Origin of the sequence: Streptomyces sp. NBC_00057, assembly GCF_045041165.1 — a bacterium.
Classification (GTDB): domain Bacteria; phylum Actinomycetota; class Actinomycetes; order Streptomycetales; family Streptomycetaceae; genus Streptomyces.
This window is the reverse complement of record NZ_CP108256.1, coordinates 3212772-3443457: the sequence shown is the minus strand read 5'-3', so window position 1 is coordinate 3443457 and position 230686 is coordinate 3212772. Positions and strand designations below refer to the sequence as shown.

At 69.5% G+C, this 230686-nt stretch carries 203 protein-coding genes, 2 tRNA genes, 10 pseudogenes and 1 riboswitch (2 of these 216 only partly in view); of the genes and pseudogenes, 118 read left to right on the top strand and 97 right to left on the bottom strand.

The annotated features are described in order from the left end of the window. The 4 genes from OG953_RS15835 to OG953_RS15820 form a co-directional block, all read right to left on the bottom strand. Positions 1-1156 carry the 5' portion of a catalase gene (locus OG953_RS15835; RefSeq protein ID WP_398632204.1) on the bottom strand. Its footprint begins 314 nt before the window's first position, so 1156 of the gene's 1470 nt are visible here — the first part of the coding sequence; it begins with the start codon at positions 1154-1156; its stop codon lies beyond the left edge, outside the window. 133 nt (positions 1157-1289) lie between these two features. Then, a complete protein-coding gene (locus OG953_RS15830; RefSeq protein WP_405684898.1) occupies positions 1290-3221 on the bottom strand; it encodes a SpoIIE family protein phosphatase in 1932 nt (643 codons plus the stop codon). Between the two features lie 380 nt (positions 3222-3601). Then, positions 3602-4300 (bottom strand): DUF402 domain-containing protein, encoded by a 699-nt coding sequence (locus tag OG953_RS15825; protein WP_405684896.1) that lies wholly within the window; start codon positions 4298-4300, stop codon positions 3602-3604. Between the two features lie 44 nt (positions 4301-4344). After that, on the bottom strand, positions 4345-5769 hold the full coding sequence (locus OG953_RS15820; RefSeq protein WP_405684895.1) for a class II fumarate hydratase: 1425 nt from the start codon (positions 5767-5769) through the stop codon (positions 4345-4347). Positions 5770-5875: 106 nt separating this feature from the next. On the opposite strand from OG953_RS15820, the gene OG953_RS15815 reads away from it, so the two are divergent. Next, on the top strand, positions 5876-7405 hold the full coding sequence (locus OG953_RS15815) for a ricin-type beta-trefoil lectin domain protein (RefSeq protein ID WP_405684893.1): 1530 nt from the start codon (positions 5876-5878) through the stop codon (positions 7403-7405). A gap of 83 nt (positions 7406-7488) precedes the next feature. Here the strand turns inward: OG953_RS15815 and OG953_RS15810 are convergent, their stop codons facing one another. From OG953_RS15810 to OG953_RS15795, 4 genes and pseudogenes are all read right to left on the bottom strand, one after another. Beyond that, a complete protein-coding gene (locus OG953_RS15810) occupies positions 7489-8790 on the bottom strand; it encodes a M18 family aminopeptidase (protein ID WP_405684891.1) in 1302 nt (433 codons plus the stop codon). Between the two features lie 421 nt (positions 8791-9211). Beyond that, entirely contained in the window at positions 9212-10438 is a 1227-nt protein-coding gene (locus OG953_RS15805; protein WP_405691855.1) for an MFS transporter, read from the bottom strand. A 164-nt stretch (positions 10439-10602) separates the two neighbouring features. Beyond that, positions 10603-10940, bottom strand: a pseudogene (locus tag OG953_RS15800) (zinc ribbon domain-containing protein); the annotation flags it as partial. 217 nt (positions 10941-11157) lie between these two features. Beyond that, entirely contained in the window at positions 11158-12825 is a 1668-nt protein-coding gene (locus OG953_RS15795; RefSeq protein ID WP_405684889.1) for a fumarate hydratase, read from the bottom strand. Positions 12826-13020: 195 nt separating this feature from the next. Between OG953_RS15795 and OG953_RS15790 the strand changes: the two genes are divergently transcribed. Together OG953_RS15790 and OG953_RS15785 are read left to right on the top strand one after the other, a co-directional pair. After that, a complete protein-coding gene (locus tag OG953_RS15790; protein ID WP_405684887.1) occupies positions 13021-13683 on the top strand; it encodes a DUF1707 domain-containing protein in 663 nt (220 codons plus the stop codon). 201 nt (positions 13684-13884) lie between these two features. Further along, the gene (locus OG953_RS15785; protein ID WP_405684886.1) at positions 13885-14268 is read left to right on the top strand and encodes a WhiB family transcriptional regulator; all 384 of its coding nucleotides are present in this window, start codon (positions 13885-13887) and stop codon (positions 14266-14268) included. Positions 14269-14387: 119 nt separating this feature from the next. Here OG953_RS15785 and glpX read toward each other — a convergent pair whose 3' ends face one another. After that, positions 14388-15419 (bottom strand): class II fructose-bisphosphatase, encoded by a 1032-nt coding sequence (gene glpX, locus OG953_RS15780; protein ID WP_405684884.1) that lies wholly within the window; start codon positions 15417-15419, stop codon positions 14388-14390. 142 nt (positions 15420-15561) lie between these two features. On the opposite strand from glpX, the gene OG953_RS15775 reads away from it, so the two are divergent. Then, a complete protein-coding gene (locus tag OG953_RS15775; protein WP_405684882.1) occupies positions 15562-16080 on the top strand; it encodes a DUF4245 domain-containing protein in 519 nt (172 codons plus the stop codon). 108 nt (positions 16081-16188) lie between these two features. Here the strand turns inward: OG953_RS15775 and OG953_RS15770 are convergent, their stop codons facing one another. The 4 genes from OG953_RS15770 to OG953_RS15755 form a co-directional block, all read right to left on the bottom strand. Further along, the gene (locus OG953_RS15770; RefSeq protein ID WP_405684880.1) at positions 16189-16779 is read right to left on the bottom strand and encodes a malonic semialdehyde reductase; all 591 of its coding nucleotides are present in this window, start codon (positions 16777-16779) and stop codon (positions 16189-16191) included. Positions 16780-17010: 231 nt separating this feature from the next. Further along, positions 17011-17277 (bottom strand): exodeoxyribonuclease VII small subunit, encoded by a 267-nt coding sequence (locus OG953_RS15765; RefSeq protein ID WP_383039982.1) that lies wholly within the window; start codon positions 17275-17277, stop codon positions 17011-17013. A gap of 114 nt (positions 17278-17391) precedes the next feature. Next, entirely contained in the window at positions 17392-18603 is a 1212-nt protein-coding gene (xseA, locus tag OG953_RS15760) for an exodeoxyribonuclease VII large subunit (RefSeq protein ID WP_405684878.1), read from the bottom strand. A gap of 71 nt (positions 18604-18674) precedes the next feature. After that, positions 18675-20060 carry an APC family permease gene (locus OG953_RS15755; RefSeq protein WP_405684876.1) on the bottom strand — a complete coding sequence of 462 codons (1386 nt, stop codon included), beginning with the start codon at positions 20058-20060 and terminating at the stop codon, positions 18675-18677. 74 nt (positions 20061-20134) lie between these two features. Between OG953_RS15755 and OG953_RS15750 the strand changes: the two genes are divergently transcribed. Together OG953_RS15750 and ppgK are read left to right on the top strand one after the other, a co-directional pair. Further along, complete coding sequence (locus tag OG953_RS15750) at positions 20135-21124, top strand: 4-hydroxy-3-methylbut-2-enyl diphosphate reductase (RefSeq protein WP_405684874.1); 990 nt, start codon at positions 20135-20137, stop codon at positions 21122-21124. A 67-nt stretch (positions 21125-21191) separates the two neighbouring features. Next, positions 21192-21932, top strand: a complete 741-nt coding sequence (gene ppgK, locus OG953_RS15745; protein ID WP_405684872.1) for a polyphosphate--glucose phosphotransferase — start codon at positions 21192-21194, stop codon at positions 21930-21932. 88 nt (positions 21933-22020) lie between these two features. On the opposite strand, the gene OG953_RS15740 is transcribed toward ppgK, so the two are convergent. Then, positions 22021-22626, bottom strand: coding sequence for a DUF6542 domain-containing protein (locus OG953_RS15740; RefSeq protein ID WP_398632427.1), 606 nt, complete (start codon positions 22624-22626; stop codon positions 22021-22023). A gap of 242 nt (positions 22627-22868) precedes the next feature. Here OG953_RS15740 and ychF point away from each other — a divergent pair, with 242 nt between their 5' ends. Beyond that, positions 22869-23957: a redox-regulated ATPase YchF gene (ychF, locus tag OG953_RS15735; RefSeq protein ID WP_405684871.1), complete on the top strand. Its 1089-nt coding sequence runs from the start codon at positions 22869-22871 to the stop codon at positions 23955-23957. Positions 23958-24065: 108 nt separating this feature from the next. Here ychF and OG953_RS15730 read toward each other — a convergent pair whose 3' ends face one another. Continuing rightward, positions 24066-25184, bottom strand: coding sequence for a site-specific integrase (locus OG953_RS15730; RefSeq protein ID WP_266800513.1), 1119 nt, complete (start codon positions 25182-25184; stop codon positions 24066-24068). A 24-nt stretch (positions 25185-25208) separates the two neighbouring features. After that, on the bottom strand, positions 25209-25709 hold the full coding sequence (locus tag OG953_RS15725; protein WP_405684868.1) for a helix-turn-helix transcriptional regulator: 501 nt from the start codon (positions 25707-25709) through the stop codon (positions 25209-25211). Between the two features lie 120 nt (positions 25710-25829). Here OG953_RS15725 and OG953_RS15720 point away from each other — a divergent pair, with 120 nt between their 5' ends. The 4 genes from OG953_RS15720 to OG953_RS15705 all read left to right on the top strand — a co-directional run bounded on the left by OG953_RS15720 (position 25830) and on the right by OG953_RS15705 (position 30197). After that, on the top strand, positions 25830-26024 hold the full coding sequence (locus OG953_RS15720) for a helix-turn-helix transcriptional regulator (protein ID WP_405684866.1): 195 nt from the start codon (positions 25830-25832) through the stop codon (positions 26022-26024). 148 nt (positions 26025-26172) lie between these two features. Further along, positions 26173-27624 (top strand): DUF3631 domain-containing protein, encoded by a 1452-nt coding sequence (locus OG953_RS15715; protein WP_405684864.1) that lies wholly within the window; start codon positions 26173-26175, stop codon positions 27622-27624. A gap of 313 nt (positions 27625-27937) precedes the next feature. Further along, positions 27938-28510, top strand: a complete 573-nt coding sequence (locus OG953_RS15710; RefSeq protein WP_405691853.1) for a hypothetical protein — start codon at positions 27938-27940, stop codon at positions 28508-28510. Further along, positions 28500-30197 carry a relaxase/mobilization nuclease domain-containing protein gene (locus tag OG953_RS15705; protein WP_405684862.1) on the top strand — a complete coding sequence of 566 codons (1698 nt, stop codon included), beginning with the start codon at positions 28500-28502 and terminating at the stop codon, positions 30195-30197. Before OG953_RS15710 ends, OG953_RS15705 begins: the two co-directional genes overlap by 11 nt. A 31-nt stretch (positions 30198-30228) precedes the next feature. Here OG953_RS15705 and OG953_RS15700 read toward each other — a convergent pair whose 3' ends face one another. The 5 genes and pseudogenes from OG953_RS15700 to OG953_RS15680 all read right to left on the bottom strand — a co-directional run bounded on the left by OG953_RS15700 (position 30229) and on the right by OG953_RS15680 (position 34774). Next, positions 30229-31656: a hypothetical protein gene (locus OG953_RS15700; protein ID WP_405684861.1), complete on the bottom strand. Its 1428-nt coding sequence runs from the start codon at positions 31654-31656 to the stop codon at positions 30229-30231. Positions 31657-31779: 123 nt separating this feature from the next. Next, entirely contained in the window at positions 31780-32325 is a 546-nt protein-coding gene (locus OG953_RS15695; RefSeq protein ID WP_405691851.1) for an HAD domain-containing protein, read from the bottom strand. A gap of 15 nt (positions 32326-32340) precedes the next feature. Next, a pseudogene (locus tag OG953_RS15690) lies at positions 32341-33034 on the bottom strand (class I SAM-dependent methyltransferase). Continuing rightward, positions 33035-33946 (bottom strand): aminoglycoside phosphotransferase family protein, encoded by a 912-nt coding sequence (locus tag OG953_RS15685; protein WP_405684860.1) that lies wholly within the window; start codon positions 33944-33946, stop codon positions 33035-33037. Between the two features lie 78 nt (positions 33947-34024). Beyond that, on the bottom strand, positions 34025-34774 hold the full coding sequence (locus OG953_RS15680; protein ID WP_405684859.1) for a hypothetical protein: 750 nt from the start codon (positions 34772-34774) through the stop codon (positions 34025-34027). A 194-nt stretch (positions 34775-34968) separates the two neighbouring features. On the opposite strand from OG953_RS15680, the gene OG953_RS15675 reads away from it, so the two are divergent. The 3 genes from OG953_RS15675 to OG953_RS15665 all read left to right on the top strand — a co-directional run bounded on the left by OG953_RS15675 (position 34969) and on the right by OG953_RS15665 (position 37443). Then, positions 34969-36324, top strand: a complete 1356-nt coding sequence (locus OG953_RS15675) for a tetratricopeptide repeat protein (protein WP_405684857.1) — start codon at positions 34969-34971, stop codon at positions 36322-36324. 1 nt (position 36325) lies between these two features. Then, positions 36326-36862 (top strand): NUDIX domain-containing protein, encoded by a 537-nt coding sequence (locus OG953_RS15670; RefSeq protein ID WP_405684855.1) that lies wholly within the window; start codon positions 36326-36328, stop codon positions 36860-36862. Positions 36863-37185: 323 nt separating this feature from the next. Beyond that, complete coding sequence (locus tag OG953_RS15665; RefSeq protein WP_405684853.1) at positions 37186-37443, top strand: hypothetical protein; 258 nt, start codon at positions 37186-37188, stop codon at positions 37441-37443. A 468-nt stretch (positions 37444-37911) separates the two neighbouring features. Here the strand turns inward: OG953_RS15665 and OG953_RS15660 are convergent, their stop codons facing one another. Together OG953_RS15660 and OG953_RS15655 are read right to left on the bottom strand one after the other, a co-directional pair. Next, on the bottom strand, positions 37912-39579 hold the full coding sequence (locus OG953_RS15660; RefSeq protein WP_405684852.1) for a multicopper oxidase family protein: 1668 nt from the start codon (positions 39577-39579) through the stop codon (positions 37912-37914). Further along, positions 39572-40078: a hypothetical protein gene (locus tag OG953_RS15655; protein ID WP_393697206.1), complete on the bottom strand. Its 507-nt coding sequence runs from the start codon at positions 40076-40078 to the stop codon at positions 39572-39574. Before OG953_RS15655 ends, OG953_RS15660 begins: the two co-directional genes overlap by 8 nt. Positions 40079-40230: 152 nt before the next feature. Between OG953_RS15655 and OG953_RS15650 the strand changes: the two genes are divergently transcribed. After that, positions 40231-41130 (top strand): LysR substrate-binding domain-containing protein, encoded by a 900-nt coding sequence (locus OG953_RS15650; protein WP_266800506.1) that lies wholly within the window; start codon positions 40231-40233, stop codon positions 41128-41130. 199 nt (positions 41131-41329) lie between these two features. Here OG953_RS15650 and OG953_RS15645 read toward each other — a convergent pair whose 3' ends face one another. From OG953_RS15645 to OG953_RS15620, 6 genes are all read right to left on the bottom strand, one after another. Then, complete coding sequence (locus tag OG953_RS15645) at positions 41330-41710, bottom strand: CPCC family cysteine-rich protein (protein ID WP_405684851.1); 381 nt, start codon at positions 41708-41710, stop codon at positions 41330-41332. Between the two features lie 290 nt (positions 41711-42000). Next, entirely contained in the window at positions 42001-42264 is a 264-nt protein-coding gene (locus OG953_RS15640) for a type II toxin-antitoxin system RelE/ParE family toxin (protein WP_405684849.1), read from the bottom strand. Next, complete coding sequence (locus OG953_RS15635; RefSeq protein WP_072483971.1) at positions 42257-42526, bottom strand: type II toxin-antitoxin system Phd/YefM family antitoxin; 270 nt, start codon at positions 42524-42526, stop codon at positions 42257-42259. Before OG953_RS15635 ends, OG953_RS15640 begins: the two co-directional genes overlap by 8 nt. Before the next feature lie 219 nt (positions 42527-42745). Continuing rightward, positions 42746-43252 (bottom strand): DUF2004 domain-containing protein, encoded by a 507-nt coding sequence (locus OG953_RS15630; protein ID WP_405684847.1) that lies wholly within the window; start codon positions 43250-43252, stop codon positions 42746-42748. Between the two features lie 317 nt (positions 43253-43569). Next, entirely contained in the window at positions 43570-43962 is a 393-nt protein-coding gene (locus tag OG953_RS15625; RefSeq protein ID WP_405684846.1) for a DNA-binding protein, read from the bottom strand. Then, entirely contained in the window at positions 43962-44213 is a 252-nt protein-coding gene (locus tag OG953_RS15620) for a hypothetical protein (RefSeq protein WP_073946283.1), read from the bottom strand. The genes OG953_RS15625 and OG953_RS15620 overlap by 1 nt, the downstream gene beginning before the upstream one ends. 60 nt (positions 44214-44273) lie before the next feature. Here OG953_RS15620 and OG953_RS15615 point away from each other — a divergent pair. Continuing rightward, positions 44274-44405: pseudogene (locus OG953_RS15615) on the top strand (type II toxin-antitoxin system prevent-host-death family antitoxin); the annotation flags it as partial. Beyond that, positions 44398-44653: pseudogene (locus OG953_RS15610) on the top strand (Txe/YoeB family addiction module toxin). The pseudogenes OG953_RS15615 and OG953_RS15610, both read left to right, overlap by 8 nt. Before the next feature lie 22 nt (positions 44654-44675). Here the strand turns inward: OG953_RS15610 and OG953_RS15605 are convergent. Then, a complete protein-coding gene (locus tag OG953_RS15605; RefSeq protein WP_405684844.1) occupies positions 44676-45245 on the bottom strand; it encodes a carbonic anhydrase in 570 nt (189 codons plus the stop codon). A 1265-nt stretch (positions 45246-46510) separates the two neighbouring features. On the opposite strand from OG953_RS15605, the gene OG953_RS15600 reads away from it, so the two are divergent. From OG953_RS15600 to OG953_RS15585, 4 genes are all read left to right on the top strand, one after another. Then, positions 46511-47257, top strand: coding sequence for an IPT/TIG domain-containing protein (locus OG953_RS15600; RefSeq protein WP_405684843.1), 747 nt, complete (start codon positions 46511-46513; stop codon positions 47255-47257). 278 nt (positions 47258-47535) lie between these two features. Next, positions 47536-48822 (top strand): IPT/TIG domain-containing protein, encoded by a 1287-nt coding sequence (locus tag OG953_RS15595; protein ID WP_405684841.1) that lies wholly within the window; start codon positions 47536-47538, stop codon positions 48820-48822. A 342-nt stretch (positions 48823-49164) separates the two neighbouring features. Further along, entirely contained in the window at positions 49165-49290 is a 126-nt protein-coding gene (locus OG953_RS15590; RefSeq protein WP_405684840.1) for a hypothetical protein, read from the top strand. A 110-nt stretch (positions 49291-49400) separates the two neighbouring features. Continuing rightward, positions 49401-49583: a hypothetical protein gene (locus OG953_RS15585; protein WP_405684839.1), complete on the top strand. Its 183-nt coding sequence runs from the start codon at positions 49401-49403 to the stop codon at positions 49581-49583. 16 nt (positions 49584-49599) lie between these two features. Here the strand turns inward: OG953_RS15585 and OG953_RS15580 are convergent, their stop codons facing one another. Continuing rightward, positions 49600-52227 carry a discoidin domain-containing protein gene (locus tag OG953_RS15580; protein ID WP_405684838.1) on the bottom strand — a complete coding sequence of 876 codons (2628 nt, stop codon included), beginning with the start codon at positions 52225-52227 and terminating at the stop codon, positions 49600-49602. A gap of 76 nt (positions 52228-52303) precedes the next feature. Next, positions 52304-53401 carry a threonine synthase gene (locus OG953_RS15575; protein WP_405684837.1) on the bottom strand — a complete coding sequence of 366 codons (1098 nt, stop codon included), beginning with the start codon at positions 53399-53401 and terminating at the stop codon, positions 52304-52306. 254 nt (positions 53402-53655) lie between these two features. On the opposite strand from OG953_RS15575, the gene OG953_RS15570 reads away from it, so the two are divergent. From OG953_RS15570 to OG953_RS15535, 8 genes and pseudogenes are all read left to right on the top strand, one after another. Continuing rightward, positions 53656-55239 carry a S8 family peptidase gene (locus tag OG953_RS15570; RefSeq protein ID WP_405684835.1) on the top strand — a complete coding sequence of 528 codons (1584 nt, stop codon included), beginning with the start codon at positions 53656-53658 and terminating at the stop codon, positions 55237-55239. Between the two features lie 342 nt (positions 55240-55581). Beyond that, positions 55582-56334, top strand: coding sequence for a GntR family transcriptional regulator (locus OG953_RS15565; protein ID WP_405684834.1), 753 nt, complete (start codon positions 55582-55584; stop codon positions 56332-56334). A gap of 184 nt (positions 56335-56518) precedes the next feature. Beyond that, positions 56519-56820 (top strand): annotated as a pseudogene (locus OG953_RS15560) (zinc ribbon domain-containing protein); the annotation flags it as partial. After that, a complete protein-coding gene (locus OG953_RS15555; protein WP_405692459.1) occupies positions 56762-56947 on the top strand; it encodes a hypothetical protein in 186 nt (61 codons plus the stop codon). The pseudogene OG953_RS15560 and the gene OG953_RS15555, both read left to right, overlap by 59 nt. A gap of 211 nt (positions 56948-57158) precedes the next feature. Then, the gene (locus OG953_RS15550) at positions 57159-57341 is read left to right on the top strand and encodes an SPOR domain-containing protein (RefSeq protein ID WP_405684833.1); all 183 of its coding nucleotides are present in this window, start codon (positions 57159-57161) and stop codon (positions 57339-57341) included. A gap of 42 nt (positions 57342-57383) precedes the next feature. Continuing rightward, entirely contained in the window at positions 57384-57788 is a 405-nt protein-coding gene (locus OG953_RS15545) for a (deoxy)nucleoside triphosphate pyrophosphohydrolase (RefSeq protein ID WP_382958247.1), read from the top strand. A 223-nt stretch (positions 57789-58011) separates the two neighbouring features. Further along, positions 58012-58440 carry an ATP-binding protein gene (locus tag OG953_RS15540; RefSeq protein ID WP_405684832.1) on the top strand — a complete coding sequence of 143 codons (429 nt, stop codon included), beginning with the start codon at positions 58012-58014 and terminating at the stop codon, positions 58438-58440. A 193-nt stretch (positions 58441-58633) separates the two neighbouring features. Next, a complete protein-coding gene (locus OG953_RS15535; protein WP_405691849.1) occupies positions 58634-61183 on the top strand; it encodes a SpoIIE family protein phosphatase in 2550 nt (849 codons plus the stop codon). Positions 61184-61267: 84 nt separating this feature from the next. On the opposite strand, the gene OG953_RS15530 is transcribed toward OG953_RS15535, so the two are convergent. Together OG953_RS15530 and OG953_RS15525 are read right to left on the bottom strand one after the other, a co-directional pair. Beyond that, on the bottom strand, positions 61268-61981 hold the full coding sequence (locus OG953_RS15530) for a PspA/IM30 family protein (protein ID WP_405684830.1): 714 nt from the start codon (positions 61979-61981) through the stop codon (positions 61268-61270). 63 nt (positions 61982-62044) lie between these two features. After that, complete coding sequence (locus OG953_RS15525; RefSeq protein ID WP_405691847.1) at positions 62045-64171, bottom strand: TPM domain-containing protein; 2127 nt, start codon at positions 64169-64171, stop codon at positions 62045-62047. A gap of 133 nt (positions 64172-64304) precedes the next feature. On the opposite strand from OG953_RS15525, the gene OG953_RS15520 reads away from it, so the two are divergent. Next, positions 64305-65363, top strand: a complete 1059-nt coding sequence (locus OG953_RS15520) for a hypothetical protein (RefSeq protein ID WP_405684828.1) — start codon at positions 64305-64307, stop codon at positions 65361-65363. Between the two features lie 27 nt (positions 65364-65390). Here OG953_RS15520 and OG953_RS15515 read toward each other — a convergent pair whose 3' ends face one another. The 5 genes from OG953_RS15515 to OG953_RS15495 form a co-directional block, all read right to left on the bottom strand. After that, positions 65391-66860, bottom strand: a complete 1470-nt coding sequence (locus OG953_RS15515) for a glucoamylase family protein (protein WP_405684826.1) — start codon at positions 66858-66860, stop codon at positions 65391-65393. Between the two features lie 241 nt (positions 66861-67101). Beyond that, the gene (locus OG953_RS15510; protein ID WP_405684824.1) at positions 67102-68304 is read right to left on the bottom strand and encodes a glycoside hydrolase family 1 protein; all 1203 of its coding nucleotides are present in this window, start codon (positions 68302-68304) and stop codon (positions 67102-67104) included. Positions 68305-68416: 112 nt separating this feature from the next. Beyond that, entirely contained in the window at positions 68417-69325 is a 909-nt protein-coding gene (locus tag OG953_RS15505) for a carbohydrate ABC transporter permease (RefSeq protein WP_405684822.1), read from the bottom strand. Then, entirely contained in the window at positions 69322-70314 is a 993-nt protein-coding gene (locus OG953_RS15500; protein ID WP_405684820.1) for a carbohydrate ABC transporter permease, read from the bottom strand. Before OG953_RS15500 ends, OG953_RS15505 begins: the two co-directional genes overlap by 4 nt. A 5-nt stretch (positions 70315-70319) precedes the next feature. Then, entirely contained in the window at positions 70320-71570 is a 1251-nt protein-coding gene (locus OG953_RS15495; RefSeq protein WP_405684819.1) for a sugar ABC transporter substrate-binding protein, read from the bottom strand. A gap of 253 nt (positions 71571-71823) precedes the next feature. On the opposite strand from OG953_RS15495, the gene OG953_RS15490 reads away from it, so the two are divergent. Further along, positions 71824-72813, top strand: a complete 990-nt coding sequence (locus OG953_RS15490; RefSeq protein WP_405684817.1) for an acetylxylan esterase — start codon at positions 71824-71826, stop codon at positions 72811-72813. A gap of 97 nt (positions 72814-72910) precedes the next feature. Here OG953_RS15490 and OG953_RS15485 read toward each other — a convergent pair whose 3' ends face one another. After that, positions 72911-73963: a LacI family DNA-binding transcriptional regulator gene (locus OG953_RS15485; protein ID WP_405684815.1), complete on the bottom strand. Its 1053-nt coding sequence runs from the start codon at positions 73961-73963 to the stop codon at positions 72911-72913. 189 nt (positions 73964-74152) lie between these two features. Beyond that, positions 74153-74541 (bottom strand): annotated as a pseudogene (locus OG953_RS15480) (hypothetical protein); the annotation flags it as partial. 411 nt (positions 74542-74952) lie between these two features. On the opposite strand from OG953_RS15480, the gene OG953_RS15475 reads away from it, so the two are divergent. The 9 genes from OG953_RS15475 to OG953_RS15435 all read left to right on the top strand — a co-directional run bounded on the left by OG953_RS15475 (position 74953) and on the right by OG953_RS15435 (position 86727). Further along, positions 74953-77349, top strand: a complete 2397-nt coding sequence (locus OG953_RS15475) for an ABC transporter family substrate-binding protein (protein WP_405684813.1) — start codon at positions 74953-74955, stop codon at positions 77347-77349. A 404-nt stretch (positions 77350-77753) separates the two neighbouring features. Then, positions 77754-79625, top strand: a complete 1872-nt coding sequence (gene typA / locus OG953_RS15470) for a translational GTPase TypA (protein ID WP_405684811.1) — start codon at positions 77754-77756, stop codon at positions 79623-79625. 308 nt (positions 79626-79933) lie between these two features. Then, positions 79934-80143 (top strand): hypothetical protein, encoded by a 210-nt coding sequence (locus OG953_RS15465; protein ID WP_405684810.1) that lies wholly within the window; start codon positions 79934-79936, stop codon positions 80141-80143. 379 nt (positions 80144-80522) lie between these two features. Beyond that, positions 80523-82166, top strand: a complete 1644-nt coding sequence (locus OG953_RS15460) for an ABC transporter substrate-binding protein (RefSeq protein WP_405684808.1) — start codon at positions 80523-80525, stop codon at positions 82164-82166. Between the two features lie 151 nt (positions 82167-82317). Then, positions 82318-83244, top strand: coding sequence for an ABC transporter permease (locus OG953_RS15455; protein ID WP_405684807.1), 927 nt, complete (start codon positions 82318-82320; stop codon positions 83242-83244). Further along, on the top strand, positions 83237-84184 hold the full coding sequence (locus OG953_RS15450) for an ABC transporter permease (protein ID WP_405684805.1): 948 nt from the start codon (positions 83237-83239) through the stop codon (positions 84182-84184). Before OG953_RS15455 ends, OG953_RS15450 begins: the two co-directional genes overlap by 8 nt. A 14-nt stretch (positions 84185-84198) precedes the next feature. After that, entirely contained in the window at positions 84199-85257 is a 1059-nt protein-coding gene (locus OG953_RS15445; protein WP_405684804.1) for an ABC transporter ATP-binding protein, read from the top strand. Next, the gene (locus OG953_RS15440; RefSeq protein ID WP_405684802.1) at positions 85250-86401 is read left to right on the top strand and encodes an ABC transporter ATP-binding protein; all 1152 of its coding nucleotides are present in this window, start codon (positions 85250-85252) and stop codon (positions 86399-86401) included. Before OG953_RS15445 ends, OG953_RS15440 begins: the two co-directional genes overlap by 8 nt. Before the next feature lie 107 nt (positions 86402-86508). After that, complete coding sequence (locus tag OG953_RS15435; protein ID WP_405684801.1) at positions 86509-86727, top strand: hypothetical protein; 219 nt, start codon at positions 86509-86511, stop codon at positions 86725-86727. 214 nt (positions 86728-86941) lie between these two features. Here OG953_RS15435 and OG953_RS15430 read toward each other — a convergent pair whose 3' ends face one another. The 5 genes from OG953_RS15430 to OG953_RS15410 form a co-directional block, all read right to left on the bottom strand. Continuing rightward, entirely contained in the window at positions 86942-88027 is a 1086-nt protein-coding gene (locus OG953_RS15430; protein WP_405684799.1) for an ABC transporter ATP-binding protein, read from the bottom strand. Positions 88028-88053: 26 nt separating this feature from the next. Then, on the bottom strand, positions 88054-89091 hold the full coding sequence (locus OG953_RS15425; RefSeq protein ID WP_405684798.1) for an ABC transporter ATP-binding protein: 1038 nt from the start codon (positions 89089-89091) through the stop codon (positions 88054-88056). Positions 89092-89149: 58 nt separating this feature from the next. Then, the gene (locus OG953_RS15420; RefSeq protein WP_405684796.1) at positions 89150-90130 is read right to left on the bottom strand and encodes an ABC transporter permease; all 981 of its coding nucleotides are present in this window, start codon (positions 90128-90130) and stop codon (positions 89150-89152) included. 100 nt (positions 90131-90230) lie between these two features. Continuing rightward, positions 90231-91997: an ABC transporter substrate-binding protein gene (locus OG953_RS15415; protein WP_405684795.1), complete on the bottom strand. Its 1767-nt coding sequence runs from the start codon at positions 91995-91997 to the stop codon at positions 90231-90233. 79 nt (positions 91998-92076) lie between these two features. After that, positions 92077-93111, bottom strand: a complete 1035-nt coding sequence (locus OG953_RS15410; RefSeq protein WP_405684793.1) for an ABC transporter permease — start codon at positions 93109-93111, stop codon at positions 92077-92079. Positions 93112-93477: 366 nt separating this feature from the next. Between OG953_RS15410 and OG953_RS15405 the strand changes: the two genes are divergently transcribed. From OG953_RS15405 to OG953_RS15380, 6 genes are all read left to right on the top strand, one after another. Next, complete coding sequence (locus OG953_RS15405) at positions 93478-95109, top strand: ABC transporter substrate-binding protein (RefSeq protein ID WP_405684792.1); 1632 nt, start codon at positions 93478-93480, stop codon at positions 95107-95109. 118 nt (positions 95110-95227) lie between these two features. After that, positions 95228-96151 (top strand): ABC transporter permease, encoded by a 924-nt coding sequence (locus tag OG953_RS15400; protein ID WP_405684791.1) that lies wholly within the window; start codon positions 95228-95230, stop codon positions 96149-96151. Continuing rightward, on the top strand, positions 96144-97118 hold the full coding sequence (locus tag OG953_RS15395; RefSeq protein WP_405684789.1) for an ABC transporter permease: 975 nt from the start codon (positions 96144-96146) through the stop codon (positions 97116-97118). The genes OG953_RS15400 and OG953_RS15395 overlap by 8 nt, the downstream gene beginning before the upstream one ends. A 13-nt stretch (positions 97119-97131) precedes the next feature. Next, positions 97132-98109, top strand: a complete 978-nt coding sequence (locus OG953_RS15390) for an ABC transporter ATP-binding protein (protein WP_405684788.1) — start codon at positions 97132-97134, stop codon at positions 98107-98109. After that, positions 98099-99307, top strand: a complete 1209-nt coding sequence (locus tag OG953_RS15385) for an ABC transporter ATP-binding protein (RefSeq protein ID WP_405684787.1) — start codon at positions 98099-98101, stop codon at positions 99305-99307. The genes OG953_RS15390 and OG953_RS15385 overlap by 11 nt, the downstream gene beginning before the upstream one ends. Before the next feature lie 197 nt (positions 99308-99504). After that, positions 99505-100506 (top strand): hypothetical protein, encoded by a 1002-nt coding sequence (locus tag OG953_RS15380; protein ID WP_405684786.1) that lies wholly within the window; start codon positions 99505-99507, stop codon positions 100504-100506. A gap of 40 nt (positions 100507-100546) precedes the next feature. On the opposite strand, the gene OG953_RS15375 is transcribed toward OG953_RS15380, so the two are convergent. Next, a complete protein-coding gene (locus OG953_RS15375; protein ID WP_405684785.1) occupies positions 100547-102679 on the bottom strand; it encodes a prolyl oligopeptidase family serine peptidase in 2133 nt (710 codons plus the stop codon). A 166-nt stretch (positions 102680-102845) separates the two neighbouring features. Here OG953_RS15375 and OG953_RS15370 point away from each other — a divergent pair, with 166 nt between their 5' ends. From OG953_RS15370 to OG953_RS15355, 4 genes are all read left to right on the top strand, one after another. Continuing rightward, positions 102846-103040 (top strand): hypothetical protein, encoded by a 195-nt coding sequence (locus tag OG953_RS15370; RefSeq protein ID WP_093896879.1) that lies wholly within the window; start codon positions 102846-102848, stop codon positions 103038-103040. A 71-nt stretch (positions 103041-103111) separates the two neighbouring features. Then, positions 103112-104011, top strand: a complete 900-nt coding sequence (gene mshB, locus OG953_RS15365) for an N-acetyl-1-D-myo-inositol-2-amino-2-deoxy-alpha-D-glucopyranoside deacetylase (RefSeq protein WP_405684783.1) — start codon at positions 103112-103114, stop codon at positions 104009-104011. Beyond that, a complete protein-coding gene (locus OG953_RS15360; protein ID WP_405684782.1) occupies positions 104008-104451 on the top strand; it encodes a DUF6113 family protein in 444 nt (147 codons plus the stop codon). Before mshB ends, OG953_RS15360 begins: the two co-directional genes overlap by 4 nt. A 430-nt stretch (positions 104452-104881) precedes the next feature. Then, complete coding sequence (locus OG953_RS15355; RefSeq protein ID WP_405684781.1) at positions 104882-106717, top strand: hypothetical protein; 1836 nt, start codon at positions 104882-104884, stop codon at positions 106715-106717. A 121-nt stretch (positions 106718-106838) separates the two neighbouring features. On the opposite strand, the gene OG953_RS15350 is transcribed toward OG953_RS15355, so the two are convergent. The 3 genes from OG953_RS15350 to OG953_RS15340 form a co-directional block, all read right to left on the bottom strand. Beyond that, positions 106839-107051 (bottom strand): hypothetical protein, encoded by a 213-nt coding sequence (locus tag OG953_RS15350; RefSeq protein WP_405691846.1) that lies wholly within the window; start codon positions 107049-107051, stop codon positions 106839-106841. A gap of 253 nt (positions 107052-107304) precedes the next feature. Further along, positions 107305-108027: a class F sortase gene (locus OG953_RS15345; RefSeq protein ID WP_405684780.1), complete on the bottom strand. Its 723-nt coding sequence runs from the start codon at positions 108025-108027 to the stop codon at positions 107305-107307. 159 nt (positions 108028-108186) lie between these two features. Beyond that, positions 108187-109251, bottom strand: a complete 1065-nt coding sequence (locus OG953_RS15340) for a hypothetical protein (protein ID WP_405684779.1) — start codon at positions 109249-109251, stop codon at positions 108187-108189. Positions 109252-109914: 663 nt separating this feature from the next. On the opposite strand from OG953_RS15340, the gene OG953_RS15335 reads away from it, so the two are divergent. The 3 genes from OG953_RS15335 to OG953_RS15325 all read left to right on the top strand — a co-directional run bounded on the left by OG953_RS15335 (position 109915) and on the right by OG953_RS15325 (position 114056). Next, on the top strand, positions 109915-111930 hold the full coding sequence (locus OG953_RS15335) for a GTP-binding protein (RefSeq protein ID WP_405684778.1): 2016 nt from the start codon (positions 109915-109917) through the stop codon (positions 111928-111930). A gap of 314 nt (positions 111931-112244) precedes the next feature. After that, positions 112245-113417 carry an ice-binding family protein gene (locus OG953_RS15330; RefSeq protein WP_405684776.1) on the top strand — a complete coding sequence of 391 codons (1173 nt, stop codon included), beginning with the start codon at positions 112245-112247 and terminating at the stop codon, positions 113415-113417. A gap of 207 nt (positions 113418-113624) precedes the next feature. After that, complete coding sequence (locus OG953_RS15325) at positions 113625-114056, top strand: ATP-binding domain-containing protein (RefSeq protein WP_405684774.1); 432 nt, start codon at positions 113625-113627, stop codon at positions 114054-114056. A 51-nt stretch (positions 114057-114107) separates the two neighbouring features. Here the strand turns inward: OG953_RS15325 and OG953_RS15320 are convergent, their stop codons facing one another. Next, on the bottom strand, positions 114108-114965 hold the full coding sequence (locus OG953_RS15320) for a tetratricopeptide repeat protein (RefSeq protein ID WP_405684772.1): 858 nt from the start codon (positions 114963-114965) through the stop codon (positions 114108-114110). A gap of 18 nt (positions 114966-114983) precedes the next feature. Further along, a complete protein-coding gene (locus tag OG953_RS15315) occupies positions 114984-115985 on the bottom strand; it encodes a GNAT family N-acetyltransferase (protein WP_405684770.1) in 1002 nt (333 codons plus the stop codon). Between the two features lie 117 nt (positions 115986-116102). Here OG953_RS15315 and fdxA point away from each other — a divergent pair, with 117 nt between their 5' ends. Next, the gene (gene fdxA / locus OG953_RS15310; protein ID WP_018956287.1) at positions 116103-116423 is read left to right on the top strand and encodes a ferredoxin; all 321 of its coding nucleotides are present in this window, start codon (positions 116103-116105) and stop codon (positions 116421-116423) included. Positions 116424-116546: 123 nt separating this feature from the next. Continuing rightward, on the top strand, positions 116547-117644 hold the full coding sequence (locus OG953_RS15305; RefSeq protein ID WP_405684768.1) for a bifunctional succinyldiaminopimelate transaminase/glutamate-prephenate aminotransferase: 1098 nt from the start codon (positions 116547-116549) through the stop codon (positions 117642-117644). 74 nt (positions 117645-117718) lie between these two features. On the opposite strand, the gene OG953_RS15300 is transcribed toward OG953_RS15305, so the two are convergent. Then, the gene (locus OG953_RS15300) at positions 117719-118132 is read right to left on the bottom strand and encodes an ATP-binding protein (protein ID WP_405684767.1); all 414 of its coding nucleotides are present in this window, start codon (positions 118130-118132) and stop codon (positions 117719-117721) included. 287 nt (positions 118133-118419) lie between these two features. Beyond that, positions 118420-119367: a hypothetical protein gene (locus OG953_RS15295; RefSeq protein WP_405691844.1), complete on the bottom strand. Its 948-nt coding sequence runs from the start codon at positions 119365-119367 to the stop codon at positions 118420-118422. Positions 119368-119428: 61 nt separating this feature from the next. On the opposite strand from OG953_RS15295, the gene dapE reads away from it, so the two are divergent. After that, on the top strand, positions 119429-120508 hold the full coding sequence (dapE, locus tag OG953_RS15290) for a succinyl-diaminopimelate desuccinylase (RefSeq protein WP_405684765.1): 1080 nt from the start codon (positions 119429-119431) through the stop codon (positions 120506-120508). 87 nt (positions 120509-120595) lie between these two features. After that, complete coding sequence (locus tag OG953_RS15285) at positions 120596-121345, top strand: TIGR00730 family Rossman fold protein (protein ID WP_383967892.1); 750 nt, start codon at positions 120596-120598, stop codon at positions 121343-121345. Between the two features lie 121 nt (positions 121346-121466). Here the strand turns inward: OG953_RS15285 and folP are convergent, their stop codons facing one another. Beyond that, complete coding sequence (folP, locus tag OG953_RS15280; RefSeq protein ID WP_405684764.1) at positions 121467-122339, bottom strand: dihydropteroate synthase; 873 nt, start codon at positions 122337-122339, stop codon at positions 121467-121469. A 110-nt stretch (positions 122340-122449) separates the two neighbouring features. Between folP and OG953_RS15275 the strand changes: the two genes are divergently transcribed. Together OG953_RS15275 and OG953_RS15270 are read left to right on the top strand one after the other, a co-directional pair. Then, a complete protein-coding gene (locus OG953_RS15275) occupies positions 122450-122911 on the top strand; it encodes a hypothetical protein (RefSeq protein ID WP_405684762.1) in 462 nt (153 codons plus the stop codon). After that, complete coding sequence (locus tag OG953_RS15270; protein ID WP_405684761.1) at positions 122908-123495, top strand: DNA-3-methyladenine glycosylase I; 588 nt, start codon at positions 122908-122910, stop codon at positions 123493-123495. The genes OG953_RS15275 and OG953_RS15270 overlap by 4 nt, the downstream gene beginning before the upstream one ends. A gap of 14 nt (positions 123496-123509) precedes the next feature. On the opposite strand, the gene OG953_RS15265 is transcribed toward OG953_RS15270, so the two are convergent. Next, positions 123510-124322 carry an enoyl-CoA hydratase/isomerase family protein gene (locus OG953_RS15265; RefSeq protein ID WP_405684760.1) on the bottom strand — a complete coding sequence of 271 codons (813 nt, stop codon included), beginning with the start codon at positions 124320-124322 and terminating at the stop codon, positions 123510-123512. A gap of 313 nt (positions 124323-124635) precedes the next feature. On the opposite strand from OG953_RS15265, the gene OG953_RS15260 reads away from it, so the two are divergent. Beyond that, positions 124636-124803: a DUF3117 domain-containing protein gene (locus OG953_RS15260; protein ID WP_003966491.1), complete on the top strand. Its 168-nt coding sequence runs from the start codon at positions 124636-124638 to the stop codon at positions 124801-124803. Positions 124804-124963: 160 nt separating this feature from the next. Here OG953_RS15260 and OG953_RS15255 read toward each other — a convergent pair whose 3' ends face one another. Next, positions 124964-125629: an O-methyltransferase gene (locus OG953_RS15255; RefSeq protein WP_405684758.1), complete on the bottom strand. Its 666-nt coding sequence runs from the start codon at positions 125627-125629 to the stop codon at positions 124964-124966. A 182-nt stretch (positions 125630-125811) separates the two neighbouring features. Between OG953_RS15255 and sigE the strand changes: the two genes are divergently transcribed. From sigE to OG953_RS15230, 5 genes are all read left to right on the top strand, one after another. Then, entirely contained in the window at positions 125812-126573 is a 762-nt protein-coding gene (sigE, locus tag OG953_RS15250) for an RNA polymerase sigma factor SigE (protein WP_405684756.1), read from the top strand. Beyond that, positions 126570-127583 (top strand): zf-HC2 domain-containing protein, encoded by a 1014-nt coding sequence (locus OG953_RS15245; RefSeq protein ID WP_405684755.1) that lies wholly within the window; start codon positions 126570-126572, stop codon positions 127581-127583. The genes sigE and OG953_RS15245 overlap by 4 nt, the downstream gene beginning before the upstream one ends. Positions 127584-127705: 122 nt before the next feature. Next, positions 127706-129367, top strand: a complete 1662-nt coding sequence (locus OG953_RS15240; protein ID WP_405684754.1) for a S1C family serine protease — start codon at positions 127706-127708, stop codon at positions 129365-129367. Between the two features lie 99 nt (positions 129368-129466). Then, complete coding sequence (locus OG953_RS15235; protein ID WP_405684753.1) at positions 129467-129952, top strand: sec-independent translocase; 486 nt, start codon at positions 129467-129469, stop codon at positions 129950-129952. Between the two features lie 118 nt (positions 129953-130070). Beyond that, a complete protein-coding gene (locus OG953_RS15230; protein WP_405684751.1) occupies positions 130071-130730 on the top strand; it encodes a hypothetical protein in 660 nt (219 codons plus the stop codon). A 152-nt stretch (positions 130731-130882) separates the two neighbouring features. Here the strand turns inward: OG953_RS15230 and OG953_RS15225 are convergent, their stop codons facing one another. Genes OG953_RS15225 through OG953_RS15215 form a run of 3 tightly spaced genes read right to left on the bottom strand, consistent with a single transcriptional unit; the run spans position 130883 to position 133882 of the window. Then, positions 130883-132016, bottom strand: coding sequence for an Mrp/NBP35 family ATP-binding protein (locus tag OG953_RS15225; RefSeq protein ID WP_405684749.1), 1134 nt, complete (start codon positions 132014-132016; stop codon positions 130883-130885). Positions 132017-132060: 44 nt separating this feature from the next. Then, positions 132061-132618, bottom strand: coding sequence for a DUF1003 domain-containing protein (locus OG953_RS15220; RefSeq protein WP_405684747.1), 558 nt, complete (start codon positions 132616-132618; stop codon positions 132061-132063). Further along, on the bottom strand, positions 132608-133882 hold the full coding sequence (locus OG953_RS15215) for a magnesium transporter MgtE N-terminal domain-containing protein (RefSeq protein ID WP_405684745.1): 1275 nt from the start codon (positions 133880-133882) through the stop codon (positions 132608-132610). Before OG953_RS15215 ends, OG953_RS15220 begins: the two co-directional genes overlap by 11 nt. A gap of 203 nt (positions 133883-134085) precedes the next feature. Between OG953_RS15215 and OG953_RS15210 the strand changes: the two genes are divergently transcribed. Next, on the top strand, positions 134086-134853 hold the full coding sequence (locus tag OG953_RS15210; RefSeq protein WP_405684744.1) for a hypothetical protein: 768 nt from the start codon (positions 134086-134088) through the stop codon (positions 134851-134853). 75 nt (positions 134854-134928) lie between these two features. Here OG953_RS15210 and OG953_RS15205 read toward each other — a convergent pair whose 3' ends face one another. Together OG953_RS15205 and OG953_RS15200 are read right to left on the bottom strand one after the other, a co-directional pair. Beyond that, positions 134929-135444, bottom strand: a complete 516-nt coding sequence (locus OG953_RS15205) for a hypothetical protein (RefSeq protein ID WP_405684743.1) — start codon at positions 135442-135444, stop codon at positions 134929-134931. Positions 135445-135456: 12 nt separating this feature from the next. Further along, a complete protein-coding gene (locus OG953_RS15200; protein WP_405684742.1) occupies positions 135457-136572 on the bottom strand; it encodes a magnesium and cobalt transport protein CorA in 1116 nt (371 codons plus the stop codon). 409 nt (positions 136573-136981) lie between these two features. On the opposite strand from OG953_RS15200, the gene OG953_RS15195 reads away from it, so the two are divergent. Further along, positions 136982-137617, top strand: a complete 636-nt coding sequence (locus OG953_RS15195) for a suppressor of fused domain protein (RefSeq protein ID WP_405684740.1) — start codon at positions 136982-136984, stop codon at positions 137615-137617. A gap of 103 nt (positions 137618-137720) precedes the next feature. On the opposite strand, the gene OG953_RS15190 is transcribed toward OG953_RS15195, so the two are convergent. Further along, the gene (locus tag OG953_RS15190; RefSeq protein ID WP_405684739.1) at positions 137721-138953 is read right to left on the bottom strand and encodes an MFS transporter; all 1233 of its coding nucleotides are present in this window, start codon (positions 138951-138953) and stop codon (positions 137721-137723) included. A 158-nt stretch (positions 138954-139111) separates the two neighbouring features. Between OG953_RS15190 and OG953_RS15185 the strand changes: the two genes are divergently transcribed. The 3 genes from OG953_RS15185 (at position 139112) to OG953_RS15175 (ending at position 141532) form a co-directional block, all read left to right on the top strand. Beyond that, positions 139112-139750, top strand: a complete 639-nt coding sequence (locus OG953_RS15185) for a DUF6758 family protein (RefSeq protein ID WP_405684738.1) — start codon at positions 139112-139114, stop codon at positions 139748-139750. A gap of 128 nt (positions 139751-139878) precedes the next feature. Next, positions 139879-140745: a PHP domain-containing protein gene (locus OG953_RS15180; RefSeq protein WP_405684737.1), complete on the top strand. Its 867-nt coding sequence runs from the start codon at positions 139879-139881 to the stop codon at positions 140743-140745. Between the two features lie 181 nt (positions 140746-140926). Then, positions 140927-141532: a MarC family protein gene (locus OG953_RS15175; RefSeq protein WP_405684736.1), complete on the top strand. Its 606-nt coding sequence runs from the start codon at positions 140927-140929 to the stop codon at positions 141530-141532. Between the two features lie 78 nt (positions 141533-141610). Here OG953_RS15175 and OG953_RS15170 read toward each other — a convergent pair whose 3' ends face one another. Next, positions 141611-141763, bottom strand: coding sequence for a hypothetical protein (locus OG953_RS15170; RefSeq protein WP_198676864.1), 153 nt, complete (start codon positions 141761-141763; stop codon positions 141611-141613). Between the two features lie 209 nt (positions 141764-141972). On the opposite strand from OG953_RS15170, the gene OG953_RS15165 reads away from it, so the two are divergent. Continuing rightward, a complete protein-coding gene (locus OG953_RS15165; RefSeq protein ID WP_405684735.1) occupies positions 141973-142860 on the top strand; it encodes an NYN domain-containing protein in 888 nt (295 codons plus the stop codon). A gap of 17 nt (positions 142861-142877) precedes the next feature. On the opposite strand, the gene OG953_RS15160 is transcribed toward OG953_RS15165, so the two are convergent. After that, positions 142878-143726, bottom strand: a complete 849-nt coding sequence (locus OG953_RS15160; RefSeq protein ID WP_405684734.1) for an alpha/beta fold hydrolase — start codon at positions 143724-143726, stop codon at positions 142878-142880. Between the two features lie 132 nt (positions 143727-143858). Then, positions 143859-145703: a DEAD/DEAH box helicase gene (locus OG953_RS15155; protein WP_405684732.1), complete on the bottom strand. Its 1845-nt coding sequence runs from the start codon at positions 145701-145703 to the stop codon at positions 143859-143861. A gap of 623 nt (positions 145704-146326) precedes the next feature. On the opposite strand from OG953_RS15155, the gene OG953_RS15150 reads away from it, so the two are divergent. Further along, positions 146327-147040, top strand: a complete 714-nt coding sequence (locus OG953_RS15150) for a ferritin-like fold-containing protein (protein WP_405684731.1) — start codon at positions 146327-146329, stop codon at positions 147038-147040. A 50-nt stretch (positions 147041-147090) separates the two neighbouring features. Here OG953_RS15150 and OG953_RS15145 read toward each other — a convergent pair whose 3' ends face one another. The 4 genes from OG953_RS15145 to OG953_RS15130 form a co-directional block, all read right to left on the bottom strand. Next, positions 147091-147360: a hypothetical protein gene (locus OG953_RS15145; RefSeq protein ID WP_405684730.1), complete on the bottom strand. Its 270-nt coding sequence runs from the start codon at positions 147358-147360 to the stop codon at positions 147091-147093. Between the two features lie 222 nt (positions 147361-147582). Beyond that, complete coding sequence (locus tag OG953_RS15140; protein ID WP_218105578.1) at positions 147583-147810, bottom strand: DUF3107 domain-containing protein; 228 nt, start codon at positions 147808-147810, stop codon at positions 147583-147585. A gap of 143 nt (positions 147811-147953) precedes the next feature. Next, positions 147954-148595 carry a TetR/AcrR family transcriptional regulator gene (locus tag OG953_RS15135; RefSeq protein ID WP_030915445.1) on the bottom strand — a complete coding sequence of 214 codons (642 nt, stop codon included), beginning with the start codon at positions 148593-148595 and terminating at the stop codon, positions 147954-147956. A gap of 168 nt (positions 148596-148763) precedes the next feature. Further along, entirely contained in the window at positions 148764-148979 is a 216-nt protein-coding gene (locus tag OG953_RS15130) for a hypothetical protein (protein WP_405684729.1), read from the bottom strand. A gap of 109 nt (positions 148980-149088) precedes the next feature. Here OG953_RS15130 and OG953_RS15125 point away from each other — a divergent pair, with 109 nt between their 5' ends. The 12 genes from OG953_RS15125 to moeZ all read left to right on the top strand — a co-directional run bounded on the left by OG953_RS15125 (position 149089) and on the right by moeZ (position 163998). Further along, positions 149089-150051, top strand: a complete 963-nt coding sequence (locus tag OG953_RS15125; protein WP_405684727.1) for an alpha/beta fold hydrolase — start codon at positions 149089-149091, stop codon at positions 150049-150051. 8 nt (positions 150052-150059) lie between these two features. Continuing rightward, positions 150060-151325 (top strand): DUF3152 domain-containing protein, encoded by a 1266-nt coding sequence (locus OG953_RS15120; protein WP_405684726.1) that lies wholly within the window; start codon positions 150060-150062, stop codon positions 151323-151325. Positions 151326-151491: 166 nt separating this feature from the next. Continuing rightward, the gene (locus OG953_RS15115; RefSeq protein ID WP_322110005.1) at positions 151492-151587 is read left to right on the top strand and encodes an Ms4533A family Cys-rich leader peptide; all 96 of its coding nucleotides are present in this window, start codon (positions 151492-151494) and stop codon (positions 151585-151587) included. A gap of 228 nt (positions 151588-151815) precedes the next feature. Continuing rightward, entirely contained in the window at positions 151816-153540 is a 1725-nt protein-coding gene (locus tag OG953_RS15110; RefSeq protein ID WP_405684724.1) for an ABC transporter substrate-binding protein, read from the top strand. Positions 153541-153542: 2 nt separating this feature from the next. Further along, complete coding sequence (locus tag OG953_RS15105) at positions 153543-154526, top strand: ABC transporter permease (protein WP_405684722.1); 984 nt, start codon at positions 153543-153545, stop codon at positions 154524-154526. Further along, the gene (locus tag OG953_RS15100; protein WP_405684721.1) at positions 154523-155512 is read left to right on the top strand and encodes an ABC transporter permease; all 990 of its coding nucleotides are present in this window, start codon (positions 154523-154525) and stop codon (positions 155510-155512) included. The genes OG953_RS15105 and OG953_RS15100 overlap by 4 nt, the downstream gene beginning before the upstream one ends. Further along, on the top strand, positions 155509-157128 hold the full coding sequence (locus OG953_RS15095; protein ID WP_405684720.1) for a dipeptide ABC transporter ATP-binding protein: 1620 nt from the start codon (positions 155509-155511) through the stop codon (positions 157126-157128). The genes OG953_RS15100 and OG953_RS15095 overlap by 4 nt, the downstream gene beginning before the upstream one ends. Positions 157129-157318: 190 nt before the next feature. Continuing rightward, a complete protein-coding gene (locus OG953_RS15090) occupies positions 157319-159154 on the top strand; it encodes a glycosyltransferase (RefSeq protein WP_405691842.1) in 1836 nt (611 codons plus the stop codon). A gap of 562 nt (positions 159155-159716) precedes the next feature. Then, a complete protein-coding gene (locus OG953_RS15085; protein WP_405691840.1) occupies positions 159717-160775 on the top strand; it encodes a hypothetical protein in 1059 nt (352 codons plus the stop codon). Positions 160776-160956: 181 nt separating this feature from the next. Further along, positions 160957-161922 carry an NAD-dependent epimerase/dehydratase family protein gene (locus OG953_RS15080; protein WP_327369728.1) on the top strand — a complete coding sequence of 322 codons (966 nt, stop codon included), beginning with the start codon at positions 160957-160959 and terminating at the stop codon, positions 161920-161922. Further along, positions 161910-162734, top strand: a complete 825-nt coding sequence (locus OG953_RS15075) for a spherulation-specific family 4 protein (protein ID WP_405684719.1) — start codon at positions 161910-161912, stop codon at positions 162732-162734. The genes OG953_RS15080 and OG953_RS15075 overlap by 13 nt, the downstream gene beginning before the upstream one ends. An 85-nt stretch (positions 162735-162819) precedes the next feature. Then, entirely contained in the window at positions 162820-163998 is a 1179-nt protein-coding gene (gene moeZ / locus OG953_RS15070) for an adenylyltransferase/sulfurtransferase MoeZ (protein ID WP_405684718.1), read from the top strand. Between the two features lie 270 nt (positions 163999-164268). Here moeZ and OG953_RS15065 read toward each other — a convergent pair. The 4 genes and pseudogenes from OG953_RS15065 to OG953_RS15050 form a co-directional block, all read right to left on the bottom strand. Continuing rightward, positions 164269-164715, bottom strand: a pseudogene (locus OG953_RS15065) (alpha/beta hydrolase); the annotation flags it as partial. A gap of 30 nt (positions 164716-164745) precedes the next feature. Further along, positions 164746-165036: a hypothetical protein gene (locus OG953_RS15060; RefSeq protein WP_405684716.1), complete on the bottom strand. Its 291-nt coding sequence runs from the start codon at positions 165034-165036 to the stop codon at positions 164746-164748. Between the two features lie 141 nt (positions 165037-165177). Beyond that, positions 165178-166782 carry an alpha/beta hydrolase gene (locus OG953_RS15055; RefSeq protein WP_405684715.1) on the bottom strand — a complete coding sequence of 535 codons (1605 nt, stop codon included), beginning with the start codon at positions 166780-166782 and terminating at the stop codon, positions 165178-165180. 140 nt (positions 166783-166922) lie between these two features. Next, on the bottom strand, positions 166923-169703 hold the full coding sequence (locus OG953_RS15050; protein ID WP_405684714.1) for a YbhN family protein: 2781 nt from the start codon (positions 169701-169703) through the stop codon (positions 166923-166925). A gap of 221 nt (positions 169704-169924) precedes the next feature. Here OG953_RS15050 and OG953_RS15045 point away from each other — a divergent pair, with 221 nt between their 5' ends. Next, entirely contained in the window at positions 169925-170335 is a 411-nt protein-coding gene (locus OG953_RS15045) for an MGMT family protein (protein WP_405684713.1), read from the top strand. 211 nt (positions 170336-170546) lie between these two features. Beyond that, a complete protein-coding gene (locus OG953_RS15040) occupies positions 170547-174008 on the top strand; it encodes an ATP-dependent helicase (protein ID WP_405684712.1) in 3462 nt (1153 codons plus the stop codon). Positions 174009-174048: 40 nt separating this feature from the next. Here OG953_RS15040 and OG953_RS15035 read toward each other — a convergent pair. Continuing rightward, positions 174049-174339 (bottom strand): annotated as a pseudogene (locus tag OG953_RS15035) (SAM-dependent methyltransferase); the annotation flags it as partial. Between the two features lie 215 nt (positions 174340-174554). Between OG953_RS15035 and OG953_RS15030 the strand changes: the two are divergent. From OG953_RS15030 to nudC, 3 genes are read left to right on the top strand one after another with little or no spacing between them, the layout of a single operon-like run. Beyond that, positions 174555-178070 carry a UvrD-helicase domain-containing protein gene (locus OG953_RS15030; protein ID WP_405684711.1) on the top strand — a complete coding sequence of 1172 codons (3516 nt, stop codon included), beginning with the start codon at positions 174555-174557 and terminating at the stop codon, positions 178068-178070. A 10-nt stretch (positions 178071-178080) separates the two neighbouring features. Further along, complete coding sequence (locus OG953_RS15025; RefSeq protein WP_405684709.1) at positions 178081-179475, top strand: dipeptidase; 1395 nt, start codon at positions 178081-178083, stop codon at positions 179473-179475. Positions 179476-179519: 44 nt separating this feature from the next. Then, positions 179520-180467: an NAD(+) diphosphatase gene (nudC, locus tag OG953_RS15020; protein WP_405684707.1), complete on the top strand. Its 948-nt coding sequence runs from the start codon at positions 179520-179522 to the stop codon at positions 180465-180467. A 99-nt stretch (positions 180468-180566) separates the two neighbouring features. Here the strand turns inward: nudC and OG953_RS15015 are convergent, their stop codons facing one another. Beyond that, positions 180567-180821: a mycoredoxin gene (locus OG953_RS15015; RefSeq protein WP_093897475.1), complete on the bottom strand. Its 255-nt coding sequence runs from the start codon at positions 180819-180821 to the stop codon at positions 180567-180569. Positions 180822-180979: 158 nt separating this feature from the next. Between OG953_RS15015 and OG953_RS15010 the strand changes: the two genes are divergently transcribed. The 5 genes from OG953_RS15010 (at position 180980) to OG953_RS14990 (ending at position 185023) form a co-directional block, all read left to right on the top strand. Then, complete coding sequence (locus OG953_RS15010) at positions 180980-183232, top strand: ATP-dependent DNA helicase UvrD2 (RefSeq protein WP_405684705.1); 2253 nt, start codon at positions 180980-180982, stop codon at positions 183230-183232. 165 nt (positions 183233-183397) lie between these two features. Next, complete coding sequence (locus OG953_RS15005) at positions 183398-183730, top strand: hypothetical protein (protein WP_093897473.1); 333 nt, start codon at positions 183398-183400, stop codon at positions 183728-183730. A gap of 173 nt (positions 183731-183903) precedes the next feature. Continuing rightward, complete coding sequence (locus OG953_RS15000; RefSeq protein ID WP_030915514.1) at positions 183904-184272, top strand: WhiB family transcriptional regulator; 369 nt, start codon at positions 183904-183906, stop codon at positions 184270-184272. Positions 184273-184304: 32 nt separating this feature from the next. Continuing rightward, positions 184305-184628 carry a hypothetical protein gene (locus OG953_RS14995; protein WP_405691838.1) on the top strand — a complete coding sequence of 108 codons (324 nt, stop codon included), beginning with the start codon at positions 184305-184307 and terminating at the stop codon, positions 184626-184628. Between the two features lie 179 nt (positions 184629-184807). Next, positions 184808-185023, top strand: a complete 216-nt coding sequence (locus OG953_RS14990) for a hypothetical protein (protein ID WP_405684704.1) — start codon at positions 184808-184810, stop codon at positions 185021-185023. A gap of 112 nt (positions 185024-185135) precedes the next feature. On the opposite strand, the gene OG953_RS14985 is transcribed toward OG953_RS14990, so the two are convergent. Both OG953_RS14985 and OG953_RS14980 read right to left on the bottom strand, forming a co-directional pair. Beyond that, positions 185136-186530, bottom strand: coding sequence for an ABC1 kinase family protein (locus OG953_RS14985; protein WP_405684702.1), 1395 nt, complete (start codon positions 186528-186530; stop codon positions 185136-185138). 41 nt (positions 186531-186571) lie between these two features. Next, positions 186572-187717: a ThiF family adenylyltransferase gene (locus OG953_RS14980; RefSeq protein ID WP_405684701.1), complete on the bottom strand. Its 1146-nt coding sequence runs from the start codon at positions 187715-187717 to the stop codon at positions 186572-186574. 220 nt (positions 187718-187937) lie between these two features. Between OG953_RS14980 and OG953_RS14975 the strand changes: the two genes are divergently transcribed. The 4 genes from OG953_RS14975 to OG953_RS14960 all read left to right on the top strand — a co-directional run bounded on the left by OG953_RS14975 (position 187938) and on the right by OG953_RS14960 (position 191764). Beyond that, a complete protein-coding gene (locus OG953_RS14975) occupies positions 187938-188561 on the top strand; it encodes a M48 family metallopeptidase (RefSeq protein WP_405684700.1) in 624 nt (207 codons plus the stop codon). 107 nt (positions 188562-188668) lie between these two features. Continuing rightward, positions 188669-190297: a TerD family protein gene (locus OG953_RS14970; protein WP_405684699.1), complete on the top strand. Its 1629-nt coding sequence runs from the start codon at positions 188669-188671 to the stop codon at positions 190295-190297. A gap of 11 nt (positions 190298-190308) precedes the next feature. After that, positions 190309-190989, top strand: a complete 681-nt coding sequence (locus tag OG953_RS14965; RefSeq protein WP_405684697.1) for an AIM24 family protein — start codon at positions 190309-190311, stop codon at positions 190987-190989. Positions 190990-191008: 19 nt separating this feature from the next. After that, positions 191009-191764, top strand: coding sequence for an AIM24 family protein (locus OG953_RS14960; RefSeq protein WP_405684696.1), 756 nt, complete (start codon positions 191009-191011; stop codon positions 191762-191764). Between the two features lie 81 nt (positions 191765-191845). Here the strand turns inward: OG953_RS14960 and OG953_RS14955 are convergent, their stop codons facing one another. Then, entirely contained in the window at positions 191846-192394 is a 549-nt protein-coding gene (locus OG953_RS14955) for an NUDIX hydrolase (RefSeq protein WP_405684695.1), read from the bottom strand. Next, complete coding sequence (locus OG953_RS14950; RefSeq protein WP_405684693.1) at positions 192391-193842, bottom strand: zinc-dependent metalloprotease; 1452 nt, start codon at positions 193840-193842, stop codon at positions 192391-192393. The genes OG953_RS14955 and OG953_RS14950 overlap by 4 nt, the downstream gene beginning before the upstream one ends. 192 nt (positions 193843-194034) lie before the next feature. Here OG953_RS14950 and OG953_RS14945 point away from each other — a divergent pair, with 192 nt between their 5' ends. The 3 genes from OG953_RS14945 to OG953_RS14935 all read left to right on the top strand — a co-directional run bounded on the left by OG953_RS14945 (position 194035) and on the right by OG953_RS14935 (position 197271). Further along, complete coding sequence (locus OG953_RS14945; protein WP_383974922.1) at positions 194035-195177, top strand: SDR family oxidoreductase; 1143 nt, start codon at positions 194035-194037, stop codon at positions 195175-195177. A gap of 100 nt (positions 195178-195277) precedes the next feature. Next, positions 195278-195739 carry a molybdenum cofactor biosynthesis protein MoaE gene (locus OG953_RS14940; RefSeq protein ID WP_405684691.1) on the top strand — a complete coding sequence of 154 codons (462 nt, stop codon included), beginning with the start codon at positions 195278-195280 and terminating at the stop codon, positions 195737-195739. A 443-nt stretch (positions 195740-196182) separates the two neighbouring features. Further along, positions 196183-197271, top strand: a complete 1089-nt coding sequence (locus OG953_RS14935; RefSeq protein WP_405684690.1) for a PDZ domain-containing protein — start codon at positions 196183-196185, stop codon at positions 197269-197271. Positions 197272-197290: 19 nt separating this feature from the next. Here the strand turns inward: OG953_RS14935 and OG953_RS14930 are convergent, their stop codons facing one another. Beyond that, on the bottom strand, positions 197291-197860 hold the full coding sequence (locus OG953_RS14930) for a PPA1309 family protein (RefSeq protein ID WP_405684689.1): 570 nt from the start codon (positions 197858-197860) through the stop codon (positions 197291-197293). A gap of 128 nt (positions 197861-197988) precedes the next feature. Between OG953_RS14930 and OG953_RS14925 the strand changes: the two genes are divergently transcribed. The 4 genes from OG953_RS14925 to OG953_RS14910 all read left to right on the top strand — a co-directional run bounded on the left by OG953_RS14925 (position 197989) and on the right by OG953_RS14910 (position 203527). Then, positions 197989-200919 (top strand): UPF0182 family protein, encoded by a 2931-nt coding sequence (locus tag OG953_RS14925; RefSeq protein WP_405691836.1) that lies wholly within the window; start codon positions 197989-197991, stop codon positions 200917-200919. Positions 200920-200971: 52 nt separating this feature from the next. After that, positions 200972-201045 (top strand) — tRNA-Met (locus OG953_RS14920). A gap of 213 nt (positions 201046-201258) precedes the next feature. Beyond that, positions 201259-203373, top strand: coding sequence for a tetratricopeptide repeat protein (locus OG953_RS14915; protein WP_405684688.1), 2115 nt, complete (start codon positions 201259-201261; stop codon positions 203371-203373). Positions 203374-203453: 80 nt separating this feature from the next. Then, positions 203454-203527: transfer RNA gene (locus OG953_RS14910), tRNA-Met, on the top strand. Between the two features lie 63 nt (positions 203528-203590). Here OG953_RS14910 and OG953_RS14905 read toward each other — a convergent pair. The 4 genes from OG953_RS14905 to OG953_RS14890 all read right to left on the bottom strand — a co-directional run bounded on the left by OG953_RS14905 (position 203591) and on the right by OG953_RS14890 (position 207059). After that, a complete protein-coding gene (locus OG953_RS14905) occupies positions 203591-204733 on the bottom strand; it encodes an ABC transporter substrate-binding protein (RefSeq protein ID WP_405684687.1) in 1143 nt (380 codons plus the stop codon). 32 nt (positions 204734-204765) lie between these two features. Continuing rightward, on the bottom strand, positions 204766-205635 hold the full coding sequence (locus tag OG953_RS14900) for an ABC transporter permease (protein ID WP_405684686.1): 870 nt from the start codon (positions 205633-205635) through the stop codon (positions 204766-204768). Beyond that, positions 205632-206441, bottom strand: coding sequence for an ABC transporter ATP-binding protein (locus OG953_RS14895; protein WP_405684684.1), 810 nt, complete (start codon positions 206439-206441; stop codon positions 205632-205634). The genes OG953_RS14900 and OG953_RS14895 overlap by 4 nt, the downstream gene beginning before the upstream one ends. 198 nt (positions 206442-206639) lie before the next feature. Then, positions 206640-207059 (bottom strand): Fur family transcriptional regulator, encoded by a 420-nt coding sequence (locus OG953_RS14890; protein WP_405684683.1) that lies wholly within the window; start codon positions 207057-207059, stop codon positions 206640-206642. A gap of 161 nt (positions 207060-207220) precedes the next feature. Between OG953_RS14890 and OG953_RS14885 the strand changes: the two genes are divergently transcribed. Further along, positions 207221-208672, top strand: a complete 1452-nt coding sequence (locus OG953_RS14885; RefSeq protein ID WP_405684682.1) for a catalase — start codon at positions 207221-207223, stop codon at positions 208670-208672. 74 nt (positions 208673-208746) lie between these two features. Here the strand turns inward: OG953_RS14885 and OG953_RS14880 are convergent, their stop codons facing one another. After that, positions 208747-209151, bottom strand: a complete 405-nt coding sequence (locus tag OG953_RS14880) for a cyclic nucleotide-binding/CBS domain-containing protein (RefSeq protein WP_266358107.1) — start codon at positions 209149-209151, stop codon at positions 208747-208749. Between the two features lie 163 nt (positions 209152-209314). Continuing rightward, entirely contained in the window at positions 209315-210115 is an 801-nt protein-coding gene (gene hisN / locus OG953_RS14875) for a histidinol-phosphatase (protein ID WP_405684681.1), read from the bottom strand. A gap of 118 nt (positions 210116-210233) precedes the next feature. Between hisN and OG953_RS14870 the strand changes: the two genes are divergently transcribed. Then, positions 210234-210851: a TetR/AcrR family transcriptional regulator gene (locus tag OG953_RS14870; protein WP_405684680.1), complete on the top strand. Its 618-nt coding sequence runs from the start codon at positions 210234-210236 to the stop codon at positions 210849-210851. Positions 210852-210950: 99 nt separating this feature from the next. Here OG953_RS14870 and OG953_RS14865 read toward each other — a convergent pair whose 3' ends face one another. From OG953_RS14865 to OG953_RS14850, 4 genes are all read right to left on the bottom strand, one after another. Continuing rightward, positions 210951-211274 carry a multidrug efflux SMR transporter gene (locus tag OG953_RS14865; RefSeq protein ID WP_145803350.1) on the bottom strand — a complete coding sequence of 108 codons (324 nt, stop codon included), beginning with the start codon at positions 211272-211274 and terminating at the stop codon, positions 210951-210953. A 90-nt stretch (positions 211275-211364) separates the two neighbouring features. Continuing rightward, complete coding sequence (gene rsgA / locus OG953_RS14860) at positions 211365-212381, bottom strand: ribosome small subunit-dependent GTPase A (protein WP_405684679.1); 1017 nt, start codon at positions 212379-212381, stop codon at positions 211365-211367. 3 nt (positions 212382-212384) lie between these two features. Next, on the bottom strand, positions 212385-213701 hold the full coding sequence (gene aroA, locus OG953_RS14855; RefSeq protein ID WP_405684678.1) for a 3-phosphoshikimate 1-carboxyvinyltransferase: 1317 nt from the start codon (positions 213699-213701) through the stop codon (positions 212385-212387). A gap of 103 nt (positions 213702-213804) precedes the next feature. Beyond that, a complete protein-coding gene (locus OG953_RS14850; protein ID WP_405684677.1) occupies positions 213805-214518 on the bottom strand; it encodes a M50 family metallopeptidase in 714 nt (237 codons plus the stop codon). A 65-nt stretch (positions 214519-214583) separates the two neighbouring features. Between OG953_RS14850 and OG953_RS14845 the strand changes: the two genes are divergently transcribed. The 8 genes and pseudogenes from OG953_RS14845 to def all read left to right on the top strand — a co-directional run bounded on the left by OG953_RS14845 (position 214584) and on the right by def (position 222087). Beyond that, positions 214584-215399: an SOS response-associated peptidase gene (locus OG953_RS14845; protein WP_405684676.1), complete on the top strand. Its 816-nt coding sequence runs from the start codon at positions 214584-214586 to the stop codon at positions 215397-215399. Positions 215400-215428: 29 nt separating this feature from the next. After that, positions 215429-216088 carry an alpha/beta family hydrolase gene (locus tag OG953_RS14840; protein ID WP_405684675.1) on the top strand — a complete coding sequence of 220 codons (660 nt, stop codon included), beginning with the start codon at positions 215429-215431 and terminating at the stop codon, positions 216086-216088. A 322-nt stretch (positions 216089-216410) separates the two neighbouring features. Further along, entirely contained in the window at positions 216411-217067 is a 657-nt protein-coding gene (locus OG953_RS14835) for a sigma-70 family RNA polymerase sigma factor (protein WP_189273941.1), read from the top strand. Next, entirely contained in the window at positions 217064-217384 is a 321-nt protein-coding gene (gene rsrA / locus OG953_RS14830) for a mycothiol system anti-sigma-R factor (RefSeq protein WP_405684674.1), read from the top strand. The genes OG953_RS14835 and rsrA overlap by 4 nt, the downstream gene beginning before the upstream one ends. A 154-nt stretch (positions 217385-217538) precedes the next feature. Further along, a pseudogene (locus OG953_RS14825) lies at positions 217539-218939 on the top strand (HD-GYP domain-containing protein); the annotation flags it as partial. 27 nt (positions 218940-218966) lie between these two features. Then, positions 218967-220259, top strand: coding sequence for an HD-GYP domain-containing protein (locus OG953_RS14820; protein WP_405691834.1), 1293 nt, complete (start codon positions 218967-218969; stop codon positions 220257-220259). A gap of 91 nt (positions 220260-220350) precedes the next feature. Further along, complete coding sequence (locus OG953_RS14815) at positions 220351-221343, top strand: tetratricopeptide repeat protein (RefSeq protein WP_405684672.1); 993 nt, start codon at positions 220351-220353, stop codon at positions 221341-221343. A 105-nt stretch (positions 221344-221448) separates the two neighbouring features. Beyond that, the gene (gene def, locus OG953_RS14810) at positions 221449-222087 is read left to right on the top strand and encodes a peptide deformylase (protein WP_405684671.1); all 639 of its coding nucleotides are present in this window, start codon (positions 221449-221451) and stop codon (positions 222085-222087) included. Here the strand turns inward: def and OG953_RS14805 are convergent. Further along, positions 222063-222464 carry a DUF2809 domain-containing protein gene (locus tag OG953_RS14805; protein WP_405684669.1) on the bottom strand — a complete coding sequence of 134 codons (402 nt, stop codon included), beginning with the start codon at positions 222462-222464 and terminating at the stop codon, positions 222063-222065. The two genes, def and OG953_RS14805, sit on opposite strands and share 25 nt — an antisense overlap. 49 nt (positions 222465-222513) lie before the next feature. On the opposite strand from OG953_RS14805, the pseudogene OG953_RS14800 reads away from it, so the two are divergent. After that, a pseudogene (locus OG953_RS14800) lies at positions 222514-222734 on the top strand (IS256 family transposase); the annotation flags it as partial. A gap of 37 nt (positions 222735-222771) precedes the next feature. Then, positions 222772-223200 (top strand): ester cyclase, encoded by a 429-nt coding sequence (locus tag OG953_RS14795; RefSeq protein ID WP_405684667.1) that lies wholly within the window; start codon positions 222772-222774, stop codon positions 223198-223200. A gap of 215 nt (positions 223201-223415) precedes the next feature. Here the strand turns inward: OG953_RS14795 and OG953_RS14790 are convergent, their stop codons facing one another. The 5 genes from OG953_RS14790 to OG953_RS14770 form a co-directional block, all read right to left on the bottom strand. After that, positions 223416-224435, bottom strand: a complete 1020-nt coding sequence (locus OG953_RS14790; RefSeq protein WP_405684666.1) for a ribonucleotide-diphosphate reductase subunit beta — start codon at positions 224433-224435, stop codon at positions 223416-223418. Continuing rightward, positions 224435-226846 (bottom strand): ribonucleoside-diphosphate reductase subunit alpha, encoded by a 2412-nt coding sequence (locus OG953_RS14785; protein WP_405684665.1) that lies wholly within the window; start codon positions 226844-226846, stop codon positions 224435-224437. The genes OG953_RS14790 and OG953_RS14785 overlap by 1 nt, the downstream gene beginning before the upstream one ends. 137 nt (positions 226847-226983) lie before the next feature. After that, positions 226984-227125, bottom strand: a riboswitch (cobalamin riboswitch). A gap of 152 nt (positions 227126-227277) precedes the next feature. Further along, positions 227278-228915 carry a monocarboxylate uptake permease MctP gene (mctP, locus tag OG953_RS14780; protein WP_405684664.1) on the bottom strand — a complete coding sequence of 546 codons (1638 nt, stop codon included), beginning with the start codon at positions 228913-228915 and terminating at the stop codon, positions 227278-227280. Then, positions 228912-229166, bottom strand: coding sequence for a DUF3311 domain-containing protein (locus tag OG953_RS14775; RefSeq protein WP_114246558.1), 255 nt, complete (start codon positions 229164-229166; stop codon positions 228912-228914). Before OG953_RS14775 ends, mctP begins: the two co-directional genes overlap by 4 nt. A gap of 268 nt (positions 229167-229434) precedes the next feature. Then, positions 229435-230196, bottom strand: a complete 762-nt coding sequence (locus OG953_RS14770; protein WP_405691832.1) for a GntR family transcriptional regulator — start codon at positions 230194-230196, stop codon at positions 229435-229437. Between the two features lie 279 nt (positions 230197-230475). Here OG953_RS14770 and OG953_RS14765 point away from each other — a divergent pair, with 279 nt between their 5' ends. Continuing rightward, positions 230476-230686, top strand: partial view of an extracellular solute-binding protein gene (locus tag OG953_RS14765; RefSeq protein ID WP_405684663.1) — the start only. Its footprint extends 1076 nt past the window's final position; 211 of the gene's 1287 nt are visible here — the first part of the coding sequence; the start codon lies at positions 230476-230478; its stop codon lies off the right edge, out of view.

The window sequence follows — 230686 nt, the reverse complement described above, 5'->3', positions numbered from 1 at the left end:
CCGCTCCGGTACGAGCCGGCTCGTACCGCATCGGGCCGTCCTTCGCGTACGAGTTCCGGCCGAACCGCGGACGGTTCGGCGGCAGCTGCGCGTAGTTCGGGCCGATCCGGTACCGGTGGGTGTCCGGGTACGAGAAGAGCCGGCCGAGCAGCATCTTGTCGGGCGACGGACCGATGCCGGGCACCAGGTTCGACGGCTCGAAGGACGCCTGCTCGATGTGGACGAAGAAGTCCTCGGGGTTCTCGTTGAGCGTCATCCGGCCGACTTCGATCTCCGGGTAGTCGCCGTGCGGCCACACCTTCGTGAGGTCGAACGGGTTGAACCGGTAGTCCGGCGCATCGTCGAACGGCATGATCTGGACGTACAGCGTCCAGCTCGGGTGATCACCCCGCTTGATCGACTCGAACAGGTCGCGGCGGTGGACGTCGCCGTCGCTGCCCGCGATCTCGTCGGCCTCGGCCTGAGGGTAGAAGTCGATGCCCTGGTCGGTCTTGAAGCGGTACTTGACCCAGAACCTCTCGCCGCCCGCGTTCACCCACATATAGGTGTGCGAGCTGTAGCCGTTCATGTTGCGGTACGTCTTCGGGATGCCGCGGTCGCCCATCAGCCAGGTGACCATGTGCGCGGACTCGGGGGAGAGGGTCCAGAAGTCCCACTGCATGTCGTGGTCACGCAGGGCACTCTCCGGGCGGCGCTTCTGCGAGCGGATGAAGTCCTGGAACTTCATCGGGTCGCGCACGAAGAAGATCGGCGTGTTGTTGCCGACCATGTCGTAGTTGCCGTGCTCCGTGTAGAACTTCAGGGCGAACCCGCGAGGGTCGCGCCAGGTGTCGGGAGAGCCCTGTTCACCGGCGACCGTGGAGAAGCGGGCGAGCATGGCGGTCTGCTTGCCCGGCTGGAAGAGGTCGGCCTTGGTGAACTGGCTGACGTCGTTGGTCACCTTGAAAATGCCGTAGGCACCGGAGCCCTTGGCGTGGACCACTCGCTCGGGGACCCGTTCCCGGTTGAACTGGGCCATCTTTTCGATGAGGTAGTGGTCCTGGAGCAGGATCGGACCGTCGGATCCGACAGTGAGCGAGTGTTCATCGCTCTCCACCGGGATTCCGGCGTTGTTCGTGGTGTAGGGGGTGTTCTTGGTCTTCGATTCCTCAGGCACGAGCGTCCTCCCGTCGGTGGGGGTTTCGGTCAGGTCGTCTCGTTCACGACTGAAGTCAACTCCGCCGACAGGAGGTCGGCAACATTTGGCTACCGTCCGTGCAGGGCTCTTGTGCGCCCCCGACCCGGACCCCCTACTGGCCCCGGGTCGGCATCTCGAACCAGACCACCTTGCCGGTCGAAAGACGAGTGGCTCCCCACCGTCTGGCCAGCCGGTTCACGAGGAACAGGCCGCGGCCGCCCTCGTCCATGTCCCGGGCCCGGCGTTGCCGGGGCAGCTGCGGTGCGTCGTCGCCGACCTCGCAGCGCAGGATGTCGGTGCGCAGCAGCCGTAGCGTCACCGGCCGTTCCGCATAACGCACCGCGTTGGTCACCACCTCGCTGACCAGCAGCTCCACCGAGTCGGAGAGATCGTCGAGCCCCCAACGGTTCAGCGCCCGGCGGGCCAGCCTGCGGGCCCGTCCTGGAGCTGTCTCCTCCGGTTCCAGGTGCCAGTACGCGACATCACTTGGCGCGATCCCGTCGAACCGGGCGGCCAGCAGCGCGATGTCGTCGTCCCGGTCGCCGGGGCCGAGCATGTCGAGCACGTCGTCGCAGAGGGCCTCCAGCGGCGGCGAATGATCCGGGCCGGTGAGCCGGGCGGTGGCGGCGAGACGTTCGCGCAGCTGCTCGATCCCGGTCCAGACGTCCCGCAGCCGGGACTCCACCAGACCGTCGGTGTAAAGGAGCAGCGTGGCGCCCGCGGGAGCGTCCAGCTCGACGGCCTCGAAGTCCACACCACCGACGCCGATCGGAGCGCCGGGCGGCACCCGCAGCACCTCCGCGCGGCCGCCCAGATGGAGCAGGACGGGCGGCGGATGTCCGGCGTTGGCGATGGTGATGCGGTGCGCGACGGGGTCGTACACCGCGTACAGGCAGGTCGCCATGCGGTCGCTGCCGAGCCGCTGCGCCTGCTCGTCGAGGTGGTGCAGCACCTCCTGCGGCGGCAGATCGAGCCCGGCGAGGGTCTGCGCGGTGGTGCGCAGCTGGCCCATGATCGCCGCAGACGTCATCGAGTGGCCCATGACGTCGCCGACGACCAGGGCGACCCGGCTCCCGGGCAGCGGGATCGCGTCGTACCAGTCGCCGCCGACCCGGGCCGTCTCGGCGGCCGGGAGATAGCGGGAGGCGAGCCGGACGCCGGTCGGCTGCGGCAGCGAGTCGGGCAGCATGGTGCGCTGCAGCTCGTCGGCGATGTACGCCTCGCGTCCGTACAGCACGGCCTTGTCGATGCCGAGCGCGGTGTGCGTCGCCAGCTGGGCGGCGACCAGCAGGTCATTGGCCTCGAAGGGCGGCCGTTCCGTTCCGCGCAGGAAGACGGCGGCGCCGATCACCCGTCGCCGTCCGCGCAGCGGGGCGAGGATCGCACGGTGTCCGGTGGGTACGGTCCGTCCGGTACCGAGCAGTTCGGGCAGTGCGGCGCGGGCCGCTGCGGAGTCCCCGAAGACCGGCCGTACGCCGCGCAGTACCTCGGCGAGCGCGCCGCCCGAGCGGACCTCGCACAGCTCGGCAGCCGGGGGCAGGTCGCCGTGCGGATCGATGGCGGGCAGCCGCAGCCGTTCGATCTCCGACGAGGTCTCGGTCTCCTCCTCGTTTAAACGCAGCCGGTCCGACCGGCGCAGCCGCAGCACGAACGGGGAGACCGGCCGCTCGTCGCCGACCGGGAGCGGGTCGCGGAGGTAGACCAGTATGGCGTCGGAGAACGTCGGCACACTGGCCCGGCACAGGCCCAGCACGATCTCGTCCAGGTCTATGCCGCGGGCGATCCGCCGGGTGGCGGCCCCCACGAAACGCAGCCGGTCGCCCTCGCGACGGGCCGCGGCCTGTGGGTCGAGTCCTGGGGGGCCGGGGTTCGCCGCGGAAGCCGCCGGATTCGCTCCCGAGCCCGGCGCCGTGGCCGGGCCGGGGATCGCGGCGGTGGCAGGGGAAGCGGCCGGCGCGGCATCCTGCTGCCGCGGCCGGGTGCGTTCCTGCGACCGGGCGGCAAGAGGCTGCCGGCCTTCGTGGGAGGTGGGATGCTCCGTCACGCGTGGGGTTCCGTCCGTCCGGGCCGGTTGTATGAGGCAATCACCTCGTGGGGCGCTACTGTGCCCCGGCAAGAGCGGCGATAACAACGGCTGTCACCGGATGCCCGCGAACGAGGGGCCGAAACCGGATGCCCGCAGCGTGGTTCGGCGACAACGTTTCCGGCGACGGGGCGGGCGAAAGCGAGCACGTCTCCACCCCCTCGTAGTGGCTCATGCGATTCATACGACTGATGCTGCTCATACAGCTCATACAGCTCATGCAGTGCGTGGTGCTCGTGTGATGACTTGCGGTCAGGTCCGGTGCCGCGTCCGCCGGTTGGAGCGGAGCGGTCCTCCGGAGGACGATCCTACGTTTGCCCCCCTGGGGTGCATCAAGGGTCTCACGACGGCATATGCGAGGGGGTACGGTCCCAGTCATCCGGGAGCGCGGGAACCCGCCAGCGCGGATCGGGCCGCCAGTCCTCCCAGCCGTCCCGGAACGGCGCGCCCCAATTCCGGATCACCTCGACGGCCGCGAGGCCCGCCTCCCGTACCCGCTGCGCGGTCTGCGGGGCCATCAGACCGACCCGCTGCGCCTGGGCGAACTCGTCCTCGTCGCGCCAGACCCAGCTGCGGTCCGGGTAGACGGAGATGTCGAGAAAGTGATCCTCGGAGTCGATGCCGCCCGCCCAGCGGGTGCGCGGTTCCTCCAGGTTCACGTACCAGCTGCGGAACTGCCAGCCGGGCTCCCAGAACAGCCAGACCGACCAGGGTTCACCGGGACGGGCGAGCTTCAGCACGCCGTTGCCCACCCATGTCGAGCGGGCGGTGGTGCGCGGGGAGGTGTAGCGGGTGGCGAGCGGCTCGTCGTGCACCTCGGTGCCGTTCGCCAGCACCGGCTTCACACACTCGGTGCCGGGCGCCACCCATACGGCGAGCAGCTCGTCGGTGTCCCGGACGACGGTGACGGGGCGGCAGATGTGGACCGGGCCCTGGGCGTGATCCGGCGCGGCGTCCCGCCGCAGCGGGCCGTTGCCGCGGTAGCGCCACAGGATCTGATCGCCCGGCGCCCAGTGCTCGATGTGTCCACTACCTGTCATGGGCAGATCTTAGAGATGCCGCAGCCCGGTTGCCGCGACGCATGTCACGGGCGGGTCATACGCAACACGTCCAGCGCCTCGTCGAGCTGCTCCACCGTGAGGTCGCCGCGCTCGACATATCCCGAGTCCAGCACCACCTCGCGGATCGTCCTGCGCTCGGCCAGGGACTTCTTGGCGACCTTCGCCGCCTCCTCATAACCGATGTACTTGTTCAGCGGGGTGACGACGGACGGCGAGGACTCCGCGTACTCCCTGGCCCGCTCCACGTTCGCGGTGATCCCGTCGACCGTACGGTCCGCGAGCAGCCGGGAGACATTGGCCAGCAGCCGCACCGACTCCAGCAGATTCTTCGCGATGACCGGAAGCATCACATTCAGTTCGAAATTGCCCGCCGCGCCCGCGACGGCGACCGTCTGGTCGTTGCCCATCACCTGGGCCGCGACCATCAGAACGGCCTCGGGAATGACCGGATTCACCTTCCCCGGCATGATCGACGAGCCCGGCTGGAGGTCGGGGAGGCTGATCTCGGCCAAACCGGTGCGCGGCCCGGACGCCATCCAGCGCAGATCGTTGGAGATCTTGGTGAGCGAGACGGCGAGGGTACGGAGCTGGCCGGACGTCTCCACGAGCCCGTCCCGCGCGCCCTGCGCCTCGAAGTGGTCCCTGGCCTCGGTGAGCGGCAGCCCGGTGGCGCGGGCGACCTCGGCGATGACGGCGGCGGAGAAGCCGGGCGGGGTGTTGATGCCGGTGCCGACGGCCGTGCCGCCCAGCGGCAGCTCGGCGAGGCGGGGGAGGGAGGCGCGCAGCCGCTCGATGCCGTACCGGACCTGTGCCGCGTAGCCGCCGAACTCCTGGCCCAGGGTGACGGGCGTGGCGTCCATCAGATGCGTACGCCCCGACTTCACGACCGTCGCGAACTCGGCGGACTTGCGTTCCAGCGCGGCAGCAAGGTGGTCCAGCGCCGGGATCAGCTCGCCGGTGACGGCCGCGGTCGCGGCGATGTGGATGGAGGACGGGAAGACGTCGTTGGACGACTGCGAGGCGTTGACGTGGTCGTTGGGGTGGACCTTGCGGCCCAGGCGCTCGGTGGCGAGGGTGGCCACGACCTCATTGGTGTTCATGTTGGACGAGGTGCCGGACCCGGTCTGGAAGACATCGATCGGGAAGTGTGCGTCCCAGCGCCCCTCGGCGACCTCCTCGGCGGCCTCCTGGATGGCCAGGGCGATGTCCGGGGCGAGCACCTTCAGCTCGGCGTTCACCTTGGCCGCGGCCGCCTTGATCCGGGCCAGGGCCTCGATGTGGGCCCGCTCCAGGCGCTGGCCGGAGATCGGGAAGTTCTCCACCGCGCGCTGCGTCTGGGCCCGCCACCTGGCGTCCTTCGGCACCCTCACCTCGCCCATCGAATCGTGCTCGATGCGGAAATCCGTGCCGCTCGCGGGGGTCTGTGCGGGGGCCTGTGCGTCGTCCATGGGGTTCAACCTCCTGAAAAAGTTGAGCACTTGTCTCGTTCTGTGTATTCCCAAGTCGCCTACCGACCAGTAAATACCGGGGGTAACCACAACCCGGGGAGGCGCAATGAGGCGCACCAGGCACAGACTTCGCTGTACCGTCGCGGCCGCCGCGGCCATGGCGGCGGCATTGGGCGGCATGGCCGCCGCCGCAGGGCCGGCGGGCGCGGCAGACCGGTCCGGTATCACCACTACCGCATCCACCCCCCTGTCGCCCGAGCTGGAGGCCATTCGAGCCGCCGAAGCCACCCGGCTGTACGGCGACCCGGCCGAGCGCCCGCTCGCCGACCGCAAGACCGGGCTGATCTCGCTCGGCGACAGCGAGATCTCCGGCGAGGGCGTCGGCACGTACGAGGCGGGCACGAACGGCCCCGACAACTGGTGCCACCGCTCGCCCGACTCGGCCATCCACCGCACCGGGATCCCGGCCGACGTCACGTACAACGTCTCCTGCTCCGGCGCGTACACCGGCAACATCGTGATCGGCGGATCGAAGCAGTACGCCGACGAACTCGTGCAGAGCGACAACCTCGCCGTCAAGGCCCGCAACACCCGCATCAAGATGATCGTGCTGGTCGCCGGCGCCAATGACGACCTCCAGTTCGGCCCGGTCATGACGGACTGCGTCCAGCGCTGGGTGCTCTCCCAGGGGACCTGCCAGCCGAAGTACGAGGGCGGCTGGCAGGCGCGCGTCGACGGACTCGTCCCCAAGGTCGAGAAGACGGTGCGCGATCTGAAGACCGTCATGTCCGACGCCGGATACGGCAACAGCGACTACAAGCTCGTCGTCATGGGATACCCGAGCCCGATCGGCCCGGACTTCTACGACAACCCGGACTTCCCCGGCAAGCTTCCCGGCGGCTGCGCCGGATACGACTCCGACGCCTCCTGGGGCCGTAACGTCGCGGTCCCCGCCTTCGAGCGCGGTATGCGCAAGGCCGCCGCCGACACGGGAGCCGTCTACCTCGACAACTCCCGGCTCTTCCACGGCCACGAGGTCTGCAGCGAGAACACCTGGGCCCGCGGCCTCTACATCGACCTGTCGCACTTCCCGCCGGACTCCAACTCCGTCCGGCAGTCCTTCCACCCGAACGCGCGCGGCCACGCCGCCTTCGCCTCCTGCCTGACCCAGATCTACAACTCGTCCCTGCGCGAGGCGAGCTGCGCAGACCCGGCGAGCACCGGATCGCCCGTCCTGCAGGCCGCGGCGTGGGACGACGTCTTCAAGCCCCTGAAGAACGAGGCAACGGGCACCTGCGTGGACGTCCCCGCCTCGGTGACCCGCAACGACACCGAGATCGGCGGCTGGGACTGCCACGGCGGCCGCAACCAGGGCTGGTGGCACGACTCCGGCACGAAGAGCATCGTGACGGAGCTGAGCCACGACCGGTGCCTCGACGTGCCGGGCGCCGACTACAAGGCGGGCGCCACGCTCATCGTGTGGAACTGCTCGGGCGCGGCCAACCAGCAGTTCGTCAGGCAGTCGGGCACCTTGCGCCCGGCGGCCTCGACCGGGCTGTGCCTGACGCTCGCGGCGGCCAAGGACCCGCTGAAGCTGCAGACCTGCGACGGCGGTGCGGAGCAGCGGTTCGCGTAATTCCTTCCCGCGGTGCAGGGAGGGGCGGGGCGGCTTCGGCCGCCCCGCCCCTCGGCTTCGGCCACCCCGCCCCGGCCGGTGTGTCAGCCGGACGTCACGAACGCGCCCAGGACGGCCGCCAGATGACCGGGGTCGTCGGCGCCGCACAGCTCGCGCGCCGAGTGCATGGACAGCCCCGGCACTCCCACGTCGACCGTCGAGACACCCAGCCGGGCCGCGGTGAGCGGGCCGATCGACGTGCCGCACGGCATCGCGTTGTTGGAGACGAACGGCTGCCACGGCGCACCCGCCCGCTCGCACGCCGCCGCGAACACCGCCATGCCGGTGCTGTCGGTGGCGTACCGCTGATTGACGTTGACCTTGACCGCGGGGCCGCCGTTGGGCAGCGGATGGTGGCCCGGATCGTGCCGTTCCGCGTAGTTGGGGTGCACCGCGTGCGCCATGTCGGCGGAGATGCAGAAGGCGCCGGACAGGGCGCGGGAGAAGTCCTCGGAGCTGCCACCGCGCGCGGTGACCGAACGGTTGAGGACCCGTTCCAGCAGGGGGCTCTGCGCGCCCGTCTCCGAACCGCTGCCGACCTCCTCGTGGTCGAAGGCCGCCAGGACGGGGATGCACGAGGGATCGTCGTCAGCGGTCGCCGCTCCCGCCAGGGCCGTGACGCCCGCATGTACCGACACCAGGTTGTCCAGCCGCGCGGACACCACGAACTCCCGGTCCGCGCCGAGATATCCGGGCGGCTGGATGTCATGGAGCATCAGATCCCAGCCGAGGACGTCGTCCCGGTCCACCTCCCCGGCCGCCGCGACCCGGCGCAGCAGCGAGCCCTCCTCGGGCGCCCCGAGCGCCCACAGCGGGGCGAGATGGCGCTGCCGGTCGAGGGCGAGCCCCTCATTGACCGTACGGTCCAGATGGATGGCCAACTGGGGCACCCGCAAAAGTGGTTCGTCGATCTGGACGAGCCGGGACTCGACCCCGCCGCCGGGGCCGCGCAGCGCGAGCCGCCCCGAGATGCCCAGATCACGGTCGAGCCAGGTGTTCAGCGGAACGCCGCCGTAGATCTCGACGGCGATCTGCCGCCAGCCAGCCGACCCGGTGTCGGGGGTGGGCTTGACCCGCAGATTCGGGGAGTCCGTGTGTGTGCCGACGATCCGGAAGGGGGTGTGCGCGGGGGCGCCCTCGGGGACGTACCAGGCGATCAGGGCACCGCCGCGGGCGACGAAGCTGCCGCCGGTCGTGCCCGTCCAGTCGTCCGTGCCGCGCAGTTCACGGAAGCCGGCCTTCTCCAGCCGCTGGGCGGCACTCGCCACCGCGTGATACGGGGAAGGGCTGGCCCTGATGAAGGACAGCAGGTCGTCGGCGTGGCTGCGGTGGGGAAGCGGCGTCATACGGCGTCCGCCTTTCCGGTGTTCGACGGTGAGGTGAGGGTGGACGAACCCGCGCCGAGCCGCTGGGCGCGGCGCGGCGCCCGGGGTGTCGGGGGGCGGCTGTTTCCTGGTTCCCCAGGACTGCTTCCTGATGCCCCGGGTCGGCGGAGCACTGCAGGAACGTCCGACAACCCACCGCAGCGGCCCGACAAGGCGCAAGTCGGCGGCGCGGCCCGCTGCGTGAAATCGGCGGTGCCGGAACGGCCGCCCCGGCGCCCGGGTCCGAGGTGGCCGGGGGCGTACGGGGCTCGTGCCGGGGGCGTCCGGGAAGACACTGCGGAGGGCCGGGACACGGGGCACCCCGTTCCCGGGCACTACCCGTGCCCGCCGGCCACGCACGGGTGCGCCTCAAGATTGGCTGAATTCCGTCGTACGCGAACCCTCACCGCACCTGCCCACCGCGATCGGCACCGGAGCGGGGCGCGGGGACGCGATCTCGCCTCCGCGACCCCGCCACCCTGATCAGGAACACCACGGCGATCACGATGGTCACCCCGTGGGAACAGGCGACGACGGTCAGCGGGCTGTGGCTGTCGAGTGCCGTCGCGACCAGGATCATGCCGACGCCGAACCCGAGATTCTCCACCGTCGCGGAGAGCCCGAACGCATGACCGCGCAGATCGGCGGGGAGCGTCTGCAGATGCGAGGTGTACGAGACCTCGGTGAGCCCGTCGGCCGCCCCCGCGACAAGTGCGATCACGGCGGTCGCCGCCGACGGGAATCCGGCGAACGCCAGAATGAACGCCCCGGACATCAGACACGTGCCGTAACCGAACTCCGGTGCACCCACCGCCCGCCCGGTGCGCCTGATGTACCGCTGGATCAACTGCTGTGCGACGACGTTCCCCAGCGCCCACAGGCACCAGAACGCGCTGACGAACACGGCAGGGTGCGAGGCATCGAGTCCGGCGGAGTAGACCGGCAGCGCGGCGTTGTGGGAGGACGAACCGAAGGCGTCCGCACCCCGCAGCACCACCATCAGACCGAGAGCGGGCGCGGCGGCATACCTGAGGAACGCCCCCGGTGTCCGCCGCCGCTCCGTCCCGGTCCCCCGCTTCCCCTCCTGCGTACGCCCGCCGGAATCGCCCTCCGATTCCGGCCGGGCGTCCTTCCCCCTGCCCCCGCCCGCGATCGGCAGCAGGGCCACCGTCACGGCGCAGACCACAAAGGTGGCCATGTCCACCACGAACGCGGCGGTGTAGCCGACCAGCGAGACCACCACGCCCGCCGAAGCGAAACCGGCCACCATGGCCAGCGAACGTCCTGTGATGGAAAGGGAGTTGGCCCATGACCGCCGCTCGTCGCCGACCATCTCGGGAATGGAGCTGCGCAACGACACCATGAAAAGCGTTCCGCAGGCGCCCACCACCACGGAAACGGCCATCAGCGCGGCCGTTCGCATCCCCTCCGGCGCGAAGACCAGCAACAGCATCACCGTCGCCTGCGCCACATTCGTCCACAGCATGAGGCTCTTGGCCGTGAATCGGGCGAGGAGACCGCCGGCAGCGAGTCCGGCGAGAAATCCGGACCCGAGCCGCACGGCCATGAACAGGCCCATCGCGAGCGCTCTGCCCGTCGTCTCGTAGACGAACAGATTGAGCGCCACCATGTTCAGGAAGGTGCCGTACGAGGAGAGCGCGTATCCGGCGACCAGGAATCGATAACGGCGCTCGCCGCGCGACGTGCCGGCCGGATCGATATCCGGTGCGCGGTCCGGCCAGCCGTCCGCCTGTTCGATGTCTTGTGTCACCGGCCCATAGTCACCAGTCGTGCTCACCCATGGCCCCCGGATTGCACGAATGTAATCTGCATGGTTTTGACATCCTCCCCTCCCTGGAGGGAGGGGATTCCTGGCTCATGTCGGCTGCGGACCGGCGGTCCGTCAGCTCTTGCGCGATCAGCACCAGCCGGGTTGAGACCAGCCCGGACGAGCATCACGCGGGCGGAGTTCTTGTCCCTGGGGGATACGGCTCCGCACGCGGTGCACGAGTAGGTTCGTTCCGAGAGAGGTAGTGCGTGCTTGGTTCTCGCTCCGCACTGCGCGCAGTCCATGGTGGTGTGCGCGGGTGGACAAGGTGCACGGGCCGACCGTGCTTGCGGCCCATCTCGATCTGCGGTGGACGACACACGAAGCCGGTGGGTGTACCGGGCATGCCCGGCATTCTCCCCGCTCTGCGCTCCTGTCGTCCTGATCCCCAACCCAGCCGCCCCCACTGACAACGCCCGCTGGGGTGGGAACGGCCCGCGGGGGCGCCCCGGCCGATGGAATGCGGCCGGAACGCCCCCCGCGGGACCGTATTTCTCGTGTCTCCGGTACGTCTCAACTCATCAGGCGAGACCCGGACCCCGCACCGGAATGCTGGTGAACGTCGGTGCCGGGGCGGGCTCGGTGAAGAAGTCGTTGCCCTTGTCGTCGACGACGACGAACGCGGGGAAGTCCTCGACCTCGATCTTCCAGACCGCTTCCATGCCGAGTTCCTCGTACTCGACGACCTCGACCTTCTTGATGCAGTCCTGCGCGAGGCGCGCCGCCGGTCCGCCGATCGAGCCGAGGTAGAAACCGCCGTGCGCGTCGCACGCGTCCGTGACCTGCTTGGACCGGTTGCCCTTGGCCAGCATCACCTTGGAGCCGCCTGCCGCCTGGAACTGCGCGACGTAGCTGTCCATACGGCCGGCCGTCGTCGGGCCGAAGGAGCCGGAGGCGTACCCCTCGGGCGTCTTCGCCGGGCCCGCGTAGTAGACCGGGTGGTCCTTCAGGTACTGCGGCATCTCCTCGCCCGCGTCCAGCCGCTCCTTGATCTTGGCGTGCGCGATGTCGCGCGCCACGACCAGCGGGCCGGTCAGCGAAAGGCGGGTCTTGACCGGGTACTTGGTCAGCTCGGCGAGGATGTCGCCCATCGGCCGGTTCAGATCGATCCTGACGACGTCACCCGCCTCGTCCAGGTGCTCGTCCGTGGTGTCCGGCAGGAAGCGCGCCGGGTCCTTCTCCAACTGCTCCAGGAACACACCCTCGGCGGTGATCTTCGCGGTGGCCTGGCGGTCCGCCGAGCACGACACGGCGATCGCGACAGGCAGCGAGGCACCGTGGCGGGGGAGGCGGACGACACGCACGTCGTGGCAGAAGTACTTGCCGCCGAACTGCGCACCGATCCCGATCTTCTGCGTCAGCTCGAAGACCTTCTCCTCCAGCTCCTTGTCCCGGAAGCCGTGACCGGTGGGGGAGCCCTCGGCGGGCAGCTCGTCCAGGTAGTGCGCGGAGGCGTACTTCGCGGTCTTCAGCGCGAACTCGGCCGACGTACCGCCGACGACGATCGCCAGGTGGTACGGCGGGCAGGCGGCCGTACCCAGCGAACGGATCTTCTCCTCCAGGAACTTCATCATGGAGGCCTCGTTCAGCACGGCCTTCGTCTCCTGGAAGAGGAACGACTTGTTGGCCGAGCCGCCGCCCTTTGCCATGAAGAGGAATTTGTAGGCGCCGCCGTCGGTGGCGTACAGCTCGATCTGCGCGGGCAGATTCGAGCCGGTGTTCTTCTCCTCCCACATGGTGAGCGGAGCCATCTGCGAATAGCGGAGGTTGAGCTTGGTGTACGCGTCGAAGATGCCGTGCGACAGGGCCTCTTCGTCACCGCCCTCGGTGACCACATTCTGCCCGCGCTTGCCCATGACGATCGCGGTGCCGGTGTCCTGGCACATCGGCAGGACGCCCGCGGCGGCGATGTTCGCGTTCTTCAGCAGGTCGAGCGCGACGAACTTGTCGTTGGACGACGCCTCGGGGTCGTCCACGATGCGCCGCAGCTGCGCCAGGTGGGCGGGGCGCAGGTAGTGCGAGATGTCGTGCATGGCCTCGGCAGCCAGGGTGCGCAGCGCCTCCGGGGCGACCTTGAGGAACGTACGGCCGTCGGCCTCGAAGGTGGATACACCCTCGGAGGTCACCAGACGATACGGCGTGGAGTCCTCTCCCAGAGGGAGCAGATCGGAGTACGCAAACTCTGGCATTACGGCCATTCCTCACTCGGCAGACAGCGGCTGACCTCCCTTGGACAGCGCACCCACCAGGGTAGAACGCCACGCGGACACCGAAGCTGTGAGGTAAGGCTCAGTTCGGCATCCGCACGGGAGCGACGCGGGGCGACACGGCGGAGGCGCGGTGGGGGCTAGTCGCGATCTATCGCGTTTGGGTACGCTGGGCCGGTGGACCTCGAAAAGCACCCCCAGCAGCCCGTAGCCCCGGCGGAGCCGACCGGTATTCGCGCCTCCGACGCGGACCGTGACCGGATTGCGGACATCCTGCGCGAGGCGATGGCCGAGGGCCGGCTCACCGCCGAGGAACACGCCGAGCGGGTCGATGCGGTCTACCGCGCCAAGACCATCGGCGAACTGGAACCGCTGGTACGGGATCTGCCCGCCCCCGGGGGCGCCTCCCGCCCGGCCGCTGCGCCCGGCACGTTCGGGCACGAGAGCCCCACGGGCCCGGCCGAGAACCTGGTGGCGATCTTCAGCAGCTCCACCCGCAAGGGCCGTTGGCGGGTCGGCGGCCGTACGAACGCCTTTGCGCTCTTCGGCAGCGTGGAGATCGATCTGACCGAGGCGCTTTTCGGCCAGAGGCTCACGGTGATCAATGCGACCGCCATCTTCGGAAGTGTCGAGATCAAGGTCCCCGAGAACATCTCGCTGCGCGGCAGCGGCACGGGCGTCTTCGGTAATTTCGAAGTCGCCACACTGGAATCCGCGGACCCCGAAGCGCCAGTGGTGGTCGTCAACGGCTATTCGGTGTTCGGCAGCGTCGAGGCGAAGCCCAAGCGCGGGAAGTTCATTGCAGATCTCCAGGACCGACTGCGCAAATACCTCGGCTAGGACCCGGCTGGGAACGGCGCGGTCCGTCCTGGTGCGAACTCTTCCGAACTGCTCTGAACTCCTTCGGGAACAAGCCATATTCCTGACCGGTCGCAATTCCGCAGCCCGGAACCAAGTGCCACTCAGTGCATAGGCGCGCGCACAGCGGGTAGGGAGTGCTGCATCGTCTCTCGCTCGCGAAGCCGTCGTCAGGAGTAGACCGTGCTGCAACTGCCGCATCAGCCCCTGCAGGTCGCCGCCGTCCCTCCCCAGCGCACCAGCGCGCGGGAGGACCAGGCCGGCCCCTGGCACTCGGAGGCGGTGTGCCGCCGGGACGAAGCCGGGTTGTTCTTCGCCCCGTCGAAGGAGCCGACTGCTGCCAGACTCGCGCGCGAGGAGTCCGCGAAGCGGGTCTGCGCGCGCTGCCCGGTGATGGTCGAATGCCAGGAACACGCCCTCATACAGCCGGAGCCGTACGGGGTGTGGGGCGGCCTCACCGCCGCCGAACGCCGTGTGGTGCTCGCCCGTCGCAGACGGCGCGAGATGGAACTCAAGGCATCGTCCGCATCCTCCGCCGCGACGGGCCGCATAGCCGCGGCGGGCTGACCGGCCGACGGGGTGCGGGGGCGTGAACCGGTGCCCCGCGTCCGTATCGCGAAGAGGCGCCCCCACCGCACACGGGGGCGCCTCTTCGCGCTCTGCTCCCCGAACCTCGGGGACAGGACCTACTGCGCGCGGTCGAAGTCGATCGCGCTGTAGGCACGCAGCTTCGACAGCCGGTGGGTCGAGTCGATCTTCCGGATGGTGCCGGACTTGGACCGCATGACGATCGACTCGGTGGTCGCCGTTTCCGCGCGGTACCGCACACCGCGCATCAGCTCACCGTCCGTGATGCCGGTCGCGACGAAGAACACGTTGTCGCCGCTGACCAGGTCGTCGGTGGACAGGACCCGGTCCAGGTCGTGCCCGGCATCCAGCGCGCGCTGCCGCTCGGCCTCGTCCTTCGGCCAGAGCTTGCCCTGGATGACACCGCCGAGGCACTTTATGGCGCAGGCCGAGATGATGCCCTCGGGGGTGCCGCCGATGCCCATGAGCAGGTCGACGCCGGTCCCCTCGCGGGCGGCCATGATCGAGCCCGCGACATCGCCGTCGGAGATGAACTTGATCCGGGCGCCGGTCTCCCGGATCTCCTTGACGATGCCGTCGTGGCGGGGGCGGTCGAGGATGACGACGGTGACGTCCTCGGGGGCGGAGTTCTTCGCCTTCGCGACTCGGCGGATGTTCACCGCGACGGGCGCGTTGATGTCGACGAAGTCGGCGGCCTCGGGGCCGGTGACCAGCTTGTCCATGTAGAAGACCGCGGACGGGTCGAACATGGCGCCGCGGTCGGCGGCGGCCAGTACGGCGATCGCGTTCGGCATGCCCTTGGCGTTCAGGGTCGTACCGTCGATCGGGTCAACGGCGATGTCGACCTCGGGACCGGTGCCGTCACCGACGCGCTCGCCATTGAACAGCATGGGGGCCTCGTCCTTCTCACCCTCGCCGATGACGACGACGCCGTTCATCGAGACGGTGGAGACGAGGGTCCGCATGGCCTTCACGGCGGCGCCGTCGGCGCCGATCTTGTCGCCGCGGCCGACCCAGCGCCCTGCTGCCATGGCGGCTGCCTCGGTGACCCGGACCAACTCCAGGGCGAGGTTGCGGTCGGGGGCCTCCGGGGAGACCTCTAGCTGAGACGGCAGATGATGCTCGGACATCGGAGCGCACCTTTCTGTACGGCGACGACCGGAAGAGGGTGCTCTGACTCTATCGCCAGGTCGACAGAATGAGCAGACCGGGTCACGTATGAGCGGGCCGCCCCCGGGCCGGGCCCATCAGGCCTAATGCGACCATGGACCTGTGGCTAGCAAGCGAGGCAAGCAGACAGTGCGGGACATGTTCCTGTCGATGGCGGTGATCTCTGCTGTGGCAGGGCTCGTTTACATCTTCATCCCGCACGACGGGAACGCCAACCCGGTCAAGGCGGTCGACTACCGGGTGGAGCTCCAGACGGCGCGGCGTGCGGCACCGTACCCGGTGGCCGCCCCGGACGGACTGGCCAAGGAATGGAAGCCGACCTCGGTCAGTTACGACCGCAAGGCGGGCAACAGCTGGCACCTGGGCTTCCTGGATCCGGAGGGCAAGTACGTCGCGGTGGAGCAGTCCACGTCCCCGGCGAAGAAGTATGTGACCGAGGTCAGCCAGGACGCCCAGAACACCGGGCGTACGCGGCAGGTCGCGGGCGAGACCTGGCAGCAGTGGAAGGGCGAGAAGTACGACGCCCTCGTGCGCCAGGACAAGGGTGCGACCACGGTGGTCACGGGTTCCGCCTCGCCGGAGCGGCTGGCGGAGATGGCCGCCGCACTCAAGACGGCCTGACGTCCCGTGCGGGGCATTTGCCTCGCGCCGGACGTACGGAGGAGGCCCTGGAGCATCAAGTGCTCCAGGGCCTCCTCCGTACATGTGGCGAGGGACATGTGGCGAGGGTCAGACGGACGTGACGACCTCGTCGTAGGCGAGGCGCGGCAGACGCGGGAACCAGGCGTCCTCGCCCGGCTTGCCGATGTTGACGACCATCAGCAACTTGTGGTCGCCGTCCAGGAACTCCTTCTCGATGCCCGCGGCGTCGTAGCCGGTCATCGGGCCCGCGGCGAGGCCGGCGGCGCGGACGCCGATGATGAAGTACGCGGCCTGCAGCGCACCGTTGAGCGCGGCGGACGACTCGCGGACCGGGCGCTCGGAGAAGAACGCGTCCTTGGCCTGCGGGAAGTGCGGCATCAGGGCCGGGAGCTCCTCGTGGAACTCGTTGTCGGCGACCAGGATGGCGACCAGCGGGGCGGTCGAGGTCTTCGGCTGGTTGCCCTCGGCCATGTGCTTGACGAGGCGCGCACGGGCGTCGTCGGAGCGGACCAGGACGACGCGCAGCGGCGACTGGTTGAACGCGGTGGGGCCGTACTTGACCAGGTCGTAGATCGCCTGGACCTGCTCCTCGGTCACCGGCTCGTCGGTGAAGGTGTTGGCGGTGCGGGCCTCACGGAAGAGGAGGTCCTGGGCGGCGGGGTCAAGAGCGAGGGACATCTTGCGTTTTACCTTCCGGGCGTACACGGGGATCAAGCAACGCCGCCACGGTACGGGAGAGGTTGGTTAACTTTCAACTAAAACCGGAACGGAGTGATCTGTTCCACAGCGCGGGCCTCTTGTGCCACGCGTCGGCAGGGGCTCCGATCGCGGGCGTCGCCTGCCTCACGCCCGCCTCGCCGTGGTCGGCCTCGTCCGAAAAGCCGGGACGCCGGGGAAGCCGGGGAGGCCTCAGCCGTTGTCGGCTGTCGTGCCGCCGCCGCTCTCCTGGGGATCGGCCGGCCCCGCCAGGGCCGCGTCCAGCCGTGCGCGCGCGCCTTCCAGCCAGTGTCGGCACACCTTCGCCAGCTCCTCGCCCCGCTCCCACAGCGCGAGGGACTCCTCCAGCGTCGTACCGCCCGCCTCCAGGCGGCGCACCACCTCGATCAGCTCGTCACGGGCCTGCTCGTATCCGAGCGTGCCCGCGGCACCAGCTGTCGTAGTCCCGTCGTCCGTCATACGCCCCACCCTACTTTCCGGCCCATCAGGAGCCTCCCGCCTCGCCCGTCATCGCTTTCGAGCCGCCTCGGCGCCCGTCCGCCTTGTTCGCCCCCGCACCGAACCCCCGCTCGCTCACTCACTCACCCGCACCGCGAACTCGCCCCCCGAAACCCGGGCCCGAAGCACATCGCCCGGCGCCCCCGCGTCCGCGGGAGCCCGCACCACATGGCCGTCAGCCCGCTGCAGCACCGCATACCCGCGCTCCAGCGTCGCCGCGGGCGACAACGCGACCACCCGCGCCCGGGTATGGGCGAGCTCCGAGTCCGCCCGGTCCAGCAGATGCCCCAGCACCCGCCGGCCCCGCCCGATCAGCGCATCGATCTCCGACGCCCGCTCGTCCACCATCCGCTGGGGATGCTCCATCGCGGGCCGGCCCAGCGCATGCGCCAGCCCCCGCTCCTCCCGGTCCAGCAGCCCCCGTACCGTCCGCAGCGCACGGTCCCGCAGCTGCTGCACCCGGTCCAGCTCCTCGCCCACATCGGGCACGACCTTCTTCGCCGCATCCGTCGGAGTGGAGGCGCGCAGATCCGCGACCAGGTCGAGCAGCGGGGAGTCCGGCTCATGACCGATCGCCGACACCACCGGCGTACGGCACGCGGCGACCGTACGGATCAGCTTCTCGTCCGAGAACGGCAGCAGATCCTCCACGCTGCCGCCACCCCGCGCCACCACGATCACGTCGACGTCCGGTAGGTCGTCCAGCTCCTTCACGGCCTGGACGACCTGATTCACCGCGTGCACCCCCTGCACCGCCGTGTTGCGCACCTCGAACCGGACTGCGGGCCACCGCCGCCGCGCGTTCTCCAGGACGTCGCGCTCGGCCGCCGAGGCGCGACCGCAGACCAGTCCGATCAGCTGCGGCAGGAACGGCAGCGGCTTCTTCCGGTCGAGTGCGAAGAGCCCCTCCGAGGCCAGCGACTTCTTCAGCCGCTCAAGGCGGACCAGCAGCTCACCGATGCCGACCGGCCGTATCTCCGTGGCCCGCAGGGACAGCTGGCCGCGCGGCGCGTACCACTCGGGCTTGGCGAGCACGACGACCCGCGCTCCCTCCGTCACGACATCCGCGATCCGGTCGAAGACCTGGCGGAAGCACGTCACGCTCACCGAGATGTCCTGCGACGGGTCGCGCAGCGTCAGAAACACCACGCCGGCGCCCGGCCGCCGCGACAGCTGGGTGATCTGCCCCTCGACCCAGACGGCGCCGAGCCGGTCGATCCACCCCCCGATGAGCCGCGACACATCACCGACGGGCAGCGGAGCTTCCGCGGACGTTTGGAGAGCCATGCGAGCGAGCGTATCCGCCTCCACCGACAATCAGCCGCCCACGACAACAGCCACTCCGACTCGCCCCCGACTCAGGCTGCGCGCCGCCCCCACTGCAGCGCCAGGACCACCAGCCCCACCCCCAGCCAGCACACCCCCACCACCTGAGCGCTCGCGGTCGCCTCCACGATCACCGCGATCAGCACCCCCGCACCCACCACCGGCACCAGCACATGCCGCCACCAGCTGGGCGGCCCCGCCATCCGGCGTACGGCGAACCAGCCGACCACCGACGCGTGCAGCAGCACGAACGCCGTCAGCGCACCGATGTCGACGACCGACACCAGACGGTCGAGACCATCGGCGCGCCGGGCCGCCCACACCGCCGCCACCAGCGTCACCGTCGCGGCGAGCAGGATCGCGACCCGAGGCACCCCGGACCGCGGGTCGACCTTGGACAGCAGCAAGGGCAGCCGCCGCTCCCTGGCCATCGCGAACAGCAGCCGCCCCGCGGCCGCCTGCCCGGCCAGTGCCGCGAAGGCCGCCCCGATCGCCTTGCTGACCGCCACCAGATCGTGCAACCAGGTCCCGACCGCGAAGTCCACCGTGTCGTAGAACGCCGACCCCTGCGCGGCCGGATCGGCGGCCAGCTGCGCCGACGTCATCGGCTCCAGCAGCGCTGCCAGATACCCCTGCGCCACGAACAGCACACCCGCGAGCACCAGACAGAACAGCACCGCCCGCGCCACCTTCGACGAGCCCCCCGTCACCTCCTCCGCGAACGAGGCGATCGCGTCGAAGCCCAGATACGACAGCACGGCCACCGATACCGCCCCCAGCACCGCCGATGCGGAGAAACCGGAATCGCCGGTGAGCGGGGTCAGCCAGCCGCGCTGCGCCCCGTCCCGTACAAGAACCACCACCGCCGACACCAGGAACACCAACAGCACCACGATCTCCATCGCGAGCACCGCGAAGCCGACCCGGGCGGGAGCCCGTACACCCCAGAGATTGAGCAGCGTGGTGACGACGACCGCGAGCGCCGTCCACACCCACCGCGACACCGACGGCACGAGCGAGTTCAGCGCGATCCCGGAGAAGAGATAGGCGACCGCGGGGATCAGCAGGTAGTCGAGCATCGCCATCCACCCGGCGATGAACCCCGGCCCTTCCCCGAGCCCCTTGCGGGCGTACGCGAAGACCGAGCCCGCCAGCGGGGCGACCCGCACCATCTGGGCGTAGCTGAAGGCCGTGAACGCCATCACGACGGTCGCCGCGATATAGACCAGCGCGACCGCACCGTCCGACTTCGCATCGAGTGTGCCGAATACGCCGACGGGCGCCATCGGAGCGATGAAGAGGAGCCCGTAGACCACCAGATCCCGGAAGCCGAGTGTCCGCCGCAGCCCGCCTTCCTCCTGGTGCGCCCCCTTCGCCTCCGTGACCCCGCCGCCGCTGCCGCCGCCCGTCCCCGACATGAGCCCTCCGTCGATCGCGTACGCATCAGTCTCGCGACCCCGCCGATCTTCCGCGCGTTCGGCTCGGCCTTACGATGGGACGCATGACTGCTACGACACCCCGCCGCGTCCTGCTCGCCGCTCCCCGTGGCTACTGCGCGGGCGTGGACCGTGCCGTGATCGCCGTGGAGAAAGCCCTGGAGCAGTACGGCTCCCCGGTGTACGTGCGCCACGAGATCGTCCACAACAAGTACGTCGTACAGACCCTGGAGAAGAAGGGCGCGATCTTCGTCGAGGAGACGGCGGAGGTCCCCGAGGGCTCGATCGTGATGTTCTCCGCGCACGGCGTCGCGCCGACCGTGCACGAGGCGGCGGCCGAGCGGAAGCTCGCCACGATCGACGCGACCTGCCCCCTGGTCACCAAGGTCCACAAGGAAGCCGTCCGCTTCGCACAGGACGACTTCGACATCCTCCTGATCGGCCACGAGGGCCACGAGGAGGTCATCGGCACCTCCGGCGAGGCCCCCGAGCACATCACGCTGGTCGACGGCCCCGAGGACGTCGCGGGGGTCGAGGTGCGCGACCCGTCGAAGGTCGTCTGGCTCTCCCAGACCACGCTCTCCGTCGACGAGACGATGGAGACGGTCGGCGCGCTCAAGGAGAGGTTCCCGCTCCTGATCTCGCCGCCGAGCGACGACATCTGCTACGCCACGCAGAACCGCCAGATCGCCGTGAAGCAGATGGGCGCGGACGCCGACCTCGTGATCGTCGTCGGCTCCAAGAACTCCTCGAACTCGGTCCGCCTGGTCGAGGTCGCCCTCGGCGCCGGTGCGAACGACGCCCATCTGGTCGACTTCGCCGACGAAATCGACGAGGCCTGGCTGGAGGGTGTCTCCACGGTCGGCGTCACCTCGGGCGCGTCCGTTCCCGAGGTCCTGGTCGACGGCGTCCTGGCATGGCTCTCGGAGCGCGGTTTCGAGGACGTGGAGATCGTGAAGGCGGCCGAGGAGTCCATCACGTTCTCGCTGCCCAAGGAACTCCGCCGCGACCTGCGCGCCGAGGCCGCGGCCCTCATGGAGAAGTGACGGCATCGCGTCGACGGCTTCCCGTTCCGGGAAGTGAGCCGGGCCACCTGCCCGTACCGTGGATTGCATGCAGATCTTCGGCGTGGACATCGGCGGATCCGGGATCAAGGGCGCTCCCGTGGACCTGGACCGCGGAGACCTGGCGCAGGAACGCCACAAAGTACTGACACCGCACCCGGCCACGCCCAAGGACGTGGCCGATTGTGTGGCCGATGTGGTCGGTCATTTCGACTGGTCGGGCCCGGTGGGCATCACCTTCCCGGGCGTTGTCACGAGCGGCTGCACACGCACCGCGGCCAATGTCGACAAGGGCTGGATCGACATGGACGCCCGCGGACTGCTCGGCGACAGACTCGGCCTTCCCGTCACCGTCCTGAACGATGCCGATGCGGCCGGCATCGCGGAGATGGCGTTCGGCGCGGGGCGCGGTCGCAAGGGGACGGTGATCGTGCTGACGCTCGGTACGGGAATCGGCAGCGCCCTCTTCATCGACGGCAAGCTCGTCCCCAACACAGAACTGGGCCACCTGGAGCTGAACGGCCACGACGCGGAGAAGCACGCCTCCACCAAGGCCAAGGAGGACGAGGCGCTGAGCTGGCACCACTGGGCGCACCGGGTGCAGAGGTACCTGACCCATGTGGAGATGCTGTTCTCGCCCGAGCTCTTCATCATCGGCGGCGGAGTCAGCCGCAAGGCCGACAAGTTCCTGCCGCTGATCGAGCATGTACGGGCCGAGATGGTGCCGGCGGAGCTGCAGAACAACGCGGGCATCGTGGGAGCGGCGATGGCGGCGGCGAACACGGCGTAGGGCTCACCCGGCTGCCCCGCCCTGCCCTGCGGCCCCGGGTCAGCGCCGGGGGCGACGCGGCCGCCGTTCCTCGGCCCCCGGCCCTTGGTCAGTGCTGGGGGCGACGGGGCGGCTGGGCGGGCCGCGCTGTCTGCGCGGCGAGCAGCATCCGACGCTGACGTTGCCGCTGCCGCATCAGCCGTACCTTCCGTACGGTCGCGATGAGCCCGGCGATGAGCGTTCCGCCGTACAGCCACCCGGCATGTACGGCGAGCGCGGTGACGAGCGCCATGGTCTGGCCGCCGAAGCCGCCCGTGCCGCCGGAGATCGGGATGACGCCGACGGCGAATGCGATCGGCACGATGATCGGCGCGGTCACCAGGTCCGCGGGCCGTACCCACAGCGCGGTCAGCGCGCTGACCGGCAGGAACAGCACCCCGAACACCGTCGATGAACCGTCGAGGACCAGCCGGTCGAGGCACGCCAGCAGGAACATGGAGGCGGCGGCGAAGAGCCCCGCACCGATGCCGGTCAGCCGGGGATTCGGCAGCCTGCGCAGCGCGAGAACGGCAGGCGGCACCGGCCGGGACCGGCCCTCCGGCTTCGCGTCCATCACCCGATAGACGGCGGCGGCTTCGTCGATGGTGCCCTGCGGGGACAGCGGGGCCTGCCGAGACTGCCTGCGCTGCGGGGGACGTGTCCTGTGCTGCTCCACCGGGACAACGTAGGTCGACGGGCGGGAGGAAACAGGTGCGGGACACGCGCTTTGGGCGACCTAGGGGGTGAGTTCGATGCCACACGGCCGAACGGGAACCGAATCGACGCCCGACCGGACCCGTGGTTGCCCGGTCGCCCCCGCCCGTAAACTGGAGAATCGGCCCACCCGGGCCAGAGGCATCGTCCGCCCGTCCCACCCCCTCCTCATCCCTCCTCCTCACTCCTCAGGAAGTCGCCAACGTGTCGCTCACGATCGGAATCGTCGGCCTGCCGAATGTCGGCAAGTCGACCCTGTTCAACGCCCTGACCAAGAACGACGTGCTGGCGGCCAACTACCCGTTCGCCACGATCGAGCCGAATGTGGGCGTCGTCGGCGTCCCCGACTCGCGCCTGAACAAGCTGGCGGAGATCTTCGGCTCCCAGAAGCTGCTCCCCGCGACGGTCGACTTCGTCGACATCGCCGGCATCGTCCGAGGCGCTTCGGAGGGTGAGGGCCTGGGCAACAAGTTCCTCGCGAACATCCGCGAGTCCGACGCGATCTGCCAGGTCATCCGCGCCTTCAAGGACGAGAACGTCGTCCACGTCGACGGCAAGGTCTCGCCCAAGGACGACATCGAGACGATCAACACCGAGCTGATCCTCGCCGACCTCCAGTCCGTCGAGAAGGCCGTCCCGCGCCTCACAAAGGAGTCCCGCCTCCAGAAGGAGAAGGTCGCGGTCCTCGCCGCGGTCGAGGAGGCCCAGAAGATCCTGGAGTCCGGCGAGACCCTCTTCGCCGCGGGCATCACCGCGGGCACGGAGAAGGGCAGGCTCCTCCACGAGCTGCACCTCCTCACCACCAAGCCTTTCCTCTACGTCTTCAACGTCGACGAGGACGAGCTGGTCGACGAGGACTTCAAGAACGAGCAGCGCGCCCTGGTCGCTCCCGCCGAGGCGATCTTCCTCAACGCCAAGATCGAGTCCGAGCTGATCGAGCTCGACGACGACGAGGCCCTCGAACTCCTCCAGTCGATGGGCCAGGAAGAGCCCGGCCTCGCCACCCTCGGCCGCGTCGGCTTCGACACCCTGGGCCTGCAGACCTACCTCACGGCAGGCCCGAAGGAAGCCCGAGCCTGGACGATCAAGAAGGGCGCCACGGCCCCCGAGGCGGCCGGTGTGATCCACACCGACTTCCAGAAGGGCTTCATCAAGGCGGAGATCGTCTCCTTCGAGGACCTGGTCGAAATGGGTTCGGTCGCCGAGGCCCGCGCCAAGGGCAAGGCCCGCATGGAGGGCAAGGACTATGTGATGCAGGACGGGGACGTGGTGGAGTTCCGCTTCAACGTCTAATACGTTCGGTGAAAGGCCGTCTGACCTGCGGCGGAGTGGGTCGGGCGGCCTTTGCGGTCCGCGCGGAGTCCGCAGCGTGCTGGACGGGTCCGGCACGCGGGGGAGCGGTTACGCCGCTTCGTCGACCTGTGGCTGGGCATCGGCGGACCGGTCCGCGTACGCCTTGTCGACGGCGGCCCGGGTCCGCTCCTCGGAGTCGGGCCACAGGTGGGTGTAGATGTTCAGCGTCATGGCCGCGTTGGTGTGGCCGAGGCGCTCGGAGACCGTCTTCACGGACTCGCCGTGCTTGATCAGCAGGCTGGCGTAGTGGTGCCGGAGGGCGTGGGGTCCGGTGCCCTTCGGTATGCCGGCCTTCGCGCAGGCGGGCCGCCAGGACCCGTCCATGAAGTGCGTGTAGACCACCGGCCCGCCTTGCGGCGCCTTGAAGATCCAGCTCTCGGGCCCATCGGCGGGGAAGTCCCGCAGGTGGGCCTTCATCGCCTCCACCGCTATGCGGGGGAGTGGGACCGTGCGGTGTGATCGAGCGGTCTTGGGCGGGCAGACGTACACGCCGTGCTTGGCGGTCTGCTGGACCTGCTGCTCGACCGAGACGGTGGCGTGCAGCAGGTCCACGTGTTGGAGCTGGAGGCCGAAGAGCTCGCCGGGGCGGAGCCCTGTGCAAGCGCCCAGCAGGACCAGGCCCCTGTAGCGGCCGGGTATCTCCTCGGCCAGCGTCCGCACTTGCTCGACGGCCAAGGGCACGACCTTTTTCCTCGGAACTGAGGGCAGCTTCGCGTCGGTGCAGGGGTTGTGCGGAATCATGCGGTCGCGGACCGCTGCCCGGAAGACGGCGTTGACCGTGTTGAAGACGGTGCGGGAGGTGCTCGCGGCGAGCTTGTGGGTGGTCGTCAGGCTGGTGATCCAGCTCTGCACGTCACCGGGCTTGATCGCGCCGAGTGCCCGCTTCTCCCATACGGGGTAGGCGTAGCAACGCAGGTGCTGGGCTACGGCCTTGGCCGTCGACGGCCGGTGCGGCTGGCTGGCTCGCCACTCCTCCGCGTACTCCTTGAAGGGCTTCTTCGCCGAGCGCGGGTCGACGTACTGACCGGTGACCACGCTGGTCGTGACTTCGTCGAGCCAGCGCTGGGCGTCGAGCTTCCGGTCGAAGTGGCGGGCGTGTTCCTTGCCGTCGAGATCGCGGTAGCGGGCGCGCCATTTGCCGTTGGGTCGCTTCTGGATGTTCGCCAAGTGGCTTCTCCTTCGTGCTGGTTGTCAGTAGTGGCCGCCGTCCTCGATATCGCTGGTGAGGGTGCGAGCGTCCCGCTCGTCGCCCATGAGGCGGAGGCACTGCTCGTTGATCGCGCGTGAGCTGTCGGGGTGGGTCTTGATGTGGTCGGCGACGGCGACCACGGCGCGATGCAGGCGGTCGCGGGCGTCGCGGGTTTCGTAGAACGCTTCGACGGCTTCCTGGACGAGCCGTCGGCTGTCGATGTCGAGCCCTTCCAAGGGCGGTGACATCAGCTCTTCGAGGGGGAGTTCGAAGACGCGGGAGAAGGCGAGCGCCTCATCGAGGTTGATCCGCCGGCGGGGCGAGCCGTTCTCGATGCGCCACACAGCTGTCTGGTTCATCTTCACGCCGGCTCTGGTCACCCGTTCGGCCAGCTCGGTCGTGCTCCACCCTCTGACCTCACGCTCCAGGGCCACGCGGCCCGCCACGTTGCCTTCGCTGTAGAGCAGCGGCACCTCGCTGCCCTCGGCCTTCTCGCCTGCCATCGAACCTCCATCACGACCATCGTTATCCAAATTGAAACATGAGCTTCCCGGTTTGGCTAACCGCCGATCATGGGGTACTGATTATGCAGATCGAATCGAAAGCTAGCCGAATGGGAACGCATGCGATACCTGACCACCTCCGAGGTCGCCGAGCGCTACCGCACCGCCGAGAGCACCGTCCGCTACTGGCGCCATCTGGAGAAGGGACCGCGCGGCATCAAGATCGGCAAGCGGGTGCTCTACCCCGAGGCCGAACTGCTGCGCTACGAGCGCGCGCTGATCGACGGCGGAGAGGACTGGGGCCTGGCCACATGAGCCGCCGACCCGTCCGGACACAGCTACGGCCCTCGGCGCGCCTACGCCGAGGGCCGGAGATTCCCCTGCACGTCGCCCATCCCTGAACGAACGAACCGGTGAGAGGCGAGGCTTTGCCCGTCTCGCCCTCCACCCGAGAGGAACGTCTATGAAGGACCCTACGTCCCCCGCAGCCTCGAACGCATCCGGTGTTGTCTGGCCACCGATCGCGGTCCCGGGCCAGGGTCTGCCTCGGAACCGCGAGCAGCGGACGGGACCACGCCCCGACACGGGAGGCGCGACCTCCGATGCTCAGAATCGGAGCACACCCGGTTCGCGACCTGCTCCGGTCAGCGCCCCGGCGACCGCGTCGGACAGCGCAGTCGATCCTGCTCCAAGCGGACCAGAAACCCAGGACGGCGGCGGGGCGGCAGGAGAAGGCACCGCGCTGCTGGACGACCTCCGCACGGCGATCGGGCGGTACGTCGTTCTGCCGAGCGACGAGGCCCTGACCGCCGTCACGCTCTGGGTCGCGGCCTCCCATATCCAGCCCGGCCTCCAGCACGCGCCGCGACTGGCGGTGGTCGGGCCGACCAAGGGGTGCGGCAAGTCCCGTCTTCTGGACGTTCTCTACGAGACCGTTCACCAGCCGATGATGACGGTGAACACCTCCCCGGCGGTCGTTTTCCGCGTCATCGGCAAGAACCCGCCGACGCTGCTGGTGGACGAGGCCGACACAATCTTCGGCCCCAAGGCGGGCGACAAGGAGGACCTGCGCGGCCTGCTGAACGCCGGGCACCAGCGCAACCGGCCCGCCTGGCGGATCTCCGGGCCGGAGCACAAGCCGACCGCGTTCCCTACCTTCGCGATGGCGGCGCTGGCCGGCATCGGTGACCTGCCGGACACGATCATGGACCGGGCGATCGTCATCCGCATGCAGAAGCGTAAGCCGGGTGAGCGAATCACCCCGTTCCGATCTCGGTACTCCGTGCCGGAACTGCACGCGCTTCGCGATCGGCTGGCCGACTGGCTGGTCCCGCAGCGCGGCATCGTCGCGGGCGCGGTGCCGAAGATGCCCGTCGAGGACCGCGCCGCCGACACATGGGAGCCGCTCGTCATCGTCGCCGATCTCGCCGGCGGGCACTGGCCCGCGCGGGCACGTGCGGCCTGTCTGGCGATGACGCGCAACGAGGTGGTCCAGGACGAGCAGACGACGCTGAAGACGCGGCTGCTGCGTGACATCCGCCGCGTCTTCGATCAGGAGGGCGGCAGGGAGGCTTTGCGCAGTCAGGACCTGCTCGCCGTGCTCATCCAGGACGCCGAGGCCCCGTGGGCGGAGTACGGCACGAAGGGGCTCAACGCCTACCACCTGGCGAACTTGCTGCGCGACTTCGGTATCAGCCCGGCCAACTACCGTTTCGAGAAAGGCAGGCAGGCCAAGGCGTACGCCCGTAACCAGTTCGTGGACGCCTGGGCCCGATACTGCCCTGCCCCCGCCCCATCGGTACCCACCGCCGGGGTCCCGGCACGTCCGACCCAGGGCAGGCCGCTCGCCCCTCCGTCCGGGACGCTGCCCACCGGCACGCCGGGAGGGCCCGCAGGCCCCAGGCCCACGCGCTGACACCAGGTCCGCATCAATCCGTCGCATCCGTCCCCGCGCAGGTCAGCGCGGGGACGGATCTCCTCGGCGTTACGGATCACTCCGTACCTGCGGCTCTCTCCGTACCTGTGCTGACCAGCCACGCGACGGATGCGACGGATGCGACGACACCACCCCTCACGACTGACGGAGCACCACCATGCCCGAATCGAACGCTGACGACACCACCTCCCGCCGCCGCAGGAAGCTGTTCAGGCTCACCCGACGACCAGCAGCAAGCTGGAGCGAACGAGCCTCTAACGAGGCTTCGTCCGCGCTTGCCCCCACCCCAGGGGTGGCGGAGGACAAGGCCGAGCGCCAGGGGGCGCCCGAGCTGGAGGAGGGGGTGGCTGAGGGCTCCTGCCAGCCCGCAGCCGACTCCGTAGGTCCCCGCAATCCCCCGGCCGATGTCCCATCGCTCGTCGAGCAGCCCTCCTGGCGGGATCTCGACGCCCCCGTCCTGCCCGCGCAGATGAACCGCAAGCGCACCGTGGAGAAGCGCGACCAGGAGAAGACCATCCGCTTCACGCGCACCGCGGTCCAGGTGATCAGCGCCGCCGCTCACCAGCGCGGTCAGAGGTTCGCCGGGTTTGTCGGGGACGCGGCCCTGGCTGCTGCGCAGGGCAAGGCGGGGATGGTCGGCAGTCCGGAGGATGATCCTCTGCGCCCGCTGATCGAGGCCGTCGAGGCGCACACGGTCGCGCTGAACCGCATTGGCGGCAACCTCAACCAGATCACCGCAGCCATCAATCGAGGAACCGTGCCCGAGCATGCCGAGGCGGTTCTGGACCGCGTCGAGCAAGCAGCACAGAACAGTTTCCATCTCATCGACCAACTCCTGGCGGACGGCACGGCTCATGGTTCCTGACATCTCCACCGGTTCCGACAGCCGCGGGCTGATCGCCTACCTCTTCGGTCCCGGCCGCCGCGATGAGCACACCAATCCCCACATCGTCGCCGCCTGGGACATGGCCGGCGCCCCGGACCCCGGCCGCGACTCGGCAGCCACTTACTCCCAGCTCGCCAGGCGACTCGACCACCACGTCGAGCTCCGCACCCGCGAGCTGGGCGGCAAGAAGCCACCGCAGCACGTCTGGCACTGCCCGGTCCGCACCGCGCCCGGTGACCGCTACCTCACCGACGCCGAGTGGGCCGAGGTCGCCCGCCGCGTCGTGCACGCAACGGGCATCGCCCCCGAGGGTGACGAGAGGGCATGCCGATGGATCGCGGTCCGTCACGCCGACGACCACATCCACATCATGGCCACCACCGTCCGCGCCGACGGACGCCGCCCACGCACCCACCAGGACGGCCGTCGGGCCCAGGCGGAGTGCCGCAGGATCGAGACCGAGTTCGGCCTACGCCGTTTGAAGTCCGGTGACCTCACGGCCCCCCGAACCCCCACCGGCGCCGAACGCGCCAAGGCCGAGCGCCAGGGCCAGACGGTGACCGCACGGCAGTGGCTGCGCGAGCGGGCGTACGCGGTCGCCGCCGCCGTGCACACCGAGGCCGACTACTTCACCGTGCTGCAGTCCCTCGGCATCAAGGTCAAGACGCGCCTCGGCCCCGAGAGCGGTGACGTGATCGGCTACAGCCTCGCCGCACCCGGCGACACGAACAGTGCCGGCGAACCGGTCTGGTACGGCGGCTCGAAGCTCGCACCCGATCTCTCGATCAACCGCCTCCGCGAACGCCTCCCCGACCAGGAGGTAGCCGACCACCCCCGGTATGCGGCGGACCCTGCCGAGCAGTGGCAGCACGCCACCGCCGCCATGTTCAAGGCACGGACCACCCTCGATTCCGACGACGATGCCGCCGCCCAAGGCCACCTCGCCGCCTTCGGAGAAGCCCTCTACAACATCGCCAGCGCCACACCCGGCCCGCACCGAGCAGAGCTACGCGCAGCGGCCTCGGCGTTCAACCGCGCCCGCCGATCCGCCACTCGCGCCGACCACGACGCGGCCACCGCCCTGCGCCAAGCCGCCAAGGAACTCGCCTACGCCTCCAACGAACCCGGCGGACTCGCCATCGCCCTGCTCTTCGCTACCGTGCACCTGGCGCGCGCAGCCGCCAAGTGGCACGAACAGCGCGGCCACGAACAGCAGGCCGCAGCAGCCGACGAAGCCTTCCGCCACCTCCAGGCCGGCTACCAGCAGGCCGCCGCACCCGTCCTGGCGGACTTGGCCCACCGCGCACCACGAGCCGCAACCGCCCACCGCTTCGAGCAGGACGTTCGCGCGGCCCTCCCCGACCACGCCGACCGGATACTCGCCGACCCCACTTGGACTGCCCTGACCACAACCCTCGCCCACGCCGAAACCGCCGGCCACAACCTCCGACGCCTCTTGGCCGAAGTGGGCACCCAGCGGGAACTCGACAGCGCGGAGTACCCCGCCGAGGTCCTCAACTGGCGCATCATGGCTCAGCCGGGCAAGCGCGTTCAGGCAGCACGCAGGCGAAGCACCGTCACCGGCACATCGTCCATGCCCGCCGCGCCACACCTCTCAGCCACGCCAATGGCCATGAAGCCCGAAGAACGTACTCGGCACCACTGACGGCCAGGGCAGATGCTCTCGCCACGCCCTTTTAGGAGTAGTTCCACTCTTCGCTGGGCAGCGAGTGCCACAGGTCGAGCCAGTCATGGAGCAGGAAGAGCGGTCGGGACAGGACGACGTCGCCAGCTCGCTGGGGCCGGATCGCCAGGCCGAGGTCGGCGAAGACCGGATCGGCGGCGGGGCTGTACATCAGGCTGCCGGGCCGCAGTGTCGTGCGGTGGATGAGCCAGTCCTCCACGTGGGAAGGCGCGCAGCCGGTCAGCGGGGCCGCGTCCAGTCTCACCTGGGGGCCGGTGAGGGCGTCCACGGCGACACACCCCAGGCGGCCTTCATAGAAGAGGGCTCTGACCCCACTCTCGGCGAAGTCGGTGTAGTCGAGCTGTTGGTCTTCGCCGTGATGGGAGTAGGACGAGACTGCCGGTCCTTCGCCGAGGGCACTGGTGATCTCCTCCAAGGTCATCCCGAAGTGCAGGGGGCCGACTCCTACGTACGGAGTGAACGTCCACTCGGCGCGCTCCTCCTCCCTGGTGATTCGCCACGGGCCGCGGTACCCCGTCTCGCTCCCCGAAGTGGCCACGGGCTGCTCCGGTGCCGGCTCGTGCGGAGCAGCCGCTTGTGGGGGCGCGGTCTGGTCCTCACGCCGGCGGCCGAGTCGTTCCGGAGCCGCAGTGTCCTCGGGTTGCTCTTCAAGCCAGCGGATCGCCTGCTCCTGGCCCTCCCCGAAGGGGTCCTCCGCCAGAGCATGTGCCTGGTCCAGGGCGGCGAGGTGTTCCTTCTCTGCGGCGACGAGACCGGTGACGTTCTCGCCCCAGGCCGCCAGGCGCTCCCGAGCGATCCACCGGTAGTGCGAGTCTGCGCTCACGGCAAGGACCGCACGAGCGGCGGGTGCGTACCGGGGGACGGACGAGGCGAGGGCGGGGTCGGCCAGGAGCAGGGCGGTGGCCGCGAGCGCGGCCTCCCCCACCAGTGGATCATCGGCGTCGCAGAAATCCGCGATGCGGTCGTGGAGTATTGGCCGTGCTGCACGGGCGGCGGCCAGATCCTGCGCCGCCCCGATACCGTCCTCGACGTTCAGGCGGGCGATGTCGGCGAATGAAGCCAGCCAATTCAGCAGTTCGGCGCGGAGCGGTCGGCGGCCTGCCCTGCGCTCCCACCGGTCTTCGGCGAGAGTGCGCGGATCGTCGAGAAGACTAGCGACGACCAGGGCCGCCGGGGCGGTTGCTGGAAACACCCGCGCCTGATTGAGGAGCAGCCGGTACAGATCTCCGACCGCCCGCACCCGGCGGGCCGGGTCGGTGGCGAGCACCGCACCGAGGATGTCCGGTGTGTCGGGCACGCCGTGTCGGCCCGTGCAGAAGTGCGGCAGCTCCTCCCAGGCGGTGCCGGCGAGCTCGGCCTGCGCTGCGGGTGGCAGGGAGCTGGCGGGAGAATAGGGAAGGTCCGGGGTTTCGTTGATCACGGCCGCAGTGTTCCAGCCGACTCCGACATCAGGGGTGCCGATCCCTGCCACAGACCGCAGACGGCTCACGCTCGAGCAACACTCTGATGCCCTCGCTGCTCGCGACAGCGAGGGCATCAGTCGTCAGACAGCGCGGGCTGTGGGTAACTGCGAGGCCCATGTCGTGAGTTCGGTCAGGTGCTCAGGTTGCAGCCCGAGATGTGGGTCGGGCTGAACGATGAGGGTCGGCGCTCCCTCGGCGGTGCGCTCCGCCGCCCAGGCGTGGTCAAGGCTGGTGAAGTCGTCGTCGATCCAGACGGCGGGAGCTCTGCCGAGCCAGGTGTCGACGTGGTCGCGTTTCCAGAGGTAGCCGTCGGGGTGGCTGGTGGTGATCTGGGGGCGAGGCAGGTCGAGGTATGGGAAGTCGGGCAGCCCCAGGAGAGGGCCGATGATCGTGGTGGCGTCCCTGCGCCAACTCGTGCACCACACGGGGGTGACGAGCCCGCTGGTCAAGAGGCCGCTGAGAATGCCGCCGTGGCTCGGGTCGAGCCAGATGGGCACGGGGTCGTCGGGGTGCCGGCCGGCGGGCAGGACGGTGTGGCGGACGTGGGTGGGCGGGGTGCTGCCGTCGGCGGCCGGGAACGGGATGAGGACGCCGTCGATGTCCAGGAGCAAGTAGGGCAGGGGCATCATTTCCTCCGGTGGTCAGCTTTTGCGGGCGGTGATCAGGAGGGTGGTGGGCCACGGATCGCGGCGCGGGTGCCGCAGCTCCACCGCCGAGGTGGCGCGCAGGCCCGCCCGGGAGAGGTGAACTCCCCATCGGCGGGCGTCGAACTCCCATCGTGCGATGGGCAGTCGGGTGCGGTCGGGCATGGTGACGTAGTCCTCGCGCGGACGGTCGTCCGTGGATGGATGTCTTCCGGCCCGTGCCGGGTGAGGGACGGAGAAGGCCAGGACACCGCCTGGGTTCAGGCGTCGGGAAATGCCGGCAAGGAGTAGCTCGGGGGCGACGAGGCCGATGGCGCCGAAGACGGAGTAGATCGCGTCGAAGGTCCGGCCGGTGGCCTGCAGGTGGTGCAGTGCGTGGCCGGCGGCGAACGTGGCGCCGTCGATGTGGCCGTAGTGGGAGCGGGCCCGGCGCACCTGGAGGCCGACCAGGTCCACGCCGGTGACGCGGGCCTGGTGGTGCTTCGCGAGGTGGGCCACGTTGTGGCCGGGGCCGCAGCCCAGCTCCAGGACGCGTTTGCCGCGCAGGTCCCGTCCCAGGATCTCGGCGCCGGGACCGATGCCCGCGTGGGTGCTCCATTCCATCCGGGCCTGGTGCGGTGAGGGCGTGCGCGGGGGCAGCGGCTGTGCGCTGGGCTGCGTGGGCGTACCAGGGGGAGACCTGGGCGAGCACCTAGACCTCCAGGAGTTGGACCACGTCGTTCAGGTGGCGGCGGACGACGGGGATGTACGCGGGGTCCTTGGCCGGGTCGTCGATCCAGTGGATGGCCTGTTCCATGAACCACTCCACGGCCCACATGCGATGCCAGCCCAGGGCCCATGCCTCGGCGGCCAGGCCGCCCCGGGCGGCGAGGGCGTCCTCATGACCGCCTGCGGTGACGTACTGCTCCAGGAACACCCGCATTCGGAAGGGGCTCGGCACGTCGGTGGTGCCGTGGTACGAGGCGAGGTCGATCAGGCCGGGGCCGGTGAAGGCGCGTGCGAAGTCGAGGAGGTGCCAGCCGTTCTCCCCGATGTGGACGCTCGTGGGGTGGAACTCGGAGTGGACCCAGCCGAACGGGTCGAGCGTCGCCCCTTGGACGCGGGTCTCGGCTGCGGCGGAGATCTTCCCCAGCGCGGTCTCGATGTCGTCGCAGTCCGCCCATCGGTCGGCTTTCCGCAGCCGCTGTAGGTGATCGAGGGCTCGGCCGGGCAGGGCTGCGAGGCCCGCCCCGTCGAGGAGGGGCAGGCCACCCGCCGGGCGGGCGGCGTGGAGCATGACGGCGGCGGCGACGCCGTCGAGGTCGTCTGCGTCCCGTACGGGGGTGCCGAGGTCGTCCATGAGCATCCCGAGCCACTTGTCCTGCATGGCGGTGGCGTGGAGCGCGGGGACCGGGAGCCCGCGCTGGTATGCCACCCGCAGGGCCTGGGCCTCGCGGTCGAAGGGCTCCTTGGCGTACTTGAAAACGGCCGTGGTGCCGTCGGGGAAGGTGACGCGTTCGACGCCGGACATGCCCCAGACACGAATCTCGGCACGTTCGGGGAGGGGTTTGCCGATGAGGGTGCACAGGTCGTCCAGCAGGGTGGCGGACAGGCTCTGGTCCATGGGGGTCTCCAGGGGACTGGTGGGCTCCGGGGCGGGCGCGCGCGAGCTGGCCCGCCCCGGAGCCGTACTGGGGTGGGGTTACTCGGCTGCGGTCACGCGGTGGGCGTAGACCTGCTCGATCCAGCCCGCCTTGAACTCGGCCAGGTCGTCACGGAAGTTGGCCATCGAGGCACCGTAGGGCGCGACGACGCCGCCGGACTGGTCCGGCACGGGCTGGCAGCCGTGCACGAGCCGGCCGCCGAGCGCGGCGTGGGCCTTGATGGACTCGATCCGGCGGTGCTCGTTGAACCAGCCGCCGTGGTAGACCTCGTCGAGCATTCCGCCCGTCGCGTCGTCCAGGTCGAAGACGACGGAAGTGGCGGCGGGGAAGAACCAGCACGGGCCGACGTTGGAGATGTGCCCGTCCAGCTCGACCTTGTTGAGCGCCATCAGCGTGGCCGCCTCGCGCAGCATGCGCAGGTGGTCGGCGGTGATCTGCGGGAGGCCGAGGCCGGCCAAGTGCTCCTTGCGGAAGAGGTACGAGTACACCCCGTACGCCGTCGCCAGCACGCGGGCCGCGTCGGAGGTGGACTCGCCGTGGTTCTTGATGAAGTCGAGCGCGAGCTGCTCGACCGCGCTCTCGGCCGTCTCGTCCACGTCGAGGAGCTGGGCCTTCACCAACTCCCAGTCGGAGACGAGCCAGGTGCTGGACTCGAAGCGGAAGAAGTACTCGGCCGGGTCGATGGTGATGCGCCGGCCGTCCACGTGGATGCCAGGCAGGCGGTTCCAGCGCGGGTCGAAGGCGTCGGGCAGCTCGACCATGATGGTCGCGGTGTCGATGGTGGTCACCGTGTCTCCGTCTCTGATCGTCCGGGCCGGGGCACAGGAATGCCCGAGCCCGGTAGGGCGTACGGAACTTGGGGGCCGCCCGGCCCGAAAGTGGGGCGGCTGTCGATAAGTGAACCGCCCGCTACGCAGAGTGGGTACGGTGTGACCGAGGTCAAGCGGTATACACGGTTTACGGATCCGGAGCGGAGGCGATCGTGCCGACACCGACCAGCGCCAACTCCCGCCTGCGCGACACGATCAACGCCGCCGGGTGCACGTACGACGCACTCGCCAAGGACGTACGCCGCATCGCCGCCGAGAACGGCGAACTGCTCCAGACCAACAAGTCGGCCATCTCCCACTGGGTGGGCGGTGCCCGCACACCGTCCGGCCAGGCAGGCCAGTACCTCGCCGAAGCCCTCTCCCGGCGGCTGGGACGCGTCGTCACCCGAACCGAGGTCGGCCTCCACCCACCCGACACGGAGCCGCCACCGGACACCGACCCCGTCACCGCGGTCACCGACCTCGGTCGCGCGGACGTCGAGCGCCGCCGCTTCCTCGCCATCGCCGCGTTCACCACGGCCGGCGTGGCCATGCCGCTCCTGCACGACCACGAAGCCACCTCGCGGATGCTCCGTGCCCGCACCGCCCGTTCCCTCGTCGGCAGCGACGACATCGACGTCGTACGACAGATCACGGCAGCCTTCAGCGCCGCCGACGAACGGCTCGGCGGCGGGCACGGCCTGACCACAGTCACCGCGTACCTCGCCGACACGGCAGCCCCCATGCTGCGAGGCCGCTTCCCCACAGAAGCCTTACGACAGGCCGCCTTCGGCGCCGTCGCCGAACTCGCCTACCTCGCAGGGTGGAAACACCACGACCTCGGCCACGAAGGCGCCGCCCAGCGCTACTACCAGGTCGGCTATCAACTCGCCTGCGAAGCGGACCCCCACGGCCACGCCGCATGGATGATGCGTGCCCTCGCCCATCAATCCCTCAGCCTCAAGCAACCCCACCATTGCGTGGACCTCGTCAAAGGCGCGCTCGCCCGCGGCCTCGGCCACGTAGACGGCCAGACCGAAGCACTCCTCCACATCACGCACGCCCGCGCCTACGCAGCCGTAGGCGAGAACCCATTGGCCGCTCGCGCTCTCCTCGCCGCCGAAGACGCACTCCTGCGCGAAGACGGGCCCCAGCCCAGCTTCTCCCGCGTCAGCGGCCCCGCCGCCGGCACCGTGGCAAGCCACACCGCACGCACGCTGACCGACCTCGCCGACCACATCGGTACGGAACAACAGCACCGCGACGCGCTCACTCGCTGGGACCCGGAGAAATACAAGCGAGTCCACGCCCTCACCCACGCCGACCTCGGCGACAACCTCGCCGCCCAAGCCCGTGCCGACGAAGCCGTTGCCGCCTGGACCCAGGCTCTCGTCCTCATGGAGGGCATGACCTCCGACCGCACCCGCAAGGCGATCACCTCGATCCGCTCGACGCTCGCGATCTACCAGCGCCGCCGCGTCCCCGGAGCCGCAGATCTCGCCCGCCGAGCCCGCGAGGCCCTCACCTAACATGCCCAACAACCTGCCCGACGAAGGGAACCCCGTGGCCCAGCAGACCGACAACCGCCCCCCAGCTCTCAAGCCGGCGCTCGACTCGATGACGTTGCTGGTCGCGGCCGTCATCGTCCACGACAAGGCCACCAACCGCGTCGTGCTCCTCCAACGCAGCGAGAACGCCAAGTTCGCCCAGGGGATGTGGGACCTCCCCGTTGGCAAGAGCGAGCCGGGCGAGCCCATTACCGAGACTGCGGTCCGTGAGCTCTACGAGGAGACTGGCCTCACGGTGAAGCCGGAGGCCCTCAAGGTCGCCCACATCATCCACGGCGCCTGGGGCGTTGAGTCCCCCAACGGCTTCCTCACAGTCGTCTTCGCCACCCACGAATGGACCGGCGAACCCGAAAACCGCGAACTCCGCAAGCACTCCCAGGTCCGTTGGGTCGACGCCAATGCCATCCCCGAAGCCTTCGTCGACACCACGGCCAGCGCTCTCCGTCTGTACTTGAATGGTGGTACCGAGGTCTCCCTGGCCGGCTGGTCAAAAGATTAAGCACGACAGGGCCAGTTCGATACGTCCCCTCGCCCGTACGACAGGCTCCAAGACCAGGACCGATCCGGTTGTCCGTCAGGCTCGACCTTGCACCCGCAGGATCGCCGATGCGCTCACCGGCGCCGTCGCGGCTGGCGAGCGACGGGCTGGAGGGAAGACGTACGCCCGGGTCGACAGTCGCCTGGTCGCTGAGGTGCTGCCAGGTTCCGGGAGGCGCGGGATGCTCACCGCTGCACAGATGCGGCAAGGCGCCTCAATGTGCCAGTCATCACTCTCGGTGCATTAATCGTCGCATACTGTTCCGGGCTCGCTACCCTCCACGTGTGAACGATGAGCGGGGGCAGAGCCCCAACGAAGTGATCATCTGGGGCTACAAGTACACATGCAACATGTGTGATTCACACATGGATGACGAGACTGCAGAAGCCGCAGAAGAACGTCGCGCCGAGCACCGCGAACGAGCACACAGTGGCATGAAGCCCAACGCGGGCGACCTGATCGAGAAGTTCGAACCCGTCGGGAACCAGTACCCGAAGAGTCGTCGAGTGGGGGCGGATGGATCATCCTCGTCATCCTCGTGATCGGCTTTCTGGCCGCCAAACGGTGACCACGCCCCGGCGTAACTGAGGTTCCCTCGGTGTGCGGGAGGTGCTGAGTAGCTGGTCAGAGTGGCCGCGGCCCTTCGGAACCCCCCATATCGAGGTGGCCGCGGCAAGCACCGACACTGTGGAGTAGAGGGAGGGCTGGCTGTGGACTGGCACACTGCCAGTCCGCAGGGCACTCGTAAACGGCCGTCGGGAGCCAACGTATCCCAACGGGAAAGTCCCAGGTCAGGGCCCTGGACGAGGCTCCGCCGCAGGTCAGGATCAGTCCGCAGACATTCTGCTTCAACGTTTAATTGAAGCTTCAACTAAATTGCGCGTCCTGTAAAGCCGCAGGTCAAGAGGGGTCCGTCAATCCGAGACGGGCCTCTTTTGCGTCTCCATCGAAGGCCGGACGGTGCTTTGGTGCTGGATGTTGTCCCGGGAGCGGGGCCTTCTGTGGAGGTGTCAGACGATTTCGAGGTTGGCCATCATTCCCATGTCCTCGTGTTCGGCGTTGTGGCAGTGGAAGAGGTAGCGGCCGCGGTAGCCGTCGAAACGGGTGATGATCTCTGCCGATTCGCCCGGCCGCAACGAGATGGTGTCCTTGAGGCCCGCGTCGTGGCGCAATGGCCGACCGCCGCCGCGTGCGAGTACATGGAAGCCGACCAGATGCAGGTGGACGGGGTGGTGGACGTCGGCGATCAGCCGCCACACTTCGACATCGCCGAATCGGACGGTCACATCGGAACGGGCGGGGTCGAACGGCTTCCCGTCGATCAGCCATCCATGGCCTCCATGCATCCGCCCGGCGCGGAAGGAGATCTCGCGCACCCTGGTGGCGTCCGACCGCCGCCAGGTCGGCAGATCCCTGGAGAGCACGCGCGGGATGCGGCTCCTGTCGGTGACCTTGCGTGCGACCCGGAAGGCCATCACGTCGCGGGTACGCCCGGAGCCCAGCCGGTTGACGACTCTGACGCGGGCACCGACCGGGACGCCGGCGAAGTCGATGATCACGTCGTAGCGTTCGGCCGGTGCCATCGGCAGGAGCCGGTGGGTGACCGGTGCCGCGAGCAGACCCTGGTCGGCGCCGATCTGGACGAGATCGATCCGGCGTCCGTCGTCGGTGAGCACTTCGAGTTCGTAGTGCCGGGCGTTCGAGGCGTTCAGGATGCGCAGCCGGTACCGGGCCGCCTCGACCTCGTGCACGGGCCACGGGGCGCCGTTGACCAGGATCACGTCACCGAGCACTCCAGCGAGATAGGGCTCGCGAACACCCGGCCGGTTGCGCAGGGTTGGGTCGAGGGAGGGGTAGTCGAGGCTGCCGTCGGCGGCGAACGCACGGTCGGCGATCATGAGAGGCAGTTCGTGCCGCCCCGCGGGCAGGCCGAGCGCGTCCTCGGTATCGTCGCGCACGATGTGCAGTCCTGCGAGGCCACGCCAGATCGCGGGGGCGGTGAAGTCCATCCGGTGGTCGTGGTACCAGAGCAGCGTCGCCCGCTGATTCAGCGGGAACGTATAGCCCCGCGTCGGCCCGGTCACCACCGCCCGCGGATCGTGCATGGCGTCCCTGCCGTGCGCGCCCATGCCGCGCCCACTCATGTCGCGCGTGCCCATGCTGTGCCCGCCCTGGCCGGTACGGGTGGCGTCCGGCCATCCCTCGGGCAGGACGAGATCGGTCGGGTATCCGTCGGCGCTTGCCGGGGTCCGTCCACCGTGCAGGTGCACCACCGTCGGCACCGGCAACTCGTTTCGATGCCTCACGGTGATAGGCCGACCGCGGCGCGACTCGATCGTCGGTCCCGGGAAGGTGCCCCCGTACGTCCACATCGGCGTCCTGACACCGGGCAGTATCTCCACGGTCGCCTCGCGCTGGGTGATCTCGTAACGGTTGGCGCTGCCCGCCGTGCTGACCGGCGCCAGCACGGCGGGAATGGGCAACGGCACCTGGAACGCGGGCGGCAGCGGCACGGCACTGCGCAGTTCGTCACCGGTGAACGACGGGCGGCGGGCCAGCGCGGCCGCGGTCGCCAGCCCGGTGGCCGCCGTCAGCCCGAGCGCCCCGCCGATGCCCAGCGTCTGGCGCCTGGTCACTCCACGGGCATGACCGGACCGGCCGTCATCCTGCTCACTCATCGTCATCCCCCTCATGCCCCTCCTGCTTCGACTCCGTCATGGTCTGCACCCGTTCGTGCGGGGAGCGCGGTCGTGGCCGCAGTGGCCGGCGCCATACGGTGATGAACACCACGGCAAGCGCGACGACGGTGGCCACCCCCAGTGGCAGATGCAGCCACAGCGCGCCTTCCATCCCGGCGAAGTACTGCACCGTCTCGGCAGCCACCAGGGCCGACGTGGCAAGGAACGGCCAGATCTGACGCAGCCGAACCCAGACCACGATCGCCGCGATCAGCTGCACGTAGCTGACGGAGGTGGTGACGTTGGCGCCGAACTCGTGCCAGCGCAGGCCGTCGTAGTCACCGCTCAGGAACAAGCCGGCGAACACCGGCTGGCCGAAGATCGCAACCAGATGCACGCTGACGACGGCCCGCAGCACCCACCCGCTGAGCCTTCTCCGATGCGCGCTGCCGGAGGAGACCGGCATGGTCGGGTGGGACTTGTCGACTGCGGTGGCCATGGGCGTACTCCTCACTCTCTTCTCGATTCGGGATCGCCCACGACGCTATGACCAAAGAATCATTCTGTCTAAGATCAATATCGCTATGCAGCTATCTCGCTGGAGGCATGACCTCGGTGCCGCCGCGGTCCAGGACGCGAACGAGGAGGGCCATGGATCTGAACGCACTCAGGCAGTTCCTGGTGGTGGCGCGGCTGGAACACCTCAGCCGCGCAGCCGACGAGCTGCACATCGCCCAACCGTCGCTGAGCCGCACCATCGCCCGGTTGGAGAGCGAACTCGGCACCCCACTGTTCGATCGGGCCGGCCGACTCCGGCTGAACGACACGGGCAAACTCTTCCGCGGTTACGTCGAACGCTCCCTCGGTGAGCTCGATGCGGGAAGGCGAGCCGTCGCCGAGGCCACCAGCGAGGGAGTGGGCGCCGTGAGACTGGCGTCGGAAACATTCCTCACGCTCACCGGGCCGCTGGCGGCCTACAAGCGAGCTCATCCCATCATCGAAGTCGAACTCAAGTGGACGCCGGCCGAGGACATGGCCCGCCGCCTGCGGGCCCAGGACGTGGACCTGTGCCTCGCCTCACAGCCGATCAACGCCGATGGTTTGGAGGCGATCCAGCTACTCGATGAGGCGGTGGGGGTGGCCGCGCCACTCGGTCATCCGCTGGCCGGCCGTACCTCGGTGAGTATCGATGAACTCGCCGAACAGCCCCTCGTCACCGCCCGCAAGGGGCACTGGCAACGACGACTCCTCGACCGGCTCTTCGCCGCCAGGGACCTCAGACCGAAGATCGTCTGCGAAGTCGACGAGCCCAGCGCCATCGCTGACCTGATCGGCGCGGGACTTGGCGTCGGTCTTGTCCCCGCCATCGCGCGGCGTACTGCCACCCGCACCCCTCTCGTCTGGATCACCGTCGACAGCCCCGACTGCCGCCGCACGCTCACCCTGTACTGGGGCGTCGACAGCCACCTCTCAACCGCCGCCCGCCTGATGCGCACCACCATCACCAGCTGGAACTGGAACACCCACGAACCGCAGGAGGAACTCGGGTGATCGCCGGCCTGTCGTCCACGGGCGGCGCCGGCACCGCTGCCGGGAGACCTTGCAGAACGCCATCCGGCCCGCGCCCCGCATAGGCCGCGCAGGGCTGCGGGGATGGCGCCGGAGCCGATGCCGATCAGTTCTGCGCGGGTGTCGTCCGACGGGCCGGTCGAGTCGTCGAGCTGCTGGATGAGTCTCTCGATGTGGGTGGTCATGGGTGGTTCCGGCGCCAGAGCGTGGGGAGCCACCAGCAGAGCACCGAGCGGTCGGCGGGCCACGGGGCGCGGTCCTCGGTTGCCCAGTCCTCGAAGGAGTCGCGCGTCAGGTCGATGGGACGCCAGGCGGCGTCGAGCGGCTCGTCCTCGGCCGGCGGGCGGACGTACCGCCGGCCGTGTTCGTCGCAGGCTCCGAAGTCCTGGTAGTTCCGCTGGGCTTCGATCAGGGAGACCTTGTTCGCTCCGCCGTCCATGGTCGGCCAGCGGAACTGGACCCCGTCGTCCTCCCAGAAGCAGACGGGGCAGATCTCGTACGAGCCGGGCATCGCGTCCAGTACGCGGTGTCCGCAGCAGGGACAGGGGTAGAAGTCGCTCACCTGCGCAGTCTCGTTGCAGGTTCGGCTGGTGCGCCATGGATTTCTCTGCCTCGGTCCACCCGGCCAGTCCGCAGCCAGTCCGCAGGACACCCGTAAACGGTCGTCGGGAGCCAACGCATGCCAACCAGGAAAGCCCAGGTTAGAGCCCTGTAGGAGGCTCCGCCGCAGGTCAGGTTCAGCCCGCAGACATTCCGCTTCAACGTCTGATTGGACGTGAATAACGGCCTGACCTGCGAGAAGGCAGGTCAGGCCGTTGTGCTGTCCGCAGTAGTCCGCAGAACCTGAAGCGGCTACGTGTCGTAGACCGTGGAGCGGTGTCCGACGTGTACGACCCACACCACTAGTTCCCCGTTGTCGATGGTGTAGAAGACGCGATAGTCGCCGACTCGTAGGCGGCGGCGCTCAGGCTGGGATACAAGTGCCGTGGTGTTGAAGCCGAAAGGGTCGTTCTCCAGCTCTGTCAGTTTGGCCAGGATACGAAGCGCCATGTCGCGAGGGATCTTGCGAAGCTCGGCCTGGGCCTCGGGTCGGAACACCGTGCGGTAGTCACTCACTGCGTGCCAGCGTCTCTCTCATCACGTCCTCGATCGGGACGCCGGCGGCCGGGCTCGCCATGCGTTCGTCGATGATGCGGTTGATCTCGCGCTCTTCCCACTCCTGGTACTTGCGCAGCACCTCGATCGAGACCACGGCGGCGACCTGCTTGCCGCGGCGGGTGATGACAGTGGGCATGTCGTCGCGGTCGGCCCGTTCGACGACTTCGGCCAAGTGAGCGCGTACGTCGCGGATGGACTCTATGGGCAGCGGCTGAGTCATGCCCCAAAGGTACCGAGTGTGCCATGTGTACACAATCTGGGTTGCATGCACTCGCTGGGATGAGCTGCCGATTGGGTGGCTGATTCCGGGACAGAGATCCGGGAGCAGTTCTTTCTCTTACCCACGCCGGCGCGGTCCGGGTCTTCAGCGCCCAGGATCGATGCGCCGTGCCCCGTTCGGTGCTGCCGGGTTGCCACCGCCGAGGCGGGGCTGACGCCGTCAGCTTTCCCAGTCGACGGAAGCCACGGCCCCGTCGCGGGCCACCTTGACGGCGAGGAGTTCGTCACTGGTCGCAGCGTCGATCGTGTAGTCCATGACGATCCGGGCCTTGGCCTCGCCGATCAGGTGCCACAGCCCGATCCGAACGGGGTGCATGGCTGCAGTGAACGCGTCGGCGCTGATCGCTTCGCCGTTCGCTTCCCGGGTGAGGCGTTTGATCACCTCGACGTCGTCGAGTTCGGCGGCGTGGTGGTCGATGAAGTAGCGATCCTGCTGCAGGTCCTCACGGATTGCCGCGCGAGCCGCGGTGTTCAGAGCCGGCAGGTGGGCCAGGTGCGTCGCGAACGCATCCAGTTCTCCCGCATCCAGCCCGGAGCTGGGTTCGGCCCACAGCCGGACTTCGACCTCACTGCTTCCCAGCGCGGCTGTGCCTTCCCAGATGACTTCCGTCTCGTCCACCGGCGGAACCTCAAGGTGCCCGAAGTAAGGGTGATCGATACTCTTCATGGGGCCTGTCATTTCGATGGGCGGGGACGGCTCGAGAAGCAGTGAACGTTCCTGGTCCAGGTTACGACCTCGATCATTCCGTGCGCGGGTACCGGTTCTGTCGGTACAGCGCCTCCGGTGTCACCTGCCCGTACACGATGCGCACGCGCGCGGTCTGCCCGAAACGACAACCCTGAGTGCACGCCGGTGCGCAGACTGCTACCGCGTCTGGCCCGCTTGCTGGCGGGTCGGGCGCAGGTGCCTGTCCGCGGGGAGTCCTCGTCCGCGAAGTGCTGTGGCTGACGGCCGACCTGGTTGGTGTGTCTGTGGCCGGCGCTTCAGACCTTGACGACCTCCACGGAAGGGCCGCACAGGAGCGTCAGGTCCTCGGGGTCGGAAGTGAGGACGGTGACCGGCTGGGGCGCGTTGCGGGCGATGACGGCGAAGGCGGCGTCGATGGCGTACTTGTGGCCGTGGAGACGGTGGGCGCGAAGGAGGGCGGCGGCTTCGTCGGTGACCTCTCTGGTGACGTCGTGAATGTCGACGCGGGAGAGGACCCACTTGATGCGGGCCGGGTGGATCCGCTCGTAATCGGCCTCAAGAGTGGTCATGGCGCTGGTGGCCACGCGGATACCTTCCTCTGATGCCGCCTGGACCAGCGCTACGACGGTGCGGTCCTTGCGGTAGAGCTTGGAGAGTCCTTCGCTGTCGAGCAGCAGGGTGCCGGGCATCAGGCGGCGGCACCGCCGACCTGTCGGTGGTCATGGCGCAGCAGCGCGCGGGCGGCCTCGACCTCCTCGCGGGTGAGCTCGTCATTGTCGGTCTCGAAGTCGGCGACGATCTCCCGAAGCTTGTCCATGGCGACCCGTTGTTCCAGGGCTTCGGCGACGTAGGCGGAGAAGCCACCGGGCCCGACATGGGCGCGTACGGCCTCAGCAAGGTCCTCGGGCAGGCTGATGGAGTACTTTCTGCTACTGCTCATGGTGTCGATCCTACCGACGGTCGCAACTCTGTGGGTGCGAATAGTCATGGCAGTGCGGGGGGCTCGTACCTGCTGCGCTCGCCGACGAACGCTCGCCGGCTGCTCAAGGCGTACGAGAACGCCCTGGCCAACATCAATGTGTCGGAGCGCGAGCTGATCGATCCCGACTCGGCGGACGCTGGTGCTGCGTGAGGCTTGTCTTCGGGTTCAGGGCTGGGAGGACTACACGTCCTGGCTCAGGAACGACCGCAAGATGCTCGCTCGGATCAACAGGCTCATCGAGGACGTCAAGCGTGACCCGTTCTCGGGAATCGGCAAGTTTGAGCCGCTGAAGTGCCACTTGCCTGGGGCTTGGTCGCGACGGATCGACGATGAGCACCCGCATCGTCCATCTGGTCACGGACAAGGAGATCGTCATCCTCGCCGCCCGCTACTACTGACCGCGGAGCGGTTTCCGGTCGGTCAGGAAGGCGCGCCGGCCAGGACTTCCACCTTGCCGGTGTCGAGCGAGTAGTAGGCGCCGACCACGGCAAGGGCGCCCTGTCCCACGAGCGGGGCCAGGTCCCGGTTGGAGCGCAGGTCGGCTGCGGTCAGCTTGACCTGGGCGCGGGCCATGGTCTCGACCGGGTCGGCACCGCCTTCCCGGACCGCCTGCTCGTACGCCGGCCGCAGAGCCTTGGCGATCGCCTCCAGGTTGCCGGGCAGCGGTTTGCCGTCACGGATGGAGTTGTACGCCGCCTCGACGGCGCCGCAACGCTGATGCCCGAGGACCACGATGAGCGGAGTGCCACTCGTCATGGGCCCGTACTCCACGGAACCCGTGACCACCGGGCCGACCGCCTCCCCGCCCGTGCGCATCACGTAAAGGTCACCCAGCCCGGTATCGAAGAGGAGTTCAGGCGGCACCCGGGAGTCGATGCACGAGAGGATCGCCCCGAAAGGTTCCTGCTTCTGGGCTACGAACTGGCGCCGGTTCGGATCCCGGTCGGGGTGTCGGAGGTCGCCGCTCACCCAGCGCTTGTTTCCGTCCATCAGTCTCGTGAATGCCGCTGTGGGCGTGGCGGGCCGCGCTACCGGCGACGTACTGGTCGCCAATGGGGTGGCGCTCGTCGATGAGCATCCTGCAAGCGCGACCGAGGCGACCACGAGTCCACCGGCGAGCAGAGTTCTGCGATTTGATGGTCCCGCACTGTCCATTGGTCGTTCCCCTCGGTCTGCTGATATGCGTCCGTACGTCTTGATGCGGGTGATTGTTCAGCGCGGTGTGGGAGCCCGACGGCAGGCGCAAGCGGGCGTGGGCTGCTTTGCCACCGACGGCCCACAGAACCGGCTCGGGCGGCGGCATGAGCGCCAGCGAGGCGGGCCTGCAAAGCGTGAGTCCACGCCGGCCCCGGCAAATCCAGCAAGGGTGGGAACGGCAGGATCCCGAGCCTTCGATGCCGTCGCTGAACTCGCCTGCGTCGCCAGTTGGAAACACCACGACCTCGGCACGAATCTCCTCCAGGAGACGGCCCCTTTCCTGTTTCCGCGCCGGGCGCGTCCGTTGCTGGGAACCGTCAGTTGCGTGGTGGTTCCTGGGGGGCGTGTGGTGGAGAGGCGGCGGATTCGGCTCCGCCCGGCGTGCCGATCGATCCGCCCCTGTGCGCTCGTCCGTTCAGGTGACTAGCCGTCAAGATGCTTGTGTCGTATTTCATTCGTATGGGTCACTTGAGTGACCGAACCGGTGGGCCGCCCATCCCTCTCCGGGGGAGCGCGGAACCGTCCTGTTCGCCGACCGTCCATGCGTGACGGACCTCGGCATCGTTTGCTCCGGATGGCCGCGATGGGCGCCCCTGTAGAGGACTTGGATCCGACCAGTCGCCCCTGCCAGGTAGCGGCAGGGGCTGGTGCGACAGCCCCCGGCCTCTGCAAGGGAGCGGTGCGCGAGCCATCCGCGCACACCGAGTACCTCGTCATCGAGGCCACGAGCGTGGCCGCGGACTCTGCGACCGCGTGCGGTTTGCCGCCGTGAGCGGGTCGCCATCAGTCGCGTGAACACCTCGGCCTCATGTCGGGCAGTGCGATGACTCTCGGTTCAACACCGAGAGGGGGCCCCGGCTTGTACGGAGCGGCGCTCGCGGCGTCCGGGGCCGGCGGCCCGCGACACGGCTCATCACGGCTCCAAGCACCCTGCGCGAGGACGGCCGGGCCCGACAGCGGCCCGGTGGTCCAAGTCATGGCCATGGGTCCTGACCCGGACCCGGCTCGGAGTCAACTCCCTGTTTCAGGAGTTCAGTTCAAACAAATGGAGGACGACCATGCCAATCAGTCCGAACCAGGGCTCCACCGGTGGCGGTACCACCGTCACTGTCACGGGCACCAACCTCACGGGCACCACCGCTGTGCTCTTCGGCACCAAGCCGGCGACCGGCGTCACCAACGTCTCGCCCACCCAGGTCACCGCTGTCTCGCCGTCCGGCTCCGGCACGGTCGGCGTGACGGTGACCACCCCGGGCGGAACCAGCAACCCGATCCCGTTCTTCTATGTCGGCGCCCCGTTCAAGTCCGGTCTGAACGTGAGCTCGGGCGCCACTGCGGGCGGCAACACCATCGTCATCAGCGGCACCGGCCTGTCCACGGCCACGGGGGTGTCCTTCGGCGCCAACACCGTGACGCCGACGGTGCTGTCGGACAGCCAGATCAGTGTCGTCGTGCCCACGGGTGCGGCAGCCGGGCCGGTGGGCGTCAGTGTGACGACCGCCGGAGGCACCAACAACGGTCTGTCGTACACGTACATCGACGTCCCGACCGTCACCGGGATCACTCCGGCCTCCGGACCGACGTCCGGCGGAACCGCGGTGACCATCACGGGCACCAACCTGACCTCGACGAACCAGGTCACGTTCGACTCGGTGCCGGCACCGTTCTCGGTCATCAACGCGACGACGGTGTCCGCCGTCACCCCGCCCGGCGCCGTCGGTGCGGTCGACGTCGGTCTCTCCAACCCTGCGGGCACAGCCACGGACGTCGGCGCCTTCACGTATGTGACAGGCCCCGGCATCTGATCCGCTACGGCTGCGGCACCGACTGCCGACGCGGAACAGCGCTCGGCGCCGGTACCGCCTCCGGATGCATGACGTCCGCCCCGGTCCGGGACACTCCGTGCCCGGCCGGGCGGGCAACCCACTCGGCACCACTCACTCATCGCCGCCCGGCCAGGAGGTCCGGGCGGCGCCCGATCAGCACATTCCGATCCCCGCATCCCGTCCACAACGCCCCGATCGCATCCCGCCGATCACATCACCCCGACAGGAGAACGGCTGTGGAGAGCTCCGACAGCTCAATGCCCCACGCTACGCAACCGTCGACGGCTGCGGCGGCCCCCGTAATCACCACGAGCAGCCCTTTCGCGGGGCCCGCCGGAACGGTCGTCACGCTGAACGGCACCGGATTCACCGGCGCGACCGCGGTCACCTTCGGCGGTACTCCCTCCGGTTCGTTCACTGTGGTGTCCGCGATCAAGATCACCGCAGTCGCCCCGGCCGGTGCGGGTACCGTACAGATCACGGTGACCACGCCTGATGGAACCAGTAACGACATTGGCTTCACTTACACGATCGCGACGCCCGCGATCAGTTCCATCGCCCCCAACCAGGGGTCGGTCGAGGGCGGGAACACGGTCACGTTGACCGGAACCGGCTTCTCCGGCGCCACCTCGGTGCTTTTCGGTACCGTGGCTGCCGCGTTCATCGCCGTCTCCGCGACGCAGGTCACTGCGGTCGCCCCGGCCGCGCCCGTCGGCACCGTCAATGTCACGATCACCACTCCAGGCGGCACCAGCACCGGGGTCCCCTATACGTATGTCGCCGTTCCGGTTCTGGGCAGTGTGGCTCCGGCCCAGGGGCCACTCGCGGGTGGGAACAGCATCACCTTGTCCGGGACCGGCTTCACCGGAACGACCTCCGTTCGCTTCGGGGTGAACGCGGCGAGTTCGTTCACCTTCGTCTCGGCGACTCAGCTGACTGCGGTTGTCCCCGCAGGCGGCCCGGGACCGGTTGCCGTCACGGTCACCACGCCCGCTGGTACCAGCACCCAAGTCGTCTTCTACTACTACCTCGGCGCACCGGTTCTCAGCGGCGTCACTGCCGCGTCCGGGCCGGTGGGAGGTGGCAACTCCGTGACGCTTGCCGGTGCGAATCTCCTCCAGGCCACGGCGGTTCGCTTCGGCGTGACGGCGGCGACCACCTACACCATTACCTCGGCCACGGAGGTCAGAGCGGTGGTGCCGCCTGGTGTCGGCGGCGCCGTCCCAGTCACCATCACCACGCCCGGTGGCACGAGCAACAGCGCGGTCTACGTATATCTGGGTGCCCCGGTCGTCGTTGATCTGACACCCGACCAGGGGCCGCCGACAGGCGGCAACACGGTAACTTTCACCGGCGTCGGGCTGACGTATGCCACCGCAGTACTGTTCGGGGGCGTGCCCGCCGGCTTCACCGTGGTCTCCGACACCCAGCTGACAGTCACGGCACCGCCCGGCGTGGCGGGCGCAGCCACCGTCAGGGTCATCACCCCCGGGGGCACCAGTATCGGAGTTCCTTACACCCGACTTGGCCCACCCGGCATCTGAGCGGTCGGATCGATCCGGCCACGATGGCGTGGGCGGAGGAGAAACAGCGCAATCAGTTCGCCTGCTTCGCGCGGCCGGTCGTCGTCGACAGCACGCAGGGCTACGTGGGCATGTACCGGGGGAAGCCGGCCCTGGGGGCGGGCCTACGCCTCCCACCTGATCGAGAAGGGGGCCCGCTACTTCCAGCCGCAGGGCTGAACCGGCGGGTACCGGGGCGTCCTTGAGCGCGGACGCCCGTCTGGCCGGCCAGAAGCCGGCTATCCGGATGGTCACGACCGAGATCAGGACGAGAACGACGAGGAACTCGGCGTTGAGCTCGTCATCGCCCACAGCCTGTCCACGGTGGTCGACGCCGACCGCATCGTCGTCAGGGAACAGGGGCGCATCGTGCAGCAGGGCACCTGCGAACAGCTTCTCGCGGACACCGAGGGCCTCTTCGCCCGGCCGGCCGGACCTCAGCTGTCCTGACAGGGGCACGCAATTTCTGGGAACGCCCCCGCAGAGCCGGAATGGGATGGCATGATCCTCTGCACCTGACCACACTGCGTGCAGGGTGCCGACACTGATCAGGAGAACTCATGGACCAGCGTCCGGCCGGGCTGTCCGGTTTCAACTGGTGGCTGCCCAGCCTGTATGCGGCGGCCATCGTCCTCACCGGGGCCTTCGGGTCGGGCAAGGCGACGGGAATCGTCGCGGTGGTGGGCGGCGTCCTGCTCGGCCTCTACTACGGCTTCGGGAGCAGGCTCCGCGCCCGAAGCTGACCGCCCGTACACCTTCCTACGGCTGCGCGACCCTCAACTCCCGTACGCCCGCAGGTTTCTGCGCGTCCTCGGACTCGACCGTCAGCCGCACCTGCCGGGCCACCGCTCCCGCCCGGTACGGCTGCCAGTGGGTGCCGTCGGACGAGGTCTCCAGGCGGTACGAGGAGGGGGGCACGTCGGCCCACTCCGGTTCGATCGAGGTCACCGGGGCCGCGCGCCCCAAGTCCACCGTCAGTGCGCCCGTCGCGCCGGCGGGGGACCAGGACGTGGCCGGGCTGCCGTCCACCGCGGCGGCCGCGTACAGGCCGGGGATCTCGGAGGTCGCCGTCACCGGGCGGCAGCGGGCCGCGTCCGTCGTCCGGGCGAGGTCGGGGCGGCGGGTGGCGAGGGCGAGCGTGCCGGTGAGGAGGCGGGGGCCGGTGGGGGTGTGGACGGTGAAGGGGGCGCCGGAGATCAACCGGACCGTCGTCGTCACGGGACCGATCGCGATGTCGTACGTACGGCCCCGGTAGCGCAGCCCCGTCAGAGTGACGCCCTTTCCCAGCTGCGGAGGCAGCAACGGATCGAGGCGCACCCCGTCCTCCCGCAGCCGAAGACCCGTCAGACCGTGCGTGAAGACCTGGAGGAATCCACCCTTCCCGGTGAGGAAGTCCTGGGCGGGGGAACCCGACAACGGGTCCTGTGCGCCCGCTTTCGCGCCCCGGGCCTCGCTGAACAGGGCGTACGGGCCGCGCATGAACGGGCGCACGGCGCGCTGGAGATAGGTGTACGTTGCGCAGCCGGCCTCCCCGATCGTGGCGGCGTCGATCGCATGGACCGAGTCCGTCATCGCCGGGCCGTCCGGATCGGTGCGCGCGGCGTAGTAGTCGAGCGTGGACGCCCGGGCGCCCGGCTCCATCGGCCACTCGAGCGGGTAGATCAGCAGCACCGCGTCGGCCTGTTTGATCGTCGAGCCGTTGTAGCCCGCGTACTGGAGGAAGAGTTTTCGCTTCGGGTCGTACGGGATGCGCAGACCGTCCGCGACCCGCGTCCACCCGGCCGGTGCCGGGTGCCCGAGCAGTTGCGCCGCGCGGGTGGCGTTGCGCAGGGCCGTGGCCGCGACCGCGTTGGTGAAGACCCCGTCGGTGACGCCGTTGCTGTACTCGTCGGGGCCCGCGACGTCCTTCACCGAGTAGCTGCCGTCGCCGTTCGCGGTGGCCCGCGAGGCCCAGAAGTCGGCGATCCCCCGAAGCAGCGGCCAGCCGTGCCCGGCCAGCCAGTCGCGGTCCCCGGTCGCCAGGTAGTACTGCCAGACCGCGAGCGAGACATCGCCCTGGAGGTGGTTCTGGGTGAGGCAGTGCGGGGGGTCCCAGCTCTGGCACTCGGTCCAGAGGTTGCCCTTGCTCGCGCTCGTCCACGGGTAGAACAGCCCCCGGAACCCCAGCTTCTGGGCGTTGGTACGGGCAGCTCCGCGCGTGCGGTAGCGGTACTCGACGACGGAGCGGGCCAGTTCGGGGCGGGTGGCGAGCAGCGCCGGGTACATCCAGGTCTCGGCGTCCCAGAACACCAGGCCCGCGTAGTTGTCGCTGGTCAGACCGGCCGGAGCGATGCTGTCGCGGGACCCGGTCCGGGTGGAGGCGAGAAGTCCGTACTGCGCCGACCGCAGCCACCTCTGCAGCTCGGGACTGTCCGGTACGGAGATGTCGGCCGCCCAGGCCTGTCGCCAGGCGGCGGCGTTCGCGGCGAGGACACCGGACCAGCCGCGCCGGGCCGCGCGCCGGGACGCCTCGCCGGCGGCGGTGCGCGGGGCGGACGAGGTGAGCGCGGTGTCCACTCCGACGTACTTCTCGAAGGTGTACGTGCGCCCGTTGCGTACACGGACCGTGCTGCTTACCCGGTCGGTACCGCGTACCTGCGCCGACTTCGATCCGCCGGTGCGCATCGTCTGGACGATCGCGCCCGCTGTCCCGGTGCCCTGCGTGCGGAACGTTCCGTCGTCGTTCAGCGTGATCCGGCGTGCGCCCCGCGGGTCGAGGCGTCCGGTGACGGTCGCCGTGCCGCTCCAGTGCGGTGTCATGCGCAGCCGCACAGCGCCGGTGTGCACATCGGACCGGTCGGCGAGCACCTCGTACGTCAGGTCCGTCGCGCGCCCCTCGGCCGTGGTCCAGCGCAGCGACGTACGCACCAGGCCGCAGCGCAGGAACACCGTCTGGCGGTAGTGCGAGATCCGGCCCGGAGGCGTGGCGGAACCGTAGGTCTCGTTGCCGACGCGTACGTCGAGGGTCGTCCAGCTCGGCAGTGCGGCGATCACTTCGCGGCCGGCGGCGAGGTTCTTGTCGCGCCCGAACAGGCCGGAGACGAAGGCGCCGTCGTAGCGCGGAGTGAACAGCGGCCAGCCGGTCTTCCCGCCCGAGGCGGCATAGCCGGCGCCCCTGGCGGGCACCCGATGGGCCAGATATCCGTTGCCGACATAGGGGTCGTAACCGGCGGCTGCGCCGAACCGGGTGGAGGTCGGTGCCCAGGCGGGGTCGGTGTCCCGGCCGCAGGCCGTGGACGAGGGCGGGAGGGGAGCGGCGGCGTACGAGAGGGGCGGCAGCGGTGCGATCAGGGCGCCCGCGACCAGAGATGTCAGGGACGTGAGGAGACAGAGGCGCGAGAGGCTCACCGTATGAAGGTATGGACGCGCGCGCCGAGCGGCGGTGCACGGCGCGCGGCGCGTGGGTGAACGGCCGCCGGCCCCGTCAGCCGGCGAGGCCCGTTTTGAGGCCTGCGCCGCACAGGGGCACGACGACGCTCCGGTCCGTCCAGCCGCCGACCGCTGCCCAGCAGGCGACGCCCGTCGTCTCCACGTAGAACCCGCGGGCGGCCAGATCCAGCTGTGCCGTACGGATCTGATCCTCGGTCACCGTGAGGAAGGTGCCGCCCGATTCCCGTACCGCGGCCAGGATGGCCCGGGCGCGCGGCGGGCGGGGGATGGCGATGCCCTCGGCGAGGGTGGGGGCGGCCGCGCCGGCCGGGGCGTCGAGCAGTCCGTCCGCTTCCGCGCGGAAGGCGGCGGCCAGCGGTGACACGGCCTCGGCCTGTACGGCGATCAGCGCCGGGCGTTCGTCGATCAGCCCCTGGGCGTGGAGTTCGGCGGTGGCGAGGGCCGCGCCGAGGAGGAGTGTGCCGTTGCCGACCGGTACGGCGATGGCGTCCGGCAGGTGGCCGCCGAGGTCCTCCCACATCTCGTACACGTAGGTCTTCGTGCCGTGCAGGAAGTACGGGTTGAAGACATGCGAGGCGTAGAAGGTGCCCGGGGTGTCGGCGGCGGCACGGGCGGCCAGCGCGGTGGCCTCACGGTCGCCGGGAACGATCTCCAGGCGGGCGCCATGGGCCCGGATCTGCTCGGTCTTCTTCGGTGACGTGCCCTCGGGGACGTACACCGTGCAGGGGAGCGAGGCACGGGCGCAGTACGCGGCGACGGCCGTGCCCGCGTTGCCGCTGCTGTCCGCGATGACGCGCTCGGGCGAGAGGCGGCGGGCCAGTTCGGCGAGCATCACGGCGCCGCGGTCCTTGAAGGAGAGCGTCGGCATCAGGAAGTCGAGCTTGGCCGTGACCGTGCCGGTGAGCGGGACGAGCGGGGTGCGGCCCTCGCCGAGGGTGGTCGTGGGTGCGGCGAGGGGCAGCGCCTCTTCGTAACGCCACAGTGAATTGACGCGTCCGGTCAGCGAGTTGAGCGAGAGCGGCCCGGCGACCTCGAAGTCGAGGTCCCAGGGGCCGTGGCAGACCGGGCAGCACCAGGTGAGGGCGGTGGTTTCGGCGCGGGTGCCGTCCTGCGGACAGAGATACATGGCCATGCCCGTCAGCATGTCAGGTGTGTGGCGGCTGAGTGGCGAAGGTATGGCACACGTCAACGCACCCTTGTGCGATTCCCATGGATCGGTCAATCTTTCGCTGTCGGCCGGGCCGTGGGCAGCGCGGAATCCGAAGCGATTGATTGTCATGCCCATGCTATTCGAGTGCACTCGACTCGGTTCGGCCCGGCCCTGCCCCACCTCCATTTCCCATGGAACCCCCCACCAGCGCACCGCAATCGAGGAGGACCCCTCACATGTCAGTGATGCGTCACACCCCCCACGCGCGTCGAAGACTCGCCGCGGCGAGCGTCATAGCCGGTGCCGCCCTCGCGCTCTCCACCGCGGCGGCGTTCCCCGCCACCGCGGCCGGGACTGCGGCGGAAGGCCGGATCGAGAACGCGGGTGCCCCGGGCACGATCAGCGGCAGTTACATCGTCACGCTCGACGAAGCGGCGGCCGACGCCGGCTCCGCGCAGGGCAAGGCGCTCGCCAAGGAGTACGGCGCCAAGATCAAGAAGACCTACCACGCGGCCCTCAACGGCTACGCGGTCGAACTCTCCGCCGCACAGGCGAAGAAGTTCGCCGCGGACCCGGCCGTCGAGTCCGTCGTGCAGAACCGGACCTTCACGGTCTCCGGCACGCAGCCCTCGCCGCCCTCCTGGGGGCTGGACCGGATCGACCAGAAGACCCTGCCGCTGAACCAGAGTTACACCTATCCCGACAAGGCGGGCGAGGGTGTCACCGCGTACATCATCGACACCGGTGTCCGGATCACCCACAGCGACTTCGGCGGCCGGGCCTCGTACGGCTACGACGCCATCGACAACGACAATACCGCGCAGGACGGCTACGGCCACGGCACCCATGTGGCGGGCACCGTCGCCGGTTCGGCGTACGGCGTCGCCAAGAAGGCGAAGATCGTCGCCGTCCGGGTCCTCGACGACAGCGGCTCCGGCACGACCGCGCAGGTCGTCGCGGGCATCGACTGGGTGACGGCGAACGCCGTCAAGCCGGCCGTCGCCAACATGAGCCTGGGCGGCGGGGCGGACTCCGTGCTCGACGCCGCCGTACGGAAGTCCATCGCGTCCGGCATCACCTACGCGGTCGCCGCGGGCAACGAGTCCACCGACGCCTCCACGAAGTCCCCGGCACGGGTCACCGAGGCCATCACGGTCGGCTCCACGACCAGCACGGACGCCCGCTCCAGCTTCTCCAACTACGGCAGCGTGCTGGACATCTTCGCTCCGGGCTCGTCGATCACCTCGGCCTGGAACACCGGCGACAGCGCCACCAACACGATCTCCGGTACGTCGATGGCGACCCCGCACGTCGCCGGCGCCGCGGCCCTCTACCTGGCCGACCACCCGAGCGACGGTCCGGCACAGGTCTCCGCCGGACTGGTCGCCGCAGCCAGCACCGGAGTGGTGACGAGCCCGGGTACGGGCTCCCCGAACCGGCTGCTGAATGTCGGCAGTGGCACCACCACGCCGCCGGGCAAGAAGTTCGAGAACACGACGAGCTACACCATCGGCGACAATTCCACCGTCGAGTCGCCGATCACCGTCACCGGTGTCACCGGCAACGCGCCGGCCACGCTGAGCGTGCCCGTCAATATCACACACACCTACATCGGCGACCTGAAGATCGACTTGGTCGCGCCCGACGGTTCGGTCTACAACCTGAAGGCGTATGGGACGGGTGGCAGCAGCGACAACGTGGTCACCACCTACTCGGTGAACGCCTCGTCGGAGGTGGCCAACGGCACCTGGAAGCTGCGGGTCGGCGACAATGCGGCGGCCGACACCGGGAGGATCAACTCCTGGGCCCTGCAGTTCTGATGACGGCTCCGTAAGCCATTGAGCGTGTGGGGCGGCCGCATCCGCGGCCGCCCCACACACCTTGCGCCGGCGCCGGTCGAGGCCCCGGTCGGCCGCGGTCATCAGCTCGCCGTCGTCCGTGTCCCCGTCCAGCCGAGGAAGCTATTGGTCTGGACCAAAAAGGGGTCGAGGGGGCGGGGAGGATCCGGGCCGGAAGGGTCGGGGCCTCTCCGGCGGTCGGCGGCGGGATATGCGCGAGGTCGTGATGAATCATCACTTCGAGTGAAACTCTGGCCTGCGCTTGCGATCCGCAACCGACGGTTGCCAGTCTGTTGCAGACTGTCAATCTGTTGGGAGTGGCCTGTGACTTTCGGTGAGCAGCCCGCCTATCTGCGCGTTGCGAGCGATCTGAGAGAGAAGATCGTCAACGGTGCGTTGCCGCCGCATGCGCGCCTGCCGTCGCAGGCCCGTATCCGCGAGGAGTACGGAGTCTCGGACACCGTCGCGCTGGAGGCGCGCAAGGTACTCATGGCCGAGGGCCTGGTCGAGGGGCGTTCCGGCTCCGGTACGTATGTGCGTGAGCGCCCGGTCCCGCGCCGGATCGCCCGCTCCGGCTACCGGACCGGGGCCGGGGCCAACGCGTTCCGCCAGGAGCAGACGGCGGAGGGGGCACGCGGGACCTGGGAGTCCCGCAGTGAGCAGGAGGGCGCGAGCGGTGAGATCGCCGGACGCCTCGGCATCGAACCGGGCGACCGGGTGATGCGTACGAGATACACCTTCCGGGAGGCCGGGGAGCCGATGATGCTCTCCACGTCCTGGGAACCCCTCGCCGTGACGGGGCGTACGCCGGTGATGCTGCCGGAGGAGGGCCCGTTGGGCGGCTGCGGGGTGGTCGAGCGGATGGCCGCGATCGATGTCGTCGTGGACAACGTGGCCGAGCAGGTCGGCGCGCGCCCGGGGCTGGCGGAGGAGCTCCTGGCGCTCGGCGGCGTACCGGGCCATGTGGTGATGGTGATCGAGCGTACGTATTACGCATCGGGTCGCCCGGTCGAGACGGCGGACGTGGTGGTGCCCGCCGATCGCTTCCGGATCGCCTACCACCTTCCGGTCAGGTGACCGATACCCGGAGGGCGCCGTCCGGCGTCGGTGACGACGAGTCAACGCCCTGTCGGGTCCCGTACCGAGGGGCGATCACCGGCTGTAATGGCTTGTCATGTCCCGCTCCTGCCTTCCCGTTCGTACCCGCACACCGGACGACGAACGGGCGCCCCGCGGCGCCGGTTTCGGGTGCTTCGGCTCGACGCCGGCCTCGCTGATCCATGGGCTGCAAGCACGAGCGGGACGTCCGCCTCGTCCACCCCGCGTACGCCACGAGGGGCTGTGCGCACTGCGATGCGAGAGCCGAGCACGCACTGCCGCTGGGTGAACGCACCTACACCTGCACCGCGTGCGGAGTCTCCTCCCCCCAGGGGCAAGAACTCCGCACGCGTGATGCTCGACCGGGCGGGTCCGAGCCCGGACAGCACTGATCGCAGAAGACATCTTGGCCCGCCGGGCCGAGAGGCCGGGCGGGCCTCTTTCGCTCATCGCCCAGATCGGTGAGCAGGCCGACTGTCTGCGCTTCATGCCGACGAAGGCGGAGGCCGACTCGCGGGACGTCTGCCGCAAGCAGCCGTCGGCCGGACCCGTCCTCATGTCGATGCCGACGGTCCGCACGGAGGCGCAATAGGGGCCGGGACCGGCGGCGTATCTGCTGCAGGGGCGCATCCAACCGGGTGCGCCCCTTCTCGATGACCGGATCGGTGTCTCTTTGTGTAATTACGTATCCGTTGAGTGAAGGTCAGGCGTAGGCTCCGGCATATGCGTACTGCGGTTTCCTGGGGATCCTTAGAGACGTGCATGCCGTTCGAGGGAGGGGTGCAATGCTGGGGAGGGGCGCGATGAGCGACAACGGTGCCGAGCTCCCTTGGCTGGTGATACGGCAGGACGACAACGGCAATCGCTACCGCGTCGGCAGGTATGCCACCCAGGGCGAGGCCCGGAAGACTGCCGACAAGCTCGACGCCCACGGCCACAAGCAGCTTTATTGGGTGGAGCGCATCGGGCAGAACGCCCGGCCGTAGAGCGTCCGCAAGGAGTGGGGCGGGGGCGTTACGCTCCGGCTCATGAACGATCGTGTGGTGGTGGCCGGAGCCGTCTATGACCGGGGCCGCCTGCTGGCCGCGCGCCGCAGTGCCCCGCCCGAGCTGGCCGGCCGGTGGGAGCTGCCGGGCGGGAAGCTGGAGCCGGGGGAGAGTGGCGAGCAGGCGCTCGTACGGGAACTCCGCGAGGAGCTCGGCGTGGAGGCGGAGCCGCTGGAGCGCATCCCCGGTGAGTGGCCGCTGAAGCCCGGGTACGTGCTCCGGGTGTGGACGGCCCGCCTGGTGTCCGGGGTGCCCGCACCGCTCCAGGACCATGACGAACTGCGCTGGCTCGGGCCCGGCGAGAGTGACGCGGTCGACTGGCTGGACCAGGACCTGCCCGCGGTCGCGGAGGCGATGCGTCGCCTGCCGGACGGTGCGCCGCGCTGACGCGGAACGCTGCGGTGGGCGCTGTCGGCATGGATTCCGGCGTGGTCTCCGGTGGCGCGCGCCGATTGCCCCGTGCGCCCCTCTCTCTGTGTACGTCTGTTCGTGCGCGCGGGTATACACCCGTACGCCCCACGTGTAGACCCCGGCGATAGTTCGCCCCGAATATCGGGTATGTCCTGATTAGCCCCCGTAAACAGGACGTTCCCGTTGCTGGTCTTGGGAAGTGATCGGCGTGATCGACACCGAAGGCGACTGCGCCGAGTGGACCTTTCCGGCTGTGCCGGGCGCCGTGCGTTCCGCGCGGCATGCCGTCCATGAGACGTTGCGCGGCTGGGGGCTCGACGCTGCCGTCGGAGATATGACAGTTCTGCTGGTCAGCGAGTTGGTGACCAACTCCATGCAGTACACATCGGGCCCCATCGGCGTACGGCTGCTGCGCCCTCATCTCAACGGTCACGCCCCCGCCGCCCGCCCCGGACTGCTCGTGGAAGTCTCCGATCCGCTTCCGGATCCGCCCACCGAACGTATGGCGGGGCCCGATGACGAGGGCGGCAGAGGACTGCAGCTGGTGGCCTGTTCTGCTCGCCGCTGGGGGACCAGACGCGGAAAGACCGGCAAGACCGTGTGGTTCGAGCTGGCCCTGCCTGGTTAGGAGTGGGGTGGGACGCACAGCGATCACCAGAGGTCGGGCAGAACCTGGCTGAAAGGGACTGAGACCGTGCTGTGATCGTGAACGCCGTGTCGGTAGGGGCCGCAGTGCTGAATACTGCGGGCAGGACCGGTCCGGTGTGTGAGCTGGAGGGGACGGTCGCGTGAGCGAAATACCTGGGACAGCGGGCGACATTGTGTGGCAGAGCAGCCCGCCTGGCTCGATCTATGACTACATCAGGGTCGCCTCCTTCTCGATCGGCCCCGACGGCCTGATCGAGCAGTGGAGCCGGCGGGCCGCCGGCCTCTTCGGCGTTCCCGCAGACAAAGCGGTGGGCATGGATCCGGTCGAGGCGTTCATGCCTGCCGAACTGCGCGGGGACGGCCACCGCCGGGTCGGCGAGATCCTCGACGGCAAGGAGTGGACGGGACTCGTCCCCTTCCGGATGCCGGGCGAGGACCCCGTCCACGGGCTCGCCGAGATCTATGTGATGCCGAGTGAGACGGGGGCCGGGGAACGCGCCGCGCTCTGCATCGTCGTGGACGTCCGCGCGCTGCGTCGCATCGAGACCGACCTTGCCGCGTCACAGGCCATATTCGGCCAATCTCCCTTCGGTTTCGTGCTGTTCGGTACGGACCTCACGGTGATACGGGCCAACCAGCGCTTCGCCACCGTCTTCGGCGGCCAGGCCGCCGACCACCGCGGCCGTACGGTCGACGACTACCTCTCCCGCCCCGAGGCCGACCGGCTCACCGCCACGCTGGAGCGCGTTCTGGAGACCGGCGCGTCCGTCACCGATCTCCAGCTCGTCGGCACCGCGCCCGGCGACAGCGACAACCGCCACTGGTCCATGAACCTCTACCGCGTGCACAGCGGATCCGGCCGCCCCATCGGTATCGCCGGACTGGCCACCGATGTGACCCGACGGCACATCGCCGCCCGCGAGGCCGCCAGCGCCCGCCGCAACCTCGCCCTGCTCAACGAGGCCAGTGCCCGTATCGGCAACTCCCTCGATCTGGAGACCACCGCCCGCGAACTCCTCGATGTCGCCGTGCCCGGCTTCTGCGACCTCGCCTCCGTCGACCTCTACCAGGGGCTGCTCACCGGCGACGACGCGCCACCCGGCAGCTGGGATTCGCTCCGTCAGGAGTCCGTCGGCGGCTCCGCCGAACTGCGCCGCGTCGCCCTTGCCAGCGCCGTGTCGGACGCACTGCCCGCCACCGCCGCACCCGACACGGCCGGCACGCCCGCGCTCGGCGCCGTACACCGCTTCTCGTACAACTCGCCCTGTGCCATTGCCCTGCGCACCGGCCATGTCGAGGATGTGCCCGGCGACGACCGGGGCTTCGTCCAGTCCACGCTCGCCGTGCCGATGGTCGCCCACGACACGGTGGTCGGTCTCGTCCAGTTCTCCCGTACGAAGGGCAGCGAACCCTTCGGCGAGAGAGACCGTGCACTGGCCACCGAACTCGCCGCCCGCGCCGCGGTCTGCATCGACAACGCCCGCCTCTACCGACGCGAGCACGAGCGCGCACTGATCCTCCAGCGCAGCCTCCTGCCACCCGGCGACCCCGTGGCCGCAGGCCTGGACATCGCCTGCCGCTACCTCCCCGGCAACACGGCCACCGAGGTGGGCGGCGACTGGTTCGACGTGATCGAACTCCCCGGCCACCGGACCGCCCTCGTCGTCGGCGACGTCATGGGCCGTGGCCTGCGGGCCGCCGTGGCCATGGGCGAACTGCGCACCGCCGTACGGACCCTGGCCCTCCTGGACCTGGAACCCGCCGAGGTGCTCTCCGCACTCGACGAGGTCGCCCGCGGGCTCGGCACCCCCGCCGGCGGCACCTCCTCATCCGACGGTTTCGGCGGCGGCGCCCAGTGGCACTCAAGGGCCGCCCACAAGTCCCGCCAGGCAGACCTCTCCGAGGTCTACCTGGCGACCTGCGTCTACGCGGTCTACGACCCGGTCACCCGGCGGTGCACCTTCGCCAACGCCGGCCATCTCCCCCCTGCCGTGGTCGAGCCGGGCGAACCGGCCATCCTGCTCGACGTCCCGCCCGGGATGCCGCTCGGCGTCGGCGGCGAACCCTTCGAGGAGGTCGAGGTCGAGCTGAAGGAGGGCGCCCTGCTCGCCCTCTACACGGACGGCCTCGTCGAGTCCCGCGACCATCCGCTCGACGAAGGACTGGATACCCTGCGCGGTGCGCTCGTCGAACCGGAACGGCCGCTCGAAGACGTCTGCGACCACGTACTGACCACCCTCGACACCCGGCACGGCGAGGACGACATCGCCCTGCTCATGGCCCGCATCCGGGGGCTGCCGGCCGATGCCGTCGGCGACTGGCGGCTGCCCCGCGAACCCCGCTCCGTCGGTCGCGCCCGCGAACTGGCCCGTGGCCGGCTGCTCGCCTGGGACCTCGAGGAGCTGGTGGACACCACCGAACTACTGGTCAGCGAACTGGTCACCAACGCCCTGCGGTACGGGGAGGGAGAGATCCGGCTCAGGCTGCTGCGCGACCGTACGCTCGTGTGCGAGGTATGGGACGCGGGTCTCGTCCAGCCGCGGCGGCGGCGGGCCCGCGACACCGATGAGGGCGGGCGTGGGCTGCAGCTGGTCGGGCTGCTGAGTGTGGCCTGGGGGTCGAGGCGGACACCGCGCGGCAAGACCGTCTGGTTCGAACTGGCGCTGCCCGACGGGGAGCCGGCCGCCGAGCGCACGGTCGAGCAGCTGCTGAGCATGTTCTGAGCGGTTCGGGAGGCCGCCGAGGGCTCTTGCCCGCCATGGGGTCGCCGGCGGCTCCGCCCCGTCATCAGCCCGCCGGGACCGCGGTCACGAGGCCGTTTTCAGCGCGGCGAGACGGGCCTCGACCTCGGCGCTGTCGCCCAGGCTGTCCAACTGCTCGAACTGGGCGTCCAGGGACGACGCGGCGAGCTCCTGCTTGCCCAGCGCCTTCGCCTCCTCGCGCCGTACCTTGTCCTCGAAACGGCTGAGTTCACTGGTCGGGTCGAGCACATCGATGTTCTTGACGGAGTCCATCATCCGGTTCTGCGCCTGGGCGGACTTGGCGCGTGCGACGAGCTCGTCACGCTTGGACTTCAGCTCCGTCAGCTTGTTCTTCATCTGGTCCAGGCCGGACTTGAGCTTGTCCACCACCTCGGTCTGCGAGGCGATGGTCGGCTCCGCGGTCTTCGCCTCCTTCTCCGACTGGAGCTGACGGCCGAGCGCGACCTTGGCCAGGTTGTCGAACTTGTCCGCCTCCGCGCCCGCCCCGGCCGCCCGCAGCTCGTCGGCCTTGCGACTGGCGGCGAGCGCCTTGCCGCCCCACTCCTTGGCCGCGTCGACGTCCTCCTGGTGGTCCTGTTCCATCAGCCGCAGATTGCCGATGGTCGTGGCGACCGCCTGCTCAGCCTCCGAGATGTTGGCCGTGTAGTCGCGGATCAGCTGGTCCAGCATCTTCTGCGGATCCTCCGCCTGATCCAGCAATGCGTTGATGTTGGCCTTCGCCAGCTGGGTGACGCGGCCGAGGATGGTCTGCTTGGTCATGGCACCTCTCCTGTGTGTGAATGCGTACGAATGAAGCCTTGAGCCGGTGTCCGTGCCGTCGGCTCAGAAGCGGCCGCCGCCGCCCCGTCGGCCGCGCGTGCCCCCGCCGCCGAAACTGCCCGGCCCGCCGCCCCCTTTGAAACCCCCGCCGAAGCCTCCTCCGTAACCCCCGCCGCCGCGGCCGCCCCCGCCGCCGCCCAGGAGGCCACCGAGGATGATTCCGCCGAGCACCGCGCCGCCGACCCCGCCGCCCCCTCCCTGCATACCGCCCGGACCGCTTCGGCCCCCGTACGACCCCACATCCTGTTCGGCCAGGCTCCGGGCCTGCCCGGCCAGGGAATCCGCCTGCTGCGCCTGGGCCAGCGCGCCCTGGGGATCGCCGGTTCCGGCCAGTTCACGGGACCGGTCGAGCCGCCGCTGGGCCTCCGCGAGGCGGGTCCGGGCCTGGCTGCCCACGGCTCCGCGGTTGGTGGTGATGTAGTCGGCTGCGGCGGCGATCGCCGAACGCGCGGTGAGCGTCGCCTGGTCGAGAAGGGAGCGGGCCCGCCGGTTGCCCTGCTCCTGTTCTCGGGCGCCGGCCAGCGCCTCGTCGAGCGCCGCATCGGCCTCCTCCACCCTGCGCAGTGCGTCGATGGGGTCGTACGGACCGGCCTGCATCTCCCCCTTCACGTCACCGAGCACCGACTCCACGCGCGCGATCCGGCCCCGTAGGTCCGCCGTCGAGACACCCTCTGCGGTGCCTTCGAGCAGCCCGCCCGCATCGGCCAGGTCGGTTTCCGCCTCGGTGAGGGCGGCAGGCAGTCTGCCCGCTGCTTCCGCGAGTTCACGGCTCCGCCGGTCCACGGCATCGACGAGGGTGGTCGCCTGGTCGACAGCGCCCTCGGTGGCCCGCACATACACCGCTGCCGCGGCGTTGTTCCCGCTGTCCACCGACTGCCGGGCCTGGTTGAGGCCGGAAGTGGCGAAGACGAGCCGGTCCTTGGCCTGTTCGATGGTGCCCGCGACCGGTGCGGAGGCCGACTCCGCGTACCCGCTGCGCATCGCTGTCAGAGCGGCCTCGGCAGCGGAGACGCGGCCGGCGAGAGCGCGGAAGGCGGTCTCGGCCGTGGCCAGGGCCTGCGGAGCGTTACGTTCCAGGGCGCGCAGCCGGTCGAAGTCCTCGGACACGGCGTCCAGGCGGGTGTTGGCGTCCGTGCAGCGGCTGATGATCTCGTCCAGCATCCGGCGCCGCGTCGCATCGTCCTCGGGGAAGGCGTCGTCCAGCTGCTGTCGCAACCGGAACGCGGCCGTCAGCTCGCCCTTCGCGTAGGTGACGGCCTCGGTGAAGGGGGCTGCGGCCTTTTCGCCTAACTGGGCGGTGGCAAAACCCAGTTCCTCCTCACTGGTGCGGACCGCGTCGTCGGTGTCCACCAGCAACTCCTTCGCACGGGCATCGAGCTCCGGCAACGGAGTCGGTGGCCGGGGCGGGGGGCCCGATCCGGCGGAGCCCGGACCCCAACCGGTCGCACCGGGCGTGGTGCGGGTCGTGACCCGCCTCCTGCGCCGGGTGTACGCATAGCCGGCGACCGCTGCCGCCCCGCCGACGACGACCACCGGCAGAATCAGGTCCGCGGCACTCGTCCCGCCGGAATTCCCAGTTCCGGGATCGGCGACGCCAGGCGTGATCGTCGGGGTGGGCACGGCCTTGTCGGCCAGCACGGCGGAGTACCCGTTCGCGGCGCCGATCGCCGCGCCGGCCCAGTCGTGCTCCCTGAGCGCGGGCTCGATCGCTGTGTTGGCCACGTCCTGGAGCTGGGCGTCGGTGAGGCGTGAGCCCTGCTCGACGGTGTACGCGTACTGCCGGTCGTGGGTGGCGACGGCGAGCAGGACGTCCTCGCGGCCGAGGCCGTTGCGGTCGGCAGTCTCATCGGCCCAGCTCTGCGCGGACCGGCCGGAGAAGTCCCGTACGTAGACCACGAAGAGCTGGATGCGGCGGTCGGCGTACAGCCGGTCGAGCGCGGCCGTGACCTGGTCCCTGCGGTCCCCGAGCGCCCCCACCTTGTCGGTGATCTGTCCGTCCTTGGACAGGGGGACGGGATCGTCGGCGCGAGCGGTCAGCGCGGCGGGAAGGGCCAGCCAGCACACCGTCAACAGCACGGCGAGAAGGGCCCGGCCCGGTATGGATATCCGGGTACGGCTCACGAGCGGCATCACATTTGTGAGGCTATGTCCCCCCTCTGCCACCCGCGACCGGGCGATCGGGCCCGGAGCTGGGAACGATGCCGTTCATACTGCGACGGCACACCGACATCAGGAATTCAGGGGGACGGACGTGCGGACGCGGATGAAGCGCATGACTCAGGCCGTACGGAACCGGGCGGCCCGGTTCCGCTGGAGTGGGCTGTGGGGGACCTGGCCGAGACGGATCGCTCTGGGAGCGGTCCTGGTGATCGTGGTACCGGTCCTCACCGCCGGGATCGCCCTGCGGCTCAACTATTCAGGTGACCCGGGCGACGGCACCCGCACCCGTGGCCGCGACGCCATCTGGCTCGGCCACGCCTGGGTCGACGGGCGCAAGGACGACACAGACCTCGCCGCGTTCGCCGCCCGGATCAAGGGGACCGGTATCAAGGACCTGTACGTCCACGCCGGGCCGCTGGAACACGACGGCACCCTGCCCGCCGCCCGCCACCCCCGGGCGCGGTGGCTGCTCGACGCCGTACACCGCACCCTGCCCGGCATCCGGGTCCAGGCCTGGCTGGGCGACAAGCTCGCCACCGAAGGGCCCGACGGGCTTCGTCTGGAGCGGGCCGCGTCCCGAAGCGCTGTCGTCGCATCGGCGCGGCAGATCCTGGACGCCGGGTTCGACGGCGTCCATTTCGATCTGGAGCCGCTGCACTCCGGCGACGGCCACTACCTCTCGCTCCTCGACGACCTGCGCGGGCTCACACGGACCCGCAGGGTTCCCCTGTCGGTCGCCGCCCACCAGATAGACCCGCTGCCGGCGGCGCACAGCGTGGTGGGGGCGCTCAGTGGCCGCCAGAAGTGGTGGTCGCAGAAGTTCTTCGGGCAGGTCGCACACAGGGTCGACCAGATCGCCGTCATGTCGTACGACACCTGGATGCCGCTGGAGGGCATGTTCGGCGGTTACGTCGCCGAGCAGACCGCGCTCGCCCTGGAGGTGACGCCCCCGGAGACCGATCTGCTGATGGGGCTGCCGTTCTTCCACGAGAACGACCTCGGACACCACGAGTCGGCGGAGACGGTCGAGGCCGCGGTCCGGGGCACCAGACTGGGGCTGGGGCGCACGGACCGCGGCCGGGAACGGTTCGGGGTCGCCCTCTACGTCGACTTCGCGGCGCGGGACGGCGACTGGGCGGCGTACCGGAAGGGTTGGAACTGACCTCCGCGCACGCCGCCACAGGGCGGATCAGATGGAGAAGCGCTCCTTGGCGAGCAGCGGACGCACCTTCGACTGGAACCCACCGGTCCGGAACGGCCGCTGCAGCAGGCCCGGACGGATCGCCTGGGCCAGCGCCGCGGCGATCATGCCCTGGTCGAGAGCGAGCATGTAGTCACTGACCCGCCCGGTGCCGACGTTGACGGAGTCCCGGAATCCGTATCCGGCGTGGTAGGCGCCGAAGTCGCGGTCGAGAGCACGCAGGTTGGCGATCGCCTCGTCCGGCGCGTAGGGCAGTGCGAGGAAGGAGGCGTGCGGGGTGACCACACCGTTGGTGAACGCCGAGGGGGGCGGCAGCAGCTCACCGTCCGTGGTGTACGTACGGTCGGTGTTGGAGGCGTATCCGTCCACCTGCATGCCGATCGCGTCGACGCCGTACTCCTGGTACCCGCCCTCGGGAATGTTGGCAGGGGAGAAGCCCCAGTACCCGTACTCCGCTTCCTTCATGCCGTGTTCGATCTGGCTGCGGACGTAGCGCCGGTGCGTGAGGCCCCAGGACCGCGGCGACCACTCCGGCTCCGGCACGAACAGCGGCACCATCAGGGCCTCGAACATCGACCCGCCCCAGGTGGGGACGATCTTCCGGCCGCGGTGGGTGTAGTGCCCCTGCCAGACGCGTACGCCGTCCATGGCCACGTAGCTGCCCTGCGGGTGCTGCTCCTGCCCGTGCTCGGGGAGCATCGTGCGCAGCAGGTGCCAATAGTGGTCGGTGGGCAGTGAGCCGTCCGCGATGCCCAGGTAACTTGCCATGCGCGGCTCGGTGTTGAGCGCGCCGTAGTGATGGCCGGTGGGCTCCTCGGTGTCGGTCCAGAACCCGCCGCGCAGCTGGCCGGGGCCTGCGACGGGGTCGGCCGGGTCGTACGGCGTGTAGTAATACGACCAGTCGGCGGTGGCCAGGATGCGGGCGACGCGGGGGCGCAGGGCGGGCGAGGCGTCGGCGGCGATGCGCAGACCGGCGATCAGCCAGGCGTTGTCGACGGAGGAGAGGAACGGGCGCACCGGGTCGCCGCTGCCGGGCCACTCGGTCAGGACCGAACCATCGTGCGCGTCGTACCAGTTGAGCCAGAAGCCGTGGTGGCGCTCCAGCTTCTCGACGGCCCCGACGGTGCGCTCCAGCCTGCGTTCCATCGTGGCATCGCTGATCACGCCGAGCCCGGCCGCGGCGACGGTCGACCAGAGGCCGCAGCCGATGTTGGTGGGGGATGTCTGGCGCGACTGGACGGGGGTGGCGCCGCTGACGTCGATCTTGTCGACGGCGAGACCGAAGTCGGTCGTCATCGCCTCGATCGAGCGGTAGGTGTCGCGGAACCAGCGCAGGAGCAGTGGTGTGTCCGAGCTGTGCACGGATTGCGCGGCGCCTGCTGAAGGCGCGGATACGGCTCCGAGGGACAGGGCGGCAGCCCCTGTTCCCGCGGCGGTGAGAAACGTGCGACGGTCCATCGGAACCCCTCGAAGAAGAGCCACCGACTGTGGGCGGTGGGCGGATTTCGTTCGTCGGTCGTGACTGAGGGCGCGGGGCGCCGTGATACGTACGGCACCCGCGCGGACGCCGCACGTGGGCGGGGCTGGACACGTACGGCGCCCACGCGGGCAGAGCTGTACGGGAACCGGCGTCCGTCAGGTATCGCCGGTTCCCGTACGGGCGGGAGCTGTCAGGTTGCTCCCGGTCGGGGGGCCGACGTCAGTCGGCGATGCGCGGCAGCGCGCGCGTGCGGCCCATCTCGCCCAGCCAGACGGCGGACGGCTTGGGCAGGCGCTCGAAGGTCTCCGGGTTCCAGCCGATCAGACCGAAGGTCGGCTTGTAGGAGCCCCACTCGTAGTTGTCGAGCGCGCTCCAGGCCAGGTAGCCCTGGATGTTCAGGCCGTCCTCCAGCGCGGACGCGACCTCGTTCAGCGCGCCGGTGTAGTAGTCGACCCGGCGGGTGTCGTCGTCGGTCGCGATGCCGTTCTCGGTCACGATCAGCGGCACGTCGTTGCCGAGGACCTCGGCGGTGTGACGGAGCGCGTAGCCGACGGCGGTCGGGTAGTACTCCCACTGCGTGAGGGTGCGCTCGACGCCGTCGGCCGTGGGGATGGGGCCCTCGGGGCCGATCTTGGTCCGGGTGTAGGACTGCACACCGATCCAGTCGTCGCCGCGGGCGGCCTCGATGAAGATGTCCTCGCGGGGGTGACGGTAGGCCGCGGTGACTTCCTCGGCGCCGGGCAGGGCCTGGTAGACCTGGTTGGCGATGGTCCAGCCGACCTGGATGCCGGCGTCGATCGCCTTGACCTCCTTGACGGCCGCGTGGTGCGCGGCGATGACGGCCTGGGTGGTCTCGTCGTCGGGGGTCGGCAGTCCGGCGGGCGGGAAGCTGTTGTCGCCCCGCTTGGCCTGGCCCGCCATCACGGCGATCATGTTCGGCTCATTGATGGTGCAGACGTGGCTGACGCCCTCGCCGATCACCGGTGCGCAGGCCGCGACGTAGCGGGCGAAGAGCTCGACCGCGCCGTCGGCGGTCCAGCCGCCGCGCGCCTCGAACCACTGCGGCACGGTGAAGTGGTGCAGGGTGATCATGGGGCGCAGGCCGCGCTCGACGGCGCCCTCGACCATGCGGCGGTAGTGGGCGAGTTCGGCCCGGGAGAACTGGCCCTCGGCCGGTTCGATCCGCGCCCACTCGATGGAGAACCGGTAGTCGGTGAAGCCCAGACCGGCCAGCGTGTCCATGTCCTCGTGCCAGCGGTGGTAGCTGTCGCACGCGTCCAGGCTGGGCTCCTGGATGTGGGTGCCCGCGGCGTGCTCCTTGACCCACCAGTCGCTGTTGGTGTTGTTGCCCTCGATCTGGTGGGCGGCCGTGGAGGCGCCCCACAGGAAGCCTTCGGGGAACGGGACCTGGGTGTGAGTCATCGCAAACTGTCTTTCTGGTGATGAAGGGGTGTGGCCGCCGTCGGGGGTGCGGGGTGCGGCCTCGTACGTTTCGGTGGGCGGCCGGGACGGGCCGGCCTGCCCAGGGGGACGGCTACTTCATGCCGGCCGTCGCGATGCCCTGGGTGAAGTGCCGCTGGAGCGCGATGAAGACGACCAGGACCGGTAGGACGACCAGCAGGGACCCGGCCATCAGCATGCCGTTGGATCCGCCCGACTTGTTGGGGTCGGTGGCGAAGGTGGCCAGGGCGACCGGAAGGGTGTACTTGTCCGGGTCGTTGGTCGCGATGAGCGGCCAGACGAAGTTGTTCCAGGAGCCCAGGAACGTGAAGATCGAAAGCGTTGCCAGGGCGGGCTTCACCAGCGGCATCACGATCCGCCAGAAGATGTACCACTCACCGGCGCCGTCCATCCGGGCCGCTTCCAGCAGCTCGTCCGGGATCGACTGCATGAACTGCCGCATCAGGAAGACACCGAAGGCTCCGGCGGCGAACGGCAGCACCAGAGCGGCATACGAGTCGATCAGTTGCAGCTTGCTCATCAGCACGAACATCGGCAGCAGCATCAGGTTGCCGGGCACCATCAGGGCGCCGAGAACCAGACCGAAGATCTTGTTGCGGCCGGCGAAGTTCAGCTTGGCCAGGGCGTACCCGAGCATCGAGCAGAACACCAGGTTCGAGACGGTGACCAGCACCGCCACGATCAGCGAGTTCATGAAGTACAGCGGCAGATCCAGCTTGTCGAGCAGGTCCCGGAAGTTCTCCAGGGTCCACTCGGTCGGGATCCACACGGGCGGGCTGGCCGTCAGTTCCTGCGGCGTCTTGAAGGCCGAGAGCGCCATCCACAGGAACGGCGCCGACATGATCAGCAGGCCGACCGAGAGCAGGACGTAGACGAGGGGACGCTTCAGGTTGCGGGCCTTCTTCGACTCGGACGGCCGCGTGTCCCCGGGCTTCTTCGACGGCGCCGTCGAGACGGCGCCCGGTGCACTGGTGGCGCTCATTTCGTGTTGTCCTTCAGCAGTCGGAGCTGCAGCACCGTGATGCCCATGATCACTACGAAGAGGACATACGCCATGGCACTCGCATAGCCCATGTGGAAGAAGTTGAAGCCCTCGCGGTACATGTTCAGCGAGACCGTGAGCGTGGAGTCCGAGGGACCGCCCTCGGTCATCACGAACGGCTCCTCGAAGACATTGAGGTAGCCGATGGTCGTGATCACCGTGGCGTAGAGCAGTGTGGGCCGCAGCAGGGGCACGGTGATGCCCTTGAACTCCTGCCAGGCTCCGGCACCGTCCAGCCGCGCGGCCTCCCGTACCTCGGTGGGAATGGCCTGCAGACCGGCGATGAAGAGCACCATGACCGTGCCGAGGTTGCGCCAGACCGCCATCGCGATCATCGAGGGCATGGCGAGCGTCTCGGAGCCGAGGAAGTCCGGCGAGGTGAGACCGACCTCGGAGAAGAGGCCCGCGACCAGCCCGTCGACCGGGTCGAGCACGAACCGCCAGACCACGGCGACCGCGACGATGCTGGTGACCACCGGGGCGTAGAAGCCGACGCGGAAGAAGGTCCGCGCCCGGTCGATGCCGTTGTTCAGCAGTACGGCGATGACCAGTCCGAGGAAGATCGTCAGGGGGACGCCGACCACCACGAAGTACGCCGTGTTGAACAGCGACTTGAGGAACTTCTCGTCGCTGAACAGATTGATGTAGTTCTCGAAGCCGATGAAGTTCGCTTCCAGCGGGTGTGTGACATTGCGCAGCCCGAAGTCGGTGAAGCTCATCGCCAGCGTCGCGAGGATCGGGAACGCCATGAAGACGAGGAAGAGGACGAGGAAAGGAGTGGAGAACAGCCAGCCGGCCAGGTTCTGCACGCCCATCGAGGACTTCTTGCCACCCCGGCGACCTGCGGGCCCGGTGGCCGGGGGCTCGGAAGCCCCCGGCCCGGCCTGCACCTTGGCCGACTCTGCGGCCTTTGAGGTCATGGTGCGCATGACTCCTACTTCACGAGGCCTTCGATTTCGGACTGGGCCGTCTTGAGAGCGTCCTCGGCGGACGCCTTGCCCTGGGTGACCTTGGCGATGGCCTGGTCGACCTTGTCGCTGATCTCCGACCACTTGGCCAGCGACGGGGAGGACTTGGCGGTGTCCATCTGCTTCTTGAAGACCTGGAGATTGGCGTCGTCGGCGAGGTCGCCGGAGGTCCAGGCGGAGGTGTTGGCCGGCAGGTCCTTGGTGCGCTTGTACCAGTCGGCCTGGCCCTCGGTGTCGGTCAGGTACTTGATGAACTCCTTGGCGGCAGCCTTGTGCTCACTGTCCTTGGAGATCACCAGGGAGGAACCGCCGGCCATGGAGACGGAGGACTTGTCGGCGGGCACATTGGCCACCGCCCACTTGCCCTCGAGCTGCGGCTGGCTCTCGTTCAGGAGGGTGACGTGCCAGGGGCCGCCGAAGAACATCGGGACGCGGCCGTTGCCGAAGTCCTTCACCACGTCGTAGCCGGGCTGTACGGACTTGTTGGAGAGCCCCTTGTCGAAGTACGAGCCGTACTCCTCGAGCGCCTTGACGGCCTCGGGGCTGTCGATGACGACCTCGCCCTTGTCGTTGACGATCTCGCCGCCGGCCGAGTACAGGAAGGGGTAGAAGCTCTGCACCGTGTCCAGGCCGCTCGGCTTGAGGTCCAGGCCCCACTTGGTTCCGGCCTTCTTCTGGTAGGCCGAGGCGAGGTCCTGCATCTCCTTCCAGTTGCTCGGAGCCTCGGTGATGCCGGCCTTCTCGGCCAGGTCGGTGCGGTAGTAGAGGACGCGGGTGTCGACGTACCACGGCACGCCGTACGCCTGACCGTCCACCTCGCCCTGCTCCCAGCCGGCCGGGAAGAAGTCCTTCTCGTCGAACGTCTTCGTGTCGACCGGCTCCAGAACGCCGAGCTCGGCGAACTCGCCCATGTAGCTGCCGCCCATCTGCGCCACGTCCGGCAGGGTGCCGGCGGCGGCCGCGGAGACCAGCTTCTGGTGGGCGACGTCCCAGCCGACCGGGGTCACCTTGACGGTGATGTTCGGGTTGGCCTTCTCGTAGACCTTGGCCACATCTGCGAGCTTCTCGCCCTCGGCCCCCATGGCCCAGACGGTGAGCGTCTGCTTCTTGTCCGCGGCGACGTCGTCGCCACCGGAACTGCCGCACGCGGTGAGACCGAAAGTGAGCGCGGCTGCGACTGCGATACCGATCGAGGCGTTTCTGGCGGTGCGGGGCATGGAGGGCTCCTCCTCGAGCAATCCGAATGTATGCGCTGCCTGTAAGCGCATACATCACTCTGCGACAGAGATTCAGGAATCCGCAAGAGGGTGCTAGGTCACACTCGTGCAACGTGCTGGACATCTGAATGTTCAACTTGGCACGGTAAGCGCGATGTTTGTGAAATTGGCAACGATGTGACCTATTTCGCGGCGTTGATCCGCGTGCTCAACGGTCTGCACCGGCATGAGTGGGGGCGATATTGTCGTGATCATGGCTCTGTTCGAACATGACTTCCCCTTCGATCCGGCCTACGGGCGCACGCTCGACGACCTGCTGCTCATCCCGGCTCCCGCCGCCCCGGACGACTTCGACGCCTTCTGGCGGGCCCGGTACGAGGAGGCCCGCAAGGTCGCCACGGAGCCGGAGATCGGCCCGCTGGAGGATGAGCGCGACGGTGTACGGATTCACGGCGTGACGTTCACGTCGGTGGGCGGGGTGCGGCTCGGGGGTTGGGTCGCGCTGCCCGCCGAAGGGCGCGCGGAGCACGGATTCGTCATCGGGCACGGTTACGGAGGCCGGCAGGAGCCGGGCCCCGACGTGCCGCCGCCGTTGCCCCGGGCGGCGGCGATCCTGCCGTGCGTACGGGGCATGGGAGCGCGTGGCCTGCATCCGGGCATCCCGGACGGGGCCGACGGCCATGTGTTGCACGGCATCGAGTCGCGCGACAGCTATGTCATCGGCGACTGCGTGGCGGACCTGTGGTGCGCGGCGTCGGCGCTGCACGAGCTGGTGCCGGACCTGGCGCCCGGGGAGGGTGGCCCGCGGCTCGGATACCTCGGCGAGAGTTTCGGCGGCGGGCTCGGTGCGCTGGCTCTGCCCTGGGACGACCGGTTCGGGGCCGCGCAGCTGACGGTGCCGACCTTCGGCAACCATCCGTTGCGGCTCACGCTGCCGTGCGTGGGGAGCGGGGAGGCGGTGCGGGGCTACCGCCGGGAGCACCCCGAGGTCACCGAGGTGCTGCGGTACTTCGACGCCGCCACGGCCGCGACGCGGCTGGAGATGCCCGCGCTGGTGGCTGCTGCGCTCTTCGATCCCTCGGTGCCGCCGCCGGGGCAGTTCGCCGTGCACAACGCGCTGGCCGGTGAGCACGAGCTGCGGGTGCTGAGCGCGGGGCACTTCGAATACGAGGGGCTGACGGCGGAGGTGGCGGAGCTGCGGGCGGCCCGGCGGGGGTTCTTCGGGGCGCGGCTGGGGCGGTGACGTGGGGGTGGGGTGGTGACCGACGGTGCCCGGCGGGTGCTTCGTCCTCAATCGCGGGACGGGCTTGAGCCGCCGGGACTTGCGTGTGGCGTCCCCGTCAGCCGCAGCCGCAGCTCGCGCGGCGGATCGGGGATACCGGGAGCATGAGCGATACCGGTTCGCGCCCGCCGTTGGTCAGGCGCTGTACCAGCAACTCGACGGCCTGTTCGCCGAGTTGGCGGATCGGCTGGCGTACGGTCGTCAGCGGCGGCCGTACGATCCGGCTCAGCGGAATCCCGTCGAAGCCAGTCACCGCGATGTCCTCGGGCACCCGCGCCCCGCGCCGCTCCAGTGCGCGCAGTGCGCCCACCGCCATCTGGTCATTGGCGAACAGCACGCCCTCCGGCCATTCGGTCTCCCGGTCGAGCAGTGCCTCCGCGGCCCGCGCGCCCTCGGCCTGCGTCATCATCTCGGCCCGCAGGTCCGGCTCGTCCGGCACCGGCAGTCCCGCGTCGCGGCACGCCTCCTGGAAGCCGAGGAACCTCGCCTGGGCGTCCGGCGAGTCGGCATCGCCCCCGACGAAGGCGAGCCTGCGCAGCCCGTGATCCTCGATCAGGTGGCGGGCCAGTTCACGCTCCCCGTCGGCGTTCGCGACGACGATGTGGTCGAGATGGTCGATCTCGCGCGGTCCGGCGAGCATCACCACCGGCAGCCGGCGCGAGATCACTTCGAGGTCCTCGGTCGGCACGGTCTGCGCCAGTACGGCGAAGCCGTCGACCCTTCCCGCGACCTTCGCGACGCTCTCCGGTCCGCCCTCCGGTGAGGCGGCGATCAGCAGCGCGTAACCGTGCCGGCGCGCCGCCCGCTCCATGCCGCGGATGATCTGGTCGGAGTAGAGCATCACCGCGTCGTCGGCGTCGCTGTCCGCCTCCGCGTCGGCCTCGGCGTCGGGGTCGGCCATGTCGGGGAAGCAGAGACCGAGTACGCCGGTGGTCCGGCTGGCCAGGCCCCGGGCGTTTCCACTGGGTACGTAACCGAGCTGGCGGGCGGCTTCGAGGACCCGCTCGCGGGTCTGGGCGCGTACCGAATCGGGGGTGCGGTAGACCCGCGAGACCGTGGCAATGGAGACGCCCGACCGCTCGGCGACGTCGTACACCGTTGGGGCGCTCACTCGACCGACCGTCCGCTTCTTCTTCCGTACCGAAGCACCTGCTGTTGCAGCTACCGACCCTCTTTTGAAAGCGCATTCACCCTAGATCGCAGATAAGAGGACGGGCAAGGTGGCCTGCTGTTGGGGAGGGCCCCGCACAGAGTGCACGTGCGATCGCTTGTCGGCGGGCTCTGCTGGTGATGATCACGCAAATGTCAGCGAGCCGAGGCCCGTGTGGCCCCGGGCGTAGTGCTCGTCGCGGAAGGAAAGGACGGTGTCGTACGTGAGGATCCCGGCGACTGGCACCGCGGCGTAGAAGAAGTACCGGTGGATGTTCTGCATGATCAGCGGGAAGCGGGTCTCGCCGGTGTACGTGGCGTGCGGCTCGGCGACCGCGCAGGCCGGGGCGACGCGCGGAATGCCGGTAATAGGCCTTGCGGTAGGAGTAGCAGGTCAGCCGGAAGCCCAGAAGATCAGGATCAGCAGCGAGAGAGAGGCCCCACCAGCTGCCGAAGAGTTCCCAGTTCTGGCCGTGCTGCATGGGGGGCGCAGTTCTCCGCCAGGCAGGGCACGTCGACGGGTTCGGTGTGACCGGCGGCTTCGGGCGGCGCCGGCCCGGCTTCCGCCTCGCGCAGCCGCGCAAGGCTCCGCTCCAGTCGGCCGACGGTGCGGACCAGGTCGTCGAGGCAGTGCTGAAACACCGTCAATTCTTCGTGCAGTGACACGACTTGCTCTCACTTCCGCGGTCGCGGGTGGTCATATTCATGCGCCCGAGAGTGTCGCGCGTCACACCCCGGTTGCGAAGAGTGCGGGCCTTCCCGGTCTCGCGGGGTGTTCCGCCGCACGGGTGAGGTTCGGGGGCGCTGACGCCGTGTCTGCGCCGCCTCTCGCGCGGGGGCGCATTCAGTGGACGGACGGAACCAGTGTGATCAACTGCAAATGCCACCAGAAACGCACAATCCGGCCCATCCGTGTGCGGGTGGGCCGGGCCGGCCCCGGAGGTATCAGCCATGTCCCACGTCGGCGTCCCGAGGGGGACGGCCCGAAAGCGCCGCTCGCTCGCGCTCCTCACGACGGGTGTGCTGACGCTCCCCGTGCTGGCCGGCTGCAGCTCCGACGACGGCGGCGGCTCCACCGGGGCCGTCGCCCCACAGGACATCGCGGTCGCGGCCCGGAACCTGGTCGCCGCAGGGGGCACCGTCAACTGGGCGATCGACGCCGTGCCCACCACCCTCAACGCCTTCCAGGCCGACGCGAACAGCTCCACCACCCGCATCACGGACGCCCTGCTCCCGACGCTCTTCCCGCTGGACGCCAAGGGCACGCCGCGGCTCGACCCGGACTATCTGAAGTCCGCGAAGGTGGTCGAGCGCGAGCCCAGGCAGGTGGTGCTCTACCGGATCAACCCGCAGGCGGTGTGGAGCGACGGCCGGGACATCGGGGCATCCGACTTCGTGGCCCAGTGGCGGGCGCTGAACGGCAAGGACTCGGCGTTCTGGACCGCCCGCAACGCCGGCTACGAGCGGATCGAGAAGATCGAGCGCGGCGCCGACGACCAGGAGGTCCGGGTCACGTTCGCCAAGCCGTACGCGGACTGGCGCTCGCTCTTCTCCCCGCTGTACCCGAAGGAGGTGACCGGCTCCCCCGACGCCTTCAACGACGGCGCGCGTACCACCCTCAAGGCCACCTCGGGACCGTTTCGGCTGGGCAGCGTGGACACGGCGAAGGGCGAGGTCACCCTGGTCCGCGATCCGCGCTGGTGGGGCGGCCGGGCCAAGCTCGACTCGCTGGTGTTCCGGGCCGTCAAGCCGCAGGACCGCACCGAGGCCCTGACCGAGGGGAAGGTCGACGTCGCCGACGTCGACGCCGCGGCGGCGCATCGGATCGTGCAGGCGGCCGACGACAAGGGCGGCAACGGACAGCCGCTCGCCCAGGGCCCCGGTTCCGGTTCCGGTTCCGGGACCGGCCCGGCCGCCGCACTGCGCTCCTGGGCCGAGGCGCACGGCTCGGACGAAGAGGCGGCGGCGGCCGCCCAGGCGGCCAGGGAGAAGAACCGGGCAGCCGCCGAGGCGTACGCCGCCGAGCAGGGCAAGCTGCGCGCGTATGCGGTCCGCAAGTCGCTGGAGCCCGCCTACACCCAGCTTGCGCTGAACGGCGAGTCCGGGCCGCTCGCCGACGACCGGGTACGCAGGGCGGTCGCCCGGGCCCTGAACCGCCAGGAGCTCGTCGACACCGTACTCAAACCGCTCGGCCTGCCCGCCACGCCGCTCGGCAGCCACCTGGCCCTGGCCGGGCAGCCGGCGTACAAGGACAACAGCGGCGCACTGGGCGGCCAGGACACCGAGGAGGCGCAGGCGCTGCTGGCCGACGCGGGCTGGACGCGGGAGGGCGCGGTCAAGAAACCGGACGGCGCCAAGGCCGGCAGCGAGGTCGAGAAGAAGGGCGCGAAGAAGAAGGACAGCACCGCCGGGAAGGGCGACAAGGCAGCCTCGTCCGAGAGGCCCGGCAAGACCGGCAGCGGCGGCGGCAAGGCCGACAACGCCGCTCCCGAGCGCGAGCACGCCGCCGACGATGTACAGGCCGTCGTCGGCGACGACAACAAGCCCGGCGACAGCGACGGAGTCGGCAACGCCCCCCAGGTCCTCGCTCCCGCCCCCGCCGCCGAGTTCCACAGCGCCGCTCTGCTGCGCCAGGCCGGATACCTGGCCCGGACCGGCACCACCGAGGACGCCCCCTCCGAGGTCGCCGCCCAGGAGCAGCGGCCGGGCGGCGCCGTCGGTGCGTACGCCCCCGCGGGCACCGCGGCCCCCGCCCAGGCCCCCGACGCGCGCCGCGGCCCGCTCGGCAAGAACGGCAAGGTGCTGAGCCTGCGCTTCGTCCTGCCGGCCGGACCGGGGTCGGAGCCGCTGCGTGCCGTCGGGGACAAGATTGCGGCGATGCTCGATTCGATCGGCATCGGTACGGCCATCACCAAGGTCTCCGACGACAGCTACTTCCAGGACCACATCGCTTCCGGCGACTACGACCTGGCGCTGTACTCCTGGCCCGCCACCGCCTACCCGGCGACCGACGACCGCCCGATCTTCGCCAAGCCGGTGCCGGCCACCGACGGCTCCCTGCTGGTCGAGCAGAACTACACCCGCGTCGGTACGGACCACATCGACCAGCTCTTCGAGCAGGCGGTCTCGGAACTCGACGAGGGGACCGCCCGGGATCTGATGAAGCAGGCGGACGCCCGGATCTGGGCCGCCGCAGGATCTATTCCGCTTTATCAGCGTCCGCAGCTCGTGGCGACCGACAGAAAGCTGGCGAACGTCGGCGCCTTCGGCTTCGGCGCACCCCACTACCAGGACATCGGTTTCAAGAAGCCGCAGCCCGCCGGACCCCCGGCAAATAAGAAGAAGTAGCAGGTCAGAACGGCGCCGGAAGCTCAGAACTGGCTCAAGTACCTTGCCCGCCGGGATCCCGGCGGGCAAGCTCGTGTCCCGACCGGACCTGAGCTGCTCGCCCCCCACACGCCCCCCACGGGACCTTGCGGATCCCCCCACGGATCCCCCCACGGATCCCTCCGCATCTCCCTCCTCCTGCTACGCACATCCACCTGGCACACCCCCGGTACTGAGGTAATACCGGCCGAATATCGGTTGAAGAGTGGCTCAAGACCGGTCTTGCGGATCGGGCCGGGAAGCCCGGGACGCGCCAGCCCCGTACCATGGGGGGTAGCCGTGGCGCGTCCGCCCGGCGGGCGTACGAGGACCCGAGAGCGACTGAGACGCCTGATCCCACGATCCGAGAGAAGCGCAAGCCACCCATGCCCACGCGCCACGACATCCGTAACGTAGCCATCGTCGCCCACGTCGACCACGGCAAGACCACGCTGGTCGACGCCATGCTCAGGCAGGCCGGCGCCTTCGCCGCGCACGCCGCCGAGAACCTCGACGAACGCATGATGGACTCGAACGACCTGGAGCGTGAGAAGGGCATCACGATCCTCGCCAAGAACACGGCGGTGAAGTATCACCCCAAGGACGGCGGGGACCCGATCACGATCAACATCATCGACACCCCCGGCCACGCCGACTTCGGCGGCGAGGTCGAGCGCGGTCTGTCGATGGTGGACGCGGTCGTGCTGCTCGTCGATGCCTCCGAGGGCCCGCTCCCGCAGACCCGCTTCGTGCTGCGCAAGGCGCTCTCCGCGAAGATGCCGGTCATCCTCTGCATCAACAAGACGGACCGTCCCGACTCCCGGATCGCCGAGGTCGTCGACGAGACGTACGACCTGTTCCTGGACCTGGACGCGGACGAGGACCAGATCGAGTTCCCGATCGTCTACGCCTGCGCCCGTGACGGCGTCGCCTCGCTGACCAAGCCGGAGGACGGCACCGTCCCGCAGGACAGCGAGAACCTGGAGCCGTTCTTCAACACGATCCTGGCGCACGTCCCGGCTCCGGAGTACGACGACGAGGCCCCGCTGCAGGCCCACGTCACCAACCTGGACGCCGACAACTTCCTCGGCCGTATCGCGCTCTGCCGCGTCGAGCAGGGTGAGCTGCGCAAGGGCCAGACCGTCACCTGGATCAAGCGCGACGGCACGATGTCCAGCGTCCGCATCACCGAGCTGCTGATGACCGAGGCGCTCACCCGCAAGCCGGCCGAGAAGGCGGGCCCGGGCGACATCTGCGCCATCGCCGGTATCCCGGACATCATGATCGGCGAGACCCTGGCCGACCCCGAGAACCCGATCGCGCTGCCGCTGATCACGGTCGACGAGCCGGCCATCTCGATGACCATCGGTACGAACACCTCGCCGCTCGTCGGCAAGGGCGGCAAGGGCCACAAGGTCACCGCCCGCCAGGTGAAGGACCGCCTCGACCGCGAGCTGATCGGTAACGTCTCGCTCCGCGTCCTGGACACCGAGCGCCCCGACGCCTGGGAGGTCCAGGGCCGCGGTGAGCTCGCGCTCGCCATCCTCGTCGAGCAGATGCGCCGTGAGGGCTTCGAGCTCACGGTCGGCAAGCCGGAGGTCGTCACCAAGCAGGTCGACGGCAAGACGCACGAGCCGATCGAGCGCATGACGATCGACTCCCCCGAGGAGCACCTCGGTGCGATCACCCAGCTGATGGCGACCCGCAAGGGCCGCATGGAGACGATGACGAACCACGGTTCGGGCTGGGTCCGCATGGAGTGGATCGTCCCGTCCCGCGGCCTCATCGGCTTCCGTACGGAGTTCCTGACGCAGACCCGCGGTACGGGCATCGCGCACTCCATCTTCGAGGGCCACGAGCCGTGGTTCGGCGAGCTGCGTACCCGTCACAACGGCTCGCTGGTCGCGGACCGCGCGGGTTCCGTGACGCCGTTCGCCATGGTCAACCTCCAGGAGCGCGGTGTCATCTTCACCGAGGCCGGCACCGAGGTCTACGAGGGCATGATCATCGGCGAGAACTCCCGCGCCGACGACATGGACGTGAACATCACCAAGGAGAAGAAGCTCACCAACATGCGTGCGGCTTCCGCGGACACCACGGAGAACGTGGTGCCGGCCCGCAAGCTCTCCCTGGAGCAGTCCCTGGAGTTCTGCCGCGAGGACGAGTGCATCGAGGTCACCCCGGAGACCGTGCGTATCCGCAAGGTCGTCCTGGACCAGAAGGAGCGTGGCCGCACCGCTTCGCGCGCCAAGCGCTGATCCCTGATCCGAGCACAGCCGCCGAGAGGCCCGGCTCCCCGCAGGTCTGCGGGAGCCGGGCCTCTCGGCTGTCTTCCCCTGCACTCCCGACACGCTGCACGAAATACAGGGCATGTGCGAGGGGAAACACCAGTGGAAGCAAATGTTCCGATTGCGTTGCGCGCGTGAGCCGTCACAACGACCTCAATAGCTCCTCAAATAGTCGACACAGTTGCCCTGTTGGTCGACAGAATCGCCGCTGTCGCACCGGCCGGTGAGGCAAGGATCGCAAGGCGAACTCTTCAAGTTCGCCGGAGCGAAGGATTCTGATGCGGAAGGCTGTGGCGATTGTGCTCGCGCGGGCGGCGACGTCGGCCGTACTGACGACGCCGGCGGTGGCGGCCGGCGCGGAGGCCGCCCAAGTCGTCATTGGCCGCGGTGGTGAGGAAGAAGTGCCGCTGATCCGGCCGCCCAGTAGCCTGTGCACGTGCCCCGCCGATCCGCTCGCGCGGGTCGGCGGGGCACTTTTCGCACCCTGACCGCGAAGCGTTGCCGGGGTGTTGAGCCCGCGGGCGTGCAACCCATTTTCGCGAGCTGTGCGTCCGGTTATCGGGCGTTGCTCTCCGGAACATGTGTTAACGGTCCGTTTCGGGCGTGTCTGTCTGGGCTCGCTTTGTCCGGATTTCGGTCAACCAGGTCCTGTCGATGTTGTCAAACCGAGACCCTTTAAGTGTGGTTTACAGCCCGGTCGTACTTAATAGTTGGCTCCATTGAGCTCGGGTCAATGGGTCACGCACTGTGGGGGGTGCCGACTCACGAGCACACTCGGGGCACTGAAGCGATCACCGTCAGGGGTGTCGGTGTATCAACTCCAGTGCCCTTCTTGTAGTCAAAAGTGGACTCATGAGGAGGAAACCCATGCGTGGTGCCAAGAGCGCCAAGTGGGTCGCGGGAGCGGCAATCATCGCCCTGACTGCGACCGCCTGTGGCGGTAGCGACAGTGGTAGCGACAAGGGCATGAACTCGGGCAAGGCGGACCCGAATGGGATCCTGACCGCCCAGCTCAGCGAGCCGCAGAACCCGCTGCAGCCGGCGAACGCCAAGGAGAGCCAGGGCAGCCGTGTCCTGCGCACCATCTTCGCCGGCCTCGTCGACTACGAGCCCGGCACCGGCAAGCTCACGTACGTCAACGCCGAGTCCGTGACGCCCAACGCGGACTCGTCCGTGTGGACCGTCAAGCTCAAGCCGGGCTGGAAGTTCCACGACGGCACCGCGGTCACCTCCAAGTCCTACGTGGACTCCTGGAACTGGTCGGCCAACGTCAAGAACAACCAGACCAACTCCAGCTGGTTCCAGGACATCAAGGGTTACGCCGACGTCCACCCCGAGAAGGGTGCTCCGAAGGCGGACAAGATGTCCGGCCTGAAGATCGTCGACGAGAACACGTTCACCATCACCCTGACCAGCTCGGTCTCGTACTTCGCGTACAAGCTGGGTTACGACGTCTGGGCGCCGCTGCCCGAGTCCTTCTTCAAGGACCCGAAGGCCGCCGGCCAGCACCCGATCGGCAACGGCCCCTACAAGTTCGTCTCGTGGGAGCACAAGAAGCTGATCAAGGTCCGGAAGTTCGACGGTTACCAGGGCCCGAACAAGGCCAAGAACGGTGGCATCGACTTCAAGAACTACACCACCGCCGACGCCGCCTACTCGGACCTGCGGTCGAACAACCTCGACTGGATCGAGGCGATCCCGACTACCTCGCTGACGAGCTACAAGCAGGACCTGGGCGACCGCGCCATCGACGCCGAGTACTCCGCGGTCCAGTCGATCGTCCCCGCGTTCTACACGGACCAGTTCAAGGACATCGACCCCAAGGTCATTCAGGGTCTGTCGATGGCCATCGACCGTGACACGATCACCAAGACCGTGCTCCACGGCACCCGTACCCCGGCCGACTCGTTCGTCGCCCGCGGTGTGCTCGGCTACAAGCCCGGTGCCCTCGGTGACATCACGAAGTACGACCCGGCCAAGGCCAAGGCCCTCATCAAGGAGGGTGGCGGCGTCCCGGGCAACAAGATCTCGATCCAGTTCAACGCCGACCAGTCGCACAAGCCGTGGGTCGACGCGGTCTGCAACAGCATCCGCAAGTCCGTCGGCGTCGAGTGCACCGGTGACTCCAAGCCGGACTTCCAGGCCGACCTGAACGCCCGTGACAACAAGCAGGTCAAGTCCATGTACCGCGGTGGCTGGGTGCTCGACTACCCGGTCAACTCGAACTTCATGCGCGACCTGTACGGCACCACCGCCGCGGGTAACACCTCGGGCTACTCCAACAAGGAGTTCGACGCTCTCGCCTCGAAGGCCGACAAGGCCAAGACGCTCGACGAGACCGTCAAGCTCTACCAGGACGCCGAGCAGCTCCTGAAGAACGACATGCCGGCCATCCCGCTGTGGTTCTACAAGAACAACTCGGGTCAGTCGGAGAACGTCTTCGGCAAGATCGTCTACGGCCAGGACGGCGACCCCATCTTCACCGACGTCCAGGTGAAGGCCAAGAAGTAAGCATCGGGATCCGAAGGCCGGTTCCGCCACTCCCTTCAGGGGGCGGCGGAACCGGCCCGTAGGCGTAGGCCCCGGGGCTCTCCCCCCCACACCCCGCGGCGGAGACAACTCTGAGAAGGCCATCGCCGACCCCTCACGGCATGGAGGCATGATGGGGCGTTACGTCGCAAGGCGACTGCTCCAGATGATCCCGGTATTCATCGGGACCACTCTGATTATTTTCCTCATGGTCCACATCCTTCCCGGTGACCCAATCCGGGCGATGTGGGGAGACAAGGCGGCGGACCCCGCACAGGTCGCTTCGCTGCGCCATGAGTTCGGGCTCGACCAGCCCCTGTGGAAGCAGTACATCGACTACATGGGCAACCTCTTCCAGGGCGACTTCGGCAAGACCTTCGGTGGCCGCGAGGTCATCGACGAGATGTCCGAGGCGTTCCCGGTGACGCTCCGGCTGACCGCCGTGGCGATGCTCATCGAGATCGTCGTCGGCATCGGGCTCGGTGCCTGGGCGGGCCTGCGGGCCGGCAAGGCCGCCGACACCGGCGTACTGATCTTCACCCTGGTCGTCATCTCGATCCCGGTGTTCGTGCTCGGTTACCTCGCCCGCTTCGTCCTCGCGGACCAGCTCGGCTGGGTGTCTCCGAACGTCCAGGACTCAACGAGTTACGCGCAGTTGTTCCTGCCGGGCTTCGTGCTCGCCATGCTCTCCATGGCGTACGTGGCACGGCTGACGCGCACGACCTTCGCGGAGAACCTGCGCGCCGACTACATGCGTACCGCGATGGCCAAGGGCCTGCCGCGGCGCCGCATCATCGGTGTCCACCTGCTGCGCAACTCACTGATCCCGGTCATCACCTTCCTCGGTACGGACGTCGGCGGCTTCATCGGCGGCGCGGTCGTGACCGAGGGCATCTTCAATGTCCAGGGTGTCGGAAACCTGCTCTTCAAGGCGCTGCAGCAGCGTGAGGGTTCGACGATCGTGGGCGTTGTCACGGTCTTCGTTCTCATCATTCTTGTGATCAACCTGATCGTCGACCTGCTGTACGCGGTCCTGGACCCGAGGATCCGGTATGCCTGACGTGACCAAGACCCAGACCGAAGCGGCGGTCGACGCCGTGGCTCCGTCGGCCGCCGATGGCCACAAGGAGCAGGGCAAGCCGCGCAGCCTCTGGGGCGACGCCTGGTTCGACCTGCGTCACCGCCCGATGTTCTGGATCTCCTCGATCCTGCTGGTGCTCCTGCTGGTCATCGCCGCGTTCCCCGGGTTGTTCACCAGCGCCGATCCGCGCGACGGCGATCTGACCAACCACTTCCTGACCAAGCCGGAGCTGACGCACTTCTTCCAGCCCGACTGGTTCGGGTACGACGGTCAGGGACGCTCCATCTACGCGCGTGTCATCTACGGCACCCGCGCCTCGATCATGGTCGGTGTCGGCGTCACCGCGGTGGTCACCCTGGTCGGCGGCCTGCTCGGCATGCTCGCCGGATACTTCGGCGGCTGGCTCGACTCCGTCATATCCCGGATCACCGACATCTTCTTCGGTATTCCCTTCCTGCTCGGTGCGATGGTCGTCCTGAACGCCTTCACCGACCGCAAGGTGTATGTGGTGATCCTGGCCCTCGCCTTCCTGGGCTGGACCTCGATCTGCCGTGTGATGCGGTCCTCCGTGATCACAGCGAAGCAGGCGGACTACGTGACGGCGGCCCGCGCGCTCGGCGCCGGCACCCCGCGGATCCTCTTCCGGCACGTCCTGCCGAACGCGCTCGCCCCAACGATCGTCGTGGCCACCATCGCGCTGGGCGGATACATCTCGGCCGAGGCGACGCTCTCGTTCCTCGGTCTCGGGCTCGCGGACCCGACGATCTCGTGGGGCATCGACATCGCCGAGGGCAGCCAGGCCATCCGGGACAACCCGCATGCTCTGCTGTTCCCGGCAGGAATGCTCAGCCTCACGGTCTTCGCGTTCATCATGCTCGGCGACGCGGTGCGTGACGCACTCGACCCGAAGCTGCGCTGAGGAGGGCGTACGACGTGACCATCATGGACAAGACAGCAGACATCCCGGCGCCCCGTGCCGGGGGGGCGGACGACAGCCCGCTCCTCGAAGTGCGCGACCTGCACGTGGAGTTCCACACCCGTGACGGAGTCGCCAAGGCCGTCAACGGTGTGAACTACAGCGTCGACTCGGGCGAGACCCTGGCCGTGCTCGGCGAGTCCGGTTCCGGCAAGTCCGTGACCGCTCAGGCGATCATGGGCATTCTCGACATGCCGCCCGGCAAGATCCCGCAGGGCCAGATCCTGTACCGCGGCCAGGACATGCTCACCATGAGCTACGAGGAGCGGCGGAAGATCCGCGGCCAGAAGATCGCGATGATCTTCCAGGACGCGCTCTCCTCGCTCAACCCCGTGCTCTCGGTCGGCTACCAGCTCGGCGAGATGTTCCGTGTCCACCAGGGACTCTCCAAGAAGCAGGCGAAGGCCAAGGCCATCGAGCTGATGGAGCGGGTCAAGATCCCCGCAGCCAAGGAGCGGGTCAACGACTACCCGCACCAGTTCTCCGGCGGTATGCGCCAGCGCATCATGATCGCCATGGCGCTGGCCCTGGAGCCGGACCTGATCATCGCGGACGAGCCGACCACCGCGCTCGACGTGACGGTCCAGGCCCAGGTCATGGACCTGCTCAAGGAGCTGCAGACCGAGTTCAACATGGGCCTGATCCTGATCACCCACGACCTCGGCGTCGTCGCCGACGTCGCGGACAAGATCGCGGTCATGTACGCGGGCCGGATCGTCGAGACGGCGCCGGTGCACGAGCTCTACAAGCGGCCCGCGCACCCGTACACCCGCGGTCTGCTCGACTCGATCCCGCGGCTCGACCAGAAGGGCCAGGAGCTCTACGCGATCAAGGGCCTGCCGCCCAACCTGCTCAAGATTCCGTCCGGCTGCGCCTTCAACCCGAGGTGCCCCAAGGCGGACGACATCTGCCGCACGGAGATTCCGGCCCTGGTGCCGGTCTCCGAGCAGGACGGCAGCGAGCTGCCCGGCCGCGGCAGTGCCTGCCACTTCTGGAAGGAGACGATCCATGGCTGAGCTCGACAAGACGGACGGATCGTTGGACAGCACCCCGAACGTCACCGACGTCGTGACCGTCGACGCCGCCGACGAGACGGCGGCGGTCGCGGCGATCGAGGCCCCGGTGGAACGCGGTGAGCCGATCCTCCAGGTGCGCAATCTGGTCAAGCACTTCCCGCTGAGCCAGGGCATCCTCTTCAAGCGCCAGGTCGGCGCCGTCAAGGCCGTGGACGGGGTCTCCTTCGACCTCTACCAGGGCGAGACGCTCGGCATCGTCGGCGAGTCGGGCTGTGGGAAGTCCACGGTCGCGCGGCTGCTGATGGCGCTGGAGACGGCCACGTCCGGCGAGGTCTTCTACAAGGGCCAGGACATCACCAGGCTGTCCGGGCGTGCGCTGAAGGCGGTCCGCCGGAACATCCAGATGGTGTTCCAGGACCCGTACACCTCGCTGAACCCGCGTATGACGGTCGGCGACATCATCGGTGAGCCCTTCGACATCCACCCGGAGGTGGCCCCGAAGGGCGACCGGCGGGCCAAGGTCCAGGAGCTGCTGGACGTCGTCGGTCTCAATCCGGAGTACATCAACCGCTATCCGCACCAGTTCTCCGGCGGTCAGCGCCAGCGCATCGGCATCGCCCGCGGCCTCGCGCTCAACCCGGAGATCATCATCTGCGACGAGCCGGTCTCCGCGCTCGACGTGTCGGTGCAGGCCCAGGTCATCAACCTGATGGAGAAGCTCCAGGACGAGTTCAACCTCTCCTACGTCTTCATCGCACACGATCTGTCCATCGTCCGGCACATCTCCGACCGGGTCGGCGTGATGTACCTCGGCAAGATGGCCGAGATCGGTACGGACACGCAGATCTACGACCACCCGACGCACCCCTACACCCAGGCGCTGCTGTCGGCGGTCCCGGTCCCGGACCCGGAGGCCCGCGAGCGCGGCGAGCGGATCATCCTCACCGGTGACGTCCCGTCGCCGGCGAACCCGCCGTCGGGCTGCCGCTTCCGTACGCGGTGCTGGAAGGCCCAGGACAAGTGCGCCACGGAGATGCCGCTGCTGGCGATCCCCGAGCGCTTCAAGTCCGTGGACTCCCCGGCTGCGCACGAATCGGCGTGCCACTTCGCCGAGGAGAAGGACGTCGTCGGCTCGGCCTCGTAGTACGGCGCGTGTGACACGGAAGGCCCGGAACCTCAGGTTCCGGGCCTTCCGTCATGGCCGGCGCGCCGTCAGCCTCCGCAGGCGTGACGGTACGTCAATGATACGTGGTGGCAGGCCACTTGTACTGGATTCCCCACAGGTTGCTGCTCTTCTTCACCGGGGCGACGTTGTTGGACTTCTTCCAGTTCTTCACCATTTTGCAGCCGCCGCCGGACTTCGGCTCCGGCGGACACCGCTACGACTCCGGCGCTCAGCAGCGCGGTGGAGGGGGCGGTGCTAAGGGACTTGAGGGACCGTTGGGCCTTGGTGGCGAGGTGTGGAAGTGATCGTTGCCTCGTCCCGAGGGGTGCCGGGTGGGCAATACGGAAGCGCCCGGAACCGATCGGTTCCGGGCGCCTTTCCCGAATACCCGGGAACCGGGCTCGCAGGTGGCTCGGGTCAATGGGCCGACGTGCTCGGTTCCTTGGGCCGGGGGAGCCGGCTCGCGGACCGATCAGGTCCGTGTCGGCGAGGGCGCACCCGGGACCGGGGCCAGGGGTGTCAGGCCTCGGTCTTGGGGGCTTTGATGGTCTTGTCGAGCTTCGGCCCCTGAGAGGCGCTACGGGCCTGCGGGACGGACGACGCGGTCTGGGGGTCCTCGGGGTAGTGGCAGGCCGTCAGGTGGCCGTCCCGGCTTCCCTCGACCCGTACCAGCGGCGGAGCCTCGCTCGCGCACTTGTCCGTCGCCTTCCAGCAGCGGGTGCGGAAGCGGCAGCCCGACGGCGGGTTGACCGGAGAGGGGACATCGCCGGTGAGCAGGATGCGCTCCCGGGCCGGCACCTCGTCGGCCGTCGCCTCGGGCACGGCCGAGAGCAGCGCCCTGGTGTACGGGTGCCGCGGGTTGCCGTACAGGTCGTCCCGGTCGGCGATCTCCACGATCCGGCCGAGGTACATGACGGCGACACGCTGCGAGAAGTGGCGTACGACGGCGAGGTCGTGCGCGATGAACAGGAACGCGATGCCGAGTTCCTTCTGCAGCTTCTGCAGCAGGTTCACCACCTGCGCCTGGATCGACACGTCCAGCGCCGAGACCGGCTCGTCGGCCACGATCAGCTTCGGCTCCAGGGCCAGCGCGCGGGCCACCCCGATGCGCTGGCGCTGACCGCCGGAGAACTCGTGCGGGAAGCGGTTGTAGTGCTCCGGGTTGAGACCGACGATCTCCAGCAGCTCCCGTACGCGCGCCTCGCGGCCACCCGCCGGGTTGATGTCGTTGATCTCCATCGGTCCGGCGACGATCTTGCCGACGGTCTGCCGCGGGTTCAGCGAGGCGTACGGGTCCTGGAAGATCATCTGGATCTCGGAGCGGACCGGGGCCAGCTGCTTGCGCGAGGCGTGGGTGATGTCCTGCCCGCGGTAGCTGATCCGGCCGGCCGTCGGCTCCAGGAGCCGGGTGATCAGCCGGCCCGTCGTCGACTTGCCGCAGCCGGACTCGCCGACCAGGCCCAGGCTCTCGCCCTCTCCGACGGTGAAGTCGAGCCCGTCGACGGCCTGGACCGCGCCGACCGTCCGCCGGATCGGGAAGCCGCCCTTGATCGGGAAGTGCTTGGTGAGTCCGGAGACGTCCAGGAGGGGATCTGTGCTGCTCATAGTGGGGAAGTCCCGTCTCTTGTACGTCAGTTGGGCCGGGTGCCGGCGAAGTCGGCGAAGAATTCGGTGCGCTGCTCCGGTGTGAGGTGGCAGGCGGCCCCACGGTTGTCCACCAGTTCCAGCGGCGGCTGGTCGGTCGCACAGCGCTTGCCGCCGACCTGCTCGGTGAACGAGCACCGCGGGTGGAAGCGGCAGCCGGTCGGCGGGTTGAGGAGGCTCGGCGGCGAGCCGGGGATCGGCGACAGCGGTACGTCGACCGGCCCGTCGAGGCTCGGCATGGACCCCAGCAGACCCCAGGTGTACGGGTGCTGGGGCGCCCGCAGCACCTCCTTCTTGGTGCCGCGCTCCACACACCGGCCGCCGTACATCACCAGCACGTCGTCCGCGATGTCGGCGATGACACCGAGGTCGTGGGTGATGAAGATGATCGCGGTGCCGGTCTCCTGCTGGAGGTCCTTGAGCAGGTCCATGATCTGGGCCTGCACGGTGACGTCCAGCGCGGTGGTCGGCTCGTCGGCGATCAGGAGCTCCGGGTCGCAGACCAGCGACATGGCGATCATCGCACGCTGGCGCATACCGCCGGAGAACTGGTGCGGATAGTCGTCCACCCGCAGATCGGGCTGCGGGATGCCCACCTTGGTGAGCATCTCCACGGCCCGCGCCCGTGCCTCCCGCTTGGAGGCCCCGGTGTGCTTGCGGTACGCCTCACCGATCTGCCGGCCGACGGTGTGGTACGGCGACAGCGAGGCCAGCGCGTCCTGGAAGATCATGGCCATCTTGTTGCCGCGCAGCCGCTCCAGCTCCCGCTCCGATGCGGCGAGCAGATCCTGGCCGTCGAGCAGGATCTCGCCGTCGATCTGGGTGTGATCGGCGTCGTGCAGGCCGAGGATCGTCAGGTTGGTGACGGACTTGCCGGAGCCGGACTCGCCGACGATGCCGAGGGTCTTGCCCTTCTCCACGTCGAAGGAGAGGCCGTCGACGGCCTTGACGACGCCGTCCTCGGTCGAGAAGTGAACGTGTAGATCCCTGACGGAGAGGAGGGGCTGCTGATCGGTGCTCGTCACGGGGACGCTCCAGGAGGATGTTGCGGGAGAAGGGGGTGGGCCGGAACGGGGAGCGGGGTCAGGCGAGCCGGATCCGCGGGTCGATGAGGCCGTAGACGGCGTCCACGACGATGTTGGCGAAGACGATCGCGCCCGCCGCGACGATGGTGACCCCGAGCAGCATGGGCAGGTCGCTGGTGTCGACCGAGCGCACGGAGAGCTGGCCCAGACCCTGGAGGCTGAAGGTCACCTCGGTGATGATGGCGCCGCCGATCAGCGTGCCCAGGTCGATGCCGAAGATCGTGACGATCGGGCCCATCGCCCCGCGCCAGGCGAAGCGGAAGAAGACCGAGCGGCGGGACAGGCCCTTGGCGCGTGCGGTGCGGACGTAGTCCTCGCTGAGCTGCTCGACGAGCTGGGAGCGGGTCATACGGGTGTAGTTGGCGGTGAAGATGATCGACAGCACCAGCCAGGGCAGCAGCAGCCCCGATGCCCACTTCACCGGGTCCTCGGTGAGCGGTGTGTACGAGGGCTGCTCCAACAGGCCCATCTGCTGCACCAGCAGGAACATCGCGAGGTAGCCGACGAAGTAGATCTGGAGCGAGGAGCCGAGCAGCGAGAACGAGCTGGCGATCTTGTCGAGCGCCTTGCCCTGCTTGACGGCGGCGAGCATGCCCGCGCCGACACCGAGGATCACGAAGAAGAAGGCCGCGCCCACCGAGAGCGAGAGGGTCAGCGGCAGACGGTCCATGATCGTGCCGAAGACCGGCTGGCGGTTGGTGAACGAGTAGCCGAGGCAGGGCGCCGGGCAGTGACCGTAGTTCCCGTAGTCACGGCCCATGAAGATGCCGGTCAGCCAGTGCCAGTACTGGACGGGCATCGGGTCGGCGATTCCCAGGTTCTGCTTGATCTGGGTGAGGAGTTCGGGGGTGCAGACCTTGCCGCAGGCCATCCGGGCGGGGTCACGGGGTATCGCGTAGAAGAGGTAGAAGGTGATGGCGCTGATGACCAACAGAATGACGATAGCGCCGGTCACGCGGCGGAGAAGAAATCGAAGCATGGGGTCGTGACTTTCCGGGTGGGGCGCCGTCGCCGAGGGGTGGTGAGCGGGGGAATGACCGGGGGCGGGGCGGCCGGTCCGGCCGCCCCGCCCCTGAGGATCACGCCTTGGCGTAGAGCTTGGTGATCGCGATGCCGCTGTTGCCGCCGTCGAAGGTCACACCGCCGACCTTGGAGCCGTACAGCCAGTTGCGGATCGGCCAGTAGTCCGGCACACAGGCGGCCAGCTCCATGATCTGGCGGTCGATCGCGCCCCAGGCCTTGTTGGCCTCCTCGGGGTCGGTGATCTCGGCCGCCGCGTCGATGGCCTTGTTGACGCTCGCGTCGTTCAGCTGCGGCCAGTTGGAGGCGCCGTTGGCGATGACACGGCCGTCGAAGGTGGGCTGAAGAGCGGTGTAGCCGCCCGGCCAGTCGGCGGACCAGCCGGCCGCGAACATATCGAAGTGGTTGTCGATCTGGGCGATCTGGCTGTAGAAGGAGGTCTTGTCGACCTGCTTCGTCACCACGTCGAAGCCCGCCTTGGTGAGCGCGTTCTTGATGGCAACGGCCTGCTTGACCGCGTTGTCGGACTGCTGGAAGGCGATGACGATCTTCTGTCCCTCCTTGCCGGCCTCCTTCAGCAGCGCCTTGGCCTTGACCGGGTCACCGGCCGGCTTCGCCTTCTTGCCGTAGAGGTCGAAGTCCGCGTGGCCGGGGGTGAGCGGGCTGATGATGGTGGTGGCGATTTCGGAGGAGGAGGCGCCGCCGCGGATCAGCTGAGTCTGCTGCGAGGGCCAGGCGTAGTTGAGCGCCTGACGTACCTTGACGTCCGTGATGCGCGTGGTGTTGATCGCGTAGTAGTACGTCGCCGCGTCGAGGTGCGTCAGGACGCGCTTCTTCAGTTCCGGGTCGCCGAGCACCTTCTGGATGCGCTCGGGGGCGATCTCGTTGAAGATCGACAGCGTGTGCTGGTCGTTGCCCTGGTCGGCGACGTAGCGGTCCGTGGACGCCAGGTTCTGGAAGCCGGACTGCAGCTGGAACTTGTCCGGGTAGGCGTTGCGGATCGGGTCCGTCTTGGGGTCCCAATGGGGGTTGCGCGACAGCGACATCGACTTGCCGACCTGGCGGGCGTCGATCTTGTACGGGCCGCAGGAGAACGGCTTCTTGTCGTAGTCCTCCTTGGTGTCCTTCTTCTTGGGCACCAAGGAGAAGGCACGCATGCCCAGCGTGAAGTTGAAGTCGCCGCGAGCTTCCTTGAGATGGAAGGTGACGGTCTTGCCGTCGATCTCGATGGAGTCCAGGTGCTTGCCCTCGTAGGGGCCCTTGTACTTGTCGCCGCCGACCAGCCATTCCTGCGGGTAGCGCGGTCCGAACGTCACGAACTTGGCGAAGAGGCGCTCGAAGGTGTGGCGGACATCGTCCATCGTGATGTCCGAGCCGTCCTCCCACTTCACGCCGTCCTTCAGGGTGAACGACCAGGTCTTGCCGCCGTCCTTCGTCGCGCCGGCGTCGGTGGCGAGGTCGCCCACGAGCGTGGTGGTGCCGTTGTTGTCCACCTTGTAGCCGACCAGGCCACGCATGAACAGCGGCGTGACGAGGTTTTCGTAGGACGACCAGATCTGTGCCGGGTCCAGGTGGTCGCAGTCCAGCTGCTCCATCGTGTAGAGCGTGCCGCCCTTGACGGCGCCGGGGACCTCGGGGGCGGGGCCGGTGGAGTCGGCCTTGGTGCCGACCAGGATCTCGGCCCCCTTGTTGCCGGTCACCTTCGGGGTGTCCTTGCTGCCACCCTTGCCGCCGCCCGCGTCACCGCTGCTGCATGCGCTCAGGACAGTGGAGCTCGCGGCCGCCACGCCGGTGGCGATCAGGAAGTTTCTGCGGGAGAAAGACATGCGTATCGGTCCTTGGGTCGGTGGACGGAGCAGGTACGACAGGCCGGACCACAGCGGCCGGGCTGGGTGGAGCAGAAGCTCAGCGCTTCGACTTCGGGTCGAGCGCGTCGCGTACGGAGTCGCCGAGCAGATTGAAGGCGAGGACGAAGATGATCATCGAGACGCCCGGGAAGAGCATGAAGGTGATGTCGTCCGTGTAGAAGGACGCTCCGCGCTGGATCATCACGCCCCAGTCGGGGGTCGGGTCGATGATGCCGACACCGAGGAAGGCCAGGCCCGCCTCGGCCGTCACGAAGGCCGGCAGCGCGAGCGTGGCCTGGATCAGGATCGGCGTCCAGAGGTTCGGCAGCAGTTCCTTGAAGATGATCCGGGCGGGAGAGGCACCGGTGACCTTCGCGGCCTCGACGAACTCCCGCTCGCGCAGGGCCAGTACCTGGCCGCGGAGCAGGCGGGCCATCGAGGCCCAGCCGAAGGCGGTGAGGGCCAGGATCAGGCAGATGGCCCGCAGCGATGTCGGGATCTCGTCGTCCGGCGACACGAACAGCCCGTAGACGACCGGCATGAAGGCGATGAAGAAGAGCGTCGACGGGAACGACAGCAGAATGTCGATGACCCGTCCGATGAAGTAGTCCGTCTTGCCGCCCAGATATCCGGCGGTGACACCGATGACCACACCGATGAGCGTGACGAGAATGGTGGCCGCTGCCGCGATCAGTAGCGAGGTGCGGATTCCGTACAGCAGGAACGTGAAGACGTCCCGGCCCAGTTGAGGCTCGATACCGAACCAGAAGTCGCCGCTGATGCCGCCGTTGGGCAGGGCCGGATAGCCGAAGCCGTTGAGCAGTTCCGGGTTGTCCTGGCCGTACGTCGTGTACGGGTCCTTGCCGTACAGCTTGGCGATCAGCGGCGCGGCTATCGCTATCACGAAGAAGAACACGACGATGTAGGCGGAGAGCACGCCCGTCCTGTCGCGCTTGAAGCGCCGCCAGGCCAGCTGGCCTGGACTCCGTGCGTCGGCGCCCTTGTCGGGGCCTGCGGGCTGCCGGGACTCCTCAACGGCTTCGGTGGCTGTGGTGTCCACCGGAGCGATGGGGGCCGGGGATGGCGTGGTCATCGAGCTCCTGTCCCCGTACGGAAAGCGGCATCCTCCGGGCAGGAGGAGCTAAGGGGTTGGAACGGACCCAATCAATCGCGTTGACAACGGTCAATTGGCTGTGCAACTCCACACGCGATCTTTAGGTTCTTGACCAGAACTTGACAAGGAGCAGGTGTCCTGCAGGTGGACACGCGATGTGCGGAGCGGGGCAATCTGGGCAACTCGGGCGAGGGTGTCCGATCATGGGTGTGTCCTTTTCGTTATGCGGGGCACTCGAGCGACTCGGTGACACATACGCACGTACGGCCGCAGATAGGGTGCATTGATGTCGTTAACAGGTGATATTTGGCTATACATGTGACGAAGACTCAGAGGAGGCACTCCATGCGCGGAGCCACACCGGCCAAGTGGGCCGCATGTGCGGTGGCCGTCGCCCTGGCGGCGACGGCATGTGGCGGAGGGGGCAGCAGCGGTGGTGGCGGTGGTGCCGACGGAATCGTGAGCTCCTCCTGGGGTGACCCGCAGAACCCGCTGGAGCCCGCCAACACCAATGAGGTGCAGGGCGGCAAGGTCCTCGACATGATCTTCCGGGGACTCAAGAGGTACGACCCGAAAACCGGCGTGGCCACCAACATGCTCGCCGAGAAGATCGAAACCAAGGACAACCAGAACTTCACGATCACCGTGAAGGACGGCTGGACCTTCAGCAACGGCGAGAAGGTCACCGCGAAGTCGTTCGTGGACGCCTGGAACTACGGGGCCCTGCTGAAGAACAATCAGAAGAACGCCTATTTCTTCGGTTATATCGACGGATACAACAAGGTCCACCCCGAGTCGGGCAGCGCCGGCGCGAATACGCTCTCCGGCCTCAAGCTCGTCAACGACAAGACCTTCACGGTCAAGCTGATGCAGAAGTTCTCCCTCTGGCCCGACACCCTCGGCTACCCGGCCTTCGCCCCGCTGCCCAGGGCCTTCTTCACCGACCACGCCGCCTGGGTGTCCAAGCCGATCGGCAACGGCCCGTACACCGTCGACAAGTACACCAAGGGCTCGTCGATGAACCTGCGCAAGTGGGACAAGTACCCCGGGGACGACAAGGCGCAGAACGGCGGCATCGACCTCAAGGTCTACACGGACAACAACACCGCTTACACCGACCTGACGGCCGGCAACCTCGACCTCGTCGACGATGTGCCCGCCTCGCAGCTGAAGAACGTCAAGGCGGACCTCGGCGACCGGTACATCAACACCCCGGCCGGCATCATCCAGACCCTCGCCTTCCCCTTCTACGACAAGAAGTGGAACACCCCCGGCGGCATCAAGGTCCGCCAGGGCCTGTCGATGGCGATCAACCGCGATCAGATCACCAGTCAGATCTTCCAGAAGACCCGCACTCCGGCCTCCGACTGGACCTCCCCGGTCCTCGGCGTGGACGGCGGATTCAAGAAGGGGCTGTGCGGCGCGCCCTGCCAATACAACGCGGCGAACGCCAAGAAGCTGATCCAGGAGGGCGGCGGCATCCCCGGCGGCCAGCTCAAGATCTCGTACAACGCGGACACCGGCTCCCACAAGGAGTGGGTCGACGCCGTCTGCAACAGCATCAACAAGGTGATGGGCAACAACAAGGCGTGCGTCGGCGCCCCGGTCGGCACCTTCGCCGACTTCCGCAGCCAGGTCTCCCAGCAGAGGCTGACCGGCGCCTGGCGGGCCGGCTGGCAGATGGACTACCCGCTCATCCAGAACTTCCTGCAGCCGGTGTACTACACCGACGCCTCGTCCAACGACGGCAAGTGGAGCAACAAGCAGTTCGACGGCCTCGTCGACAAGGCCAACGCCGAGTCCGACAAGGCCAAGGCCGTCTCGACCTTCCAGGACGCGGAGAAGGTCCTGGTCGCGCAGATGCCCGTGATCCCGCTCTGGTACCAGAACGGCAGCGCCGGTCACTCGGACCGGATCACCCATGTGTCGCTGAACCAGTTCAGCGTCCCGGTGTACGAGCAGATCAAGGTCAAGTGACCCGCCCGGGCCGGGTGGCCGGTGCGCTTCCCGGCACCGGCCACCCGGCTTCCGCATCCCGCCGACGCGTCACTCCCCAGCCCCGCGCCCCTGAACCCCGCGACCCCCGGAGCCCTTCATGGGACGTTATGTGATCCGGCGGCTGCTGCAGATGATCCCGGTCTTCTTCGGCACCACGCTGCTGATCTTCCTCATGGTGAACGTGATGGGTGACCCCATCGCGGGCCTCTGCGGCGAACGCCAGTGCGATCCGGCGACCGCAGCCCAACTCCGCTCGGAATTCGGCCTCGACAAGCCCGTCTGGCAGCAATACCTGACCTACATGGGCAACGTCTTCACCGGCGACTTCGGCACCGCGTTCAACGGGCAGAAGGTCACCGAGCTGATGGCGACCGCCTTCCCCATCACCATCCGGCTCACCATCGTGGCGCTCTTGTTCGAGATCGTCATCGGCATCAGCCTCGGCGTCGTCACCGGTCTGCGCCGAGGCCGCCCCATCGACACCACCGTGCTGATCCTGACCCTGGTCGTCATCTCCATCCCGACCTTCGTCACCGGTCTGCTGCTCCAGCTCCTCCTCGGTGTGAAGTGGGGGATCATCCATCCGTCCGTCTCCTCACAGGCGCCGCTCGACGAACTCATCATCCCGGGGCTCGTCGTCGCCTCCGTCTCCCTGGCGTACGTCACCCGGCTCACCAGGACCTCGATCGCCGAGAACGCCCGCGCCGACTATGTCCGTACCGCCGTCGCCAAGGGCCTGCCCAGGCGCCGCGTGATCATCCGGCATCTGCTGCGCAACTCCCTGATCCCCGTCGTCACCTTCATCGGTACGGATGTGGGCGCCCTGATGGGCGGGGCGATCGTCACGGAGCGGATCTTCAACATCCACGGCGTCGGCTATCAGCTCTACCAGGGCATCCTGCGCCAGAACTCCCAGACCGTCGTCGGGTTCGTCACCATTCTGGTCCTCGTCTTCCTGGCGGCGAACCTGATCGTCGACCTGCTGTACGCCGTACTCGACCCGAGGATCCGCTATGCCTGAGCAGACACCGGACGAGGCGATCTCGTCGGCCGGAGCGGGAGGCGTGATGGACCTCGCCCTGGAGGAGGGTGCGACCCTCGAAAAGACACCGGGCGGCCCCGAAGGCACCGGCCCCGCCGAGAAGCCGCGCAGTCTGTGGTCCGACGCCTGGCGGGACCTGCGCCGCAACCCGGTCTTCATCATCTCCGCCCTGATCATCCTCTTCCTGGTGATCATCTCGATCTGGCCGTCACTGATCGCGGACCAGGACCCACTCAACTGCAACCTGGCCAAGGCCCAGGAGAGCTCACAGCCCGGCCACCCCTTCGGCTTCGACGGACAGGGCTGCGACGTCTACACCCGGACCGTCTACGGGGCCAGGAACTCGGTGACCGTAGGCGTCTGCTCCACCCTGGGCGTCACCCTCCTCGGTAGCCTCCTCGGCGGCCTTGCCGGATTCTACGGCGGCTTGTCGGATTCGTTCCTCTCCCGTGTCACCGACATCTTCTTCGGCATCCCGGTGGTCCTCGGCGGCCTGGTCTTCCTCTCCGTGGTGCCGAGCTCCACCGTCTGGCCGGTGATCGGCTTCATCGTGCTGCTGGGCTGGCCGCAGATCGCCCGTATCGCACGTGGCTCGGTCATCACCGCCAAGCAGAACGACTACGTCCAGGCGGCCCGCGCGCTCGGCGCCTCCAACTCCCGGATGATGCTGCGCCACATCGCGCCCAACGCGGTCGCCCCCGTGATCGTCGTCGCGACCATCGCCCTGGGCACGTACATCGCTCTGGAGGCGACTCTCTCGTTCCTCGGCGTCGGCCTGAAGCCGCCTGCCGTCTCCTGGGGCATCGACATCTCCGCCGCGGCCAACTACATCCGCAACGCCCCGCACATGCTGCTCTGGCCCGCCGGAGCGCTGGCGATCACCGTGCTCGCGTTCATCATGCTCGGCGACGCGGTGCGCGACGCCCTCGACCCCAAGCTGCGCTGAGGAGCCCGTTGCCATGTTGCTCGAAGTGCGCGATCTGCACGTGGAGTTCCACACCCGCGACGGGGTGGCCAAAGCCGTCAACGGGGTCAACTACTCGGTGGCCGAGGGCGAGACGCTCGCCGTCCTCGGCGAGTCCGGCTCCGGCAAGTCGGTCACCGCACAGGCGATCATGGGCATTCTCGACATGCCCCCGGGAAAGATCAGCGGCGGCGAGATCCTCTTCAAGGACCGCGATCTGCTGAAGATGAAGAGGGAGGAGCGCCGGAGGATCCGCGGCCAGGAGATGGCCATGATCTTCCAGGACGCGCTCTCCTCCCTCAATCCCGTGCTCAGCGTGGGGGAGCAGCTCGGCGAGATGTTCGTCGTCCACCGCGGGATGTCCCACAAGGACGCCAGGCTCAAGGCCGTCGAGCTGATGGACCGGGTCCGCATCCCGGCCGCCAGGGAACGCGTCGGGAACTACCCGCACCAGTTCTCCGGCGGCATGCGCCAGCGCATCATGATCGCCATGGCGATGGCGCTGGAACCTTCGCTGATCATCGCGGACGAACCCACCACCGCCCTCGATGTGACCGTCCAGGCCCAGGTGATGGACCTGCTCGCCGAACTCCAGCGCGAGCTCAACATGGGACTCATCCTGATCACCCACGACCTGGGCGTGGTCGCGGACGTCGCCGACTACATCGCCGTGATGTACGCGGGCCGGATCGTCGAGGCGGCCCCCGTCCACGAGATCTACAAGGCCCCCGCCCACCCGTACACCAAGGGCCTCCTCCAGTCGATCCCGCGCCTGGACCAGAAGGGCCAGGAGCTGTACGCGATCAAGGGCCTGCCGCCCAACCTGCTGCACATCCCGCCCGGCTGCGCCTTCAACCCGCGCTGCCCGATGGCTCAGGAGATCTGCCGAGGTGAGGTACCGCCCCTCTTCGAGGTGGCCCAGCACCGTGAGAGCGCCTGCTACTTCTGGAAGGAGACGCTCGATGCACGCTGAACCGGGGAGCACCCGCGTGGGCGGCGAACCCATTCTGCAGGTCCGCGATCTGGTCAAGCACTACCCGCTGACCCAGGGCATCCTGATCAAGAAGCAGATCGGCGCCGTCAAGGCGGTCGACGGGGTCTCCTTCGACCTGGCGGCGGGCGAGACGCTCGGCATCGTGGGGGAGTCGGGCTGCGGCAAGTCGACCGTGGCCAGGATGCTGGTGCATCTGGAACAGCCGACGGCCGGTGCGATCAGGTACAAGGGCGAGGACATCACCAAACTGTCGGGGCGCGCCCTGAAGGCCGTGCGCCGCAACATCCAGATGGTGTTCCAGGACCCGTACACCTCGCTCAACCCCCGGATGACCGTCGGCGACATCATCGGGGAGCCGTACGAGATCCACTCCGAGGTGGCCCCGAAGGGCGACCGGCGGGCCAAGGTCCAGGATCTGCTGGACGTCGTCGGGCTCAACCCGGAGTACATCAACCGCTATCCGCACCAGTTCTCCGGCGGCCAGCGCCAGCGCATCGGCATCGCCCGCGGGCTGGCCCTGAACCCCGAGATCATCGTTGCCGACGAACCCGTCTCCGCCCTCGACGTCTCCGTACAGGCGCAGGTCGTCAACCTGCTGGACCGGCTCCAGGCGGAGTTCGGGCTGAGCTACGTCTTCATCGCACACGACCTGTCGATCGTCCGGCACATCTCCGACCGGGTCGGCGTGATGTATCTGGGCCGGATCGTCGAGATCGGCACCGACGAGCAGATCTACGACCACCCCACGCATCCGTACACCCAGGCGCTGCTGTCCGCCGTCCCGGTGCCGGACCCGATGGCCCGCGAGCACCGGGAACGGATCATTTTGCACGGCGATGTCCCCTCGCCGGCCAATCCGCCCTCCGGCTGCCCGTTCCGCACCCGCTGCTGGAAGGCGCAGGAGCGGTGCGAACGGGAAGTGCCGCTGCTGGCGGTACCGGCGGTCTTCCGGCTGACGGACGCACCGGCCGGGCACGATTCGGCCTGCCACTTCGCGGAGGAGAAGCAGGTGGTGCCGCCGGAGGGGCTGCTGGAGACGCCGGGGGAGACGGTGGTGGGGGAGGCGGTTTCGGAGGAGAAGGCGGACGAGTCCGGTCAGGAGGACGCCGTGGGTCCGTCGGGCGCCGTGGGCAAGGAGGACGGGCCGCCGCCTTCGGGGAGCAGCCGGGCCGGCTGACCGCGGGCACGTTGACGCGCGGGCAACTTGGCCGTCTCACGTCCGATACACGAACGCGCCACCATGGTCGGCGTACGGCCGTGCGGGTGCCGTGAACCGGTCGGGGGGCCATCAAGTCCCCCCGGCCGGTTGCCCGTTCGCGCACCGCCTGGACAACACCCTTGTCCGGCGGGCGGCGACGGTGGAGTATCGCTCGCGTGATACTCACACGGGGGGCCAGGATCACCGGCGCCGTTCTCTGCGCCCTGCTCGCGGTGATCGTCGCCGGCTGGCTCGTACGGGACTTCAGGGCCGTCGAGGAACCGGGCGAGTTGCTGCGGTACTGGGCCGGTTACTACGACGCGCGGCTCTCCGCGGTGCCCACCACCTCGGCCGACGACGTGGCGCTGCTCGTGGTGTATCTCGTCGCCGCCTTCGCGGCCCTGCGGTCCTCGGTGGCCGCCACCGCGCTGGTCGCCACCGGAGTGCTGACGCTCGCCATGCGGCTGCCCGGACTCTGGAACATCGGTGAGTCCGCGATGAGCGCCCGCTTCACCGACGACCTCCGTACCCGCGCTCTGATCTGTGCCTTCGCGGCCCTCGCGGCGGGCATCGCGCTCATCGTTACCGCGGGGGCCGGACGCAGACCGCCGCACGACTTCTCCGAACGCACACCGACCCGGCCGGGCCAGGGCGCGAGTGTGACCGCCTTTTTGCTGCTGGGCGCCTCGGGGGCGGTCGTGATCGCCTGGGAGATCCGCCAGGTGGTGCGATTCCCCGACTTCTTCCCGGAGTGGTACGTGGGCGGGGACCGGCTCATCCAGGGACTGATCGACCCGCCGCCCGGCTGGGGCGACGCGGTCATCGCGCTGCTGTGTCTGTTCGCGGCGGTGAGCGCGCTCTTGCGTGCCGTGCACGCACGGCCGTTCGGCCTGATCGCCGGCGGGCTGCTGCTGACCGGCGGGGTGACGGGAGTGTCCCGCGCCGTGCACTACACGATGCTCGACCACTTCGGCGATCTGCCGACCGAGGACCAGCTCGCGGTGGTGACCTGGTTCTTCGAGGTGGTCGTCGCCGTGGTGGTGCTCATCGTGCTGGCCCGGCGGGGCTCCGCCGACGCCCCCGCCCGTCCCCACCAGGGCTATGGGCAGGGGTACGGCTATCCGCCGCCCGGCGTCTTCGGCCCGCCGCCCCCGTCCCAGCCACCGCCCGGCTGGTGACGGGCGCGGCCGGAGCGACCACCGGGCGCCGCCGGTCAGGTCACCCCCGCAGCCCCAACGACCGCTTCAGGAAGTCCACCTGGAGCAGCAGCAGATTCTCCGCCACCTGCTCCTGCGGCGTCATGTGCGTCACCCCGCTGAGCGGCAGCACCTCGTGCGGGCGCCCCGCCGAGAGCAGCGCCGACGACAGCCTGAGCGAGTGCGCGACCACCACATTGTCGTCCGCCAGACCATGGATGATCATCATCGGCCGGACCTGGTCCGCGGCCTCGGAGAGCCCCTCGTCCGTCAGCACCGAGTTGTGCGCGTACACCTCCGGCTGCTTCGCCGGGTCGCCGAGATAGCGCTCGGTGTAGTGGGTGTCGTACAGCCGCTGGTCGGTCACCGGCGCGCCCACCACCGCCGCGTGGAAGACATCCGGCCGCCGCAGCACGGCCAGGGCCGCCAGGTAGCCGCCGAACGACCAGCCCCGGATCGCCACCTTGCCGAGGTCCAGCGGGAACCGCCCGGCGAGTGCGTGCAGCGCCTCGATCTGGTCGTCCACGGTGAGGACGAGGTTGTTCTTGACAGCCTTCTCCCAGCCCGGTGAACGCCCCGGTGCGCCCCGGCCGTCCGCGACGACCACCGCGAAGCCCTGATCGGCGAACCACTGCGACGTCAGATGCGGATTGTGGGCGGCAAGCACCCGTCGGCCGTGCGGACCGCCGTACGGATCCATGAGTACCGGAAGCGGGCCGTCCGACTCTTTGTACCCTTCGGGGAGCAGCACGGCGCACGGAATCCGCCGTGCGCCCCCCTCGGCGAGGTGCACCCGCGCCGACAGAACCGGCTCTTCCGCATGGCTTGCGACGGTGGCGATCCGCTTGCCGTCCCGGAGCACGTCGGCACGGGCCCCCGGCCGCTCCAGCGAGTGGGAGACCAGCACCGTCACGCCGCCCGCGCGGACGGCCGAATGCACCCCCACCCCTTCGGAGACCCGCTCGACGCCCAGCTCATTGACCCGGTACACATGGCTCTCGCCGATCTCCGGCTCCGCGGCATCCTCGCCCGCCGACGCCGAGACCAGGACATCCGACTCACCGATGTCCAGGACCGCCTGGAGCTGCAACTGCGCCCCGGTCAGCAGCCGGTCGCCGACCGCGAGCACCCGCGCCCCGCCCTCGTCCGCGATCCGCACGAGCCGCCCGTCCGGCGCCCAGGCGGGCACACCGGGGAAGATTTCCAGCCAATCCGGGTCCTCGTCGACATGTACCGTCCGTGTCGTACCCGTCTCCGTGTCCACCGCGAGGAAGAGCTGGCTCTGCTGGTCCCGGGCCTGCACGAGCAGTAGCGGAGCCCCGGCCGACGACCAGTGCACCTGCGCCAGATACGGGTGGCGAGCCCGGTCCCAGACCACTTCGGTACGGGTGCCGTCCAGGCCCACCACGAAGAGCCGCACCTCGGCGTTGGGCGTCCCCGCCGCCGGGTAGGCGACCTCGGCCGGCCTGCGGTCCGGGTGTGCGGGATCCGCGATCCACCACCGCTGTACGGGGCTGTCGTCGACCCTGGCGACCAGCAGCCGGTCCGACTCCGGCGACCACCAGAAGCCCCGCGAGCGCTGCATCTCCTCGGCCGCGATGAACTCCGCGAGGCCGTAGGAGATGTTCTCGCCCTCCGGCTCCGCGAGCGCCCGGTCCCCGTCGCCCTCGGCGCCCACGACGCGCAGCGCGCCCTTCGACACATACGCGATGCGACGCCCGTCCGGAGACGGCCTCGGGTCGATCACCGGGCCCGGCACCGGCAACGCACGCGCCGTACCCGCCCGCAACTCCGCGACGTACACCTTCCCGGAGAGCGCGAAAGCGGCCAACTCGGCCGCCGCGTCGACCGCGTAGCCGACGATCCCCGATGAACCCTCACGGCTGCGCTCGCGTCGGGCCCGCTCCTGGGCCGACAGCCGCTCCGCCGAACCGCCGAGCAGCGTCTCGGGGTCGGCGACGACGCGCTCCTTCGGCGTACCGCCCACAGGCAGATCCAGCACCCACAACCGCCCCGACCGGTCCGTGCCGGAGCCCGACCGCAGGAAGACCACCCGCTCCCCATCGGGTGAAACGGTGAACGCACGGGGGGCGCCGAGGGTGAAACGCATCGTCCTGGCGTGCTGACGGGGAAACGAGATCTTCTTCGAAGTCATGGGCCCGAACCTAGTCCCCGACCGCCCGGTCGTGCGCCCCTCGTGCTGCTGTGCCCCGATCAATGCGGTGCCACGGATAGTTATGATCCGTAGCGCTTGGTGGGTATGAACCTGCTGGCTCCATGTGTGCTGCCCGTCCCGACCGTACTGATGGAGGTGAACCGCCGTGGCACTCTCGATTTCGGCGGTGGTGCTGCTGGCGATCGTCGTCTTCCTGCTGATCCGGAAATCCGGACTGAAGGGCGGACATGCGGTGGTCTGCGCGCTGCTCGGTTTCTATCTCGCCAGCTCGTCCATTGCGCCCAGCATCTCGAACCTGACCACGAACGTGGCCGGGATGATCGGAAGCCTCAAGTTCTGAGAGCCGGCTCGTCGGCGGCTCGTGCGCGGGCGCGGTCGGCCAGGGTCTGCCCGGCTCGTAGGCTGGTCCCCATGACGGACCATCCCGCCCGGCGTCTGCTCCTGGTGCACGCGCACCCCGACGACGAGTCGATCAACAACGGCGCCACCATGGCCAGGTATGCGGCCGAGGGTGCCCAGGTCACCCTGGTGACCTGCACGCTCGGCGAGGAGGGCGAGATCATCCCGCCCGCGCTCGCCCATCTCGCGGCAGACCGCGACGACACCCTGGGCCCCTACCGACAGGGCGAACTCGCCGCGGCGATGAAGGAGCTCGGGGTCACCGACCACCGGCTCCTCGGCGGCCCAGGACGCTTCCGCGACTCCGGAATGATGGGCGCCGAGCAGAATCACCGCCCCGGCGCCTTCTGGGACGCGGACGTGGACGAGGCAGCCCAGTACCTCGTGGAGGTGATCCGCTCGGTGCGCCCGCAGGTCCTCGTCACCTACGACCCCGACGGCGGCTACGGGCACCCCGACCACATCCAGGCGCACCGCGTCGCGATGCGCGCGGCGGAGCTCGCCGCCGATCCCGCGTACCGCACCGGAGCGGGCGCGGTGCACACCGTCGCCAAGATCTACTGGAACCGGGTGCCGCGTTCGGTCGCCGAAGAGGGCTTCGCGCGCCTGCGGGACACGGAGCCGGACGCCTTCCCGGGGATCGCCGCCATCGACGACGTACCCGGTGTGGTCGACGACACGAGGATCAACGCGCAGATCGACGGCTCCGCCCATGTGGCGGCCAAACGCGCGGCGATGCGGGCCCATGCCACGCAGATCGCCGTGGACGGCCCCTTCTTCGCCCTCTCCAACGACCTCGGCCAGCCCGTGTTCACCACCGAGTACTACGAGTTGGTACATGGCGCCTCCGGGGCCCCTCAAGGGGCGCGCGAAGACGACCTGTTCGCCGGTGTACCGGGGGCGGAACAATGAGCGGCAAGCAGCGCACACCGCGCACCGGCGCACTCTCCCGGGACGTTCGGGCCACCGGTCTCGCCGCGCCCCTCAACCCCGGGCGGATCGCCGCCTATGCGGGCCTCGCCGTTCTCGGCGCGCTCGTCGGGATCGCCGGGGCGCTCGTCCAAGCCGCCTGGTTCCCCGGCGGGTTGCTGCTCGCGCTGGTCGCCTGCGCCGGGCTGTTCTACGGCGGGAGCTGCGTCTTCGGCACTCAGCTCGGCGCCCTGGCACCCGCTGCGGGCTGGCTGATTTCGGTCCTTCTTCTGCTCGGCGGACGACCGGAAGGCGACTACGTCTTCGGCGATGAACTGGGCCTCACCCTTTTCATGCTGGGCGGAATGGCGATCGCTGTGATCTGTGCCACGATGTCGCGGTCGCCTCAACCCGGCGCCGGCAGCGGCCGATCCGGCAAGTAATGTGCCACCTCCGATCCCGTAATGCCCCTTGTCCGCCCGGTGGTCAGGCAGTCGTTTCCCCCGGTCGCGGGGTGTCTGTCGGCGGCGGCCAGTATGGTGGTTCGCGCGCCGAGCCGTCCCCTGGCCTGCGGCATGGGGGAAGTACGGGCGGCGGAGCCAATCGGGAGAACCTGCTTTGAGTCGTGAAACTGACAGTTCGTCCTCCGGGCCCCAGGGGCGCGGGGGAGCCGCGTACCCCTCGGGGACGCCGCCGTACGGATCCCGCCAGTATCCGTCGCTGCACCCTTCGCAGGACGCCCCGGAGGGGGCCCCGGAGCCTGCGAACCCGCCTCAGTCCGAGGAGCCGAGGACCGAGACGACGCTGACGACGCGCATCCGGATCAACATTCCGGGCTCGCGTCCCATCCCGCCGGTTGTCATGCGTACGCCCATGAGCGACGCCGACACGGCCGAAGCCGAGCGCACGGCCAGCATTCCGCGCCCCGGCTCGCCCGCGCCGGGCGGCGCGTCGGGTGCGTCCGACGCCGACCCGGGCGCCGAGGCGAGAGCCGGTTCTTCCGCGCCCGCGGAACCGGCCGCCGACAAGCCGACCAGGGAGAAGAGCGGCAGCGACTGGTTCGCCCCGCGCAAGGCCCCCATGAACACCTCGGTCGTCGGCGGCAGCGGCAGCGCGGCCGGTGGCGCCGACGGTCCCACGGGCGAGGCGCCCACCCCGCCCCGCGCCGACCTGCCGTACTTCTCGGACGGTCCGCAGCGCACGGGCGACCAGGACGCACCCCGCCCCGGTGGCAGCGCCCTCGACGAGCTCGGCCACGGCGGCCCCGCTGCCGGCCCGCGCCCCACGCCGAACCTCGGGGTGCGTACGCCGGGCCCCTCCGGGCCCACCACGGGCCCGGTCACCGGCACCTCGCCCCTCACTCCGAACCTCGACGGAGCGGGCGGCCCGGGCCCCGGCGGTCCGCGAGGCTCCGGTGGTCCCGCGGGCCCGCAGGGCCCCGGCGCACCCGGTGGCGTGCCCCCGCGGATGTCCGACGACACGGCGGTGCTGACGCCTCAGTTCGCGGCCCCGGCCTCCGCCGGGCCCGGCGGCAACGTCTCCGGTGACACGCTCACCAGCGGCATCCCCGTCGTTCCGCCGGAGCGCCGCGCGCCGTCCCCGTTCCCGAGCGCGGGCGGCCCCGGTGGCGGGCGTCCCGATCTGACGCCCCGTATCCCGGACGACGCGATGGGCACCGGACCGGCAGGACCCGGCGGTCCCGCCGCCCCGGCGCCCGCCCCCGCCGCACGTCCCGCCCCGGCGCCCGAGCCCGCGAAGAAGAAGGGCCGCTCCAAGCTGGTCCTCCTCTGCGCCGGCGTCGTCGGGCTGCTCGGTGTCGCGTACGGCGCCGGACTGCTGGTGAACCACTCCGAGGTCCCCAAGGGCACCACTGTCCTCGGCGTCGACATCGGCGGCGGCACGAAGGAGGAGGGCGTCGCGAAGCTGGACGCCGCCCTCGGCAAGCGCGCCGAGGCGCCCCTTCAGCTCTCCGTGGACGGCAAGAAGGCCGAGCTCGCACCGGACAAGGCCGGGCTCGGCCTGGACAGCCAGGAGACCGTGCGCTCCGCCGCGGGCAGCGACTACAACCCGGTCTCCGTCATCGGCTCCCTCTTCGGCGGCAAGCGCGCTGTCGACCCGGTGATCCCGGTCGACGAGGAGAAGCTCGGTGTCGCGCTGACGGACCTGTCGGGCGTCTCCGGTTCGGCCAGCGAGGGCACGATCAAGTTCGAGCCGGGCAAGGCCGTCGCCGTACCCGGCAAGTCCGGCAAGGCGCTGGACGTCAACCAGTCGATGATCTCGGTGCGCGACGCGTACCGCGCCCAGGTGCAGACGGGCGAGCCGGCCACCGTCGAACTGCCCGTCACCACCCGGGAGCCCACCATCAGCAAGGCCGAACTGGACCGGGCGATGAAGGACTTCGCGAAGCCCGCGATGTCCGGCGTGATCACCATCAAGGCCGGGCCCAAGCAGATCCCGTTCGGCCCGGAGAAGTCGTTGCCGCAGATTCTCACGATGGTGCCGATCGACGGCCGACTGGTCGCGCACTACGACAAGAAGGCCATCGACACACTCTGTGACGGCGTCTTCGACGGCATCATGATCACCAAGGGCGACGGCAAGAAGCACCAGCTCAGTGCGGACGACGTGGCGAATGCCATGCAGACCGCGCTGCTCGGCAGGACCACCGCCGAGCGGACCGTCACGATCAGCCTGAACGGCAACGGATAACCGCCCCACCACGGCGAACCGCACCGCACAACCGCCCCCGTCCGGACCCCCGGCCGGGGGCGGCGTCGTGTCCGGCGGCGTACGACACGACAGCGGCGTCATGCGCGCGGCATGACATCTGTCATCCCGTTTCCACGACCCGCGGCCCTGCCGGACATACCCTGGGCGACCACGCCCGACGGCGACAGGACGCGGCGGCGGCCCTGCGGCGCACAGGCCGTCGGGGCCGCCGAGGAGAACGCTCACGGCGCCCGCACCCTCCGCCTTGCCGACGGTGACCACGGGCGCCCACGGCGACGTCCGGATAGCCGTCACCATTGAAGTCGTCGTGCAGATGCTCGGCGCGCTCGGCGCAGGGGCGGTCGGCTTCGTCGTGGCGTGGCCGACGGGCGTCACGACGGCTCCGGCGACCAGGGCGATGCCGGTTGCGATCGCCGGGCGGCGGCGGTGGGAGAGAACGGGCACGTTACTCAACCCCGTTGCTCAGAAGGCGAGTCGGGGCGGCAGGAACTCAGGTTCCGTGGCGCCCCGTACGACCTGCCGGCCCGGCGGATGGTTGTATCCCGGCGTCGACCGCCGACCGGCCGTCAGCCATCCTTGGAGGATTCGAGGTGGGCGAAGGCCACCACGTTGTCCTCGTAGGCCTTGGCCTTCCTGTTGTACGGGCCTCCGCAGGTGATCAGACGCAGCTGCGCGGACGGGGTGTCCGAGTAGACGCGCTTGTCCGGGAACTTCGCCTTGCTGAACGTCTCGACGGAGTCGACCTTGAACGTGGCGACCGAGCCGTCGGCGCGGGTGATGTCGACCGTGGAACCCGGCTTGAGGAACTGGAGCTGCAGGAACACGGCCGGACCGGTCGTCGTGTCGACATGGCCCGCCACGATCGCGGCACCACGCTCGCCAGGGGTGACACCGCCCTTGAACCAGCCCACCAGGTTGCTGTCGTTCGGGGCCGGCGGGTTCAGCCGACCGTCGGCGCCGATGGACAGTTTGGTGAACGGTGCCTTGACGGCGAGGGACGGAATCTGCAGCCGCGTCGGGACGGAACGTGACATCGCCGGGCCGACGGCGGGCGCCGACGGGGTGACGGGTCGGGGCGCGGCATGGGAGCCGAGGACCTCGGGTACGGCTGCGGGCGCGACGGCGGCGGGTGGGGCCGGCGGCTTGTCGTCGACCGAGGTTTCGATGGAGTCGTAGATCAGGAGCATGCCGACCCCGGCTGCCACGGCGGGCCACATCAAGGCGCGGCCCAGTGTGGTTCCGGGGGCAGTCCGGGTTGGGATGGAGCCGGGAGACTGCGGGGCGGCCATGGGAACGTGCCTTTCGGTCGTGCGGTGTTGGAGAGGGGAGAGGGGAGAGGGAGGGGTGCGGGGGTGGGGGCGGTGGTGTGCGATCGAAGCCGCCGCGGCCGCCGCCCCGAGGGACGACGGCCGCGACAAACGAAACGACCGGTCAGCCGTTGGGCCCGGTCAGGCGATCGCACCGCCCGACGACTGGCGACGGCGCAGCTTGTACGCACCGACGCCGATGCCACCGATCAGCAGCGCCGAGCCGACGGCCAGGCTGCTGCTGGTCGTAGCCATCCCGCCGCCACCGGCGTTGACGCCACCGCTGGGCTTGCTCTCGTTCTGGCCGCTGCTGCCGCCTTCGTCGCTGCCGCGGCCACTCTCGTCGCCGCCGCTGCCACCTTCGTCGCCGCCGCGACCACCCTCGTCGTCGCCGCCACGGCCACCCTCGTCGCCGCCACGGCCACCCTCGTCGCCGCCGCCGCGGCCACCCTCGTCGCCGCCGCGACCGCCTTCGTCGTCGGTGATGACCCGGGCCATGAAGCCGCCGCCGGCGTTGACGCCACCGCTGGGCTTGCTCTCGTTCTGGCCGCTGCTGCCGCCTTCGTCGCTGCCGCGGCCACTCTCGTCGCCGCCGCTGCCACCTTCGTCGCCACCGCGGCCACTCTCGTCGTCGCCGCCGCGACCGCCTTCGTCGTCGCCGCCGCGACCGCCTTCGTCGTCGCCGCCGCGACCGCCTTCGTCGCCGCCACGGCCACCCTCGTCGCCGCCGCGACCGCCTTCGTCGTCGGTGATGACCCGGGCCATGAAGCCGCCGCCGGCCTGAACGCCACCGCTGGGCTTGCTCTCGTTCTGGCCGCTGCTGCCGCCTTCGTCGCTGCCGCGGCCACTCTCGTCGTCGCCGCCGCTGCCGCCTTCGTCGCTGCCGCGGCCACTCTCGTCGTCGCCGCCACGGCCACCCTCGTCGCCGCCGCGACCGCCTTCGTCGCCGCCGCGACCGCCTTCGTCGCCGCCGCGACCGCCTTCGTCGCCGCCGCGACCGCCTTCGTCGCCGCCGCGGCCACCCTCGCCGCCGCCGCGGCCGCCTTCGTCAGAGTCGGACTTTCCGTTCTCGTCGCTGCGCGAGGACGAGGATCCCTTGTTGTGTCCCGAATCCGCGGCCGTGGCCATGGCGTAGGCGGAGGGACCGGTAATGGCAAGGACCGCTGTGACAGCGGCCGAAGCGAACAGTGTGCGGGCAGAGCGCATCTGAACACATTCCTTCCGCCGCAACTGCGAAGAGTGACAGGGCGTCGACTCAGTGTGGCGCAGTGGCGACATGATCTACCGTCAGTCCGAATGTCACTTTGCGCCAACGCAAAATGCCGCATCGAGGCCATGTCGTGGGCCCTTCGGGTGGCGAAAAGCCAATAATCACCCGTTGGACTGCACGCAGCGCCACGTGAGGTTTGGGCGACGACGGTCCACTCGTTTGCCGACTCTTCGGCGCAGCGGTCCAATCGTCGCCCGGCTCGGAAATGATCCCCCGGCGGGCTTGAACAGCCCGTTGGGGAACTGGAGTTGAGGAGACTTGCTCTCCTTGCCCGGCGAGACGTGCACGCGCGCTGCCTGGCGGGACTCCGCCCGGAGCCATACCTTGAATTTACATAACGGTGTACGCGACCCGCCGATGCGCAGATGCTGATCTGCTTTTCGTCGACTGCCGGGTATGAAAGCGCAGGAGGCGGGCACGCAGGTTCCGGCAGGCACCCCCGGCTCGGCGAATTCCCGGCTGCTAAATCGGTTGCAGTGCGGGGCGACCGCCTGCTGTACTCCCCTCCAGTACTCGATCGCCCGAGGAGAAGATCATGCGCGGAACTCTCATGTTCATTCAGACGGAAATTGCCACCGATCTTGAAGGCATGGAGTTTCGTGCACACGCTGAATCTGGGAATTCTGGCGCATGTCGACGCCGGTAAGACAAGCCTGACCGAGCGGCTGCTCCACACCGCCGGTGTCATCGACGAGATCGGCAGCGTCGACGACGGGAGCACCCAGACCGATTCCCTGGCTCTGGAACGACAACGCGGCATCACGATCAAGTCCGCAGTCGTCTCGTTCGCCATCGACGACACGACGGTCAATCTGATCGACACACCAGGTCACCCGGATTTCATCGCCGAGGTGGAACGGGTGCTGAACGTGCTCGACGGTGCTGTACTGGTCATCTCCGCCGTGGAGGGCGTACAGGCGCAGACCCGTGTTCTGATGCGGACACTGCAACGCCTGCGCATTCCGACGGTCATTTTCGTGAACAAGGTCGATCGCGGCGGTGCACAGTACGAGTCCGTTCTGCGGAGCATTTCCGAGAAACTGACCCCCGCTGTGCTTGCCATGGGATCGGTCGACGGGCCGGGCGGCCGGGACGCCCGCTGCACGCCGTACACCGGTGCCGATGCGGACTTCACGGACCGGCTGACCGAGCTTCTCGCCGACCGCGACGACGCGCTGCTGGCCGCGTACGTCGAGAACGCGGCGCCGCTCCCGTACAGCAGGCTGCGCGAAGCGCTGTCGACGCAGACCCGGCAGGCGCTGGTGCATCCGGTGTTCTTCGGCTCGGCGATCACCGGGGCGGGTGTGGACGCCCTGATCAGCGGGGTCAGGGAGCTGCTGCCCGCGGGCGGGGGTGATGCCGACGGGCCGGTCTCGGGCACCGTCTTCAAGGTGGAGCGGGGGCCGGGCGGCGAGAAGATCGCCTACGTCCGGATCTTCTCGGGCACGGTACGGACACGTGACCGGCTGCCGTTCGGCCGGGGCGACGGACACGACGAGGGGAAAGTGACCGCGATCAGTGTCTTCGACCGAGGCTCGGACGTGCGCGAAGCAGCGGTCGGCGCAGGCCGGATCGCGAAGCTCCGGGGACTCGGCGGCATTCGGGTCGGCGATACGGTCGGCGTATCGGACACGACCGCGCAGGGCCATTGGTTCGCCCCGCCGACACTGGAATCGGTCGTGGTGCCCTGCGCTCCGGCGAGCAGGGGTGAGCTGCATTTCGCGCTCGCACAACTGGCCGAGCAGGATCCATTGATCAATCTGCGGCAGGACGGCATCCGGAAAGAAGTGTCCGTCTCGCTCTACGGCGAGGTGCAGAAAGAAGTCATCCAGGCGACGCTCGCCGATGAATTCGGAATCGATGTCACCTTCTGCGAGACCACGACCATTTGCCTGGAACGGCCGAACGGTAGCGGTGCGGCGTACGAGGTCGGCGACCAGGATCCGAATCCCTTTCTGGCGACCATCGGTCTTCGGGTCGATCCCGCCCCGATCGGCAGCGGTATCGAGTACCGGCTGGAGGTGGAGCTCGGATCGATGCCGTTCTCCCTGATGAGGGCGGTGGAGAAGACCGTCTGGGAGACCCTGCAGCAGGGAATCCACGGCTGGCAGGTCACCGATTGCGTCGTCACCATGACGCACTCCGGCTACTGGCCCCGGCAGAGTCATTCCCATGCCGTTTTCGACAAGAGCATGTCGAGCACCGCCGGGGACTTCCGCAATCTGACCCCTCTGGTCCTGATGAGTGCACTGAAGGAGGCCGGCACCACGGTGTACGAGCCGATGCACCGCTTCCGTCTGGAACTCCCCGCGGACCTGCTGGGTCCGCTCCTGCCGGTACTCGCACATCTGCGTGCCGTCCCCGGGACACCGGCCGTGCAAGGTGCGACATGTGTGCTGGAGGGAGAGATTCCGGCGGCGCGGGTCCATGAACTGCAGCAACAGCTCCCGGCCCTGACGCGCGGAGAAGGGGTCCTGGAATCCGACTTCGACCGCTACCGGGCGGTCGCCGGTACACCCCCGGACCGGCCACGCACCGACCGCGATCCGCTCAACCGCAAGGAGTACCTGCTGCACACGGTGCGCAGGGTCGCCGGGCAGGGGGACCCGCGGTAGTCGGCTCGTCGAAGGGGCTGAGGCGGCCGGCCGGGGCGCTGGTCCGGAGGTGTTCGCGCGACCGCTGGTGGCGTGACGGTGCGGCAGGTGGTGGGCACTCGCCCTCGCGCCTCCTGGCTTTATCGCCGTCTTATGTTCATATGGGTTCGCACTTGGTGAACCCTGCGCGATGATTCGTCACTGTGTGTTCGCTGTGTGTTCTGCGGTCTCCCGCTCCAGCGGACTCGGTGCTCAGGTGGACGTTCGTCACCTGATGGGCAGCGGCTACGGGTCGGCAGACGCAATCCACCCCGAAACAGGAAGGACCACCTTCAATGGCTGTGGCTGCCACTCCGTCTGCCTTCTCGGAAGACGGGCGCAAGCGAGTCCGGCGCAGGCGTATCTGGCGCAGGGCGTCCTTCGCCGTGCTGTCCGGTGCGACTCTGCTGAGCACGACCACGTACTTCACCACCGCCGCGTATGCAGCGGAGGCTCCGGTGGGACTGGGGACCGGCATCAGTTACGCCGTGCTGGCCGGCTCAACGGTCACCAACACGGTCACCCCCACCGTTCTCAACGGAGACCTCGGGCTCAGCCCGGGGAGTTCTGTGACGAACTTCCCGCCCGGTCTCATCTTCGGCGCTCGGAACGTAGCCAACGGTCCCGCTCTCACGGCGAAGAACGACCTGGGCATCGCCTACGACGACGCGGCGGGTCGGACTCCGACAGGGGACGTGACGGGCGTCGACCTCGGCGGACAAACGCTTACGACTGGCGTCTACAACTCCACAAGCTCAATGGCCCTCACTGGGACCGTCACCCTCGACGGAGGGGGGAACTCCGGCGCCGTCTTCATCTTCCAGGCGGCATCGACCTTGGTCACAAGCTCGGCGAGTAGCGTCAGACTTGTCAATGGGGCTCAGGCCTGCAACGTGTTCTGGCAGGTGGGCAGCTCCGCCACGCTCGGGACGTTCTCCAATTTCAAGGGCAGCATCCTGGCCTCGGAGTCCATCACGGTACAGAACGGCACGGAGATCCAGGGCCGGGCCCTGGCGCGTACTAGCGCTGTCACCCTGGACAACAACGCCATCACCGTGCCGTCCTGCGTCGGGGCGCCCGGGCCGACCGGGCCCACTGGTCCGACGGGCGGTGCCGGACCTACTGGTCCGACGGGTGGCACTGGTCCGACGGGCGGTGCCGGACCTACTGGTCCGACGGGTGGCACTGGTCCGACGGGCGGTGTCGGACCTACTGGTCCGGCAGGACCTACTGGTCCGGCAGGACCTACCGGTGGTGGTGGCAAGGGTGACCACGGTGGTGGTGGCAAGGGTGACCACGGTGGTGGTGGCAAGGGTGACCACGGTGGTGGTGGCAAGGGTGACCACGGTGGTGGTGGCAAGGGTGACCACGGTGGTGGTGGCAAGGGTGACCACGGTGGTGGCAAGGGTGACCACGGCAAGGACAAGGACAAGGGCAAGGGCAAGGCAAAGGGCGACCACGGTAGATAGGCTCGCGATCATCTGGCCGACACGAGGTCAAGGGCTGAACTGGCTGCCATGGCAGGTCGGCGCTTCCTCTCACTCTGGGTGGCTCGGCCATCATCGTCATGAAGAGGCGCCGCTCGTGTTCCACCATCTGTAGGCAGGTACTTCCGCTGTTCAGCGATCGAATCGGTCAGCAGCCGCCTCTCGGCGTGTTGGTGGCCGATTCGGTCGTTGCGGGCTGCCGGGCAGTGCCCCCTGTCCACCACGGACCGGGACGGGCACATCATCGTGGACGAGGCGCAGGAGCCCGCCCGCACCCTCGCCGACCTGGTCGTGAAGGAGGCTGCGGCGCTGGACGAGGGCAGGCTCGCCGTGATCGTCCCCGACGCGCGGCGCGACGAACTGGGGGCCGCGGTGGCCCGGGCGGTGTACGGGGACGAGCCCGACCTGCAGAACCGGGTCGTGGTCCTCGGTGTGCGGCAGGTCAAGGGGCTGGAGTTCGACGCGGTGCTGCTGGCCGACCCCGCGGCCGTCCTCGGGCGTTCGGCACGCGGCCTGAACGACCTTTACGTGGCACTGACACGGGCGACGCAACGGCTGGGCATCGTGCACGAGGGACCGGCGCCCGAGGTACTGGAGACGGCGGTGACGGAACGGCGCTGAGACGAGGACACGGAGCGGCGGCCGGTCCGCCCCCCCCGTGCCCCTGCCCCGCTAGTTCAGCAACGCCCGCGCCGCCCGCGCCCGTCGCCGGATCGCTTCCGCCGCCTCGGGTTCGACCCCGTCGACCACATCCGCGTACTCCTCCATCTCCGCCGCCCCGCGCAGAAACTGCCCGCTCTGTACGAGCAGCTGCGCCCGCTCGTAGCGCAGTCTGGCCGGATGCGAGGGCAGCAGCAGCGAAAGGTCCACCGCCCACAGCGCCACATCCGTCCGCTCCGGACGGGCCGCCGCCCACGCCCTGATGTTGTTCAGGATCCGCAGCACGATCTCCAGCGGCCGCGCGGGCACCAGCATCGACTCCTCGAGCGGCTCCCCGGTCGCCCCCGCCACCAGCAGCTCCGCGTCCTGCCCGGTCATCGGCCGGCCGCCGTCGAACGGGTCGGCCAGCACCCGCTCCGAAGGATCGCCGAACCCGACGACGAAGCGACCGGGCAGCGCCACCCCGTACACCGGAGCGCCCGCCCGTCGCGCGACCTCGATCCACACCACGGACAGCAGGATCGGCAGCCCGCGACGCCGGCGCAGCACCTCGTGCAGCAGCGACGACTCCAGCCGCTGGTAGTCCGCCGACGATCCCGCGAAGCCGCACCGTCCGCCGAGAAATTCGGCAACGGCCGAGGCCCAGGCCCGGCCGCCCCGCACCCCGTACGGAAGCCGGCCCGCCAGCTCGTCCAGTTCGATCTGCGCCGCGTCGATCCCGTTCGCGTCCAGCGCCGGGTCGGCCACCGCGCCCAGCAGCAGGCAGAGCAGCGCGAGGTCCGGCCGCTCGGCCCGCGCCTCCTCGGCGAACTGCCGGCGCAGCTCGTCCGGGCCGGGACGCTCGGGCTGCTCGGGGTGGTGAGGATTCATCGGGCTCGTCCGCCTCCGTCACGCCGACCGGAAGTGGTGATACCGGTGATGGACCGCGAACCCCATGCCCTCGTACAGCGCCCGCGCCCCCTCGTTGTCCGTCTCCACCTGGAGCCACGCCGCCGACGCGCCCTCGTCCAGGGCCTTGCGGGCGAGTGCCGTCATCACGGCGGTGGCGAGCCCCCGGCGCCGGTACTCGGGACCGACCTCGACAGCCATGAAGCCGGCCCACCGCCCGTCCACCACGCACCGCCCGATCGCCGCGGGCGGTGCGCCCTCGGTGTCACCGGGCACCGAGGCGAACCACACCGAGGGACCGCCGCGCAGCACCTTCAGGACGTGCGGCCCCGGGGTGTCGAAGCGCTGATAGCGGGAGAGCCAGGTCTCGTCGAGGTCCCGGCTCAGCCGCACCTGCGACACATCCGCGTCCAGATCACCGATCGGCGCCAGCGCGGCGATTCGTACCTCCGCCGTCACCTCGCGCCGCCATCCGCGCTGCTCCAGCTCCGCGCAGAGCTGTTCCTGGGTGCCCTCGGCGCCGGTCGCGGTCTGGATGTACGCGGGCAGGTCCCGCTCCCCGTACCACTGCCGGACGCGCTCGAGCGCCTCGTCGAGCGGTACGCCCGGATCGCCGAGCGGCAGCACGGAGTTGGCGCGCCGGGTGAAACCCTGCGCGGCGCGCAGGGTCCAGTCGCCCAGCGGCTCGCTCTCCACCGGCTGCCAGGCGCGGGCACAGACGGGCGCGAGCTCGTCGAAGGAGGCCGCCGGGCCGCGCCGCCGGGCCGGGGCGGCGGGCACGACCTTGCCCGCCACCAGCGTCGTTTCCGTGATGCGGACAAAGTCACCGCTCTTCGTCGTGATCGACAGCACACCGCTGTCCCAGGATGTGAGAACACCGACAGTGTCGGTGAACTTCGGCCCCTGCGAGCCGCGCTCGGCCGTACGCCGGACTGATACCCGTTTGCCCACGTCAGCCGGTGTAATTCGGACTTCGAGTTGTCCGCCGATGGTGAATTCCACAGCTCCGTCCGCCCCTCCTGTTCGGTTCGTGCCCGGGAACGGAGATACTAGGGGCGGGCATCGACGACGCCGCGCTCCCGCGCGAGAGCCAACGCCCTACCGAGGAGGAACGACAGCGTGACCTACGTCATCGCGCAGCCTTGTGTCGACGTAAAGGACAAGGCCTGCATCGAAGAGTGCCCCGTCGACTGCATCTACGAGGGCCAGCGGTCCTTGTACATCCACCCGGACGAATGCGTCGACTGTGGAGCCTGTGAGCCGGTGTGCCCGGTCGAGGCAATCTTCTACGAGGACGACACCCCGGAGGAGTGGAAGGACTACTACAAGGCGAACGTCGAGTTCTTCGACGACCTCGGGTCGCCCGGTGGTGCCTCCAAGCTGGGCCTGATCGAACGCGACCACGCGTTCATTGCTGCGCTGCCGCCGCAGAACCAGTAGTCAGCGGCCGGCACGTGCGTCGCCCCGGTCCCGTACGGCTCGTCACCGTGCGGGACCGAGGCGTTTCCACGCCCGAGCGCCCCGAGCAACCCTCGGAACCCCCGTACGAGAAAGCAGAGATCCGTGTCCGCAGTCTCCTCCCGTCTCCCGGTCTTCCCCTGGGACAAGCTCGCGCCCTACAAGTCGACGGCCGCCGCCCACCCGGACGGCATCGTGGACCTGTCCGTCGGCACGCCCGTCGACCCGGTGCCCGAGCTGATCCAGCGGGCGCTCGTCGCCGCCGCGGACAGCCCCGGCTATCCGACGGTGTGGGGGACCGCCGAGCTGCGTGACGCGATCACCGGCTGGGTGGAGCGGCGGCTCGGTGCGGTCGGGGTGGCGCACGAGAACGTCCTGCCGGTCGTCGGGTCCAAGGAGCTGGTGGCCTGGCTGCCGACGCAGCTCGGTCTCGGCGCGGGCGACAAGGTGGCGTACCCGCGCCTCGCCTACCCGACGTACGAGGTGGGCGCCCGGCTCTGCGGCGCCGAGCCCGTCGTCTACGACGACCCGACGGAGCTGGACCCGGCCGGCCTGAAGCTGCTCTGGCTCAACTCGCCGTCCAACCCGACCGGTCGTGTCCTGTCCAAGGACGAGCTGATCCGGATCGTCGCCTGGGCGCGCGAGCACGACGTGCTGGTCTTCAGCGACGAGTGCTACCTGGAGCTGGGCTGGGAGGCGGAACCCGTCTCCGTACTGCATCCGGACGTCTGCGGCGGTACGTACGAGGGCATCGTCGCCGTCCACTCGCTCTCCAAGCGCTCCAACCTGGCCGGATACCGCGCGGCCTTCATCGCGGGCGACGCGGCCGTGCTCGGCGAACTGCTGCTGATCCGCAAGCACGGCGGAATGATGACGCCGGCCCCCGTCCAGGCGGCGACCGTCGCGGCGCTCGGCGACGACGAGCACGTCGCCGAGCAGCGGACCCGGTACGCGGACCGGCGCGCGGCCCTGCGCACTGCGCTGGAGGCCCACGGCTTCCGGATCGAGCACAGCGAGGCGAGCCTCTACCTGTGGGCTACGCGCGACGAGCCGTGCTGGGAGACCGTGGCGCACCTGGCGGAGCTCGGCATTCTGGTGGCACCGGGCGACTTCTACGGGACGGCCGGTGACCGCTTCGTACGCGTCGCGTTCACGGCGACGGACGAGCGGGTGGCCGCCGCGGTCAAGCGGCTGGCCCGATAGCAGGCGGTACACGCGAGGGGCCTCGGGAGTGCGCACTCCCGAGGCCCCTCGGTGTGAGGTGCCGACGGACCGGGTCAGCCGATCGGCAGACCCTGGGTGGGCAGGCCCTGCACGGGCAGGCCGCCCTTGGGCGCGGCACCGGCGGCGCCGCCGAGGACCTCGCCCGCGCTGCCCGCGGCACCGCCGGCGGCGTTCTGCACGGTGGGGGCGGCCTGGGCGCCGGCCTTGTCGACGGTCTTGCCCGCGGCCGGGAGGGTCGTCCCGACGATCTTGCCGCCGGTCTCGCCCGCCGCCTTGGTGCCCTGCTGGGACGCGCCGTCGACCGTCTTTCCGAGGCCGGCGCCGTCGACGGTGGTCAGGCCGCCGAGCTCCGGGGCCTGCGGGAGCCCCGCGGCACCTGCGGCACCGGCCGCACCGACCACGGGGGCTGCACCCGCGGCGATCAGCAGCGCGGCACGGGCGATCCGGCGGGTCAGGGGGAGGGACATGATGCTCCTTCGACGGGATGAGGAATCTGTCTGTCCGTTGACCGGACGCAATGACAACCGTCGCAAGGGTGGGGGAGGTTGCGGTGGGCCGAGGTAAAGAGTCGACAATGCGTCACATAATCCACAGCGGAGGAACCCCGGCATACACCGCATTCCCGGATGGCCCGATGAACCGTCACTTCCCTTTGCTCGCAAGGGAAGTGGGGAATCGCGGAGAGGGGACGGGAGATGACGCGCCAGGGGGCGTTCCGCGCCGACCGAATAACGCCTTCGGGCGACCGTCCGCACTAGCGTGCGAGCCGCATACGGACCTCGGTGGTGCCCGATTCCGTATGCTCCGTCCGCCAGCCCGACCCGGCCTTCCATACCCGGCCCGCGTACGCGACCTCGTCCAGGCGGAGTGCCTCGGACTGCGCGACCGCCCAGTGCGCGAGCTCCCAGCCGCGCCGCGCCGCGTCGTCGTCCCCGGAGGCGCGGGCCGCCCGCACCGGCACCGAGACCGTGCTCGTCGCCGACGCACCGGCCGCGGTCTTCCCGTCCCCCGGCGACGGCTTCTTCGCGGGCAGCACATCCTTGCCGAAGGTGCGGACCAGCTCCGCCCGCACCTTCGCCGCATCGGCCTTCGCAGCCGTCGTCCGCGGCGGCGTGCAGTTCAGCGCGGCAGGCGTACGGCCGGTCAGCGCGGCCGCCAGCAACGCCGCATCCGGCTCGTGCTTCGCGTACGCCTGCGGGAAACCGCTGCGCTGGACCCGCTGCGCGGCGACCGTCAGCGGCAGCCGTGAATAGCCGGGGACCTCGGCCAGATGCCGGTAGAACTCCCCCGCGGAGTAGACCGGGTCCAGGATCTGCTTCTCGGTGCCCCAGCCCTGCGAAGGACGCTGCTGGAACAGCCCCAGCGAGTCCCGGTCCCCGTGCTCGATATTGCGCAGCCCGGACTCCTGCAACGCGGTCGCCAGCGCGATCGTCACCGCCCGCTCCGGCATCCCGCGCGAGGTGCCGACTGCGGAGATCGTCGCGGCGTTCGAAGCCTGCTCCGGGCTCATCCGATACGTACGGCCGTTGCCGGCCGAACCGTCGGCGGACTCCACGGTGCACCCTTCGGTGACCTTGCTGCCGGATATGTACTGCACAGTCAGATAGCCGGCCAGTGCGGCGAGCACGACAAAAGCAGCCGCGATACGGAAGAGGCGGCTGCGGCCGGTGTGTCGGCGGGCGGGGGAGACGGTCCGGGGCACGGAGCCACCGTACTGGAGTGCCCGGCCGGGGCCGAGGGCCCAGTCCTTTAGGGTCGGTTCCATGCCCGAAAGCACGCTTGACCTCACCCTGGACGGCCCGGCGCTCACCGCCCGGCTCGTCGACTTCCCGTCGGTCAGCGGTCAGGAGGAGGAGCTCGCCGATGCGATCGAGTCGGCGCTGCGCACCCTCCCGCATCTGACCGTCGACCGGCACGGCAACAACGTCGTGGCCCGGACGAACCTGGGCCGTGCCGAGCGGGTCGTGCTTGCCGGGCACATCGACACTGTGCCGATCGCCGACAATGTGCCGTCCCGGCTCGACGACGACGGTGTGCTGTGGGGCTGCGGCACCTCCGACATGAAGTCGGGCGTCGCCGTCCAGCTGAGGATCGCCGCGACCGTGCCCGAGCCCAACCGCGACCTCACCTTCGTGTTCTACGACAACGAAGAGGTCGCCGCGCACCTCAACGGGCTCGGCCACGTGGCCGACGCCCACCCCGAGTGGCTCGCCGGAGACTTCGCGGTCCTCCTGGAGGGCACCGACGGCCAGGTCGAGGGCGGCTGCCAGGGCACTCTGCGGGTCTTCCTCCGCACCGAGGGGGAGCGGGCCCACTCCGCCCGCAGCTGGATGGGGTCCAACGCCATCCACGCCGCCGCCCCGATCCTGGCCCGCCTCGCCGCGTACGAACCGCGCCGCCCGGTCATCGACGGTCTCGAATACCGCGAGGGCCTCAATGCCGTACGGATCGAGGGGGGCGTCGCCAACAACGTCATCCCGGACGCGTGCACCGTCGTCGTCAACTACCGGTACGCCCCCGACCGCACCGCCGAGAAGGCGCTGGCCCACGTCCACGAGGTCTTCGCGGGCTGCGGCGTCGTCGAATTCACCGTCGACGACCACTCGGGCGCGGCCATGCCAGGTCTCTCCCACCCGGCTGCCGAGGCGTTCATGGCGGCGGTCGGCGGCACCGCCCACCCCAAGTTCGGCTGGACCGACGTCTCCCGCTTCAGCTCCCTCGGCGTCCCCGCGGTGAACTACGGACCCGGTGACCCGCTCCTTGCGCACAAGCGCAACGAGCATGTGGCGGTCGACCGGATCACCCACTGCGAGGAGCGGCTCCGCTCCTGGCTCACCAACTGACCCACGGCATTCCCCTGTCCGTAACCTCCGCCGATCTACCCTGACCTGACACAGATGGTCATCGATCGTCGTCGGAGGGAGCAGGTCATGGGCAACCCCGAGGGAGCGCACGTCCCCGAGGAGCAGCGGCAGGGCCCGGTACTGCGCCGCAGGGACCAGGTACAGCCCGGCACCACCGATCAGCGGCTGCTGGATACCGAGGGCGACTCCGAGTGGGTGCACACCGACCCATGGCGGGTGATGCGCATCCAGTCGGAGTTCGTCGAAGGATTCGGAGCCCTTGCCGAGCTGCCGAGCGCCATCAGCGTCTTCGGCTCGGCCCGCACCCCGGCCGGCGGGCCGGACTACGAGGCGGGCGTAAGGATCGGCAAGGCCCTGGTCGAGGCCGGCTTCGCGGTGATCACCGGGGGCGGCCCCGGAGCCATGGAAGCGGCGAACAAGGGGGCGCGGGAGGCGAAGGGCGTCTCGGTCGGCCTCGGTATCGAGCTGCCCTTCGAGTCCGGCCTCAACCCGCACGTCGATATCGGCGTGAACTTCCGCTACTTTTTTGTCCGAAAAACGATGTTCGTGAAGTATGCCCAGGGATTCGTCGTTCTGCCCGGCGGTCTCGGCACCCTGGACGAGCTCTTCGAGGCCCTCACCCTCGTCCAGACGGGCAAGGTCACCCGCTTCCCGATCGTGCTGTTCGGCACCGCGTACTGGAGCGGGCTCGTGGACTGGCTGCGGGACACGGTGGTGGCGCAGGGCAAGGCGTCCGAGCACGACCTGCTGCTGTTCCACGTCACGGACGACGTGGACGAGGCGGTCAACCTCGTGACGAAGGAGGTCGGCCGGTAGTTCAAGCCCCTCCGGCGATTGAGGAGCGGGGTCCGGGGCAGAGCCCCGGTTTCGGGAAGGGGCGGGCAGGGGACAAGGCCCGCCGCAGACCCCCCGCCCTCCCCGCCACCTCACGCCCCGACTACGCCAGCCCCCTCCGTGCCACCGCCGGCTCCCGGTGCCCCGCGATGGACGCCACCATGTCCAGCACCTGCCGCGTCTCCGCCACCTCGTGCACCCGGTACACCTGCGCCCCCAGCCACGCGGACACGGCCGTCGTCGCCAGCGTCCCGATCACCCGTTCCTTCACCGGCCGGTCGAGCGCCTCCCCGACGAAGTCCTTGTTGGACAGCGATACGAGAACCGGCCAGCCGGTCTCCGCCATCTCGCCGAGCCGACGCGTCGCCTCCAGCGAATGCCGGGTGTTCTTCCCGAAGTCATGACCGGGGTCGATCATGATCCCGTCCGGCCGCACCCCGAGTCCGACCGCCCGCTCGGCCAGCCCCAGCGTCACCCGCAGGATGTCCGCCATCACGTCGTCGTACGCGATCCGGTGCGGCCGGGTCCGCGGCTCGGCGCCACCCGCGTGCGTACACACCAGACCGGCGCCGTACCGCGCGGCGACCTCTGCGAGCTTCGGATCGACGCCGCCCCACGCGTCGTTCAGCACATCCGCACCGGCCTCGCAGACCGCCTCGCCGACATCGTGGCGCCAGGTGTCGACGCTGATCACCACATCCGGGTGGCGGCGCCGCACCTCCGCGACGAAACCCACCGTGCGACGGGCCTCTTCCTCGGCGGTCACCTCTTCACCGGGGCCCGCCTTCACACCCCCGATGTCGACGATCGCCGCGCCGTCCGCGATCGCCTGCTCGACCCGGGCCAGCGCCGGCTCGTCCTGGAACGTCGCGCCCTGGTCGTAGAAGGAGTCCGGGGTGCGGTTCACGATCGCCATGATCACCGGCTCGTGCGCACCGAATTCACGCCGCCCCAGCCTGAGCGCACCGCTTCGCATCCCGTGATTCTCCTCTGGTAGATCGCCCCGTGGGTCGCCTGCGACCCTAACTGTCAGCACCGCATGGCACGATCGGACCCGGACAGGTTTCCGCTCCCGGGGAGATACGCGTGTTCTGGTTCTTGCTGCTGGCGATGGTGGTGGTCGTGGCCGCGGTCACCCTCGCGGTGGTCGGCGGAGGGAAGAGCACCGTCCTGCAGGACGTGGCGCCCGAGCAACTGACCGACCCCCTGCCCGCGACGCGCCCGGTCGGCCGCGCGGATGTCGAGGCGCTGCGGCTGCCGGTGGCCGTACGCGGCTATCGCATGACGGATGTCGACGAGGTGCTCGGCCGGCTCGGCGCCGAGCTCGCCGAGCGGGACGCGCGGATCGCGGAACTGCAGTCGGCGCTGGCCGGCGCGCAGCCGACCGTGGTCGGCGGCCCCGATCTCCTCAAGCGGCCGCAGGACCGGCCGCAGCTGACGCGAGAGCGGCCGGAGGACCGTCCGAGAGCGCCGTGGGAGGCGCCCCGACAGGAACACCAGCAGGACCCGCAGCGGACAGAGCACCCCGGAGAGGAGTCCCAGCGATGAGCGGCGACGCAGAAGCGGCCCCGGACGGCGGTCTGCGCTGCCCGTGGGGGCTTTCCACCGAGGACTACCTCACGTACCACGACACCGAATGGGGCCGCCCCGTCCACGGCGACGACGCCCTCTTCGAACGGCTCTGCCTGGAGGCCTTCCAGTCGGGCCTTTCCTGGCTGACGATCCTGCGCCGCCGGGAGGGCTTCCGCTCCGCCTTCGCCGGGTTCAAGATCCCCGCGGTGGCGGAGTTCAGCGACGCCGACAAGGAGCGCCTCCTCGCCGACGCCGGCATCATCCGCAACCGGGCGAAGATCGACGCGACCCTCGCCAACGCCAAGGTGCTGGCCGGCTGGCGCGCCGGCGAGCTGGACGAGCTGATCTGGTCCTACGCCCCCGACCCGGCAGGCCGCCCGGCCCCGCGCACCGTCGGCGACGTTCCCGCGGTCACCCCGGAGTCCACGGCGCTGGCCAAGGACCTCAAGAAGCGCGGTCTGCGCTTCGTCGGACCCACGACGGCCTACGCCCTGATGCAGGCCTGCGGCCTGGTCGACGACCACCTGGCCGACTGCGTGGCGCGCGGCACCGGGGCGTAGACCCGCGCCGGCGGCTACCGGCCGAGGTACTTCGGCTTCTCCTTGTTCAGGAACGCCTGCACCGCGATCGTGTGGTCCTCGGACGCGCCCGCCTTCGTCTGGAGCTCGTCCTCCTTCTCCAGCGCCTCGCTCAGCGAGTGACCGGCGCCGTAGGCCAGGGACTCCTTCAGCGCTGCGTACGCCACCGTGGGACCGGACGCCAGGGTGCGGGCCACGGCGGCGGCCTCCGCGGCCAGGTCGGCGGCGGGCACCAGCTTGTTCACGATGCCCAGCTCATGGGCGTCCTGCGCGGAGACCGAGCGCGGGAAGAGCAGCAGGTCGGCGGCGCGGCTCTGCCCGATCAGGCGGGGCAGCGTCCAGGAGACGCCCGAGTCGGCGGTGAGGGCGACCCCGGCGAACGAGGTGTTGAACGAGGCGGTGTCGGCGACCACCCGGTAGTCGCAGGCGAGCGCGAACCCGAAACCGGCACCGGCGGCGACACCGTTGACCCCGGCGACGACCGGCTTGGGCATCTCGGTGATGGCCCGCACGATCGGGTTGTAGTGCTCCTGCACGGTGCTCAGCGCGTTGCCGCTGCCGGACTCACGGGCCTCGTCGAGCTTGCCGACGTGCTCCTTCAGATCCTGGCCGACGCAGAAGGCGCGCCCGGTCGCGGTGAGCAGAACGGCCCGTACGGCGGTGTCGGCCGCCGCGGACTTCAGCGCGTCACGGAGTGCCACCTTGGCCGCGGTGTTCATGGCGTTCATCGCGTCGGGACGGTTGATCGTGATTGTCGCGAGTCCGTCGCTCACTTCGTAGAGCACGCTGTCCGCCATCTGGTCGGCCATTTCGCTGTCCCCTCTGCACCTTGGGCAATGCCTGTCCAGGCAAGCATGGCCGACTCGGGCGGGAGCGAACATGTGACCTGCGTCTAACAATTGCGCCCCGATGGAGGGGTGAAGGGGATGGAGTATCGCAGCTGGATCGCCGAATTGGGTGGTTTTGAGAGAGCGCGTTGCGCAAGCGATGCCGACCGATGTTGGTCATTGGGGTCTGTGATGCGGGATAATGGCCTGGAAGCAATGTGTTCGATGCCGGTGACACAGCGCCTGTCATGGGGCCGCCGGTTGCGATGAGCTGGTTTCAGGAAGGGGAACGAGCATGGCGGCCATGAAGCCGCGGACGGGCGACGGCCCGCTCGAGGTGACAAAGGAGGGGCGGGGCATCGTCATGCGCGTTCCGCTCGAAGGCGGCGGTCGGCTTGTCGTGGAGCTGACTCCGGACGAGGCCGATGCACTCGGCGATGCCCTCAAGAAGGTCGTCGGCTGAGCAGAGGCGCCCACACTTCATCACTGCCCCGGCACGGTGTCCGTGCCGGGGCAGTGATGCGTTCCCACTCGACAGAATCAAGCCCGTCCGGCGATTGAGGACACCCGGCCGCCCCAGGCACGGGGGACACGGGGCAAGAACCTGCCCCCCAGCCGGCCCCTCAGCCCCGCCGCACCGCGCACAGCAACCCGTCGCCCACCGGCAGCAACGTCGCCATCAGCTCCTGGCTCTCCCGCACCGCACGCAGCAGCTCCCGCAGTCGCAGCACCTCCGCGGGCTGCGCCGCCGAGTCGACCGTACGACCGTCCGCGAAGACACCCTCGAAGCAGACCAGGCCACCGGGTCGCAGCAGGCGCAACGATTCAGCGAGGCAGTCCAGGCTCTCCAGCCGGTCGCCGTCGCAGAACACCAGGTCGTATCCGCCGTCCGCGAGCCGCGGCAGTACGTCCAGGGCACGGCCGGGAATGAAGCGGGCCCGATTGGCGGCGAACCCCGCGGCCCGGAACGCCGCACGGGCGAACTGCTGGCGCTCGGGCTCCGGGTCGACCGTGGTCAGCACCCCGTCGGGCCGCATGCCGTGCAGCAGATAGAGTCCGGACACGCCGGTCCCGGTGCCGATCTCGGCCACCGCTTTGGCGTCCGTCGTAGCAGCGAGCAAGCGCAGCGCGGCGCCGGTACCTGGCGACACCGAGCGGAGCCCTGCCTCCCGAGCCCGGTCCCGGGCCCAGTGCAATGCTTCGTCCTCGGCGACAAAGGCGTCGGCGAACGCCCAGCTCGTCTGCCGGTTGGCGGTAATGACCCTCTCCTGTCCCCGTAGTTGGCGCAACGGTGACTGTATCCGCTGCACCCGGGAACCCGCAGATGGGACCGGGCGTTATGGAGGGGCAGGGGAAAGCCCGTGGAACCGGCCCGCAGATCGGGTCCGGGAGACACGGGCCGGCGGTTCCCGGGGTGATCCCCGGCCCCAGCAGGAAAAAGGCTTATCCGGAGCTAACGGGCGAGGTGGCTATGGTAGGGGCTCCACTGGACACCACCAGAGCCGATAGGGGAGGTGCGGCTGCGCCTGTGGATCGGGGAGGAGTGCTGCGGCGCTTTCTCGGATCGGCGGGTGAGCCGAAATCCGTGACCAACATCGCTGACCGTTCTTCCAGCAAATCCGCGCCGACCGCGACCTTCGCCTCAGATGCGGACTCCCAGGTGTGGACGCCGCCCTCATGGGAAGAGATCGTCAGCACGCACAGCGGCCGTGTCTATCGCCTTGCCTACCGGCTGACGGGCAACCAGCACGATGCGGAGGACCTCACGCAGGAGGTCTTCGTACGCGTGTTCCGGTCGCTGTCGACCTATACGCCGGGCACCTTCGAGGGCTGGCTGCACCGCATCACGACCAACCTGTTCCTGGACTTGGTCCGTCGTAAGCAGCGGATCCGCTTCGACTCCCTCGGCGACGACGCCGCCGAGCGGCTGCCGAGCCGTGAACCGTCCCCGCAGCAGGTCTTCAACGACACCCACTTCGACGCGGATGTGCAGCAGGCGCTGGACACCCTTGCGCCCGAATTCCGTGCCGCTGTCGTGCTCTGTGACATCGAGGGCCTCTCGTACGAGGAGATCGCCGCGACGCTGGGCGTGAAGCTCGGTACCGTGCGCAGCCGTATCCACCGCGGTCGCTCGCATCTGCGCAAGGCGCTGCAGCACCGTTCGCCCGAGGCCCGTGCCGAGCAGCGCTCGCTGGCGGGCGCGATCCTGGCAGGGGAGGGCGGAACGGCGTGAGTGGCACAGTTCCGACCCCTGCGGAACAACACCTGGGGGACCGGCTTGCCGCGCTTGTCGACGGTGAGCTGAAACACGACGCCCGAGAGCGGGTGCTCGCCCACCTCGCGACCTGCGCCAAGTGCAAGGCCGAGGCTGCCGCCCAGCGACGCCTGAAGAGTGTCTTCGCACAGTCGGCCCCGCCTTCGCCGTCCGAGGGATTCCTCGCCCGGCTGCAGGGCCTTCCCGGGGGGCCAGGGGGTGACGACGACAACCGGGGGAAACCATTCGGCGGCTCCGGGCGCTTCGCCGACGGGCTCTTCCCCATGATCCAGCCGTCCGGGAGCCGCACGGATTCGCCGGGGAATTCGCCACTGGGGAGTTTTGGCTTCCTCCCGGCCCCGCACGGTTCGACCGCCGTACTGCCGGGTGGCTCCTCCCGTTCGGGCTTCCGGATCCATGAGGTCGGCCGTGAGGGGGACCGGTCGCCGTGGCGCGGCCGGAGGTTCGCCTTCGCAGCGGCCAGCGCCGTATCGCTGGCGGCCATCGCCCTGGGCGGTGCCCTGCCGACGGGGGCGGGTCCCAGCTCCCCGGCCCGGGCCGCGGGCGCCGGGAACACGGTGAACCCGCTCGACACCGCATCCCGCAGCGAGAGCGGCAGCTCGGTGAGCCGCCGCGGCGGTGGCAGCCAGGGCACCCTTGCCGCAACGGAGGCGGGCGACCGCTCGACCGCAGCCGCTGCCCCACCACCCCCCGCGCCGGAGTCCACACCGGCGGTGCCTTCTACCGCTCCCGCGCTGCTCTCCACGGGAAGTCTCGCGGGGAGCACCTTCGCCGTTCAGGTCCTGACCAATGTGTCCGCGCCACCGCTGATACGCCCGACCGGCACCACCCCGCTCTTCGCCCAGGCGCTCGGACGACTGGCCTCACAGCCCCCGGAGCCCTCCGCGCCGCCGTCCTGGACGCCGCCGTCGGCCTCGACCCTCCCCACCCCCGCCGATCGCGGCATGCCGCTTTCCTCCCGGCGCTGACCGGGGTCTGCGCCGGGGTCTGCGCAGACATTCGCAAACCTGGTTGAATTCCGGGAGGAATTCCGGGACGGACGCCCCTGCCGGGGCGTGCGGAGGCCAGACGCGGCAGTTGCGGGGAGAGCATGGAAGACGGGAAGTCCACCGGGCCGAAGGCGAAGTGGTGGAGCCGGCCCACGGCGGGAGGCACCACCCGCACCGCGCCGGACGAGCCGATCCCCGTCGAGGACGCGGCGCCCACGGTCGATGTGACCGGCGCGACGGCCGTGACGGAAGCACACGCAGCCGACGCGCCCCCTCAGCCGCCGGCACCTGAGCCGGTGTCATCCCCGCCCGCACCCGAGCCCGTGGCGTCCGTAGCGGCCACGCAGGCCGTGGCACCACTGCACGAGCCCGATCAGTACAGCACCCCGCCGTACGGTGGACCCGGCCCCTGGGCGCCCGCACCACCCGTACAGCGACCGGTCCCGACCCCGGCACACGGCACCCCCGTACCCCCGCAGTACGCGGGTACGAACGGCGCCGGCATCCCCACCTCACCAGCCCCCGGTTTCACGCCCCCGCCTCAGCAGCCGCAGCCACAGTCGACGCAGTGGCTCCAGTACGATCCCTGGGGTGCGCCCCGGCAGCCGCTGACCAATCCGGGCCCGCCGCTCGGGGCCGACGGCGGCCGCAAGAAGAACCGCCGCGGCTCCCTCCTCGTCGGTGCGGTGCTGCTCGCACTGGTGGCGGGCGGCATCGGCGGCGGCATCGGCGCCTACATCGAGCGCAACGGCGGCCTGACCCAGGTCGAGCTTCCGCAGACCGGTCACAACAGCGGCGGCCGCGCCCCCGACAGCGTCGCGGGCATCGCCGCCAGCGCCCTGCCCAGCGTGGTCACTCTCCATGTCAGTGGCACCACCGAATCCGGCACCGGTACCGGCTTCGTTCTCGACAACTCCGGCCACATCCTCACCAACAACCATGTCGTCGCCCCGGCCGGGTCCTCCGGCGAGATCACTGTGACGTTCAGCGGCGGCGAGACCGCGCGCGCCGAAGTCGTCGGCAAGGACAGCGGCTACGACTTGGCCGTGGTCAAGGTCACCGGTGTCTCGGGCCTCAAGCCGCTGCCGCTGGGCAACTCCGACAATGTGCAGGTCGGCGACCCCGTGGTGGCCATCGGCGCACCCTTCGACCTGTCCAACACGGTGACCTCCGGCATCATCAGCGCCAAGGACCGGCCGATCACCGCGGGCGGCGAGAAGGGCGACGGCAGCGACATCAGTTACGTCGACGCGCTGCAGACCGATGCCCCGATCAACCCGGGCAACTCCGGTGGTCCGCTCGTCGACGCCGACGCCCATGTCATAGGCATCAACAGCGCCATCCGTGCCGCCGACAGCGGTTCGAGCACCGAGGGCGGGCAGGCAGGGTCCATCGGTCTCGGCTTCGCCATCCCGATCAACCAGGGCAAGCGGGTCGCCGAGGAACTGATCAACACGGGGAAGGCCACGCACCCGGTGATCGGCGTCACATTGGACATGAAGTACACGGGGGACGGCGCCAGGGTCGGTACGAAGGGTGCGGCCGGTAAGCCCGCGGTGACGCCCGACGGGCCCGGTGCCAAGGCCGGGATCGAGCCGGGGGACGTCATCACCGAGGTCGACGGCAGGCGGGTGCACAGCGGCGAGGAGCTGATCGTGAAGATACGCGCCCACCGGCCCGGCGACCGTCTGGACCTCGGCCTGACCCGTGGTGGTAAAGACCTGTCCATCTCTTTGACTCTTGGTTCGGCAACCGGCACGTGACAGCCACGGCACGCTACCGCGCGGACAGTATCGACCGGTACCGTGGGCCGCGTCCGGACCACAACCGACCTGGTCTCGGAGAACACGAGGAGCAACAGGGTGTTCAATGACATAGGCCCACTGGAGCTGGTGACGCTCGCGATCCTGGGCGTGCTGATCTTCGGCCCGGACAAGCTGCCCAAGGTCATCCAGGACGCCTCGCGCTTCATCCGTAAGATCCGTGAGTTCTCGGAGAGTGCCAAGGAGGACATCCGTACGGAGCTCGGCCCGGAGTTCAAGGACTTCGAGTTCGAGGACCTCAACCCCAAGACGTTCGTCCGCAAGCAGCTCATGGACGGCAATGACGATCTGGGGCTGAAGGAGATCCGCGAGAGCTTCGACCTGCGCAAGGATCTGGCCGAGGTCACCGACGCGGTGAACGGCCGGGAGAACGTGGCCGTGGAGTCCGCGGACTCCCGGAGCGGCGTGTCGAGCGGCTCGGCGAGCGCTGCCGCCAACGGCTCCGCCGGTACTCCGGACCTGCTCAAGAAGCGTGAACAGCCCGCGAAGGACGACCGCCCGCCCTTCGACGCAGACGCCACCTGACAGCAGTCAATCCCGGCTCGTCCGGACGGTATGGCTATTCTCCATCTGTCCGGTTGTGAGGACGCCCGTGGGGGGCGGGCCGCTCCGGACACAAGGGATCGAGGAGGCGGCCGGGCAGATGGAGACGACCAGTCGGGTGGGCGCGGAAGGTGCGCCGAGCACAGTCACCGCAGAGGGGGTATCGGCGACCCGGCGTTCTGTCGACGGTTATCTGGCAGCTCCGTTTCCCTGGTACGGACTGGACGAGGCCTTCACCGGGCCGCGTTGGCCGATGCAGGTGGGCACCGCGGCGGACGGCACTGTGCAGCACGGTTCCATCGGACACGGTGACGAGCCGTCGGTACGGGCCGACTCGGGTGCCGAGAAGCAACGATTCGCTGTCGTCGTGACGGTGGCCAGCAGCCCGGTGCGGCGCAGCGGCGACGGTACGGGGGTTCTGGACGCGACCACGGTCTCGTCCGCGGCCTGGCTGGCAGGGTCCGGCCTGCTCGCCTGTACGTGGCCCCCGCAGATGGATCACACACTGCGTGACGACTGGCTGGACCAGCAGACGGAGACTGCGTTCGAACTCGCCGACGATCTGGACGGTCCCGCATGGTCGGCGCTGTCGCTGCCCGTGGACGGTGTCCCGGTGCCGTTCCACTACCGCGAGTCCGAGTTCGGCTGGGTGCTGGCGGGGTCGGCGCACGGCGGGGTGCACATCGGGGCGTACGGGCGGGGGATGAGCGCGTACGGGCTGGGGTTCTCGGTGGTCGGCGACATCGCGACGTACGCGTAGGCCGGGGCGGTGGGCGGTGACCGGTCGTTGCCGGTTGCCGCTTTGTTCTCAATCGCCGGCCGGGCTCGAAGACGTCCTCAATCGCCGACCGGGCTCGGTCTCGCCGGACGGGCCTGGAAACCAGGCCCGTCCGGCGATGCCTTCGTCCCCGCTCAGAACTTGTTGCGCGGGGTGATTCCCAGCGACATGCCCGACAGGCCGCGCTGACGGCCTCCCAGCTTGTCCGCGATGGTGCGGAGTGCCTTGCCGGCCGGGGAGTCGGGGTCGGACAGGACGACCGGCTTGCCCTCGTCGCCACCCTCGCGCAGCCGTACGTCGATCGGGATGGAGCCGAGCACCGGCACCTCCGCGCCGACCGTCCTCGTCAGGCCCTCGGCGACCTTCTGGCCACCGCCGGTACCGAACACATCGACCATCTCGCCGCAGTGCGGGCACGGAAGCCCCGACATGTTCTCGACGACGCCGACGATCTTCTGGTGGGTCTGCACGGCGATCGAACCGGCCCGCTCGGCCACCTCGGCCGCCGCCTGCTGCGGGGTCGTGACGACCAGGATCTCGGCGTTCGGCACGAGCTGTGCCACCGAGATCGCGATGTCACCGGTGCCCGGCGGCAGGTCGAGCAGCAGGACGTCCAGGTCGCCCCAGTACACATCGGCGAGGAACTGCTGGAGTGCTCGGTGCAGCATCGGTCCGCGCCACACCACCGGGGCGTTGCCCGGGGTGAACATGCCGATGGAGATGACCTTCACGCCGTGCGCCGACGGCGGCATGATCATGTTCTCGACCTGGGTCGGCTTGCCGTCCGCGCCGAGCATCCGCGGCACGCTGTGCCCGTAGATGTCCGCGTCCACGACACCGATCTTGAGACCGTCGGCCGCCATCGCGGCCGCCAGGTTCACCGTGACCGACGACTTGCCGACGCCGCCCTTGCCGGATGCCACCGCGTAGACCCGGGTCAGCGAGCCGGGCTTGGCGAACGGCACCTCGCGCTCCGCCGTACCGCCGCGCAGCGAGGACGCGAGTTCCTTGCGCTGCTCGTCGCTCATCACGTCGAGCGTGACGTCGACGCGCGTGACGCCTTCGACCTTCGTCACCGCGTCGGTCACGTTCTTGGTGATGGTCTCGCGCATAGGGCAGCCGGACACCGTGAGATACACCGTGACAGCGACCGCACCGTCAGCATCGATCTCGACCGACTTCACCATGCCGAGTTCGGTGATCGGACGGTGGATCTCCGGGTCGTTCACTGTCGCCAGTGCCTCAAGCACCGCGTCTTCCGTAGCCATACCGACGATGTTACGGCGCCTGCTGCTACGCGCGAGTAGCCCTGTCAGCGGTCTTCGTCACTCTCGGCCGGGAATGGGGCACGCCGGTCGCCCAGGTCCCGCACGAGGTCTTCCAGTTCGGAGCGGATCCAGTCGCGGGTGGCGACCTCGCCGAGCCCCATCCGCAGTGCCGCGATCTCCCGGGTGAGGTACTCGGTGTCCGCGATGGAGCGCTCGTTCTGCTTGCGGTCCTGCTCGTAGGTGACCCGGTCGCGGTCGGCCTGCCGGTTCTGCGCGAGCAGGATCAGCGGGGCCGCGTACGAAGCCTGGAGCGAGAGCATCAGCGTCAGGAAGATGAACGGGTACTGGTCGTACCGCCACGCCGTCGGCGCGAAGACGTTCCACAGCACCCAGACGATGATGACCAGCGTCATCCAGGAGATGAAGCGCCAGGTACCCAGGAAGCGGGCGATCCGCTCGGAGAACCGGCCGAACGTCTCGGGGTCGTATTCGGGCAGCAGCCGCCGCCGCGGGGCCTTCGGCTGGTCCAGCCGGGAACGGGGCGGGCGCGCGATGCCCGAGGCACCCGTCGGCGTCCCCCTCGTGCGGTCCTCACCGGCCACGGGCGACCTCCTCCTCACCGTGGAAGTCGGTCTCCCGCCAGTCCTCGGGCAGCAGGTGGTCGAGTACGTCGTCGACGGTCACAGCGCCGAGCAGGGATCCGCTCTCGTCCACGACCGGCACCGAGACCAGGTTGTACGCGGCCAGGTAGCTCGTCACGGCCGACAAAGGGGTGTCCGGGGTGAGGGGGACGAGATCGCTGTCGACGATCGAGCTGACCAGGGCGTACGGCGGATCCCGCAGCAGCCGCTGGAAGTGCACGGTGCCCAGGTACTTGCCGGTCGGTGTCTCGTCCGGGGAGCGGCACACGTACACCTGGGCGGCGAGTGCGGGGGACAGATCCGCCTGCCGGACCCGTGCGAGTGCGTCGGCGACCGTCGCGTCCGGCCGCAGAATGATCGGCTCGGTGGTCATCAGACCGCCGGCGGTCCGTTCCGCGTACGACATGAGGCGCCGCACATCCTCCGCGTCGTCCGGACGCATCAGGGCCAGCAGCCGCTCCTTGTCGTCCTCGGGCAGTTCGGACAGCAGGTCGGCCGCGTCGTCCGGGTCCATGGCCTCCAGGACATCGGCGGCACGCTCCTCCTGGAGCTTGCCGATGATCTCCACCTGGTCGTCCTCGGGCAGCTCCTCCAGGACGTCGGCGAGCCGGTCGTCGTTGAGCGCGGCCGCCACCTCGGCCCGTCGCTTCGGCGACAGATGGTGCAGCGCGTTGGCCACGTCGGTCGGGCGCAGCTGCTCGAACGTGGCGACCAGGGACTCGGCGCCCTGCCCGTCCTCCTCCAGTGAGAAACCACTGACCGCCGACCATTCGACCGTCAGGGTCTCGCCCTTGCGCCGCAGCGCCCCGCCCTTGCCCTTGCGTACGAAGTACTTGTCGATCTCCCAGTCGCGGCGGGCCGGGAGCTGCGACACGGAGACATCGAGGATGGTGACCTCCTCGCCGGTCTCCACGAGGCGGACCCGCCGGTCGAGGAACTCGCCGAGCACCAGGCGTTCGGTGGGCCGCTGTTCGAAGCGCCGCATGTTGACGACACCGGTGGTGATGACCTGACCGGACTCGATCCCCGTCACCCGGGTCATCGGGAGGAAGATCCGGCGGCGGCTGAGCACCTCGACGACCAGGCCGAGCAACCGGGGCGGGCGGCCGCCGACCCGCAGCATCGCGACCAGGTCGCGGAGGCGGCCCACCTGATCGCCGTTGGGATCGAAGACCGGGACGCCGGCGAGGTGTGAGACGAAGACCCGGGGGGCGCCTGCCGCCATGGTGCGCCTCCTTCTTCCGTGTACGACTTCTCTGTCCGGTCCGTTTGACAGCTAATTAACCGTTATGACGGGATCAGGCTAGCCCGTACCGCTCCGGGCCGCCCCGGTGGATCCGTCCGTACGGCTCTCTGCCGGAAGGTGTGAACGGCACAGGTACGCTGCCGTCTGCCACCCCCGCCATGCAGATGAGAGGCAGTGCGCCCGTGACCTCTTCCGTTCCGCCCGTCCGGGCCCGACGCCGCCGGACCGCCCTCACTGTTGTGCTCTGCGCGGGGCTCACCGCCGCTCTCACGGCGTGCGGGGGCGAGGATCCGGACAAGGGGACCAATGGCGTTGGCAAGCTCGCCGCCACGGAGATCGAAAAGAAGGCGCAGACTGCAGCGGACTCCGCCGATGCGGTGCGCCTCGCCGGGACGCTGGTCAGCAAGGGCGGCACGTACAAGCTCAATATGCAGCTCAGGGAGAAGGGCGGCATCGGCTCCGTCGTCTCGAAGAACAGCACCTTCGAGCTGCTGCGGATCGGTGACGAGCTCTATCTGAAGGCGGACTCGGGGTTCTGGAGCCACGATGAGAAGTCCGGCGCCGACGGCGACGCGGGCGGGGCGGCCGCGGACAAGCTCCAGGACAAGTATGTGAAGGTGCCCGAGGACGACCCCACGTACAAGCTGCTGCGCGGCTTCACGGACAAGAAGACCCTGCTCGACGGGTTGCTCACCCTGCACGGCACCCTCAACAAGGGCGACCGGGAGAAGGTCGGACCGACCCGGACCGTCCAGATCACGGGCGGCAAGGGCGAGGGCGGAACGCTCGACGTCTCGCTGGAGGGCACGCCGTATCCGCTGCGTTTCGCGCGCGGCGGTGGCGGGGGGATCGTGACGCTGTCGGACTGGGGCAAGGACTTCACGCTGGAGGCCCCAGCGAAGGGCGACACGGTCGACTACGGGCAGCAGCTGCCCAAGACATCCTCCTGAGAGCGGGCAGCACGGCACGCGGTCCAGGAGGTGGCCCTGCCCGGCGGATCAGCGACGGGACAGGCCCTGCCCCGGTCAGCCCTTGAGTGCCCGCTTCAGCAGCCGCGGCAGTCCGGCCGGCACCGGCCGTCGCGTGGTCGCGGACGTCGGCAGGGGCGCAGCGGCCAGCGAGCCGTCCGGCAGTTCCGTACGGAATTCGCCGGGTGTCAGCCGCAGCACCCGGCATTCGCGCGCCCACCGCTCCGTCATCTGTTCGGCGTCCGGTGCGTTCAGCCGCTTGCCCTTGAGCTCGGCGACGGCGGCCTCCCACTCCTCGGAGTGCGGTGCGAGCTCCGTCACGGCGGCCGTCCAGGCGACCAGCCGGCCGCCCTTGTCCTTGCTGCGCACGGTCACCTCGGCGGCGGACCCGTCGCCGAGACCGGCCGGGAGCGGCTGCTCGCCGGGGCCGTCGCCGACCAGATGCACCGCACCCTCGTGCCACACGTGCCACAGCGCCCGCGCGGGCCCGGTGCCCCGCACCCAGATGAGGCCCGACTTCTTGGTGGCCTCCTCGACGAGAGCCCGGCCCAGCGGCACGTCAGCAGCAGTCATACCCGAACTCTATTAGAGCCAGCCGTTGCGCTTGAGTGTGCGGTGGATGGAGAAGCAGACCACTCCGATGACGCCCAGCACCATCGGGTAGCCGTATCTCCAGCCCAGCTCGGGCATGTGCTTGAAGTTCATGCCGTAGACGCCGCAGATCATCGTCGGTACGGCGACGATGGCCGCCCAGGACGTGATCTTCCGCATGTCCTCGTTCTGCGCGACGGTCGCCTGCGCCAGGTTGGCCTGGAGGATCGAGTTCAGCAGTTCGTCGAAGCCGATGACCTCTTCGTGCACCCGCGCCAGGTGGTCGGCGACGTCGCGGAAGTACTTCTGGATGTCGGGGTCGATCAGCCGCATCGGCCGCTCGCTCAGCAGCTGCATCGGCCGCAGCAGCGGCGACACTGCCCGCTTGAACTCCAGGACCTCACGCTTGAGCTGGTAGATCCGGCCCGCGTCCGAGCCGCGCGGGCTGCCCTTCGCGGGGGTGGAGAAGACCCCGATCTCCACCTCGTCGATGTCGTCCTGGACGGCGCCCGCCACCGCGATGTAGCCGTCGACGACATGGTCGGCGATGGAGTGCAGGACCGCGGAGGGCCCTTTGGCGAGCAGCTCGGGGTCGTCCTGCAGCCGGTGCCGCAGTGCGCGCAGTGAGCCGTGGCCGCCGTGCCGGACGGTGATGACGAAGTCCCGGCCGGTGAAGCACATCACCTCGCCGGTCTCGACGACCTCGCTGCTCGCGGTGAGCTCGGTGTGCTCGACGTAGTGGATGGTCTTGAAGACGGTGAAGAGAGTGTCGTCGTACCGCTCCAGCTTCGGCCGCTGGTGGGCGTGGACGGCGTCCTCGACGGCGAGCGGGTGGAGGCCGAACTCGCGGGCGATACCGGCGAATTCCTCCTCGGTCGGCTCGTGCAGGCCGATCCAGGCGAAGCCGCCCTCCTCGCGCACCTGGAGCATCGCCTCGTGCGGCGTGCGGCAGGTGCCGGTCTCCACGCGCCGTCCGTCGCGGTAGACCGCGCAGTCGACGACCGCGCTGGAGGCGGACGGGTCACGGGTGGTGTCGTAACTGTTGTGCAGGGCGTTGCTCTTACGCAGGGACGGGCGCACGGCGGCGCGCAGGTCGCGGATCATCGACATGGCTGGCTCCTTCACGGAGGGCCGTCGTCGGGCACGTGGAACAGCCCGGAATGGGGACGTGTGCTCACGTCCGCAAAGCGGGCGGCACCGCAGCGGCGCGATGACGGCGTTCGCTACAGACAGGCAAAAAAGGGGTGCTCTTCCGTCGTGCGCAATGCCAGGGGCCTTGACCGAGAAGGCTTCAGATCACCGAAGAGAGGTGAGGAGCGGAAGAGCGGTTGGTACTGCACGGTCGACTTCGATCCATTGCAGCCCCACCTCCTCCAGCCGGTCCCCCGTGGGGGATGACGTGTCGTCGGGACTGAGAGCGACGCTTCTGCGTGCTGCCCCGACCAGCGGCCAAGACTATCAGCCGACTGAGGGCCAATCGTTTACTTTGCCCGTTCCATACGCGTCCTATGCTCGCAGGATGGGAGAAATTCTTGCTCTGGTCGAGGCCCGGCTGCTGGCGGCCCTCGGTGAACCGGACGCGCGCGCCGCAGTGACGTTTCTCGGTACGGACCGGATCGAGGTCCTTCGTTTCGTCGACGGCGATGTGGTGCGCTACGCCACGCTCGGCATGTCCGCCCAGCCGATGTCCGATCCGACCGCGACCCTCGTGGACCCCGAGAAGGGACCGCGCGCCGAGCTCGTCCTCTCCGTGCGGGCTGGACTCGCCGACACCGACAAGGTGCTCCGCGGGCTGGCCGTACTGGCGGCTTCCCCGCAGGTCGAGGGGGTGATCGTGGCTCCCGGCGCCTCGCTGGACCTCGGCGAACCGCTGTGGCCCGGGGCGCCGTTCAGCTCCGTACTGGTTGCCGAGCCGGGCGGTCTGGTGGAGGACCTGGAACTGAATGAGCCTGCGCCGCGTAGCGGCTCCGTGCGGGGCGATGGCCGGGAGACGGGCGGGCCCATGGACCCGGTGCGGTTCCTGCCCCTGCTGCCGATGACGCACAACGAGGCCGCGTGGAAGCGGGTCCGCGGCGCGCAGGAGCTCCAGGAGCGGTGGCTCTCGCACGGTACGGATCTGCGTGATCCGCTGCGTGGCTCCGTGGCGCTGGACTGAGACGTAGGACCGACCGGCTGAGTCATGCCGGGCATATGGGAAGCCCCGCCGCGCAGCCAGGAGGGGGAGCCGCGGGCGGGGCAGAACAGGGTTTGCGTCGTGGTCAGTTGGCGAAGACTGTGACGCCGTCCTCGCCGGCATGCTTGGGCTCCAGCTCCTCTGCCTCGTGGGTCAGCGCCGTACGCCGGATCCAGACGACGACCGCACCGACGACGGCCGCGATCGCGGCGACCACGAACGGGATGTGGATGTTGCTCCACTCCTCGATCTTCGGTGCGAGGTACGGGGCGGCGGCCGCGGCGAACCAGCGGACGAAGTTGTAACCCGCGCTCGCCACCGGGCGCGGCGCGTCCGACACACCGAGCGCCAGCTCCGTGTAGACGGTGTTGTTCATGCCGATGAAGGCGCCGGAGACGATCGTGCAGACGATGGCGGTGGTGTGGTTGCCGTATCCCAGGATCACGAGGTCGACGGCGAGCAGCACCAGCGAGGCGCCGAGCACCTTGAGCGACCCGAAGCGCTTCTGCAGCCGCGGGGCGACGAGCACCGAGAAGATCGCGAGCAGCAGACCCCAGGCGAAGAAGACCGCGCCCGACTTGTACGGCGTCATGTTCAGCACGAACGGTGTGAACGCCAGGATCGTGAAGAACGCGTAGTTGTAGAAGAACGCCGAGGTCGCGACGGAGGCCAGGCCGCCGTGGCCGAGCGCCTTGATCGGGTCGAGCAGCGAGGTCTTCCTGGCGGGCTTGGGCTGCTCCTTCAGGAACGCCGTGATGCAGATGAAGCCGATCGCCATCAGCGCGGCCGTGCCGAAGAACGGGTAGCGCCAGCTGGCGTCACCGAGCAGGGCGCCGAGCAGCGGTCCGCAGGCCATGCCGAGACCGAGCGCCGACTCGTAGAGAAGGATCGCCGCCGAGCTGCCGCCGGCCGCAGCACCGACGATCACGGCGAGCGCGGTCGACACGAAGAGCGCGTTGCCCAGCCCCCAGCCGGCCCGGAAACCGACGAGTTCGGCGACGGACGACGAGGTGCCGGAGAGCGCGGCGAAGACGACGACGAGCGCGAGGCCGGTCAGCAGCGTCTTGCGGCCGCCGATCCGGCTGGACACGAAGCCGGTGACGAGCATCGCCACGGCGGTGATCAGGAAGTACGAGGTGAAGAGCAGCGACACCTGGCTCGGCGTCGCCTCCAGGCCCTTGGCGATGGACGGGAGAATCGGGTCCACCAGGCCGATTCCCATGAATGCGACAACAGAGGCGCCCGCCGTGGCCCAGACGGCCTTCGGCTGGCGCAGGATGCTGCCCGCTCCTTGATCGAACGGATCCTCTCCCTGCATGGGTCTTCTCGCTCTCCACTAGATCGTTGTGTTATGCACAGAATAAGTTAGGGGAACTAATGAATGCAAGTTACATCTAATTCTTGCTGGTGGGGGCCACGCTGCGGACGGGTGATCATCCTTGACGCGGCGACGGTCCTGGAGGACCGTTGGTCGCTATGAGGGGCGAACCCAGTTGCCCGAAGTGCGGAGGCCGGGTCAGGGCGCCTGGTCTCTTCGCCGACACCTGGCAGTGCGCGGTGCACGGCAGTGTGCAGCCGCTGCAGCCGGTCGTCCCGCCCAGCGTCGAGGCGCTGAGCGTGGTGGTGCAGCGTGCTCAGGTCCCGGTGTGGATGCCCTGGCCGCTGCCGGTGGGCTGGCTGTTCACCGGTGTGGCGAGCGCGGGTGACGACCGCAGCGGTGGTCGCGCCACCGTCGTCGCCTGTTCCGGCCCCGGTCCCGTCGGCGGTATCGGCGAGCTGCTGCTCGTCACCGAGGAACTCGGTGTCGGACTCGGGGCGCGCTTCGCCGGGATCGATGGCCTCGACCCCGGCCCCTATCTGCACGTCGACGGCCCGCCGGACGTGAAGATGCTCGCCGCCGGCCGCCCCACCCCGCTCTGGAACGTCAAGGGAGCGCCCGAGGACCGGGCGGTCTTCGCGGGCGAGGCGCGCGGGCTCTGGCTCTGGGCGATCGTCTGGCCCGAGCAGTCGGGGCTCCTGATGTACGACGAGCTGGTGCTCGCCGATCTGCGCGAGGCCGGGGGTGAGATGGACCTCGTACCGTGCGGGGCGCTCACACCGCGCCTGCTCAACTAGGGCCTGTCCGGCCGACCGGCTCCGGCACCTCGGGTGCCCGCAGGGCCTTCGGGCCCGGCCGGGCACCGCTCGAATGCCGGTTATCCTTGGATGTCCCCTTGTCCGGCCCGAGCACTGGAGTACGCGTCGTGCGCATCGACCTGCATACCCACTCCAGCGCTTCGGACGGTACGGACACCCCCGCCGAGCTGGTGCTGGCTGCGGCCGCCGCAGGCCTCGACGTCGTCGCCCTCACCGACCACGACACCGTGCGCGGCCACGCCGAGGCGATCGCCGCCCTCCCGGAGGGGCTCACCCTCGTCACCGGAGCCGAGCTCTCCTGCCGGATCGACGGCGTGGGCCTCCACATGCTGGCGTACCTCTTCGACCCCGATGAGCCCGAGCTGGCACGCGAACGCGAGCTGGTACGGGACGACCGGGTGCCGCGCGCCCGGACCATGGTGGGCAAGCTCCGGGCGCTCGGCGTTCCGATCGAGTGGGAGCAGGTCGCGAGGATCGCCGGGGACGGATCGGTCGGCAGGCCGCACATCGCCACCGCGCTCGTCGAGCTGGGCGTCGTCGAGACGGTCTCCGACGCCTTCACGCCCGAATGGCTCGCGAACGGCGGACGCGCGTACGCCGAGAAGCACGAACTCGACCCCTTCGACGCGATCCGGCTGGTCAAGGCCGCCGGTGGCGTCACCGTCTTCGCCCACCCGCTCGCCGTCAAGCGCGGTGAGGTGGTGCCCGAGTCGTCGATTGCGCGGCTCGCTGCCGCAGGCCTCGACGGCATCGAGGTCGACCATATGGACCACGACGAGCCGACCAGGGCCAGGCTGCGCGGGCTCGCCCGGGAGCTGGGGCTGCTGACGACCGGGTCCAGCGACTACCACGGCAGCCGCAAGACCGTCGGACTCGGCGAGTACACCACCGACCCCGAGATCTACGGCGAGATCACCCGGCGCGCCACGGGAGCCTTCCCGGTGCCGGGCGCCGGCGGACCCCGCCCCGCGTAACGACGCACGCGTCGCCGCCGGGGCGTGAAGCCCCTCGCCGTTCTTCCGGGCGGCCGGACGCGTACCGCCACTCGTCCCACCACTGCGTTCCATTTCTGCGCACCCGGCCACAAGGCCGCCGTCATGGCTTCGGGGTGCGCTCCGTCAGGCCGTTTCTCGCTCTCTTCTCGCAAGGCTCACTGTGTTCGACGTCGCTGTCTTCGGATCCCTTTTTCTCACGCTTTTTGTGATTATGGATCCCCCTGGGATCACTCCGATCTTTCTTGCCCTCACCGCCGGCCGCCCCGCAAAGATGCAGCGCAGGATGGCGCTGCAGGCGGTGGCCGTCGCCTTCGGCGTGATCGCCGTCTTCGGTGTGTTCGGCCAGCAGATCCTCGACTATCTGCATGTCTCCGTACCTGCCCTGATGATCGCGGGCGGACTGCTCCTGCTGCTGATCGCGCTCGATCTGCTGACCGGCAAGACCGACGAGCCGACGCAGACCAAGGACGTCAATGTGGCGCTCGTGCCGCTGGGCATGCCGCTGCTTGCCGGGCCCGGTGCGATCGTGTCGGTGATCCTCGCGGTGCAGCACGCCGACAGCGTGGGAAGCCAGATCGCGGTCTGGTCGGCGATCATCGCCATGCACATCGTGCTCTGGCTGACCATGCGCTACTCGCTGCTCATCATCCGGGTCATCAAGGACGGCGGTGTCGTGCTGGTGACCAGGCTCGCCGGAATGATGCTCTCCGCCATCGCCGTACAGCAGATCATCAACGGGGTCACCCAGGTCATCCAGAACTCCTGACGGGTGCTCGCGGACACCACAGCGCCCCCGTACGGACCTTCCGTACGGGGGCGCTTCGTCTTTGAGCGTCGTAATGCGTTACGAAGCCGAGCTTTCGGCCGGGCGGATATAGATGCGCTGGCCTATGGCTGCGGCCTGCTGCACGATCCGGTTGACGGAGGCGGCGTCCACGACGGTGCTGTCCACGGCGGTACCGTCGACATCGTCGAGTCGCATGATCTCGAAGCGCACAAGGCTTCCCTTCGTCTGATCCTCCTGCTGGAGAACTACTGGGAGGACGGGTGACCCGTCCGCAAGGATGAGAGCGCCCGACACCTATGTCTTGCGCTCCACGAGGTGTACAACGGCTTGCCTCCTGCAAACATTCCCTACGCTAAGGAAATTTTTTGGATGTCTAAGTACCAGCAGGTCGCCGAGCGCGATCCGGCGACGAGGCCCGAATGAACGAGACAGAGATCCGCGAGCGCCTGGACCGCACCAACGAGCTGCTCCAGCGCGTGCTCGCCGAGGTGTCGAAGACCCCCTCGACCCACGCGATCTTCGTGGACGCGGGCTATGTGTACGCCGCGGCCGGACTGCTCGTCACCGGCACCGAGGACCGCCGCTCCTTCGACCTCGATGCGGAAGGGCTGATCGAGGCCTTCATCGACAAGGCCCGCACGATCTTCGCGGACAGCAGGCTGCTGCGCGTGTACTGGTACGACGGAGCCAGGCGACGCATCCACACCGTCGAGCAGCAGTCCATCGCCGAACTCCCCGACGTCAAGGTCAGACTCGGCAACCTCAACGCCAACAACCAGCAGAAGGGAGTCGACTCACTCATCCGCACCGACCTCGAATCGCTCGCCCGGCACCGCGCCATCAGCGACGCGGCACTGGTCGGCGGCGACGAGGACCTGGTGTCAGCGGTCGAGGCGGCGCAGGGGTACGGGGCCCGGGTGCACCTGTGGGGCATCGAGGCGGGGGAGGGGCGCAACCAGGCCGAACCGCTGCTCTGGGAGGTCGACAGCCAGCGCACCTTCGACTTGGACTTCTGCCGCCCGTACGTCACCAGACGCCCCGTCACCACCTACGAAGACGACACCCCCGCGCCCTCGCGCGAAGACGTCCGCTTCGTCGGTGCGCAGATCGCCGCTGCCTGGCTGGCCGCCCGGGGCCGCGAGTCCCTCGCGGATCTGCTGCCCGGACATCCGTACCTGCCGGGCTCCGTCGACCAGGACCTGCTGGTCGAGGCCGAACGGCTGCTGCAGCACTCGCTGCGCGGCCACGCACATCTGCGGCGGGCGCTGCGTGACGGTTTCTGGCAGCATCTGCAGGCGCAGTACTGAGTTCTGACGGCCATTGCCTACAGGCTGTCCCAGAAGGAGACGAGCGCGGCCGCCGTCTGCTCCGGACGGTCCGTATTGGGGGAGTGCTCGGCGCCCGCGATCCGGGTGCGGCGTGCGCCCAGCCGCTGGGCCATCTCGTCGAGCAGTGGCACCGGCCAGGTGTCGTCGCGCTCGCCGGAGAGCACATGGAGGGGCAGAGGTACGGCGGCGAGTTCGGCCACCCGGTCCGGCTCGGCCGCCAGCTGGCGGCCGGTGGCGATCAGCTGGGCGGGCTGGTGGCGCAGCCAGCGCCGGCGCAGAGCCTCGCCGTCCGTCGCCGCGTCCTCGGGCGGGTCGAGGGCGCGCATCGCCTCCCACACCTCGGCCATGCTCAGCGTCGCGAGCGCGTCGCCGAGCATCTTCACCTTGAGCTGCTGGGCCTCGGTGACCTGTGCCGGTCCGGACGACATGAGGGTCAGCGAACGGAACGGCGAGGCGTCCAGCAGCACGGCGGCGCGGGCGATCTGCCCGCCGAGCGAGTGCCCGACCAGATGCACGGGGCCCTCGCCGCCGATGCCGGGAGCGGTGGCCTGCGCGAGTACATCACGGGCCAACTCGCCCTGTGCGTAGTCCCCTTGACGGGTCGTCCCCTCGGTCTCGTACTGCCCGCGACCGTCCACGGCGACGGTCCGGTACCCGGCGGCACAGAGCGGTTCGAGGAGTGCGATGAAGTCCTCCTTGCTGCCTGTGTAACCGGGCAGCAGAAGGGCGGTACCGCGCGGCGCGGTGCGCGGCGAGGCGTCCAGCACGGCGAAGTCCCCGCGCGCGGTGCGGAGCTGGCGGGCGTGGGCGCAGGGGGGCGGGGCGAAGGTGGGCGGCCGACTCATGGGACGAGGTTATGTCCTCGAACGCCGGACGGGCTTGAGGATGCCCTCAAGCCCGTCCGGCGAAATCAAGCCCCTCAGGCGTTCGAGGAGCGGGGTCCGGGGCGGAGCCCCGGATCAGTCAGCGCTCCGTGCTCAGCCCTCGGTCTTGGCGGCAGCCGCACGCGGCGCCCGCCGCCTCCGCGGCTTCGCCTCGCCCTCGGCGACCGGCGCCTGGGCCACAGCCTCCGTCTTCGGCTTGGCTGCAGCACGGGTGCGGCGACGCGGCTTGGTCTCCGGGTTGGGCTCGGAGATCGGCGCGATCTGGAAGTCGACCTCGTCCTCGGCCGGCTTGATGACGCGGGCGCGGCGGCGCGGCTTGGTCACCGCCCTCGTCTCGGGCACCGGCTCGGCGATGGGCGCGATCTGGAAGTCGACCTCGTCCGCGACCGGCTTCACGACGGCGGCTCGGGTGCGGCGGCGGCGCGGCTTGGTCTCGGTCGCGGGCTCGGCCTCGACCTCGGTCTTCGTGGCGACGGCGGCGGCCGGAGCCTCCACCGTGGTCACAGCGGCCTCGGCTGCGACGTCCGGGGCGCCGACGCGGGTACGGCGACGGCGGCGCGGCGTACGCGGCTCCGACGGGGCGTCGTCCACCTCGGTGGACGGGGCCGGCACCGTGGCGACGGCGGCGGCCTCCTCGACCGCGGAGCCGCCCCGCGTACGACGACGCTGACGCGGCGTACGCGGCGCACGCTCCTCACGGACGGCGGGCGCCGAGGACACGGCGGAGGACTTGCGACCGCGGCCGCCCGTCTCGCCCAGGTCCTCGATCTCCTCGGCCCGCAGACCCGCACGGGTCCGCTCGGCACGCGGCAGGACACCCTTGGTGCCGGCCGGGATGTCGAGCTCCTCGAAGAGGTGGGGCGAGGTGGAGTACGTCTCGACCGGGTCGTTGAACTTCAGGTCCAGCGCCTTGTTGATCAGCTGCCAGCGCGGGATGTCGTCCCAGTCGACCAGTGTGATCGCGATGCCCTTGGCGCCCGCACGGCCGGTCCGGCCGATGCGGTGGAGGTACGTCTTCTCGTCCTCCGGCGACTGATAGTTGATGACGTGGGTCACACCCTCGACATCGATACCGCGGGCCGCCACGTCGGTGCAGACGAGCACGTCCACCTTGCCGTTGCGGAACGCGCGCAGTGCCTGCTCGCGCGCACCCTGGCCGAGGTCGCCGTGGACTGCGCCGGACGCGAAACCGCGCTTCTCCAGCTGCTCGGCGATGTCGGCGGCCGTGCGCTTCGTACGGCAGAAGATCATCGCGAGTCCGCGGCCGTTGGCCTGCAGGATGCGGGAGACCATCTCCGGCTTGTCCATCGAGTGGGCCCGGAAGACATGCTGCGAGATGTTCGCGACGGTCGCGCCCTCACCGTCGGGCGAGGTGGCGCGGATGTGTGTCGGCTGAGACATGTAGCGCCGCGCGAGGCCGATGACGGCGCCCGGCATGGTCGCAGAGAACAGCATCGTCTGCCGCTTCGGCGGAAGCATGGTGATGATCTTCTCGACGTCGGGCAGGAAGCCCAGGTCGAGCATCTCGTCGGCCTCGTCGAGCACGAGTGCGCGGACGTGCGAGAGGTCGAGCTTGCGCTGCCCGGCGAGGTCGAGCAGTCGGCCCGGGGTGCCGACGATCACATCGACGCCCTTCTTCAGGGCCTCGACCTGTGGCTCGTACGCGCGGCCGCCGTAGATCGCGAGAACGCGGACGTTACGCACCTTGCCGGCGGTCAGCAGGTCGTTGGTGACCTGCTGGCAGAGCTCGCGGGTGGGGACGACGACCAGAGCCTGCGGTGCCTCGGTCAGTTGCTCGGGCTCGGCCCGGCCCGCCTCGACGTCCGCGGGGACGGTGACGCGCTCCAGCAGCGGCAGACCGAAACCGAGGGTCTTGCCGGTGCCGGTCTTGGCCTGGCCGATGACATCGGAGCCGGAGAGCGCGACGGGAAGCGTCATCTCCTGGATGGGGAACGGGGACACAATGCCGACGGCCTCAAGGGCCTCGGTCGTCTCGGGAAGAATCCCGAGTTCTCGGAACGTAGTCAGGGTGCTGCCTCTTCTGTGAGACGCGGTCCGAGGCGAACGCTGGGGGTCGTACCGTGCCGGGGTTGGTCATCCGGCCGTGGATGGGCCGGGTGGCGCGGGACCACTGCCGTCGCTCGAGCGCTCGTGCCGCTGAGGGGCCCCTCATCTGCGGTCGTACGTGGCGTACGCCCCGCGTGGAGGGCTGTCGGGTCGGAGCCGATCGGGCCACCGACCGGGCATCCTCATTTGATTTCACTAAGGTTCACGCCGCAGGTACATCCAAAATACTCAGTAGCGCAATACCACTGTACCCCGGAATCGCGCACATGTGTTGGGTGGTACGTCACGAGAGGGCCTGTCCGACAATGCCGGACAGGGTCTTCCCTCAAGCTGAGCGCGGACTATTCTGCGCTTCGTGACTCCTCCCCGGAGGGGCTTCTCACTTGACTGCCAGACAGCTTCATGACGGACAAGCCCTGCCCGGCGCGGCGAAGCGCAGTAGGGAAGCTATCAGCTGTATGCGATGCATCACAGCCGATTCAGAAAGGATTGCCGTGGCCGAAAGCGAGCACACGCAGGTCGCTGCCCAGGGCTGGGAGCAGGCCTCTGCCGACCCGCAATACAGGGCGGCGGTTGTCGACCTGCTGGGAGCACTTGCCTACGGGGAGCTGGCGGCCTTCGAGCGGCTCGCCGAGGACGCCAAACTCGCGCCGACGCTGGCCGACAAGGCGGAGCTGGCAAAGATGGCCTCCGCCGAATTCCATCACTTCGAGCGGCTGACGGACCGGCTGACCGCGATCGAGGTGGAGCCGACGGGCGCGATGGAGCCGTTCGCCAAGGCGCTCGACGACTTCCACCGCCAGACCGCGCCGTCGGACTGGCTGGAGGGCCTGGTCAAGGCCTACGTCGGCGATTCGATCGCCAGTGACTTCTACCGCGAGGTCGCCGCCCGGCTCGACTCGGACACCCGCTCTCTCGTCCTCGCCGTGCTCGACGACACGGGCCACGGCAACTTCGCCGTCGAGAAGGTGCGCGCCGCGATCGAGGCCGACCCGCGTGTCGGCGGGCGGCTCGCGCTGTGGGCGCGCCGGCTGATGGGCGAGGCGCTCTCGCAGGCACAGCGGGTGGTGGCCGAGCGCGACGCACTGTCGACGATGCTCGTCGGGGGTGTGGCCGACGGATTCGACCTGGCGGAGGTCGGGAGGATGTTCTCGCGGATCACCGAGGCGCACACCAAGCGGATGGCCGCGCTCGGGCTCGCCGCGTAGTCGGTTCACCGGGGCCGTCCGGCGTCCGTCCCCGCGGGTGCCGGACGGCTTCAGGCCGCCGCTGATCGGCTCAGGCGGTGGCTGCCGGGGCGGACCAGCAGCGAGAGCGTCACGGCCCCGATCAGCGCCGCGCCGATCAGCGTGGCCACGACGTGGTCCGGGCCCAGCACCGAGTGCATGAGAAACGCTCCGAACACCGCTCCCAGAGCGCCGGTGGCGAAGACGGCACGGCGGGACGGGAGCCGGTGCGGCAGCGAGCGGAGCGCCACCCAGGCGAGGGCGAGCCCGAGCACGACGGAGCCGAGGAATTCCAAGATCACAGATGATCACCTCGCGAGTTGCGGGGCGGGTAAATCGGTCGTTAGCGGTACTACCCGAGGGTTGCGGAACGCAACCCTCCTTGAACAGGGTTCGCTCAGGAATCGCCCGGCTGACGGAAACGCGGACGCGGACGCGGACCGAAAAGCGGGCCGGAACGGAAAGCGGCCCGGCGGGGAATTCCCACCGGGCCGCTGCCACGGTCACCGCTTCGAGCGTGCTGCCTACAGCGCGCCGAACCCCACGCGGCGCGTGCTCGGCTCGCCGATCTCCACGTACGCGATCCGGTCGGCCGGCACCAGGACCTTGCGGCCCTTCTCGTCCGTGAGGCTGAGCAGCTGCGCCTTACCGGTGAGAGCCTCGGCGACTGTGCTCTCGACCTCTTCGGCGGAAAGCCCGCTCTCCAGAACGATCTCCCGGGGCGTGTGCTGCACCCCGATCTTGACCTCCACGGCTATGTCCCTCCGACGGTCAGTCCCTGCGCGGTGAACCGCGCCGTACGCAGCACACATTAGCCCGCTGAGGGGATCCGCCAGCGGCCGGTGGGCAACGCCCGCAGCGAACACGGGCGCCGACCGCACCCGGCGACTTCCATTCAGTGCTGATCGATGCCGTGCAGCGGGAAGCCCGCGATGCCCCGCCAGGCCAGCGATGTGAGCAGCTGCACCGCCGTGTCCCGCGGAATGGCGGACTGGCTGGAGAGCCAGTAGCGGGCGACCACCTGGGAGACACCGCCCAGACCCACCGCGAGCAGCATGGACTCGTCCTTGGACAGTCCCGTGTCACCGGCGATGACGTCGGAGATGGCCTCCGCGCACTGCAGCGAGACCCGGTCGACGCGCTCGCGCACCGCGGGCTCATTGGTCAGGTCCGACTCGAAGACCAGCCGGAAGGCGCCGCCCTCGTCCTCGACGTATGCGAAGTACGCGTCCATCGTCGCGGCGACGCGAAGTTTGTTGTCGGTCGTCGACGCCAGCGCCGTGCGGACCGCCTGGAGCAGCGACTCGCAGTGCTGGTCGAGCAGGGCCAGATAGAGCTCCAGCTTGCCCGGGAAGTGCTGATAGAGCACCGGCTTGCTGACCCCCGCCCGCTCGGCGATGTCGTCCATCGCGGCGGAGTGGTAACCCTGCGCCACAAATACTTCCTGCGCGGCGCCCAGCAGCTGATTGCGTCGGGCGCGGCGAGGCAGTCGAGTGCCCCGCGGGCGCGCCGCCTCGGTCTGCTCGATGGCTGTCACGCCGCCTCCCAAATTTGTGATCGGACACAGCCTTTCCATGCACGCTGCGCCGTACAGCCATCGTACTTTTGGGTAACCCGGGTACGCGCGGCGCGGACGCAGAATTTCACGGACCGGACGGCTGCGGTAGCCACAGATTCGTCGACCGATGGGGCAAAGCGGGGCGTATCAGCGGTAATCATCTTCATCCTGTGTGACAACACGAGCCTGCTCCACCGCATCCGCCTCATTGGCGCTGTCCCGGTCGATGTCCGTGAGCGGTTCGTCCTGCCGCTGCTGGAGATCGGCCCGCTGCTCGGCGGCGTCCGCCCGGGGCGTCTCCTGGTCCGGCTCGTCCGGCTGGATGTCCTCGAAGGTCTCCGGGTCACTGGGGTCGACCGTCATGGTGACTCCCTTCCTTGCTTCGAGCCTAGGAGCTACCCCTGCCAGCCGCTATGCGGTGTGTGACCGCGAACACATGAACCGCGGTGTGATCGTCTCGTAACATTGCCGCATGTCTTCGACCGAGCTGCCGGGAGTCCGCGCCGCCACCGCGGTGGCCCCCACGGTGAGCACCGTCAGGGTCGCGGAGGGGGAGGAGCTGCGCTCCGTCGCGCTGCCCGGACTGACGCTGACCGTCCGATCCCGGCCGCCGGAGCGGACCGGGCTGCCGCCCGCGCTCTATGTGCACGGGCTCGGCGGCTCCTCGCAGAACTGGTCGGCGCTGATGCCGCTGCTCCAGGACCTGGTGGACGGCGAGGCGGTCGACCTGCCCGGTTTCGGCGACTCGCCGCCGCCGGACGACGGCAACTACTCGGTCACCGGTCATGCCCGTGCCGTGATCCGGTTCCTCGACGCGGGGGAGCGCGGGCCCGTCCATCTGTTCGGCAATTCGCTCGGCGGCGCCGTGGCCACCAGGGTTGCCGCGGTCCGCCCCGACCTGGTGCGCACCCTCACCCTCATCTCGCCCGCGCTCCCCGAGATCCGGGTGCAGCGGCCCGCCGTACCGACCGGACTGCTCGCCGTTCCGGGCGTCGCAACCCTGTTCGCCAGGATGACCAGGGACTGGACCGCGGAAGAGCGCACGCGCGGCGTCATGGCACTCTGTTACGGCGATCCGGCGCGCGTCTGCGAATCGGGCTTCCGTGAAGCGGTGGCCGAAATGGAGCGTCGGCTGGAGCTGCCGTACTTCTGGGACGCGATGGCGCGCTCGGCACGTGGCATCGTCGATGCGTACACGCTGGGCGGGCAGCACGGACTGTGGCGCCAGGCCGAGCGGGTGCTCGCACCGACCCAGCTCGTGTACGGCGGACGGGACCAGCTGGTCTCGTACCGGATGGCACGCAGGGCGTCCGCGGCCTTCCGCGATTCGCGGCTGCTGACACTGCCCGACGCGGGGCACGTGGCGATGATGGAGTATCCGGAGGCGGTCGCCCAGGCGTTCCGGGAACTGCTCGACGAACGCGGCGGGAGCTGATCCGGGGCGTGGGACGACATAGTCGAAAGGGCCCCGAACCCGCGGGGGCCGACATCGAGGCCGCCGTCGCGAATACAGGCGGTGATCGCGAGGGCGTACGTCCGGGGCCCGGCAGTGGGCGGCGCCGGAGGCCGGCCGACACACCGGCCGGTGCGGACGGGCACACCCCGTTCCGGCAGACCGGCCACGTCCGCGGCGGCCACCCCGAACAGCGTGAACCCGGCGGCGGCTGGGGGACCGGGCCGCAGCAGACGGTGCCCCGGCGCCAGCAGCAGGCCGGTGGTCGACTGGTGGTACCGGGACCGCGGCGCGAGTTCGTCGAGGCTTTCGACACGCCACCTGAACCCCCCGCGCCCCGTGGGCCTTCCGCCCCGTCGGCCCCGTCGGCCGAACCGTACAGCTCGGTCGGCGAGTGGGACGAGCAGCCGCCGCACGGTGACGCCGACGCGCCGACGCCCACCAAGGACGGCAAGGGCACCAGGGGCCGCACCTTCACCGGTATCGCGGCCGCCGCGGTGACCACCGTGCTCGCGGTGGTCGTGGCCGGGCAGGTCGCCCACGACAGCGGCGGGACCAGTGCCGCGCAGCCCGCGGGCGTCGACCGGGACGGCACCGACGGCGCCTCCCGCTCGGACGACCGGCCGACCCCGAAGGCGGCGCAGGTCAAGTCCCTTTCGTACGCGGAGAAGATGGCCAAGGCGTATCCGCTCTCCCCGAAACTCCATGGGTCCGGGAAGTTCGAGGCGGTTCCGGGTACGGCGAAGGCCCCGGGCAGGGGCCACAAGTACCGCTACCGGATCGATGTCGAGCAGGGCCTCGGGCTCGACGCCTCGCTCTTTGCCCGGGCCGTCCAGGAGACGCTCAACGACGACCGCAGCTGGGCACACGACGGCGCCATGACGTTCGAGCGGATCTCCTCCGACGACCCCGATTTCGTGATCACCCTGGCCAGTCCCGGGACCACCGGGGACTGGTGCCGGAAGTCGGGCCTGGACACGACCGAGGACAACGTCTCGTGCGACTCCGCGGCGACCGAACGCGTGATGATCAACGCCTACCGCTGGGCGCAGGGTTCGTCGACGTTCGGCCCGGACAAACTCTTCGCCTACCGCCAGATGCTGATCAACCATGAGGTCGGTCACCGGCTGGGGCACGACCATGTGAGTTGTGGCACGCCGGGAGCCCTCGCTCCGGTGATGCAGCAGCAGACCAAGTCCCTGGACATCGACGGGATCAAGTGCCGGTCCAACGCCTGGGTGTATCCGGGCAGTTGAATCGAGGAGGGTCGGGCCGGGGGGTATGCCGGACCGTCTCGTCGAACGAGCCGGGCTCCGCCGCCATCTGCCGGTCGGTGCGTCCCCGCCCCAAGCCGTCCGCATGTTGAGATGGTCGTCTCATTATGCGTTGACATCTCCTGGGTGGTGATCCATATTTCTCGGCATGTCACGCAGCCCCGTCACCCCCGAACGCGCCGCCATAGAGCTGGCGCTCATCGGCGTGACCGGGCACAGCGTCGCCGACATCCACTGTTGCTGACGCCTGCCCGAGCGCGCGTCGGCCCTCTGTCCGAGCCCTGAACCGGCCCGGACGACCATGCACGACTGCCGCGCCTGGGCGCACTCCGTCCGCAGGCGCGACAGTTTCAGTGTTCCGGTCATCTTTTTCCATGTGCCGACCGGTTGTGTGCACTCGCTCTCGTTGCTGCCTGCACGGAAATTCCCTCCGTTCTTTTCTTCAGGCAGTACTCCGAGAGGTCACCTTCCGATGCGTCAACCGTCCGTCATATCGCGCCGCGTGGCAGCGGCCGCCGTAGTACTCGTCGTGGTCGCGGGTGCCGCGGCCTGCGGGCCCCAGGACAGCAAGGACAGCGACGGCAATTCCGGCGCAGCGGGCCCGCCCGAGAAGGGCGGCACGCTCACTGTCCTCAACAGCAAGCCGCAGGAGGACTTCGACCCCGCCCGGCTCTACACCTCCGGCGGCGGCAACGTCCCGTCCCTCGTCTTCCGTACGCTCACCACCCGCAACCGGGAGGACGGCGCAGCGGGCGCGAAGGTCGTCCCCGACCTGGCGACCGACCTGGGCACGCCCAGTAAGAACGCCACCGTGTGGACGTACACCCTCAAGGACGGCCTGAAGTACGAGGACGGCACCGCGATCACGAGTGCCGACATCAAGTACGGCATCGAGCGCTCCTTCGCCGCCGAGCTCTCCGGCGGTGCGCCCTACCTGCGCGACTGGCTGATCGGCGGGGCCGACTACCAGGGCCCCTACAAGGACAAGAAGGGCCTCGACTCGATCGAGACGCCCGACGCGAAGACGATCGTCTTCCACCTCGACAAGCCGGAGGGTGAATTCCCCTTCCTGGCCACGCAGACCCAGACGACCCCGGTGCCGAAGGCCAAGGACAAGGGCACCAAGTACGAGGAGCACCCGATCTCCTCGGGGCCGTACAAGGTCGTCGAGAACGAGGGCGACGGCGAGCGCCTCGTCCTGGAACGCAACCCGCACTGGTCGGCCGCGACCGACAAGGAGCGCAAGGCCTACCCCGACCGGATCGACGTGCGCTCCGGGCTCGACTCCGCCGTCATCAACCAGCGCCTCTCCGCATCGCAGGGTGCCGACGCGGCCGCCGTCACCACCGACACCAACCTGGGCCCGGCCGAGCTCGCCAAGGTCACCGGCGACAAGAAGCTCGCCGCCCGCGTCGGCACCGGCCACTTCGGCTACACCAATTACATCGCCTTCAACCCGAAGGTGAAGCCGTTCGACAACCCGAAGGTGCGCCAGGCGATCTCGTACGCCGTCGACCGCTCCTCCGTGGTCAACGCAGCCGGCGGCTCCTCGCTCGCCGAGCCCGCCACCACCTTCCTCCCCGACCAGAAGGCCTTCGGGTACACCCCGTACGACCACTTCCCGGCCGGGAAGTCCGGCAACGCCGCCAAGGCCAAGGAGCTGCTGAAGGAGGCCGGCTACCCCAAGGGGCTGACCGTCACCCTCACGCACTCCAACGACAAGGACTTCGCCACCAGCCCGGAGATCGCCACCGCGCTCCAGGAGGCGCTGAAGAAGGCAGGCATCACCGTCAAGCTCCAGGGCCTGGAGAGCAACGACTACTCCGACACGGTCTACAACGTGAAGAGCGAGCCCGGCTTCTTCCTCGGCGGCTGGGGCGCCGACTGGCCGTCCGGCGGTCCGTTCTTCGCACCGATCTTCGACGGGCGCCAGATCGTCAAGGCCGGGTACAACTTCAACTCCGCCCAGCTGAACGACCCCGCGGTCAACAAGGAGATCGACGAGATCAACAAGCTGACCGACCTGAGCGCCGCCGCGAAGCGCTGGGGCGCGCTCGACGAGAAGGTCGGTGAGCAGGCACTGACGGTGCCGCTGTTCCACCCGGTCTACAAGCGCCTGTACGGCGAGTCCATCAAGAACGTCGTGATCAGCGACTGGACCGGCGTGCTCGACATCTCGCAGGTCGCGGTCAAGTAACCATGGCCGAAGCTCTACTGGCCGAGGAGTCGGGGGCCGTCAAGGCCCCCGACTCCGGGGCCCATTCGTTCTGGCGGCGGCTGCGCGCCCGGCGCGAGGCCCTCGTGGCGGCCGTCGTCGTCGCCCTGCTCATCCTGATCGCGCTCGCCGCACCGCTGCTCGCGGGCATCGAGGGCCAGGACCCCACCACGTACCACCCGGATTTCGTCGACTCCGCCACCGGCGGGGTACCGCTCGGCTCCTTCGGCGGGATCAGCGCCGAGCACTGGCTCGGCGTCGAACCGCTCACCGGACGCGACCTGTTCGCACGCGTCGTCTACGGGGCACGGGTCTCGCTCGGCGTCGCGCTCGCCGCCACCCTGCTCCAGGTGATCATCGGGGTCGGCGTCGGTCTCGCGGCCGGGCTCGGCAACCGCTTCGTCGACCAGGCACTCAGCCGGGTCACCGACGTCGTGGTCGCGCTGCCCGTCATGGTGATCGCGCTCGGCGCGCTCGCCGTCGTCCCCACGAGCTTCCCGCGCCCGGTCCTGATCGCCGTGATCATCGGCCTGGTCGGCTGGTCCGGCATCTCGAAGATCGTGCGCGCTCAGACGCTCGCGCTGAAATCGCTCGACCATGTCTCCGCCGCCCGGCTCAGCGGCTGGGGCTCCTGGCAGATCGCCAGGCGCGAACTGCTGCCCGCACTGGCCGCGCCCGTCATCACGTACGCCGTGCTGCTCTTCCCGGCCGACATCGTCGTCGAAGCGGCCCTGTCCTTCCTCGGCGTCGGCATCAAGCCGCCCACACCCTCCTGGGGGCAGATGCTCAGCGACGCCGACACCTGGTACCAGGCGGCGCCCACCTATCTGCTGATCCCCGCCCTGCTGCTCTTCGTCACCGTGCTGGCGCTGACCGTCCTCGGCGAGGGCGTACGCACCGCACTCGACCCACGCGCCGAATCCCGGCTGCGGATCGGCACCGGCCGGAAGAAGGAGGCCGAGGCATGAGGTGGTTCCTGCTCAGGCGCCTCGGCGGGGCGCTCTTCGTGCTGCTCGCGCTCAGCATCGTCGTCTACGCGGCCTTCTACGTCGCCCCCGGCAACGTCGCACAGATCGCCTGTGGTCCGCGCTGCTCGCCCGCGCAGGTGGCACAGGTCAGCGAACAACTGCACCTGGGCGACCCGTTGTACATGCAGTACGCGCACTTCCTCCAGGGGCTCTTCGCCGGCCGTGACTACTCGACCGGAACCGGGATGCTGCACTGCCAGGCGCCCTGCCTGGGGCTCTCGTACCAGAGCGACCAGCAGGTCACCGAGCTGATCCTGGCCAAGCTCCCGGCGACCGCCTCGCTCGCCGTCGGCGCCTTCGTGCTGTGGATGCTGCTCGGTGTCGGCACCGGGCTGCTCTCGGTGTGGCGGCGCGGGCGGCTGACCGAGCGCATCCTCACCGGGATCACTCTGGCCGGCATGGCCACACCGGTCTTCGTCATCGGCCTGCTGCTGATCATCATCCTGGTCACGGCGCTCCAGATCCTTCCGTTCCCGGACTATGTGCCCCTCACCGAGAACCCCGAGCAGTGGGCCTGGAACCTGCTGCTGCCCTGGATCTCGCTGGCGCTGGTGTCCGCGGCCCCGTACGCCCGGATGACCCGGGCCTCGATGCTGGAGACCCTGGCCGAGGACCATGTGCGCACCTTCAGGGCGTACGGGGTCAGCGAGCGGGCGCTCGTCGGGCGGCACGCGCTGCGCGGTGCGCTGGCGCCGGTGATCGCGCTCGGCGCACTGGACATCGGCTCGATGTTCGGCGGCGCTGTACTCACCGAATCCCTCTTCGGGATTCCGGGGGTCGGCCGCGAACTCGTCGACGCCGTGAAGCACGTGGACCTTCCGGTGGTCGTCGGTCTGGTGCTCGTCACCGGATTCTTCGTCGTCCTTGCCAATGCCGTCGCGGACATTCTGCAGGCGATGGCCGACCGACGGGTGGTGCTGGCATGAGCCTGGTCGAAGTCTGCGATCTCTCGATCTCGTTCGGCGACGTACGCGCGGTGGAGAAGCTGTCGTTCTCGCTGGAGGCCGGCGGCGCACTCGGCGTCGTCGGTGAGTCCGGCTCCGGCAAGAGCGCGTCGGCGTACGCCCTGCTCGGACTGCACCGGGGGACCGGGGCCAGGGTCGGCGGCTCGATCCGGGTCGCCGGGGTGGACGTGACCGCGGCGGACGACGCGGAACTGCGTTCCCTGCGGGGCGCGAAGGCGGCGATGGTCTTCCAGGACCCGTTGTCCTCGCTGGACCCGTACTACGCGGTGGGCGACCAGATCGCCCAGGTGTACCGGGTTCACAACCGTGCCTCCCGGCGTGTGGCGCGGGCCCGGGCCGTCGAGGTGCTGGACCGGGTCGGGATTCCCGACGCGGTACGGCGCTCCCGGTCCCGGCCGCACGAGTTCTCCGGCGGGATGCGGCAGCGGGCACTGATCGCGATGGCCCTGGCCTGCGAACCCCAGCTGCTGATCGCCGACGAGCCGACGACCGCCCTGGACGTCACCGTCCAGGCCCAGATCCTGGATCTGCTGCACAATCTGCGGCGGGAGACGGGCATGGGGTTGCTGCTGGTCACGCATGACGTGGGCGTGGCGGCCGAATCGGTTGACGAGGTACTGGTCATGCAGTCGGGGCGGGCGGTGGAACGGGGGCCGGTGGGCGAGGTGCTCGTGGCGCCGCGCGAGCCGTACACGCAGGCGCTGCTGGCGGCGGTGCCACGCATTCCGGCCCGCCCGGCGGCCTCGGACGAGAAGCCGGCCGCGGACGAGGGCGAGGCATCCGTCCATGGTGAGGAACTCGTCGGGAGTGAGCCGCTCGTCGAAGCCGTCGACGTCCGGCAGGTGTTCGGCAGGGGCAAGTCCGCCCTCGCCGCCGTCGACGGTGTCTCTCTCACAGTCCGGCGTGGCGAAACCCTTGGCATCGTCGGCGAGAGCGGCAGCGGAAAGACCACCCTCGGGCGGATGCTCGTGGGACTGTCGGAGCCCACCTCCGGGCGGCTCACCCGCCGGGCCCGGGTGCAGATGGTCTTCCAGGACCCCGTCTCCTCCCTCAACCCGCGCCGCTCGATCGGCGAATCGGTCGCCGACCCGCTGCGGGCCTCCGGGGAGCGCGACGAGGTCGTGATCCGGTCCCGGGTACGGGATCTGCTGAAGCGGGTCGGGCTCGACCCCGAGCAGTACGACCGCTACCCGCACGAGTTCAGCGGCGGACAGCGCCAGCGCGTCGGGATCGCACGGGCGCTGGCCGCCGAGCCGGAACTGATCGTCTGCGACGAGGCCGTCTCCGCACTCGATGTGACGACCCAGGCCCAGGTGACCGCCCTGCTGGCGCAGGTGCAGCGGGAGCTGGGGCTTGCTCTGGTCTTCATCGCTCACGACCTCGCCGTCGTACGGCAGGTCAGCGACCGGGTCGCCGTCATGCGACGGGGCCGGATCGTCGAGGAGGGCGAGGCGGACCAGGTGTACGGAGACCCCCGGGACCCGTACACCAAGCAGCTCCTGGCGGCCGTTCCCGCGCTCGATCCGGCGCTCGCGGCAGTGCGCCGCGCAGCCCGCAAGGAACTGGCCGCGGCCTGACCCTGCGTGACCGATCGCTCCCATAGCGCGACAGAACGCCATCGGGGCGGGAAAGTTACGACGGTTCACCCCTTTCGGTGGCGCGACGGACAACCGTCCGTCGCGCCACCGGCGTATCCGCTTACGGTCGTCCCGCTGTGAGTCGCTGTTCCAACGGCGGCCGACCACAAGGGAGATCGGGGGTGTGCTCGTGCGGATCGGACTCCTCACCGACGGTGGTTATCCGTATGCGACCGGTGAGTCCAGACTCTGGTGCGACCGTCTGGTGCGCGGACTCTCGCAGCACGAGTTCGATCTCTTCGCGCTCAGCCGCTCCGCCGAACAGGAAGCGCAGGGCTGGGTCCGGCTTCCGGCACCGGTCGGCCGGGTGCGGACGGTGCCGCTGTGGACGGCCGACGAGGACATCCTGGGCACCCACGCCTCCAAGGGGCTGCTCGCCCGGATGATGACGGGCGGGGGCGGACGCTCGTACGGACGGCGCGAAAGACAGCGTTTCGCGGCGTACTTCACGGCTCTCGCGACCTCCGTCTGCACGGCGGGTGCGACGAGCGGCGAGGACGATGCCGCAGGCGCGGGTTTCGGTGAACGGAGCGAAGGCGGGCGTACAGGGCGTACGGCCGCCGGAGTGGCGGACGCGCAGTTCACGGACGGCCTGTACGGACTGGCCGAGCTGGCCCGCGAACACGGGGGGCTCCCAGCGGCGCTCCGCTCCGAAACCGCCGTACGCGTGCTTGAAGCCGCCTGCCGTGCCCCGGGCACCGGGCGCACCGTCCAGACCGCCACCGTCCCCGACTTCCTCGCCTTCGCCCGGGAGCTCGCCCTGGTACTGCGCCCGCTCTCCCTCGACTGGTACGACGAGGAGAGCCTCGGCGCGGTCGACCTCTGCCACGCCACATCCGGTGGTGCCGCGGCGCTGCCGGGGCTGCTGGCCAAACGCTTCTTCGGGGTACCGCTGCTGGTCACCGAGCACAGCGTGCAACTGCGGGCGCACTACCTCGCAGTGACCGACACCCCCCTGAGTGCGCCGGTACGCGCCCTGCTCGCCAACTTCCACGGACGGCTCGCCACCGAGGTGTACCGGCAGGCCGCGATCGTCACCCCCGGCAACACCCACGCCCGCCGCTGGCAGGAACGGTGCGGTGCCGAGCGCGAGAAGCTGCGCACAGTCCACCCCGGCATGGAGTCCGGCCGGTTCACGGTCCTGGGGGAGAGCGGCGACAGCGGTCCCGACGACACGCTGGTCTGGGTCGGCCGGATCGAGCCCGCCAAGGACCTGATCGCGCTGCTGCACGCCTTCGCGGAGGTGCGGAAGGCCGAACCGGATGCCCGGCTGCGGATCATCGGCGCTCCGGCGCAGGGCCCGGAAGGTGCCACCTATCTCGCGCACTGCCGGGCACTCGCCGCCCAACTGTTCCCCGACGAGGCCACGGACGCACACGCCGTCGGTGACAACCCGGTCTCCTTCGAGGACATCGGCGGAGCCGAGGTGCCGGATCTGTCGGAGGCCTATGCGGCGGGTGGGGTCGTCGTCCTCTCCAGCGTTGTCGAGGGCTTCCCCATCAGCCTCGTCGAGGCGATGTTCTGCGGACGGGCCACGGTGTCGACGGACGTCGGCGCGGTGGTCGAAGTCATCGGAGGTACCGGGCTCGTGGTGCCCCCGCGCAATCCCAGGGCGCTCGCCGACGCCTGTCTCGCACTGCTGCGCGACCCCGAGCGCCGCGCGCGGCTCGGAGCGGCGGCGCGCGCCCGCGCGCTCGAACTCTTCACCGTCGAACAGAACCTCGCGGCATTTCGCGGCATTTACCTGGAGCTGATCTCGCACACACCGGTGCGCAGGGAAGCCGACACGGTGAACGCCGACGGCGAACCGCGCCCGTTCGCCACTCCGCCCGAGGCGCACGTCCAGGTCCCGTGGACGGCCTCGGGCCCCGCCCCGGCAGGCACGGCCGACCGCACACCCAGCTGGGCCGCAGAGCCCAGGACCATCTGCGCGGGAGCGCGGGGAGCGGGTGGCGGCGATGTGTGAACAGCAACAGGGGACGGCCGGGCCGGGCCGAAGCGGCGGGCCGGGACGGTCCGACGCAGTCGGCGACGATCACGGAGGAATCACCATGGGCGGCCCGACCGAGGTGTCCGACGCACCCGCCACACCGACCACCGGCGGAAGCTGGGACCTCCGCTCGGGGGCGCTCGTCGCCGAGACCTCGGAGCCGGTGTGGGGCCCGCCGACCCCGGACCCGGCAGCGGTGGCGGCAGCTGCGGTCGAGCCCGTGGGCGTGCCGGACGATGCTGCTCGGAACGAGGCTTCTCGGGGCGTCGAGGCCGGTGACGTATCGGCCGAGGCCGGTCCCCTCACGGCTCCGGACGCCGAGTCCTCCTCCGCACCGAAAGTTACAGAGAAAGCGGCCACGGAGAAAGCCGCCGCAGGGCACACCGCCGCAGAGCAGGTCTCCGCAGAGCGGACCTCCGCAGAGCAGACTTCCGCAGAGGGGGCCGCGACTCCCCGCGCCCCCGAGATCGCGCGCGCCGCTTCGGCGCGCAAGCTCAACGCCTCGCGCCGCGGTCCCGCCGACCCTGTGAAATCGCTGATGCACCGCCATCGCGAGCTGTGCGAGCGGGCCGTCGATCCGCTGGAGATCGCCGCCGGGCTCGAAGCCCATGGTGTCACCGACCGCGCCGCCGCCCGCTACCGGCACCGCGATGTCTTCTCGCTCGCCGAGGAGCTCTTCGCCCGGGTACCCGCCGTGGCGGGGGAGCCCGCAACAGCGCTCCGCGCGCCGGATCGCGACACCGAGACGCGCGCCGCCTGGTCGCTCCGCGCACTGGTGCCGGGCGCGGCCTGCATCGCGACCGCCGGCGCACTGAGGCTTACCGAGGGGGTGCTCGGAGGCCAGGGACGGCTTGCGATCGCCCTCACCGGAGCGCTCGTCGGCATCGTCGGACTCGTCCTCAGCCTGCGCAGCGGCCCCCTGCACGCCGAAGGCCGGTCCTCCGGCACCGCCCATGTGTACGGCTGCTGGCTCCTCGGCTATGTCCTGTACGGCGAAGCGCTGCTCGACCAGGTACTCAGCGGCGGCCCCGAAGGCCCCTGGACGCTCACCCCCGCACCGCTGCTGGGGCTGGCCCTCTCCGTCGCCCCGGCCGCTTGGTGCGCGCACCTCTTCTCCGTACACGCACACCGCAAACTCATCGGCAGCCGCGCACTGGAGGAGTTCGCCGCAGGTGTGCGCCCCCTGCTGTTCGGAGCCGTCGCACTCCACCTGTGCGTCCTCGCCGGGCTGCTCTACGTCGCGCATCTGGGGTACGGGGGCGGCGGCGCCTTCGTCGGGGCGGCCGCGCTCGGTGTGCTGCTCCTGCTGGCCCGGCTGCTGACCGTGCACGGCTTCCCAGAACCCGCCGCCGTCGGACTCGCCGCCGCCTGCGCCCTCGAAGCGCTGGCACCCGCCCTGGTCCTGGCCGGGCGGCTGCCCGGTCTGCACTTCCTCGCCCGCCCCGTCGATGCCCTTGTCGTGGCGGCCGGCACGGGAGCCGTACCCGCCGTCGCCTGTGGCGCAGCCGCGCTCGGGCTGCTGATCACCGCCACCATCGCCCTCTCCCGGGCATCCGCCCACGCCACACCCGGCGACGAAACCCGCAACACCGCGTAACCCGCGCGACCGAAGCCGCACCACCGCTCCACCCCCGCATACGAACCACCCGCACGCCCCCGCGGAGCCGACGCCGCGGGTCCTTCCCCCGTACCGCACCACACTTCCTCAAGGAGACACCGGACATGACCCCCCAATCCCCCGCACCGGCAGCCCGCCGTCGGCACCGAGGGGGCGCGCGATGAGGGTGCTGCTGCTCGGAGCCAACGGATTCCTCGGCCGGTTCGTGGCCGACCGTCTCCTCGCCGACCCCGCCGTGCACCTCACGGCGCTCGGCCGCGGCGACGACGCCGACGTACGGTTCGACCTCGCCGGCGGCAGCCCCGGGGCGCTGACCCGCTTCCTGGACGCCGTCCACCCCGGGGTCGTCGTCAACTGCGCGGGCGCCACCCGCGGCGGGGCCCGCGATCTGACCCGCCACAACACCGTCGCCGTCGCCACCGTCTGCGAGGCAATGCGGCGCAGCGGCTGTACGGCCCGTCTCGTCCAGGTCGGCTGTTCGTCGGAGTACGGGCCCTCGCAGCCCGGCTCATCGACCGCAGAGGACGCAATTCCGCGCCCCGGCGGCCCGTACGGCGTGAGCAAGCTCGCAGCCACCGAGCTCGTCCTCGGCTCCGGCCTCGACGCGGTCGTGCTGCGGGTCTTCTCCCCGGTCGGCCCCGGCACCCCGGCCGGTTCCCCGCTCGGCAGGCTCGCCGAGGCGATGCGCCGGGCCATGCAGTCCGGCGACGGCGAGCTGAAGCTCAGCGGGCTCGGGGTGCAGCGCGACTTCGTCGACGTACGTGATGTCGCGCGCGCCGTGCACGCCGCCTCGCTCTCCGCCGCGCAGGGCGTCGTCAACATCGGCACCGGTCGCGCCGTGCGGCTCCGGGACGCGGCCGCCGTCCTCGCCAGGGTCGCCGGATACGCGGGCGCGCTCCACGAACTCGACGCGCCCCCGCCCCGGCTGCCCATCGGCGCCCCGCGCGCCTCCACCGAGTCGGTCATCGAGCATCTCTCGGCGACCCCCTCCCCCTACCCGGACGGCTGCGGGGCCTGGCAGCAGGCCGACGTCCGCACCGCCAGGGACCGGCTCGGCTGGCGCCCCCGGATCAATCTGGAGGAGTCCCTCGCCGACATCTGGATGGAGGCGGCGTGCCGTATCTGACCCCCACCGAGACCGCCCACCGGACCAGCGGCGCCGAACAACTCGGCTTCGGCGTCCCCGGTTACGCGCATCCGCTGCTCGCCCCCACCGAATGGGCCGAGCTCACCCGCCCCGGCACCCCGCTGCACTGGGCGGTCCTCAACATCGACAACGGCCCCGGCGCCCGCCCCGACCCGCACTGTCTGGAGGCCGCGGGCCGGCTCCGCAACGCGCGGGAGCGGGCCGTGCACGGCGAAACCCCGCAGGACTCCATTCGGGCGGCGGGCGGCCGACTGCTCGGCCACCTCGATCTGGCCTTCGGCAGCCGCCCCTTCGGCGAGCTGATCGCCGACGCGCAGTCCTTTATCGACTGGTACCGCGTCGACGGCTTCTATCTCGGCCGGTGCCCGGCCGGGCGTACCGACCTCGTAGCGGTCCGCCGTCTCACCAGCACACTCGCCACGCTTCTCGAACACGGTGACCACAGGGAGGAGCGCGGGCTGCTGGTGCTGGGGCCGGGCACCCATCCGCATCCGGGCTATGCCGAGGCCGCCGACCAGTTGGTCACCTTCTCCGGACCGTGGACCGACTACCGCTGGTCGCAGGTGGCGGAGTGGACCGCCGCCTATCCGCCGGAGCGGTTCGCGCACTTCGTCCACGGCGTCCCGCGCACCCACCTCGAAGAGGCCATGCGCATCGCCCGCTGGCAGGGCGCGGGCACGATCTTCTTCACGGACCGGGACAACCGACACGGGCGAACAGACCCATTCGCGGCGCTGCCCAGGTACTGGGACGAAATCGTCTCGCGGATCGGACCGGGTATCTCGGAATGAGAAGGGGCGTGGCAGTGTTACGGCAAGAACAACCGTACGTAGATGAAGTACGTAGAAACCGACCACCTGCATTGTTGAGGTTCCTGTGTCGCTGCCACCCCTGGTCGAGCCAGCTGCTGAGCTCACCGTCGACGAGGTCCGCAGGTACTCCCGCCACCTGATCATCCCGGATGTCGGGATGGACGGACAGAAGCGGCTGAAGAACGCAAAGGTCCTCTGTGTCGGCGCCGGCGGTCTCGGTTCGCCGGCCCTGATGTACCTGGCCGCCGCCGGTGTCGGCACGCTCGGCATCGTGGAGTTCGACGAGGTCGACGAGTCGAACCTGCAGCGCCAGATCATCCACAGCCAGGCCGACATCGGCCGCTCCAAGGCCGAATCCGCCAAGGACTCGGTGCTGGGCATCAACCCGTACGTGAATGTGGTCCTTCACGAGGAGCGGCTCGAAGCCGACAACGTGATGGACATCTTCGCCCAGTACGACCTGATCGTGGACGGCACGGACAACTTCGCCACCCGCTATCTGGTCAACGACGCAGCCGTACTGCTGAACAAGCCGTACATCTGGGGTTCGATCTACCGGTTCGACGGTCAGGCGTCCGTCTTCTGGTCCGAGCACGGCCCCTGCTACCGCTGCCTCTACCCGGAACCGCCCCCGCCGGGCATGGTCCCCTCCTGCGCCGAGGGCGGCGTGCTCGGGGTGCTCTGTGCCTCGGTCGGTTCCATCCAGGTCACGGAGGCCATCAAGCTGCTCGCGGGTATCGGCGACCCGCTGGTCGGCCGGCTGATGATCTACGACGCCCTGGAGATGCAGTATCGCCAGGTCAAGGTCCGCAAGGACCCCGACTGCGCGGTCTGCGGCGAGAAGCCGACCGTCACCGAGCTCATCGACTACGAGGCCTTCTGCGGCGTCGTGTCCGAGGAGGCCCAGGAGGCGGCGCTCGGCTCCACGATCACTCCCAAGCAGCTCAAGGAGTGGATCGACACGGATGAGAAGATCGAGATCATCGACGTCCGTGAGCCGAACGAGTTCGAGATCGTCTCGATCCCCGGCGCCCGGCTGATCCCGAAGAACGAGTTCCTGATGGGCAACGCCCTCCAGGACCTCCCGCAGGACAAGCGCATCGTCCTGCACTGCAAGACCGGTGTCCGCAGCGCCGAGGTCCTCGCGGTCCTCAAGTCGGCGGGCTTCGCCGACGCGGTGCACGTGGGCGGCGGCGTGATCGGCTGGGTCAACCAGATCGAGCCCGAGAAGCCGGTGTACTGAGACCGACCGGCAATTGGGGGGCGGCGTCACGGGGCTGGGGCACGCACCTCGCGGCGTTGTCGTCAATCACCATGTTCCCCGAGTTCTCGGCTTCGCTCGAGCAGGGGAGGCCCCATTCGCCATGGCTCAATCCTCCGCCTTGCGATGCACGCACCCCAGCCCCGCTCCTTCACCCACCCCCCAATTGCCGGTCGGTCTAAACGCTCAGCATGCCGAAGGGGCCGGTCCGCGTACTGCGGACCGGCCCCTTCGGCATGCACACGTCCCGCGTCACGAGCAGGTCTTGCCGTCCGCCGGGACCTTTCCGTCGAGGAAGTACGCGTTCACGGTCGACGTCACACACGTGCTCTCGCCGTACGCGCCGTGCCCCTCACCCTTGTTGGTGAGCATGATGCCGACGCCCTTGCCCAGCTCGTCCGCCATCTTTTGCGCACCCTCGTAGGGCGTCGCCGGGTCACCGGTCGTACCGACCACCAGGATCGGACCGGAGCCCGGAGCGCTCGCCTCCGGGTTGTCGTGCTCACCCTTCACCGGCCACTCGGCACACCAGCCGGCCGTGTCCCATGCCAGGAACGGGCCGAACACCGGGGACAGCTTCCGGAACTCGGGCAGCATGGCCCTGGCCTCGGCCGCCGTCGGCCGGAGCTTGCTGTCCGCGCAGGAGATGGCGCGCTGCGAGTGGTTCTGGGTGTCGTAGTGCCCCTTCTCGTCACGGCCGATCCCGATGGTGTCGCCGTCCGGCTTCGCTTAGTCCAGCGGCACCTTGACCGCCGCGCACAGCCAGTCGTCACCGGGTGCGCTGCCGCCCGCGGGGGCATCGCAGCTGTTCCAGTCCGGCCGCTGGGAGGTGAGGGCGGCGGGCAGCTCGGGCATGCCGGGCTGCCCGCTCGGAGTGGACGACCGGCCGGGCGAGGACGCCGCACTGCGGTCCGTCCTGTCGGCCGGCTTGTCGTCCGTACCCCCGTCACAGCCCGCGAGCAGCCCCGTCAGCAGAAGCGCGACGCCCGCCAGAGCCCCGGTGCGTGCGTGTCCGACCACGTGTACGTCCCTCCCCGATGTGCCTGTACATACGACGTACAGAAAGTGCGCCCATGCTAGGTCCTGTTGTCGAACTGCTTTCTGCCGTGGGGGCGATGACGGCAGGTCGACGACAGGGCCCGGGCCGTCCGAGACGGTGAACTACTTGCAGACCGTCCCGGCCGCCGGAACCTTGCCGTTCAGCAGATAGTTGCCCACGACCTTCTGCACACAGGCATTGCCGCTGTTGTACGCGCCGTGCCCCTGGCCCTCGTACGTCATCTGCACACCGACGCCCTTGCCCAGCGCGTCGGCCATCGCCTTCGCTCCCTTGTACGGTGTCGCCGGGTCGCCGGTGGTGCCGATGACGAGGATGGGGGCCGCGCCCGGGGCGCTGACGTCCGGGGTCTCCCAGGCGCCCGCCACCGGCCAGCCGGTGCAGGCCATCAGACCCCAGCCCAGATAGTCACCGAAGACCGGTGAGGCGGACTGGAACTCCGGGAGCTTCGCCATGGTCTGGTCCGCGGTGAACCGCTGCTTGGAGTCGGCGCAGTTGATGGCGGTGTTGGCGGCCATCGAATTGTCGTAGCGACCGTCGGCCTCACGGCCGTTCAGCGAGTCCGCGAGAGCGAGGAGCAGCGCGCCGTCCCCGCCGTCGGCCTCGTCCACTCCCTGCTCCAGCAGCGGCCAGGTCTCCTTGGAGTAGAGGGCGGCCGCGATGCCGGTGGTGGCCAGGGTCTGCGTCAGCTGCCGGGACCCGATCCCCGGGATCGGCTTCTTCTCCAGCCGGGTGAGAAGGCCGGAGATCCCCTGCTCGACCTCCTTCCCGGTGGAACCGGGGAGCTTGCAGGCGGCGCCGCGGTTGACGCAGTCCTCGGTGAAGTTGTCCAGCGCGAGCTGGAACCCCTTGGCCTGGCCGAGCGAGGCCTGCTCGGAGTCCAGGGTCGGGTCGACCACCCCGTCCAGCACCGACCTGCCGACGTTCTTCGGGAACAAGTTGGCGTAGACGCCGCCCAGTTCGGTGCCGTACGAGATGCCGAAGTAGTACAGCTTCTTGTCGCCGAGCACCTGACGCATCAGATCCATGTCGCGGGCGGCGTCGGTGGTGCCGACGTAGGGGAGCTCCTTGCCGGAGTTCTTCTTGCAGGCCAACGCGAAGGTCTTGGTGTCCTCGACGAAGGCATTCACCTCGGCGCTGTCGTTCGGGGTGGCGTCGGTCTCGTAGCGGGCGTCGAGCTGCCGGTCGGTCTCGCACTCCACGCCCGCACTGCGGCCGACCCCGCGCGGGTCGAAGCTGACCAGGTCGTAGCCGGCGCGGAGCTTGTCGTAGTCGTTGCCGAAGGCGGGCAGGGTGGCGACGCCGGAAGCGCCGGGGCCGCCGAAGTTGAAGATGAGGGAGCCGATCCGCTTGTCCGGATTCTTGGCCCTGGCCCGGATGAGTGCCAGCTCGATCGTCTCGCCGCCCGGATTCGCGTAGTCGAGCGGGGCCTTCATGAAGGAACACTCCCAGGGGGTGCCGTCGGGCAGGGGCGACGGGGCCTTTCCGCCGCCCTGTGCCGGGGACGGGGCCGGGCAGGGCTTCCACGTCAGCTTCTGGGAGACGAGGTCGCCGGAGTTGCTCGCCTCGGCGGCATTCGCCGAAAGCGGAGAGCGCGGCGGCCCGTCCGGGTCGTCCTTGTTGCCGCTCTCCGAGCAGGCGGTGATGGGAAGGAGCACGGTGACGGCGGCGGCGAGAGCGGCGGCACGCAGGGCGGGAGAGGTCCTCATGGCCCCATCGTGCGGTGGGAACCGGACCCGTGCACGAGGCACTGGTCCAAGCGGGTGGCCGGGGCTCTCCCCGGTCGCCCGATCGGCCTTGCGGCCAGGCGCGCGCTGCGGCTGAGGAACTGTCAGCTCGCCCTTGCGGGTCAGAGCTCGCCCTTGCGGGTCAGATGGTTGAAGCAGAGCCAGCCGGGAAGCACCGGCAGCCACAGCGTCAGCAGTCGGTACAGCAGAACGGCCGGTGCCGCGACCTCCTTCGGCAGGCCGACCGCGATCAGCCCCAGCGTCAGCGCGCCCTCGACCGCGCCCATTCCGCCCGGTGTGGGCGCCGCCGACCCCAGCGCGTTACCGGCCAGGAAGACCACCGCGATGCTCGCGTAACTGAGATGCGGCACGTCCGGGCCGCTGAACGCCCGGACCGACGCGTCCAGACACATCACGAACAGGCCGGTCAGCAGCAGCATTCCGCCGATGCCCGTCAGCAGCTTCTGCGGCCGCTGCACCACGTCGAGCATGCGCGGCACGACTCCGGCGAACAGCGACCGCACCCGCGTCACCACGAACTTCCGCAGGAACGGAACCGCCGTCACCACCAGCACCAGCACCGCGACCGTCAGCAGCCCGGCGATCACGGTCCTGGAAGGAGTGAGCGAGGACGGGGTCTTCTCGGTACCGGTCAGATAGCCGAACGCCGCCAGCAGCAGAATGTGGCAGCCGAGACCGAACAGCTGCGAGGCGCCGACACTCGCCACGGCGAGGCCCGGACGCACCCCGGCGCGCTGCAGGAATCGGGTGTTCAGCGCCACACCGCCGACCGCGGCAGGGGCGACGATCTTCACGAAGGACCCGGCGACCTGCGCCAGCACGGTCCTGCCGAACGGCACCCGCTCCGGCACGAAGCCCAGCAGGCTCATCGCCGCTGCGACATAGCTGAGGGCCGAGAATCCGACCGCGGCCGCCACCCAGCCCCACTCCGCCTGCTCGACGACCGCACCGAAGTCGGCCTGGGTGACCTGCGAGAGGAGGTAGTACGCGGCGATGGCGCCGGCGATGCAGCTGACCAGGGTGCGCGCCTTGATGCGCTCCAGCCGTACCGGTTCGACCGGTGCCTGCGGCCGGATCAGCAGCACCTGCTGCCGCATCTGGGAGAGCAGATCCTCCTCGCGCGCCTCTTCCAGCGCGTCGCCCATGGCCCGCTTCTCGGCCTGCTTCTGGTTGCGCAGCGACTTGCGGGCGGCCTTGTGGTCCGGCACCGGACCGGCGGTGGAGGTCTCCTGAGCCACCCCGTGTTCGAGCGCCCTGGCACGCTTGGCCGCGTCCGATGCATCGAGCACCGCCTCGCGCTCGCGCTGCGAGCGTTCCCGGGCGAGCCGGCGCAGGGTCGCCCGGGTGGAGCGGCTCAGTGCGATCGGCTGGAGCAGCGGCAGACAGTCCGCGACGGCATCGGGGCCGAGCACGTCCAGAGCACCGGCGACGGCCCGCTCGGCACCCACCCGCAGACCCGTGGTGGTCAGCAGCTGAGCGACATCCATCCGCAGGACCAGATCACCGGCCGCGATCTCGCCGCCGCGCAGATCGGTGACGAACACCTTGCCGGAACGATCGACCAGGATGGCGTCGCCGGTGAGCCTGCGGTGCGCGATCCGCCGCGACTGGAGCGCCTTCACCTGGCGCCAGGCCCCGCGCACCAGCTCGTCGGTGATCTCCGAGTCCTCCAGCGCGTCCAGGGAACGGCCGCCGATGTGCTCGTACACCAGCATCACGGCGTCGGGCCCGAGCTCGGAGGTGGCGATCAGCTTGGGTGCGTTGGCCCCGGCGGCGATCGCCGCGTACGCGAGCAGCGCCTCCTGCTCCAAAGCCTGACGCAGCGACTGGATGGAGCGGTGCTGGGTGATGCCGCGCAGGGTGAGCCTGCGCCACACCCGGTAGAAGAAGCCCTGGGCCTGTTGCTCGCGGTCGACGACCGTCACATCGAGTGGTGGCCCGTCCTCCAGGGTGACCAGATAGCGGCGCCCGCGGTCGTTCTGATCGCCGGATTCGGGTGCGTCCTCGGCGCGCATCGCGGTGACCGGGTGGAAGCCGACATGGCGCAGACCGGCCATCAGATGCTGACCGGTCGGCCGTACGTTCGGCGAGCCGACCGCGTACAGCGTGCCGTACGCCACGGTCCAGCCGATCAGCACGGTGAGGATGATCGAGAACGGGGTCGTATAGCCGCTGACCAGCATGGCGAACGCGTCGAGCAGCAGCACCACCCACAGCACGACCCGCCAGCGCGGCCGTCTCGCCATCCCGACCGCCGTCATATAGGCGATCACGGGGGCGAGATAGCCGTGTACGGGATCGGTGAGCCCGTCACCGGGCTGCGGCTGGGTCAGGGCGTCCTGAATGGTGCCGGGGGCGGACTTGGCCACCCAGAGGTCAGTGGCGAGCGTGACGCCGTGTGCCAGTACGGCGGCGAGCACGCCGTCCGCGATCCGTAGTCCGTCGCGTTTGATCAGCCGCTCGATGGCGAACGCGACCGGAACGAGCAGCACGGCGATGCTGGAGACCAGACCGCCGGTCTTGATCAGGATGTCGGGCGCCTGGCCGGTTCCCTTGTTGATGTCCTGCTCGAGACCGGTGGTCGTGCCGTGGGCGAACGCGATGACCGAGAGCAGGACGGCGATCGCCAGGACCCCGATGAGGAGCCGCATGAGATCGGAGGGGCGGTGTACCCGGGCGGCGAGCAGCGGCTCGTCTCCCGAGACGCGCTCGGCCTGTTCCGCCGCGGCGGACGAGAGCGTCGAGCCGACCAGGTGCTCGGGGACCTCCCCTTGCTCCGCACCGGACTTTTCCTGCTCCGCAGCGGGCTTCTCGGCGGGTCCGTCCGAAGCGTCCGGGTACAGCTCGGCCTCAGGGGCGTCCGCCGCCTTGGGTGGCTGCACGCCCTGCTCCTTCGTCGCCTCTGGTTGGTCTTCGTGTTCTCGTATCACCGGTCACCGCCCGCACGATGGTGGCACGGCCCGGCGACAGAGGAGGGCATCAGGATGCACTGCGCGGACACGCGAAGCGCAAGATACGCTCCTTTGCTCCCGCACGCACGCCCCGTGAAAGGGCGCACACGGACCGGGCCGGGCTGTCGGTGGCGTACGGCAGGATGGGCCGGATGAGTCAATACCGGACGAGCGGCGACCGGACGATCGACGAGTTGCCGGAGTACGCGGAGCGGGTGCTCGATGTCGCCGAGCTGATTCCGCCCGGCCGTGTCATGACGTACGGAGATGTCGCCGAGTGGCTGGGCGACGGCGGCCCGCGCCAGGTCGGCCGGGTCATGGCGCTGTACGGGGCCGCGGTGCCGTGGTGGCGCGTGGTGCGCGCAGACGGGGCTCTGCTGCCAGGCCACGAACTGCGGGCGCTGGACCACTACCGCGAGGAGAGCACCCCGCTGCGCGAGGCGTCGCGCAGCGCGGAGGGCCATCTGCCGAGACTCGACATGAAGCGGGCGCGGTGGGACGGCGTCACCGGCGGTGCGGGCGCGGACGCGGACAGGGACAAGGGCGGAGATGCTCACATCTGACAGCTTGGGCCATTCGGGGGCGCAACGGGCGGCGCCGGGCCCGGCGCGTGATGTGGAACACGAAGCGATACGCGACAGCCCCGTGACGCGGAACGTGACGAGGCACGCAGCGGACTCGCCCCGGAGCGCGCCCCCGCTGGCGTAGCGTCGACAGTTCGCGGCACGCACCGCACCCTCAGCACCAGTACACCCACCAGGACCGGCGATCCACGTGAGCTCCTCCTCCTTCACCCGGCACAGTCCGCACCGGCAGGCACGGCAGGGGGTCCCCCCACGCCCGCAGGGGCGTAGGGGGAGGACCGCGGGCGCGTACCGACTGGTGCGCACCCCGCCGGGCTCCGTGGATCCCCCCCTTCTGGACGCGGCGCAACGTGCGGTGGTCGACCACCCCGGAGGCCCGCTCCTGGTGCTTGCCGGACCGGGCACCGGCAAGACGACCACGCTCGTGGAGGCGGTCGCCGGACGTGTCGCACGGGGCGGCGACCCGGCCCGCATCCTGGTCCTCACCTTCAGCCGCAAGGCCGCCGTGGAGCTGCGCGACCGGATGGCCGGCCGGCTCGGTGCCGCCCGCGGTCCACAGGCCACCACATTCCACTCCTTCTGTTACGCACTGGTCCGCGCCCATCAGGACGCCGACCTCTTCGCCGAACCGATGCGGCTGCTCTCCGGACCGGAGCAGGACGTCACCGTCCGTGAGCTGCTCGCCGGCCAGCTCGAACTGGAACAGGACGGCTTCGCGCACATCCGCTGGCCGGACGAGCTGCGGGCCTGTCTGACCACGCGCGGTTTCGCCGACGAGGTACGGGCGGTGCTCGCCCGCAGCCGCGAGCTGGGCCTGGGCCCGGACGCGCTGTCCGACTTCGCCCGCCGCACCGGCCGTCCGGACTGGGGCGCCGCCGCCGAGTTTCTCGCCGAGTACCTGGATGTGCTGGACGCACAGGGGGTGCTGGACTACGCGGAGCTGGTGCACCGGGCCGTGCTGCTCTCGGAACGCCCCGAGGTGTCGGCGCTGCTGGCCGGGCAGTACGACGCGGTATTCGTGGACGAGTACCAGGACACGGACCCGGCACAGGTGCGGCTGCTGCATGCACTGGCCGGCAACCGGGGGAGCGCCCCGGGGGCCGGGGGCGGCCGGGACCTGATCGCCTTCGGTGACCCGGACCAGTCGATCTATGCGTTCCGGGGTGCCGATGTGAACGGCATCCTCGACTTCCCGGAGATGTTCCGGCGTGCGGATGGCGCCCCGGCACCGGTCGGCGTCCTCACGACCTCGCGTCGCTCCGGCGGACAGCTGCTGGCCGCCACCCGGCTGCTCACCCGTCGGATGCCGCTGACCCGGCTGCCCTCGGCGAAGGTCCGCGCCCACCGGGAGCTCGCCGCGGTCCGCGAGGGCGGAACCGTGGAGACGTACACCTACCCGACCGCCTCCGTCGAACTCGACAACATCGCCGATCTGCTGCGCCGGGCGCATCTGGAGGACGGCGTTCCATGGAACGAGATGGCGGTGCTCGTACGGGCCGGAGGCCGCACGATCCCCTCGGTGCGCCGGGCCCTGACCTCGGCGGGCGTCCCCGTGGAGGTCGACGGCGACGACCTCCCCCTGCGCCATGAACCGGCGGTGGCCCCGCTCCTGACGGCCCTCCGCGCGGTCGCCACAGCGGCGCTGCGCCGGGGTGCGCCGGGTGCGGAGACGGAGGCGGAGGCCCCGGCCTCGGAGGGGACGGAGGCGGAGGCCCCGGCTCCTCCCGGCCAGGACCCCGAAAAGGCTCCCGGCCGGGAATTCGTCCCCGAAGCGCCCTCCTGGCTGGACACCGAGACGGCCCTGACCCTCCTCACCTCCCCCCTCGGCTCCATGGACGCGGCCGACCTGCGTCGGCTCGGCCGGGCCCTGCGCGACGAGGAGCGGGCCGCCGGGAATCGCGTACCGGCACCCTCCGGCGACCTGCTGGCCCGCGCGCTCGCCGAGCCCGAACGGCTCGTCGCGCACGATCCGGCGTACGCCCGCGGCGCCCAGCGCCTCGGCGCGCTCCTGCGCAAGGCGCGCGAGCTTCTCGAAGGCGGCGGTACCGCGGAAGAAGCCCTGTGGGAGCTGTGGGCCGGCACCCCGTGGCCGGGGCGGCTGGAGCGTGCCACGCTGCGGGGCGGTGCGGGCGGCCGCAACGCCGACCGCGACCTCGACGCCGTCTGCGCGCTCTTCGACACCGCGGCCCGCGCCGAGGAACGCACCGGCGGGCGCGGCGCGCTCAACTTCCTGGAGGAGGTCGACGCCCAGGACATCGCCGCCGACACCCTCTCCAGGCGCGCGGTGCGACCCGACGCCGTACGGCTGATGACCGCGCACAGGTCCAAGGGCCTGGAGTGGCGCCTCGTCGTCGTCGCAGGGGTGCAGGAGGGGCTCTGGCCGGACCTGCGCCGCCGCGGTTCGCTCCTCGAAGCGGACCGGATCGGCCGCGACGGCCTGGCCGAACCGCTCACTCCCGGCGCCCTCCTCGCCGAGGAACGGCGCCTCTTCTACGTCGCTGCGACCCGCGCACGCGAACGTCTCGTCGTCACCGCGGTCAAGGCGCCCGCCGACGACGGCGACCAGCCGTCCCGCTTCCTCACCGAGCTCGGCGTCGAACCGCGCGACGTCACCGGCCGACCGCGCCGACCGCTCGCCGTCGCCGCGCTCGTCGCCGAACTCCGCGCCACCACCGTCGACCCCGGCGCCTCGGACGCCCTGCGCGAGGAGGCCGCCCACCGCCTTGCCCGCCTCGCCGCGCTCACCGACGACGAGGGCCAGCCGCTCGTACCCGCGGCCCATCCCTACCGCTGGTGGGGCCTGTACGAGCCCACCCGCTCCGCCGTTCCGCTCCGCGACCGGGACCAGCCCGTGTCCCTCTCCGGCAGCGCGCTCGACCAGCTCGCCAACACCTGCGCGCTCCAGTGGTTCCTCGGCCGCGAGGTGAAGGCGGACGCCCCGGCGACGGCCGCACAGGGCTTCGGCAACGTCGTCCACGTACTCGCCGACGAGGTGGCCTCCGGGCGTACCCCAGCCGATCTGGCTGTCCTGATGGAGCGGCTGGACTCGGTCTGGGACGGCCTCGTCTTCGACGCCCCCTGGAAGTCCCAGCAGGAGAAGGAACAGGCCAGGGCCGCCCTCGAACGCTTCCTGCGCTGGCACGTCATGGACCGCACCGGCCGCACCCCCGCCGCGAGCGAACACGACTTCGACGTGACGCTCGAAGCGGGGGAGTACGAGGTACGGATCCGCGGCTCCATGGACCGCGTCGAACAGGACGCCGAGGGCCGGGCGTACGTCGTCGACTTCAAGACCGGCAAGCAGTCCCCGACCAAGGACGAGGTCGCACGCCACCCCCAGCTCGCCGTGTACCAGCTGGCCGTCCGGGAAGGGGCGGTCGACGAGATCTTCGACGGCGATCGCCCCGTCCCCGGCGGCGCGGAACTCGTACAGCTGCGACAGCCCGCCCCGAAGAAGGAGGGCGGCGACGCACTTCCCAAGGTGCAGGCCCAGGAACCTCTCTCCGGCGAGTGGGTCTCCGACCTGCTGGCCACGGCCGCCGGCCGGGTCCTGGACGAACGGTTCACCCCCACGACCGGCCAGCACTGCACGCACTGCACCTTCCGTGCCTCGTGCAGCGCACAACCGGAGGGCCGTCACATCCTGGAGTGAGAGCCTTCCGGCCGCTCGGTCATGGCTCGAGGGCCACCACGACGTAGACGACATGGGGGTCCGGGGCGATCCGCTGGGCGATCCGGTGCGCGTTCTCCTGCGTCGGCAGCCCGCTGCCGACGTCAAGGAACTGTCGGATCCCGGCTTCGGTGACCAGGGAGGTCACTGCACGGCGCACGAAGTCCTGGTTGTGCCGGACATCGAGGCAGCCGCGCGGATCGGCCGCGAGCGCGGCGGCCGCCGCCTCACGGTCGGCGGGGTAGTTGCCCTTGCCACCGAGAAATACGTCATACACCCGGGCCGGATGCGCCTCGGTCGTATCGACGCGCCGGTGCGGGCCGGAGACGTCGAGGCCGGATGCGGCGAGTGCTCATGAGGCCGCCCTCGCAAAGGAGTTGAGGCGATCGGCGCTCAAGGCGGTCCGGACCCGGACCACCGGGCGACCCTGTTGCGGGCCGCCGGTCGGACCTGCTGCGGGCCACCGGCCCGCCCGGACCGTCCGGCGGCCCCGGCACATTGTCAGTGCGCGCGGCTAGCCTCTGTCGGGTGTCCTCACGCATCACCGATCCCGAGCAGCTGAAGGAGCTCCTCGGGATCCCGTTCACCCCGGAGCAGACGGCCTGCATCACAGCGCCGCCCGCCCCGCAGGTGATCGTGGCCGGAGCCGGGTCGGGGAAGACCACGGTGATGGCGGCGCGCGTGGTGTGGCTGGTGGGGACCGGCCAGGTCGCCCCGGAGCAGGTCCTCGGACTCACCTTCACCAACAAGGCGGCGGGCGAGCTCGCCGAGCGCGTCCGCAAGGCCCTGATCGCGGCCGGGGTCACCGATCCGGACGCCATCGATCCGGACAACCCTCCGGGCGAGCCCAGCATCTCCACGTACCACGCGTTCGCCGGTCGGCTCCTCACCGAGCACGGGCTGCGCATCGGCCTCGAACCCACCACCCGCCTCCTCGCCGACGCCACCCGCTACCAGCTGGCAGCCCGCGTACTGCGCGAGGCGCCCGGCCCCTATCCGGCTCTCACGAGGTCGTTCCCCACGCTGGTCAGCGATCTGCTGGCCCTCGACGCCGAGCTGGCCGAGCATCTCGTACGCCCCGAACAGCTCGCGGAGTACGACACCGACCTGCTCCGTACGCTGGAAACGGCCCGGCTGACCAATGCCGAGCTGCGCAAGATTCCCGAGGCCGCCCAGGCCCGTCGTGAGCTGTTGCAGCTGACCCGCCGCTACCGCGAGGCCAAGAAGAGCCGCGACGTCCTCGACTTCGGCGACCAGATCGCCCTCTCCGCCGAGCTGGCCCTCACCCGCCCCGAGGTCGGCGCGATCCTGCGCGACGAATTCCGCGTCGTGCTGCTCGACGAGTACCAGGACACCTCCGTCGCCCAGCGCCTGCTGCTCTCCGCCCTCTTCGGCAGGGGCCCCGAGGCAAGGGTTACGGAGGTGGTGACCGGGGCGGAGTCCGGCGCGACCACCCGGGCGGTGGCCACCGGTCATGCCGTCACCGCCGTCGGCGACCCCTGCCAGGCGATCTACGGCTGGCGCGGTGCCTCCGTGGCCAACCTCGACGACTTCCCGCTCCACTTCCCGCACGCCGACGGCACCCCCGCCACCCGCTACTCCCTCAGCGAGAACCGCCGCAGCGGCGGCCGCCTCCTCCACCTCGCCAACGGCCTCGCCGCGCCTCTGCGCGCCATGCACGAAGGCGTCGAGGCACTGTGCCCCGCCCCGGGCGCCGAGCGCGACGGCATCGTCCGCTGCGCCCTGCTCCGTACCCACACCGAAGAGATCGACTGGCTCGCCGACTCGATCGCCCACCTCGTGAGGACCGGAAAGGCGCCCGGCGAGATCGCCGTCCTGTGCCGCACCGCGGGCGACTTCCCGGAGATCCAGGCCGCGCTGGTGGCCCGCGACATCCCGGTCGAGGTCGTCGGCCTGTCCGGGCTGCTGCACCTGCCTGAGGTCGCCGACCTGGTCGCAGTGTGCGAGGTCCTCCAGGACCCCGGCGCCAACGCCTCCCTGGTCCGGCTGCTCATCGGCCCCCGCTGGCGGATCGGCCCCCGCGACCTGGCACTCCTCGGCCGCCGCGCCCGCCTCCTCGTCCACCGCGCCGCCCATGGCGACGAGGACGACTTCGACCCCGACCGCCGCCTCGCCGAGGCCGTCGAAGGCATCGACCCGGCCGAAGTGATCTCGCTCGCCGATGCCCTGGACACCTTCCTCGAATCGGGTGGAGGAGAGGACGACGGACTTCCGTTCTCCGCCGGGGCCCGCATTCGCTTCGCCCGCCTGGCCGCCGAACTGCGCGACCTGCGCCGCTCGCTGGCCGACCCCCTGATGGACGTGCTGCACCGCGTCCTCGCCACCACCGGCCTGGAGGTTGAGCTCTCCGCATCGCCGCACGCCCTGGCCGCCCGCCGCCGCGAGACCCTCGCCAACTTCCTCGACGTCGCGGCCCGCTTCGCCGCCGTCGACGGCGAGGCCACCCTCCTTGCTTTTCTGGGCTTCCTGCGCACGGCAGTCCAGTACGAGAAGGGTCTGGACAACGCCCTGCCCGGCGGCGAGAACACCGTCAAGGTCCTCACCGCCCACAAGTCCAAGGGCCTGGAGTGGGACGTCGTCGCGGTGCCCGGCCTGGTCACCGGACAGTTCCCCAGCAGCCAGTCCCGCGACGCCTGGACCTCCCAGCCCAAGGTCCTCCCGCATGCCCTGCGCGGGGACACCGCCACCCTTCCCGTCATCCACTCGTGGGACGCCAAGGGGCTCAAGGGCTTCAAGGAGGAGATGAAGGAGCATCAGCACACCGAGGAGCTCCGCCTGGGATACGTCACCTTCACCAGGCCCCGCACCCTGCTGCTCGGCTCCGGCCACTGGTGGGGCCCGACCCAGAAGAAGCCGCGTGGCCCGTCCGACTTCCTGCACGCGCTGTACGAGCACTGCGCGGCCGGACACGGCGAGATCGAGGCCTGGGCGGACGAACCGGCCGAGGACGAGGAGAACCCGGCCCTCGCCGAGAAGGAGGCCGACCGGGCGTGGCCGCTCCCCCTGGACGACACCGCCCTGACCCGCCGCCGGGCCGCCGCGGACACGGTGATGGCACATCTGGAGGCCCTGGCCGCGGCGGGGAGTGTTCCGGATGCGTATGAGGCGCCGTCCGACACCCCGGATCCGTACGACGATCCGTACGATGCCCCTTACGAGGACGACCCGTTCCTTGGCAGCGAGGCGTACCCCGACGAGGCCGACGACTGGGACGTCCTGTCGTCGGAGCCCCCGCCGGCCCCCGTCCCCAGGCCACACGCCCCCGCTCCCACGCCGCACGTCCCGGCTGCCCGCACGCCCCGGCCCGTCGGGGAACAGCGCCTCACCCCCGAGGAATCCCGCACACTCGCCTCCTGGGACCGCGACCTCGACGCCCTCACCGGCGAACTGCGCCGCGCCCGCGCCACTGTGCGCGACGTTCTCGTACCCGCCTCGCTCTCCGCCACCCAGCTGCTGCGTCTCGCCGACGACCCCGACGGCTTCGCCCAGGAGCTGGCCCGTCCCATGCCGCGGCCCCCGCAGCCCGCGGCCCGCCGGGGTACTCGCTTCCATGCCTGGGTGGAGTCCCGCTTCGAGGAGCTGCCGCTGCCCATGCTCGGGCCGGACGAGCTGCCCGGCGGCGACGAGAGCGACGCCGAGATCGCCGACGAGCGCGACCTCGCCGCACTCAAGGAGGCCTTCGAGCGCACCCCGTATGCCCGCCGTACGCCGTACCGCGTGGAGACGCCGTTCCAGATCACTCTGGCCGGCCGGGTGATCCGGGGCCGTATCGACGCGGTGTACCGCACCGGGAACACGTACGAGATCGTCGATTGGAAGACCACCCGCACCAACACCGCCGACCCCCTCCAGCTCGCGGTCTACCGTCTGGCCTGGGCCGAGCTGCACGACCTGCCGCTCACCGATGTCACTGCCACGTTCCTGTACGTACGCAGCGGAGAGACCGTCCGCCCCACCCGCCTCCCGGGCCGGGCGGAGCTGGAGCGGCTCCTGTTGGACGAGCCACCTTCCACGGGCCGATAGGCTCAAGGCCATGAGCGACACCCCGGACAGCGCCGTCCGTACGTACACCGAACAGCACCGCACAGCCTTCCTCGACGACCTCGCCGCCTGGCTGCGCATTCCGTCCGTATCCGCCCAGCCGGTCCACGACGGGGACGTACGACGCAGCGCCGAGTGGCTGTCCGCCAAGCTCGAGGAGACCGGCTTCCCGGTCACCGAGATCTGGGAGACGCCCGGCGCTCCCGCAGTCTTCGCCGAGTGGCCGTCCGACGACGCGGACGCCCCGACAGTCCTCGTCTACGGGCACCACGACGTGCAGCCCGCCGCCCGCGAGGACGGCTGGGACACCGACCCGTTCGAGCCGGTGATCCGCGACGGCCGCATGTACGGGCGGGGCGCCGCCGACGACAAGGGGCAGGTGTTCTTCCATACCCTCGGCGTCCGGGCCCACCTCGCCACCACCGGCCGCGCCACCCCGGCCGTCAACCTCAAGCTGCTGATCGAGGGCGAGGAGGAGTCCGGTTCACCGAACTTCCGCGCCCTGGTCGAGGAGCAGGCCGCCCGGCTCACCGCCGACGCCGTGATCGTCTCCGACACCGGCATGTGGGACGAGACGACCCCCACGGTCTGCACCGGTATGCGGGGCCTCGCCGAGTGCGAGGTCGAGCTGTACGGCCCCGAGCAGGACATCCACTCCGGCTCGTTCGGCGGCGCGGTCCCCAACCCGGCGACCGCCGTTGCCCGGCTCGTCGCCGCACTGCACGACGCGGACGGACGGGTCGCGATCCCCGGTTTCTACGACGGGGTGACGGAACTCACCGACACCGAGCGCGCGCTCTTCGCCGAGCTGCCCTTCGACGAGGCCACCTGGCTGCGTACCGCCAAGTCACGAGCGGCGTCGGGCGAGGGCGGCCACTCCACGCTGGAACGCATCTGGGCCCGCCCCACCGCCGAGGTCAACGGCATCGGTGGCGGCTACCAGGGCGCCGGAAGCAAGACGATCATTCCGTCCTCCGCCCTGGTGAAGATCAGCTTCCGGCTGGTCGCGGGCCAGGACCCCGACCACATCCAGCAGGTGGTCAGGGCCTGGGCCGAGGCACAGGTCCCGGCCGGTGTCCGTCACCGGATCACCTTCGCCCCCGCCACTCGCCCCTGTCTGACCCCGCTGGACCACCCCGCTCTGCAGGCCGTGGCCCGCGCCATGGGACGGGCCTTCGGCCAGAAGATCCTCTTCACCCGCGAAGGAGGCTCGGGACCCGCCGCCGACCTGCAGGACGTGCTCGGCGCACCCGTCCTCTTCCTGGGCATCTCCGTACCGTCCGACGGCTGGCACGCCCCCAACGAGAAGGTCGAACTCGACCTCCTGCTCAAGGGCGTGGAGACAGCCGCCCACCTCTGGGGCGAGCTGGCCGCCGCACTCCGCTGAATCCTCTGAACACCCGATCCATCCCGGGGGAGTAGGAAGCACCTGTGAGCACCTTCGACAACGCCACCGCAGACCGGCCCATCGGTCTCACGGCGCCCAGTGGCATCGACCGCGCGGCGCACCACCGCCTCGACGAGGCCTGGCTGTCCGCCGCGTGGAGCCACCCGACCACCCGTGTGTTCGTCGTCTCCGGCGGGCAGGTGCTGATCGACGACACGGCCGACGGCGGTACGGAGATCGTCATGACCCCGGCCTTCGAGGCCCCGGTCACCGAGACCCACCGCTACTTCCTCGGCACCGACGAGGACGGCGTCAGCTACTTCGCGCTCCAGAAGGACTCCCTGCCAGGCCGCATGGACCAGCCGGCCCGCCCGGCCGGCCTGCGCGAGGCCGGACTGCTGCTCGGCCCCCGCGACGCGGGCCTGATGGTGCACGCGGTGGCCCTGGAGAACTGGCAACGCCTGCACCGCTTCTGCTCGCGTTGCGGCGAGCGCACGGTCATCGCGGCAGCCGGCCACATCCGCCGCTGCCCGGCCTGCGGTGCCGAGCACTACCCGCGCACCGACCCTGCGGTCATCATGCTGGTGACGGACGACCAGGACCGCGCCCTGCTGGGCCGCCAGGTGCACTGGCCCGAGGGCCGCTTCTCGACGCTCGCGGGCTTCGTCGAGCCGGGGGAGTCGATCGAGCAGTCCGTGGCCCGCGAGGTGTTCGAGGAAGTGGGCGTCACGGTCGGCGAGGTCGAGTACATCGCCAGCCAGCCCTGGCCGTTCCCGTCCAGCCTGATGCTGGGCTTCATGGCACGGGCGACCTCGTCGGAGATCAACGTGGACGGCGAGGAGATCGAGGAGGCCCGCTGGTTCTCCCGCGAGGACCTGACGGCGGCCTTCGAGTCGGGCGAGATCATGCCCCCGTTCGGCATCTCGATCGCGGCCCGCCTGATCGAACTCTGGTACGGCAAGCCGCTCCCGAGGCCGGGAACCGTCGGCTGACGCACGGCGTACGGGCTGCAGAACCCCCGGGCGCGTACAGGAACGCCCCCTCCGGTGCTCGACCGGAGGGGGCGCGACTGTGCTGTCAGAGCGGCGGGATCAGGCGGCGAGCGCCTGCTTCACCTGGGCCAGTGACGGGTTCGTCATGACGGCCTCGACACCTGTGGAGCCGACCACCAGGACGGTGGGAACGGTCTGGTTGCCCCCGTTGGCCTTCTCGACGAAGGCCGCGGAGTCCGGGTCCTGCTCGATGTTGATCTCGTTGTACGCGATGCCTTCGCGGTCCATCTGGCTCTTGAGCCGACGGCAGTAGCCGCACCACGTGGTGCTGTACATCGTCACAGTGCCCGACATGTCTTCGCGCTCCTCTGTCTCGTCAGTCTTGTCAGACTCGTCTGTCTCATCCGTCTCATCCGGCACGCGGAGAAGCTGGAAAGTGCGTCGCCGCACGGAAAGGGAACGTACGTGAGCCGACCACCATTCCCGCCGCCACCCCTGTATTAGTACGACAGATGCGGCCCCCCTGTGGACAACCTCCGCGCCCGCCTCTTCCGACCTGGCAGCATGGCGGGGTGACAGCAGCAACGCATTCCTCTCTTTTCCCACAGGTCCCCGAGTCGGCCGACGCCGTGCTCGACGGCCTGGACCCTGAGCAGCGCGAGGTCGCCATGGCCCTGCACGGCCCGGTGTGTGTGCTGGCCGGAGCCGGTACGGGCAAGACGCGTGCGATTACGCATCGCATCGCCTACGGGGTGCGCGCGGGGATACTCCAGCCGACAAGTGTGCTTGCTGTCACGTTTACCAACCGGGCTGCGGGCGAGATGCGGGGACGGCTGCGCCAGCTCGGCGCGGGCGGGGTGCAGACGCGGACGTTCCACTCCGCCGCCTTGCGCCAGCTCCAGTACTTCTGGCCGAAGGCGGTCGGCGGCGACCTGCCCCGGCTGCTGGAGCGCAAGGTCCAGCTGGTCGCCGAGGCCGCGGCCCGCTGCCGCATCCGGCTCGACCGCAACGAGCTGCGCGACGTCACCAGCGAGATCGAGTGGTCCAAGGTCACTCAGACCGTGCCCGCCGACTATCCGGCCGTGGTCGCCAAGACCCAACGGGACGCCCCGCGCGATCCGGCCGAGATCTCCCAGATCTATGCGATGTACGAGCAGTTGAAGCGCGACCGCTCGGTGATCGACTTCGAGGATGTGCTGCTCCTCACTGTCGCCATTCTTCAGGACCGCCACGACATCGCCGACCACGTCCGCCGCCAGTACCAGCACTTCGTCGTCGACGAGTACCAGGACGTCAGCCCGCTCCAGCAGCGGCTGCTCGACCTCTGGCTCGGCGACAGAGACACCCTGTGCGTCGTCGGTGACGCCAGCCAGACGATCTACTCCTTCACCGGAGCCACCCCCGACCACCTGCTGAACTTCCGGACCCGCCACCCCAACGCGACGGTGGTCAAGCTCGTCCGGGACTACCGCTCCACCCCCCAGGTCGTCCATCTGGCGAACGGGCTGCTCGGCCAGGCCCGCGGCCGCGCCGCCGAGCACCGGCTCGAACTGGTCTCACAGCGCGAGCCCGGCCCCGAGCCCGTCTGTACGGAATACGCGGACGAGCCCGCGGAGGCCGAAGGCACCGCTCGCCGCATCCGCGATCTGATCGCCGCGGGCGTCCCTGCCGGCGAGATCGCCGTGCTCTACCGGGTCAACTCCCAGTCCGAGGTCTACGAGCAGGCCCTGGCCGACGCGGGCGTGCCGTACCAGCTGCGCGGCGCGGAGCGCTTCTTCGAACGCGCGGAGGTACGGGAGGCGGGCATCGCCCTGCGCGGCGCGGCCCGCGCGGGGGGCAACGACTCCCTGCTCGACGACGCGGAGGGGCTGCCGGCGGAGGTGCGCGCGGTGCTTTCCACCAAGGGGTGGACCACGGAGCCGCCCACAGGCTCAGGCGCGGTGCGCGACCGCTGGGAGTCCCTGGCCGCACTGGTCCGGCTCGCCGAGGATTTCGAACAGGCCAAGCCGGGGGCGACACTCTCCGATCTGGTGGCGGAGCTCGACGAGCGCGCAGCCGCCCAGCACGCCCCCACGGTCCAGGGAGTCACACTCGCCTCGCTGCACTCGGCGAAGGGCCTGGAGTGGGACGCCGTGTTCCTGGCCGGGCTGAACGAGGGCATGATGCCGATCACCTACGCCAAGACCGACGAGCAGATCGAGGAGGAGCGTCGGCTGTTGTACGTCGGCGTCACCCGGGCGCGTTTCCATCTCTCGTTGTCATGGTCGCTGTCCCGCTCGCCCGGCGGCCGCGCCGCCCGGCGCCCGAGCCGGTTCCTGAACGGACTGCGCCCCGGCTCGGTGGCCCTCGGTACGCGCGGCGCGGCCGGAGGCGGCGGGATCGAACGGGGCCCCGGACCGGTCGCCAAACGCGGCCGCCGCGGCCCTGCCCGGTGCCGGGTCTGCGGCAAGACCCTCACCGATGCGGGTGAGATGAAGCTGATGCGCTGCGACGACTGCCCCTCAGACATGGACGAGGCGCTGTACGAGCGGCTGCGCGACTGGCGGGCGGTCCGGGCGAAGGAGATCGGTCAGCCCGCGTACTGCGTGTTCACGGACAAGACGCTGATGGCGATCGCCGAGGCGGTGCCGGGCAGCGCGGGCGAACTGGCCGGGATCTCCGGGGTCGGCGCGCGGAAGCTGGATCGGTTCGGGACCGCGGTCCTTGCCATTTGCGCAGGTGAGACGGTGGAAGAAGGGCTCGGGGACGCCGTTGACGAGGTGTGAGAAAAACTCGTCGAAAAAATAGTTTGCGCCCGCCCCAGTCATCACCATAGGTTCTTAACCACGGGAACAGTGACTTCTCTGAAGCCCTGGCCCTGTGCTGTACTTATCCGAATACGCAGGACCGGCCTGCCGGTCCCCCCGAGACGCCGAGAGGAGGCGATTGAAGTGATCAGCATCATCGAGACCAACAAAATGACCGATCTCTCGGTCGTCTCCGCCTGCTCGCTCGGCCTCGCCTGCTCTTCGGAGTTCTCGCTGCGTGGCACCGGTCTGTCCGGCATTTCCGCCGTCAGCCCGCTGTCCCTGTCGAACCTCCCTGTGCGGGAGCGCAATGAGCGACCGACCCAGGCACCGGCAGCAGCAGTAGCGAAGGGACAGGCCCAGGCCTATGCCTTTGCGGCTGTCGGTGCAGGAGCGGAATCCGGCGCCAAGAAGCAGACGATGCACCACACGATGTGGGCCTTCCGTGGGCCTGAACCCTGGAGTGATCCAGCCTGATTCAGAATCAGGCCGGCGCCTTCAGGGCCGCGGAACCCCACTCGGGATCCGCGGCCCTTTTGTTTTGTCCAAACGGACGAGACAGCGCGAAGGAGCCTCGGGACAAGCAACACCCGGTACCAGCCGCCCCCCGGCCAACAGGCCGGAACGACCAGACGAGGACACCACCCACCGTGCAACTCGAAGCGCACGCCCCGTCCGTACCGCCTTCCGAAACGATCCCGCCGCCCGGCCTCACGGAGGACTCCACCTTGATCCCCCTCACTGCGCTCACCGCGCTCGACGACGCCATCGAGAACCTCGGCGTGCCCGTCCCCTGCCGCTCCTACGACCCGGAGGTCTTCTTCGCCGAGTCGCCGGCCGACGTCGAGTACGCCAAGTCCCTCTGCCGCACCTGCCCGCTCGTCGAGGCCTGCCTCGCCGGCGCCAAGGAGCGTCGCGAGCCGTGGGGCGTCTGGGGTGGTGAGCTCTTCATCCAGGGCGTTGTCGTTGCTCGCAAGCGGCCGCGTGGCCGTCCGCGCAAGAACCCGGTCGCGGCGTGACCGCCGGACTGGGGGTCACGGCCCCCAAACCCATGAAGCGCATCGGAACCATCGACCGCCCCCACACCCACGATCCCCGAAATCAGGCACCAATGTCCGTCCCCACGAATGAGCCCGTCGGCTCCGCAACACCGAACGTCACGATCATCGGCGCGAACGACTCACGTCAGAACAGGACCCGCGAGATGCAACTCATCCCAGAAGCCCTGGCTCGTGCTCATATGCACGACCGCCTGAGGGAAGCCGACGCGCGACGCCAGGCCGTGCGCCTGGCCGCCGCGCGCCGGATGCAGCGCCGGGCCGAGCGCGCCTCGATGCGCGCCCGCCGTGCGCTGGCCATGGCAGTCATGCACTAGTCAGGCCGAACACCAGCAGCACCCGCTGCCGGGCAGCCGCTCTGCCCAGCAGCAATCAGTACCCATAGTCAGTACCCCTTCCGCGGGGCCGGTCCGAACGGGCCGGCCCCGCGGTCGTGCTGTGCGGTCGTGCTGTGTGGTGCCGCGCGGCACAGCGGAGACGGAGTTATCGTCACGAGGTGGACGAGGAGACTCATCACCGGATTCAGCAACCCGCGCAGAGGGACGCCGCCGTGGTCGTCTGTGCCCTGTGCGGTACCTCCGCCGACAGCGAGAGCGCACCGCCGGCCTGGACCTGCTCCGTGGAGAACGGCAGACACGAGTACTTCTGCGAAGAGTGCGCCCGTACTCATATCAGGGCGATCGAGAGCCGTCTCGACTCTGCCTGGTGGTGACGCCCCTGATGGTGCCGCCCGGGCATGATGGCCCGGGGCGTTACGGCTTGGGGGCGCGACGCTCCCGGTCGTGAGTGCAACCCGGGCCCGGTCCCGGGGCTCGAAGGCCGCCCTACGCACCGGCGGTCGCGTCGCCCGCCAACTCCTGCACCACTGACTCCTGCTGATTCTTCATCAGGAACCCCGGTACCCAGGACTCCAGTTCGTCACGCAGCCGTACCGTCGCACCCAGCTGGCACAGTACCCCGATCGTGCTCAGCGTCACCCGGTGTATCAGCAGATAGGTGGGCGGCAGATTCAGCTGCTTGCCGAGCTGATGAGCGGGGGAGCGGGGATCCGCAATCCGGGCCGCCTGATTGCGCATCCAGCTCCGGGTGAAGGTGAACTCCTCCACCTGTGCCGGTTCGATGATCGGGAGGAGATATTCGAGCACCGCATCCGGTTCGAGGTCGATCGAGTCCTTGACGAACCCCTCCTCGCGCAACAGTTCGTACACCGCATCCGCATCACCCGACAGCGTCAGCCGCAGGGAGTCCCCGATCGGCTGCGGCAGACCACCCGGCAGCCGGTCAACCGTGCCGAAGTCCAGCACTCCGAGCCGCCATTGCCCGGCCTCGCCGGCGTCGTCCTCCGGGGGCAGCAGCCGGAAGTTGCCCGGATGGGGGTCCGCGTGCAGCAGCCCGGTGCGCGCTGGGCCCGAGAAGAGAAAGCGCGCCAGCAACTCGCCGGCCCGGTCCCGCTGCTCCGGCGTGCCCTCCGCGATCACATCGGCCAGCGGAACACCGTCCATCCACTCCGTCACCAGCACCTGGTCGGACTGGTGCACCACGCCGGGGATCACCACATCCGGGTCGGCCGCGAACTCCTCGGCGTGGTCCCGCTGCGACCGTGCCTCCTGCTCGTAGTCCAGCTCCTCCGAGACCCGGTCGCGCAGCTCCGTGATAAGCGGCTTGATGTCCATTCCGGGGATCAACGGACCGAGCAACCGGGCGAACCTGCTGAGTTGGGTCAGATCCGAGAGCAGCGCTTCTCCGGCGCCCGGATACTGCACCTTCACCGCGATTTCCCGCCCGTCGTGCCATATCGCCCGGTGCACCTGACCGATCGATGCGGCGGCCGACGGCTTGTCCTCGAATTCGAGGAACAGCTCCCGCCAGTCCTCGCCGAGTCGCTCTTCCAGCACCGCATGCACGGTGCCGCTGGGCATGGGAGGAGCGGCTTCCTGCAGCTTGGTGAGCGCCGCCCTATACGGTCCGGCGACCTCCTCGGGCAGCGCCGACTCGAAGACGGACAGGGCCTGCCCCAGCTTCATCGCCCCGCCCTTCAACTCGCCCAGGACCTTGAAGAGCTGATCCGCAGTGCGTTGCTGCACCTCCCGGGCGACCAACTCCGCCGACTTCCCGCCGATCCGCTTGCCCAGACCCCACGTGGCGCGGCCGGCGAAGCCCAATGGCAGGGCGGCCAACTTGGCGGTACGGGTGACCGCTTTCCGGGGTAGATCAGACATGAGCCCCTCCAAATCCCAGACTGCCGTACCGCGTGAGGCGGTTACCCAGCCATTGTGTCGTGTGCTGCTTCGCCCCCGGAGACGCGCTCCCCCTCAGTGTGCCCAGTCGCTCCGCAGGAACAGCCGAGGTGCGCCCCGATCCGCTCGGACCTCCAGTCCAACAGCGGCAGCGCGGCCTCCCAGCGGGTCCCCGTACTGGCGGGCAGCTCCCCGTCCAGAAAGGACAGCGCGTGGGCGGCCGCCAGACCGGCCACTGCAGTCGCCAGCCCCAGGTCACAGGCCTGCACAGCAGTGCGCCGCCCGGATTGCCACTGAGACAGCATCCTGGGCCACTGGCCATCCCGGTCCGCACGCTCCAGCGCCAGACACCCCGCGCACGCCGTACCCCCGGGCAGGACCAGGGGGCCGACCACTCCCGTCGCCTCCATCACCCCGGCATAGAGATGGGGAGTCCCCGAAGCGATCCACGGTTCGGCCGGACGCGGGTCGGGGGCGTACACCCCGAGGCCGTCGCGAGGGGCGACCACGATCAGTGACAGCCCCGGCTCACCACCCGCCGAGGAACCCGCCGTCTCCGATGCCCGGGGAGCCGAACTCGGGGCCGACCTTCGCACCAACTGCCGGGCGGCGGTGTCCCTGCGCTCCCCGACGGCCGCCGGTGGAAGCCCGCCGGGTGAGACGTCCCACGGCTCGGTGCACCCGCCGTCCAGAACCTCTACCCGGCCCACCCCGGATCCGGACAGCACCGCCGCGATCGCGGCACCGACCCGGCCGGCACCCCGCACCTGGACCCGCATCGCCCGGCGGGCCGCCAGTCGCCGCATCCCGCCGCCCGGCTCGGGATGGACGACGGAGAGCGACGCCAGATCGGGGCGGTGCCGCTCCAGGGCGCCGGGCCGGTTCCGTAACGCATCGGTCTCCGGGCCGACAGCCCGCACATCGTCGATCAGGCCCGCATCCGTCAATCGGCCCACCAAGGTGTCCACTTGAAGGTCCGACAGATCCAACGCACGGGCTTCCTCGCGCAGCAGCGGCAGGCCGCGCGTGCCGTCGAGCAGTTCCAGAAAACAGCCCGTTGCGATATCCATCGGACTGAGCTTCACCGCATGAGCGGGGGTCACCCCGAATTGCACGGTTCCCCGGCCGCGCCACGCACGGCGCAGTGCGGGCTTCAACATCGGATACACGGCGTTCCCCCGGTCTGTGTTCCATGATCTCTGTGCGTGGGCTGTGGCCCGGATCTCTGCGAGATCCGTTGTCAGAATGCAGGCAGGCGTCGAAATGTGCAGAAAGTTATCCACAGGCATGGGGTATTAGTCGTTCAAATGGTGCATGCCGTGGAGCGGATCGAGCGCGAACGGTCCCGGAGGCGGGACTTCCCCCACTGACACCGGGTAACGTCATGGCGTGCCCGCCGACCCGTCACCCGGATTCGCCGGGGAGACCCCCGCGCGCAGCGCCGGAACTCATCAGCGCAGCGCGGCGGACCGTCCGCCCCTCACCTCGGCAACGAGCGCGGTCGAGGTCCGCAGGAGCAATCGCCGCAGCAGAACGGTCTCCGCGTACCGGGAGGGAGACCGCACCATCGTGCTCATCCCTGCCCGGATGTCGGAGGCCGAGGAGCAGCGCTGGGTGAACGTGATGCTCGACAAACTCGCGGCCCAGGAGAGCAAACGCATCCTCGGCGACAGCGAACTCGCCGAGCGGGCCGAACGGTTGTCCGCCCAGTATTTTCAGAGCCGGGCCAGACCCGCGTCAGTGCGGTGGGTGACCAATCAGAACACCCGATGGGGGTCCTGCACCCCGGCGGAGGGCAGCATCCGACTGTCGCACCGGCTGCAGGGCATGCCCGAGTACGTTGTCGACTACGTGCTCGTCCATGAGCTCGCGCATCTGCTGGTCCCGGGTCATGGTCCGCGATTCTGGGGGCTGCTGGAGGCGTACCCGCGGACTGAGCGGGCTCGCGGCTACCTCGAAGGGGTGGTGGCGGCCGACCGCCTGCCGCATCTGCCTGCTGCGCGCGGCGAGTGACGTTCGGCGATTCTGTACCGGGTGTGTACCGACTTAGCTCAATGTCGGAGTTTGCGGTTAGCCTGGCGCGACGCATTCACATTCGGGATGGGGGACGGTCGTTACGCATGGCCAGGGAATTCCAGCGCGGCCACAAGGCCAAGATCAGCGATCTCACGCCGGGGACGGACCTGTACGTAGGTGTGCAGATCGCCGGCCCGGGACTGACCTTTGACATCAGCTGCTTCGGCCTCGATGCCAATGAGCAGCTCTCCGACGACCGGTATTTCATCTTCTTCAATCAGCCTAAATCGCCCGAGGAGTCCATTCAGCTCCTTGGAGCCCAGGCCGGTGACACCGAGTCGTTCCGCGTCACCCTGGACCGCATTCCGGCGAACATCCACAAGCTGTCGTTCACGGCGACGGTCGACGGCGCCGGGCAGATGTCCCAGGTCGGCCCCGGGTACATCCGGATCGTCGCGGGTGGCGAAGAAGTCGTCAGGTACGCCTTCAACGGTTCGGAGTTCACCACCGAGCGTGCGGTGATGCTGGGCGACTTCTACCTGAAGGACGTGTGGCGGTTCGCCGCCGTCGGCCAGGGCTTCGACGGTGGCCTCGACGCGCTGCTGAAGAACTTCGGTGGCGAGGTCGCCGAGGAGGAGCCCGCCGCACCTCAGCCGCAGGCAGCCGCCCCGTCGTTCGCCCCGCCTGCCCAGGCGGCCGCACCGGCGCCGGCCCCGTCCTTCGGTGCCCCGGCCGCGCCGCAGGCACCCCAAGTCCCGCAGCCGGCCCCGTCCTTCGGCGCCCCGGCCGCTCAGGCCCCGGCCCCCACGCCGCAACAGCAGATGCATGCCGCGCCGACGATGGCAGCCCCGATGGCACCGCACGGTGGCACGATGCCGCCGCCCGCCCCCGCCCCGGTTCCGTACGGGCAGCCGGGCCAGCCGTCCCAGCAGCCGCAGTTCGGGCAGATCCCCGGCCAGCAGCCCGCCGCCCCGTACGGGCAGCAGGCCCCCGCTCCGTACGGCCAGCAGCCTCCCGGAATGCAGCCGCCCGGTATGCCCCAGGGAGTGCCGCAAGGCGTGCCGCAGGCCGGGGCCGGTCTTCAGGCCGCGCTCCAGCCATACAAGGAGACGGCCACCGGGCAGCGTTGGACCCCGCAGAACCAGCAGCTCATGCGGGTCGACCTCACCATGGGCGGCACGCCCGTGCTCGCCCGCCAGGGCAGCATGGTGATGTACCAGGGCAAGGTCGACTTCAGCTACAAGGGTGCCGGTTTCGCGGGCCGAATCGTCGGCAATTCCACCGGCCAGGAAATGCAGCTGATGCGCTGCACCGGCCGCGGACAGGTCTTCCTCGCCGAGGACGGCTCCCATTTGCACGCCATCGAGCTGCAGGGCGACGGCATCTGCGTCTCGGCGGAGAACGTCCTCGCCTTCGATGAGTCGCTGCAGCACGAGGTCCGCAGGATCGAGGGCCACGGCATCCCCGGCGGCGCCCTGTTCACCATGCAGTTCCAGGGCACCGGCACGGTCGTCGTCAAGACCCACGGCGTCCCTGTCGTACTGCCCGTCACCCCGACCACCTTCGCCGACTGCAATGCCGTCGTGGCCTGGTCGTCCGCATCCCAGGTGATCATCTCCAGTCAGGTCCGGCTGCGCCGCAACGCGTACCCGGGACACAGCGGAGAGACCGTGAACCTTCAGTTCCGGGGCGCCCCCGGCAACTTCATCGTCGTCCAGCCCTACGAGGTCTGAGGGAGCCCGTCATGAACCAGCAACTCGCGGGCTACGCCCCGACCCCCGTCACGGCCCGTATGGAGAACCACGGCCGCACGATGCTCAAGGTCGCCATGGCCACCGGCCAGGACCTCTACGCACGTACCGGCTCGATGGTCGCGTACGAGGGCTTCATCCAGTACGAACCCAACCCGCCCGCAGTCCGTCAGATCGCTTCCCAGTGGATCACCGGCGAGGGCGCACCGATCATGAAGTGCTCCGGCGACGGGCTGCTCTACCTCGCCGACTACGGCGCCGATGTGGTCGTCATCAACCTCAACAACGACTCCCTCTCGGTCAACGGCACCAACGTCCTCGCCTTCGACGGCCATCTCACCTGGGGCGTGGAGCGGGTCAAGGGCCTCGCGAAGTTCGCCGGCCAGGGCCTGTGGAACGTCTGCATCTCGGGCACCGGCTGGGTCGCCATCACCTCGCGCGGCACACCGATCGTCGTCGACTGCGGACGCGGCGAGGACGAGACCTACGTCGACCCGGACGCCCTCGTGGCGTGGTCCCCGAACCTCAAGGTGAAGGGCAAGCGCAGCTTCAAGGCATCCTCGCTCATCGGGCGGGGCAGCGGCGAGGCGTACCAGATGGCTTTCTCCGGCCAGGGCATCGTCGTCGTACAGCCGAGCGAGGACAGTACCGACCGCCTGCGGATCCGGAACTGAGGGGGAGGGAGAACACACCATGCAGAGTCCGCTTTTCAGCTACACGGAACAGCAGTCCCAGGACAGGTACACCGTCCAGAACCCGCAGCTCCTGCGGGTCTCGCTGACCGGCCAGGACGACGTCCTCGCCCGCAAGGGTGCCATGGTCGCCTATCAGGGACTGATGGAGTTCGACGGTGAGTACCAGTCGCACGGGCAGCGTCGCGCCCGCGCGAGCACCGGCGAGGGCCTGGACCTGATGCGCTGCTCCGGGCAGGGCACCGTCTACCTAGCCAACCTCGCGCAGTACATCCATGTCGTGGATGTCGACCACGACGGCATGACGGTGGACAGCGCCTACGTCCTGGCGCTCGACTCCTCGCTGCACACCGAGGTCATCGCGGTGGACAGCCAGTACGGCATCTCGGGCACCGGCAAGTACCAGCTCAACATCTCCGGCACCGGCAAGGTCGCTCTGATGACCTCGGGCCAGCCGCTGATGATGCAGGTCACGCCGGACAAGTACGTCAACGCCGATGCCGACGCGACCGTCGCCTGGTCCAGCTCGCTGCGCGTGCAGATGCAGGCCCAGACGCACTCCTCGGGCGTCTGGCGGCGGCGTGGCAACACCGGCGAGGGCTGGGAGCTCAGCTTCCTCGGCCAGGGCTTCGCCCTGGTCCAGCCGAGCGAGGTGCTGCCCCCGCAGAACCACGAGATCGGCCAGGGCATCCGGGCCCAGTACGGAATGGGCCAGCAGGGCGCCCACGGCCAGAACCAGAACAACTCCTGGAACTGAGCCGCAGCGCACCGGCACGGACAACACGGCTGAGGGGCGGTCTCCCTGGAGACCGCCCCTCAGCCGTGCCGCATGTCGCCCCTACCTGCGCTGCTCCAGCGCTGCGCGGACGCGCGTCATCAGCCGTACGACCGATGTATCGGCCACCGACGCGACCTCGTCGTACGGGAACCAGCGCAGGTCCAGCGATTCGTCGCTGATCTGTTCCGTCGCGCCCGACGGCGCCAGCGCCGCGTACTGCACATCCAGATGCCAGTGACAGGGTGCGGGAATACGGTGGCGGTCCAGTGTCACCGGTCCGCCCGCGAGCAGGGTCAGGCCGCTGATGCCGGACTCCTCGGTTGCCTCACGCAGCGCCGCGGTGGCCAGCGTGCTGTCCTGCGGCTCGCAGTGGCCGCCCATCTGCAGCCACATCTGCAGCTTGCGGTGCAGGGTGAGCAGGACCCGGCCGCGCTCCGGATCGATCACCAGTGCGCTGGCCGTCAGATGTCCGGCTTCGCAGGCCTTCCACATGCCGTCGCGATACCGGGCCAGATGGTCCAGATAGACCTGGCGCAGTTCCTCCTGGGCCGCGTCCACCGGGTTCTCGTACCCCTTCAGTACGAGAACGGCGTCGTCGTACAGGCTCACTGGTCGGTTTCGCCCTTGCCGTCGTTCTTCCGGTCGTCGGCTTCCTCGGAGCCCGCGTCGCCCGCTTCGGCCCCGGGCTTCTGCGGACCCTTCGCGGCCTCTCCGAGCATCTTGTCCAGCTCGGAGAAGTCCAGCTGCTCGTGGTGCACAAAGCCGTCCGGATCGTCCAGGTCCTGGGCGGTCGGCAGCATGTCGGGGTGCTCCCACAGGGCGTCGCGTCCGTCGAGACCGCGGGCGTCCGTGAGCGACGCCCACAGGCGCGAGGCGTCGCGAAGCCGCCGCGGGCGCAGTTGAAGGCCGATGAGCGTGGCGAACGTCTGCTCGGCCGGCCCGCCGGAGGCGCGGCGCCTGCGCATGGTCTCGCGCAGTGCGTCCGCCGAGGTCAGGCGGGACCTCGCGGCCTCGTGCACCACCGCGTCCACCCAGCCCTCCACCAGTGCGAGCGCCGTTTCCAGCCTGGCCAGAGCGGCCTTCTGCTCCGGCGTGTCCTCCGGCTGGAACATGCCCTGCTGAAGGGCGTCCTGCAGCTGCTCCGGCTGCGACGGGTCGAACTGGCCGACCACATCCTCCAGCTTGCTGGTGTCGACCTTGATGCCGCGCGCATACCCCTCGACGGCGCCGAACAGATGCGAGCGCAGCCACGGAACATGGGCGAAAAGCCGCTGGTGGGCGGCCTCGCGCAGGGCCAGGTACAGCCGCACCTCGTCCTGCGGCACGCTGAGGTCCTTGCCGAACCTCTCCACATTCAGCGGAAGGAGCGCGGCCTTGCCCGCCGGGCCCAGCGGCAGCCCGATGTCGGTCGAACCGACCACCTCGCCCGCCAGCACACCGACGGCCTGCCCGATCTGCTGGCCGAACATCGCGCCGCCCATGGACCGCATCATGCCGATCAGCGGGCCCGCCATCGCCTGCATCTCCTCGGGCAGCACATCGCCCATGGCCAGACCGACGCGCTCGGCCACCGGGTCGACCAGCTTCTGCCAGGCGGGGAGGGACGCCTCGACCCACTCCGCACGGCTCCACGCCACGGTGGAGACCGAACCGGAGGGCAGCGACGTCACGCCATCCAGCCAGAGGTCGGCAAGCCGCAGCGCCTCGTCGACCGCGGACCGCTCGGACTGGCCGACGCTCGCGTCCTTGGTGCCGTCCGGCGTGCCCTGCGAGACCGTCTGGCGGGCGATCTGCTTGGCCATGTCCCAGTTCACGGGACCGCCCTCGTAGCTCAGCATCTGGCCGAGCTGCTGGAAGGCCGCACCCAGGTCGTTGGGGTTCATCGTGCCGAACATCGCCGCGAACGGGTTGTCCCCGCCCGCGCCGGGCCCGAAGCCGAACGGGTTCGCCGGCCCGCCGGAACCCTGCCCACCTCCGGTGGGGTCCTTCTTCTTGCCCTCGTCGCCGTTCTCCGGCTCCTCCGGCGGAAGGCCGAATCCGAATGGGGTGTCACTCACGGGTTTCCTCGGCTCGTAGGGCCGCCGGCTCGAACCGACGGCGACTGCCCGACATCACCATCCAGCGTAGACACCAAAAGTCCGCTTGGGGCCTCAGTGCTCCGCCGGCTCCCGGCCTGCGGCAGGATGGACGCCACCTGGTACGTACGCGTCATTCGGGTACGTACTGAAGACAACCGCTGGAGACGCCCGGTGAGTTCCCCAGATCCTCAGGTTCGCGCAGCGCGAAACCTGTCCGACCCCTCGACAGAGAACAAGCCCGCAAAGAGCCGCTCCAGGAACCGTGGCCCCGTCGTCGCGGTCACCGGAGCCGCGGGGGGCGTCGGTGAGCTGCTCACCGCACGCCTCGCGGCGTCCGAGGAGATCAAGCAGGTCATCGCCATCGACGAACGCCGGGGAGAAGTCTCCGAGGCGACCTGGCACATCCTCGACGTACGGGATCCCGCCATCGCGGAGAAGCTGCGTGGCGCAGATGTCGTCGTGCATCTGGCACTCGATCTCGACCTGGAGACCGACCCCGCCGCCCGCACCGCCTACAACGTGCGCGGCACCCAGACCGTGCTGACCGCCGCAGCGGCCGTCGGGGTCCACCGGGTCGTGCTGTGCACCTCGGCGATGGTCTACGGGGCGCTGCCCGACAACGACATCCCTCTGGCCGAGGACGCCGAACTGCGTGCCACGGCGGAGGCCACCGGCGTCGGCGACCTCCTGGAGATCGAACGGCTCGGGCGTCGCGCACCCCGCGCCCACCCCGGCCTCAATGTCACCGTGGTCCGCCCCACCGTCCTGGTCGGCGGTACGGACACCGCGCTGACCCGCTACTTCGAGTCGCCGCGCCTCCTGGTCGTCGCCGGATCACGCCCCACCTGGCAGTTCTGCCACGTCGACGACCTGGTCACGGCCCTGGAGTACGCCGCGCTGGAGAAGATCGACGGCGAGTTCGCTGTCGGCTGCGACGGCTGGCTCGAACAGGAGGAGGTCGAGGAGCTCAGCGGCGTCCGCCGGATGGAACTGCCCTCCGCCGTGGCACTCGGCGCCGCCGCCCGGCTGCACCGGATCGGCCTCACCCCGTCCCCGGCGGGCGATCTGGCGTACACGATGCACCCCTGGGTGGTCAGCGTGAGTCGGCTGCACGACGCTGGCTGGCGCCCGAGCTGGACCAACGAGGAGGTGCTCGCCGCGCTCCTCGAAGAGGTCGAGGGCCGGCACACCGTCGCCGGACGCCGACTCGGCCGTAAGGACGCCACCGCGGCAGGTGCCGCCGGTGCGACCGTGGCGCTGCTCGGCACCGCCGCCCTGGTCCGCCGTGCCCGCAAGGCCCGCCGCCGGATCTAGGGGGCTGCGGCCCGTCTGTAGAAGGCTCCGAGGTCAGGGGCGGCCCGCCGGTGGAAAACGCCATTCCACGATGTCGATGCGGTACGGCACTATGGGTCCCATGGCTTCCACCCACGACCACCCCGGCGAGCAGGCGGCAGGCGACCCCATCCGGCTGCTGGCGATTCGCGACACACCGTTGTCGGTCGACGAGATCTTCCGGGTGGTCGGGGACGACGCCGCGGGCGGCACGGCGCTCTTCGTCGGTACGGTGCGCAACCACGACGGCGGTCAGGACGTCGGTGCGCTCGGGTACTCCTGCCACCCCTCGGCTCAGGACGAATTGCGCCGGGTGGCCGAGAAGGTCGTCGCGGAATTCCCGGTCCGGGCGCTGGCCGCCGTCCACCGAGTGGGCGACCTACGAGTGGGCGACATCGCTGTGGTCGTCGCCGTCTCCTGCCCCCACCGCGCCGAGGCGTTCGAGGCGTGCCGCAAGTTGATCGACGACCTCAAGCACGAGGTTCCGATCTGGAAACACCAGCGCTTTTCGGACGGCACCGAGGAGTGGGTGGGCGCCTGCTGAGCGCAAGCCGATCGGGTGGTAGGCCGCCCCGATTTGCGTAACCGCACCCCTGCCGTGAGCGTTGGTCCTGCAGATGGTTAATCTGCTGATCGGTCAGTTGCGGTCGCTCATGAGGTAGGGAGGTCGTAATGGCAGCACTCGCTTGGTTGCTGATTCCGCTTTTCGCTGCACTCGGTGCTGCGATATGGGGAAGCTGGGCCACCCGTAATCGCACGGCCGGTGATGTCTCAGAACTTGCCGGGTACGCCCGGTTCCGTGAGGCGATGGAGAAATCGCACTCCGGTACCGATGTTGTCTGATCCTCCATCGAACGTACGCAGTCGCCAATCCGCACAGCGGTGCCGGCTGCCGACGCCCTCCGGCACAGCGCCACGCCCGGTTCCACGCTCCGTCCGGACCGGCCCCGACGGTGCACTGACAGACCCTTCCCGTACTGTCGTTCCATGCCACGCCGCACCGCGACGATGCTCGCCTCCACGCTGATCCTCATCGCGCTGCTCTGCGCAGGCGTGCTGATTCCAGTGCCGTATTCGGAGATGTCTCCGGGGCCGACCGTGAACACCCTCGGCAAGGTCGAAGGCGAGCCGGTCCTGCAGATTTCCGGGCGCAAGACGTACCCGACGTCCGGAAACCTCAATATGACGACGGTCAGGGTCACCGGCGCCGACTACAACATGAACCTCGTCGAGGCCGTCTACGGCTGGCTGGCTCACGACAGCGTGGTCGTACCGCACGACACGCTCTACCCCGGCGGCAAGACCGAGCAGCAGTCGACACAGGAGAACGCCGAGGAGTTCAGCCAGTCCCAGGAGAGCGCCAAGGTTGCCGCCCTGACCGAGCTGGGCATCCCGGTGTCGTCGCGCGTCGTGGTCTCCACGGTCGTCAAGGGCAGCCCCGCCCAGGGCAAGCTGCACGCCGGCGATGTGATCAAGCAGGTCGACGGCAGCGCGGTGAAGCAGCCCGAGGACGTCGCGAAGCTCGTCACCCGCCACAAGCCCGGCGAGGACGTCACGTTCACGATCATCCCGGCGAAGACGGCGCAGGCGGCCGAAAAGGCAGGCAAGGAGCCCGAGGGCAGCCGGAAGATCGCCATCACCACGGTGAAGGCTCCCAAGGAGAACCGCGCGATCGTCGGCATCCAGGCGGGGACGGACCACACGTTCCCGTTCCGGATCGACATCAAGCTCGCCGATGTCGGCGGCCCGAGCGCAGGTCTGATGTTCTCCCTGGGCATCATCGACAAGCTGACGCCCACCGAACTCACGGGTGGCAAGTTCATCGCGGGCACCGGCACGATCGACGACAAGGGCAAGGTCGGCCCGATCGGCGGCATCAACATGAAGCTGGTCGGCGCGCGCAACGCGGGCGCCCGGTACTTCCTGACGCCGGACGACAACTGCAAGGCCGCAGCCTCGGACACCCCGAGCGGACTCACGCTGGTGAAGGTGAAGACGATCGACGACGCGAAGAAGTCGCTGGAGAAGATCCGGGCGGGGGACACGGCCGACCTGCCGAGCTGCTCGGCAGGCTGACCGCGCCCCCTCGGCGGGGTCAGGCCTCGAAGGTCGCGGCCAGGGCGTCGGCCAGCCCGGGCACCAGTCCGGCGCCGGTCCGCACCTCGCTCGGGGAGTCCTTCTCGCGGAGCCGTACGGCCGACTCGCGCGTACCGTCCCGAAGGACGGCCACGGTCATTCGCACCTCCTGGCGCTCCGGGTGCTTGGCGACCCACTTGGTCAGCTGGGCATCGCTGAGTCCCTCCGGCACGGAGGCCTCGGCGGACGGCGGCAGCATCAGCCGCTCCACCGTCATCGCGCATCCGATCACCGCGTCGGGCCAGGCGATCGTGGCGAGGAACTCGTCCAGGGCGGTGCCCGGCGGAAGCTCCTCCTGCTCGATGGGGGTGAGTGAGGCGGTCGGGGAGTCGGAGCTGTCGAGACCGAGCTGGGCGGCGAGGCCCGGCTCCTGGGCCCGCAGCCGGGCGGTGTCGACGAGAGCGAATAGCCGGGCCGGCTGGTCCCAGCCGAGGCCGGAGATGTACGCGTCGATTTCGAGCACGGCGACGGTGAGGGGGCTCGCGGCCATCGGGGGGCCTGAGGGGGAAACGTTGGGCATGGCCAACATCCTGCCTCCTTCCGCCCCGGGAACGGGAACTAGGTAAAGCCTCAGTAAGTTGCATAGGTGGGCTCTACGATCGCTGGGCCCGCTTCACACGACCCGCAAACTTCGAGGTGCGCACGTTGGCTTTCCAGATGCCGGACCGCGGCGGAGGCCCGACCGGGCCACGGATCAGAGTCGGCCGCCCGTCCCGGCGCGCCCGTACCCTGCTCATGACACTGGGCGTCCTGGCGGTTCTCGCCATGGCGTTCGTCATGTTCGCCGGGTTCTGGACGGACTGGCTCTGGTACCGGTCGGTCGACTATTCGTCCGTCTTCACCACCACCCTGTGGACCAAGATCGGGCTGTTCCTCGTCTTCGGACTGCTGATGGCGATCGCCGTCGGCCTGAACATCTGGCTCGCGCACCGGCTCCGGCCGCCGCTGAGCGCGATGTCGCTGGAGCAGCAGAGCCTGGACCGCTACCGGATGAGCCTCGCCCCGTACAAGAAGTGGGTGCTGCTCGCGATCACCGCGCTCGTCGGACTGATCGCCGGAGCATCCGCCTCCGGTCAGTGGCGCACCTGGCTGATGTATGTGAACGGCGTGCCGTTCAACCAGAAGGACCCCCAGTTCCATCTGGATGTGTCCTTTTACGCCTTCGACCTGCCCTGGTACCGCTTCCTGCTGGGCTTCGGCTTCGCTGCCACGGTACTCTCGCTGATCGCCGCCGCGCTGACCCACTATCTGTACGGCGGCCTCCGCATCACCAGCCCCGGCGCGCGGGCGACCGGCGCGGCCACCGGCCATCTGTCGGTGCTGCTCGGTGTCTTCGTCTCGCTGAAGGCCGTGGCGTACTGGCTCGACCGGTACGGCCTGGCCGTGAAGTCCAGCGACTTCAAGGCCACGGACAACTGGACGGGCCTGCGGTACGTCGACGCCAACGCCTACCTTCCGGCGAAGACCATCCTGTTCTGCATCGCCGCGATCTGCGCCGTGCTCTTCTTCGCCACGCTCTGGCGCCGCACCTGGCAGCTCCCGATGATCGGCCTCGGTCTGATGGTGCTCTCGGCGATCCTGATCGGCGGGCTGTACCCGGCGATCGTGCAGAAGTTCCAGGTCCAGCCGAACGAGCAGGCCAAGGAAGCGCCGTTCATCCGGAAGAACATCGATGCGACGCGTGACGCATACGACATCGATGACGCGAAGGTCGACGACTACTCGGGCAAGAGCACGACGAACGACGAAACCAAGCTGCGCGCGAGCGCGGACGATGCCGCCAGTTACCGGGTGATGGACCCCAACGTCGTCTCCCCGGCCTTCCAGCAGCTCCAGCAGAAGAGGAACTACTACCAGTTCCCCAAGACGCTGGACGTGGACCGCTACAAGGACGCCGCCGGCAAGGACCAGGACACGGTCATCGGTCTGCGCGAGCTCAACCTCGACGGCATCCCCAAGCGCAACTGGATCAACGACCACTTCACCTACACCCACGGCTACGGCGCCATCGCGGCCCAGGGTACGACGACGGGCAAGAACCCGAAGGGTTCCCCGGACTTCACCGAGTCCGGTCTGCCGACCACGGGTGAGCTCGGCACGTACGAGCAGCGGATCTACTACGGCGAGAAGACCGAGCAGTACTCCATCGTCGGCGGGCCCCAGAAGGAGCTCGACTACGAGGAGGACGGCGAGAAGACCACCAGCTACCAGGGTGACAGCGGGGTCAGTCTCTCCAACGCGTTCAACCGCGCCGCGTACGCGGTCTCGTTCAGCGAGCCGCAGATCCTCTACTCGGGGGCCATCGGCGAGGGCTCGCGGATCCTCTACAACCGCACGCCCAAGGAGCGCGTCGAGGCGGTCGCCCCGTGGCTGACCATCGACGGCGACGCCTACCCGGCCGTGGTGAACGGCCGCATCCAGTGGGTCGTCGACGCGTACACCACCACCAACGGCTACCCGTACGCCTCGCGTACGACGCTCGGTGACACCACGGCCGACTCGCTGACCACCAACCAGCGCGCGGTCGTCGCCCAGCAGAACCAGGTCAACTACATCCGCAACTCGGTGAAGGCCACCGTCGATGCGTACGACGGCAAGGTCAAGCTCTACGAGTGGGACACCGAGGACCCGGTCCTCAAGACCTGGCGCAAGGCGTTCCCGGGGACGGTGGAGCCGCGGGCCGACATCCCCCAGGACCTGATGGACCACCTGCGGTACCCGCAGGACCTGTTCAAGGTGCAGCGCGAGCTGCTCACCCGCTACCACGTCACCAACCCCGCCCAGTTCTACAGCGGCAGTGACGCCTGGCAGGTCCCGGACGACCCGACCAACAAGGAGTCCGGCGCCGTCCCGCCGTACTACCTGAGCATAAAGATGCCGGACCAGACGGCCCAGAAGTTCTCGCTGACGACGACGTTCACCCCGAAGGGACGGCCCGACCTCGGGGCGTTCATGGCGGTGGACGCGGATGCGGCCAGCAAGGACTACGGCACGATAAGGCTGTTGAGAGTCACCACCACGGTGAAGGGCCCCGGTCAGGTACAGAGCGAGCTCAACGGCAACGACGATGTCGCCGAGTTCGTGAGAAACCTCAAGGGAACCGACTCCGACATCGAGTACGGCAATCTGCTGACCGTGCCGCTCGAAGGAGGCTTCCTCTACATCGAGCCGGTGTATACGCGCGGTGGCACGCAGAACTATCCGCTGCTGCGCAAGGTCGCCGCCTCTTACGGGTCGAAGACCGTCTTCGAGAACAGCCTCGGGGAGGCGCTCAACGCGGTCTTCGGGGTGACGGACTCCGGTACCACCGAGCCGCCCGCGGAGACCACCCGGCCACCAGGCACCACGCATCCACCGGCCACCGGTGACGCGGCGCTGAAGAAGGCGATCGCGGATGCGCAGAAGGCCTACGCGGAAGGCGAGGCAGCCCTGAAGAAGCAGGACTGGAGCGCCTACGGCAGGGCCCAGGCGGATCTGCAGGACGCGTTGCAGCGTGCGGCGGCCGCCCAGCCCAAGTCGGGCAGTGCGAATAGTGCGGGCAATTCGGATAGTGCGGATAAAGCGTCCGGTGCCGGCAGTGGTGGCTGAGTAGCTCGGTAAAGACTCACCCCCGCGTCGTGGTACGGTTTGAACACAACGGCGCGGGGTGGAGCAGCTCGGTAGCTCGCTGGGCTCATAACCCAGAGGTCGCAGGTTCAAATCCTGTCCCCGCTACTGAAAGACGAAGGCCCGGATCCTTTCGAGGATCCGGGCCTTCGTCGTGCCACGACGACTTTCTTGTGCGGTGGGTGTGAAGTGCGGTTCGCGGGGCACGAGTTGAGCCCGGACGTGTTTGACTTATCTCTCTGTGGGCATGTCGACAAAACGCTGAAGTGACCTCACTGGCCGCGATATACCAGGTGTACGCGGGTTGTAGGTGGTGCGACGATGGTATTTATGGGGGACAGGGCAACTCTGTTGGAGACAGGGCGGTTTGTGCAGCGTCGCGTTCACCGGCCGGATAGCGTGATGAATGCGGCTTTTGGTCTTGCCGCCGCGGAGAACAGCGAGACCACTGAAACCACTGAGATCATCGGGACGACCGAGACCGCCGAGACTGTGGGGTGTGCCGCGACCGTCGAGAGTACAGAGAGTGAAGAGAGCACGGGGGTCGCCGGGGCCATTGAGGCTGCAGAGAATCCCGAGACCCCGGAGAGCCCCGAGACCCGGGAGAGCCCGGAGAGCGCCGAGAATGAGGCGCGTCACCGTCGCGCCGCCGACGCCGGTGACACCACGTCGATGAGCGTCCTCGGTGCCCTGCTGCTGCGCCGCGGCGATCTGGACGGTGCCGAGCCCTACCTGCGTGCGGCCACCGCCGACGGCGACCGGGCCGCGGCCAACAACCTGGGTGTCCTCCTCCATCAGCGCGGATACACCGACGACGCGGCCGGCTGGTGGCGTATCGCAGCCGTCGCGGGTTCCGCCGCCGCCGCACACGCCCTCGGCCGCCACTACCGCGAGCGGGGCGACGAGCCCGGCGCCGAGTACTGGCTGCGGCAGTCCGCCGAGCAGGGCCATGCCCTGGGTGCATACGCCCTCGCCGACCTGCTGGAACACCGCAGCGACGTCGGCGCCGAGCGCTGGCTGCGCGCCGCCGCCGAACAGGGGCACCGGGAGGCCGCGTACCGCCTCGCGCGCATGCTGGACCGCAACACCGCCGACGACCCGCACGACGCCTTCGGCCGCCCGGGCCTGGGTCCCGCACCCGGCGCGGGCGCCGCCGGTCGTCCGGGTGCCGCCGCCCGTTCCGCAGTGCGCTCGGACGACGGCCCCATGGCCGGTCCGGCGACCGGGCGCGTGGGCGAGGCCGAGCAGTGGTACAGGCAGGCCGCCGCGCGTGGCCACGGGCGTGCCGCCCTGCACCTCGGCGCCATCCTCGAACAGCGCGGCGAGCCCAAGGAGGCAGGGCGCTGGTACCTCATCTCCGCGAAGGCCGGCGAGGCGCGGGCCGCCTGCGCGCTCGGATTCCTGCTGCGTGACGCGGGCGACGAGGAGAGCGCCGCCGTGTGGTGGCTGCGCGCCGCCCAGGACGGCGACGGGAACGCCGCCAACGCCCTGGGTGCCCTGCACGCCGCCCGTGGCGAGCAGCAGACCGCCGAGCGCTGGTACCGCGCCGCCATGGACGCGGGCGACGTCAACGGGGCCTACAACCTGGGGCTGCTCTGCGCGGCCCAGGACCGTACGCCGCAGGCCGAGCAGTGGTACCGCCGCGCCGCGTACGCGGGCCACCGCGAGGCCGCCAATGCACTGGCCGTACTCCTGCTCCAGGCGGGCGACGCGACCGGCGCCGAGCCCTGGTTCTCCAAGGCAGCCGAGGCGGGCAGCGTCGATGCGGCCTTCAACCTCGGCATCCTGTACGCCGGACGCGACGAGGACCGTACGGCTCTGGTGTGGTACGAGCGGGCCGCCGCGGCAGGCCATACCGAGGCGGCGCTCCAGGTCGGCATGGCCCTGCTGCACCACGGCGAAGAGCAGGCGGCCGAGCGCCATCTGCGCTGTGCGGCGGGCGGCGGCAGCGCCGAGGCCGCCTTCCGGCTGGCCGGGGTGCTGGACTCGCGGCAGCCGCCGCCCGGACCTCCCGCGCTCGGCGAGCCGATGCCGGAGAAGACCGAGTGCGAGGAGTGGTACGAGCGGGCCGCCGAGCAGGGGCATCGCCGCGCCCAGGTGCGGGTCGGGATGCTCGCGGCGGCCCGTGGCGACGTGGACAGCGCGGCCCGTTGGTACCGAGAGGCCGCCGAGTCGGGCAGCCGCAACGGCGCCTTCAACCTCGGGCTGCTGCTGGCCCGCGAGGGCAGCGAGCGCGAGGCCGCGCTGTGGTGGAGCCGTGCCGCGAACGACGGGCACGGTCGGGCGGCCCTGCGCCTCGCCCTGCTGGCCGCCCGCCGCGGGGAGCTCACCGAGGGGCAGCGCTGGTGCGCACGGGCGGTCGAACTGGGCCCGGCGGAGGTCGCCGAGCGGGCTGCCCGGCTGCGCGAGGCGCTGCATCAGGAGCTGACCGCGTAGGGGTGCGCGGCGGCCCCCGCACGGACCACAGAAACGGATTTGCGCTGGTCCAGAGCGTCACGTACTGTTGGTTTCAACGACGCGGGGTGGAGCAGCTCGGTAGCTCGCTGGGCTCATAACCCAGAGGTCGCAGGTTCAAATCCTGTCCCCGCTACTGAACGCAGAAGGCCGGATCCTTTAGAGGATCCGGCCTTCTGCGCATACTCCTGCGCGCGAGTCAGAGCTTGTGGCCCACCGCCTCCGAGTACATCGCCCGGTCGACGGCCTTCGTCTCCGGCACCGGGGTGCCCTTCGAGACGCCCGAATCGGCGTACGCCTTCTGCAGCCGGTCCGTCGTGCCCTTCCGTATCTCCCAGTCCATGCGCATCGACGGGGTCGACCGCAGCGTGGCCTTGTCGGTCTTCATCAGCTTCGCCAGTTCGGCGACGAAGGCGGGGTCGGACTTGTAGTCGCCGGTGAAATAGGTGTTCACCGTCCGGATATAGGCACGGAGAAAGGCGACGCCCGCGTCCGGGTCCTTGTTCAGCAGCGTCGGGCCGAAGAGCAGGCCGCCGAGCGGTTCACCGACGGGCTGGCCGCCCAGGAACGCGTACTTCTTGTCGCCGTCCACCTTGCGCCAGATCGGGTCGAGCAGCCAGGCCGAGTCCACGCCGCCGTTCTGCAGCGCGGTCAGCACATCCGCGGAACCGAGCTGCTGGAAACTGATCTTGTCGAGGCCGCCGCCGTGCCTCTTCAGGGAGGTGTCCATCGGGTACGCGATGACCGAGCCCTTGCCGATCATCGTGCCCATCTTCCGGCCCGCCATCTCGACGCGATCGGCGCTCTCACCGTCCTTGAGACGCACCCACAGGCCGCTCTTGGAGGTGGGGTCGGGGGAGAAGTTCCCTGCCACCCACTTGATGTCGAAGCCGCCGTTGATGCCGTTCATCACGGCTGCCTCGGGAGCCGCCCACTGGGCGTCCACATCGCCCTTGGCGAGCAGCGGCAGCGCGTCCGGGGTGGGCAACACCTTCAGTTCGACGTCCAGCCCCTCTTTCGCGAACTCGCCCTTCGCCACCGCGACCTGGAGCGGAGCTACGTACTCCGCACTCAGGGTGCCGGTGGCGACGGTGATCTTCCGCTTCTTCGCCAGGGGCTGGGCGGCCGGGGCGCCCTTGTCGCAGCGGGCCGGTTTCCGGTCGGGGGCGAGGTCGGCCGGGTCGGTCCAACTGCCGGCGCCACAGCCCGCGACGGGCTCGACGGTGCGCGGCGCGGCGGCGGCGCTGTCGCCGGCGGAGCCGTTCCCGGCGCAGCCTGCCGCGCCGAGCAGGGATGCTGTGAGGAGCACGACGGTGCAGGTCAAGGGGGTACGTGTACGCATAGTGCCTCCGTACGAAGAACATGGGGAGCCGTTCAGGACTGGCTGCGGCCGCGGTCGCGCGGGGCCCACGGTGTGAGCAGCCGCCCGGCGATCCGCACCACTTCGGAGAAGACGACACCGAGGACCGCCACACACACGATGCCGACGAACATCACGTCGTTCTGGAACAGCGCCCGGGAGTCGAAGATCAGATGGCCGAGACCGTCGGCCGCGGCGATCTGTTCGGAGGCGACGATGACGAGCACGGCCACCCCTGCCGCGATCCGTGCCCCGACCAGGACCGCGGGCAGCGACGCGGGCAGCAGCACATGGCGGAACATCTGCCAGGGCGAGGCGCCGAAGACCTGACCGGCATCACGGTGGCCGACCGGGACGGCGAGCACGGCCGCCATGGTGGAGATCCAGACGAAGAAGAAGACGGTCGCGGCGACCAGGGCGATCTGCGGTCCTTCACCGAGGCCGAACATATTGAGGAAGACCGGCAGCAGGGCCAGCTTCGGCACGACGTACAGGGCATCGAGCAACGGCTCCAGCGCCGCCCGTACGAGAGAGAGCGAGCCCATCAGCAGGCCGAGCGCGTATCCCGCGACGGTGCCGATCGCATAGCCGCCGAGGACCCGCTTGAGCGTGGCCCACACATCCGGCCACAGTTCACCGGCGCCCGCCCGGTCCCAGCCGTCCGCCAGGATGGTGGAGGGGGCGGGGTAGACCCGGTCATCGATCCAGGACTGTGCCGCGGCCAGTTGCCAGAGCAGCACGAGGAGCAGCGGTACGGCGACGGCGAGCGTGAGTTCCAGGGCGCGGCGCCGGCGGTGGGTGCGTACCGGATGCAGCTCCTGCGGGCCCGGTCTGCGGATCAGGACGCCGTCGTCGGGCTTCGTGGTGCTCACGGTGGTGGTCATGCCGGGACCGCCTCCCTGCGCACCTCGCCGCGCAGAAGTTCCCACAACTCGCTCTTCAGCGCGGTGAATTCGGGCGACGACCGGACCCCGCCGGTGCGCGGCCGGCCGAACGGCGGGCGGCGCTCGGCGATGATCCGCCCCGGTCTGGCGGACATCACCAGCACCCTGTCCCCGAGCACGATCGCCTCTTCGAGGCTGTGGGTGATGAAGAGGGCGGTGGTACGGGTGGTCTGGGTGAGGTCGAGCAGCTCGTCCTGGAGGATCGTGCGCAGCTGGGCGTCGAGCGCCGCGAACGGCTCGTCCATCAGCAGCATCTCGGGTTCGACGGCGAGGGCGCGGGCGATCGCGACCCGTTGCCGCATCCCGCCGGAGAGGGCGGCCGGATACGCCCCCGCGAAGTCGGAGAGCCCCATCCGGGCCAGCCAGTCGCGCGCCCTGGCGTCGGCCTCCTTGCGTGGTATGCGCTGAATGTCGAGACCGAACCGGACATTGGCGAGCACGGTCTTCCAGTCGTAGATCCCGTAGTCCTGGAAGATCATTGCCGCGGGACGGGGTGAGGTCGTACGGATGGACAGCTCGCCGGAGCTGGGGCGGAGCAGTCCGGCGGCGATCCTGAGCAGCGTGGACTTGCCGCAGCCGGACGGGCCGACGATGCAGGTGAACTCGCCCGGTGCGATGGAGAGATCGAGCGGGCCGAGGGCGGACAGGGCCTTGGCGCCGCGCCCGAACGAGCGGGTGAGCGCGTCGGCGCGGAGTTTGGGACTGGTGGCTGCGGTTGTGGGTGGGGTCGGGTGCGGATCTCCCACGGGTCTCTCCTCGCGCGTATCGAGGTGCGGATCCGCCGCGGGGCGGACGTGATCGCCGCAGACGATATGACTACCCGTCAGATTCGGGAAGGGGGTGCGCGCGTGCTGGGGGCGGGGATGTGTGTCATCCCCTGCGAGTGTTCATGCGGAAGGCCCCGGTGCGCGTGATGCTTGCACCGGGGCCTTTCGCGGCAGGACTCAGGTCGTCGCGGCGCAGTTCGGGCAGATGCCGCGGTAGGTCACCTCGACATTGGAGACCGTGAAACCGAACCGCTCGTCGCTCGGCAGATCCGTCAGCGGGTCGCCCGCCGGGTGTACGTCTCGGATGGTGCCGCAGCTCGCGCAGACGAGGTGGTGGTGGGGGCGGTGTGCGTTCGGGTCGTACCGCTTGGCCCGGCGATCCGTGGAGACCTCGATGACCTCGCCGAGCGTCACCATCTCGCCCAGGGTGTTGTAGACGGTGGCGCGGGAGATCTCGGGCAGCTTGGCGACGGCCCGGGCGTGGACCTCGTCAGCCGTCAGGTGCACATGGTCCCCGTCGAGGACCTCGGCCACGACGCGCCGCTGCGCAGTCATGCGCCAGCCGCGTCCGCGAAGTCGTTCCAACAGGTCACTCATGGGAACAAGCCTAACAGTGGGGGGACCGCGTCCCGAACGGATGTGACTTTGGATGTTCACTTGACTTGGACTATGTCCATTGTAGGATCGGGACCGGCATACGCCAAGGGACAGGCTGTGCAGGACATGACGAATGTGCAGGAACGACGCAGGAGGCGCACGTGACGCAGGGACCGCTCACCACGGAGGCCGGCGCGCCGGTCGCCGACAACCAGAACAGCCAGACCGCGGGCGTCGGCGGTCCGGTCCTGGTGCAGGACCAGTCGCTGCTGGAGAAGCTCGCGCACTTCAACCGCGAGCGCATTCCGGAGCGCATCGTGCACGCCCGCGGCGCCGGTGCATACGGCACGTTCACGCTGACCCGCGACGTCTCGCAGTGGACGCGGGCGAAGTTCCTCTCCGAGGTCGGCAAGCAGACCGAGACATTCCTCCGCTTCTCGACCGTCGCGGGCAACCTCGGCTCCGCCGACGCGGTGCGCGACCCCCGCGGCTTCGCGCTGAAGTTCTACACCGAAGAGGGCAACTACGACCTCGTCGGCAACAACACCCCGGTGTTCTTCATCAAGGACGCCATCAAGTTCCCGGACTTCATCCACACCCAGAAGCGCGACCCGTACACCGGCTCGCAGGAGGCGGACAACGTCTGGGACTTCTGGGGTCTGTCGCCCGAGTCCACCCACCAGGTGACCTGGCTCTTCGGTGACCGCGGCATCCCGGCCACGCTGCGTCACATGAACGGGTACGGCTCGCACACGTACCAGTGGAACAACGAGGCCGGCGAGGTCTTCTGGGTCAAGTACCACTTCAAGACCGACCAGGGCATCAAGAACCTCACCCAGGCCGAGGCCAACAGGCTCGCCGGTGAGGACCCGGACAGTCACCAGCGCGATCTGCGCGAGGCGATCGAGCGCGGCGACTTCCCGTCCTGGACGGTGCAGGTCCAGATCATGCCGGCGGCCGAGGCGGCCACGTACCGCTTCAACCCGTTCGACCTCACCAAGGTGTGGCCGCACGCGGACTACCCGCCGATCGAGATCGGGAAGCTGGAGCTCAACCGCAATCCGGAGAACATCTTCGCGGAGACCGAGCAGTCGATCTTCAGCCCCGCGCACTTCGTGCCGGGCATCGGTCCGTCCCCCGACAAGATGCTCCAGGGCCGTCTCTTCGCGTACGGCGACGCCCACCGCTACCGCGTCGGCATCAACGCCGACCACCTGCCGGTGAACCGCCCGCACGCCACCGAGGCGCGCACCAACAGCCGTGACGGCTACCTGTACGACGGCCGCCACAAGGGCGCGAAGAACTACGAGCCGAACAGCTTCGGTGGCCCGGTCCAGACGGACCGGCCCCTGTGGGAGCCCACCTCGGTCACGGGTGAGATCGGCACGCACGAGGCCCCGAGCCACGCCGAGGACAACGACTTCGTGCAGGCCGGAAACCTCTACCGGCTCTTCTCCGAGGACGAGAAGGCCCGGCTGATCGACAACCTCGCCGGGTTCATCGCCAAGGTGTCGCGCGATGACATCGCCGAGCGCGCGATCAACAACTTCCGCCAGGCGGACGGCGACTTCGGCAAGCGTCTGGAGGCCGCGGTCCAGGCCCTGCGCGGCTGATAAGGACGCCTGTCGTCGACGGTGGGCCGGTTCCCTCTTCGGAGGGGGCCGGCCCACCGGTCGTCCATGGGGGCTCAGCCGACGAGTTCCGCATGGTGGCGGCGCCTGGTGGGCGCCCAGCAACGCAGGATGTCGCGGACCGAGACGATGCCGACCGGCCCGTGGTCGTCCAGCACGATCAGATGGCGGAAACCGCCGTGCGTCATGGCCTCCGCGGCCTCTTCCAGGGTCCAGGTGGGCGCGGCGAAGACCACATCGGTGGTGGTGTGGGTGGCGGCGGTCTCGACATCGGGGTTCTGGCCGGAGCCGACCGCGTTGAGGATGTCGCGCTCGGTAAGAATGCCGAGCCCGCTGGTGTCCCGGTCGAGGACGACGGCGGCTCCGATGCGGCGGACCGACATCAGCCGGGCCGCCTGGCGGAGCGTATGGGTGGGTCCGATGGTGAGGACCAGCGTGCTCATGGCGTCACGGACGAGCATGAAGAGAGCCACCTCCTTCGTGAAGCGACTGCGTGAGCCGGTTCACAAGTTCACAAGCGGGGGACTCTCAGAGTGGCACCGATGCGTGACCGGAACAAGGGGAGACGAGATCATCCGAGGGGCGTGCGGTGGTGCACCACGCCCCTCGGGGGCGTGATCCGGATCAGTAGCGCTGGTTCAGATAGCCCAGGAGTTCGCGGTGGAGCAGTCCGTTCGAGGCCGCCGCGTTGCCGCCGCCGGGGCCGGACACTCCGTCCAGGCTGGTGAACTTCCCGCCCGCCTCCTGGACGATGATCGCGTTCGCGGCCATGTCCCAGAGCGAGAGCTCCGGCTCCGCGCAGATGTCGACCGATCCCTCGGCGACCATCATGTACGGCCAGAAATCCCCGTACCCGCGAGTGCGCCAGCAGGCCCTGGTCAGATCCATGAACCCGTCGAGCCGGCCCTGCTCCTCCCAGCCGCTCAGCGACGCGTACGCGAACGAGGCGTCCGCGATCCGCTCCACCTTCGACACATGCAGCCGGGTCGCGGACGTCAGACTGCGGCCGGAGAACGCCCCCGCGCCCTTCGCGGCCCACCAGCGCCGGTTCAGCGCGGGGGCCGATACCACGCCGACCACCGGCTGGAACCCTTCCTCGCCGGCCTCCATCAGGGAGATCAGCGTCGCCCAGACCGGCACGCCGCGTACATAGTTCTTGGTGCCGTCGATCGGGTCGACGACCCAGCGCCGCGGGCCGGTGCCCTCGATTCCGTACTCCTCGCCCAGAATCGCATCGCGCGGGCGCGCCCGATGGAGGTGGCCGCGGATCAGTTCCTCGGCGGCCTTGTCGGCCTCGCTCACCGGCGTCATGTCCGGCTTGGTCTCGACCTTGAGATCCAGAGCCTTGAACCGGTCCATCGTCGCCGCGTCGGCGGCGTCCGCCAGCACATGGGCGAGGCGCAGATCATCGTGGTAATCGGGCATGTCGTCACAGTATCGACCGCAGGTGAACAGAGCTACAGGACCCTGCGGCCGCTCGGACCATTGACAGTCCCCGCAAGCGCGTCAACTCTGGGACGCAGAGCCCTTGGCGCGGGAGGCGATGATGCCCACAGCGCGAGACGCATTGCTGGACGCCGCCCTCTCGGCGCTGGTCGGCCTGCCCTGGTCGGCGGTGCGCATGGTCGATGTCGCGTCCGCCGCCGGAGTCTCCCGGCAGACCCTCTACAACGAGTTCGGCAGCAAGGACGGCTTGGCCCGCGCCCTGGTCCGGAGCGCCGCCGACGGCTATCTGGCCGGAGTCGACCGGGCGCTGGGATCAGCAGGCGGTACGGGGGACAGGCTGGCGGCCACCGCTGCCTGGACTGTCCGCGCTGTTCGAGCGAATGCCCTGGTCAGGGGGTTGCTCACGGGCTGCTGGGGTGAGCGATTACCCCGTCCTGTACACCCTGCGGCCCCGACCGCATCGCTCGTGCCCGCCCAGCGGCGCGCCGACGCCGGGACGCCGACGCCCGCCGAACTGCTCGGCCAGGTCAGAACGCGAGCGGTGGCCGCCCTCGACGAGGGACGGCCACCGCACGACCCGGAGGTACTGGCCGCTACCTGCGAGATCGCACTGAGGCTCGCATTGAGTTACGCGCTGGTGCCGACTCCCCAGGGGACGGAGGGGGAGGTGGCACCACTGGTGCGCGAGGTGGTGGAGTGGCGGCCGACCGGGTGAGCGCTCGGTGCCCGAGGCGGAGCAGCGGTCGCGGGCCGGGTGACGCCGGCGCGCGCCACTTCCCGCGAACGGTTGCCGAGGTGTGAGCGCGACGCGCGGTCAGTGGGAGGAGCCCGACAGTTGCAGTCCGATCACTCCGACGATCACCAGCGAGATCGAGACCAGCTTGAGGGTGGAGACCACGTCGTCGAGGAAGACCATGCCGTAGATCGCGGTGCCCGCCGCGCCGATGCCCGTCCAAACGGCGTAGGCGGGCCCCACGTCGAGTTTCTTCAGCGACAGCGTCAGCAGACCGAAGCTGCCGAGGGCGAAGACGCAGAACGCGATGGTCGGCCAGAGTCGGGTGAAACCGTGCGAGAGCTTCAGACAGACGGCGAAGCCCGTCTCCAGAAGTCCTGCGACCACGACCAGCAGCCACGCCATCGTCAGTGCCCTCCCACGTCGGTGACCGCCTTGCCTCGCTGGGTGTGATTATGCACTTGCCTGCGGCAGCAGATCGCAAACGTGCCGAGGTCAGTCGCCTTCGCGTCGCTCCCGGGTGGACATCAGCCGCCGCAGCGATTCCAGCCGTGCCGGATCTGCGTGGCCGTCCGCCACCCAGGCATCCAGGGCGCATTCCGGTTGATTGCTGTCGTGGGTGCAGCCGCGCGGGCAGTCCACGGCGGCGGGCTCCAGGTCCGGGAACGCGTGGATCACCCGGGACGGGTCGATGTGGTTGAGTCCGAAGGAGCGCACACCGGGGGTGTCGATCACCCAGCCGCGGTAGTCGGGCAGGGGGAGCGCCAGCGCCGATGTGGTGGTGTGCCGGCCACGGCCGGTGACCGCGTTTACGACTCCGGTGGTACGTCGCCGGTCCTTTGGCACGAGTGCGTTGACCAGCGTCGTCTTCCCGACACCGGAGTGCCCGACGAACGCGGTGACCCGGTCGTGCAGCTGCTCGCGGACCCGCTCCGCCGCGTCGCCGTTCTCCAGCTCCTCGCGGCTGGTGACGATGAACGGGACACCCAGCGGGGTGTACGCCTCCAGCAACTTGTCCGGGGAGGCCAGATCGGATTTGGTCAGCACCAGGAGCGGGGAGAGCCCGCCGTCGTACGCGGCGACCAGACAGCGGTCGATCATCCGCGGGCGGGGTTCCGGATCGGCCAGTGCGGTGACGATCGCCAGCTGGTCGGCGTTGGCGACGACCACCCGCTCGTACGGATCGTCGTCGTCCGCGGTCCGGCGCAGTACCGAGCGGCGCTCACCGATGCGGACGATGCGGGCGAGGGTGTCCTTGTCGCCGGACAGATCGCCGACGATGGAGACGGTGTCACCCACCACGGCGGCCTTACGGCCCAGCTCACGGGCCTTCATCGCCATGACCGTACGGCCGTCGACGAGACAGGTGAGGCGGCCGCGGTCGACGGTGAGGACCATGCCCTCCTCGGCATCCTCGTGCTTCGGGCGGGTATGCGTGCGAGGCCGGTTGCCCTTCGGGTTGGGGCGGAACCGGATGTCGTCCTCGTCGGGGTTCTTGCCGTAGCGGCGCATGTCTCAGGCCCCGAGCATTCCGGTCCACATCTGCGGGAAGTCCGGCAGGGTCTTGGCGGTTGTCGCCACGTTCTCGATCTCCACTCCGGGGACGGCAAGGCCGATGATCGACCCCGCGGTTGCCATCCGGTGGTCGTCGTACGTATGGAAGGTACCGCCGTGCAGCGGCCGGGGCCTGATGTGGAGCCCGTCGGCGGTCTCGGTGACGTCGCCGCCGAGCTCGTTGATCTCCTTGGTGAGCGCGGCCAGCCGGTCCGTCTCGTGCAGCCGCAGATGAGCGACACCGCTCAGGGTGGACGGGCCGTCGGCGAGGGCCGCGACCGCCGCGATGCCCGGGGTCAGCTCGCCGACCTCGCCGAGGTCGACGTCGATGCCGTGGATACGGCCCGAACCGGTGAAGGTGAGGCCGCGCTCGGTCAGCTCGCAGCTGCCGCCCATCGCGCTGAAGATCTCCCGCAGGGCGTCACCGGGCTGGGTGGTGCGCTCGGGCCAGTCGGGGATGGTGACCCGGCCGCCGGTGACCAGCGCGGCGGCGAGGAACGGCTGGGCGTTGGAGAGGTCGGGCTCGACGGTCAGATCGCGGCCGAGCAGGGCGGAGGGGGAGACCCGCCAGACGTTCGGCTCGCCGCCCGTCTCCGGCTCGTCGACCTGGGCGCCGACGGCCCGCAGCATGTCGACGGTCATCCGGATGTGCGGCATGGAGGGGAGTCTCGCGCCGGTGTGGCGCACCTCCACCCCCTGGTTGTAGCGCGGCGCCGACAGCAGCAGCGCCGAGACGAACTGGGAGGACGAGGACGCGTCGATCGACACCGGTCCGCCGTCCAGCGCACCGCCGCCGTGCACGGTCATCGGCAGCGAGCCGCGCCCGTCGTCGTCGATCCGGGCGCCCAGTACCCGCAGCGCGTCGATCACGCCGTTCAGCGGCCGTTCGTACGAACGGAGGTCGCCGTCGAAGTGGATCGGGCCGTCGGCGAGGGCCGCGACCGGTGGCAGGAAGCGCATGACCGTCCCGGCATTGCCGACATCGATCGTGGTGGGGCCGTGCAGCCCGGCCGGGATGACCCGCCAGGCCTCGCCGGAGCCGTCCGGGCCGACGCCCTCCTCGATGCCGACGCCCATCGCGCGCAGCGCCTCGGCCATCAGCAGGGTGTCGCGGGAGCGCAGCGGGCGGCGCAGCCAGCCGGGCTCGGCGGCGAGAGCGGCGAGGACGAGGGCGCGATTGGTGACCGATTTCGATCCGGGCACGGTGACGGTCGCGTCGACGGCGCCGCTCGCTCGGGGGGCGGGCCAGAGGGCGGGGTGCACGGCACTTTCGGTCATGGACCTCACTTTAGTGGCTCACCGCAAACCCGAATCTCGATCAAATGAGACGAAACCGGTACGCAACGCAAGCGTGGTAGGTGTTGCGGGGCGGCACCGGCCCTCACATGCCGAGCAGCCAGCGCCCGCCGCCGATCAGTGAGCAGAGCGACACCGCGTGGAAGAGGAACAGCCAGAGCGCGGCCGGTACATCCGTCAGCCGCGACAGCTGGTCCGCGTCCGAGTCCGGCGCACCGCCGTGCCGCCGCTTCGACTGGAGCTCGAAGGCCGGGCGTACGCCGCCGAGCAGCAGGAACCAGACCACGGTGTATGCGAACAGCGACTGCACGGCGGGCGAGGCGAGCCAGGACACCAGCAGGAAGGCCGACCCGGTGAAGATCACCGTCAGCGCCCCGTACACATTGCGGATCATCACCAGCATCACCGCGAGCAGTGCGGTGGCCGCCCACAGCAACAGTGTGATCCTGCCGTTGACCAGCAGCCACGCCCCGCCCAGGCCCAGCAGCGGCGGGGCGGTGTAGCCCGCGGCCGCGGTCAGGATCATCCCGATGCCGGTCGGCTTGCCGCGGCTGACCGTCAGCCCGCTGGTGTCCGAGTGCAGCCGGATGCCGGACAGCTGCCGCCCGGTGAGCAATGCGATCAGCCCGTGCCCGCCCTCGTGCGCGATGGTGATCGCGTTGCGGCTCAGCCGCCATATCAGGTTCGGTACGACGGCGATCAGTGCGAGCGTTCCGGTCACCACCACCAGCCACTGCTCGGGCGCGGGCTGGGTGCCGAGGACGCGGTCCCACAGATTGCCCAGATCGGTGCTGTCCATGGCGTGGGCGACTCCTTGCGGTATCGGCGTCTTGTCGTCGTGACGGTCGTGGCAGTCTGGCACTTATGTGCGGACGGTATGCAGCGAGTCGGCGGCCCGAGGATCTGACCGGACTCTTCCAGGTCGAGAAGTGGGAACCGGCGGAGACCCTGGCGCCCGATTGGAACGTGGCGCCGACCAAGGAGGTCTACGCCGTACTGGAACGTCCTGTGAAAGACGCAGATGATCAGCGTCCGGTTCGCCAGCTGCGCGCCCTGAAATGGGGGCTCGTACCGTCCTGGGCGAAGTCCCCCGAGGGTGCCGCACGCCTGATCAACGCCCGCGCGGAGACCGTCCACGAGAAGCCGTCCTTCCGCCGCCCCTTCGTCTCGCGGCGCTGCATCCTGCCCGCCGACGGGTACTACGAGTGGGTCACCGGTGCGGATGAGCGGCAGCTGGAGGAGAAGGGCAGGAAGAAGCGGCCGCGCAAGCAGCCCTACTTCGTGACACCCGCCGACGGATCGGTCTTCGCGATGGCCGGACTGTACGAGTTCTGGCGCGACCGGACACTGCCGGACGATCATCCGATGGCCTGGTGGGTGACCTGCTCGGTGATCACGACCGAGGCGGAGACCACCCCGCTCGCCGTCGCCCCCGCCGAGGGCCCGGCCGCACTCGCCGACATCCACCCCCGGATGCCACTGATGCTGACCCCGGACCGGTGGGATGCCTGGCTCGACCCGTCGCGCACCGATGTCGAGGAGCTGAAGGGGCTGCTCGCACCGCCGCCGGGAGGGCTGATGCGGGCCTATCCGGTGGCCACGGCCGTCAGCAACGTCCGCAACAACGGTCCCGAACTGCTGGAGGAGCTGGCCGCGCCGGAAGCGAGCACGCTCTTCTGAGCCTGTTGCGACCGGGCAGGATGGGGTGCGTGAGTACTGCAGAGACAGGCCGCAGGGCCGAGACGGTCGACACGGAAGCCGGACCGGCCAGGATCACCTGGCTGCCCGCCGAGAACGCGAAGAACGCCCGCCTGGTGCTCGCGGTCAGCCATGGTGCGGGTGGCGGCATCGAGACCCGCGACCTGCGTGCCCTGGCCGCTGCGCTGCCCGCCCACGGGGTGACCGTCGCCCTGGTGGAGCAGCCGTGGCGGGTCGCCGGTAAGAAACTCGCGCCCGCCCCGAAGACCCTGGACACCGGATGGCGGGGCCTGTGGCCGGCGCTCACCGCCGCGGGGCTGCCCGTCGTCGCGGGAGGACGCAGCGCAGGGGCACGGGTGGCCTGCCGCACGGCGAAGGAGCTCGGCGCCCACGCCGTCCTCGCGCTCAGCTTTCCGCTGCATCCTCCGGGGAAGCCGGAGAAGTCCCGCAAGGACGAGCTCCTCGGGTCCGGCGTGCCCACGCTCGTCGTGCAGGGCGGCAATGACCCGTTCGGGCGGCCCGCCGAATTCCCTCCGGGGGAGTACGAGATCACCGAGGTGCCGTACGGCGACCACGGGTTCGCCGTACCGAAGAAGTCCGGCCTGACCGAGGATCAGGCGATGGAGATCCTCACTGCCGCCGTGACCGGGTGGCTGTCCACCCTCGTATGACGTACGCCCCCTGCGGGTGGAGCCGGTCACACCCACGTCGGCAGACCGGGCACACCCCTGGGAATGTTGAGCGAGGGGCCACTGTTGTGGGTGACATCGGTACATCAACGTCGTACGTGGAGAGGGAGTCCGTCGCATGGGTTCGACCATCTGCCCGCGCCGCTCGAACGCCGCTGACCTGGAGTGGACGGTCCTGCATGCGGCCAAGACCACTCCCGAGCGGGCACTGAGCGGATCGGATCGACAGCCCGTCTCGAAGCAAGGTCGACTATTCTCCGATTCGAGCGGGTCCGGTTTCGGCTCCGCCACAGCGTTGGAGGAGGTGGGTCCGGTCACTGGGACCGACACAGGGACCGACGACGGCCGCGCACAGGAGACGACTGCCGAGCGCAATGCGCGCTTCGAGCGGGACGCTCTCGGTTTCCTCGACCAGATGTACTCGGCCGCGCTGCGCATGACGCGCAACCCCGCAGACGCCGAGGACCTGGTCCAGGAGACGTATGCCAAGGCGTACGGCTCCTTCCACCAGTTCCGTGAGGGCACCAACCTCAAGGCGTGGATGTACCGCATCCTCACCAATACGTTCATCAACTCGTACCGCAAGAAGCAGCGCGAACCTCAGCGCAGCGCCGCCGAGGAGATCGAGGACTGGCAGCTGGCGCGCGCAGAGTCGCACATGTCGACCGGTCTGCGCTCCGCGGAGTCGCAGGCTCTCGACCATCTGCCCGACTCGGATGTGAAGTCCGCTCTGCAGGCGATCCCCGAGGAGTTCCGCATCGCCGTGTATCTCGCCGATGTAGAGGGCTTTGCCTACAAGGAGATCGCGGACATCATGGGGACTCCCATCGGTACGGTGATGTCCCGACTGCACCGGGGCCGCCGCCAACTGCGCGGCATGCTGGAGGACTACGCCCGTGAGCGCGGGCTTGTCCCGGCCGGTGCCGGAGAGTCGGACGATCGGAAAGGCTCGGGCTCATGAGCTGCGGAGAGCCGCACGAGACGGACTGCTCAGAGGTCCTCGATCATCTCTACGAGTTTCTCGACCACGAGATGCCCGACAGCGACTGCACCAAGTTCGAGGTGCACTTCGAGGAGTGCTCCCCGTGCCTGGAGAAGTACGGCCTGGAACAGGCCGTGAAGAAGCTGGTGAAGCGCTGCTGCGGCCAGGACGACGTGCCGACCGATCTGCGCTCCAAGGTGATGGGCCGGATCGACTTGATCCGCTCGGGGCAGGCGGTGCCCGAGCAGGACGTGACGGCGTCGGAGACCGGTCAGCCGACCGTCGCCAAGGAGTGACGCCCGGCGGCCGTCACTCGTAGCCGCGCCCCGTATCGCCCGCGTCCCGCGCGCATCACCCGAATGCGCTAATCGGGCCCGTTGACGCTCGACGGGACACACAACTCGCTAGCCTGGCGCCCTCATTGACCATGTTGGGGGGCGGGCGGGGCGGGTGAGAGCCACACGCGGGGCGGCGCGCGCGTACATTCTGACGGCCGCGGTCGGCGCCCTGGTATGTGTGCTCCCCGCGCTGGGAACGGGCGCCGGGACCCCGTGGGCCACCGTCGGACTGCTCACCGGGCTCTATCTGGCCTGTGAACTCCCCGGGCGCTGCTCCTTCTTCGGCAGCTCCGTGCCGATCTGCGCCGGATCGCTCTTTCCACTGCTGCTCGCCGCCGCCTTTCTGCTGCCTCCCGCCGCGGCCGCCCTGGTCGCGATCCCCGGATCGCTCGTCGGCCGGGTGGAGACCCCGCCCGCCACCGCACGGCGTGTCTGGCGGACCGCGCAGCTCGCCGTCACCGTCTGGGCGGCCTCGTCCGTACACGGTCTGCTCGGCGGCGCCGCCACGCTCGGCGGCACAGGTACCGGCCCCGACCGGCTCCCCGACCTCCCGTACGCCCTGCTGCCCGCCTGTGCCGCCGCCCTGGCCTTCAGTCTCGTCCTGACCACTCTGGACGGCTCCATCCTGGTCGCGGCCGAACGGCTGCCCGTCCGGCGTGCCTGGAGCGGACTGCTGTGCCGCTCGCTGGGACCGCATCTGGTGCATGGTCTCGCCGGGCTGATGATGGCCGTCCTGTGGCGCGGTCCGTACGGGCCGCTGTCCGCGCTCATCATCCTGCTGCCGATGTACATCTCCTGCTGGGTCTTCGCCCAGTACCACCGAGAGCACGCCGCCCACCGCGCCACCATCAGAGCACTGGTACAGGCAGTCGACATCAAGGACACGTACACCCGCGGTCACAGCGAACGGGTCGGGCAGGCCTCCGTCCTCATCGCCCGGGAACTGGGCATGGACCAGGGCCGGCTGGAGGTCCTCCGCTTCGCCGGCATCCTGCACGACGTGGGCAAGCTCGGAGTCCCCACCCGGGTGCTCCGCAAGGACGGACCGCTCACCCCTCAGGAGCGGCGGGTGATCGAACTGCATCCGGAGTACGGGCACGAGATCGTCCGCGGCATCGGCTTCCTCGACGAGGCGCGGGCCGCGATCCTGCACCACCACGAACGGCTCGACGGCAGCGGCTACCCGTACGGGCTCAGCGGGCGGGAGATCCCCGAGGTCGCACGGGTCGTCGCGGTGGCGGACGCCTTCGACGCGATGACGTCGACCCGGTCGTACCGGCGGGGGAGGCCGGTGCCCGCGGCGCTGGAAGAGTTGAAGCGGTGTGCGGGTACGCAGTTCGATCCGCGGATGGTGCGGGCGCTGGTGCGGGCGGTGGACCGGCACGGATGGTCGGCGGCGACGGCGAACGAGGCGATTCCGCGGCCGCGGAGGGAGGGGGCGGCGGGCGGGGGTGCCGGAGCCCTCCGGGGGCCGGTTCGTCCTCAACCGTCGGGCGGCCCCGGCCCCCCCCGGTCTGCAGCCGTCCGTGGACCGTCGCCGATGACCCGGGTCGGGTCGTGGTTGCCCCCCGTCGTCCTCGCCGTCCGCGGCGCAGCTGCGATGCTCGCCGTCGCCGGGCTCGGCCACACCCTCTGGGACGGTGTCCACGAACCCGGACACGCCCTCGCCTTCGGGGTGCTCATCACCGTCGGTGAACTGGCCCGCTGGGGTGCGCTTCCCGGCGAGCGCGAGCCCGCGCCGCTCGGAGTCGCCGGAGCACTCGCGTACGCCCTCCTCGGCCGCAGCGGCGGCGCCCCCACCACCCACGGCGTCCTCCAGGTGGTAGCCGTACTCGTCGCGGCACAGCTCGTCGCCTGTGTGCCCCATATGGCACGCGGCAGCGGACCCGCGCCCGACCGGGTGGCCCGCCGCATCCTGACCGTCACCTTCGCCGCCGTGTGCTTCCAGCCGCTGTACAACTCCGGCCGCACTGCGGACCGGTTCGGCGAAGGCCCGTACTACGTGCTCTTCATGCTCCTGTTCCTCGTCCTGACCGCCCTGTGCGACGCCGTGCTCGCCGCCCTGCTGCTGCGCTCGCGCACCGTCCCCCATGGCTTCAAGAGCACGGGAGGTACCCCCCTCCCGTACGGGCCGCTGCTCCGCGACGAGCTGCGCGCCCTGATCGGCATCGGGTCGGCAGTCTGCGCGACCGGGGTCGTGATGGCCCTCGGGGTCGCCGTCGCCGGGCTGTGGGCGCTGCCCGTCCTGTGCGTACCGCTGCTGCTGACCCAGGTCTCGTTCCGCCGGTTCGTCGCGGTGCGCACCACCTACCGGCAGACGATCACCTCGCTCGCCCGGTCCACCGAGATCGCCGGATACACCCCGCACGGGCATGCCTGCAGGGTCGCGGTGCTCTGCACGGCCGTCGGACGAGAGCTGGGGCTCTGCGGGAGCGAGCTGACCGTGCTGGAGTACGCGGCCCTGATGCACGACATCGGCCAGCTCTCCCTCGTCGACCCGGTCCCGGACGGGGCGACGGCCACCCTGCCCGCCGCCGAGCAGCGACGCATCGCGCTGCTCGGAGGGGCCGTGGTCCGGCAGACCGGGGTGGACACCGAGGTCGCCGTCGTGGTGGAACGGCAGGCCGACCCCTATCGCGAGCAGCCGTTGTCCGCCAGGATCGTCAGGGCCGTCAACGCATACGACGACCTCTCCGGGGAAAGTCTCATCGGGCCGCTGGGTGCGCTGGAACAACTCAGGCTCGGTACCGGTCACGACTATCAGCCCGAGGTCGTGGAATCACTGGCCAGAGTCCTGGCCCGGGGCGGTCTGACCCCCGTCCTGCCTGGGTAACCCATGGGTAATGAGCGGGTGTCCGGCCAGGCATGGTTGGATGCGAAGAAGAGCGGAAAACGAGGGTGTCCAGTCGGGACAGGCGGGAATCGTGAGGATCTTCGGGAAGGTACGGCATCGGCCCTCCGCCTCTTGGCGGCAGGCCACGGACCGCGCGTTCACGCTGATCGGCGACGGCCGGTACGAGGACGCGGGCGCGCTGCTGACACGTGCGGCGGACCTGGAACCCTGGCTCTCCGAGTCGTGGTTCAACCTGGCGCTGCTGCACAAATTCCGGCATGACTGGGAACAGGCGAGAGCCGCCGGCCTGAGGGCCGTCGCGCTGCTCGACAAGGAATCCGGTGCTCCCGACTGGTGGAACGTCGGGATCGCCGCCACCGCGCTGCAGGACTGGCCGCTGGCGCGCCGGGCCTGGCAGGCGTACGGCCTCAAGGTGCCGGGCGCGGGCCAGTACACCTCGGCGGCCAACAGCGAGCCGGTCGGCATGGAGCTGGGCAGCGCCGCGGTACGGCTGTCGCCGGAGGGCGAGGCCGAGGTCGTCTGGGGCCGCAGGCTCGATCCGGCCCGGATGGAAGTGCTCTCCATCCCGCTGCCGTCGTCCGGCCGACGCTGGGGCGAGGTCGTCCTGCACGACGGCGTGCCGCACGGAGAGCGGGTCACCGCGGCCGGGCCCTCGTACCCCGTCTTCGACGAGATCGAGCTTTGGGCGCCGTCCCCCGTACCCACCTGGGTCGTGCTGCTCGAAGCGGCCACCGAGGCGGACCGGGACGCCCTGGAGCGGCTGGCGTCCGACGCCGGGTTCGCCGCCGAGGACTGGTCGTCCTCCGTGCGGCTGCTCTGCCGGGCCTGCTCGGAGAGCCGGATGGAGAGCGACGAGGGCGACGGCGAGCACCTGGACCCGCACGACCACAGCGAGCCGGGGCATCCGGGCCCGCTGGGGCACCGCACCGCCGGTGAGCTGTGGGTGCCCGAGCGCGAGTGCGGGATAGCGGCACCGGCGGGGCTGGTGCGCGGACTGCTGGACGGCTGGGTGGCGGACAGCCCGGACAGCCGTGAGTGGCGGGATCTCGAAGAAGTCTGCTGACCGGTGCCCGTAGGCTGTACGGGCACCGATCGCGGTGCTCGGGTGCCCGGGCCCCGGTCCATCGGATGTCCGGGTTTCAGGTTTTGAGGAAGGCGTACGGCGGACATGGCGCAGCAGGAGACGGACGAGCAGATCAGCGTCGACGACGAAGGTTTTGTCGTGGACACCGAGGACTGTGAGGCGCGCGAGGCGGCACATCGTGAGCGCGGCACCTCCCGTCCGATCACGGTCGTGGGCAACCCGGTGCTGCACAAGGAGTGCAAGGACGTCACCGAGTTCGACGACGAGCTGGGCCGGCTGATCGACGACATGTTCGCGAGCCAGCGGACGGCGGAGGGCGTGGGCCTTGCCGCCAACCAGATCGGCGTCGACCTGAAGGTCTTCGTCTACGACTGCCCGGACGACGACGGTGTACGGCACGTGGGCGCCGTCTGCAACCCGGTGCTGGAGGAGCTGGCGCCCGAGGACCGGGTCCTGGACGACTCCAACGAGGGCTGCCTCTCCGTCCCGACGGCCTACGCCTCGCTGGCCCGCCCGGACTACGCGGTGGTCCGCGGGCAGGACGCCAAGGGCAACCCCGTCAAGATCCGAGGCAACGGCTACTTCGCCCGCTGCCTCCAGCACGAGACGGACCACCTGTACGGATACCTGTACATCGACCGGCTCTCGAAGCGGGACCGCAAGGACGCGCTGCGGCAGATGGCGGAGGGCACCCCGCGCTACGAGACCGTTTCGAACGACTGACAACCTGCGCGTACGGCGCGGTGGACGGCCCAGCCGACCGCCGCGCCGATCGCGTACCAGAGCAGGTCCGGCGCGTTGAACGACGTACCGAGCACCAGCCGCGCCAGGGTGCTGTGCGCTGCGAGGTCCGCCGGTACGCCGGTCAGCTGGAACAGCTCCACGGCGCAGCTGAGACCCAGCGCGGCTCCTGCCGCCGTCCCCGGCCGGACCCGGGGCGCGAGCAGTACCACCAGGGTCAGGATCAACACCGTATACAGCGCGTCGCCCGCGTACTTGGCGACGGCGCCCGTCGCCGTGGACCTGATCCCGAGGCCTGTGGCGACCGTCAGCACAGCTGCGACGCATGCCATGAGGCGTGCATGTGCGAGATCGCCCATGACGGGCACCTTATGCGGCCTCACCCAGCTTCACCGCGGCCGGGGTAGTCACCTGCGGACCACGAATCCCATCGAGCAGACCTTCGCGACCGTCCGGCCGCGGACCGAGGTCACCCGCGGTGCCGGCAGCGCGGCTGCTGTCCTCGCGATGGTCTCGAGCTCGTCGAGTCCGCCCAGGCCCGCCGGCGATCCGTGAACGCACCCCACCTCGTCGCCCTCGTCCGAGCCGGAGCACGCTTCGAACGCGGCCACTTCGTCGAGACGACCTGAAGCTCACGCGGCATGAACGCAATGGCAGAATAGGCCGGTGACCAGCGCCAAAGACACAGTCCGCCAGTTCCTTCTGCAGGTGCGATCGGGCAGGCAACCCGACTGGGCCGACCGCTTCATGGCCAGCCACGTCCTGGCCCACCAGGTCGTCTCGGAGACGCCGGTGGTCGTGGAGCGCACCCCGCAGCAGTACGCCGAACACGTCCAGGAGATGCTCGACGCGTACGGCGCCTTCACGCTGACCGTGGACGAGCTCATCGCCGAAGGGGACCGGGTCTACGCACGCTGGACCCAAAACGGACGCCATGCAGGACCGATCGACCACCACCCGCCAACCGGAGCGGAGATAACGGCGATTACCAGTGCGGTCTATCGCATCGAGGACGGCCTGATCGTCGAGTACTGGATCCAGATCGACCGGCAGGGAATCACCGCCCAGCTGGAGAAGGCTGCCAGTGAGCACTGAAGCAAATCTGTTCCACAGGGTTTGACTATTACTCCGGGCGTCGCACCGACCTCGTAGACGCGTACGTCGAGGCCGGCAGAGGAGCAGCCGGCGAAGCTGCGAGCGTGTGAAAGTCCGACGGATCCGACCCGCATGCAGGTACGTGATCCCGAAGGGGACCGGAGCGACTGAGGACTGCCCCGGCAAGCAGTGGGGCAGCCCTCAGCGGTGTAGTGCTAGAAGTCCTCGTCCAGGTCCACCGAGCCCTCGACCGCCACCTGGTAGGCGGACGGACGGCGCTCGAAGAAGTTCGTCAGTTCCTGGACGCCCTGCAGCTCCATGAACCCGAAGGGGTTCTCGGAGCCGTACACCGGGGCGAAGCCCAGGCGCGTCAGGCGCTGGTCGGCGACGCACTGGAGGTATTCGCGCATGGATTCCGTGTTCATGCCTGGCAGGCCTTCGCCGCAGAGGTCGCGGCCGAATTGGAGCTCCGCCTCGACAGCTTCCTTCAGCATGTCGGTGACCTGCTGCTCAAGCTTGTCGTCGAAGAGGTCCGGCTCCTCCTTGCGGACGGTGTCCACGACTGCGAAGGCGGCTTCCATGTGGCAGGTCTCGTCGCGGAAGACCCAGTTGGTCCCGGTGGCCAGGCCGTGCAGCAGGCCGCGGGACCGGAACCAGTACACGTAGGCGAAGGCACCGTAGAAGAACAGGCCTTCGATGCACGCGGCGAAGCAGATCAGGTTCAGCAGGAAGCGGCGGCGGTCGGCCTGCGTCTCCAGGCGGTCGATCTTCTCGACCGAGTCCATCCACTTGAAGCAGAACTGCGCCTTCTCACGGATCGACGGAATCTCCTCGACCGCGTCGAACGCCGCCGCACGGTCGTCCGGGTCGGGCAGATAGGTGTCGAGCAGCGTCAGATAGAACTGGACGTGTACGGCCTCCTCGAAGAGCTGACGGCTCAGGTACAGCCGCGCCTCGGGGGAGTTGATGTGCTTGTACAGCGTCAGCACGAGGTTGTTGGCGACGATCGAGTCACCGGTCGCGAAGAACGCGACGAGCCGGCCGATCATGTGCTGCTCGCCGGGGGACAGCTTGGCGAGGTCGGCGACGTCGGAGTGGAGGTCGACCTCCTCCACCGTCCAGGTGTTCTTGATCGCGTCCCGGTAGCGCTCGTAGAAGTCCGGGTAGCGCATGGGCCGCAGGGTCAGTTCGAAGCCCGGGTCGAGCAGGTTCTTCTCGGAGTTGGTGGAGCTCATTACTGGCAGGCCTCGCAGGACTCGGGGTTTTCGAGGGAGCAGGCGATCGCGTCCGCGTCGGGAGCCTGGGCCTGCTGCACGGGAATGGGAGCGGCGGCCGCGGCCTGGCCGGAGGCCGCGCGGGCGATCCGGGTCGCCGGGCGCGAGCGCAGGTAGTACGTCGTCTTCAGCCCCTGCTTCCAGGCGTACGCGTACATCGAGGAGAGCTTGCCGATCGTCGGCGTCTCCAGGAACAGGTTCAGCGACTGGCTCTGGTCGAGGAACGGCGTACGGGCCGCCGCCATGTCGATCAGACCGCGCTGCGGGATCTCCCACGCCGTGCGGTACAGCGCCCGCACATCCTCCGGGATCCAGGCGAAGCCCTGCACGGAACCGCTCGCCTCGCGCAGTGCCTCACGGGTCCGCGCGTCCCACACGCCGAGCTGCTTCAGCTCATCCACCAGATATGCGTTGACCTGGAGGAACTCACCGCTGAGCGTCTCGCGCTTGAAGAGGTTGGAGACCTGCGGCTCGATGCACTCATACACACCTGCGATCGAGGCGATCGTCGCCGTCGGCGCGATGGCGAGCAGCAGCGAGTTGCGCATTCCGGTCTTCGCGACCCGGGCGCGCAGCGCGTCCCAGCGCTCCGGCCAGTTCAGCTCGGTGTCGTAGTGGTCGGGGTGCAGCACACCGCGCGCGGCACGCGTCTCGGACCAGGCGGGCAGCGGGCCGGAGCGCTCGGCGAGCGCGCAGGACGCCTCGTACGCCGCGAGCATGATCCGCTCGGAGATCTTCGTGGAGAGCGCGCGGGCCTCGGGGGAGTCGAACGGCAGCCGCAGCTGGAAGAAGACGTCCTGCAGACCCATCGCGCCCAGGCCGACGGGGCGCCACTTCGCATTGGACCGGCCGGCCTGCTCGGTCGGGTAGAAGTTGATGTCGACGACCCGGTCGAGGAAGGTCACGGCGGTGCGGACGGTCGCGTCCAGCCGCTCCCAGTCGATGCCACCGTCGGCGACGAACGCACCGAGGTTCACCGAACCCAGGTTGCAGACGGCCGTCTCGCCGTCATCGGTGACTTCGAGGATCTCGGTGCACAGATTCGACGAGTGGACGACGCGGCCCGGCTCGGCGGTCTGGTTCGCGGTCCGGTTGGAGGCGTCCTTGAACGTCATCCAGCCCTGGCCGGTCTGCGCGAGGGTGCGCATCATCCGGCCGTACAACTCACGGGCCGGCATCGACTTGCGGGCCAGCCCCTTGGCCTCGGCTGCGCGGTACGCGGCGTCGAACTCCTCGCCCCACAGGTCGACCAGCTCGGGCACGTCCGCCGGGGAGAACAGCGACCAGTCGCCGTCCGCGTCGACCCGGCGCATGAACTCGTCCGGGATCCAGTGCGCCAGGTTGAGGTTGTGCGTACGCCGCTGGTCCTCACCCGTGTTGTCGCGCAGCTCCAGGAACTCCTCGATGTCCGCGTGCCAGGTCTCCAGGTAGACGGCGGCGGCGCCCTTGCGGCGGCCACCCTGGTTGACCGCGGCGACGGAGGCGTCGAGCGTCTTCAGGAACGGCACGATGCCGTTGGAGTGCCCGTTGGTGCCGCGGATCAGTGAACCGCGGGCGCGGATGCGGGAGTACGAGAGACCGATGCCGCCCGCGTGCTTGGAGAGCCGCGCCACCTGGTGGTAGCGGTCGTAGATCGAGTCGAGCTCGTCGAGCGGGGAGTCCAGCAGATAGCAGGAGGACATCTGCGGATGCCGCGTGCCGGAGTTGAACAGGGTCGGCGAGGACGGCAGGTAGTCGAGCCGGCTCATCAGCCCGTACAGTGCCGCGACTTCGTCCAGGGCGCGCTTCGAGTCGTCCTCGGCGAGCCCGGCCGCGACGCGCAGCATGAAGTGCTGCGGCGTCTCGATGACCTGGCGGGTGTGCGGGTGACGCAGCAGATAGCGGCTGTGCAGGGTCCGCAGCCCGAAGTAACCGAAGCGGTCGTCGGCGCCGTCGGTCAGTGAACGCTCCACCAGCGCGTCGAGCGCGGCCGCGTGCAGCGCGACGAACTCGGCGGTACGGTCCGCGATCAGGCCCTCTCGGTGCCCGACGGCCACCGAGGCGGAGAAGGAGACCACGCCCTGACCCGCCGCCTCGTCCGCGATGGTGCGGGTCAGCAGCCTGGCCGCGAGCCGGGAGTAGGCAGGGTCCTCGGAGATCAGCCCCGCGGCGGCCTCCGTGGCCAGCGAGCGCAACTCTGCCTCGTCCGACCGGGCGTTACGGCCGCGCAGCGCGGCGGCGGCGACGCGACCGGGGTCGGTGTCGGGCAGATCGACGGTGAGGTCGGTCAGGGTCCGCAGCAGTGCGGTCCCCGGTCCGTCGTGTGCGGTTCCCTCGGACTCGGCCGCTTCGGACACGGCGACTGAAGCCGGATCGGCTGGCGCGATGGTCACGTGGTGCTCTCCCTCGCTCGGCTCGGGGCCGGCGGGGAGCGGGGCAGCCGGGCAGAGGCGGGCCCGCGTCGGGCAGCACTCATTGCGGCGTCCACCGGCCCATCCGCGAGGCCCGGACGTCTGGCATCCGGTTCGGTCGAGCCGGATGCGCTGTCGGCAGGTCCTCGGACTTACTTGCGGGTGCACAAAAGTGCACCGAATACACCGTTGCGGGACAGTTCCGGATTCGCACCGGATTTCCCTGCGGCGACAGCGAGCACGAGCATACATGTGGGGGCCGCTGGATGGGACGGCCCCCACATGTTGTGTCGCGCAGTAGAAGTCGAGCCCACAGGACTAGCCGTGAGATCCCCTGTCGGAGCAGGCGGACGGCCCGCCACGCCCCGCTGAAGGGGGCGCGACGGGCCGTCATCCGGCCGTGGGAGCGGTCGTCAGTGGCCGCCGCCCGGGGCCCCCGCCGTGGCCGGCGGGAGCTCCGCCCGGACGCCCGGGTCGCCCGCGTCGGCCGTGTAGTCGGCCGGGGAGGTCTCGTCGGTCCCGGCGGGTGCCTTCACGGCGTTCAGGACGAGGGTGAGCACCACCGTCACCACCACGTTCAGCGCGAACGCGGTCAGACCGATGTAGCCGATCTCGCCGATGCCCGGGATCTCCTTGGACGACCCGCCGAAGTGCGCCTGGGTCGGGCTGGCGACCCCGTACGCGGCCACCGTCCCGTACACCATGCCGACCGCCCAGCCCGCGAGCAGTGCCCAGCGGTGGAACCAGCGGGTGAACAGGCCGCCGACCAGGGCCGGCATCGTCTGGAGGATCCAGATCCCGCCGAGCAGCTGGAAGTTGATCGCGACCGTCTTGTCCATGGTGAGGACAAAGGCGAGCGCGCCGACCTTCACCAGCAGCGACACCAGCTTGGAGACCTTGGTCTCCTGTTCCGGGGTCGCGTCCGGCTTCAGGAAGTCCTTGTAGATGTTGCGGGTGAAGAGGTTCGCCGCGGCGATCGACATGATCGCGGCGGGCACCAGAGCGCCGATGCCGATGGCGGCGAACGCGACCCCCGCGAACCAGTCGGGGAACATGTTCTCGAACAGTTGGGGGATGGCCAACTGCCCGTTGTCCACCTTGATCCCGGCGGCGATCGCCATGAAGCCGAGCAGCGCCAGCAGGCCCAGCATCAGCGAGTACAGCGGCAGGATCGTGGTGTTGCGCCGGATCACATTGCGGCTGCGGCTGGAGAGCGTCGCCGTGATCGAGTGCGGATACATGAAGAGCGCCAGCGCCGAGCCCAGGGCCAGTGTGGCGTAACCCCATTGGCCCGCTTCACCCGGCGCGAGCGCGCCGCGCGGCTTGCCGGTTGCCGGGTTGGTCTGGGAGAACGCATCGCCCGCCTTGGCGAAGATGTCGTCGAAGCCGCCGAGCTTGATCGGGATGTAGATGATCGCCACTACGATGACCAGGTAGATCAGTCCGTCCTTGACGAACGCGATCAGCGCCGGCGCCCGCAGACCGGACGAGTAGGTGTACGCGGCGAGCACCGCGAACGCGATCAGCAGCGGCAGGTCCTTGACGAACCAGTGGGTGTTCTCTCCACCGCCCACGCCCATCACGTCCAGCACGGCCTGGATGCCGACGAGTTGGAGTGCGATGTACGGCATCGTGGCCAGGATGCCCGTGACGGCGACCGCCAGCGAGAGCCCCTTCGAGCCGAAGCGCCCGCGGACGAAGTCCGAGGTGGTCACGTACCCGTGCTTGTGCGAGACCGACCACAGGCGCGGCAGGAAGGTGAAGATCAGCGGGTACACGAGGATCGTGTACGGCACGGCGAAGAAGCCTGCCGCGCCCGCCGCGTAGATCGCCGCGGGAACGGCGACGAAGGTGTACGCGGTGTACAGGTCGCCGCCGAGCAGGAACCAGGTGACCCAGGTGCCGAACGAACGTCCGCCCAGGCCCCATTCGTCGAGGCTGGCGTCGTTCTCGGCCTTCCGCCAGCGCGCCGCCAGGAAGCCCATGACCGTGACGGCCAGGAAGAAGAAGATGAAGACGCCGAGCGCGACGCCGTTCACGCCGTCCTTCATGCCGAAGCACCCCCCTTGCGGGCGCGCTGGTCACGCTGCCACAGCTTGTACGCGATCACCGTGAGTGCGGTGGAGATCAGCACCCAGAGCATCTGGTACCAGTAGAAGAACGGAATGCCGATGAAGGTGGGGTCCACCTTCGCATACGAACTCACCCAGAGCATCGCCACGAACGGCGCGATGAGACAGAGGGCGATGACCACCCGCACGGGTGTGACTGTGGGCGGTTTTCCTTCTGGGTCTGCTGGCATACGGCGACTCCGTCCCCTCGCTGATCACCTGGTGTAATGCGCAGGAAATCTAGGGGAGGCTTCCGGTCACCGTCACCCCCTGTCCGCATTGCGGTCCGGCAACGGTCCCGTGCGCGGGCACGAACGTTCGGAATGTTGTCAAACGTACGACACTTGGTCTGCACCAGGCGTGTCAACGGCCCCCGTGGAGTGGTGGATTCCACGGGGGCCGCGACGGTCGCACCCAGGAGTGCGGTGGCCGGAATCAGTCGGCCGACGCACCCGGACTTCAGTCCGTCGGCCGCTTCAGGCGCGCCACGAACTTGTACCGGTCGCCCCGGTAGACCGAGCGCACCCACTCCACCGGTTCGCCCTGCCCGTCGAGCGAGTGCCGGGACAGCATCAGCATCGGCAGGCCCACATCCGTACCGAGCAGTCCGGCCTCGCGCGGGGTGGCGAGCGAGGTCTCGATGGTCTCCTCGGCCTCGGCCAGCCGGACGTCGTACACCTCCGCCAGGGCGGTGTAGAGCGAGGCGTACTTCACCAGCGAACGGCGCAGCGCCGGAAAGCGTTTGGCCGAGAGGTGCGTGGTCTCGATCGCCATCGGCTCCCCGCTGGCGAGCCGCAGCCGTTCGATCCGCAGCACTCGCCCACCGGCCGTGATGTCGAGCAGTCCGGCGAGCGTGTCGTCCGCCGTGACGTAGCCGATGTCCAGCAACTGGGACGTCGGTTCGAGTCCTTGGGCGCGCATGTCCTCGGTGTACGAGGTGAGCTGCAGAGCCTGTGAGACCTTCGGCTTGGCGACGAAGGTGCCCTTGCCCTGGATGCGCTCCAGCCGACCCTCGACGACCAGTTCCTGGAGTGCCTGGCGCACGGTCGTGCGCGAGGTGTCGAACTCGGCGGCCAGGGTCCGTTCCGGTGGCACGGGGGTGCCCGGCGGCATGGTGTCCGTCATGTCGAGGAGATGTCGCTTCAGCCGGTAGTACTTCGGGACACGCGCCGTCCGTGTGGCCGCGCCCGTCTCGTTCTCCGTACTGCCCCCGTCGCCCATGGCCCGCCTTCCCGACTGCTGCGTTGCTGCCGTCACCGGCTCCTCCGTCTGTCGCGGCTCACATGGTGGCACGGTCCGGTCACGGCTCGTCGCCCTCCCCCAGGTGTCGGTCCTGTAACGGACGCGAGTGCACTTCTTATACACCCTTGACACCCTTAAAGGTCTAGGCCAAGCTCCCGGTTCTGGTCTAAACCATTAAAGGCCAGGTCCAGCCCCAGCAGTACTCGTCGAATGTCTTCGCGGTGGGCGGGGTTGCGGTATCCCTGAGGAGGGTTTGGCGTGAAGCGCAAGCTCATCGCGGCGGTCGGCGTCGCGGGCATGATGATCGGCCTCGCGGCGTGTGGGTCCGACGACGGCGACAGCAACAGCGGTAAGAAGACCGGCCCGGACAGCTACAAGGGTGAGACGCTCACCGTCTGGACGATGTCCGGATCGAACCCGCCCGGGTGGACCAAGACGGTCACCGATGAGTTCGAGAAGAAGACCAAGG

Excerpts from the sequence above, each read along its gene's own strand:
- OG953_RS15825 (WP_405684896.1), bottom strand. The coding sequence starts at position 4,300 with ATGACAGGTAGTGGACACATCGAGCACTGGGCGCCGGGCGATCAGATC.
- OG953_RS15820 (WP_405684895.1), bottom strand. The coding sequence starts at position 5,769 with ATGGACGACGCACAGGCCCCCGCACAGACCCCCGCGAGCGGCACGGAT.
- OG953_RS15815 (WP_405684893.1), top strand. The coding sequence starts at position 5,876 with ATGAGGCGCACCAGGCACAGACTTCGCTGTACCGTCGCGGCCGCCGCG.
- OG953_RS15810 (WP_405684891.1), bottom strand. The coding sequence starts at position 8,790 with ATGACGCCGCTTCCCCACCGCAGCCACGCCGACGACCTGCTGTCCTTC.
- OG953_RS15805 (WP_405691855.1), bottom strand. The coding sequence starts at position 10,438 with ATGGTGGCGCTCAATCTGTTCGTCTACGAGACGACGGGCAGAGCGCTC.
- OG953_RS15795 (WP_405684889.1), bottom strand. The coding sequence starts at position 12,825 with ATGCCAGAGTTTGCGTACTCCGATCTGCTCCCTCTGGGAGAGGACTCC.
- glpX (WP_405684884.1), bottom strand. The coding sequence starts at position 15,419 with ATGTCCGAGCATCATCTGCCGTCTCAGCTAGAGGTCTCCCCGGAGGCC.
- OG953_RS15770 (WP_405684880.1), bottom strand. The coding sequence starts at position 16,779 with ATGTCCCTCGCTCTTGACCCCGCCGCCCAGGACCTCCTCTTCCGTGAG.
- OG953_RS15765 (WP_383039982.1), bottom strand. The coding sequence starts at position 17,277 with ATGACGGACGACGGGACTACGACAGCTGGTGCCGCGGGCACGCTCGGA.
- xseA (WP_405684878.1), bottom strand. The coding sequence starts at position 18,603 with ATGGCTCTCCAAACGTCCGCGGAAGCTCCGCTGCCCGTCGGTGATGTG.
- OG953_RS15755 (WP_405684876.1), bottom strand. The coding sequence starts at position 20,060 with ATGTCGGGGACGGGCGGCGGCAGCGGCGGCGGGGTCACGGAGGCGAAG.
- OG953_RS15750 (WP_405684874.1), top strand. The coding sequence starts at position 20,135 with ATGGGACGCATGACTGCTACGACACCCCGCCGCGTCCTGCTCGCCGCT.
- ppgK (WP_405684872.1), top strand. The coding sequence starts at position 21,192 with ATGCAGATCTTCGGCGTGGACATCGGCGGATCCGGGATCAAGGGCGCT.
- OG953_RS15725 (WP_405684868.1), bottom strand. The coding sequence starts at position 25,709 with ATGGCAGGCGAGAAGGCCGAGGGCAGCGAGGTGCCGCTGCTCTACAGC.
- OG953_RS15720 (WP_405684866.1), top strand. The coding sequence starts at position 25,830 with ATGCGATACCTGACCACCTCCGAGGTCGCCGAGCGCTACCGCACCGCC.
- OG953_RS15715 (WP_405684864.1), top strand. The coding sequence starts at position 26,173 with ATGAAGGACCCTACGTCCCCCGCAGCCTCGAACGCATCCGGTGTTGTC.
- OG953_RS15705 (WP_405684862.1), top strand. The coding sequence starts at position 28,500 with ATGGTTCCTGACATCTCCACCGGTTCCGACAGCCGCGGGCTGATCGCC.
- OG953_RS15695 (WP_405691851.1), bottom strand. The coding sequence starts at position 32,325 with ATGCCCCTGCCCTACTTGCTCCTGGACATCGACGGCGTCCTCATCCCG.
- OG953_RS15685 (WP_405684860.1), bottom strand. The coding sequence starts at position 33,946 with ATGGACCAGAGCCTGTCCGCCACCCTGCTGGACGACCTGTGCACCCTC.
- OG953_RS15670 (WP_405684855.1), top strand. The coding sequence starts at position 36,326 with ATGCCCAACAACCTGCCCGACGAAGGGAACCCCGTGGCCCAGCAGACC.
- OG953_RS15660 (WP_405684852.1), bottom strand. The coding sequence starts at position 39,579 with ATGAGTGAGCAGGATGACGGCCGGTCCGGTCATGCCCGTGGAGTGACC.
- OG953_RS15655 (WP_393697206.1), bottom strand. The coding sequence starts at position 40,078 with ATGGCCACCGCAGTCGACAAGTCCCACCCGACCATGCCGGTCTCCTCC.
- OG953_RS15650 (WP_266800506.1), top strand. The coding sequence starts at position 40,231 with ATGGATCTGAACGCACTCAGGCAGTTCCTGGTGGTGGCGCGGCTGGAA.
- OG953_RS15635 (WP_072483971.1), bottom strand. The coding sequence starts at position 42,526 with ATGACTCAGCCGCTGCCCATAGAGTCCATCCGCGACGTACGCGCTCAC.
- OG953_RS15630 (WP_405684847.1), bottom strand. The coding sequence starts at position 43,252 with ATGAAGAGTATCGATCACCCTTACTTCGGGCACCTTGAGGTTCCGCCG.
- OG953_RS15625 (WP_405684846.1), bottom strand. The coding sequence starts at position 43,962 with ATGCCCGGCACCCTGCTGCTCGACAGCGAAGGACTCTCCAAGCTCTAC.
- OG953_RS15620 (WP_073946283.1), bottom strand. The coding sequence starts at position 44,213 with ATGAGCAGTAGCAGAAAGTACTCCATCAGCCTGCCCGAGGACCTTGCT.
- OG953_RS15605 (WP_405684844.1), bottom strand. The coding sequence starts at position 45,245 with ATGGACGGAAACAAGCGCTGGGTGAGCGGCGACCTCCGACACCCCGAC.
- OG953_RS15600 (WP_405684843.1), top strand. The coding sequence starts at position 46,511 with ATGCCAATCAGTCCGAACCAGGGCTCCACCGGTGGCGGTACCACCGTC.
- OG953_RS15595 (WP_405684841.1), top strand. The coding sequence starts at position 47,536 with ATGCCCCACGCTACGCAACCGTCGACGGCTGCGGCGGCCCCCGTAATC.
- OG953_RS15585 (WP_405684839.1), top strand. The coding sequence starts at position 49,401 with ATGGACCAGCGTCCGGCCGGGCTGTCCGGTTTCAACTGGTGGCTGCCC.
- OG953_RS15575 (WP_405684837.1), bottom strand. The coding sequence starts at position 53,401 with ATGGCCATGTATCTCTGTCCGCAGGACGGCACCCGCGCCGAAACCACC.
- OG953_RS15570 (WP_405684835.1), top strand. The coding sequence starts at position 53,656 with ATGTCAGTGATGCGTCACACCCCCCACGCGCGTCGAAGACTCGCCGCG.
- OG953_RS15550 (WP_405684833.1), top strand. The coding sequence starts at position 57,159 with ATGAGCGACAACGGTGCCGAGCTCCCTTGGCTGGTGATACGGCAGGAC.
- OG953_RS15545 (WP_382958247.1), top strand. The coding sequence starts at position 57,384 with ATGAACGATCGTGTGGTGGTGGCCGGAGCCGTCTATGACCGGGGCCGC.
- OG953_RS15530 (WP_405684830.1), bottom strand. The coding sequence starts at position 61,981 with ATGACCAAGCAGACCATCCTCGGCCGCGTCACCCAGCTGGCGAAGGCC.
- OG953_RS15525 (WP_405691847.1), bottom strand. The coding sequence starts at position 64,171 with ATGCCGCTCGTGAGCCGTACCCGGATATCCATACCGGGCCGGGCCCTT.
- OG953_RS15520 (WP_405684828.1), top strand. The coding sequence starts at position 64,305 with ATGAAGCGCATGACTCAGGCCGTACGGAACCGGGCGGCCCGGTTCCGC.
- OG953_RS15515 (WP_405684826.1), bottom strand. The coding sequence starts at position 66,860 with ATGGACCGTCGCACGTTTCTCACCGCCGCGGGAACAGGGGCTGCCGCC.
- OG953_RS15510 (WP_405684824.1), bottom strand. The coding sequence starts at position 68,304 with ATGACTCACACCCAGGTCCCGTTCCCCGAAGGCTTCCTGTGGGGCGCC.
- OG953_RS15505 (WP_405684822.1), bottom strand. The coding sequence starts at position 69,325 with ATGAGCGCCACCAGTGCACCGGGCGCCGTCTCGACGGCGCCGTCGAAG.
- OG953_RS15500 (WP_405684820.1), bottom strand. The coding sequence starts at position 70,314 with ATGCGCACCATGACCTCAAAGGCCGCAGAGTCGGCCAAGGTGCAGGCC.
- OG953_RS15495 (WP_405684819.1), bottom strand. The coding sequence starts at position 71,570 with ATGCCCCGCACCGCCAGAAACGCCTCGATCGGTATCGCAGTCGCAGCC.
- OG953_RS15490 (WP_405684817.1), top strand. The coding sequence starts at position 71,824 with ATGGCTCTGTTCGAACATGACTTCCCCTTCGATCCGGCCTACGGGCGC.
- OG953_RS15475 (WP_405684813.1), top strand. The coding sequence starts at position 74,953 with ATGTCCCACGTCGGCGTCCCGAGGGGGACGGCCCGAAAGCGCCGCTCG.
- typA (WP_405684811.1), top strand. The coding sequence starts at position 77,754 with ATGCCCACGCGCCACGACATCCGTAACGTAGCCATCGTCGCCCACGTC.
- OG953_RS15465 (WP_405684810.1), top strand. The coding sequence starts at position 79,934 with ATGCGGAAGGCTGTGGCGATTGTGCTCGCGCGGGCGGCGACGTCGGCC.
- OG953_RS15460 (WP_405684808.1), top strand. The coding sequence starts at position 80,523 with ATGCGTGGTGCCAAGAGCGCCAAGTGGGTCGCGGGAGCGGCAATCATC.
- OG953_RS15455 (WP_405684807.1), top strand. The coding sequence starts at position 82,318 with ATGGGGCGTTACGTCGCAAGGCGACTGCTCCAGATGATCCCGGTATTC.
- OG953_RS15450 (WP_405684805.1), top strand. The coding sequence starts at position 83,237 with ATGCCTGACGTGACCAAGACCCAGACCGAAGCGGCGGTCGACGCCGTG.
- OG953_RS15440 (WP_405684802.1), top strand. The coding sequence starts at position 85,250 with ATGGCTGAGCTCGACAAGACGGACGGATCGTTGGACAGCACCCCGAAC.
- OG953_RS15430 (WP_405684799.1), bottom strand. The coding sequence starts at position 88,027 with ATGAGCAGCACAGATCCCCTCCTGGACGTCTCCGGACTCACCAAGCAC.
- OG953_RS15420 (WP_405684796.1), bottom strand. The coding sequence starts at position 90,130 with ATGCTTCGATTTCTTCTCCGCCGCGTGACCGGCGCTATCGTCATTCTG.
- OG953_RS15415 (WP_405684795.1), bottom strand. The coding sequence starts at position 91,997 with ATGTCTTTCTCCCGCAGAAACTTCCTGATCGCCACCGGCGTGGCGGCC.
- OG953_RS15410 (WP_405684793.1), bottom strand. The coding sequence starts at position 93,111 with ATGACCACGCCATCCCCGGCCCCCATCGCTCCGGTGGACACCACAGCC.
- OG953_RS15405 (WP_405684792.1), top strand. The coding sequence starts at position 93,478 with ATGCGCGGAGCCACACCGGCCAAGTGGGCCGCATGTGCGGTGGCCGTC.
- OG953_RS15400 (WP_405684791.1), top strand. The coding sequence starts at position 95,228 with ATGGGACGTTATGTGATCCGGCGGCTGCTGCAGATGATCCCGGTCTTC.
- OG953_RS15395 (WP_405684789.1), top strand. The coding sequence starts at position 96,144 with ATGCCTGAGCAGACACCGGACGAGGCGATCTCGTCGGCCGGAGCGGGA.
- OG953_RS15390 (WP_405684788.1), top strand. The coding sequence starts at position 97,132 with ATGTTGCTCGAAGTGCGCGATCTGCACGTGGAGTTCCACACCCGCGAC.
- OG953_RS15385 (WP_405684787.1), top strand. The coding sequence starts at position 98,099 with ATGCACGCTGAACCGGGGAGCACCCGCGTGGGCGGCGAACCCATTCTG.
- OG953_RS15375 (WP_405684785.1), bottom strand. The coding sequence starts at position 102,679 with ATGACTTCGAAGAAGATCTCGTTTCCCCGTCAGCACGCCAGGACGATG.
- mshB (WP_405684783.1), top strand. The coding sequence starts at position 103,112 with ATGACGGACCATCCCGCCCGGCGTCTGCTCCTGGTGCACGCGCACCCC.
- OG953_RS15360 (WP_405684782.1), top strand. The coding sequence starts at position 104,008 with ATGAGCGGCAAGCAGCGCACACCGCGCACCGGCGCACTCTCCCGGGAC.
- OG953_RS15355 (WP_405684781.1), top strand. The coding sequence starts at position 104,882 with ATGAGCGACGCCGACACGGCCGAAGCCGAGCGCACGGCCAGCATTCCG.
- OG953_RS15345 (WP_405684780.1), bottom strand. The coding sequence starts at position 108,027 with ATGGCCGCCCCGCAGTCTCCCGGCTCCATCCCAACCCGGACTGCCCCC.
- OG953_RS15340 (WP_405684779.1), bottom strand. The coding sequence starts at position 109,251 with ATGCGCTCTGCCCGCACACTGTTCGCTTCGGCCGCTGTCACAGCGGTC.
- OG953_RS15330 (WP_405684776.1), top strand. The coding sequence starts at position 112,245 with ATGGCTGTGGCTGCCACTCCGTCTGCCTTCTCGGAAGACGGGCGCAAG.
- OG953_RS15320 (WP_405684772.1), bottom strand. The coding sequence starts at position 114,965 with ATGAATCCTCACCACCCCGAGCAGCCCGAGCGTCCCGGCCCGGACGAG.
- OG953_RS15300 (WP_405684767.1), bottom strand. The coding sequence starts at position 118,132 with ATGTCCCTCCCCCTGACCCGCCGGATCGCCCGTGCCGCGCTGCTGATC.
- dapE (WP_405684765.1), top strand. The coding sequence starts at position 119,429 with ATGCCCGAAAGCACGCTTGACCTCACCCTGGACGGCCCGGCGCTCACC.
- OG953_RS15285 (WP_383967892.1), top strand. The coding sequence starts at position 120,596 with ATGGGCAACCCCGAGGGAGCGCACGTCCCCGAGGAGCAGCGGCAGGGC.
- folP (WP_405684764.1), bottom strand. The coding sequence starts at position 122,339 with ATGCGAAGCGGTGCGCTCAGGCTGGGGCGGCGTGAATTCGGTGCGCAC.
- OG953_RS15270 (WP_405684761.1), top strand. The coding sequence starts at position 122,908 with ATGAGCGGCGACGCAGAAGCGGCCCCGGACGGCGGTCTGCGCTGCCCG.
- OG953_RS15265 (WP_405684760.1), bottom strand. The coding sequence starts at position 124,322 with ATGGCCGACCAGATGGCGGACAGCGTGCTCTACGAAGTGAGCGACGGA.
- OG953_RS15260 (WP_003966491.1), top strand. The coding sequence starts at position 124,636 with ATGGCGGCCATGAAGCCGCGGACGGGCGACGGCCCGCTCGAGGTGACA.
- sigE (WP_405684756.1), top strand. The coding sequence starts at position 125,812 with ATGGTAGGGGCTCCACTGGACACCACCAGAGCCGATAGGGGAGGTGCG.
- OG953_RS15240 (WP_405684754.1), top strand. The coding sequence starts at position 127,706 with ATGGAAGACGGGAAGTCCACCGGGCCGAAGGCGAAGTGGTGGAGCCGG.
- OG953_RS15230 (WP_405684751.1), top strand. The coding sequence starts at position 130,071 with ATGGAGACGACCAGTCGGGTGGGCGCGGAAGGTGCGCCGAGCACAGTC.
- OG953_RS15225 (WP_405684749.1), bottom strand. The coding sequence starts at position 132,016 with ATGGCTACGGAAGACGCGGTGCTTGAGGCACTGGCGACAGTGAACGAC.
- OG953_RS15215 (WP_405684745.1), bottom strand. The coding sequence starts at position 133,882 with ATGGCGGCAGGCGCCCCCCGGGTCTTCGTCTCACACCTCGCCGGCGTC.
- OG953_RS15205 (WP_405684743.1), bottom strand. The coding sequence starts at position 135,444 with ATGACTGCTGCTGACGTGCCGCTGGGCCGGGCTCTCGTCGAGGAGGCC.
- OG953_RS15200 (WP_405684742.1), bottom strand. The coding sequence starts at position 136,572 with ATGTCGATGATCCGCGACCTGCGCGCCGCCGTGCGCCCGTCCCTGCGT.
- OG953_RS15195 (WP_405684740.1), top strand. The coding sequence starts at position 136,982 with ATGGGAGAAATTCTTGCTCTGGTCGAGGCCCGGCTGCTGGCGGCCCTC.
- OG953_RS15190 (WP_405684739.1), bottom strand. The coding sequence starts at position 138,953 with ATGCAGGGAGAGGATCCGTTCGATCAAGGAGCGGGCAGCATCCTGCGC.
- OG953_RS15185 (WP_405684738.1), top strand. The coding sequence starts at position 139,112 with ATGAGGGGCGAACCCAGTTGCCCGAAGTGCGGAGGCCGGGTCAGGGCG.
- OG953_RS15165 (WP_405684735.1), top strand. The coding sequence starts at position 141,973 with ATGAACGAGACAGAGATCCGCGAGCGCCTGGACCGCACCAACGAGCTG.
- OG953_RS15160 (WP_405684734.1), bottom strand. The coding sequence starts at position 143,726 with ATGAGTCGGCCGCCCACCTTCGCCCCGCCCCCCTGCGCCCACGCCCGC.
- OG953_RS15155 (WP_405684732.1), bottom strand. The coding sequence starts at position 145,703 with ATGACGCTTCCCGTCGCGCTCTCCGGCTCCGATGTCATCGGCCAGGCC.
- OG953_RS15130 (WP_405684729.1), bottom strand. The coding sequence starts at position 148,979 with ATGACGGTCGACCCCAGTGACCCGGAGACCTTCGAGGACATCCAGCCG.
- OG953_RS15125 (WP_405684727.1), top strand. The coding sequence starts at position 149,089 with ATGTCTTCGACCGAGCTGCCGGGAGTCCGCGCCGCCACCGCGGTGGCC.
- OG953_RS15115 (WP_322110005.1), top strand. The coding sequence starts at position 151,492 with ATGTCACGCAGCCCCGTCACCCCCGAACGCGCCGCCATAGAGCTGGCG.
- OG953_RS15110 (WP_405684724.1), top strand. The coding sequence starts at position 151,816 with ATGCGTCAACCGTCCGTCATATCGCGCCGCGTGGCAGCGGCCGCCGTA.
- OG953_RS15105 (WP_405684722.1), top strand. The coding sequence starts at position 153,543 with ATGGCCGAAGCTCTACTGGCCGAGGAGTCGGGGGCCGTCAAGGCCCCC.
- OG953_RS15100 (WP_405684721.1), top strand. The coding sequence starts at position 154,523 with ATGAGGTGGTTCCTGCTCAGGCGCCTCGGCGGGGCGCTCTTCGTGCTG.
- OG953_RS15095 (WP_405684720.1), top strand. The coding sequence starts at position 155,509 with ATGAGCCTGGTCGAAGTCTGCGATCTCTCGATCTCGTTCGGCGACGTA.
- OG953_RS15085 (WP_405691840.1), top strand. The coding sequence starts at position 159,717 with ATGCACCGCCATCGCGAGCTGTGCGAGCGGGCCGTCGATCCGCTGGAG.
- OG953_RS15080 (WP_327369728.1), top strand. The coding sequence starts at position 160,957 with ATGAGGGTGCTGCTGCTCGGAGCCAACGGATTCCTCGGCCGGTTCGTG.
- OG953_RS15055 (WP_405684715.1), bottom strand. The coding sequence starts at position 166,782 with ATGAGGACCTCTCCCGCCCTGCGTGCCGCCGCTCTCGCCGCCGCCGTC.
- OG953_RS15045 (WP_405684713.1), top strand. The coding sequence starts at position 169,925 with ATGAGTCAATACCGGACGAGCGGCGACCGGACGATCGACGAGTTGCCG.
- OG953_RS15025 (WP_405684709.1), top strand. The coding sequence starts at position 178,081 with ATGAGCGACACCCCGGACAGCGCCGTCCGTACGTACACCGAACAGCAC.
- OG953_RS15015 (WP_093897475.1), bottom strand. The coding sequence starts at position 180,821 with ATGTCGGGCACTGTGACGATGTACAGCACCACGTGGTGCGGCTACTGC.
- OG953_RS15010 (WP_405684705.1), top strand. The coding sequence starts at position 180,980 with ATGCGGCCCCCCTGTGGACAACCTCCGCGCCCGCCTCTTCCGACCTGG.
- OG953_RS14995 (WP_405691838.1), top strand. The coding sequence starts at position 184,305 with ATGAAGCGCATCGGAACCATCGACCGCCCCCACACCCACGATCCCCGA.
- OG953_RS14985 (WP_405684702.1), bottom strand. The coding sequence starts at position 186,530 with ATGTCTGATCTACCCCGGAAAGCGGTCACCCGTACCGCCAAGTTGGCC.
- OG953_RS14970 (WP_405684699.1), top strand. The coding sequence starts at position 188,669 with ATGGCCAGGGAATTCCAGCGCGGCCACAAGGCCAAGATCAGCGATCTC.
- OG953_RS14965 (WP_405684697.1), top strand. The coding sequence starts at position 190,309 with ATGAACCAGCAACTCGCGGGCTACGCCCCGACCCCCGTCACGGCCCGT.
- OG953_RS14960 (WP_405684696.1), top strand. The coding sequence starts at position 191,009 with ATGCAGAGTCCGCTTTTCAGCTACACGGAACAGCAGTCCCAGGACAGG.
- OG953_RS14940 (WP_405684691.1), top strand. The coding sequence starts at position 195,278 with ATGGCTTCCACCCACGACCACCCCGGCGAGCAGGCGGCAGGCGACCCC.
- OG953_RS14935 (WP_405684690.1), top strand. The coding sequence starts at position 196,183 with ATGCCACGCCGCACCGCGACGATGCTCGCCTCCACGCTGATCCTCATC.
- OG953_RS14930 (WP_405684689.1), bottom strand. The coding sequence starts at position 197,860 with ATGTTGGCCATGCCCAACGTTTCCCCCTCAGGCCCCCCGATGGCCGCG.
- OG953_RS14925 (WP_405691836.1), top strand. The coding sequence starts at position 197,989 with ATGCCGGACCGCGGCGGAGGCCCGACCGGGCCACGGATCAGAGTCGGC.
- OG953_RS14915 (WP_405684688.1), top strand. The coding sequence starts at position 201,259 with ATGGTATTTATGGGGGACAGGGCAACTCTGTTGGAGACAGGGCGGTTT.
- OG953_RS14905 (WP_405684687.1), bottom strand. The coding sequence starts at position 204,733 with ATGCGTACACGTACCCCCTTGACCTGCACCGTCGTGCTCCTCACAGCA.
- OG953_RS14900 (WP_405684686.1), bottom strand. The coding sequence starts at position 205,635 with ATGACCACCACCGTGAGCACCACGAAGCCCGACGACGGCGTCCTGATC.
- OG953_RS14890 (WP_405684683.1), bottom strand. The coding sequence starts at position 207,059 with ATGAGTGACCTGTTGGAACGACTTCGCGGACGCGGCTGGCGCATGACT.
- OG953_RS14880 (WP_266358107.1), bottom strand. The coding sequence starts at position 209,151 with ATGCTCGTCCGTGACGCCATGAGCACGCTGGTCCTCACCATCGGACCC.
- hisN (WP_405684681.1), bottom strand. The coding sequence starts at position 210,115 with ATGCCCGATTACCACGATGATCTGCGCCTCGCCCATGTGCTGGCGGAC.
- OG953_RS14870 (WP_405684680.1), top strand. The coding sequence starts at position 210,234 with ATGATGCCCACAGCGCGAGACGCATTGCTGGACGCCGCCCTCTCGGCG.
- OG953_RS14865 (WP_145803350.1), bottom strand. The coding sequence starts at position 211,274 with ATGGCGTGGCTGCTGGTCGTGGTCGCAGGACTTCTGGAGACGGGCTTC.
- rsgA (WP_405684679.1), bottom strand. The coding sequence starts at position 212,381 with ATGCGCCGCTACGGCAAGAACCCCGACGAGGACGACATCCGGTTCCGC.
- aroA (WP_405684678.1), bottom strand. The coding sequence starts at position 213,701 with ATGACCGAAAGTGCCGTGCACCCCGCCCTCTGGCCCGCCCCCCGAGCG.
- OG953_RS14850 (WP_405684677.1), bottom strand. The coding sequence starts at position 214,518 with ATGGACAGCACCGATCTGGGCAATCTGTGGGACCGCGTCCTCGGCACC.
- OG953_RS14845 (WP_405684676.1), top strand. The coding sequence starts at position 214,584 with ATGTGCGGACGGTATGCAGCGAGTCGGCGGCCCGAGGATCTGACCGGA.
- rsrA (WP_405684674.1), top strand. The coding sequence starts at position 217,064 with ATGAGCTGCGGAGAGCCGCACGAGACGGACTGCTCAGAGGTCCTCGAT.
- OG953_RS14820 (WP_405691834.1), top strand. The coding sequence starts at position 218,967 with ATGACCCGGGTCGGGTCGTGGTTGCCCCCCGTCGTCCTCGCCGTCCGC.
- def (WP_405684671.1), top strand. The coding sequence starts at position 221,449 with ATGGCGCAGCAGGAGACGGACGAGCAGATCAGCGTCGACGACGAAGGT.
- OG953_RS14805 (WP_405684669.1), bottom strand. The coding sequence starts at position 222,464 with ATGGGCGATCTCGCACATGCACGCCTCATGGCATGCGTCGCAGCTGTG.
- OG953_RS14790 (WP_405684666.1), bottom strand. The coding sequence starts at position 224,435 with ATGAGCTCCACCAACTCCGAGAAGAACCTGCTCGACCCGGGCTTCGAA.
- mctP (WP_405684664.1), bottom strand. The coding sequence starts at position 228,915 with ATGAAGGACGGCGTGAACGGCGTCGCGCTCGGCGTCTTCATCTTCTTC.
- OG953_RS14775 (WP_114246558.1), bottom strand. The coding sequence starts at position 229,166 with ATGCCAGCAGACCCAGAAGGAAAACCGCCCACAGTCACACCCGTGCGG.
- OG953_RS14770 (WP_405691832.1), bottom strand. The coding sequence starts at position 230,196 with ATGGGCGACGGGGGCAGTACGGAGAACGAGACGGGCGCGGCCACACGG.